The sequence below is a fragment of the Pseudomonas putida genome (assembly GCF_025905425.1).
Classification (GTDB): domain Bacteria; phylum Pseudomonadota; class Gammaproteobacteria; order Pseudomonadales; family Pseudomonadaceae; genus Aquipseudomonas; species Aquipseudomonas putida_AF.
The window spans coordinates 1729306-1959991 of the sequence record NZ_CP109603.1 but is presented as its reverse complement, the minus strand read 5'-3'; the positions used below and the strand labels follow the sequence as shown (position 1 = coordinate 1959991).

Annotated in this window: 189 protein-coding genes and 5 pseudogenes (2 of these 194 running past the window's edge); 72 read left to right on the top strand and 122 right to left on the bottom strand. The window is 61.0% G+C overall.

All coding sequences use genetic code 11. The features are described 5' to 3' along the window. From OGV19_RS08745 to OGV19_RS08705, 9 genes and pseudogenes are all read left to right on the top strand, one after another. A protein-coding gene (locus OGV19_RS08745; protein WP_264313020.1) for a Rieske 2Fe-2S domain-containing protein crosses the window boundary here: on the top strand, positions 1–1044 show its 3' portion. It extends 60 nt beyond the left edge of the window; only the last 1044 of its 1104 coding nucleotides appear in the window; its start codon lies beyond the left edge, outside the window; the stop codon is at positions 1042–1044. A 2-nt stretch (positions 1045–1046) separates the two neighbouring features. Beyond that, on the top strand, positions 1047–1442 hold the full coding sequence (locus OGV19_RS08740; protein ID WP_264313019.1) for a hypothetical protein: 396 nt from the start codon (positions 1047–1049) through the stop codon (positions 1440–1442). Between the two features lie 208 nt (positions 1443–1650). Beyond that, on the top strand, positions 1651–2601 hold the full coding sequence (locus OGV19_RS08735; protein ID WP_264313018.1) for a PDR/VanB family oxidoreductase: 951 nt from the start codon (positions 1651–1653) through the stop codon (positions 2599–2601). A gap of 80 nt (positions 2602–2681) precedes the next feature. Beyond that, entirely contained in the window at positions 2682–3155 is a 474-nt protein-coding gene (locus tag OGV19_RS08730; RefSeq protein ID WP_413470132.1) for a (2Fe-2S)-binding protein, read from the top strand. Next, entirely contained in the window at positions 3152–5329 is a 2178-nt protein-coding gene (locus OGV19_RS08725) for a xanthine dehydrogenase family protein molybdopterin-binding subunit (RefSeq protein ID WP_264313016.1), read from the top strand. The genes OGV19_RS08730 and OGV19_RS08725 overlap by 4 nt, the downstream gene beginning before the upstream one ends. A 30-nt stretch (positions 5330–5359) precedes the next feature. Continuing rightward, positions 5360–6331 carry an XdhC family protein gene (locus tag OGV19_RS08720; RefSeq protein ID WP_264313015.1) on the top strand — a complete coding sequence of 324 codons (972 nt, stop codon included), beginning with the start codon at positions 5360–5362 and terminating at the stop codon, positions 6329–6331. 84 nt (positions 6332–6415) lie between these two features. Beyond that, a pseudogene (locus tag OGV19_RS08715) lies at positions 6416–7375 on the top strand (IS5 family transposase). 280 nt (positions 7376–7655) lie between these two features. Beyond that, positions 7656–8132, top strand: a complete 477-nt coding sequence (locus OGV19_RS08710) for a c-type cytochrome (protein WP_264313014.1) — start codon at positions 7656–7658, stop codon at positions 8130–8132. A 146-nt stretch (positions 8133–8278) separates the two neighbouring features. Then, positions 8279–9592 carry an alginate export family protein gene (locus tag OGV19_RS08705; protein WP_264313013.1) on the top strand — a complete coding sequence of 438 codons (1314 nt, stop codon included), beginning with the start codon at positions 8279–8281 and terminating at the stop codon, positions 9590–9592. Between the two features lie 476 nt (positions 9593–10068). Here OGV19_RS08705 and OGV19_RS08695 read toward each other — a convergent pair whose 3' ends face one another. The 19 genes and pseudogenes from OGV19_RS08695 to mhpB form a co-directional block, all read right to left on the bottom strand. After that, positions 10069–10329, bottom strand: a complete 261-nt coding sequence (locus tag OGV19_RS08695; protein ID WP_264313915.1) for a hypothetical protein — start codon at positions 10327–10329, stop codon at positions 10069–10071. A gap of 287 nt (positions 10330–10616) precedes the next feature. Then, positions 10617–10763 (bottom strand): annotated as a pseudogene (locus tag OGV19_RS08690) (amidase family protein); the annotation flags it as partial. A 194-nt stretch (positions 10764–10957) separates the two neighbouring features. Next, positions 10958–11821 carry an alpha/beta fold hydrolase gene (locus OGV19_RS08685; RefSeq protein WP_264313012.1) on the bottom strand — a complete coding sequence of 288 codons (864 nt, stop codon included), beginning with the start codon at positions 11819–11821 and terminating at the stop codon, positions 10958–10960. Between the two features lie 58 nt (positions 11822–11879). Then, positions 11880–13214: an aromatic ring-hydroxylating dioxygenase subunit alpha gene (locus tag OGV19_RS08680; RefSeq protein ID WP_264313011.1), complete on the bottom strand. Its 1335-nt coding sequence runs from the start codon at positions 13212–13214 to the stop codon at positions 11880–11882. A gap of 148 nt (positions 13215–13362) precedes the next feature. Further along, positions 13363–14364, bottom strand: a complete 1002-nt coding sequence (locus tag OGV19_RS08675; RefSeq protein ID WP_264313010.1) for an AraC family transcriptional regulator — start codon at positions 14362–14364, stop codon at positions 13363–13365. Between the two features lie 381 nt (positions 14365–14745). After that, positions 14746–15309, bottom strand: a complete 564-nt coding sequence (locus OGV19_RS08670; RefSeq protein WP_264313009.1) for a cupin domain-containing protein — start codon at positions 15307–15309, stop codon at positions 14746–14748. 71 nt (positions 15310–15380) lie between these two features. Beyond that, a complete protein-coding gene (locus OGV19_RS08665; protein ID WP_264313008.1) occupies positions 15381–16487 on the bottom strand; it encodes an alcohol dehydrogenase catalytic domain-containing protein in 1107 nt (368 codons plus the stop codon). A 104-nt stretch (positions 16488–16591) separates the two neighbouring features. Continuing rightward, the gene (locus tag OGV19_RS08660) at positions 16592–17860 is read right to left on the bottom strand and encodes a DUF1329 domain-containing protein (protein ID WP_264313007.1); all 1269 of its coding nucleotides are present in this window, start codon (positions 17858–17860) and stop codon (positions 16592–16594) included. A gap of 19 nt (positions 17861–17879) precedes the next feature. Next, positions 17880–19487, bottom strand: coding sequence for a DUF1302 family protein (locus OGV19_RS08655; protein ID WP_264313006.1), 1608 nt, complete (start codon positions 19485–19487; stop codon positions 17880–17882). 58 nt (positions 19488–19545) lie between these two features. Continuing rightward, positions 19546–21921, bottom strand: a complete 2376-nt coding sequence (locus OGV19_RS08650; protein ID WP_264313005.1) for an efflux RND transporter permease subunit — start codon at positions 21919–21921, stop codon at positions 19546–19548. Positions 21922–21956: 35 nt separating this feature from the next. After that, positions 21957–23000: a WD40/YVTN/BNR-like repeat-containing protein gene (locus tag OGV19_RS08645; RefSeq protein ID WP_264313004.1), complete on the bottom strand. Its 1044-nt coding sequence runs from the start codon at positions 22998–23000 to the stop codon at positions 21957–21959. Positions 23001–23177: 177 nt separating this feature from the next. Continuing rightward, the gene (locus OGV19_RS27760) at positions 23178–24029 is read right to left on the bottom strand and encodes a methyl-accepting chemotaxis protein (protein ID WP_413470131.1); all 852 of its coding nucleotides are present in this window, start codon (positions 24027–24029) and stop codon (positions 23178–23180) included. A 12-nt stretch (positions 24030–24041) separates the two neighbouring features. Then, positions 24042–24194, bottom strand: a pseudogene (locus tag OGV19_RS27755) (HAMP domain-containing protein); the annotation flags it as partial. 1071 nt (positions 24195–25265) lie between these two features. Next, positions 25266–25874: an FMN-dependent NADH-azoreductase gene (locus tag OGV19_RS08635; protein ID WP_264313002.1), complete on the bottom strand. Its 609-nt coding sequence runs from the start codon at positions 25872–25874 to the stop codon at positions 25266–25268. A 96-nt stretch (positions 25875–25970) separates the two neighbouring features. Continuing rightward, positions 25971–27008 carry a 4-hydroxy-2-oxovalerate aldolase gene (dmpG, locus tag OGV19_RS08630; RefSeq protein ID WP_264313001.1) on the bottom strand — a complete coding sequence of 346 codons (1038 nt, stop codon included), beginning with the start codon at positions 27006–27008 and terminating at the stop codon, positions 25971–25973. A gap of 10 nt (positions 27009–27018) precedes the next feature. Beyond that, entirely contained in the window at positions 27019–27954 is a 936-nt protein-coding gene (locus OGV19_RS08625; RefSeq protein WP_264313000.1) for an acetaldehyde dehydrogenase (acetylating), read from the bottom strand. Positions 27955–27986: 32 nt separating this feature from the next. After that, complete coding sequence (mhpD, locus tag OGV19_RS08620) at positions 27987–28781, bottom strand: 2-keto-4-pentenoate hydratase (protein WP_264312999.1); 795 nt, start codon at positions 28779–28781, stop codon at positions 27987–27989. Between the two features lie 15 nt (positions 28782–28796). Further along, entirely contained in the window at positions 28797–29666 is an 870-nt protein-coding gene (locus tag OGV19_RS08615) for an alpha/beta fold hydrolase (protein ID WP_264312998.1), read from the bottom strand. 34 nt (positions 29667–29700) lie between these two features. Continuing rightward, a complete protein-coding gene (mhpB, locus tag OGV19_RS08610) occupies positions 29701–30657 on the bottom strand; it encodes a 3-carboxyethylcatechol 2,3-dioxygenase (protein ID WP_264312997.1) in 957 nt (318 codons plus the stop codon). 279 nt (positions 30658–30936) lie between these two features. Here mhpB and OGV19_RS08605 point away from each other — a divergent pair, with 279 nt between their 5' ends. Beyond that, positions 30937–31407: a hypothetical protein gene (locus tag OGV19_RS08605; RefSeq protein WP_264312996.1), complete on the top strand. Its 471-nt coding sequence runs from the start codon at positions 30937–30939 to the stop codon at positions 31405–31407. A gap of 296 nt (positions 31408–31703) precedes the next feature. Here the strand turns inward: OGV19_RS08605 and OGV19_RS08600 are convergent, their stop codons facing one another. Beyond that, a complete protein-coding gene (locus OGV19_RS08600) occupies positions 31704–31916 on the bottom strand; it encodes a hypothetical protein (RefSeq protein WP_264312995.1) in 213 nt (70 codons plus the stop codon). Positions 31917–32357: 441 nt separating this feature from the next. Here OGV19_RS08600 and OGV19_RS08595 point away from each other — a divergent pair, with 441 nt between their 5' ends. From OGV19_RS08595 to OGV19_RS08555, 9 genes are all read left to right on the top strand, one after another. After that, entirely contained in the window at positions 32358–33095 is a 738-nt protein-coding gene (locus tag OGV19_RS08595; RefSeq protein WP_264312994.1) for a hypothetical protein, read from the top strand. 113 nt (positions 33096–33208) lie between these two features. After that, the gene (locus tag OGV19_RS08590; RefSeq protein ID WP_264312993.1) at positions 33209–33424 is read left to right on the top strand and encodes an AlpA family transcriptional regulator; all 216 of its coding nucleotides are present in this window, start codon (positions 33209–33211) and stop codon (positions 33422–33424) included. Positions 33425–33428: 4 nt separating this feature from the next. After that, a complete protein-coding gene (locus tag OGV19_RS08585; RefSeq protein ID WP_264312992.1) occupies positions 33429–34307 on the top strand; it encodes a ParA family protein in 879 nt (292 codons plus the stop codon). A gap of 14 nt (positions 34308–34321) precedes the next feature. Continuing rightward, entirely contained in the window at positions 34322–35863 is a 1542-nt protein-coding gene (locus OGV19_RS08580; RefSeq protein ID WP_264312991.1) for a ParB family protein, read from the top strand. Positions 35864–35878: 15 nt separating this feature from the next. Then, entirely contained in the window at positions 35879–36430 is a 552-nt protein-coding gene (locus tag OGV19_RS08575; RefSeq protein ID WP_264312990.1) for a DUF2857 domain-containing protein, read from the top strand. After that, positions 36424–37632 (top strand): STY4528 family pathogenicity island replication protein, encoded by a 1209-nt coding sequence (locus OGV19_RS08570; protein WP_264312989.1) that lies wholly within the window; start codon positions 36424–36426, stop codon positions 37630–37632. Before OGV19_RS08575 ends, OGV19_RS08570 begins: the two co-directional genes overlap by 7 nt. Positions 37633–37782: 150 nt before the next feature. Continuing rightward, positions 37783–38547: a PFL_4669 family integrating conjugative element protein gene (locus OGV19_RS08565; protein ID WP_264312988.1), complete on the top strand. Its 765-nt coding sequence runs from the start codon at positions 37783–37785 to the stop codon at positions 38545–38547. Continuing rightward, positions 38544–39038: a DUF3158 family protein gene (locus OGV19_RS08560; RefSeq protein WP_264312987.1), complete on the top strand. Its 495-nt coding sequence runs from the start codon at positions 38544–38546 to the stop codon at positions 39036–39038. Before OGV19_RS08565 ends, OGV19_RS08560 begins: the two co-directional genes overlap by 4 nt. A gap of 5 nt (positions 39039–39043) precedes the next feature. Next, positions 39044–39472 (top strand): single-stranded DNA-binding protein, encoded by a 429-nt coding sequence (locus OGV19_RS08555; protein ID WP_264312986.1) that lies wholly within the window; start codon positions 39044–39046, stop codon positions 39470–39472. An 88-nt stretch (positions 39473–39560) separates the two neighbouring features. Here OGV19_RS08555 and OGV19_RS08550 read toward each other — a convergent pair whose 3' ends face one another. Further along, on the bottom strand, positions 39561–39731 hold the full coding sequence (locus OGV19_RS08550; RefSeq protein ID WP_258008193.1) for a hypothetical protein: 171 nt from the start codon (positions 39729–39731) through the stop codon (positions 39561–39563). Positions 39732–39930: 199 nt separating this feature from the next. Here OGV19_RS08550 and OGV19_RS08545 point away from each other — a divergent pair, with 199 nt between their 5' ends. The 3 genes and pseudogenes from OGV19_RS08545 to OGV19_RS08535 all read left to right on the top strand — a co-directional run bounded on the left by OGV19_RS08545 (position 39931) and on the right by OGV19_RS08535 (position 41236). Then, on the top strand, positions 39931–40275 hold the full coding sequence (locus OGV19_RS08545) for a helix-turn-helix domain-containing protein (protein ID WP_264312489.1): 345 nt from the start codon (positions 39931–39933) through the stop codon (positions 40273–40275). A gap of 110 nt (positions 40276–40385) precedes the next feature. Continuing rightward, a pseudogene (locus OGV19_RS08540) lies at positions 40386–41042 on the top strand (DNA topoisomerase); the annotation flags it as partial. 41 nt (positions 41043–41083) lie between these two features. Next, the gene (locus OGV19_RS08535; protein WP_319026042.1) at positions 41084–41236 is read left to right on the top strand and encodes a MipA/OmpV family protein; all 153 of its coding nucleotides are present in this window, start codon (positions 41084–41086) and stop codon (positions 41234–41236) included. An 81-nt stretch (positions 41237–41317) separates the two neighbouring features. On the opposite strand, the gene OGV19_RS08530 is transcribed toward OGV19_RS08535, so the two are convergent. The 13 genes from OGV19_RS08530 to pedF form a co-directional block, all read right to left on the bottom strand. Further along, the gene (locus OGV19_RS08530; protein ID WP_264312985.1) at positions 41318–43045 is read right to left on the bottom strand and encodes a PAS domain-containing hybrid sensor histidine kinase/response regulator; all 1728 of its coding nucleotides are present in this window, start codon (positions 43043–43045) and stop codon (positions 41318–41320) included. Continuing rightward, positions 43029–44192, bottom strand: a complete 1164-nt coding sequence (ercA, locus tag OGV19_RS08525; RefSeq protein ID WP_099429598.1) for an alcohol dehydrogenase-like regulatory protein ErcA — start codon at positions 44190–44192, stop codon at positions 43029–43031. The genes OGV19_RS08530 and ercA overlap by 17 nt, the downstream gene beginning before the upstream one ends. Before the next feature lie 89 nt (positions 44193–44281). Next, positions 44282–45451, bottom strand: a complete 1170-nt coding sequence (pqqE, locus tag OGV19_RS08520) for a pyrroloquinoline quinone biosynthesis protein PqqE (RefSeq protein WP_264312984.1) — start codon at positions 45449–45451, stop codon at positions 44282–44284. Further along, positions 45402–45674 carry a pyrroloquinoline quinone biosynthesis peptide chaperone PqqD gene (pqqD, locus tag OGV19_RS08515; RefSeq protein WP_264312983.1) on the bottom strand — a complete coding sequence of 91 codons (273 nt, stop codon included), beginning with the start codon at positions 45672–45674 and terminating at the stop codon, positions 45402–45404. Before pqqD ends, pqqE begins: the two co-directional genes overlap by 50 nt. Continuing rightward, on the bottom strand, positions 45671–46423 hold the full coding sequence (gene pqqC, locus OGV19_RS08510) for a pyrroloquinoline-quinone synthase PqqC (RefSeq protein ID WP_264312982.1): 753 nt from the start codon (positions 46421–46423) through the stop codon (positions 45671–45673). Before pqqC ends, pqqD begins: the two co-directional genes overlap by 4 nt. Before the next feature lie 31 nt (positions 46424–46454). Continuing rightward, positions 46455–47369 carry a pyrroloquinoline quinone biosynthesis protein PqqB gene (pqqB, locus tag OGV19_RS08505; protein WP_264312981.1) on the bottom strand — a complete coding sequence of 305 codons (915 nt, stop codon included), beginning with the start codon at positions 47367–47369 and terminating at the stop codon, positions 46455–46457. A 53-nt stretch (positions 47370–47422) separates the two neighbouring features. Continuing rightward, positions 47423–47494, bottom strand: coding sequence for a pyrroloquinoline quinone precursor peptide PqqA (gene pqqA / locus OGV19_RS08500; protein ID WP_003253598.1), 72 nt, complete (start codon positions 47492–47494; stop codon positions 47423–47425). A 229-nt stretch (positions 47495–47723) separates the two neighbouring features. After that, the gene (locus tag OGV19_RS08495) at positions 47724–49244 is read right to left on the bottom strand and encodes an acetaldehyde dehydrogenase ExaC (protein WP_264312980.1); all 1521 of its coding nucleotides are present in this window, start codon (positions 49242–49244) and stop codon (positions 47724–47726) included. A 135-nt stretch (positions 49245–49379) separates the two neighbouring features. Next, the gene (pedH, locus tag OGV19_RS08490) at positions 49380–51194 is read right to left on the bottom strand and encodes a PQQ-dependent alcohol dehydrogenase PedH (RefSeq protein ID WP_264312979.1); all 1815 of its coding nucleotides are present in this window, start codon (positions 51192–51194) and stop codon (positions 49380–49382) included. Positions 51195–51472: 278 nt separating this feature from the next. Beyond that, positions 51473–52411 (bottom strand): quinoprotein relay system zinc metallohydrolase 1, encoded by a 939-nt coding sequence (locus OGV19_RS08485; protein ID WP_264312978.1) that lies wholly within the window; start codon positions 52409–52411, stop codon positions 51473–51475. Positions 52412–52452: 41 nt separating this feature from the next. Continuing rightward, on the bottom strand, positions 52453–53214 hold the full coding sequence (locus OGV19_RS08480; protein ID WP_264312977.1) for a quinoprotein dehydrogenase-associated SoxYZ-like carrier: 762 nt from the start codon (positions 53212–53214) through the stop codon (positions 52453–52455). Continuing rightward, a complete protein-coding gene (locus OGV19_RS08475) occupies positions 53211–54086 on the bottom strand; it encodes a substrate-binding periplasmic protein (RefSeq protein WP_264312976.1) in 876 nt (291 codons plus the stop codon). The genes OGV19_RS08480 and OGV19_RS08475 overlap by 4 nt, the downstream gene beginning before the upstream one ends. A gap of 5 nt (positions 54087–54091) precedes the next feature. Further along, positions 54092–54553: a cytochrome c-550 PedF gene (pedF, locus tag OGV19_RS08470; protein WP_264312975.1), complete on the bottom strand. Its 462-nt coding sequence runs from the start codon at positions 54551–54553 to the stop codon at positions 54092–54094. Positions 54554–54806: 253 nt separating this feature from the next. Here pedF and exaA point away from each other — a divergent pair, with 253 nt between their 5' ends. Together exaA and OGV19_RS08460 are read left to right on the top strand one after the other, a co-directional pair. After that, positions 54807–56702 (top strand): quinoprotein ethanol dehydrogenase, encoded by a 1896-nt coding sequence (exaA, locus tag OGV19_RS08465; RefSeq protein ID WP_264312974.1) that lies wholly within the window; start codon positions 54807–54809, stop codon positions 56700–56702. A gap of 65 nt (positions 56703–56767) precedes the next feature. Further along, positions 56768–57427 carry a pentapeptide repeat-containing protein gene (locus OGV19_RS08460; protein WP_264312973.1) on the top strand — a complete coding sequence of 220 codons (660 nt, stop codon included), beginning with the start codon at positions 56768–56770 and terminating at the stop codon, positions 57425–57427. Positions 57428–57567: 140 nt separating this feature from the next. On the opposite strand, the gene OGV19_RS08455 is transcribed toward OGV19_RS08460, so the two are convergent. Together OGV19_RS08455 and OGV19_RS08450 are read right to left on the bottom strand one after the other, a co-directional pair. After that, positions 57568–58206, bottom strand: a complete 639-nt coding sequence (locus OGV19_RS08455; RefSeq protein ID WP_264312972.1) for a response regulator — start codon at positions 58204–58206, stop codon at positions 57568–57570. Beyond that, positions 58206–59480, bottom strand: coding sequence for a HAMP domain-containing sensor histidine kinase (locus tag OGV19_RS08450; RefSeq protein ID WP_264312971.1), 1275 nt, complete (start codon positions 59478–59480; stop codon positions 58206–58208). Before OGV19_RS08450 ends, OGV19_RS08455 begins: the two co-directional genes overlap by 1 nt. A gap of 164 nt (positions 59481–59644) precedes the next feature. Here OGV19_RS08450 and OGV19_RS08445 point away from each other — a divergent pair, with 164 nt between their 5' ends. From OGV19_RS08445 to OGV19_RS08420, 6 genes are all read left to right on the top strand, one after another. Continuing rightward, on the top strand, positions 59645–60841 hold the full coding sequence (locus OGV19_RS08445; RefSeq protein ID WP_264312970.1) for a lanthanide ABC transporter ABC transporter substrate-binding protein PedA1: 1197 nt from the start codon (positions 59645–59647) through the stop codon (positions 60839–60841). A 30-nt stretch (positions 60842–60871) separates the two neighbouring features. Then, on the top strand, positions 60872–61861 hold the full coding sequence (locus tag OGV19_RS08440) for a YVTN family beta-propeller repeat protein (RefSeq protein ID WP_264312969.1): 990 nt from the start codon (positions 60872–60874) through the stop codon (positions 61859–61861). Next, positions 61858–62604 (top strand): lanthanide ABC transporter ATP-binding protein PedB/LutE, encoded by a 747-nt coding sequence (locus OGV19_RS08435; protein ID WP_264312968.1) that lies wholly within the window; start codon positions 61858–61860, stop codon positions 62602–62604. The genes OGV19_RS08440 and OGV19_RS08435 overlap by 4 nt, the downstream gene beginning before the upstream one ends. Next, the gene (locus OGV19_RS08430) at positions 62604–63395 is read left to right on the top strand and encodes a lanthanide ABC transporter permease protein PedC (protein WP_264312967.1); all 792 of its coding nucleotides are present in this window, start codon (positions 62604–62606) and stop codon (positions 63393–63395) included. The genes OGV19_RS08435 and OGV19_RS08430 overlap by 1 nt, the downstream gene beginning before the upstream one ends. A 1293-nt stretch (positions 63396–64688) precedes the next feature. Beyond that, a complete protein-coding gene (locus tag OGV19_RS08425; RefSeq protein ID WP_264312966.1) occupies positions 64689–65249 on the top strand; it encodes a PQQ-dependent catabolism-associated CXXCW motif protein in 561 nt (186 codons plus the stop codon). Positions 65250–65306: 57 nt separating this feature from the next. Beyond that, on the top strand, positions 65307–65972 hold the full coding sequence (locus OGV19_RS08420) for a response regulator (RefSeq protein WP_264312965.1): 666 nt from the start codon (positions 65307–65309) through the stop codon (positions 65970–65972). Here OGV19_RS08420 and OGV19_RS08415 read toward each other — a convergent pair. The 3 genes from OGV19_RS08415 to OGV19_RS08405 form a co-directional block, all read right to left on the bottom strand. Next, positions 65969–68272: a hybrid sensor histidine kinase/response regulator gene (locus OGV19_RS08415; RefSeq protein ID WP_413470116.1), complete on the bottom strand. Its 2304-nt coding sequence runs from the start codon at positions 68270–68272 to the stop codon at positions 65969–65971. The genes OGV19_RS08420 and OGV19_RS08415 overlap by 4 nt on opposite strands. Next, positions 68202–69365, bottom strand: a complete 1164-nt coding sequence (gene nosP, locus OGV19_RS08410) for a nitric oxide-sensing protein NosP (RefSeq protein WP_264312963.1) — start codon at positions 69363–69365, stop codon at positions 68202–68204. The genes OGV19_RS08415 and nosP overlap by 71 nt, the downstream gene beginning before the upstream one ends. A 325-nt stretch (positions 69366–69690) precedes the next feature. Beyond that, positions 69691–70875 (bottom strand): porin, encoded by a 1185-nt coding sequence (locus OGV19_RS08405; RefSeq protein ID WP_264312962.1) that lies wholly within the window; start codon positions 70873–70875, stop codon positions 69691–69693. A 238-nt stretch (positions 70876–71113) separates the two neighbouring features. Here OGV19_RS08405 and OGV19_RS08400 point away from each other — a divergent pair, with 238 nt between their 5' ends. Then, entirely contained in the window at positions 71114–71605 is a 492-nt protein-coding gene (locus OGV19_RS08400; protein ID WP_264312961.1) for a DUF1543 domain-containing protein, read from the top strand. A 70-nt stretch (positions 71606–71675) separates the two neighbouring features. On the opposite strand, the gene OGV19_RS08395 is transcribed toward OGV19_RS08400, so the two are convergent. Both OGV19_RS08395 and OGV19_RS08390 read right to left on the bottom strand, forming a co-directional pair. Continuing rightward, the gene (locus OGV19_RS08395; protein WP_264312960.1) at positions 71676–73313 is read right to left on the bottom strand and encodes a mechanosensitive ion channel family protein; all 1638 of its coding nucleotides are present in this window, start codon (positions 73311–73313) and stop codon (positions 71676–71678) included. Between the two features lie 126 nt (positions 73314–73439). Then, positions 73440–73673, bottom strand: a complete 234-nt coding sequence (locus tag OGV19_RS08390; protein ID WP_264313914.1) for a hypothetical protein — start codon at positions 73671–73673, stop codon at positions 73440–73442. Between the two features lie 225 nt (positions 73674–73898). Between OGV19_RS08390 and OGV19_RS08385 the strand changes: the two genes are divergently transcribed. Beyond that, a complete protein-coding gene (locus OGV19_RS08385; protein ID WP_264312959.1) occupies positions 73899–74204 on the top strand; it encodes a hypothetical protein in 306 nt (101 codons plus the stop codon). Positions 74205–74244: 40 nt separating this feature from the next. On the opposite strand, the gene OGV19_RS08380 is transcribed toward OGV19_RS08385, so the two are convergent. Beyond that, complete coding sequence (locus OGV19_RS08380; RefSeq protein ID WP_264312958.1) at positions 74245–75795, bottom strand: sensor histidine kinase; 1551 nt, start codon at positions 75793–75795, stop codon at positions 74245–74247. 182 nt (positions 75796–75977) lie between these two features. Then, the gene (locus tag OGV19_RS08375; RefSeq protein WP_264312957.1) at positions 75978–76442 is read right to left on the bottom strand and encodes an Lrp/AsnC family transcriptional regulator; all 465 of its coding nucleotides are present in this window, start codon (positions 76440–76442) and stop codon (positions 75978–75980) included. Between the two features lie 118 nt (positions 76443–76560). Between OGV19_RS08375 and OGV19_RS27750 the strand changes: the two genes are divergently transcribed. Beyond that, positions 76561–77157, top strand: a complete 597-nt coding sequence (locus OGV19_RS27750; protein ID WP_264312956.1) for an ABC transporter permease family protein — start codon at positions 76561–76563, stop codon at positions 77155–77157. On the opposite strand, the gene OGV19_RS08365 is transcribed toward OGV19_RS27750, so the two are convergent. The 7 genes from OGV19_RS08365 to OGV19_RS08335 form a co-directional block, all read right to left on the bottom strand. Beyond that, positions 77143–77685 carry a P-loop NTPase family protein gene (locus OGV19_RS08365; protein WP_264312955.1) on the bottom strand — a complete coding sequence of 181 codons (543 nt, stop codon included), beginning with the start codon at positions 77683–77685 and terminating at the stop codon, positions 77143–77145. The two genes, OGV19_RS27750 and OGV19_RS08365, sit on opposite strands and share 15 nt — an antisense overlap. Positions 77686–77789: 104 nt before the next feature. After that, the gene (locus OGV19_RS08360) at positions 77790–79436 is read right to left on the bottom strand and encodes a fatty acid--CoA ligase (RefSeq protein WP_264312954.1); all 1647 of its coding nucleotides are present in this window, start codon (positions 79434–79436) and stop codon (positions 77790–77792) included. A gap of 44 nt (positions 79437–79480) precedes the next feature. Continuing rightward, positions 79481–82006 (bottom strand): efflux RND transporter permease subunit, encoded by a 2526-nt coding sequence (locus tag OGV19_RS08355; RefSeq protein ID WP_264312953.1) that lies wholly within the window; start codon positions 82004–82006, stop codon positions 79481–79483. Between the two features lie 29 nt (positions 82007–82035). After that, entirely contained in the window at positions 82036–83115 is a 1080-nt protein-coding gene (locus OGV19_RS08350) for a WD40/YVTN/BNR-like repeat-containing protein (RefSeq protein WP_264312952.1), read from the bottom strand. Between the two features lie 65 nt (positions 83116–83180). Continuing rightward, entirely contained in the window at positions 83181–84539 is a 1359-nt protein-coding gene (locus tag OGV19_RS08345; protein ID WP_264312951.1) for a DUF1329 domain-containing protein, read from the bottom strand. 32 nt (positions 84540–84571) lie between these two features. Next, a complete protein-coding gene (locus OGV19_RS08340; RefSeq protein WP_264312950.1) occupies positions 84572–86437 on the bottom strand; it encodes a DUF1302 domain-containing protein in 1866 nt (621 codons plus the stop codon). A 31-nt stretch (positions 86438–86468) separates the two neighbouring features. After that, the gene (locus OGV19_RS08335) at positions 86469–87035 is read right to left on the bottom strand and encodes an RBBP9/YdeN family alpha/beta hydrolase (protein WP_264312949.1); all 567 of its coding nucleotides are present in this window, start codon (positions 87033–87035) and stop codon (positions 86469–86471) included. A 258-nt stretch (positions 87036–87293) separates the two neighbouring features. Here OGV19_RS08335 and OGV19_RS08330 point away from each other — a divergent pair, with 258 nt between their 5' ends. Then, positions 87294–88349 carry an AraC family transcriptional regulator gene (locus OGV19_RS08330; RefSeq protein ID WP_264312948.1) on the top strand — a complete coding sequence of 352 codons (1056 nt, stop codon included), beginning with the start codon at positions 87294–87296 and terminating at the stop codon, positions 88347–88349. A 10-nt stretch (positions 88350–88359) separates the two neighbouring features. Here the strand turns inward: OGV19_RS08330 and OGV19_RS08325 are convergent, their stop codons facing one another. From OGV19_RS08325 to OGV19_RS08275, 11 genes are all read right to left on the bottom strand, one after another. After that, complete coding sequence (locus OGV19_RS08325) at positions 88360–89370, bottom strand: YeiH family protein (protein WP_264312947.1); 1011 nt, start codon at positions 89368–89370, stop codon at positions 88360–88362. Continuing rightward, positions 89367–89693, bottom strand: coding sequence for a Rieske (2Fe-2S) protein (locus tag OGV19_RS08320; protein ID WP_264312946.1), 327 nt, complete (start codon positions 89691–89693; stop codon positions 89367–89369). The genes OGV19_RS08325 and OGV19_RS08320 overlap by 4 nt, the downstream gene beginning before the upstream one ends. Further along, positions 89690–90352: a DsbA family oxidoreductase gene (locus tag OGV19_RS08315; RefSeq protein WP_264312945.1), complete on the bottom strand. Its 663-nt coding sequence runs from the start codon at positions 90350–90352 to the stop codon at positions 89690–89692. The genes OGV19_RS08320 and OGV19_RS08315 overlap by 4 nt, the downstream gene beginning before the upstream one ends. Next, the gene (locus OGV19_RS08310; RefSeq protein ID WP_264312944.1) at positions 90349–91683 is read right to left on the bottom strand and encodes an MFS transporter; all 1335 of its coding nucleotides are present in this window, start codon (positions 91681–91683) and stop codon (positions 90349–90351) included. Before OGV19_RS08310 ends, OGV19_RS08315 begins: the two co-directional genes overlap by 4 nt. A gap of 125 nt (positions 91684–91808) precedes the next feature. Beyond that, on the bottom strand, positions 91809–92861 hold the full coding sequence (locus tag OGV19_RS08305) for a beta-keto acid cleavage family enzyme (protein ID WP_264312943.1): 1053 nt from the start codon (positions 92859–92861) through the stop codon (positions 91809–91811). A gap of 29 nt (positions 92862–92890) precedes the next feature. Then, entirely contained in the window at positions 92891–93739 is an 849-nt protein-coding gene (locus tag OGV19_RS08300) for a TauD/TfdA dioxygenase family protein (RefSeq protein ID WP_264312942.1), read from the bottom strand. Positions 93740–93752: 13 nt separating this feature from the next. Beyond that, the gene (locus OGV19_RS08295; protein ID WP_264312941.1) at positions 93753–94733 is read right to left on the bottom strand and encodes a quinone oxidoreductase family protein; all 981 of its coding nucleotides are present in this window, start codon (positions 94731–94733) and stop codon (positions 93753–93755) included. A 138-nt stretch (positions 94734–94871) separates the two neighbouring features. Beyond that, the gene (locus tag OGV19_RS08290; protein ID WP_264312940.1) at positions 94872–96062 is read right to left on the bottom strand and encodes an acyl-CoA dehydrogenase family protein; all 1191 of its coding nucleotides are present in this window, start codon (positions 96060–96062) and stop codon (positions 94872–94874) included. A 22-nt stretch (positions 96063–96084) separates the two neighbouring features. After that, a complete protein-coding gene (locus OGV19_RS08285; protein WP_264312939.1) occupies positions 96085–96222 on the bottom strand; it encodes a hypothetical protein in 138 nt (45 codons plus the stop codon). Between the two features lie 17 nt (positions 96223–96239). After that, positions 96240–96602, bottom strand: a complete 363-nt coding sequence (locus OGV19_RS08280) for a DUF6285 domain-containing protein (RefSeq protein ID WP_264312938.1) — start codon at positions 96600–96602, stop codon at positions 96240–96242. Further along, complete coding sequence (locus tag OGV19_RS08275) at positions 96599–97648, bottom strand: phosphotransferase family protein (RefSeq protein ID WP_264312937.1); 1050 nt, start codon at positions 97646–97648, stop codon at positions 96599–96601. Before OGV19_RS08275 ends, OGV19_RS08280 begins: the two co-directional genes overlap by 4 nt. A 301-nt stretch (positions 97649–97949) precedes the next feature. Here OGV19_RS08275 and OGV19_RS08270 point away from each other — a divergent pair, with 301 nt between their 5' ends. From OGV19_RS08270 to OGV19_RS08230, 8 genes are all read left to right on the top strand, one after another. Further along, on the top strand, positions 97950–100607 hold the full coding sequence (locus tag OGV19_RS08270; RefSeq protein ID WP_319026041.1) for a LuxR C-terminal-related transcriptional regulator: 2658 nt from the start codon (positions 97950–97952) through the stop codon (positions 100605–100607). 112 nt (positions 100608–100719) lie between these two features. Continuing rightward, a complete protein-coding gene (locus OGV19_RS08260; protein ID WP_264312936.1) occupies positions 100720–102507 on the top strand; it encodes an acyl-CoA dehydrogenase C-terminal domain-containing protein in 1788 nt (595 codons plus the stop codon). A gap of 112 nt (positions 102508–102619) precedes the next feature. Beyond that, positions 102620–104713, top strand: coding sequence for a 3-hydroxyacyl-CoA dehydrogenase NAD-binding domain-containing protein (locus tag OGV19_RS08255; RefSeq protein WP_264312935.1), 2094 nt, complete (start codon positions 102620–102622; stop codon positions 104711–104713). A 34-nt stretch (positions 104714–104747) separates the two neighbouring features. Next, positions 104748–105932: an acetyl-CoA C-acyltransferase gene (locus OGV19_RS08250; protein WP_264312934.1), complete on the top strand. Its 1185-nt coding sequence runs from the start codon at positions 104748–104750 to the stop codon at positions 105930–105932. Between the two features lie 52 nt (positions 105933–105984). Then, the gene (locus OGV19_RS08245) at positions 105985–106758 is read left to right on the top strand and encodes an SDR family NAD(P)-dependent oxidoreductase (protein WP_264312933.1); all 774 of its coding nucleotides are present in this window, start codon (positions 105985–105987) and stop codon (positions 106756–106758) included. Between the two features lie 12 nt (positions 106759–106770). Continuing rightward, positions 106771–108357 (top strand): sigma 54-interacting transcriptional regulator, encoded by a 1587-nt coding sequence (locus tag OGV19_RS08240; protein WP_264312932.1) that lies wholly within the window; start codon positions 106771–106773, stop codon positions 108355–108357. A 199-nt stretch (positions 108358–108556) separates the two neighbouring features. Then, positions 108557–109279 (top strand): NAD(P)H-dependent oxidoreductase, encoded by a 723-nt coding sequence (locus tag OGV19_RS08235; protein ID WP_264312931.1) that lies wholly within the window; start codon positions 108557–108559, stop codon positions 109277–109279. A 68-nt stretch (positions 109280–109347) separates the two neighbouring features. Beyond that, positions 109348–110031 carry a hypothetical protein gene (locus OGV19_RS08230; RefSeq protein ID WP_264312930.1) on the top strand — a complete coding sequence of 228 codons (684 nt, stop codon included), beginning with the start codon at positions 109348–109350 and terminating at the stop codon, positions 110029–110031. 14 nt (positions 110032–110045) lie between these two features. On the opposite strand, the gene dapB is transcribed toward OGV19_RS08230, so the two are convergent. The 13 genes from dapB to OGV19_RS08165 form a co-directional block, all read right to left on the bottom strand. Next, positions 110046–110852, bottom strand: coding sequence for a 4-hydroxy-tetrahydrodipicolinate reductase (dapB, locus tag OGV19_RS08225; RefSeq protein ID WP_413470130.1), 807 nt, complete (start codon positions 110850–110852; stop codon positions 110046–110048). A gap of 102 nt (positions 110853–110954) precedes the next feature. Further along, positions 110955–111233 carry a YciI family protein gene (locus tag OGV19_RS08220; RefSeq protein WP_264312929.1) on the bottom strand — a complete coding sequence of 93 codons (279 nt, stop codon included), beginning with the start codon at positions 111231–111233 and terminating at the stop codon, positions 110955–110957. A gap of 46 nt (positions 111234–111279) precedes the next feature. Continuing rightward, on the bottom strand, positions 111280–112308 hold the full coding sequence (locus OGV19_RS08215; protein WP_264312928.1) for an AfsA-related hotdog domain-containing protein: 1029 nt from the start codon (positions 112306–112308) through the stop codon (positions 111280–111282). Between the two features lie 113 nt (positions 112309–112421). Beyond that, positions 112422–113093: an autoinducer binding domain-containing protein gene (locus OGV19_RS08210; protein WP_264312927.1), complete on the bottom strand. Its 672-nt coding sequence runs from the start codon at positions 113091–113093 to the stop codon at positions 112422–112424. Positions 113094–113185: 92 nt separating this feature from the next. Next, a complete protein-coding gene (locus tag OGV19_RS08205; protein WP_264312926.1) occupies positions 113186–113731 on the bottom strand; it encodes an acyl-homoserine-lactone synthase in 546 nt (181 codons plus the stop codon). A gap of 132 nt (positions 113732–113863) precedes the next feature. Continuing rightward, positions 113864–114580, bottom strand: a complete 717-nt coding sequence (locus tag OGV19_RS08200; protein ID WP_264312925.1) for an autoinducer binding domain-containing protein — start codon at positions 114578–114580, stop codon at positions 113864–113866. 36 nt (positions 114581–114616) lie between these two features. Beyond that, positions 114617–116170: an FAD-dependent oxidoreductase gene (locus OGV19_RS08195; RefSeq protein ID WP_264312924.1), complete on the bottom strand. Its 1554-nt coding sequence runs from the start codon at positions 116168–116170 to the stop codon at positions 114617–114619. Positions 116171–116208: 38 nt separating this feature from the next. Beyond that, positions 116209–118224 carry an acyltransferase family protein gene (locus tag OGV19_RS08190; RefSeq protein WP_264312923.1) on the bottom strand — a complete coding sequence of 672 codons (2016 nt, stop codon included), beginning with the start codon at positions 118222–118224 and terminating at the stop codon, positions 116209–116211. Between the two features lie 65 nt (positions 118225–118289). Further along, complete coding sequence (locus OGV19_RS08185) at positions 118290–119309, bottom strand: 3-oxoacyl-ACP synthase III family protein (RefSeq protein WP_264312922.1); 1020 nt, start codon at positions 119307–119309, stop codon at positions 118290–118292. A gap of 6 nt (positions 119310–119315) precedes the next feature. Beyond that, positions 119316–119552 (bottom strand): acyl carrier protein, encoded by a 237-nt coding sequence (locus OGV19_RS08180; protein WP_264312921.1) that lies wholly within the window; start codon positions 119550–119552, stop codon positions 119316–119318. Further along, on the bottom strand, positions 119549–120907 hold the full coding sequence (locus OGV19_RS08175; protein WP_264312920.1) for a class I adenylate-forming enzyme family protein: 1359 nt from the start codon (positions 120905–120907) through the stop codon (positions 119549–119551). Before OGV19_RS08175 ends, OGV19_RS08180 begins: the two co-directional genes overlap by 4 nt. Further along, complete coding sequence (locus OGV19_RS08170) at positions 120904–121605, bottom strand: SDR family NAD(P)-dependent oxidoreductase (RefSeq protein ID WP_264312919.1); 702 nt, start codon at positions 121603–121605, stop codon at positions 120904–120906. Before OGV19_RS08170 ends, OGV19_RS08175 begins: the two co-directional genes overlap by 4 nt. Next, entirely contained in the window at positions 121598–121900 is a 303-nt protein-coding gene (locus tag OGV19_RS08165; RefSeq protein WP_264312918.1) for a hypothetical protein, read from the bottom strand. The genes OGV19_RS08170 and OGV19_RS08165 overlap by 8 nt, the downstream gene beginning before the upstream one ends. Before the next feature lie 149 nt (positions 121901–122049). Here OGV19_RS08165 and OGV19_RS08160 point away from each other — a divergent pair, with 149 nt between their 5' ends. Continuing rightward, positions 122050–123903: an ABC transporter ATP-binding protein gene (locus OGV19_RS08160; RefSeq protein WP_264312917.1), complete on the top strand. Its 1854-nt coding sequence runs from the start codon at positions 122050–122052 to the stop codon at positions 123901–123903. 94 nt (positions 123904–123997) lie between these two features. Here the strand turns inward: OGV19_RS08160 and OGV19_RS08155 are convergent, their stop codons facing one another. The 3 genes from OGV19_RS08155 to OGV19_RS08145 all read right to left on the bottom strand — a co-directional run bounded on the left by OGV19_RS08155 (position 123998) and on the right by OGV19_RS08145 (position 126461). Continuing rightward, a complete protein-coding gene (locus OGV19_RS08155; protein ID WP_264312916.1) occupies positions 123998–124267 on the bottom strand; it encodes a DUF3077 domain-containing protein in 270 nt (89 codons plus the stop codon). Positions 124268–124423: 156 nt separating this feature from the next. After that, positions 124424–124669 carry a hypothetical protein gene (locus OGV19_RS08150; RefSeq protein WP_264312915.1) on the bottom strand — a complete coding sequence of 82 codons (246 nt, stop codon included), beginning with the start codon at positions 124667–124669 and terminating at the stop codon, positions 124424–124426. A gap of 286 nt (positions 124670–124955) precedes the next feature. After that, positions 124956–126461 carry a MocR-like pyridoxine biosynthesis transcription factor PdxR gene (locus tag OGV19_RS08145; protein WP_264312914.1) on the bottom strand — a complete coding sequence of 502 codons (1506 nt, stop codon included), beginning with the start codon at positions 126459–126461 and terminating at the stop codon, positions 124956–124958. 88 nt (positions 126462–126549) lie between these two features. Here OGV19_RS08145 and OGV19_RS08140 point away from each other — a divergent pair, with 88 nt between their 5' ends. Further along, positions 126550–128256: an NAD(P)H dependent flavin oxidoreductase family protein gene (locus tag OGV19_RS08140; protein WP_264312913.1), complete on the top strand. Its 1707-nt coding sequence runs from the start codon at positions 126550–126552 to the stop codon at positions 128254–128256. On the opposite strand, the gene OGV19_RS08135 is transcribed toward OGV19_RS08140, so the two are convergent. Beyond that, a complete protein-coding gene (locus tag OGV19_RS08135) occupies positions 128229–128993 on the bottom strand; it encodes a helix-turn-helix transcriptional regulator (protein WP_264312912.1) in 765 nt (254 codons plus the stop codon). The two genes, OGV19_RS08140 and OGV19_RS08135, sit on opposite strands and share 28 nt — an antisense overlap. Before the next feature lie 174 nt (positions 128994–129167). Between OGV19_RS08135 and OGV19_RS08130 the strand changes: the two genes are divergently transcribed. The 4 genes from OGV19_RS08130 to OGV19_RS08115 are packed head-to-tail and all read left to right on the top strand — an operon-like array spanning position 129168 to position 133892. Next, positions 129168–130118 carry a PDR/VanB family oxidoreductase gene (locus tag OGV19_RS08130; RefSeq protein WP_264312911.1) on the top strand — a complete coding sequence of 317 codons (951 nt, stop codon included), beginning with the start codon at positions 129168–129170 and terminating at the stop codon, positions 130116–130118. A 33-nt stretch (positions 130119–130151) separates the two neighbouring features. Continuing rightward, entirely contained in the window at positions 130152–131261 is a 1110-nt protein-coding gene (locus OGV19_RS08125; protein ID WP_264312910.1) for a Rieske 2Fe-2S domain-containing protein, read from the top strand. 46 nt (positions 131262–131307) lie between these two features. Beyond that, positions 131308–132558, top strand: coding sequence for an OprD family porin (locus tag OGV19_RS08120; protein WP_264312909.1), 1251 nt, complete (start codon positions 131308–131310; stop codon positions 132556–132558). 32 nt (positions 132559–132590) lie between these two features. Then, complete coding sequence (locus OGV19_RS08115) at positions 132591–133892, top strand: MFS transporter (protein WP_264312908.1); 1302 nt, start codon at positions 132591–132593, stop codon at positions 133890–133892. Between the two features lie 57 nt (positions 133893–133949). Here the strand turns inward: OGV19_RS08115 and OGV19_RS08110 are convergent, their stop codons facing one another. Next, on the bottom strand, positions 133950–134447 hold the full coding sequence (locus tag OGV19_RS08110; protein WP_264312907.1) for a RidA family protein: 498 nt from the start codon (positions 134445–134447) through the stop codon (positions 133950–133952). Positions 134448–134528: 81 nt separating this feature from the next. Beyond that, complete coding sequence (locus OGV19_RS08105) at positions 134529–135944, bottom strand: NAD(P)/FAD-dependent oxidoreductase (protein ID WP_319026040.1); 1416 nt, start codon at positions 135942–135944, stop codon at positions 134529–134531. A gap of 379 nt (positions 135945–136323) precedes the next feature. Between OGV19_RS08105 and OGV19_RS08100 the strand changes: the two genes are divergently transcribed. Beyond that, complete coding sequence (locus OGV19_RS08100) at positions 136324–136740, top strand: c-type cytochrome (protein ID WP_264313912.1); 417 nt, start codon at positions 136324–136326, stop codon at positions 136738–136740. 36 nt (positions 136741–136776) lie between these two features. Here OGV19_RS08100 and OGV19_RS08095 read toward each other — a convergent pair. Next, positions 136777–137878, bottom strand: a pseudogene (locus OGV19_RS08095) (tRNA-dihydrouridine synthase). Positions 137879–138000: 122 nt separating this feature from the next. Here OGV19_RS08095 and OGV19_RS08090 point away from each other — a divergent pair. Further along, positions 138001–138882, top strand: a complete 882-nt coding sequence (locus OGV19_RS08090) for a LysR family transcriptional regulator (protein ID WP_264312905.1) — start codon at positions 138001–138003, stop codon at positions 138880–138882. 24 nt (positions 138883–138906) lie between these two features. Here OGV19_RS08090 and OGV19_RS08085 read toward each other — a convergent pair whose 3' ends face one another. Then, on the bottom strand, positions 138907–139650 hold the full coding sequence (locus OGV19_RS08085) for a hypothetical protein (protein ID WP_264312904.1): 744 nt from the start codon (positions 139648–139650) through the stop codon (positions 138907–138909). A 377-nt stretch (positions 139651–140027) separates the two neighbouring features. Here OGV19_RS08085 and OGV19_RS08080 point away from each other — a divergent pair, with 377 nt between their 5' ends. Then, positions 140028–140537 carry a ProQ/FinO family protein gene (locus tag OGV19_RS08080; protein WP_264312903.1) on the top strand — a complete coding sequence of 170 codons (510 nt, stop codon included), beginning with the start codon at positions 140028–140030 and terminating at the stop codon, positions 140535–140537. A 639-nt stretch (positions 140538–141176) separates the two neighbouring features. Here the strand turns inward: OGV19_RS08080 and mnxG are convergent. Further along, positions 141177–146894: a manganese-oxidizing multicopper oxidase MnxG gene (gene mnxG / locus OGV19_RS08075; RefSeq protein ID WP_264313911.1), complete on the bottom strand. Its 5718-nt coding sequence runs from the start codon at positions 146892–146894 to the stop codon at positions 141177–141179. A 781-nt stretch (positions 146895–147675) separates the two neighbouring features. Between mnxG and OGV19_RS08070 the strand changes: the two genes are divergently transcribed. Both OGV19_RS08070 and OGV19_RS08065 read left to right on the top strand, forming a co-directional pair. Continuing rightward, the gene (locus OGV19_RS08070) at positions 147676–149067 is read left to right on the top strand and encodes a hypothetical protein (RefSeq protein WP_264312902.1); all 1392 of its coding nucleotides are present in this window, start codon (positions 147676–147678) and stop codon (positions 149065–149067) included. Positions 149068–149102: 35 nt separating this feature from the next. Next, the gene (locus tag OGV19_RS08065; protein ID WP_264312901.1) at positions 149103–151394 is read left to right on the top strand and encodes an Ig-like domain-containing protein; all 2292 of its coding nucleotides are present in this window, start codon (positions 149103–149105) and stop codon (positions 151392–151394) included. A 42-nt stretch (positions 151395–151436) separates the two neighbouring features. Here the strand turns inward: OGV19_RS08065 and OGV19_RS08060 are convergent, their stop codons facing one another. From OGV19_RS08060 to OGV19_RS08030, 7 genes are all read right to left on the bottom strand, one after another. Next, a complete protein-coding gene (locus OGV19_RS08060; protein ID WP_264312900.1) occupies positions 151437–151991 on the bottom strand; it encodes a helix-turn-helix domain-containing protein in 555 nt (184 codons plus the stop codon). Positions 151992–152167: 176 nt separating this feature from the next. Next, positions 152168–153526, bottom strand: coding sequence for an aspartate aminotransferase family protein (locus tag OGV19_RS08055; protein WP_264312899.1), 1359 nt, complete (start codon positions 153524–153526; stop codon positions 152168–152170). A gap of 71 nt (positions 153527–153597) precedes the next feature. Next, on the bottom strand, positions 153598–154371 hold the full coding sequence (locus OGV19_RS08050; RefSeq protein ID WP_264312898.1) for a gamma-glutamyl-gamma-aminobutyrate hydrolase family protein: 774 nt from the start codon (positions 154369–154371) through the stop codon (positions 153598–153600). 78 nt (positions 154372–154449) lie between these two features. After that, positions 154450–155796 carry a glutamine synthetase family protein gene (locus OGV19_RS08045; RefSeq protein WP_264312897.1) on the bottom strand — a complete coding sequence of 449 codons (1347 nt, stop codon included), beginning with the start codon at positions 155794–155796 and terminating at the stop codon, positions 154450–154452. A gap of 27 nt (positions 155797–155823) precedes the next feature. Further along, positions 155824–156378: a helix-turn-helix domain-containing protein gene (locus tag OGV19_RS08040; RefSeq protein ID WP_264312896.1), complete on the bottom strand. Its 555-nt coding sequence runs from the start codon at positions 156376–156378 to the stop codon at positions 155824–155826. Positions 156379–156571: 193 nt separating this feature from the next. Continuing rightward, positions 156572–157024, bottom strand: coding sequence for a hypothetical protein (locus OGV19_RS08035; RefSeq protein WP_264312895.1), 453 nt, complete (start codon positions 157022–157024; stop codon positions 156572–156574). Positions 157025–157236: 212 nt separating this feature from the next. Continuing rightward, on the bottom strand, positions 157237–157863 hold the full coding sequence (locus tag OGV19_RS08030) for a LysE family translocator (RefSeq protein WP_264312894.1): 627 nt from the start codon (positions 157861–157863) through the stop codon (positions 157237–157239). A gap of 816 nt (positions 157864–158679) precedes the next feature. Here OGV19_RS08030 and OGV19_RS08025 point away from each other — a divergent pair. From OGV19_RS08025 to OGV19_RS08005, 5 genes are all read left to right on the top strand, one after another. Then, positions 158680–159198, top strand: a complete 519-nt coding sequence (locus tag OGV19_RS08025; RefSeq protein WP_264313910.1) for a sigma-70 family RNA polymerase sigma factor — start codon at positions 158680–158682, stop codon at positions 159196–159198. A 4-nt stretch (positions 159199–159202) separates the two neighbouring features. Next, positions 159203–160177, top strand: coding sequence for a FecR domain-containing protein (locus OGV19_RS08020; protein WP_264312893.1), 975 nt, complete (start codon positions 159203–159205; stop codon positions 160175–160177). A gap of 94 nt (positions 160178–160271) precedes the next feature. Then, entirely contained in the window at positions 160272–162713 is a 2442-nt protein-coding gene (locus OGV19_RS08015) for a TonB-dependent siderophore receptor (protein WP_264312892.1), read from the top strand. A gap of 501 nt (positions 162714–163214) precedes the next feature. Continuing rightward, positions 163215–163808 (top strand): GNAT family N-acetyltransferase, encoded by a 594-nt coding sequence (locus tag OGV19_RS08010; RefSeq protein ID WP_264312891.1) that lies wholly within the window; start codon positions 163215–163217, stop codon positions 163806–163808. Beyond that, the gene (locus OGV19_RS08005) at positions 163805–164164 is read left to right on the top strand and encodes a cupin domain-containing protein (protein ID WP_019472176.1); all 360 of its coding nucleotides are present in this window, start codon (positions 163805–163807) and stop codon (positions 164162–164164) included. Before OGV19_RS08010 ends, OGV19_RS08005 begins: the two co-directional genes overlap by 4 nt. A 268-nt stretch (positions 164165–164432) precedes the next feature. On the opposite strand, the gene OGV19_RS08000 is transcribed toward OGV19_RS08005, so the two are convergent. The 20 genes from OGV19_RS08000 to speB all read right to left on the bottom strand — a co-directional run bounded on the left by OGV19_RS08000 (position 164433) and on the right by speB (position 191217). Beyond that, positions 164433–165962: a hypothetical protein gene (locus tag OGV19_RS08000; protein ID WP_264312890.1), complete on the bottom strand. Its 1530-nt coding sequence runs from the start codon at positions 165960–165962 to the stop codon at positions 164433–164435. Positions 165963–166442: 480 nt separating this feature from the next. After that, complete coding sequence (locus OGV19_RS07995) at positions 166443–167867, bottom strand: aldehyde dehydrogenase family protein (RefSeq protein WP_264312889.1); 1425 nt, start codon at positions 167865–167867, stop codon at positions 166443–166445. Between the two features lie 12 nt (positions 167868–167879). After that, positions 167880–168920 (bottom strand): homoserine dehydrogenase, encoded by a 1041-nt coding sequence (locus OGV19_RS07990; RefSeq protein WP_264312888.1) that lies wholly within the window; start codon positions 168918–168920, stop codon positions 167880–167882. A gap of 143 nt (positions 168921–169063) precedes the next feature. Beyond that, positions 169064–169501, bottom strand: coding sequence for an Lrp/AsnC family transcriptional regulator (locus OGV19_RS07985; RefSeq protein WP_264312887.1), 438 nt, complete (start codon positions 169499–169501; stop codon positions 169064–169066). Next, positions 169498–170886, bottom strand: coding sequence for a threonine synthase (gene thrC / locus OGV19_RS07980; RefSeq protein ID WP_264312886.1), 1389 nt, complete (start codon positions 170884–170886; stop codon positions 169498–169500). Before thrC ends, OGV19_RS07985 begins: the two co-directional genes overlap by 4 nt. Positions 170887–170901: 15 nt before the next feature. Then, positions 170902–171792, bottom strand: coding sequence for a LysR substrate-binding domain-containing protein (locus tag OGV19_RS07975; protein ID WP_264312885.1), 891 nt, complete (start codon positions 171790–171792; stop codon positions 170902–170904). A gap of 49 nt (positions 171793–171841) precedes the next feature. After that, a complete protein-coding gene (locus OGV19_RS07970; protein WP_264312884.1) occupies positions 171842–173278 on the bottom strand; it encodes an amino acid permease in 1437 nt (478 codons plus the stop codon). A gap of 123 nt (positions 173279–173401) precedes the next feature. After that, positions 173402–174667, bottom strand: a complete 1266-nt coding sequence (locus tag OGV19_RS07965) for a cystathionine gamma-synthase family protein (protein ID WP_264312883.1) — start codon at positions 174665–174667, stop codon at positions 173402–173404. 148 nt (positions 174668–174815) lie between these two features. Continuing rightward, complete coding sequence (gene lipA, locus OGV19_RS07960) at positions 174816–175790, bottom strand: lipoyl synthase (RefSeq protein ID WP_264312882.1); 975 nt, start codon at positions 175788–175790, stop codon at positions 174816–174818. 24 nt (positions 175791–175814) lie between these two features. After that, positions 175815–176939 (bottom strand): glycine cleavage system aminomethyltransferase GcvT, encoded by a 1125-nt coding sequence (gene gcvT / locus OGV19_RS07955; protein ID WP_264312881.1) that lies wholly within the window; start codon positions 176937–176939, stop codon positions 175815–175817. Between the two features lie 21 nt (positions 176940–176960). Beyond that, complete coding sequence (gene glyA / locus OGV19_RS07950) at positions 176961–178217, bottom strand: serine hydroxymethyltransferase (RefSeq protein WP_264312880.1); 1257 nt, start codon at positions 178215–178217, stop codon at positions 176961–176963. A gap of 64 nt (positions 178218–178281) precedes the next feature. Continuing rightward, entirely contained in the window at positions 178282–181152 is a 2871-nt protein-coding gene (gene gcvP, locus OGV19_RS07945) for an aminomethyl-transferring glycine dehydrogenase (RefSeq protein WP_264312879.1), read from the bottom strand. A gap of 14 nt (positions 181153–181166) precedes the next feature. Next, positions 181167–181544, bottom strand: a complete 378-nt coding sequence (gene gcvH / locus OGV19_RS07940; RefSeq protein WP_264312878.1) for a glycine cleavage system protein GcvH — start codon at positions 181542–181544, stop codon at positions 181167–181169. A gap of 261 nt (positions 181545–181805) precedes the next feature. Continuing rightward, positions 181806–183338, bottom strand: a complete 1533-nt coding sequence (locus tag OGV19_RS07935; protein WP_264312877.1) for a transcriptional regulator GcsR — start codon at positions 183336–183338, stop codon at positions 181806–181808. An 82-nt stretch (positions 183339–183420) separates the two neighbouring features. Then, positions 183421–184845, bottom strand: coding sequence for a D-serine/D-alanine/glycine transporter (cycA, locus tag OGV19_RS07930; RefSeq protein ID WP_264312876.1), 1425 nt, complete (start codon positions 184843–184845; stop codon positions 183421–183423). 444 nt (positions 184846–185289) lie between these two features. Beyond that, positions 185290–186975 (bottom strand): choline dehydrogenase, encoded by a 1686-nt coding sequence (betA, locus tag OGV19_RS07925; protein WP_264312875.1) that lies wholly within the window; start codon positions 186973–186975, stop codon positions 185290–185292. 4 nt (positions 186976–186979) lie between these two features. Further along, positions 186980–188449, bottom strand: coding sequence for a cytosine permease (locus OGV19_RS07920; RefSeq protein ID WP_264312874.1), 1470 nt, complete (start codon positions 188447–188449; stop codon positions 186980–186982). Further along, entirely contained in the window at positions 188446–188625 is a 180-nt protein-coding gene (locus OGV19_RS07915; RefSeq protein WP_027596335.1) for a hypothetical protein, read from the bottom strand. Before OGV19_RS07915 ends, OGV19_RS07920 begins: the two co-directional genes overlap by 4 nt. A gap of 96 nt (positions 188626–188721) precedes the next feature. After that, on the bottom strand, positions 188722–190230 hold the full coding sequence (locus tag OGV19_RS07910) for an aldehyde dehydrogenase family protein (RefSeq protein WP_264312873.1): 1509 nt from the start codon (positions 190228–190230) through the stop codon (positions 188722–188724). Between the two features lie 15 nt (positions 190231–190245). Further along, positions 190246–191217, bottom strand: a complete 972-nt coding sequence (speB, locus tag OGV19_RS07905; protein ID WP_264312872.1) for an agmatinase — start codon at positions 191215–191217, stop codon at positions 190246–190248. 300 nt (positions 191218–191517) lie between these two features. Between speB and OGV19_RS07900 the strand changes: the two genes are divergently transcribed. Next, positions 191518–192429, top strand: coding sequence for a LysR family transcriptional regulator (locus OGV19_RS07900; RefSeq protein WP_264312871.1), 912 nt, complete (start codon positions 191518–191520; stop codon positions 192427–192429). Positions 192430–192438: 9 nt separating this feature from the next. On the opposite strand, the gene OGV19_RS07895 is transcribed toward OGV19_RS07900, so the two are convergent. Beyond that, a complete protein-coding gene (locus tag OGV19_RS07895; RefSeq protein ID WP_264312870.1) occupies positions 192439–193332 on the bottom strand; it encodes a LysR substrate-binding domain-containing protein in 894 nt (297 codons plus the stop codon). 125 nt (positions 193333–193457) lie between these two features. Between OGV19_RS07895 and OGV19_RS07890 the strand changes: the two genes are divergently transcribed. From OGV19_RS07890 to hhe, 6 genes are all read left to right on the top strand, one after another. Next, positions 193458–194093: a glutathione S-transferase family protein gene (locus OGV19_RS07890; RefSeq protein ID WP_264312869.1), complete on the top strand. Its 636-nt coding sequence runs from the start codon at positions 193458–193460 to the stop codon at positions 194091–194093. 23 nt (positions 194094–194116) lie between these two features. Next, on the top strand, positions 194117–195145 hold the full coding sequence (locus OGV19_RS07885; RefSeq protein WP_264312868.1) for an LLM class oxidoreductase: 1029 nt from the start codon (positions 194117–194119) through the stop codon (positions 195143–195145). A 94-nt stretch (positions 195146–195239) separates the two neighbouring features. After that, positions 195240–195587: a hypothetical protein gene (locus OGV19_RS07880; protein ID WP_264312867.1), complete on the top strand. Its 348-nt coding sequence runs from the start codon at positions 195240–195242 to the stop codon at positions 195585–195587. 91 nt (positions 195588–195678) lie between these two features. Further along, entirely contained in the window at positions 195679–196548 is an 870-nt protein-coding gene (locus tag OGV19_RS07875; RefSeq protein ID WP_264312866.1) for an AraC family transcriptional regulator, read from the top strand. A 268-nt stretch (positions 196549–196816) separates the two neighbouring features. Further along, entirely contained in the window at positions 196817–198043 is a 1227-nt protein-coding gene (locus OGV19_RS07870; protein WP_264312865.1) for an MFS transporter, read from the top strand. Positions 198044–198571: 528 nt separating this feature from the next. Next, on the top strand, positions 198572–204301 hold the full coding sequence (gene hhe / locus OGV19_RS07865; RefSeq protein WP_264312864.1) for a DUF4011 domain-containing anti-phage protein Hhe: 5730 nt from the start codon (positions 198572–198574) through the stop codon (positions 204299–204301). Positions 204302–204546: 245 nt separating this feature from the next. Here hhe and OGV19_RS07860 read toward each other — a convergent pair whose 3' ends face one another. Both OGV19_RS07860 and OGV19_RS07855 read right to left on the bottom strand, forming a co-directional pair. Further along, positions 204547–205482 (bottom strand): IS110 family transposase, encoded by a 936-nt coding sequence (locus OGV19_RS07860; protein WP_264309399.1) that lies wholly within the window; start codon positions 205480–205482, stop codon positions 204547–204549. 446 nt (positions 205483–205928) lie between these two features. After that, the gene (locus OGV19_RS07855; RefSeq protein WP_264312863.1) at positions 205929–206579 is read right to left on the bottom strand and encodes an SMI1/KNR4 family protein; all 651 of its coding nucleotides are present in this window, start codon (positions 206577–206579) and stop codon (positions 205929–205931) included. 248 nt (positions 206580–206827) lie between these two features. Here OGV19_RS07855 and gfa point away from each other — a divergent pair, with 248 nt between their 5' ends. After that, positions 206828–207406, top strand: a complete 579-nt coding sequence (gfa, locus tag OGV19_RS07850) for an S-(hydroxymethyl)glutathione synthase (protein ID WP_264312862.1) — start codon at positions 206828–206830, stop codon at positions 207404–207406. A gap of 61 nt (positions 207407–207467) precedes the next feature. On the opposite strand, the gene OGV19_RS07845 is transcribed toward gfa, so the two are convergent. Both OGV19_RS07845 and OGV19_RS07840 read right to left on the bottom strand, forming a co-directional pair. After that, the gene (locus OGV19_RS07845) at positions 207468–208271 is read right to left on the bottom strand and encodes a hypothetical protein (protein WP_264312861.1); all 804 of its coding nucleotides are present in this window, start codon (positions 208269–208271) and stop codon (positions 207468–207470) included. Between the two features lie 55 nt (positions 208272–208326). Continuing rightward, positions 208327–213879, bottom strand: coding sequence for a DUF7379 domain-containing protein (locus tag OGV19_RS07840; RefSeq protein WP_264312860.1), 5553 nt, complete (start codon positions 213877–213879; stop codon positions 208327–208329). Positions 213880–214220: 341 nt separating this feature from the next. On the opposite strand from OGV19_RS07840, the gene OGV19_RS07835 reads away from it, so the two are divergent. Next, positions 214221–215960, top strand: a complete 1740-nt coding sequence (locus OGV19_RS07835; protein WP_264312859.1) for a peptidoglycan-binding domain-containing protein — start codon at positions 214221–214223, stop codon at positions 215958–215960. Positions 215961–216035: 75 nt separating this feature from the next. Here OGV19_RS07835 and OGV19_RS07830 read toward each other — a convergent pair whose 3' ends face one another. The 6 genes from OGV19_RS07830 to OGV19_RS07805 all read right to left on the bottom strand — a co-directional run bounded on the left by OGV19_RS07830 (position 216036) and on the right by OGV19_RS07805 (position 223605). Further along, positions 216036–216644: a hypothetical protein gene (locus OGV19_RS07830; RefSeq protein ID WP_264312858.1), complete on the bottom strand. Its 609-nt coding sequence runs from the start codon at positions 216642–216644 to the stop codon at positions 216036–216038. 67 nt (positions 216645–216711) lie between these two features. After that, a complete protein-coding gene (locus OGV19_RS07825; protein ID WP_264312857.1) occupies positions 216712–218895 on the bottom strand; it encodes an nSTAND1 domain-containing NTPase in 2184 nt (727 codons plus the stop codon). Then, the gene (locus OGV19_RS07820; protein WP_264312856.1) at positions 218892–219998 is read right to left on the bottom strand and encodes a toll/interleukin-1 receptor domain-containing protein; all 1107 of its coding nucleotides are present in this window, start codon (positions 219996–219998) and stop codon (positions 218892–218894) included. The genes OGV19_RS07825 and OGV19_RS07820 overlap by 4 nt, the downstream gene beginning before the upstream one ends. A gap of 79 nt (positions 219999–220077) precedes the next feature. Then, positions 220078–220848 carry a hypothetical protein gene (locus OGV19_RS07815; RefSeq protein WP_264312855.1) on the bottom strand — a complete coding sequence of 257 codons (771 nt, stop codon included), beginning with the start codon at positions 220846–220848 and terminating at the stop codon, positions 220078–220080. A 106-nt stretch (positions 220849–220954) separates the two neighbouring features. Beyond that, complete coding sequence (locus OGV19_RS07810; RefSeq protein WP_264312854.1) at positions 220955–222604, bottom strand: serine protease; 1650 nt, start codon at positions 222602–222604, stop codon at positions 220955–220957. A gap of 2 nt (positions 222605–222606) precedes the next feature. Beyond that, complete coding sequence (locus OGV19_RS07805; protein ID WP_264312853.1) at positions 222607–223605, bottom strand: alpha/beta hydrolase family protein; 999 nt, start codon at positions 223603–223605, stop codon at positions 222607–222609. Positions 223606–224344: 739 nt separating this feature from the next. Here OGV19_RS07805 and OGV19_RS07800 point away from each other — a divergent pair. Together OGV19_RS07800 and OGV19_RS07795 are read left to right on the top strand one after the other, a co-directional pair. Next, the gene (locus tag OGV19_RS07800; protein ID WP_264313909.1) at positions 224345–225328 is read left to right on the top strand and encodes a toll/interleukin-1 receptor domain-containing protein; all 984 of its coding nucleotides are present in this window, start codon (positions 224345–224347) and stop codon (positions 225326–225328) included. 17 nt (positions 225329–225345) lie between these two features. Next, positions 225346–227697: a hypothetical protein gene (locus OGV19_RS07795; RefSeq protein WP_264312852.1), complete on the top strand. Its 2352-nt coding sequence runs from the start codon at positions 225346–225348 to the stop codon at positions 227695–227697. A gap of 157 nt (positions 227698–227854) precedes the next feature. Here OGV19_RS07795 and OGV19_RS07790 read toward each other — a convergent pair whose 3' ends face one another. Next, positions 227855–228259 carry a MerR family transcriptional regulator gene (locus OGV19_RS07790; RefSeq protein ID WP_264312851.1) on the bottom strand — a complete coding sequence of 135 codons (405 nt, stop codon included), beginning with the start codon at positions 228257–228259 and terminating at the stop codon, positions 227855–227857. Between the two features lie 72 nt (positions 228260–228331). Here OGV19_RS07790 and OGV19_RS07785 point away from each other — a divergent pair, with 72 nt between their 5' ends. The 3 genes from OGV19_RS07785 to OGV19_RS07775 form a co-directional block, all read left to right on the top strand. Next, on the top strand, positions 228332–229432 hold the full coding sequence (locus tag OGV19_RS07785; RefSeq protein ID WP_264312850.1) for an SDR family oxidoreductase: 1101 nt from the start codon (positions 228332–228334) through the stop codon (positions 229430–229432). A gap of 48 nt (positions 229433–229480) precedes the next feature. Further along, entirely contained in the window at positions 229481–230380 is a 900-nt protein-coding gene (locus OGV19_RS07780) for a DMT family transporter (RefSeq protein WP_264312849.1), read from the top strand. 194 nt (positions 230381–230574) lie between these two features. Continuing rightward, positions 230575–230686: the 5' end (the start) of a tellurite resistance TerB family protein gene (locus tag OGV19_RS07775; protein ID WP_264312848.1), read on the top strand. Its footprint extends 602 nt past the window's final position; only the first 112 of its 714 coding nucleotides appear in the window; it begins with the start codon at positions 230575–230577; its stop codon lies off the right edge, out of view.

Below are 230686 nucleotides of genomic sequence, written 5' to 3'. Positions count from 1 at the left end.
GTAGTGGCTCGCACGATTCTGAGTCATAAGATTGCGTTATTCCAAACCGAGAGCGGTCAGTACGCAGCAGTCCATGATGCCTGTATTCACCGCCAGGCCCCTCTGTCACTGGGAAAAGTTGTTGGGGAAACTATCCAGTGCCGTTATCACGGCGCCCGCTTCGGAACCCATGGTCGATGCACGCATGTACCGGGCCAAGCGGTCATCTCACCCAAAGCGATCGTACGCAGTTACCCTGTGTGCGAACGCCATGGATTTATCTGGATCTGGATGGGCGAGCCGGAACTAGCTGTGGACGAAAGTACCATCCCAAGTAGTCTCGCTTTGCTTGATACGAATTCCGAAATACGCAGCTGCACCGGGCTCTTCGAATCGATGCGCGCAAATTACCGCCTACTGAACGACAACCTGTTTGATATCACTCATGCTGAATTCGTCCATCCTGAGTCATTTGGTGGGGAGGAAGTGCATTTCTATAGAAATGCCCAACCTGGGAGCGAACCAATGGATCGTGGTTTAACTTACGAGATCAAGGAGCGCTCGATTCATTTCCGCACTCACGCAGACAGCTTGGGCGACGAGGGCGCGCCGCTGTGGCCCATGATGATGGCGCAGGCTCTCAATAAGGAATCCTGGACGGGACCACTAGATTTCACAATGGAAGTGAGCTGGCATGCCCCCTGCTACACCACCTTCCATATTTCTTTAAGACCTGCGGGGCAACCGCAAGCAAAAGCCGTGGAGTTTCACGACTTCCATGCCGCCATTCCGGAAACAGAAAAGTCATCCCACTACTTCTACACCGTGGGCATTAACTATGGCAACGAAAACACCCTATCCCACTTGGCAGAAGAAACAAGAAACGTTTTCAAACAAGACGTTATTTTATTAGAAGCGCAACAAATTTCCGTTGGCGACCTTGATGTATTCACCGTTCCTCATGCTTCTTTCAACGGCGACCGCCTTCAGCTTGAAGGCCGTAAAATATTGGACCGCCTCGTAAGTGAAGAGCGGGACTCAAAGATAATCGCACGGGAGTCTTGATTATGTTTTCCCTTTCTTTTTTGTACCCGCGCCCAAAAAATAGAACATTCGACTATGATTACCATCGGAATATTCATCTGCCATTAGGTATTGGCTTGTCAGCAAGAGACTTGAACTTGCAACCCAAAATGGTATGGATTGAAAGAATTGGCGAGGATGGAAGCGCGCCACACGAAAAATATGCCGCCATTGCCCATGTTTTGTTCGACACCAAAGAAGAACGCGACACTTTTTCAACACTATTTGAACATGCCGATGCCGCTCGTAGATTAAGCGCAGACTGGGATGACTACACCGAAGCCCCACCAGAAGTACGACTTAGCGAATGGACTCTTGACGATGACATGCCCGCGCTAGTTGAGCGTTTTGAACGGGAACTCATAGATTTACACGCATAAATAGCGGAGATGTATTCGAGCCGAATGAATGGCGTGAGCAACAATAACAATTATCTGTCGCCAAACGAAATCGACGGTATCGATTTAACGTAAGGCGACGCCACTAGTTGAAGCTTAATATCGACGCCGATTGCCGCGAGCGCAAGGTATTCTCGCAATCCTGTTCGTTACGGGCAGCCAGCGGCTCGAGTTTGTTGTGAGGTGCTGTATGCAAGTCAAGATTGTCCGTAAATTTGAGGTCGCGACCGATATTTGTGCATTTGAACTTGCACGCCTTGATGGTGCCGACCTGCCGGCGTTTTCCGCTGGCGCGCATATTGATGTCCACCTCGAGGACGGGATCGTCCGCCAGTACTCATTGTGTAACAGCTCCTGCGACACACACCGTTATCTGATCGCGGTACTACGTGATCCGAATTCACGCGGGGGCTCACTGGCCATGCATCGCCTGGAAGAAGGGCAACTGCTGGAGATTGGCGAACCCAAAAATCACTTCCCGCTATCCACTGACGCAAAACATTCCATCCTGCTGGCCGGGGGCATCGGGGTGACGCCGATTTTGTCGATGGCAGAAACACTGGCCGCTGGCGGTGCATCCTTTGAGGTGCATTATTGTGCGAGGGATAAAGCCCGCATGGCATTCCGGGAGCGCCTGGGCGATGGACAATTTACCAAAAGTACCCATCTATACTTTGATGATGCAGGCCCTGAGGCCCGTATCGACCTCGCTACCCTTCTTGCCAACCCGATGCCCGGACAACATCTATACGTCTGTGGTCCTGGCGGTTTCATCATTGCCGTTTTAGCAGCGGCGAAAGCAGCTGGTTGGGACGACCACTGTATCCACCGAGAGTTCTTCGCTGCCGCGAGTCCGGTACAGCCAGTTGACCCACGCACCTTTCAGGTTAAATTGTCCAGTGACGGCCGCGTTATCGATATCCCCCACGACAAAACGGTGCTGCAGGTACTTCTGGCAGAGGGCCTGGAGATCCCCACATCTTGCAGAGAAGGCGTTTGCGGAATGTGCCTAACGCGGGTCCTCTACGGAGAACCGGATCACCAAGACTTTTATTTGAGCGACGACGAAAAGGCTGCCAACAATCAATTTCTACCTTGTTGTTCGCGCTCGAAGTCACCGCTTCTGGTGCTAGATCTTTAAACAAACGCTATAGATGAACCAGGCAGCAAATTAAGATTCGAGAACTGATTTATCACAATAAGAAGCCAGGTGAGGATCGAATCATGAAAGCTACGTTGAACGGTCAGCTGGTCCAATTAACCCCTGCTGATGACCAGACACCTCTACTTTGGATTCTTCGGGACTCCTTGAATATGCGGGGGACGAAGTTCGGCTGCGGTGCAGGTTTGTGCGGTGCCTGCACCGTCCACGTAGACGGGACTGCAATACGGTCTTGTATCACTCCCATCGCGGCTGTCGAAGGCGCCAACATTACTACGATTGAGGGCCTGGCGGACAGGCCACGAGAAGTGCTCAACAAGGTATGGGTTGAGCATCAAGTTGCTCAGTGCGGCTACTGCCAACCTGGCCAGATCATGTCAGCAGCGAGCCTGATCATAGAGACTCCCGACCCATCCGACGAAGAAATCGATGCAGCAATGTCGGGGAACATTTGCCGCTGCGGCACATACCCACGTATCAGAAAGGCCATCAAAGCCGCTGCCGCTGAATTGCGCAAGGGAGAAAAAGCATGAAAACGTCGCCCCTCCTCTCTCGCCGCACTTTCCTCTTGACCACAGGGACCGTTGCCGCCGGATTGGCGATCGCGTTGAAGTTCCCTGATGCCATGGCAGGTGTACCCGGCAGCAGCGCCGACACCGGCTTCAAACCAAACGCCTTTGTCGAAATTTCCACCGATGGCAAGATCGTCGTCACCGTCGGCCAGTCCGAAATTGGCCAAGGTATCCATACCTGCCTTGCCCAGGCGCTGGCTGAAGAACTGGATGCCGACTGGACCACCGTCACGACCAAACACTCCCTCCCCGGCGATGATTACCAATTGGCGCCTGACGTATTCGGTCCCGGGATTCAGATGATCGCGCAAAGCTCCAGCACGCGATATCTCTTCGAACCTATGCGTATGGCGGGCGCCGTTGCCCGCCTCATGATTGTTCGTGCCGCCGCCAAGGCATGGCAACTGAGTGAGGACAAGTGCAACACCTCGAACGGGTACGTGTTTGCCGCTGACGGACGCAAAGCCCCCTTTGGAGACTTTGTTCTTGAGGCCGCAAAGTTGCCGACACCGCAGGCCGCGGAAATCCACTTGAAATCTCCCGATGCCTTCAAACTGATCGGCAAGTCGATACCCCGCGTCGAAGGCATCGAAAAAATCACCGGACAGCCGATCTTCGGCATCGACGTACGTTTGCCGGGTCTGTTGACTGCAGTGGTTGCACGTTGCCCGGTTATGGGTGGCAAAGCAGTTCACGTCGACGATGCAGAAGCCCGAAAGGTTCCAGGCGTCAAGGATTGCGTTCAGATCCCACAGGGGGTGGCCGTTATCGCCGAGGGTTTCTGGGCGGCCAAAAAGGCCCGGGAACTGCTGAAGATCGAGTGGGATTTTGGGCCTCGCGCCGAGATGTCTTCAAAAACCCTGGAGGCCGAGTATCACGCTGCGCTGGGCAAACCGGGTATTGTAGCTCTTGAGCGCGGCAACACAAAACCGCTGCTGGAGGGGACCGGCCTCAGCCACAGTGCGGACTACACAATGGCCTATCTGACTCATACGCCTATGGAGCCGCTCAATTGCACGATGCAGTGGCAGGGGGATGGCTGCGAAATCTGGGTGGGGACCCAGTATCAAAGCATGGATCACAAAGTTGCATCCGAAGTTCTGGGTGTTGCGAAGGATAAAATCACTCTGAATACGATGCACAGCGGCGGCGGCTTTGGCAGACGTGCCAGTCCTAAGAGCGACTTTGTTGGCGAAACTGCGCAGATCATGAAGGCGGCACGGCACCTCAATGCACCTATCCAGAATATTTGGACTCGTGAGGATGATATCCAGGGTGGCGAATACCGGCCGATGACGTTTAATCGGCTGTCCGCGATTACCAAACCTTCCGGAACAATTACTGCTTGGGGACACCGAATTGTCAGTCAGGCAATCCTTGACGATACCGAATTCGTGTCTTGGAACGCCGGCGGTTTCGATGCACTTTCGGTCGGCGGAGCGATCAACACCCCCTACGAGATCCCTAATTTCAGACTGGATATCCACGAGCCGAAGACCGGTCCTACCGTTTCCTGGATGCGAGCACCGGGGGAAGTGAGCAACTGTTTCGCCATCGAGTGCTTCGTTGATGAGTTGGCGCGGCGCGCAAAAGTCGATCCGTTGAGCTTTCGCCTGAAGATGATTGGCAAAGACCCAAGGCTCGCCCATGTACTGCAGCAAGCCGCCAAGGCCGGAGGACTGCAGGAACGAGTGCCGGCCGGAACGGGTCGGGGCATTGCCGCGCACGCCTACGTTGAAAGCAAGGTGGCCGCCGTTGCCGAGGTCACCATGAAAGACGGACATCTGTCAGTCAAAAAATTCACGGTGGTGATTGATTGCGGTCGGGTGGTCAATCCCGATGGCGTCAAATCGCAGGTGGAAGGTGCCGTACTTTATGCCCTGAGTAGTGCATTATACGGGCGAATCAGCTTCGACCAGGGACGAGTCCAGCAAAGCAACTTTCACAATTACCCGGCATTGCGAATGGATGCGGCTCCCGAGGTGTCAGTGCATATCGTCAGCAATGAGGAAGGTCCTTACGGTGTAGGTGAAGTCGCCTGTCCACCTGTGGCTCCAGCCTTGTGCAATGCAATTTTTGCGGCAACGGGAAAACGCATCCGGGATCTTCCGGTCAGTGCCACTCTCAATGTGTAGCGAGTGCGTCAAATTGGAGGAGGAATGCTGATGCAACACCTCGATTTGTTGGTCATCCGCAAAGCATTGGAATGGTCCAACAGTGGCCGCCGTGTATGGCTGTGCACGGTGCTGGCCACTTACGGCTCGGCTCCGCGCGCGCCAGGTTCACTGTTGGCTGCCAATGTCGATGGCGAATGGATCGGTTCGCTGTCCGGCGGCTGCGTCGAGGATGAATTCCTTGAGTGCCTGGTCGCCAGCGCCTTTTCCGAGCCCATAAGCCTGTTGCGTTATGGCGATGGTAGCGACCCGCATTCACAGATCCGGTTGCCGTGTGGTGGTGTACTAGAAGTGTTGGTGGAAAACCTGGCGGCCGATTGCGAGGTGCAGGCACATCTGCGTGAACTGGAAAGCGCCTTGGCCGGACAACGCCGTTTAATCCGTGAAGTCGCCCTCCCCGGCGGCGAACGCCGTATTTTAGCGGACTCCTCTCAGGGGCAGCGAGTGGAACGCCAAGGCGATGTTTTGCGCTTACGAATAGGCGCGGCTCAGCGTCTATTGTTGGCGGGTTACTCTTCAGTAGCAAAGGTATGCGCCGAGTTTGGCCAGAGCCTTGGTTTCGAAGTGCTGCTCTGCGATCCCCGTGATGAAGTGCTGCAAGGCGTCGAGTTACCGGGGGTGGAGATTCGTCGTCAGTTACCATCGGAAGTGATCCGTCTGGGCGGTTGTCATGCCGACACTGCGGTGGTGGCATTGACACATGATCCGCGGATCGATGATCTGGCCATGATCGAAGCGGTGCGTACCCAGGCGTTTTATATTGGCGTGATGGGATCCAAGGCCACCACCGCCAAACGATTTGAACGTCTGCGCCGGATTGCCGGCCTGGACGACAGTGACCTCGCACGAATTGTCGCGCCCATTGGCCTCAACCTGGGCAGTAAAACCCCGGCGGAAATCGCCCTCGCCGTACTGGCTGATATCTTGCGAGTGCGCAACGGTCTGGCCCGCGAAGAGATCTAAGGAAACCCTGAAGAAGACTTCCCGAATCTGGTGAAATACGCCAATCCCGTTGCCGAGTTTCCCGATAAAGCGTGGGCCTGTCCCGTGACAACGGACGCCGACAAGCGCAAGCAGACCCGCAAGGAGTTGTTCCTGATCAAGATGGATCAGGTGGTGCCATGGACGGGTTTGATTGCCCTGATCGAGCCACATTACCCGAAGGTTGAAGGCGGCCGTCCTGCGTATCCGTTGATAGCGATGCTGCGCGTGCATCTGATGCAGAACTGGTTCGGCTACAGCGATCCGGCGATGGAGGAAGCGCTCTACGAGACCACCATCCTGCGCCAGTTCGACGGCCTGAGCCTGGAGCGCCTCCCCGACGAAAGCACCATCCTCACTTCCGACGCCTGCTGGAGAAACACGAATTGGCAGCATGATTCTGGCGGTGATCAATGGCTACTTGGGTGACCGTGGCCTGTCGCTGCGCCAAGGCAGCATCGTCGATGTCACGCTGATTCATGCGCCCAGGTCGACCTAGAATAGAGACGGTAAAAGCGTGACCCGTAGATGCATCAAACAGAGAAGGGGAACCAGTACTACTTCGGCGCGAAAGCCCACATTGGCGCCGACGATGAATCGGACTTTGCACATAGCCTGGTGGTCACAGCGGCGAATGTCGCGGATATCACCCAAGTCGATAAACTGCTGCATGGCGAGGAAAACGTAGTCTGTGCCGATACGGGCTACACCGGGGTCGAGAAGCGTGAAGAGCGTGCTGGACGTCAGGTCATCTGGCAGATCGCGGCCCGGCGCAGCATCTATAAGAAACAGGACAAGCGCAGTACCTTGTACAAGGCGATCCGCAAGATCGAGCGCGCCAAAGTGCAGGTACGGGCGAAAGTCGAACATCCTTTTCGGGGGATCAATCGGCAGTTTGGCTACACCAAGGTGCGCTTCCGTGGCTTGACCAAGAATACGGCGCAGATGATCACCTTGTTCGCCCTATCGAACCTGTGGATGGCCCGCCAGCAATTGCTGGCGACCGTAGGAGAGATGCGTCTGTAATGCCAGAATGGCTGCCGCGAAGTACTTGCGCCGGCGAAAAAGATAGGGAAGCGCGGATGATTTAAGTGTTTTGGATCGATTGACCGCGTTCAAAAATCAGCGGTCGCTGAAGCCAGTCAGAAACACGTGGCTATTTCAAACCATCCTAAGGAAAGTATTTACTGCATTACCGGGATAATGAGTTCGGCACAGGGAGCGTCAGACAAAGCTACGCCTTCTAGGATAACTGTACCTGTAGCAGAGCAACACGTTTGCCCTGTCAGCCTTTTGGGAGCCCCTCATGTTCGACCAGAGTTTAGTTGATTGTCGAAATCCCGTGATTAATACTGTTGGCCTTTCATCAGTTGCATTACGTGATATCCAGCGAATTGATAGCAAACAGCTAAAAAAATCCAGGTTATGGATGTACCTGCCTGTCATCATGGCTTTTTTGCTGGGGGAGCCAACTTTTGCTCAGGATGTTCCGCCCGGTAGTGCTGTGTTCAACCAACGCTGCGGGGCATGCCACGTTTCCGGTAAACCTTCGGCAATGGGGCCGGATCTTGCAGGTGTTTTTGGCCGTAAAGCAGGCACTCTGGCGAACTTCACTTACTCCAGTGCGATGCGTGATAGCCAGCGAGTCTGGAACGAAGCCGAGCTCGATGCATTTATCCAGAACCCGCAAAAAGCCGTGAAAGGGACCAAGATGTTCGCGCCAGGTATTAGCGACGCCAAGATACGCAGCGATCTGATTACTTATTTACAAACACTTGAATAGCCTGGAGCGAGAACACCGCCATTACGTTTCGAAAATAAAAATCCAAAGAGCTAGCTTTCTTAAACTTGAGACTGCCCCACAACGCGCATGTTGTCGAAGGTGCGCCATAAACTCTTCGTAATAAATAAAATAATAGCGAGGCAACAATGCATCTTGTTTCTAGAAATGCAATCGGCACCTTTCTGCTCTCAATCATGCCACTGAGTAATATTTTTGCATTGGAAGGCGTTGAACTCGGAGGCATTCAATTCACCCCTAAGCTAGAGGCCGGAGCTGCCTATATCAATAACAAGGACCAGGCATTTGGTTCTAATCTCAGCCTCCTCGGCCTGCCAGTCGAACGTGATGGCAGTCGTTTCGAATACTTCGTCAAACCTGGCCTAGAATTCAATGCTCCCGTGCTTGGCGCGGGCTCCTTTTACGGCGGCGTGAGCGGCGTGACCAGTTTTACCCGCGGAGATAGTGACGGCGCTGGCTTGACCCCTGATGATCCTGAGTCGAGCGATCTCGATGAGGCTTACCTTGGTTGGAAAAGCGGATCCGTATTTTCCGGCTTGGGTGAGGATGCCATCAAGCTCAGTTTCGGACGCCAAGCCTTCATGATCGGTAACGGCTTCCTGATCGGCGAAGGTCATCTGGATCAGGGTAACGACGGAGGTTACTGGTTGGCCCCCTATAAGGCGTTTGACAACACCATCCTGGCTCAACTCGATAGCGACAATCTCCACGTCGACCTCTTCGACCTTTCTGCACGGATGGATCTGGACGTCATCGACTACAAGGAAAAGGTTCGCGTACGCGGCGGTAACATTGAATGGCGCGACAAGACTTACGGCACTCTCGGGGCTACCGCCTTCCACACCCTGGATGCCGACAACCCGCTGCGTGACGGAATGAATGTCTACGACGTGCGCGCTTCTGGCAGTCCGATCCAGTCATTACCGCAGGTGACGCTTGCCGCAGAGTATGTTTGGCAACGTGGTGGCGAAGCGGACAAAAGTGGAGAAGCCTGGTATGTACAGGGCAGCTACACCTTTAGCGATGCGCCCTGGACACCAGTACTGACATATCGCCATGCCGTGTTCTCTGACGATTACGACTCTCTGCTCTATGGCTACGGTGGCGATTGGGGAACCTGGTTCCAAGGCGAGATCGTGGGTGAGTCCATGCTGTTCAACGTCAACCAAAAAGTCGACATGCTTAAACTGGCGGCGTACCCGACCGAAGCCCTGATGGTTGGAATAACTGCCTACGACTTCAGCTACGCCAAAGCACCTGAAGGCGTCACTAGCAAAGACTTCGCCAAAGAGTTAAACCTGAACGTTGATTGGCTGGTAACACCCAAGATAACGGTCGGTGCTCTCTATGGTATCGCCCAGCCTGACGACGGTGCGAAGCAAGCTTTTGGTGACGATGAAACTTCGCAACTGTTTGAGACTTACATCAACGTTAAATTCTGAGTAGCTGATAGCACCGCAACACTTGGTTCCTGGCGTTGAGACTCATTGCTCCTCAACGCTATTTTGGCCGCTAACCCGCGGCCTTTTTTTTTGAGCTTTTATGAGTAGGGAGCGCCAATCAGGCAAGCGCGGAGTGGACTTCGTTGGAAATGATGGAATTGGCGGGTGTTAAGGGAGCAGCGGGTGCCGCTTGTGCCAATCAGTGAAAACTTCTGCAAGACCATACCGACGCAGTGGAGGATCGTTTAAGCGCCCTTTCCAGCGATAAACTGACAGCCTATTGGTAGGCCGGCTCCCGTAAAACCGCATGGTAGACTGAGACACAGGTGACCACTGACATTGAATGGAACAGAGCTCGCCGTTGAAGCGTTGGCCGTAGAGTAAAATACGCTGTTAATCCATACCGCTAAGGGCTCTACCAATCTCAATCAAGCGACTCAACGCCTGCCCATATTCTTTCGCACGTTCAGGATCGCTCACCGAGTGCGCCTCCCAATTGCTGCTGATCGCCATCGATGCAGTCGATGCAGCGTCCCGCCACCATCACAAATGACCGGGTCCAAGCCATCGCTGAGCCAGGTCTCATCATCCCCGAGACGCAGGCCGCGAAAGCTATCGTCGATCCCCGGGGTCTCCAAGCAGACACTGGGCAACAATGTCGGATCCTTGGGAGAATGGCCTGCAATCGTCGATAAAAAAGATAGTACATCTCGTACACTGCACGCCATGAGGCCCACATGGTCGAGGCTTGCGGCGAGCTCGAAGCCTCTATGCCTACTGACTCGCCCCAGGTCGAATTCAGACAAGTCAACTCGTTGGCCGCAAAGGGAAAAACATCGCCCCTTATGTCAGTACCGAGAACCGGAACAAAGATCCGTAGCAACAACGCCGCTGCCACTGGACGAAGCTCCAGCTCAGTGCGCTGCATTCCGTGGATTGATGGGCGTGGACAGACCAGGGTGATGGATAGCAAAGCACCCTCTGTCATCTGCAATTTACCCAGCATCACACAACCAGCTTCATGCAGGCGTGCAACGGCAGTTGCATCTTCCTTCGGGATGAAATCAAGATGGGTCGGCATCCCAGCCGAAGTTGAAATACCGGTGGTGTGAAGCAGATTCTTCAGAGCAATCAGGATACCGTGAAGCGGACCACTACACTTTCCGCGCATCAGCTCATGCTCTGTTTTTCGAGCCTGTTCCAAAGCTCGCTCTGGTGTTACTCGAGGTTAGCCGGGCAATTCACCGTCGAGCTTTTCGATACGCGCCGATTGAGCTTCGGCGACTTGTATCGGAGATACCTTTACAGTGCGGGTGAGTAAGGACAACTCATGCATCTCCAGGTAGTGCAACTCGCTACTGCCAGTCATTGATAGCCGCCGAGGAAGGTTAGGGCCAGTGAACTAAACTCGGCCGGGTGTTCGCTTTGCAGGTGATGAGCAGCATTACCCATAACGTGCAGACGCGCATCGGCAAACTGGTTCACCATCAACATCGGCACGTCAATGCCGCCGAACCAGTCGTGTAATCCCCAGAGGATCAAGGTCGGCGCCTTGACCTGCGCGAATACCGGCATCAGGTTCTCCCATACACCAAATGAACCGGGTCTCTGCAACAGTTCGCGGTAGGCCGGATTGCAACTCGCCTCATAACGCAGAAGTAGCGTTTTTGCATCGAGACGCTCATCGTCGTGCAATTCGTAGCGACGGATCAGCGTACGCATCTTCTCTAGGCTTGGCCCGCTATCGGCAAAATAGTAATCGGACATCAGGTTGGCAGCGTGCTTGCTAAATAACGGTAACGGTTGCATAACGCCCCGCTCCACTGGCTGGGAGCCGATCAGCAGCAAACGGCCAACCCTCTCTGGATGGTCGGCGGCGAAGCGGATCGCGACACAGCCGCCGAACGACTGGTTGACCAGGTGGGCCTGGCGAATACCCAAGGCATCCATGAACCCGAGCAATTTGTCGGCGTGCCAGCTGAACATCGGACCTTCGATCGGCACCATATCGGAACCACCGAACTGCGCAAGATCGAGGTAGTAGCAATGATAACGCTCAGAGAAAGCCTTGGCACTGAGGTGGAAGTTACTCCAGGCACTGCTGCCAGGACCGCCGCCATGAGTAAAAATTATCGGCAGGTTGTCCTCCGGCCCCTCAATCATGCTGTAGTGCAAGCGAACGCCTTCGATCGAAACGAACCTGCTATGAGGTTCGAATGAATTCTCCATAAAGGATTTCCTCTCTGAAAAGCGTTCGGTACACGCACGCGTACCGAACGAGCTGCGGTCAGTCTTCGATTTTTCGGGTCTTGTAGCCTGGGCGGTGGCCGTCGGCTGTTTGTTTGAAAATCAGGCTTGTATCTTTTATCGCGCCCGCCACTCCACGTCCTGGCTTGGCAATTCCGCGATTCCAGCGCGAAGCCAACTTACGCCAGGTGATCGGCGAAATGTCTGTGGACACCAATTGCTCGTCGTCCCAGCCTGTACCGTCACTGTAGAAGTTCTGCATGGCTTCGCGGGCATAGACGTCGCAATCATTGAAGCCGTGTAGGCACAGTGGCTTGTATACGTTGTCATAGCGATACTGATGCTTCTCACGCTCTTGGGGGGTATCACAGACGCGCACTATGATTTCCCAGTACTCGTGAGTGTCATCAGTGATTGGTACATACCACTCGTACTGAGTCATATGCTCACCCGGCCAGTTCTCCACCATCAACACACCCGGCAACACCACCGAGGTACGGTAAGCTCGGCCATTGAGGCCCTCCACCTTAAGGCCCAATTGTTGGTTTTCCAGCACCGGTGCCCACTTATCGGTAAACAGCCACTGCATCATGCCCTTCGGACCATTTTCGTCCTCGACCACTTCGATGCAGTCATCACTGGTTGGCAGCAGGCCCAGCGGCAATACCCAATCCATGGCATGGACGATGGTGTTGTCCTTGTGCACCAGAATGTGTGCATTGTCGAAGCCGTTTTCACAGGCAATTCGCCAGTCCCCGAATCCCGTGCGGTGCATGCCCAGTACTACCGCATTGTCATCCAGTACGCCTGGAGAAGTTGGCCACAATGGATGAGGAAAACGTTCGGAGCTTTCAGGAAAACGGAACGGCAGATCGTGCGCCAATGGAGGTACATCCTCGTCAGGAAAGTTATCCTCCCGGACGAAAACAAAAATCATTCCGTTGATCTCATGCACCGGATAAGAAGTAATCCCGGTGGTACCGATCAGTTTATCTTCCGGGTTGGCAACGATAGTCACCAGCTTGCCGCTGGCCAGATCGAAGGTAAATCCGTGGTACCAACAGGAGATTGTGCTCTTGCTAAAACAAGTAGGTTTCTCTGAAAGACGCACCCCCCGATGCAAGCATTGGTCTTTCAGGGCGAAGACTTTTCCATCGACACGGCGCAGGACGATCGGGATACCGCAGATCTGAATTCCCTGTACCTGGTCCTCGAGCAGTTCATTGGTGAACAGTGCTGGATACCAATGATTGATGAACCCCCAAGCGGCATCCTTGTACGGCTGATATTGGCTCTGGGTCTTGGCGTTGTTGGTGCGGGCATCGCTGATGCCACTCTTGACCACACGACGGCGGATAATGGGTTGCTCGGACATGGGGAACTCCCGATAAGCTGACTGAGAACAGCGCCGCATGAAGCGGCGCGCTTAAAGGTCATCCTAGGAAGCTGGCAGACAATTGACGCTCCTTTGGCTGAGTGCATTATCCCGGTAGCGCAGAAAGTGCGTGTAGGGGCAAAGACTCTTAGCGCGCCAGGGTTTCTGAGGGGCTTTCGCCGAAGCGGCGCTTGTAGTCAGTGGTGAAGTGACCGAGGTGACTGAACCCCCATTTGTAAGCGACAGAGGTCACTGTGGCGGTACCAGTACTCAGCTTTTTCAACTCTTCATGCACATAGCGAAGACGCACTTCCTTCAGATAAAGCATCGGCGAGGTGTTGCGGAAACGCCGGAAACCAGTGAACAGCGAACGGCTACTCACACCGGCATGCTCGGCCATTTCGACGATGGAGATTGGCTCGTGTGCGTGCTCCTCGATGTAGCGCTCGACACGCTTTACAAATGCTGGTGCGATCGAAGGCTCATCCACGCAGAGTTCCGCGCTGTAGTTATGAGGCTGGCAGGACAGCAACATGGATACAACGGTATGTTCGAACTGTGCATAGAGCATTGGAGGCAGTGGCCCATCATTGGAAGACAGGCTGTCGTAGACCCAGCCAACCATACGCATCCAAAGACGGCCAGGCACAGTGTCCAGCGGCATGGCCGTTTGGAACTCGATTGCCTTACGCAAAGTGCGCCCCAAGTGCTGCTGGCAATAGCGCTCGAGCAGGCTGCGGTCCACTCGCATCATCAGTTTTTCCGTGCCATTGGAATGGATTATTCGAAATGGCGCATGAGCATTGAGTATCGAACCGGTGCTTGAGTCAGAAAGCACCTTCTCGTTGCCATAGTCGATCCGCTCTTCTCCGCGTATCGGCATTTGAACCAGGTAAAAGGTATCGAGCACGCTCGGCTCGATGACTACGTCACCGCCGAAGCTTAGACGACTGAAGCCTATCCCTTCCAATCCTCGGTAATAGATATGGGCATCGACGGGGCTTTTGGTGTCCAGGCTATTGAGGCGATTTTCACAAAAAATCTGCTCGCAGCATTTACGCGCTTCCTCCAAGTCCCGTGTATGGCAAACCTCGAAATGTGACAGCACAATCTCTGGCGGTGTCACTTTAGAAAAAACCAAGCTTTCCATCTCTGCTTACCTCTCCCTCCTCCCGGATACGACTGGAGAAGGACTGTTAATCACGCACGATACGACACCCGAATCAAACGTCCGAGCTTATTTTTGTAATGAATACAGTTCTTACCGCACCACCGTTCTGGCCCTTTGCCACATATGCGGAGTCAAAATCATGGACAGCAGTGGCACATCAATGCGTACGCTGGTAACAACCTGCGATTCATTGCTGATTCAAACGCTGTAAATACAGTGCTTCGGTAACACCTGATCGGTGAAACTAGCCTGTTCAGAGAGCGAAGCAAAGAACATGCCCATGTAGTTGCTGATAGGTGATTACTAGATAGATGGCAGGCCGTCTCACTGATGCGCAATGAGCGACCTGCCTGCCTGGCTTCACCAAACCTCAAACCCGCGCAGCTGCTTACGCTTCGCGCCAACCAACACAAACAGTAACCGAGCTGGTTTGTTACTGGTATTACGCCAGGCATGGCGTGTACCCATCTGCACCACAAGGTCTCCCTGCTTCAACTGACGGGTACATCCTTCGTCGAGCTCAAGGGTAATTTCGCCTTCGAGCACCACACCATAATCGATGGTGTCAGTGCGATGGAAACCAGGATGATCTGCTTCAAAACATTCACCCAGACCCGGAAGGCGTGAGCACAGTTCTTCAGCGGCGGCGACCGGATCGTAATTGACTCCACCAGCGAGACTGTCCGGAGGAAAAGTGACCAGCAATACGCTGGTACCGCCCGGTGCAGGTACCACCGAGACCATCCCTGGCGCGGGATCCAAAGGCTGGTTGATCAGCTCCGGGACGGGGGCGGTGCGCCAGACAACGGCGGCGCTGAACCCGCGAGAATGGGTGAACTCTTCACTTCCAGCTAACGGGCCACAGCTGATTATCTGCGAGCGGCCGGATTCATCATGGCCAGTTACGATACGGGTTGTTGTCATGGAGAATGCTTCCGAATCAATGAACGGGCGCACTGCGACCAACCAGGTCAGACGCAGCGCGAATCAGGGCGTCAGTCGTGGACGATGTGGAAGTTAGTGAAACCACTCGCCTGCGTCTGGATATCCTCAAGTGCTTCATTGAGCCTCTCAAGCGGATACGCCCGCTCCTCCAGCCATGACAAATCAAGCATGCCAGAGTCGATCATTCTCGCCATTTCATCGCCCTCGGAGGTGGTGAACCACAACGAGCCGATGTATTGCAATTGAGCGCACATGAAGGGATGCGGGTCGATGGGAATCGGCCCAGCGACACCACCAATCTGGATAATGCGACCGCCTCGCCCCACTGATTGCATGGCGTCTACCGACAACTGCGCCGGCGCTTTCGCACCCAGGGTATCGAGCATGACATCGACACCCCCTGGGACCTTGCGAAGTACCTCCTCATGAATTGAATCGCCACCGATCCGTATCGTCTCGATACGTCCAGGCGCCAGTTGTTTGAGTCGCTCCAGTGCCACGCTGTCACGGGCAGCGACCACCACCTGAGCTGCACCGAAGGCCAATGCGAGCAACGTTGCGCCCACTCCAAGGGTGCCGCTGGCACCTAGAATGAGAATGCTCTGCCCGGGGCGCAGCATTGATTTTCGGATCGCCGAATAAGCCGTACCGAGATAGCCGAAGCGGGACGCCTGGGCAAAACTCAGGCACTGCGGCAACCGTACGAGATTGGTGACTGGCGCGGTCATGTACTGGCCATAACCGGCATAGGGGTATTTCTCAAAGATTGCACGCGAGTCGGCACCGAAGCCGAAGTACCCCATGAAGGTGTAAGCCTCACAACGTGGTGCTTCACCTTGTTTGCAGTGACGGCATTCGCCGCAGCCCACACCAGGGTTTACATATACCCGTTCGCCAGGTTTGAAAGATGTAACCTCAGAACCAACCGCGGCCACGGTACCAACGGAATCCAACCCGAAGATAGCGGGCAAAGCCGGCAACGGCAGAAATGGATACCACTCGGGAAAATGCGTGGTGACGTTCTTCAGGTTCGGGATCAAGCCACTGGCCTCGACCTTCACCAGAACATCGTGAGCACCGGGCTCCGGCCGAGGCATCTCGTCGATGGTGAATTTTCCACCGATCTCGTGCAACCGGGCCGCTTTCATTGTAGTCATCTCATTGTCCTCTGATTAACACTGGGTTCATTCATGTCCGCCTCGATAGCGATGCGGGTGTGGTCCCCAGCGCAGCACTGGGGACCCTTTTGACCGGCGCGCTGCTAACGCCCCGCCGCTTGCAAGGTTTGCAGGGAAAAATCACTGGGCTTGGCCGGGAAGTTGGTTTTCCAGGTCGCACTGTCGATCAAGGAAAGAGTGGCGTGATTGCGCTGGAAATCGATGACCGCGACACTTGCACTGCGCAGATCACCATCGGCGGGATTGGAATAGGACTGGATCTCCATGAATTTCCAGAACTCACCTTTGCGGTCATAAGCTTCTGCGTAATAAAAACGTGGAAACTTGACGTCCATGTACATCACTTTTTTGCTGTAGGGATGGGCAGACGGAGTCGTCGCCTCGATCACATAGACTTCGCGTGGCTCAAAGTTATTGTTGTTCATGTTCCAGTAAGGTGGTGTTTCTTCCAGGACCGGGTACTTCTCCGCAAATGTCTTGCCATCAGGTTTCCACAATCCGGTTTTGCTGTTGGCCACTGCGAGAATCCAACGCTTGCCGAGCAGCTTGTACTCCGGGTACCAGCATGGCCGAGCGTTGAAGATATCCAGATCGTCTTGCAACTGGTCGGACGAACCGACCGGGTCCATCCAGGCGCCCCCGGAAAGTCGGCGTACCCGACGTACAGCGGGGATGTATGCCCAGACGTCATTGACCTTTTCCGAATCGTACATAGCGGTAAAGGTGCCTACCCCTTTCATGTCCGAAGGCGATTTGAAATACAGCAATTGACGACCACGCTCACTGCCGTCGCCTTCAACCGTACTGTCGCTAGTCAGACGCCCCTTCATACGATAGCGAGTAAACTCTGCAACCGGGCTGGCATGGATGCCTTTTTTGCCGTCGATCAGCAGTTGAGTAAATAATGGCACCTGCGAAACATCACCAAGCAGTTGCCCCAGGTGCCAGTTCCATATGAGCTTCTCGGCGACTTGCGGATCTTTCACGTCGATATTCGGAAAGGGTTCACCCGCGCCCCAGCCATCCACCCGACATTCCTGCTTGTTGATCGTTGCCTTGCCCGAGTTGGCCTGTGAAGCTTTAACCCAACGAGGGTCGAGCGCTATTTCCTTCGATTTGGCCAGCGGCAATTTCCAGCCACTATTGCGAATCCGCCATTCCATTTTTTCGGTCAGCAGACTGGCAATGCCATGACCTTCAAACGTGTCGCTCTTCACCTGGTCAATGTTGGCTGCAGAAATCACCGTACCTACCGGCAGCTCCGCCGCAATAGCGAAGGATGAAAGACCGGCGGCGACCGTAACAACACCCGCTGCCAGAGTATGGCGCAGGGCGAAATATGATGCACTCATGGTGAGTTTCTCCTGAAGGTCAGAACAAGTAAGTCAGGCTGGTGTAGAGCTGATCGCGGTTATGGAAGTAACCGAACAGCGTGGTGTTATCGCAGTCGTTCATTTGTCCTTGGCTGCACTTTGAACTGTCGCGATGTGCGTCGTCCCAGAACGCGTCGTACTCGACTTTCCAGCGCACCTTGCTGGATAGCTCCACAGTGATTGAGGGCACTGCGAAACCGCCGCCGTTGCTCAGGTCAGCCCCCAGCACCAGCTGTGGACGCACACGGCCGTTGTTGTAGCTGAGGTCGAAAATGGTGGTCGCCAGTACCGAGTGTTCTTTAACCTTCCCTCCCCAGCCAACGCTGTAAAGCAGCCCGTCGTCCTTGTCGAAGTTCTGCACCCACTTGTCGAACAGCTGGACGGAGAAAAACATCGGCTTTTCTGTACCCAACCAGGACTGGGTAGCGGCAATGTTTTTGTCCATGCGCAACATCATTGCCACCACGTTTTTGTTGGTGTAGCCGTCATATCCGGGGGCAATAAACTGGCTGAGCAAGGTCGGAGTCGGTGAATCGACCTGGTAGGGAGCGTCCTTGATATAACCGACTTCGGTGCTGAGCACTGCGTCTGCCCAGTCGGAGTAACGGCTGGCGGTGAAGCCGAAGATATCGACCATCGGGTAGATGATCTCGCCAGCCACTCCACGAGTCTGATCGGCACCTTTGGTGGTCGCGCCAGACGGCACATTCGGCTGGCCGATAAGTGCGAGATTGTTGGAAGCGTTGAGGATCGGCGAAGGGTAAAAAGTTCTCAAGTAGGACAACGAATAGTTGGTGTCGCCCTTCAGGCCGCTCCAGCGAATACCGCCAGTGACATCGCGATAGTCGCCCTCCTTGTTCTCAAAGTTATAGGGATCGATATTGCGGAAATCGACTCCGGCATAAGGCTGGCTCGACCAGCGTCCGCCGTAGATATCCAGCTCAGTGCCGATATCTTTTTTGCGGTCCCAGCCCGGTCGTACGAACAGCTCGATACCGCCGTCCAGTTCTGGAACGTCGATATTCATCTTGGCCATGATGTTGGTTTTGCGCAGTTCCTCGTTGGCGGGTTCGAGGAAGCTACGCCAGGTGTTGTCAAACCCGTGCACCAGGTCGTTGGCTGCAAAAAAGTCGGTCTCGCCCCAAGCGATCTGTTGCTTGCCAAGACGCAATCTGGTGCGCTCACCCACCGGAAAATCGACATACAGCTCGCGGATCTCGTTCTGGTTGTAGAGATCCATGATGTCACCCTTACCATCCGACTCGTGGTAGTTGTTGGCCCCCATGTCCTCCAGATGGTCAAGAAAATTGGTCTTGACCTCGCGCGACGCGCGCAGCTTGGCCACTAGCGCAACATCTTCGGTGGCCTGCCATTCCAAATTAAGGCGCGCTGTGCTGCGCGCCATTGACAGTTTTCCCTTGTCGTCGTAGCCGGGGGTGTCTTGCCAATTCCTCATGTTCCAGGACATTTCCTGGCGTAGGTAGCCGTCGAACTTGAGACTTTCGTCGGCTAACAATGGCGTGGCCAGCGTCGTCAGGCCTATCGTCAGGACGAGTTTTCTGAGCGGGGTGTGCGGGAGCGCACCCGGGATGCTGTTGTTATTCATGTTATCTCCCAGGGGATGGCAGCGAGGAGCCTATGAGCTCTGTTATTGTTATTTGGTCTCAAACGGGTCGAAGCGAAGGGGGTGCCGTATTCACCGCAGGTAAATGTCCCGGCTCACTGAAGATAAATCGCGGTCGGAAGACGTAGACCAGAGCCGGCATGACAAACAGCGCGCAGAACGCTGAGACGCTCAGCCAGATCGACATAAGCAGCCCCATCTCGGCCTGGAAGCGCAGCGACGATGCCCACCACAGCAAAGTGCTGAGGATCAACACGCTGGCGGTAACGACCACGCCCATCCCGGCGGAATGCAGAGCCCTCTGAATAGCTTGCTCGGGGGTGCAACCGACCGACACCTCTTCCTTGATCCGGTCGACGATGTAGAAGGCATAGTCCACCCCAAGACCAATGCCAAGGGCCGCAACCGGGACGGTGTTGATGTTCATGCCGATACCTTTCCAGGTCATGAAAGAGAAGGTCAGCATGTTGGAAATGAGCACCGGAACCATGAACAGCATGCCGGCCGCAGTGGAGCGATAGACCAGTGTGCACAGCACCGCAAGCACCATCAGCGCCAAGGCAATCGCTTCGATTTGACTGGACAGGATAATTTCGTTGACTGCCGCCATTACTCCGATGACGCCCCCGGCCAGGTGCCACCTCCCTTCACTTAGCGGGTTGTCCGCAATGAACTGTTTGATTCGCGCCACCGCCGTGCGAATGGTCTCGCCCTGGCGGTCTCGGAACATCAGGGTGACTGAGCCGTTGGCGTATTGGTCATCGGAAAAACGCGAGATGTCGCCTGGCTCCGAAACCGAGTCGAGCATGGACATCAGACTGCCGTTGGTTGCCGAACTGTCTCCCAGCTCCAGGTAGCGTGGATTGCCCTCACGCAGGCTGCTGTTTACATGAGGCAAAATATCGGCAATGGAGATCGAGCCACCCACCTCTGGCTGCGCCTCGATGAAGCGCTGGAAACTATTCATTGCATGCAAGGCTTCGCTGCCTTTCACCAGCCCCGGCCGATCATCATCGCCTAACACCACAAACATCCGGTCAACACCTTCAAAGCGTTGGTTAATTGCGGCGGAATCCTGGTTATAGCGCGACTCCGGCCAGAGGACAGGAGAGCCAGGATTGGCGTCACCTATCTTGAGGTTCAGCGAGTACAGCGAGGCGGTGACCACCACCACCAGACTGATACCGAGAACCAGATAACGCGCCCGCGACAAGCAGAGCCAGACACTCAGATCTAGCACTTTGCGCAGCAGCGGCTGACAGTTGATAGGGTGCGCGGCACCGTGCGGCTTGCGGATAAAAGAGAGCAGTACCGGGGTCGTGATCACCGCGCTGACGGTCAGCGTCGCCACCCAAACCACCGCCAACACGGTCAGTTTCTGCAACATTGGAATCGGGCTCAGCGCAACGACGGCCATGCAGGCTGCATCGGCGATCACGCCCAGCATGCCCGGTCGAAACAAATCAGCCAGCGCGACCCGAGCGGCAATTTTCGAGGTGTCGCTATCGACCGGCAACAGTTCGAGTTCATCATCAAAACGGTTAACGATTTGCACCGAATGCGATACCGCTCGCGAGGTTATCAACATGGCGACGACGATAACCAGTGGCTCGAAACTGATGTTCAGCAAGCGGCAAATACCCAAAGCCCACAGTGCGCTGACCACACCGGCCAGCAATGGCAGACTCACCCCGCGCCAGGTTCGCAGCAATATGAATAGCATTATCAGCGTCACCGCCAAGGCGGCCAGAACCAGCTGAATAGTCTCCGGCAGATAGTGATTGACCCACCCGTAGAGGATCGGATCGCCGACTACGCGAATCTTCACGCTACCGTCGTCGACGCGCTGTATCAGACCGCGGATTTGCTCGAACACCTTGGCGTAGTCGACCTGCTGGTCTATGAAATCGACGGTGATCAGCGTCGCCTGCAAGTCTTTTGAAACATAGGCTCCATAGACCAGCGGATTACGCAGTACCGACAGCTTAAGCTCGTTCATCGCCTCGGCATTCGCCGGCAAGTCTGGCCACATCAATGGACGACTTTCAATCCCGGCGGTGGAGGCACGCACTTCCTTGAGCTTCTTGGAGGCCAGCGAAGTAATCTGGTACTGATTGACTGCCGATACTTCGCGCAACCCCAAAGTGACCTTACGTACTTTGTCCAGCAAGGCGAGCTGGAAGATGTCGCCCTCCTCTACTTCAAACATGATGGTGACCATGTTCGACCCGCCAAAGGTGTCTTTGAACTTTTCGTGGGTCTGCACGTATTCGTGGCGCGAGGGCAGCATATCCTCGAACACCGTACGAACTTCAATGTGCAGGGCAAACCAACCCAGAATAGCCGTCAGCAAGAGCAGGCCGCCGGCCACCCAGGCGCGCCGATGGATACAAAATTCGGCTATGCGTTCGATCATGATGTGTTCTCGAATGTAATGGACCAAGGCAGGCTTTAAGGTTTCAAGGGTGACCAGTGCTTACCGTCCCAGCGGCCGATATCAGCCCCGACCAACCAGAGACTCGAGCCGACCGCCAGCGCACGGGTATGCCAGGACAGGTTGTGCTCATCCAGCGTGCCGCTCTTCCAGCTACCGCCGTCACCACTAACCCAACGACCTAATGCACCGCTGGCAAACCATTGGTTTCGATCCGCCGCCCAAAGAATGTCGAACAGGTGATCGCGTACACCCAGATCGACCGTCTCCCATTGCCGGCCTCCGTCTCGTGTAACCAGCAGCGCCCCCTCCAGCCCAACTGCAACGCCATTGCGGGTGTCACGGAACTGCACAGACATCAACGAGTTGGGTACCGGTGCGGCGATCTCCGTCCAGTTTCGACCAAGATCGTCGCCGAGCAGGATGCGACCAAACTCACCGACCACGACTAAATGGCCGCCTTCGAGGATTGCCACATCATTCCAGGCAACATCTTCTTCTTCCCGCAAGCGCTTCCAGCTCTGACCATAATCGCGGCTGAGCAGTAGCGCACCCATCTCACCCGTGGCGATCGCCAAACCGCCTTGAGCGATGCGCACCCGATTAAGTTTGTTGGCGACTTCGGAGCGAGGCACGTCGGTTGCGGAGCTCCAGTGCCGGCCCGTATCCTGGCTGTAGATGATGACGCCGTCATTACCTACCGCTACTGCATGGCCATCGTCCCACACCGCAATGTCTTGCAGAGTACGAGCGGTCGGCGTGGGCAAACGCTCTATGCGGCCATCCGCGGCAAAGGACAGCACCTTACCGTCGGATCCACAGGCCAGAATCTCGCGATTGGGCGACTGGGCCAGACCATAGAAATGATCCCGACGCTCCAGCAGCGGAGGCATTACCGTATTTCCGACCGGTTGCGGTTTGATGAACAGTCCAGCCCATAAAAGGCTAGCGATTATTGTCCATGGCAGCAGTGCTATTAACACTTTGAGGACACGTCCACCTACCCCAGACAGAGACACTGGTAGGGATGAGTCTTGATCGATGTTGATGAGCTTTGACATGGGTTGAGTCCACACGGTTAACGTCTTGTTGTTTTGTTTTGGCTGACAGCACCCGCTACTCAACATTAGGTACATGGCCGAGAGTGGACTATCCCGGCTCTGCTTGGTTTGTCCCCCAAACGCAAGTTAGTGATACTCAGGTTGTGTATTACCGGAATAACCTGGACAACAGGCCTCTTACAGCTTGAAGCGACTAACCAAAATATTCAGGCTATCCGCTGACAACTGCAGGTCCTGGCTACGTTGGTGGACCTGACGGGCACTGCACGAAGCGCTTTCGGCGGAATCGGCGATGGTGACCAGGCTGCGGGAAAGTTGCTCACTGGTTGTGGCCTGCTGCCCGGTTGCCGAGGCGATCTGCTGACTCATGTCACGCACCTGTCCGATCATCTGGGTGATGCGATGCAACGCCTCGCTGGCCTCCTTTGCACTGGCGACATTGACCTGGGAAGTGCCAAGGCTTTTCGCGACCATTTCCACCACAGTGCGCGTGCATTCCTGAATCATCGAGATGTTCCTGCAGACATCCTCAGTCGAGCTGTGCGTGCGCCGCGCCAACGCCCGCACTTCGTCAGCCACTACCGCAAAGCCACGCCCCTGCTCACCAGCCCGCGCCGACTCGATAGCGGCATTAAGCGCCAGGAGGTTGGTCTGCTCAGCGATGTCACGAATCACCGCCACTACGGTGCCGATAGTCTGGCTGGCATCACTCAGCTCCCCGGTCAACGCAGTGACTTGCTCAAGAAGCTGTGCGTCCTTCGCAATTGCCTCACTCAGACTCGCCACTGTCGCCTGTCCTTGTGCCACGGCCAGATCGCCCTCTCGCGTGACCTGAGCGGCCTGCCCCGCATTGTAAGCAACCTCTTCAACCGTAGCCGCCATCTGCTGCATCGCGGCAGCCAACTGACCGACCTCGTCACGCTGGGCATTCACTACCGCCCCGGAGGCACGGCTGTCTTGTTGCAGTTCCTCGGAGGTGCTCTGCAGTTTCTGGCTGGTGCTCTTGATCTCCGACACTAGGTTGGCCATGGAGTCTAGGAAACCATTAAACTCATTGGCGAGGCTCGCCACCTCATCACTGCCCTTGACCGGCAGGCGTAAACGCAAGTCTGCCTCCCCCGCCGACAGTTGTCCGATGGTCTGTACGATGGCACTCAGGGGACGAGACAGCGCCCCGCCAAGCAACAAAATCATGCCGGCAAGCAGTAGCACCGAAAAACTGCCTATCAGCAATAGTTTCAGTGCCAGCGTCTTCACCCCAACCAGCAGGGCAGCGCTAGGCAGCGCAATACCAAACGACCAGGGTGTAGCGGTGTCGCCGATGACGATGGGTACCCCTAGCATAAAAACTTCTTCGCCCATTGCCGGAGAGACAAAACGCAGTGTCAACGGCTCACCCTTGCGCACAGCGTTGATCATGTCCGGCAGGTGTTCGCCGAGGAAGTCCCCCTCCGTCTCAGCCTCAAGACGCCCCACCCGCGTGGGATCGGGATGGGCTACCAGTCTGGTATCGTGGGCGGTCAAGGCAGCCAGGCCCACACCAAGAGGACGCAACTGCGCCACACGTTGTTGCAACTGGTCGGCGTCGAAACCTAGCCCCAAACTGCCCACTACTTGACCGTTCTGGCGTACGGGTATTTGTAGCGCAATCACCGACCACGATGATCCGGCCCCGGGCAAAGGGCGCGGAGAGGAGATAGTCTCGCGCTCAAGTGGCCCCTGCTCCATCGCCCCCAACAACGCATCACGCTGTTGCATCGGTGCCAACTGTATATCCGACCCGCTACGCAACCAGAACACGCCCTCGCTTTTGGCGGAACGTAGCGGCAGCCACCAGGCCGCCTTCACTTGTGCACTGTTATGCAAGAGGAACTCAAGCATTGGGTCTGCGATGCGACTGTCCGGAAGTTGTCCGTCAACCAGTTCGCGGGAGAGCATGTCCGAGGTCATTCGAGCGGCATGCAAGGCTCCGTCAAAGTACCCCATAATTTCGGCGGACTGTTGACGCGCAATCGCCTCGACAGCTACTTGCGCCAGCGCCTCAGTAGAGGCCTTGCTCGAGCTGTAAACCATCGCAACGGTGCTCAGATAGACCAATAAAGTCAGGGGTACAATGGTAAGCAATAGCTTGTTTTTCATTGATAGATTGGCCAGCATGGGGGCTCCCCGGATAATGCGTGGCTGGCCGCTCACCTGCGCGGTTGAATGACAGGTCTTGTCGATGCCTGCTACGAATTGCGCTTGTCGATGCCAAGCGATGATGTATTACAACGCGCTGATGAAGGCATCTATTGCCTTGTGAGCCTTCTTTCTGGATTCGGCGAGGTTGATCTCGCTGTGCGCCATACCTTCTAGCCTGACGTGCTCTACATCCGTTATCCCCATGAAGCCCAAGACTACGTCAATGTAAGGATGCAGATGATCCATGTGGCTCCCGAAATACAGACCGCCACTGCTGCTCAGTACAATGACCTTCTTACCACCGCACATACCCTCATGCTTACCATCAGCCACTTTGTAGTAGGTCTTATCGCTACGGACCACCAAGTCGATCCAGGCTTTTAGCAGCGATGAGACCGAGAAGTTGTACATCGGACTGGCGAGACAGATGACATCCGCCTGCATCACTTCGTCGATCAGTTCATCGGACTTGCTGAGCTTGGGCGCTCTTCCCTTCCCCGGCTCGTCCAGACCATAAAATGCCTTGATGGTGTCTCCATCAAGGTGCGGTAACTGGCTCTCGGCCAGATCACGTGAAATCACCCGCGAATCTGGAAATGCCTCGATCCAGCGATCTTTGAAATAGCGACTCAGCGACCGGCTGTGCGAGCCAAGCTGGCGGGCGCTGGAGTTGATCAGCAACAGGGTTGTCATGGTTGCTCCAATAGCAGCGATTACACCTGTAAATACGCAGAGAAGGTCTGCCCAACCGACCGTAGTCCGATGGGGCAGACCGGTCGATTGCACACTTCAGGTCGGGAGCACTTTCGGCCCGTTCAGCAGATCGAGCGCAACATCGACGATCATGTCTTCCTGGCCACCGACCATCCGCCGCTTGCCCAGTTCTACGAGGATGTCCAGGGTCTTCAGACCATACTTCGCGGCGGCGATTTCAGCGTGGCGCAGGAAGCTTGAATAGACCCCGGCGTAACCCAAAGCGAGAGTCTCTCGGTCGACCCGCACAGGCCGGTCCTGCAGCGGGCGCACGATTTCGTCGGCGGCATCCATAAGCGTGTATAGGTCGGTGCCGTGGTTCCAGCCCAGGCGCTCGGCGGTGGCGATGAACACTTCCAACGGCGCGTTACCGGCCCCAGCCCCCATGCCGGCGAGGCTGGCGTCGATGCGATCGCAACCTTCCTCGACGGCAGTGATCGAGTTCGCCACGCCGAGCGACAAGTTGTGGTGTGCGTGCATGCCGGTTTCGGTTTCCGGCTTCAGCACCGCCTTGAACGCACGGAAACGGTCGCGGATGTCCTGCATGTTCATCGCGCCACCCGAGTCGGCCATGTATACGCATGTCGCGCCGTAGCTTTCCATCATCTTGGCTTGTGCCGCCAACTGCTCGGCCGGGATCATATGGCTCATCATCAGAAAACCGACGGTCTCCATGCCCAGCTCGCGGGCGTACTCGATGTGCTGTTTCGAAACATCGGCTTCGGTGCAATGGGTGGCGATGCGCACCACCCGGGCGCCGGCGTCGTAGGCGGCTTTCAAGTCATGGACAGTGCCAATGCCCGGCAACAGCAAGGTAGTGATCTTGGCGTGAGTGATAACATCGGCGGCAGCCTCGATCCATTCCAGGTCAGTGTGCGCGGCGAAGCCGTAGTTGAAGCTCGACCCTTGCAGACCATCACCGTGGGCGACTTCGATCGAGTCGACCTTGGCCTTGTCCAGGGCGCGGGCAATGTCCTGCACGTTCTGCAACGAATACTGATGGCGCACCGCGTGACTGCCGTCGCGCAGGGTCACGTCAGAGATGTAGAGTTTTTTGCCGGGATTAAAGGTCATATCGGTCTCCTCAGGTGTTCATCATCGACTGCGCCATGCGCTCAGCGGTGGCCAAGGCAGCGGAGGTCATGATGTCGAGGTTGCCGGCATACGCTGGCAGGTAATGGGCGGCGCCTTCAACTTCAAGGAATACCGAAGTCTTCAGCCCGGAGAACTTGCCCAAGCCAGGGATGTTCAGCGGCGCGTCTTCACGGATGACATCGAACTGCACTTTTTGCTTCAAGCGATAGCCTGGCACATAGGCCTGTACGGCTACGGCCATCTCAAGAATGGACGCCTCGACCTCAACCTGATCGACCGCCTCGGACAACACGAATACCGTGTCGCGCATAATCAGCGGCGGCTCGGCCGGGTTCATCACGATGATCGCCTTGCCCTTGGCCGCGCCGCCGATAACTTCGATGGCCTTGGACGTGGTTTCGGTGAATTCGTCGATGTTGGCCCGAGTGCCCGGCCCGGCAGATTTACTGGCGATAGAGGCGACGATTTCTGCGTAGTGCACCTTAGCCACGCGTGAAACGGCGGCAACCATCGGAATGGTCGCCTGACCACCACAGGTGACCATGTTGACATTGAGCTGGCTGAGGTTCTGCTCCAGATTGACCACCGGCACGCAGTACGGGCCGATGGCCGCCGGGGTCAGGTCGATCAAACGAATGCTCGGTTTGATCGAACGCAGAAACGCATCGTTTTTCACGTGGGCACCAGCCGAAGTGGCATCGAATACGAAGTCGATATCCTTGAACACGTCCATGCGTGTTAGGCCTTCGACGCCTTCGTGGGTCACCGCCACGCCCATACGCTGGGCGCGGGCCAGACCATCGGAGGCCGGGTCGATGCCAACCATGACCGCCATTTCCAGGTGTTTGGCGTTACGCAGGATCTTGATCATCAGGTCGGTGCCGATATTGCCGGAACCGACGATGGCGACTTTGAGTTTGTTCATTGTTGTTGCCCCATTTGCACGCAAGTCGCCGATCACTCGGCGCTGAACTGAACACCGACACGACCGATGCCTTCGATCTCGGTCTCAAATCGATCGCCCGCCGCCACCGCCACCATCGGCCCAAGTGCACCGGTCAGAATGATGTCGCCGGCCCGCAGCGGATCGCCCAAGCGCGCCATGGTTTGCGCCAACCACACGGCGGCATTGAGTGGATGGCCAAGGCATTCGGCGCCGCTGCCGCTAGACACTTCTTCGCCATTGCGGGTCATGCGCATGCTGGCTTGGCGCAGGTCCAGGCCATCGAGGCGACGGGCCGGACCGCCGAGCACGAAGCAGCCGCTGGAGGCGTTATCGGCGACGGTATCGACGAAGCGGATGTTCCAGCCCTGCACGCGGCTACCGACGATTTCCAATGCCGGGACGACCCAGCCGGTAGCCGCCATCACATCGGTAAACGTAGTGTCGGCACGCGGTAGATCACGCTCCAGAATCAGCGCAATTTCGGCTTCGATCTTCGGTTGCAGCACGCGGCCCACTGGTATGGTTTCGTTATCGCCATAGCACATGTCAGCGAAGAGTGTGCCAAAGTCCGGCTGATCGACGCCCAGTTGCGCCTGGACCTTGGGATTGGTCAGGCCGATCTTGCGCCCGACCACGCGCCGGCCGCTGGCCACGCCGTGGGCGACATTCAGTCGTTGAATGGTGTACGCAGCCTCGGCACTGTCTTCGCCGATCTGGTCGCGCAGGGGCGCGATGGCTACATTACGGACTTCGGCCTGACGCAGATCGGCGGCGAGCTGTTCCAGGGTGTCTTGAATAAGGTTCATGTCGGCCTCGCTAATTCAGTGAGTCAGGAAGTCCAGGACCATGCGGTTGAAGGTCTCGGCGTGTTCCCACTGAGCCCAGTGGCCGCAACGGTTGAACACGTGCAGTTGTGCATCGGGCAGGCCGGCGAGCAGGCGCAGGCCAGTGTCCATAGGCACGAAACGGTCTTCGCGCCCCCAGACGATCAGAGTTTGAGCTTTGATTTCGTGCAGACGATGGCTGAAATCCGGGAATTGCTTGGGGTTGAGAGTGCTGCTCTTGACGAAGTTCTCCAAATGGTCACGGCGCGAGAGGATGTTGTCCAGGCGGGTCTGGAACAGTTCGTCGGTCATGCTGCTGGCGTCGAAAACGAAGACGCTCATCATCTTCTTCAGGTTCTCGATCGTTGGGTCGCGATACAGCGCGCCGATCAGCTTGATGCCTTCGGTGGGTTGCGGCACGAAGGCGCTTGGGCCGCCAGTACCGCCCCCCATCAGCACCAGCTTGCCAACCCGCTCAGGGTAGGCGAGCGCGAAGGCTACAGTGCTGTGACCGCCCATGGAGTTACCGATGATGTGTACGCGGTCCAGCCCCAGCGCATCAACCAACCCTTTGAGTACCCGGGCGTTGAGGTCCGAGCGCGAGCCGTCGCAGACAACCGGGTCGCTTTTGCTCCAGCCCGGGCAGTCCATCAGGATTACTCGGTAACCAGCGGTCACTAACGATTCAATGTTGCGATGGAAGTTCGCCCAGCCGCTAGCACCCGGGCCAGAGCCGTGCAGCATTACTATGGATTCAGTGCCATGGCCGCAGTCGTTGTAATGGATATTCAGCTCAAGATCACCTGCTTTGATGCGGGCGAAATTGCTGGTGGATGCCTCAGTCATTGCCTGGGTGGTTACCGTCATCTTTTGCTTCCTTCAATCCGGATTTTATGGAGACCTACTCATCGATATGCATCGATGACCGGGCGCTGAGCGCACCAAAGCCAGCGATCCACTCGGGGACTGGCCGGTAGTAACGGGCGTCGGTTTGATAGGGGCCGAATGCAGACAGTGCGGCAAAGGCGGCAACCCACGTTTTAACTTCGTGGGTGGATTTTCCGGCGAGAATGGACAGTTCGTCATTACCAAGCCCATCCAGCTCGGCGAAGCGGCCCCCGCTGAGAATGTCGAGAAACCACTGATCCCACTCAGGGTTAAGTGGATGCAACGAATATTGATTCTCAACAAAACATCGGGCCGCGAGGATCACTCGTTGCTGCCGCGCCTCGCGCTCATCGGCTGGCAGGTTGCGGCCGCTACCCATCAGCCGATCGGCCATACGGGCATCCACGCTGGCCAACTCCGGCACCGGCGGCTGGTGTGACAGGCCGCCAGAGGCAAGGAACAGGACTCTTTTATTCAGCGTCCGGGCAAAAGCCCCGATAGCCTCACCCAGCAGGCGGGCACGCTGGAACCCCGGCAGCGGGATAGCCACCGAGTTGATAAAGACCGGGATCATCGGGCAACGATCCAGACCGCCGAGCAACAGCTCAAGCGGTTGGGCAAAGCCATGATCAACCTGCATGCGATAAGACACCGCTGCATCCACCCCTGCCTCCAACACCGCAGTAGCACAAGCTTCGGCAAGGTCTTTGGGGACGCTGAGCGGCCCTGCAGCAGTGCCGAAATCGCCGATCGCATGCGCTGCCATGCCAATGCAAAATGAAGGCATCACGTCATAGAAAAAACCGTTGTAATGATCCGGCGCAAACAGGATCACCAACTCAGGTGCAAAGCGACTAATGCGTTCGCGGGCTCCCGCCACTACGGCATCGACCTCAGCAAGCACCGCTGGTGACGGATCAACGTGACCGATCAATGGGGTATGCGACATGCATTGCAAGTAGGCGCTCATCTACGACCACCTTGCTCATACGCTAAGGGGTGAGCGTCGAAAATGGCCCGGCAAGGGACTGCCTTGAGCTTGAAAGTAACTTGGTACGTCGCTTCATTCATGAGCGGTCAGCTCCCTAACAGACACTAGTTGCCAACCTTCATTGACAGGCTGACCTAATGGATTTGCATCTCAGGCCAACAAAGCACTTGGTCGACGAACGTTGCTGCGACGACCGATACAAGGTCCCGCCACAGAGATGCAACCATCATAGGAAGTTAATCCAGGGCCGACGCTCCAATGGATAACGCCGTTATCCCGACAGCGCAAAAACTGCATGCCTCGAAGCGATCCGCAACACGAAAAAGTCTCGACCGGCTCAAGTATTTAACGCCAGATGCCATTGCAGTCAGGAACGAAGCAGCACACCGAGCGAGATCTTGGGCTCTCCAGCAACTGTGTGTGCGTGTGCTGAATGATCGAGATATCAGCCGGCGGCTACTCATCCCGAACAACAGCCAAAGGGGGCGGGATAGTCTCTTATGCGTCCAGCAATGGTCGGTTCTCATCACGGGTAGCTGGCAATATGCTGCTGGCGATCAATGCCAGTCGCTGCCCGGGACGCACCAGGCCAGGTGTTTGCCGGATGACCAGAACACCATCGGTATGACAGCGCACGGTGGTGCGCTCACCAATGATGACACTGTCCAGGTGGACCACTTCGGCAATGACCTCGTCTTCATTGACGCTATCGCCGGGACTTTTTTGTAGACCACGATGCCTGCGGCCGGGCAAGGAACATAAGAGGCGGCTACCAATGGATAAGTTTGGATGAGTATTGCCTGATCCTCCAAGCCAACTGCTGCACTGTCATCGACGATATCCTCCCCTCGCCTCAATATGCACGTGTTCGACTTGGAGTCGGCACAGCTCGCCTCGGCAATGCAAAAAGCCGCCAGAAGCCAAGCAAAATCAGCGCCTGATCGCGCGGCGCGCGCAATCACTACCCCATGTGCACGCTGTGCAAATCGGTCTTCAAGCCCTCAGTCTTCAAGGATCTGCAGTTTCTAGGCTTGCGCCTGTTTGACCGGTTGCGGGTGCAACGCCTGGATCCCTCGCAAGGTGTTGCGCACCTGAGCGGACTCAGTCGGATTGGCAAAGCAACGCTGCTGGTGCCATTGGGCCAGCGCCGCCGGGTACGTGCGCATGGTCTTGGCGGTCAAGTGTGCACCATAGGCAGCCGAATAGTGCACCACGCTTGCGCTGGAGGCCGGCAGCAAGCCGCCCCACTCCCCTTCGAAGGGCGGAGGTGATAGCGCTCTACGTCGCTCACCGAACCTCCCGAGTACAGCCTACAATGAAATTACCTGTAGAAACGAAGTTGACGTTCGAGAGCTCAGCATTTTCGAACGTCCGCTTCGCATGAAACTTTCATAGTTCGTCGCATTCTTCGACAGCACTTTCATCTTTCCCGGTACACAATCAATTCGCCTGAGCTCTATGCATACCAGGTATTGTGCTATGTAGAGATTAGTGATCAGAACGCTCTGCGTCGAAACCTGTCGCAATCAGCCCTACCTAATCAGAACTAACCTGTCAGTGTATGGTCACCATCATTGGATCCAAAGTTGACTATATGGAATTTGGCTCGCTAGAAAGAGGCGCACAACATTAGCCCCCGCCAGCGATTCTGGGACGATTTCAGCAGGAGGCTGTATGCCATGATCTCGATCAGAAGCTCTTACCACCCTATTGATGCCGCGATTCTCTGGTGTGACCTTGCTGACCACGAAGACGAGATTTTGCGTGTCGATCTCTCTCAACCTGGTAGCCTGCTCAAGCATTTTCCGCAATGGCCCTTTCTTCACATCTACGCCGAGTGCATCTACGACGCCATCATCAGCGGTGATTTACCCGCGACCTGCTTAGGTCGCCCAATCACCTCGATTAACCAGGTTCATCGTGAGTATTGGTCAATTCGGCGTGCCGATTTGCTGGTTTGGTTTGCCCGGAACTACCCTGATGAAAAGCCCACGTTCTTGTTTTCGCAGAACCTCGATCATTCGGAATGCATCAGCCTCAATGCACATCTAGTGCAGCAAGCAGAACTGGATGCTGCCCAGCGCACTATTGCGAACATGCGCCAAGAGCTGGCCGCAACAGTTGAAGAAATGAGGGCACTCAATTCAGTCAACAATGAGCTATTGGCGCGGCTCGAGGCAAGCGGAATTCCCTCCGACACTTCCGAGGGTATGCACAATACACTTGTCGGCGCAGTGCTGGAGGTCACCATGGGTAAATCGAAGGATGGCCAGGTGCAGTCGATCTACAAGTCGCAGAGCGCTTTGGTCGAAGAAATCACTCGCCGATTTCCTGGTGTTCCCGGCTTGAGCAAAAGTACCCTTGATCGGAGATTTGCCGACGCTCGGCGTCATCTAGGCCAGGTAACACGGGGCTAACTCCATATTGTCAGGCAATGCTCGCCATTGCCTGACAATGTTTTTTCTCCCGCGTCGACCTTCACTGACTGTCACATCCCACTGCGCACCAGAAGGTGCTATGGAGTGACATCATGCAACCCACTAGCCCTGCCCCGCTGCCTGCCGACCGCCACATCATGCGCCGCGATGAAGTGGAACAGAAAACCGGCTTCAAGCGTTCGCACATCTACAACTTGATGAAGGCCGGGTTGTTCCCACAATGCCGGCGGATTGGTACCCGCGCCGTCGGTTGGGACTCGCTGGAAATCGAGCAGTGGGTCCAGGATCGACTGTCGGTCAGGGAGTAGCGTCATGGACGTCCTCTCGCTGATCTCGACCAAGGGCGGCGCCGGTAAAACAACCGTCGCCGCTAACCTGGGCGGTCTACTCGCCGATGCGGGCTTTCGCGTCCTGCTGCTGGATCTGGACAGCCAACCCACGCTGTCCAGCTACTATGCCTTGCGCGAATCTCGTGAGGCCGGCAGCTACGAACTCATCGCACAACGACTCACGGCACCTGAGCAGGTGATTTCCGCCACCGTCATCCCGCAGCTGCATCTGATCGTGTCCAACGATCGCGCCGGGCACATCAGCACGCTGCTGTTGCACGCCGCCGACGGTCGTCTGCGCCTGCGCAACCTGCTGTCGGCTTTCGAGGATCACTACGATGTGCTGATCATCGACACCCAAGGCGCACGCAGTGTCGTCGTGGAGATGGTGATTCTCGCGTCCGACTGCGCCCTGTGCCCAGTCCCGCCGGAAATGCTCGCCGCACGTGAGCTGCGGCGTGGCACGCTGGGGCTGTTCGAAGAATTGGAGCCCTACCGTTACCTGGGTGTCGCGTTGCCGTCGGTGAAGCTGCTGCTCAACCAGGTAAACGCCAATCGCCGTGACACGCGCTTGATCGTGCACAACCTGCAGGCTTCATTCCAAGGCGACCCGCATGTCAGCGTTTGCACCACGGTGATTCCCGACCGTGTTGCCTACCCCAATGCCGCTTCACTGGGCCTGCCGGTGCACCGCGTTGACCCTACTCCACCATCCGGCAGCCGCGGCCCTTGCGGTGCGGCGGTGATGCGCGCGCTGGCCATCGAGTTGTTCCCGCAGTGGGCTGAGCGACTTGTCGACTCGAGCGTGTCTGTGCCCGGCCAACCGTCAGTGGCCAACAGTCGACTCAGTCGTCGCGGCTAATGAGAGGTTTTGTAATGAAGCCACCCACTTCCGAAGACATCACGCGTCAGTTGCAGCAGGCGCATTTTCCGCAGAACCATGGCCGCGACACGACGCCTATGCTGGTCGAGGACATGCCGTTGGTGGTCAGCCTCGAACAATTGCGCCCTTACGAGCTCAATCCGCGGATAGTCCGCAACCCGCTATATGACGAAATCAAAGCCTCAATCCGCGAACGCGGCCTGGACCAGCCGCCGGCGATTACCCGCCGCCCGGATGAGCTGCACTTCATCATCCGCAACGGCGGCAACACACGTTTGAGCATCCTCGGTGAGCTCTGGCAGGAAACCAGAGAGGAGCGATTTTTTCACATCCACTGCCTGTTCCACCCTTGGCAGTCCGAGTCGCACGCCTTGATCGGGCACTTGGCCGAAAGCGATCTACATGGCCAACTCACGTTCATCGAGCGATCCCTCGCGGTGGCAAAACTCAAGGACATGTTGCAGGAGCCGGACGTCCTGCTCACTCAGCGTGAACTGTCAACACGCTTGAGTAAGGGCGGCTACCCAATTTCACAATCGCACATCAGCCGCATGTTCGACACCCTCGAGCACCTGCTGCCGGTCATCCCGCAGGTGTTGTATGCCGGGCTTGGCAAACCCACCATCGTTCGGGTCATCAACCTGCGGCGCCGGGCGGAGTCAATCTGGAACCAGTATTTGGGGGACGTTCCGCAATTCGCGCTGCTGTGGTTTGAAGTGCTGTCGGCCTTTGACAGTGATAAGCCCGAGCTGAGCTGGAGTGAGCTGCAGGATGAACTGATTGCCAGGATGGCAGTGCAGTTAAAGCAGACACCCCGCCTGCTCGCCTTGGAAATGCATCAGGAACCGCATCGTTTACCGCCGCCTGCGGATACGTCTCAGCCTCTCCAGCAGGGCGTAGCAGGCGAGTCCTCCCCCCAGCCAACTGCTATCGAAGATGTAGCAGGAACGGCACATCAATTATCCCCACCTGAGCCGGTGAGCTGCGCGGACAACACCTCTGCACCCGTGGCTCCCCGTCTCCCCAGCATTCGCGAGGCGCTGGGTGATGACGAATCGCTTGCTACGCGGCTGCCAGGCACCGTTGAGGTCGCTCAGCCCTCCCTGGGTTCCGCCTTACCTCTCCCCCCGCTACAGGACGACATTAATGTACTGCGTGAGCGTTGTGCCGCCCTGGCGATTGACCTGGCGACGTATGCCGATGCCAGTGCCATGGTCAAACCGCACACAGACGGCTTGGGGTTCACCTTGGCAATTGAACATGACCAGCAACTGAGCCCGTGCCAAACCGGCATTCAGCTATTGCTATCGGCCCTGCTGCGCCTGCAGGACGACGTGACCTGGCAGCAACGCCAGCAGCTGCCGGCCGCACTGTTTGGCCAACTGCTGATTGGCGCCTACGACCTGCCCTTCCCCGAACGCCCTGCCCTGACCGTGGGCCTTGAACGACTACCCGATGCCCAGCTGGCGCAGTTGTACGCCCTGATCCGCCACGCCCGGCAGTTGATCGACCTGACGCTGTCCTCCACGCGTTGAATGAGGAGTCACCTCATGAGTACGACTTTCAATCTGTTGAACCACGCCATGTTGAACCAGGTGCTGCATGAGCTGCGCCATGGCCGCCTGCAGCGCTGCAAAGCGCTGGGCCTGGCCGACGAAGACATCGAAGTCCTGCAGTCCCTGCCACCGACCACCCTGTCCCACCTGGCGCACTCATCGATCGCCTGGGTTGAAGTCAAGGTCGATATCACCGTGCTACGGCGCCTGATCGTCCAGGCCGAGCGCGACGAGCAGAACGAACGCTTGATCAACCGAGCACTCAAGCTCGGCGCGAGCTCGACCATCATGTACCGCTGTTTCGGCCTGGACCACTCGGAAACGGCGTTGCGTCGCCGTGTGCTGAAGATCGAAACCCACAGGGGCCGCCCGGTCCAGCTCAGTGAAGCCCAGGAGCATGCCGTGTGGAACCGCTGGAGCCAACTGCGGGCGGAAGATCCGGACAACGATCCACTGGACACCATGATGATGCTGGCCGAGGAACAAAACATCAGCCTGACGCTGGTCTGGCAACAGGTCGAACTGTACGGAGGGGCACCATGCTGAGCTTCTACGAAGTGGACTGGCAAGACGTGGTGCGCCAGTGCTACGACGCCCTTCGACGCCGCAATGAATGTGAGGCCACCCAAGCTGCCGCTGTTGCGGAGCCTGCGCTACGAACGATCTACTACGGCGACAACAATCCCTTGCCACAAGCATTGCTCCTCGATCGTCGGCTGACCCCGTTGGAGCGCAACACCTGGCTGGTCCTGCACTGGCTGATCACCGAGCGCCAGATCAAAACGCCCCGCTATCACGACCTGCAGCCCTACTTGGCCACTAGCCCCTGTGGGACCCAGGCGTCGCGCGAGACCATCGCCCGCGCATTGAACGTCCTGCGTACGACCCGCTGGCTCAGCCTGGTCGACCGTTCGCGCGACGCCCAAGGCTGCCTGCGCGGTTGCGTCTACGTGCTGCACGGCGATCCGTTGACGGCGGCCGAACAGCTTGAGCTGGACAGTGGCTACGTGGGGCTACTGCTGCAGAACCTCTTCCATGCCACCAAGGGGGTGCGTGATGTGACGCAGCATGTGCTGGCCGAAATTCAAGCCGACCCGCACGTCGCCCAGAGCGACAAGGACAAGCTGGGCTCACTGCCGCCGGCACAGCAACAAACGCTGCCGCTGATGAACGAAAGCGCGCAAGCGCAACATTCCGAACCTGGTCTGCGCCACCCCGTTCGGAATGCTCACACCTCGGCCACCGATCCCGAACCCTGCGGCAAGGCACCGGTTTCGGCTGTGGTTCGGAATCCCGACGCCGGCCGTACAGTACAGAAAGACCAAAGCAAAAAAAGTACAGTACTGGCGCAGGTCGAGTTTGGCCGAGCACGGTGGCCTGAGGATTTACCCTTGAATCCGACCGAGCGGCGCATGGCCTCGCAGGCAATGCGCCAGCTCGAGCCGGAACAGCAACAAGCGGTGATCAATGAAGCGGCGGTGCGCTGCGCCCGCGGTGAGATCCGAAAACCCGTCGCCTACCTGATGGGCTTGATCAAACGTGCCTGCCAAGGCGAGTTCACCCTGTGGGCGGCCCGCGCAGAGGCAACGACCGCCACGACCGCACCGTCGCTCGCACCGAAGGCCATGCCAGCGCAGCCACCCGGTGAGCGACCCAAGCGCGGTGGTCAGCGCACTGCCTCGCCACTCGCCCTCTCCTGCCTGGAGGAACTGAAGCAACGCTGCCGAGGTTCGCTTGCGCCTACCTAGGAGTGGATCTCGGTGGATTTGATGCCCATGCCATTGAATCCAAGGAGGTCCACCGCCTGAAATTACGAGCGGACCACCTTCGCGTTGATCCGCGTCCAATTGCACGGATAGGCCCATCGTCGGCGTCATTCCGACGGCGAGGTACTGGCGATGACCGATCACTACCAGCTCAACCTGGGCTCCCTGCGCAGCAGCATCACCCTCACCCTACACACCCACCATGCGGCGCGGCTGTGGCAAGGCCGCATGGGCCGCGAAGGGGTACACTCGATCATGGGCATGCCTGGTTACATCGGCGTCACCAACCTGCTCAAGCACGCCAGCAGCCAGGATGACCCCTTCGCCGACTGGTTCATGCTGCAACTGGAGGACAAGCTGCTGCAGGCCAAGGCCGAACTGCGCGCGCTGACCAAGCAGGTCAGTCGAGTGGAGCGCGCCCTGCCGACCCAAGTCGATATCGGCGACAACCTCAATATCCATCCCGTCACCCTCCCCCTGTTCATCGGCAGCCAGCTGGGCTTTCTCGCGGTCTACCTGCTGACCGACTACGACGCCCTGGTGCGCCGCGTTCTGCTCGCCCACCACACAGCCTTAATCGGCCGCCCCGACATGGAAAACTGGATCGATCGCGGCGCCCACGAGCTGCGCAGCCTGTTCGGTCTGGCCCAGCGCTATCGCCTGGCGGGGGTCAATCGGGATGACATGGCCGCCAACAACGCCCGCGCCCGTGAAGCGATCGACAAGTTCGGCACGCCCCCACGCAAGATCCTCGAAGGCAGCCACCGCTCCCAATTCGCCCCACCCATCACACGGAGCCAGACCACGTCGGATCCCGATGAGCCGAATCAACCTGCCCTGCCGGAGGCCGAGGCACAACCTACACCGGAAGTCCCGGATGAAGGGGGTGAGGCATGACACTGGCCGATGCAATTGCCCGGCGGTTGTCAGCGGATGCCTATCGCGAGTTCGCACAAGGTGCCTCCCTAAAAGGCCTTTTAAAGCCTTTTAAGGGTAAGGGGGAGCTGCAGCAGTTCGCCAACACGATCCTGCGCATGCGTACTCAGGTCGCCGAATTGATGGCGGTGATGCTGGCGATCATGGCGCAGCCCCCCTTCTCGCTGCTGGAGCTGCGACTGGTCGTCCAGCACAGCGCGACGGGCACCGACTTCCTGCGCTGGCGCAGTCCGGACTTTCAGCGCATGGGCGTGCAGGTGTGGCAGGAAGCGGTGGTTCATCCGCATTTGCACCCTGAGCTACGGCAGGCGTTGTATCAGCTGGAGACCAACCGCGTGGTGCTGAACCTGCAGATGAGCAGCCTGCAGTCGCTGTATCGCCAGGCCGTCGCCGGTGCCAGCAAGCTCGAGGCCGCCGAGCTCGCCATTACCCGCTTCCCCACCGAGGAGTGACCCGCATGAGTACGTTATTTGTAGGTGAAGGCAACATCGGCAGCGTGCCGGAATTCCAGGAGTTCAACTCCAACCCGGATGAACCGCGGCGCCTGTTGCGGCTGAACGTCTATTTCGACAACCCGGTACCGCGTGAAGGCGGCTACGAGGATCGCGGCGGCTACTGGGCGCCCGTCGAGCTCTGGCACCGCGATGCCGAGCACTGGAGCACGCTGTACCAGAAAGGCATGCGCGTCTTGGTCGAGGGCCGCACGGTCAAGGATGAGTGGGAGGACAGCGAAGACAACGCGCGGGTGACGTTCAAGGTCGAAGCGCGGCGCATCGGTATCCTGCCGCATCGCCTGGCCTCGGTCACCATGCGCGAGAAGGCGCAGGACACTCCCAACGCCACGCGTAAAGGCGGTGGCAAGAAAGCTCCGCGCAAGGCCGGGTGAAGGTGGAAGTCAGTGGAATCGCTGCGCCCTGCGCGGTACCGCAGGGGTTGCGCAGCTCAGCCGGCGGGCAGCATTGACGCTCGGCACGCTATCCATCTCGCCGGGCTTTCCCGCGCTGTCCACTCTCCAGCAACTGCTTCACCTCCGTCAGGCACTGATCCAGGGCAAGGAATGCCCGCCAGTGCGCCGGACTCTCCTGAACCCAAGCAATCAACAGCGCGCGCGCCTGCGCATTGTCCGGTTCCAGATGGGTAGCCATGAACAGCTCGTAGGCCTTGATCGCTAACTTATCTGCCTCACTCTGGTGGGATCCGTGCAAGTTGAAGCCTCCGTGTGAACGGGCGGGTCATGCAGTTATTTTTCGTGATACACCTCATAGGGTTGTCAGTCAACTCTTTGAGCCGTTCATATCCCTAGGTGGCTAGTCAACCATATGGGTCGAATTGGAGAGCGCCCCGTTGCCCGTCAAAGAGCCTAGCCCACATCACATTGGCCGCCAGTTGGCGAAGTATCGTCGCGACCGCCGCTTGACCCAGGACCAGGTCGGCGAGCACCTGCGCATTTCCGGCGAGGCCGTCTCGCGCCTGGAGCGTGGCCTGGTTGAGCTGTCCGTGACGAAGCTGCTGCAGTTGGCCGACCTGTACGGTTGCCCCGTCGATGAACTGCTGCTGGCCATCAGTCCTCGCCCCCAGGATCAGGGCCAGCAGATCACCGCGATCATCAAGGAGCTGGGCGACGCCGATAAGCAGTTCGCCCTAGAGTTTCTGCAAACGCTGGCCACTCATCTCGCGCAACGCAAGTAAGGGTTTCGCCCGGCGCTGACACATCGAATCGACCCCACCGGTTTCGGCTTTACCCTAGCGTTCCACGACCACTGCCCCACCCTGTCGGTACCCACCGAGAGGGCCCACGTATGCGCCTGTTTATTTGCGAGAAACCGTCCCAAGCCCGCGACATCGCCCGGGTCCTGCAGGCCAGCCGGCGCGGTGATGGCTGCCTGCAGGGCCAGAACGTCACCGTCACCTGGTGCGTCGGCCATCTGCTGGAAACCGCGCCCCCTGAAACCTATGGTGATTACAAACGCTGGTCGCTGGACGACTTGCCGATCATTCCCAGCCGCTGGCAGTTGGTGGTCAAGCCCAAGGTCGCCAGCCAGCTGAAGGTAATCGACCAACTGTTGCGTACGTGCGGCGAGGTGGTTATCGCCACCGATGCTGATCGCGAGGGTGAGATGATCGCCCGCGAGATCCTTGAGCGCTGTCAGTACCAGGGACCGATCCTGCGCCTCTGGCTGTCCGCCCTGGATGAGGCCTCGATCCGCCGCGCCTTGGCCGCCTTGCGTCCAGGCGAACAGACCCTGCCGCTGTACCACTGTGCACTGGCCCGCTCCCGCGCCGACTGGCTGGTGGGCATCAATTTGAGTCGACTGTTCACCCTGCTCGGCCGCCGCGCCGGCTTCGACGGTCTGCTACCGGTAGGCCGCGTCCAAACGCCAACCCTGCGCCTGGTGGTCGAACGCGACCGCGCCATCGCCAGCTTCGTGCCGCAACCCTTCTGGAACGTCGCCGCTTCCAGGCCTATGACGCCAAAGGGGGGTTGGTCAGTACGGGCATGAATCTGACGTGGGCCGTGCCATTGGGCGAACACACCACATTCACAACCCTGCTGGACGTACAGTATTTGTCCAAGGAGGCAGCAGACAGCCCGATTGTCGAGCGGCGCCTGCAAAGCGCAGTCGTAGGCATGCTGGACTACACCTTCTGAGCATGGCCCATGGGCTCAGGCCTCGGGCGTCAGTGGCGGCAACGGCAGCTGCCCGATGCCGCTCACAAGCCTGTCACGGGCCTATCCAAGCAACTGGCTCAACACGGCCCGCAACTTCCCCGGTTTGACCGGCTTGTTCAGCAGCGGCGCGCCGAGCTTGTGCAACGCGCGTCGGCACTGATCGCTGCGGTCTGCGGTGATGATCACCGCAGGAATGGCGGTGGCAAAATGTTCGCGCAAGTGCCTGACCACCTCGCACCCCACAACGCCGTGATCCAGGTGAAAATCCGCCAGGATCAGTTCCGGCGCGTGCCCCTGCAAGGCCACCAAGGCACCCGCCTCGTCGGTGGCGGTCACCACCTCGCAGCCCCACTGCCCAAGCAGCGCCCCCATGCTCTGGAGGATGCTCACTTCGTTGTCGACCACCAGCAGCCGCCGGCCCGGCAACGGGTTACCGGCACTGGGCTGCGGCGCGGCTGGGTGGATAGGCAGGGGGATTTTTTCGCCGATCGGCACCTCGATGCTGAACATCGAGCCACGGCCCGGCCATGACCGCACCTGGACCCGGTAACCAAGAATCTTGGCGATCCGCTCGACGATGGCCAAGCCCAGGCCTACGCCTTTGCGATCGGCAGCGCGGCCGACGTCCAGCTGATTGAACTCAAGGAAAATGGCCTCCAGCCGATCCTCGGCGATGCCCCGCCCGGTATCCCACACCTCCAGACGCAAGCAACCGCCGCAACGCCTGGCCCCCAGCAAGATCTTGCCCTCATCGGTGTAACGGCATGCGTTGCTGAGAAAGTTGCGCAAAATCCGTGTCAGCAGCCGCAGGTCGGTGCTGATGGCATAGTCGCCGACGCGCGCCCGCAGTTTCAGGCCTTCGGCATCCGCCACCGAGCGGAACTCCGAAACCAGTGGGCCGAACAGTTCGTCGAGGCGGTACAACGCGACATCAGGCTTGACCGCCGCCTGATCGAGCCGGGAGATGTCCAACAGGTCGGTCAGCAGGTCTTCGGCGCCCTCCAGTGCCTGGTGGGTACGCTCCACCAGCAGCTGTTCTGCCTCCGGCAACTGCCGTTCGCGCAGGGTCGAAATTAGCAGGCGGGCGGCATTGAGCGGTTGCAGCAGGTCATGGCTGGCGGCAGCGAGGTATTTGTCCTTGCTGCGGTTAGCGGTTTCAGCGGCGTCGCGGGCAACGCGCAGGGCCCGGGCAATCGCTTTACGCTCGGTGATCTGCTGTTGCAGGTTGCGGTTGGCCTCCAGCAGTTCATCGGTACGGGCAGCGACCCGTTGTTCGAGCTCGTCATTAAGTTGTTGCAGGTGCTGCTGAGCCTGTTTGCGCTCGGTGATGTCGGCGACGAAGCCTTCGACCAAGCCTTCCTGGCCGGGCTTGAGCAGCAAGTTCATCAGCACATCGAGGTGGCTGCCGTCCTTGCGCCGCAAGCGGGTTTCGTAGCCGTGCAGGCTGTGTTCACGCGTGAGGGCCCTGGTGATGGTGTGCAGCTCTTCGGCACCGCCGACAAACAGGTTGGTGGCCAGGTCAGTCAGGGAAAACAGCACCGCTTGGGGGCTCTCGTAGCCCAGCATGCGCGCCAGCGCCGGGTTGGCGGCACGCATGCCCTCTTGCAGGCTGGCTTGGAAAATCCCGTGGACGGCGTTTTCGAACAGCCATTTGTAGCGGTTGCGTTCGGCCTCCAGCTCGTCCAGGCGGGCCGCAAGCTCCGGGTAATGGCTTTTGCGGGCCGAGTGGTCACCCAGCCCCAACAGCCCGGCCAGCGCCCGCTGCTGCTCGTCAGAGGGCCTCGCCATAGACGACCTCGACATCACGCTGGCTCGACTCGCGGGGGTTGGTGAGGATGCACGGGTCATCCATCGCATGCTGCGACAAAAACGGGATGTCGGACGTACGCACCCCGTGCAAACCCAGGGTTTCGTGGAAGCCGATCGCGTGCTTCAGGGCGATCAGGTGATCCACCAGGCGCCCGCAGATCTGCCGGTGATTGAGGCCGCGACAATCAATGCCAAATACCTCGGCAATCACCTTGAAACGCTCCGGCGCCGAGCTGTAGTTGAACGCCACCACGTGTTCCACCAGCACGGCGTTGCACAGGCCGTGGGGCAAGTCGAGAAAACCGCCCAGGCTGTGGGACATGGCGTGCACCGCGCCCAGAATCGCGTTGGAAAACGCCAGCCCGGCCTGCATGCTGCCCAGCATGATCTTCTCGCGCAGGGCGATGTCGGTCGGGTTGGCGATCATCTGCACCAGGTTGCCATTGATCAAGCGCATGGCTTCCAGCGCATGGGGGTCGGTCAACGGGCCGTGGCCGGTGGAGACGAACGCTTCGATGGCATGCACCAGCGCATCGATGCCGGTGCACGCTGACAGGAACGGGTCCATGCTCAGGGTGGTTTGCGGGTCGATCAGCGAGACGTCGGGCACCACGGCCTTGCTGACGATGGAAAACTTCATGCGCTCCTGCTGGTTGGAAATGATCACGAACTGCGACACGTCCGCCGAGGTGCCGGCCGTGGTGGGGATCAGGATCAGCGGCGGGCTGGGCACGCGGATCATGTCCACGCCTTCGAACTCAAGGATGCTGCGCCCGTGGGCGACCACGATGCCGATCGCCTTGCCACAATCCATCGGGCTGCCGCCGCCCACGGCGACAATCACGTCACAGTGGTTCTCCCGGTAGATCTCGGCGCCCAGCATGACCTCTTCGACCCGAGGGTTGGGCGACACGGCCGTGTACAGGCAGTAATCGATGCCCTGCGCCTGCAGGCTGGCCTCGACATCCGCCACCCAACCGGCGGCAATCACACCGGGGTCGCTGACCACCAGTACCTTGCGGGCGCCGAAGGTCTTGGCGTAATTGGCGACGTTATGCCGGCAGCCGGCACCGAAGATGATTTCAGGCGAAACAAACTTACGCAGCGGGCTGAAACTCTGGCTCATTGGAAAGCCTGTTCTTATTGTTCTGGAAGGTGACCGCCAGCGTAATGCATCCCGCCGAGAAAGTAATCAGACCAAAGCGTTGCCACGGCTCAGCCACGATAAATCAGGCGCGACGCCTGCTCGTTGCGCAAGGTCAGTTGCGCCAGCCCCTGCCCCGCCGTCTCTGCTTCCTGCCGGGCCTTGAGAATCACGCCGTGGTGCGGCGACTTGCTGCACACCGGGTCTGCATTGGCCGCATCGCCGGTGAGCATGTATGCCTGGCAGCGGCAGCCACCGAAATCCTGGTGCTTTTCATCGCACGAGCGACAGGGCTCCTTCATCCAGTCATTGCCACGGAAGCGGTTGAAGCCGAATGAATCGTTCCAGATGTGCTCGATGCTGTGCTCGCGCACGTTGGGGAAGGCCACCGGCAACTGGCGGGCGCTGTGGCACGGCAACGCAGTGCCGTCTGGGGTGATATCGAGGAACAGGTTGGCCCAGCCGTTCATGCAGGCCTTTGGGCGTTCTTCGTAGTAATCCGGCGTGACGAAAATCAGCTTGCACGGATGCCCTTCGGCCTCCAGCCGTTGTCGATAGCCCTGGGTAATGCGCTCCGCACGCTGCAATTGTTCGCGTGTCGGCAACAGGCCGACACGGTTGAGCTCAGCCCAACCGTAGAACTGGCAGGTCGCCAGCTCCACGAAGTCCGCCTGCAACGTCAGGCACAGCTCGATAATGTCGGCAATCTGGTCGATGTTGTGCCGATGGGTCACGAAGTTGAGCACCATCGGATACCCCTGTGCCTTGACCGCCTTGGCCATCGCCAGCTTCTGGGCGAACGCCTTGCGCGAGCCGGCCAGCATGTTGTTGACCGCCTCATCTGCTGCCTGGAAGCTGATCTGGATATGGTCGAGCCCGGCGAGCTTGAAGTCGCGGACTTTCTGTTCGGTCAGGCCGATGCCAGAGGTGATCAGGTTGGTGTAGTACCCCATGTCCCGCGCAGCCTTGATCAGTTGCCCCAGGTCCTGGCGCACCAGCGGTTCGCCGCCGGAAAAACCCAGTTGCGCGGCGCCCATCGCCCGTGCCTCGCGGAATACCCGGATCCACTCCTCAGTGGTCAGCTCCTGGCCATGCTGGGCAAAGTCCAACGGGTTGGAACAATACGGGCATTGCAGCGGGCAGCGGTAGGTCAGCTCCGCCAGCAGCCACAGCGGCGGCCCAGGGCGCGGGTCATTCAATCCAGTGCTTGGCACGGGCCACCTCCAGAAACGCCAGCACATCCTCGTCCAGCCCCTGAACATCGGGGAACCGTTGCGCCAGGCCGTCGATAATCGCCGCCACGCAACGCTGGCCGTCCAGTAATTCAAGTACCCAGCCGGCACTGGGATTGAGCTTGATCATGCCCTCGGGGTACAGCAGCACATGGCAGTCCTGACGCGGTTCCCATTGCAGGCGGAACCCGCGGCGCAAACCCAGCACCTGTTCGCCATCGATCAGTTTCACAGGGCGATCCCCCGATGCCAGACGCTTTCCTGCGTCACGCTGTGGTACGGGGGCCGCTCCAGCTCATACGCCATGCTCATGGCATCGAGCATGCTCCACAGCACGTCCAGCTTGAACTGCAGAATTTCCAGCATCCGTTGCTGGCCCGCACGCGTGACGTAGTGCGCCAAGGTGATGCGCAGGCCATGTTCGACGTCGCGTCGTGCCTGGCCCAGGCGTGTGCGGAAATAGTCATAGCCGGCGGCATCGATCCACGGGTAGTGCTGGGGCCAGCTGTCCAGGCGCGACTGATGGATCTGTGGCGCGAACAGTTCGGTCAGCGAACTGCTGGCAGCCTCCTGCCAGCCTGCGCGGCGGGCGAAATTGACGTAGGCGTCCACGGCAAACCGCACCCCCGGCAGGACCATCTCCTGGGACAGGATGCGTTCACGGTCCAGCCCGACCGCTTCGCCAAGGCGCAACCAGGCCTCGATGCCGCCTTCGCTGCCCGGCGCGCCATCGTGGTCGAGCACCCGTTGCAGCCATTGCCGGCGTACCTCACGGTCCGGGCAGTTGGCAAGGATCGCGGCATCCTTGAGCGGGATGTTGACCTGGTAATAGAAGCGGTTGGCAACCCAGCCCTGAATCTGCGCCCGGGTCGCACGCCCGGCGTACATCGCCTGATGGAAGGGATGATGAATATGGTAGTAAGCGCCCTTCGCCCGCAGGGCCGCTTCGAATTCGCCGGGTGTCATGGGGGTGTCGGTCATTGCGGTTCTCCAGGTTGCGCGGTGCCAGCCACTACAGCGCGATAGACAAGCCGTCATACGCCACTTCAATCCCCCGCCGATCCAGCAAGGCCCGCTCGGCCGAGTCTTCGTCGAGGATCGGGTTGGTGTTGTTGATATGGATGAGGATCTTGCGCTGACGGCTGAAGCCCTCCAGCACGTCGAGCATGCCACCGGGGCCGCTCTGCGCCAGGTGGCCCATCTCACTGCCCAGGCTCTGCCCGACTTCGCACACACGCATCTCATCGTCGCGCCACAGCGTGCCGTCCAGCAGCAGGCAGTCGGCATGGCGCATCCAGCTCGACACCTCGGCATCGACCTGCCCCAGGCCCGGCGCATAGAACACCGAGGCACCGCTGCGCCGGTCCTCGATGAGCAGGCCGATGGTGTCGCCCGGCTGCGGATTACCGCGATTGGGCGAGTATGGCGGTGCGTTGCTCACCAGCGGGATCGCGCGAAATTGCAGGTTGGGGCAGGCGGCGATGCGAAACGGTTCGCGGTCCAGGCCGATGCATTGCCACTGCAAGCCACCGTTCCAGTGCTTGAGCATGGTGAACAGCGGGAAACCGCTGCTCAGGTCTTGATGAACCCGCTCGGTGCACCACACCGTATGCGGGCAACCTTCGCGCAGGCTGAGCAGGCCCGTGCAATGGTCGATCTGGCTGTCCAGCAGCACCACCGCGCCAATCGCCGTGTCGCGCAGGCGGCGCGCCGGTTGCAAGGCGGGGAAGCTTTCGAGCTGGACGCGGATGTCGGGCGAGGCGTTGCACAGGATCCACTGCTCGCCGTCGTCGCTCACCGCGATCGAAGACTGCGTGCGCCGCTGCGCCCTCAGGCTACCGTTGCGCACACCGGTGCATTGACGACAGTTGCAGTTCCACTGCGGAAAACCACCGCCAGCGGCGGAGCCGAGAACACGAATGTGCATGGGCAACTATCCCCAGAGAAGGAACGGCCATCGCAGCGATGGCCGCAAAGCCATTAACGATTGGCGAAGTACATCGTCACTTCGAAGCCAATGCGTAGGTCGGTAAAGGCGGGTTTAGTCCACATGGAGCATTCCTCTTCTTGTGCCGGGCGATTCCGGTAGAGGCATTAATGCACGGGGGGCGGCGGGGCCGAATGCTACTTTGGAACGAGCTTGCGGGGTGCGTTGGTAGGGGGTAACGCGGGCCTTCACGCACGCGGGTGACGCACGCGGGGAGGCGCCCACCCAGAGCCCTCCCCGCGTGCGTCGTTGCATCCAGGCACGGCGGCACCCTACCGCCGCGCCTGTGTGCCCTTAGAAGAAGCCCAGCGGATTGATGTCATAGCTCACCAGCAGGTTCTTGGTCTGCTGGTAGTGGTCGAGCATCATCTTGTGGGTCTCGCGGCCCACGCCGGATTTCTTGTAACCACCAAACGCCGCATGCGCCGGGTACAGGTGGTAGCAGTTGGTCCACACGCGCCCGGCCTTGATCGCCCGGCCCATGCGGTAGGCACGGTTGATGTCGCGGGTCCACAGGCCAGCGCCCAGGCCGAACTCGCTGTCGTTGGCGATGGCCAGGGCTTCGGCTTCATCTTTGAAGGTGGTCACGCCCACCACCGGGCCAAAGATTTCTTCCTGGAACACGCGCATCTTGTTGTGGCCCTTGAGCAGGGTCGGCTGGATGTAGTAACCGGTCGCCAGGTCACCGTCGAGCCGTTCGGCGCCGCCGCCGGTGAGCAACTGCGCGCCCTCCTCCTTGGCAATCTCCAGGTAGGAGAGGATCTTGTCGTATTGCTGCTCGGAGGCCTGGGCACCCACCATGGTCTCGGTGTCCAGCGGGTTACCACGGGTGATCTTGGCGATCTTCTTCATCACCTCGGCCATGAACGGCTCGTAGATTGATTCCTGGATCAACGCCCGCGAGGGGCAGGTGCAAACCTCGCCCTGGTTGAAAAACGCCAGCACCAGGCCTTCGGCAGCCTTTTCGATGAACGCAGGCTCGGCCTGCATGATGTCTTCGAAGAAGATGTTCGGCGACTTGCCGCCCAGCTCGACGGTGGACGGGATGATGTTCTCGGCCGCGCACTTCATGATGTGCGAGCCCACCGGGGTGGAGCCTGTGAAGGCGATCTTGGCGATGCGCTTGCTGGTGGCCAGGGCCTCGCCAGCTTCACGGCCGAAGCCCTGGACGATGTTCAACACGCCCGCTGGCAGCAGGTCGGCGATCAGCTCGGCGAAAATCGTGATCGACAAAGGCGTCTGCTCAGCGGGTTTGAGCACCACGCAGTTGCCGGCGGCCAGCGCCGGGGCGAGTTTCCAGGCGGCCATCAGCAGCGGGAAGTTCCACGGAATGATCTGCCCGACCACCCCCAGGGGTTCGTGGAAATGGTAGGCCGTGGTCAGTTCGTTAATCTCTGCCGCGCCACCTTCCTGGGCCCGGATGCAGCCAGCGAAGTAGCGGAAGTGATCCGCCGCCAGCGGTACGTCGGCATTGAGGGTTTCGCGCACGGCCTTGCCGTTGTCCCAGCTTTCGCTGACGGCGAGGACCTCCAGGTTCTGCTCGATGCGGTCAGCGATCTTCAGCAGTACCAAGGCACGGTCCTGGACCGAGGTCTTGCCCCAGGCCTCGGCAGCGGCATGCGCAGCGTCCAGGGCCAGGTCGATGTCCTGGGCGGTGGAGCGCGGGAATTCGGCAATCGGCTGGCCATTGACCGGCGAGCTGTTGGTGAAGTACTGGCCACCGGACGGCGGCACGAACTCGCCGCCGATAAAGTTGCCGTAGCGTGGCTTGAAGGACACGACGGCGCCTGGGGTTCCGGGTTGTGCGTAGATCATGCTGAGCCTCTGCTGGTCGATGCCTGTCCAACGACAGGCGATGAACCCATGGTAAAAAGCCCCGCCTGCCGGACGAATGCATCGTTGGCAGCGGAGCTCTCGTCATTTGGTAGTAGGGCCGCAAGCGGCCCGCTGTCAGCTTTGCGGCTTGGCGCTAGGCGTTTGTGCCTCGACACTGGCCGCCTGCTGCAATTGCTTGGGCAGCTTGAAGGTCCATAGCATGCCGCCCTGGTTGAAGTCCTTGACCCGCTTGGCCACTTCTCCGCCCCACAGCGGCACCGCGCCGCCCCAGCCGGAAAGCACCGAGACGTATTGCTCGCCGTCCATTTCCCAGGTCACGGGCGAACCGAGCACACCGGAGCCGGTCTGGAATTCCCAGACCTTCTCGCCGGTCTTGGCGTTGAACGCCTGCAGGAAGCCTTCTGGCGTGCCGGTGAACACCAGGTTGCCCTTGGTGGTCAGCACCCCGCCCCACAGCGGCGCGTAGTTCTTGTGCCGCCAGACTTCCTTGCCGCTGATCGGGTCAATCGCGCGCAGCACGCCGATGTAGTCTTCATTGAGCGGCTTGATGGTGAACCCGGCCCCGAGGAACGCCGCGCCCTTCTTGTACGCGATGCCTTCGTTCCAGATGTCCATGCCCCATTCGTTGGACGGCACGTAGAACAGCCCGGTGTCCTTGTTGTAGGCCATCGGCATCCAGTTCTTGGCACCGAGGAAGGCCGGGGCGACGAACACCGAACTGCCCTTGGCCTCGCTGCCGGGTGCCCCTGGCCGGCTGGCCTCGTTGTAGATAGGTCGGCCATGCTTGTCCAGGCCCGTTGCCCAGGTGATCTTGTCGACGAAGGGGAAGCCGCGGATGAATGCGCCGTTGGTGCGGTCCAGCACGTAGAAGAAGCCGTTACGGTCAGCGGTAGCGGCGGCCTTGATCTCTTTGCCGCCCTCCTTGTAGTTGAAGGAGATCAGTTCGTTGACGCCGTCGAAATCCCAGCCGTCATGGGGCGTGCTCTGGAAGTGCCACTTGATGGTGCCGTCGTCCGGGTTCAGGGCCAGGCGCGACGAGGAATACAGGTTGTCGCCGGGGCGCAGGTGGGAGTTCCACGGCGCTGGGTTGCCGGTGCCGAACAGCAGCAGGTTGGTTTCTGGGTCGTAGTAACCGCCCAGCCACGGCGCTGCACCGCCGGTCTTCCACAGGTCGCCGGGCCAGGTCTTGCCCGCCTCGCCGCCAGAAATCCCATTCTCGATCGCCTTGCCGTCCTTGTAGACGTAGCCCATGTGCCCTTCCACAGTCGGGCGCATCCACAGCAGCTCACCGTTTTCCGGGTTGTAGGCCTGGATCTTGCCCACCACGCCGAACTCGCCACCGGCCACACCGGTGATCAGCTTGCCATTGACGATCATCGGCGCGGCGCTGATGGAATAGCCTTCTTTGTGGTCGGCGACCTTTTTGCTCCACACCACCTTGCCGGTGTCTTTGTTCAGGGCCACTAGCTTGGCATCCAGGGTGCCGAAGAACACCAGGTCGCCGTACAGCGCGACGCCACGGTTGATCACGTCACAGCAGGGGCGGATGTCGTCCGGCAGGCGCGCATCGTATTGCCAGAGTTTTTTGCCGGTACGGGCATCGACAGCGAACACCCGCGAATAGGAACCGGTCATGTACATCACGCCGTCCTTGATCAGCGGCTGGGCCTGCTGGCCGCGCTGCTTCTCACCGCCAAACGAAAAGGCCCAGACCGGCCGCAGCTCCTTGACGTTGCCGACATTGAGCAGGTCCAGCGGGCTGTAGCGCTGGCCCTGGACACCCAGGCCGTTGGTCACGATCTGCTGGGGGTTCTTGGGGTCCTGGAGGATTTCTTCATCGCTGACAGCGGCCTGTGCCGCGCCGGACAGCAGCATGGCGCTGAGCACCAGGCTCACGGCGAACAAGGGACGACGTGGGGATCGGGTCATGACGGCTACCTTTGGTTTTTTTGTTGTCCCCGGGAAATTTTCCCGGTGTGCCGAGAATTCTTGGGCCCGACCTGTTTGCCAACAATTGCCCGCAATGTGGAGTTTTCTAGTTCCTTGGTACAACGCCTCTCATAGAACAACGCATAGCTTGTTGAGGTAGCAGGGACCCTGTGGGAGCGGGCTTGTCCCGCGAACACCGGCAAAGCCGGTGCCAAGCACCGCGTAGCCCCATTCGCGGGACAAGCCCGCTCCCACAGCCTGTAGGCTGCTTCTGCTGGTCAAATAGGCGGCTTGCCGTCGATACGCTGCAACCGCAAACGCTCATACCGCGGATACAGATGACTCACGCTGCGAATCAACTCGTACCGGGTCAGGCTGATACCGGCAAACCGCTCAGGGATCGGGCTGCGGATCATCTCGACCATGTCATCCCCGCGCGCCGCGCCGTCGCGCATCAGGCCATCCAGCCAACCCAGGTAATCACGCATCTGCGCAAACGGCTTGGCATCGCTGGCCACCGGGCCGTGCCCAGGCACCAGCAGCTTCCAGGGCAAGGCCTGCAGGGTGTCCAGGTCTTTGAGCCAGACGTCCAACCCTGGGCTGTTGGGGGTGGTCAGGGCGCGCTCGTAAAACACCAGGTCGCCGGCAAACAGCACGCCGGTCTTCTCATCGAGAATCGCCAGGTCCGCACCGGTATGCCCGCCCAACGCCAACAGCCGCAGCCGATGCCCACCCACCTCATGCACGCCGGGCTCCAGCACCCGGGTCGGCAGCACCACCTCGGTGCCGCGCATCCAGTCGCCGACCAGGCGGTACATATTCTCGGCCATCGCCTCGCCTTGCTGGCGCAACAGGTCGCCAGTCCCGGCCAGAGCACCGATGGGCACATCGGTAAAGGCCTGGTTGCCCAGCACATGGTCGGGGTGATGATGGGTCAGCAGCACTTCGACCACCGGCTTGTCGGTGGTGGCGGCAATGGCTTGGCGCAAGGCCTCGCCGTAGCGCTTGGACGGCCCGCTGTCGATCACCACCACGCCGCTGTCGGTGACGATGAACGCGGTATTGACGATATTGCCGCCGTTGCCTTTGGCGAAATTGTCGGTGCTGCCCTCCAGCAGCCAGGTGCCTTCCGCTATCTGCCGGGGCGTAAGTCGATAGTCCAGGTCAGCCCAGGCCGGCAGGCCCAGGCACAGCAATAACAACAGCATCCAACGCATGAGGGGCGCCTCTGGTCAGGGAGTGAAATCGAGCAACACGCTCACGGAACCGCCGCCTCGAACCGGTTACCGCTGTTGTCCCGCAACAGCAGCCGGGTAAGCCCGGGGCCCTGGATATCGAAGCCCAGGTTGGGGTTCTCGCTGACCGCCGGATACAGCGCGAGGCTGGCCAGGCGCTGGCCATCCGCGCCTTGCAACTCGGCATGCTCAAGGAAGAATTCGGGAATGCCGCTGACCAGGCCGTTGTCCATCGGGTGGGACACCTGCAAACGCAAGCGGCTGCCATCGCTGCGCGGGTAGCGCCCGCCCAGTACCTCACCGACGTGTTCCTCCCAGCCAGGCTGGGTGCGCACCACGCTGGGCGCGGTACAGCCGCCGCCGGCCGCGTCGATCAGGGTCGAGCCGACATGCCACAGGCCGTCACGTGTCAGCACGGCGGCGCGCAGCGGCGTGGCCTGCTCGATGCGGATGCGGATCGACAGCCACGGCAGCACACGCTCGCCAGGCTCGAAGTCGACAATGCGCGGCAGGGGGTTGAGCTCGGCCCAGGCGATGATCCGTACCACCTCGCCGGCAAATGCCCGGGCGTCGATCTCCAGCGGCACCTGGCGGGCGTCCTCGGCAAAGGGCGGCGCCAGCAGCTTGACCCGGTCATCGAAAACGAAAGGTGCCTGCCCCAGTAATTGCTTGTGGTAGAAATCCCACATCACCGAGGGCACCGGGTCGGTCTTGCTGATCGGTTCACTGGCCTGGGCTGCCCAAGGCATCCAGCAGGCCAGCAGTAACGTCGCTCGCCAGTTCATTGGTACATCTCCGGGACCTCGTAACGCAGGCCGTACGTGGCATACATCGCCTTCAGCCGACCATCGCGGATCATCGCCTCAAGGGCTTCTTCCACCGCATAAGCCAACTGGCGGTTGCTCTCATGCACCGCCATGCCGATGTCCCAGGCCTGCTTGCCAAGGTTGGGGTAGGCGTTTTCTGCCAGGGCCAGTTGCGGGTCGGCGGCCCGGTGCAACTGCCAGTCCACCTCGCCGCGCATCGCCATCACCGCGTCCACCTGGCCGGCCTGCAACGCGCCGAACGCCTGCTGCACACTGGGGTAATGGTGGGTCTTGGCGCTGAGCATGCCGTTGAACACCGAGGTCAGGTAGAACGACGGCACGCTGTCCACTTCAACCCCGATGGGGTGCTCCTGGAACACCGCGACACTGGCCACCGACGCCAGACGGCGGCGATCATAGGCCACCTGCCAGCGCTCCTGCTGATAGGGGCCAAACATCACCACCTGGGCGTTTTCCAGCTCGCCCAGTTCGTTGCGCTTCTGCGCGTAGGCGTGGTCGTAGGGCACGCGCATCATCAGGTCGGCCAACTGCTGGTGGCGCAACGGGCTGCCGCGCCAGATGTAGTCGCGCAGATCATCGTCGAGCTTTTCCCCCGGCGGCGCCCAGATCAGTTGCAGGCGTACACCCAGGGCCGTGGCCAGCGCTTGCGCAAGCTCCACATCAACACCGCGAGGCTGGCCGTGATCCTCGAAGCTGTAAGGCGCAAAATCCTTGTACACCGCCACCTGCAGTTCACCGGCGGCGATGATCGCGTCGTAGTTGCGCACCTGTGCCTGCACGGCCGCACAGCACAGTAGCAGGCCAGTCAACAGCACGGCCGACAGACGCATGGCAATCACTCCTCGACGTGCACGCTGTCCAGATAGGTGCGCACCGCCCACAAGGCTTCCTGGCTCAGGTAGTCGGCCATCTTCGGCATGTACACCCGTCCGTCACGCACCGCGCCGTGGCGTACCCGTTCGACGAACCACTCATCGCCGGCCTCGCCGACATCGAGCATGCGCAGATCCGGGGCAATACCGCCGGACTTGGCTTCCAGGCCATGGCAGGCCGCGCAGTTCTGGTTGTAGGCCGAGGCGCCGATTTCCACGGCCTTGTCGTGCTCGGGGGAGGTACGGTACGGGTTGACCGCCGCCCAGCCGTCGCCGTCCAGGCTTACCCCGGCGTCCTTGATCGGGGTCAGGCCTTGGGTTTCCACCGCCTGGGGCACCACATTGCCATGGGCCCACACCGTGCCGGTCAGCAAAGCACTGGCCAGCAGGCCTGTGGCGAGCAAGACGTTGCGTTTTTTTGTCATTGTTATGCCCTCAAGATTGCACGCAAGGCCTCAACCACAGAGGCCGTGCCGCCATCTTAGAAACTGCCCGCGCGCGGCCGTATGCTGCTTTGGTGGCCGGGCCGTACTCCCTTGGTAGTAGGGCGTGTGGCGAAGGGCCAAATGAGGTGCCGTCTAGGAACTATTCCCGGCAAGGGCGGGAATTTTTCCGTATCCCCGGCAACCGTCCCGCCGCACCCTGTGCAGGCCAAAACCTCCACAGGGAACTGCAACCATGACAATAAGATCGCTACCCGCCCCTTCCCCTCTGGCCCTGAGCGTGCGGGCCCTGCTGCTGGCCGGTAGCCTGGCCTTCTGCACTGCGGCCACTGCGGCCACCGCCCCAGCGGCACCTGCCAGCAAGAACGTGACCTGGGAAGACATCGCCAACGATCACCTGACCACAAAGGACGTGCTGCAGTACGGCATGGGCACCAACGCCCAACGCTGGAGCCCGCTGGCCCAGGTCAACGACCAGAACGTGTTCAAGCTGACCCCGGCCTGGTCCTATTCCTTCGGCGACGAAAAACAGCGCGGCCAGGAATCCCAGGCCATCGTCAGCGACGGCGTGGTCTACGTCACCGGCTCCTACTCGCGGGTCTTCGCCCTCGACGCCAAGACCGGCAAACGCCTGTGGACCTACAACCACCGCCTGCCGGACAACATTCGCCCGTGCTGTGACGTGGTCAACCGCGGGGCGGCGATCTTCGGTGACAAGATCTACTTCGGCACCCTCGACGCCCGCCTCATCGCCCTCGACAAGCGCACCGGCAAAGTGGTGTGGAACAAGAAGTTCGGCGACCACAGCGCCGGCTACACCATGACCGGCGCCCCGGTGCTGATCAAGGACAAGACTAGCGGCAAGGTATTGCTCATCCACGGCAGCTCCGGCGATGAGTTTGGCGTGGTCGGCCAGTTGTTCGCCCGCGACCCGGACACCGGCGAAGAGGTGTGGATGCGGCCCTTCGTCGAAGGCCACATGGGCCGCCTGAACGGCAAGGACAGCACCCCGACCGGCGACGTCAAGGCGCCGTCCTGGCCAGACGACCCCACCACCGAGACCGGCAAGGTCGAGGCCTGGAGCCACGGCGGCGGCGCCCCTTGGCAGAGCGCCAGCTTCGACCCCGAGAGCAACACCATCATCGTCGGCGCCGGCAACCCCGGCCCCTGGAACACCTGGGCGCGCACGTCCAAGGATGGCAACCCTCACGACTACGACAGCCTCTACACCTCAGGCCAGGTCGGCGTCGATCCGAGCACCGGCGAGGTGAAGTGGTTCTACCAGCACACGCCGAACGATGCCTGGGACTTCTCCGGCAACAACGAGCTGGTGCTGTTCGACTACAAGGACAAGGACGGCAAACAGGTCAAGGCCACCGGCCACGCCGACCGCAACGGTTTCTTCTACGTGGTGGACCGTAACAACGGCAAGTTGCAGAACGCCTTCCCCTTCGTCGACAACATCACCTGGGCCAGCCATATCGACCTCAAGACCGGGCGCCCGGTCGAAAACCCCGGCCAGCGTCCGGCCAAGCCGCTGCCGGGTGAAACCAAGGGCAAGCCGGTGGAAGTCTCACCACCGTTCCTGGGCGGCAAAAACTGGAACCCCATGGCCTACAGCCAGGACACTGGCCTGTTCTACATCCCCGGCAACCAGTGGAAGGAGGAGTACTGGACCGAGGAAGTGAACTACAAGAAGGGCTCGGCCTACCTGGGGATGGGCTTCCGTATCAAGCGCATGTACGACGACCACGTCGGCACCTTGCGCGCCATGGACCCGACCACCGGCAAGCTGGTCTGGGAGCACAAGGAGCAACTGCCGCTGTGGGCCGGCGTACTGGCGACCAAGGGCAACCTGGTGTTCACCGGCACAGGCGACGGCTTCTTCAAGGCCTTCGACGCCAAAACGGGCAAGGAGCTGTGGAAGTTCCAGACCGGCAGCGGCATTGTCTCGCCGCCGATCACCTGGGAGCAGGACGGCGAGCAGTACATCGGCGTGACCGTGGGCTATGGCGGCGCGGTGCCGCTGTGGGGCGGCGACATGGCCGAGCTGACCAAGCCAGTGGCTCAGGGCGGCTCGTTCTGGGTGTTCAAGATCCCGAGCTGGGACAACAAGACCGCTCAGCGGTGACCGCCTGCGGGGAGCGGCCAGCGCCCTCCCCGCAACAGCCCTTCTTTCACCGGGAGTCTTTCGCCATGAACTACCTGCCATTTGCCCTGCTGCTGGCCTTTACCCCTGCCATGGCCGTGACCGCCGACGACGCGGGCAACGATGCGCCCTTGACCATCAACGGCTGCGTGATCGCCGAAGCCAGCCAGTGCCCGGGGGCCAACCTGCGTGGCGCCAACCTGGCCAACCAGGACCTGCGCAAGATGAACCTGGCCGGCGCCGACCTGCGCGATGCCGACCTGCGCCATGCCCGCCTGGACCTGGCCAACCTGGAAAAAGCCCGCTTGCAGGGCGCCAACCTGACCCGCGCCAGCCTGCAGCAGAGCAACCTGCGCCTGGCGGACCTGAGCCATAGCACGCTGATTGCCATTCAAGGCTGGGGGCTGTTTGCCCAGGGTGCGCAGTTTGAGAAGGCCGACCTCAGCGCGGCGTACCTGCAGTTCGCCAGGCTTTCAGGGGCGAAAATGCACCAGGCCAACCTGCGGGCGGCGGACCTGGAGATGGCCTGGCTGAGCAAGACCGACCTGCAAGGGGCCAACCTCGGCGATGCCAACCTGCAGGAAGCCAAGTTTGGCCAGAGCAACCTGGCGCAAGCGGACCTGCGCGGGGCGCGGCAGCATTATGGGAATTTTCAGGAGGCCAATATGGAGGGGTGCAAAGGATGCCCTGAAACGTGGGACAAGTGATCGCAGCCAGCCTGCAGCCACTCAGTTATCTGTGGGAGCGGGCTTGCCTGCGAAGAAGGCGACGCGGTGCCTGGCACCGGCTTCGCCGGTGTTCGCGGGCAAGCCCGCTCCCACCGTTCCATGCTCAGACTACAAAGGCCTCACCCCGCCACCCTCACCACCCCCAGATCAATCCCCAAATGCACCAACTCGGCATGGGAACTCACCTGCAACTTGCTCTTGAGCAAGGTCAGGTGGTTGGACACCGTCTTGGCACTGATGCACAGCTGCTCGGCAATCACCCGCATCGGGGTGCCCTTGGCCAGCATCACGAAGATCTCCAGCTCGCGCTGGGTCATGCGCTGCAAGCGCGGGTCGCGGGCGTCCTGTTGCGAGGCACAGGCCAGCTGAGTGGCCAGGGACTGTTCGATATAGGCATGCCCAGCCAACACCCGATGCACCGCCTCGATCAGCACCTCAGGCGCCGAGTTCTTGGTCAGGTAACCCGCAGCCCCCGCGTCCAGGGCCTGGCGCACCAAGGGCAGTTCGTCGTGCATGCTGAAAAACAGCACCCGCAGCTGTGGCAGGCGCTGGCGCAGGCGGCGGGTGGTCTCCAGGCCGCTGATGCCGGGCAGGCCGAAGTCCATGATCACCAAGTTCGGCACTTGCTCCTGAACCCGGATCAGGGCCTCTTCGCCACTGGCGGCCTCGCGCACCTGCATCAATGGCAGCACTGCCCGCAGCAGGCTGGCATAACCCTGGCGAACCACGGCGTGGTCATCCACCAATACGATATTCATCAGACCTCCATGGGAATGTTCAGGGCTAGCGCCCAACCGGCGCCGGGACGGCTGAGAATGCGCAATTCGCCCCCCAGGCTGCGGGCGCGTTCGGCCATCGAATGCAGGCCTACCCCAGGTCGCTGGGGTTGGAGCGCGCCGCAGCCGTTGTCGCGAACCAGCAGACGCAAGCCCTTGGCGCTGCGTTGCAGGCGTACCCGCACCTGGCTGGCGCCGGCGTGCCGAGCGACGTTGGTCAACGCTTCCTGCAGCAAGCGATACAAGTGCGTTCTACTTTGCCCAGGCAACGCCGGCAGGCGCTCGCCGACCCGCAAGCGGCAATCGATGCCTTGGCTGGCCTGCCAGCGGCTTACCAGCACGCCGAACGCTTCGGCCAGCGGCACGTGTTGCAACGCCACCGGGTACAGGTCGTGTACCAGGGCGCGAAAGCCTTGCTGCAGGCGTTCGCAATTGAGTTCCAGGGCCCGCGCGGTCTGCTCCACCACCGTGGGCTGGTCCGCCACCATGCGCAGCAGGCAGACCTGGGCGCGGATACCCGCCAGGTATTGCCCCAGGTCGTCGTGCAGGGCCTGCGCCAGGTGGGTGCGTTCCTGTTCCTGCACCGCCAGCAGCGCCTGGGTCAGTTGGGCATTGTCGGCGCGGGTCTGCTCCAGCGTCGCGGCCATGTGGTTGAAGTGCTCCGCCAGCTGGCGTGCCTCCGGCAGGCCGGCCTCGCGCAGGCGCGCAGTCAGTTGCCCACCGGAGACCTGACGCAAGGCCCGCAACAGTTCATCCAGCAAGCCCAGGCCCCGCCGCACCGCCCAGCGGATGGTCAACAGGCTCAAGAGCAAGGCCAGGCCGCACACGCCCAGCAACTGCTGCAGGGAATCCCGGACTTCGTCGATTTCATCCCGCGCATCCACGGCGATCGATACTCGGCGCCCGTCACTCAAGTCCAATAGCCGGGTGCTGTGGCGCCGATCGCCAAACAGCTGGCGACCCAGCCAGGCATCAAGGCCTGCGTCCAGCGGCATCTGCGCGGTTTCCGCCGCCGCCAGCCAATGCACCCGCACATGGCGCAGGCTCTGGGTTAGCCGCGGTTGCAGGCTCGCCGGGTCGCGCTCGGCCGTGTCTGCGAGGTACTCCACCACGGCCTCGGCGGACTGCAACTCACGCTCGACGTCGGCCACCGCCTGGTGCAATAGCAATCCACCACAGGCCAACGTCACCAGGGCGAAAAAAAACGTGACCCAAAGGTTGATCCGCCACTGGGCCGACAGGTTGATGAGGCGCATTGGGCAGTTTCCTCCGGGTGAACGCGGCCAGGGCTGCGGTCCATCGTAAAACCGAGGCCTTAGTGGTGATTTACTACCTTGGTACTGGCCGAGCGCTACTTTCTGCATATTTCCCGCTCCCGGCAGGCTTCCTATGCTGGCGCCATCTGCCGTGGAGTGCGTTTATGCGCCAGCCTGCCTCTGTTGCCCTGACTTGCCTGCTGGCCCTGGCCACGGCGCTGTGCCCGGCCTTTGCGTCCGCCGACCAGCCCCCGGCCGCAGAGCAGCTGTTGCAGGTGCGTATCGGTTACCTGAGCTATCGCCCCGACCCCGGCCCGGTGCTGTCCAACATCATCCCCGAGCCAGCCGACGCAGGGCTGCAGGGCGCCGAACTGGCAATTGTCGACAGCAACAGCACCGGGCGTTTCCTCAAGCAGGCGTTCAGCCTGGCCAGCGCTAACGTCGACAGCCCCGAGGCCCTGCTGCAAGCCGCCAAGGCCCAGCATGACCAGGGCCTGCGGCTGTTCGTGGTGAACGCGCCCGCGGCCAGCCTGCGCGTACTGTCTGCCGCCCTGCCCGACAGCCTGCTGTTCAACGCCGGCAGCCCAGACGACAGCCTTCGCAGCAGCCAGTGCCTGGGCAATGTGCTGCACAGCCTGCCAAGCCGCGCCATGCTGGCCGATGCCCTGGTGCAGTTTCTGGTGTTGCGCAAATGGCAGCGGGCCCTGCTCATTGTCGGCCAGGCCGAGGACGACCAGGCCTATGCCGCAGCCCTGCGCAGGTCCGTGAAGCGCTTCGGCATGCAACTGGTTGCCGAAAAAACCTGGCGCTTCGACAACGACCAGCGCCGCAGCGCCCAGGCCGACATGCCGCTGTTTACCCAGACCGCCGAGTACGACGTGGTGCTGGTGGCCGACGAGCGCGGTGATTTCGGCGAGTACCTGCCCTACCAAACCTGGTACCCCCGCCCCGTAGCCGGCACTCAGGGCCTGACGCCCACCGGCTGGCACAAGACCGTGGAAACCTTCGGCGCCGCGCAGTTGCAAAAACGCTTTGAGGCCCAGGCCGGTCGCTGGATGAACGACCGCGATTTTGCCGCCTGGATGGCTGTGCGCAGCATCGCCAGCGCAGTGAGCAAACTGCGCCAAGTCGAGGCACGCGCCCTGCAGCACCTGCTGCTCAGCGACCAACTGCCGCTGGACGGTTTCAAGGGCCGCAAGCTTAGCTACCGGCCGTGGAACGGTGAACTTCGCCAACCCATCCCGCTGGTCCAGCCCCGCGCGCTGGTCAGCACTTCGCCCCAGGAGGGCTTCCTGCACCCCTTCAACGAAATGGACAGCCTGGGCTACGACAAGCCCGAAGTGACCTGCGGCTACCCCTGAAACCGATAATCACAAAAAAAGGATTCCGCCATGCGTCGCCCCCTTTGCTACCGGCCTGTGCTTTTCCCTACCCTGCTGGCCGCTGCGCTGGCGCTAGCCACCGGGCACGCCAGTGCCGCCACCGCCTGGGTTTCGAACGAGAAAGACAACAGCCTCAGCCTGATCGACATGCAAACCCTGGAAGTCACCGAGACCCTGCCGGTGGGCCAGCGCCCACGCGGCCTGCTGCTGTCCCACGACAACACGCTGCTGTACATCTGCGCCAGTGATTCGGACCGGGTCCAGGTGATGGACGTGGCCACCCGCAAGATCATCAAGGAGCTGCCCTCCGGCAAAGACCCCGAGCAATTCGCCCTGCACCCCAACGACCGCTGGCTGTACGTGTCCAACGAGGACGACGCGCTGGTGACCGTGATCGACACCCAGACTGACAAGGTGCTCGGGCAGATCAACGTCGGCATCGAACCCGAGGGCATGGCGGTGAGCCCCGATGGCAAGTGGGCGGTCAATACCAGCGAAACCACCAACATGCTGCACTGGATCGACACCAGCACCCAGACCCTGGCCGACAGCACCCTGGTGGATCAACGGCCGCGCTTCGTCGAGTTTAACCAGGAGGGTTCGCGGCTCTGGGCCTCGGCGGAAATCGGCGGTACGGTGACTGTTCTCGACGTGGCCACGCGCCAGGTACTGAAAACCCTCAACTTCCAGATCAAGGGGGTGCACCCGGACAAGGTCCAGCCGGTGGGCATCAAGCTCAGCGCCGATGGCCAGTACGCGTTCGTCGCCCTGGGCCCGGCCAACCATGTGGCGGTGATCGATGCCAAGACCTACGAGGTGCTGGACTACCTGCTGGTCGGGCGGCGGGTCTGGCAGCTGGCGTTCACCCCGGACCAAAGCCAGTTGCTGGCCACCAACGGGGTCAGCGGCGATGTCTCGGTAATCGATACGAAAAGCCTCAAGGTGCTCAAGTCGGTGAAGGTTGGCCGCTACCCCTGGGGCGTGGTAGTCACGCCATGAACACCCTCGAGGTCAGTGACGTGAGCTTCGCCTACGGCCAGCGCGAGGCACTCAAGCAAGTGGGCTTCAGCCTGGCACCCGGGCGCTTCGCCGCGTTGCTGGGCCCCAATGGCGCGGGCAAATCGACATTGATTGCCCTGCTCACCCGGCTTTACGACCTGCAGCACGGCGACATCCGCGTGTGCGGCTGCTCGCTGCGCAATGCCGCCCGCCCGGCCTTGCGCCAGCTGGGCGTGGTGTTTCAGCAAAGCACCCTGGACCTGGACCTGAGCGTTGAGCAGAACCTGCGCTACCACGCCTCGCTGCATGGGCTGTCGCGGCGCCAGAGCAGCGTGCGGGTCGAGGCCGAACTTGCCCGCCAAGGCCTCAGCGAGCGTCGCCGCGAGCCCGTCCGCGCGCTGAACATCGGGCATCGGCGCCGGGTGGAAATTGCCCGCGCCCTGCTCCACGAACCGCGCTTGCTGCTGCTCGACGAAGCCAGCGCAGGCCTCGACCCGGCCAGCCGCCTGGCGCTCAATCAACACCTTCGGCACCTGTGCCGCGAGCAGGGGCTCAGTGTGCTGTGGACCACCCACCTGCTGGACGAGGTGCAGCCAAGCGATGATTTGCTGATCCTGCACCAGGGCCGCCTGGTGGCCAGCGGCACCGCCGATGCCCTGAGCCTGGAACACGGTGGCGACCTCGACAACGCCTTTGCCCGCCTGACCCGCGCGCCCGGCCCCACCCCAGGAGTCAATGCCTGATGAACGCCTACTGGCAATGTTTCAACGGCATCCTGCTGCGCGAATGCCTGCGTTTCGTGTTACAGCGCACGCGTTTTCTCAGCGCCCTGGTGCGCCCGCTGCTGTGGTTGCTGGTGTTTGCCGCCGGGTTTCGCGCGGCCCTGGGCATTGCCATCATCGAGCCTTACGACACCTACATCCCCTATGAGGTGTACATCATCCCCGGCCTTGCCTGCATGATCCTGCTGTTCAATGGCATGCAAGGCTCGCTGTCGATGGTCTATGACCGGGAGATGGGCAGCATGCGCGTGCTGCTGACCAGCCCATTGCCGCGGGCTTTCCTGCTCGGCAGCAAGCTGCTGGCGACCTCGTTGATTTCCCTGCTGCAGGTCTATGCCTTTCTCGCCATCGCCTGGCTGTATGGGGTGCAGCCCCCGGCTGCGGGGTTGTTGCTGGCGCTGCCGGCCCTGTTGCTGGTGGCCTTGATGCTCAGCGCCCTGGGGCTGTTGCTGTCGAATGCGATTCGCCAGCTGGAGAACTTTGCCGGGGTGATGAATTTCGTGATCTTCCCACTGTTTTTCCTGTCCTCGGCGCTGTATCCGCTGTGGAAGATGCGCGAGGCCAGCCAGTGGCTGTATTGGCTGTGCGCCCTGAACCCGTTCAGCCACGCCGTGGAACTGGTGCGCTTTGCGCTGTACGAGCGCTTAAACCCGCTGGCGTTGGCGGTCTGCCTGGGCCTGACGGTGCTGTTCACCCTGCTCGCGATACTCACCTTCAACCCCCAGCACGCGGCGCTGCGCAAACCGCGCTGACAGCAATGGTCATTGTGGGAGCGGGCTTGCCCCGCGAATGAGGCCACGCGGAGCATGGCACCGGCTTCGCCGGTGTTCGCGGGGCAAGCCCGCTCCCACAGAGTTGCTGCTAACTCAATGGGTTAAGTTGTGTTCTATGGGAGATTGCCCAGCCTCTTGGGGTTGCGCTGTCACGCAGAGAACAGTGGTCATTGTGGGAGCGGGCTTGCCCCGCGAATGAGGCCACGCGGAGCATGGCACCGGCTGCGCCGGTGTTCGCGGGGCAAGCCCGCTCCCACAGAGTTGCTGCTAACTCAATGGGTTAAGTTGTGTTCTATGGGAGATTGCCTAGCCTCTTGGGGTTGCGCTGTCACGCAGAGAACAGTGGTCATTGTGGGAGCGGGCTTGCCCCGCGAATGAGACCACGCGGTGGATGGCACCGGCTTCGCCGGTGTTCGCGGGGCAAGCCCGCTCCCACAGCGTTGCTGCTAACTCAATGGGTTAAGTTGTGTTCTATGGGAGATTGCCCAGCCTCTTGGGGTTGCGCTGTCACGCAGAGAACAGTGGTCATTGTGGGAGCGGGCTTGCCCCGCGAATGAGACCACGCGGAGCATGGCACCGGCTGCGCCGGTGTTCGCGGGGCAAGCCCGCTCCCACAGCGTTGCTGCTAACTCAATGGGTTAAGTTGTGTTCTATGGGAGATTGCCCAGCCTCTTGGGGATGCGCTGTCACGCAGAGAACAGTGGTCATTGTGGGAGCGGGCTTGCCCCGCGAATGAGACCACGCGGTGCATGGCACCGGCTGCGCCGGTGTTCGCGAGGCAAGCCCGCTCCCACAGAGTTGCTGCTAACTCAATGGGTTAAGTTGTGTTCTATGGGAGATTGCCTAGCCTCTTGGGGATGCGCTGTCACGCAGAGAACAGTGGTCATTGTGGGAGCGGGCTTGCCCCGCGAATGAGACCACGCGGTGCATGGCACCGGCTGCGCCGGTGTTCGCGGGGCAAGCCCGCTCCCACAGAGTTGCTGCTAACTCAATGGGTTAAGTTGTGTTCTATGGGAGATTGCCTAGCCTCTTGGGGATGCGCTGTCACGCAGAGAACAGTGGTCATTGTGGGAGCGGGCTTGCCCCGCGAATGAGGCCACGCGGAGCATGGCACCGGCTTCGCCGGTGTTCGCGGGGCAAGCCCGCTCCCACAGGGTGCTCTTCAAGCGCTTGGCCACCTACTACTTTAGTACTGGCTTTAGTGTCTATCGTCGCATTCACAAAGCACCACCGCTGGCATGTAATGGGCCTATAACAAAAAGGATAAACCCCATGCCTCGTGCCCTGCCCAGGCTGCCACGTCCTTTGCTGGCAGCCCTTTCGCTGAGTCTGTTGGTGGGCGTCGCCCAGGCCGACACCACGGCGCTGTTTACCGCCGAGGGCTATCGCGCCACCCTCTATCGCAGCCCGACACCGCACCAGGTCGATGGCGCCCAGGTTATCGACACCACCACGTTGCAGCGCCTGTTGGGCCAACAGCCGAGGCCGGTGCTCATCGACGTCTATCGCCGGCAATGGCTGCAAGGCCGCTTCATCGAAGACCAACTCCATGCCAACCTCCCCGGCAGCCACTGGCTGGCCAACACTGGCGACGGCGAACTGAGCCCGGCCTGGCAAGACTACTTCGTGCGCAACCTGCAAAAAGCCACCGCCGGCCGCTTGGAGCAACCGCTGGTCTTTTACTGCCGCTCCGATTGCTGGTTAAGCTGGAACGCGGTAAAACGCGCAGCAACCCTGGGCTATAAGCATCTCTATTGGTACCGCGACGGCCTGGACGCCTGGGAAGCCGCCAACCTGCCGCTGCAGCCCGCACAACCCGAACCCTTCCCTTGAACTCACCGCCTGCAAACGCATGCCCGCCCCATCCAATAACAACGAGGTGAAAAGGCCATGTACAAAATTCTGATTGCCGACGATCACCCTCTGTTTCGCGAAGCCATCCATAACGTCATCAGTGATGGCTTCCAAGGCAGCGAAGTCATGGAGACTGCCGACCTGGACAGTGCCCTGGCGCTCACCTTGGAGCATGACGACCTCGACCTGATCCTGCTCGACCTGAACATGCCTGGCATGCATGGCCTCAACGGCCTGATCACCCTGCGCAACGAGGCACCGACCACCCCGGTGGTGATCGTCTCGGCCGAGCAGGAAAAGCAGATCGTGCTGCAGGCCATCACCTATGGCGCCGTGGGGTTCATTACCAAGTCTTCGCCGCGCTCGCAGATGATCGAAGCGATCGAGCAGATCCTCACCGGCAATGTCTACCTGCCACCCGACATCATTCGCGCCAACAAGAGCAGCACCAGCCGGCGTCAGAGCGATACCCCAAGCTTCCCACCCGAGATGCTCCAAGCCCTGACCCGCAAACAACTGCTGGTGCTCGAACGCATGACCAAGGGCGAGTCAAACAAGCAGATCGCCTACACCCTGGATATCGCCGAAACCACGGTCAAGGCCCACGTCTCAGCGATCCTACGCAAACTCAACGTGCATAACCGGGTGCAGGCGATCCTCAGTGCCGGCGATATCGATTTCGGCGATTACCTGCGCCGCTAGAGAGGCTGTGGGGTGCAGTTGGCCAGCAGATGGCTCATCGCAGTCTTGAGCTTCATCGGCCGCACCGGTTTGTGCATCAGGGTGTGGCCGCGCTCGCGGATCTGTTGCTTGAGTTCGTTGCTGTAGTTGGCGGTGATCATCATCGCCGGTATCGGCAACGCGCGGCGGGCATTGATCCGCGCCACGGCATCGACGCCGTTGCAGTCGTTGTCCAGGTGGTAGTCGGCGATCAGCAGGTCGGCTTCGGCATGGAAGTTGTCCACCTGGCGCGCCAGGTCCTGCTCCGACAGCGCGGTGACCACCCGGCACCCCCACCCCTCCAGCAGGGTGCGCATGCCGGCACAGATCGCCGCATCGTTATCCAGCACCCAGACCCGCGCCCCACGCAGGCGTTCGAGCATCGGCTCGCTGATTGCCAGGCTGGGTTGAGCCTTGGGCGCGGTGGCACTCAGCGGCACTTCGACAGCAAACACCGAGCCTTTGCCAAGCCATGAGCGCACTCGAATCCGGTGGCCGAGTATGCCCGCGATCTTTTCCACGATGGCCAGGCCCAGGCCCAGGCCACGGTCCTGGTCCGGGCGCTGTACATCGCCCCGCTTGAACTCCTGGAACATTTCTTCGAGGCGATCTTCGGCGATGCCGATCCCGCTGTCCCAGACTTCGATCCACAGGCCCCGGCGCTGGCGCCGACAGCCCAGTACGACGCGGCCGCTGCGGGTGTAGCGAATGGCATTGCTAAGCAGGTTGCGCAGGATACGCGCCAACAGCTGGATGTCACTGTGCACCAAGGCCGAACAGCCCACGAAGTGCAGTTCAAGCCCTTCGCTGCGGGCCACCTGGGCGTATTCGGCGGCGAGGTTGTCGATCAGTTCGCTGAGGGCGAAGGGGGCGATATCGGCCTTGATCACCCCGGCATCGAGCTTGGAAATATCCACCAGGGTGCCTAACAGGTTTTCCACGTCTTCCAGGGAGTTGCTGACATTGCGCACCAGCTGAGCACTGTGTTGCGGCTCACGCCGTTCAAGCAGTGCGCTGGTGAACAGCCGCGCGGCGTTCAAGGGTTGCAGCAGGTCATGGCTGACTGCGGCAAGGAACTTGGTTTTCGACAGGTTGGCCTGCTCGGCCTCGCGCTTGGCCTCGCGCAAGCGCGATTCGGCGCGGCTGCGCTCATCGATCTCGCGCAGCAACTGGTCGTTGAGGCTGGTCAGCTCGGCGGTGCGCTCGCGCACCCGTTGCTCCAGGTTCTGATAAGCCTGGTGCAGCGCCTCGGCGCTTTTGCGGCGCTCGGTAATGTCGCGGATCAACACGAAGATCCCCACCACTTCGCCATTGGCCAGCCGGTTAGGCACGTAGGAGCGCAGCATGTAGCGCTCCTGGCCGTTGATGTTGTTTTCGGCAAATTCGAACGTCACGCTCTCCCCCGCCAGCGCCCGCGCCACGTAGGCCTCCAGGCGCTGGTAATGCGGCTCGCTGTGGGCCTCGCGCAGGCTCTGGCCAAGCATCACGCCGGGGGGCCAGCAGTACCATTCTTCATAGACCTTGTTGGTGAATTCGTAGACCAGGTCGGCATTGAGGTAGGCGATCAACGCCGGAACATGGTCGGTGATCAGCCGAATCAGTTGCGACTTCTGCGCCACCGCCTGTTCGCGGCGCAAGGTCTCGCTGAGCTTGACCTCGGTGATGTCGGTGAACAGGATCACCCGCCCGCCTTCGCAGGTAGGCCGTTCGCTGACTTGCAGCCAGCGCCCGTTCTGCAGGCGGTACAGCAGGTGCTCATCGGCGTGCCCGCGCGGCTCTTCGGTGAATAGCCCACTGGCGGTCATCAACTGCCTTACTTCGGCCAGGCGCATGCCGGCGATGATCCGCACCCGGCTGTTGGCCCAGAACGCCTTGAAGCGGCTGTTGCACAGCACGATCCGCTGGTTTTGATCGAACAAAACGAAGGCATCGGAGATGCTTTCGATGGCGTCGATCAAGTGCTGGTGGGCCGTCTCGGCCCGCAGCCGGGCTTCGCTGAGCAAATGGTTACCGGCCTTGAGCTCGGCCATGGCCTGGTTCAGGGCATCGGTACGCTCGCGGACTTGTTCGGCCAGTACCACCGAATGCTGAAACGCCGCGTACGGGTCGTTGCCCCGCGTCACGCCCGACTCGACGCGTTCGATCAGCGCGCCGTTGATGCGCTGCAGCTTGTAGTTTTCGTGCTGCAGCCGGGCGACCTCGGCCTGCAGTTCAGCGGCTGACCGGTGGTCGATTGCGGGCAATGGCGACGCCGGTGAAGGTCTGGTTGATGTGCATGCCATTGAACTGTTCTCCATAGGTGTTGAAGCCCATGACCCGCTGCTCGCGCAAGAACGCGCCGACCTGCTCCAGGCCGTCGTGGTCTTCCAGTTCCAGGCGCCGCAGGAAACAGTCGCAGCCAATGGTCAGCAGCAGTGGGCCCAGGCGCTGGTGCAGCCCGTCGAACAGGGTGTGCAGGTTCGGCAACAGCGGGCCCGGTGTCATGGCTGTGAGCACGATGCCGTTTTCCACCGCGCAGTAGAAACTCAGGCTCAGGTCCGGATGCACTTGCTGGATTGCCCGGACGTAATACTGATCGTGGATCCGCACCGCCAGCGGATGGGCCGCGAAAACCCGGTGATCGAGCTTGGCAACCGGCACGCCGATGTGTCGGGCGTACTCCTCGGCAGCCGGTTCTGCATTGAGCTCGAAGACGCGGCGCTGGGCGCTATCGGCGCCGGTCACCACCAGCTTTTCCTCCCGCGGCAGAATGTGGTGCGTGGTGAACACTTCGAAATCGAGCCAGGTATTGACCAATACCACCACCGCCGCGCCACTGTGGAACGCACCGCCGAAGTACACATGGGTGCGGGTCAGGTAATTGTCGTCGCCGGCCGAGCCGCCAAAATGCGGAATGTCCCCCAGCGCCGCACTCAGGGCGGTGAGGACCATCTCCTCGCGGCTGGACAAGCCATCGAGCAGGGTCAGGGCAAAGCTGTGGCCCTTGATGGGCGCCAGGGTATTGCTGCGACAGGTACCGACCAGCCGTTCAACCATCTGCTGGGCGTCGATCAGGCTGAAGTGCTCCATTTCATCAATCAGTTCGGTGGCGATGGAAAAGTGCCGGTGATCGAACCCCACCGCCGTTACGCAATTGCGGCCGTAGCCCAGCGGGGTGATTTCGCCGGCACTGGTGCAGCCCACCAGGCGAATGCCACCGAAACCCTGTTCCAGGGCCTCGGCCAGCGCACGCAGGTCATATTCGGCAGAGCAGAAAAACAACACAAAACCCAGGTGCGGGTGCAGCAACTGCCGCGCCAAATCCTGGGCCGCCAGGCGCGCATCGGTTGCCTGGGACATGGCGCTGACCACCCCGTCGTTCTGGGCCTGCTGCATCGTGGTCTCCGGCGCGGGTTGTCTGAGTGCTGAGTGTACGAAGGCTGCCCTGGAGGGCGAATGCTACTTGGGTAGCGGGTAGGCGGTTCCATGGGAGTAAGGGTGTGCACGTGAAATTGCTGGGGTGCGGGCTTGCTCCGCCAATGGGGCTGCGCGATGCATGGCACCGGCTTCGCCGGTGTTCGCGGGGCAAGCCCGCTCCCACAGGTAATGCATCATTTTTTAGAAATTGAGCAAGACAGTTGCTTGCGCATGGACCGACATACCAGGCTTGCGCGGGCATTGTGGGACCGGCCGGAAAGGGCCGCGCAGCGGCCCCAGCGGTTTACCAGGTCAGCACCGCCCCCAATGCAAGGGTATCGGTGTCCTCGTTCTGATCACCGGTGTCATGCCCGTCAATCGAAAACTGGTTGTACTCAGCCACCAGCGTAAGGTTGGCATTAACGTCATGGAACAGCGCCACACCGCGAGTCTCGTAATCCGCGCCACTGCCTACCACGCCGTTGCCATCGTCCTTGGTCTTGCCATACGACAACGCCAGGCGGTTCTTGCCGACCTTGTACGAGCCCTGCAGCAAGTAACCGTCGCTGTCGACATTACGCAGGGTCGGCTCGCCGGCGTTGTTGGTGAAGAACGGGTTGATGCCCTTGGCCTGGAAACCGGAGCCGGTGAGCGAAAGCCCGCCCATCTTCGCCTGCACGCCGTAGCCGACCCCTTTGGAGGTGATCGACTTGACCGTCGAGTCGGTGTTGTCAGAGGTCTGGTAGCTGCCATTGAGCCAGCTGTAGATCTTGGCCCCGGCCAGGTCGAACTGGTAGGTGATCTCGCTCTCGGTGCGGGGGTTTTCCTGATAGGCCTTGCCGGTCGGGCTACTGTCGTTGGTGTCCACCGGGTCCATGATGCCGACCGCTACCCGCAAGCCGTCCATCACCGGCGTGCGGTAGGTGATCTGCGACGTGGGGAACGGGTACGGATAACCGCTGCCGATGTTGCCGAACGACACCCCGCCGCCGTCCACCAAGCCCAGGCTGTCACTGACCTGGCCGTAACCTGCCAGCAGCTCGTCGAGCAGGATGTTGGAACGCGCGAACAACCCGAAGTCCTTGCCGATCAGCACCTCGCCCCACTCGGGGTTGGCCACGGTGCCGTAGAACTGACGCACATCGATGGCGGTGTCGGTGCCGTTGGTTTCACTGTCGTTGATGGTGACCCAGAACGAGGCACGCGCCCCCAGCTTCAGGTCATCCACCTGTTTGCCCATGTTGAAGCCCAGGTAGTTGGGCAAAAACCCCATCTTGACCCGCGACTGGCGGCGGTCGAACTGGTCGCCCGCCCGGTCGACATCACTGTTGACGTAAAAGGCGTTGATGTAACCGTCGGTGGAAAACGTCGTCTGGTCCTTGTCGTACAGCATGATCTCGGCCTCGGCGACGCCGCTCAGGCCCAGGGTCGAAAGGCTGGCGATGACAGCCGTCAGGATACGAGGCGAAAGTTTCTTATTGTTGTGCATGACGCGCTCCAAAACGTGGGCTCGGTGTTGGAGGCGATTATCAGAAGCGGGCATAGCGCCAGGTACGCTGCCTTGGAGGGGGTTGCAAGCTGCTTTGGGCGTGCGCATGGGGCGCGATGATTAAGGCCCGAGACCGGCTTAGGCCAGGAGGCAACACCAAGGGTGTACGCCTCATGAACAGCGAAGGACTCAATGTGTCATCATCGCCATGACACTTTTCGAGAATGCAGGATCAACCATGCTCTACGTCGTCATGCTCGGCGGACGCCACCCCCGCGCCAGCATCGAAGTCCACGATGTGCTATTTGCCCAGGCCGACTCGCTGGAGCAAACCTTCCCCCTGCTGCGTAATGCCTGGTTCGGCAGCCCGAAAGGGCTGCACATCGATTCCTGGCTGGAAGTGCATGGGGTGGATGGCTATCGCATCGAATTCAGCCAGGCTGCGCCACAGCCAAGGGCCCTGCGCCTGTTCTTCCTGAACCTGGGGGGTTATGAGCAACAGGTCTTTGGCGAAGCGCATCGTTACCTGCTGGTGGCCGCCACCGACAAAGCCGCAGCCAAGAGCCTGGGTAAGGAGCGTATGGCAGCGGGTTGGTTGAAACCCCATACCGACGCGGTGCTCGATGTTGACGATTGTTTACCGATTGATCTGCTGGAGGGGCGCTATGTGCACTTGGTTGAAGGTGAGCATCGAGGTATTGTGCAACGCAGTGATTACATCTTGATTTGAGTGAGGCGCTTGCAGTCCCCATCCTTCAGGCCGTTATTTTCGCGTGCTACCCCTCTTTGGTTAGCATTTTTCAACTCTGGTTAGGGGATTCGCCATCCCCGTCCGGCCTGCGCGCCGGTGCCGTGAACCACTTCTCGCGCGGCACCCACTTCTCCTGCTCCGGGTCGCCCAGGTAGTGCGGCGACATGATCTGTACGCCGTGCTCATTGAACACATCCTGGATGTTGGCATGCAGCAGACTCAGCAACTCCGCCCGCGGCCGAGGTGCGCTTGGCACGGCCTGGGCCACCAGGCGGTATTCAGGGTAGAAGTCCGACAGCCCGGTCTGAAACACCTGCGGCCTGGGCGTGTCGAGGATGCCCTCGGTGCGCTCGGCAGCCGCCACCAGCATCGCCTCCACCTGTCGCCAGGGCGTGTCATAACCGATGGTCACCACGGTATCGACGATGTAACCCTGGCCCTGCACTGCGCGGGAATAGTTGCGCGTCACGGAGCCGGTGATCATCGAGTTGGGCAAGGTCAACACCTCGCCCAACCCGGTGCGGATCGTGGTGTTGAACATGCCGACTTCGGTCACCGTGCCCTCGTTGTCGCCGACCCGCACGTACTCGCCGGCCTTCAACGTGCGCGAGTAGGTCAGAATAAGCCCTGCCGCCGCCTGCCCCACAACGCTGGTTGCGCCCAGGGAAATCATCAGCCCGAGCAGCACCGACAGGCCTTTGAAGGCATCGGTGCCCGACCCCGGCAGGTACGGGTAGGCCATGACCAGGGCAAACAGCCAGATCGCCAGCGAGGTCAGGCGCATGGTCGGCCGCAGCGTCTCTTCGGTCAGCCACTTGAGCGTGCCGGGGCGCGCCATGCGCTCCAGCACGCGGCGGCTAAAGCCACTGATGCCGCGGGCGATGAAGAAGATCATGATGGCCACGGCAATCCCGGGGATGGCGTGCAAAATGCCATCAAGCAGGTACCGCAGCAGGTTGAGCAGGTGCACGTTGAGGCTTTCGCCCCACGGCCGGGTGTAGGGGAACTGTGACAGCACAAAGCTCAGCCACTGGTAGCTCAGCAGCACAACCACCGCCAAGTACAGCAAGCGCAGCAGGCTGTCGATCAGCCGGTACACGTACTGCATGTCGAACAGCGGCATCTGCCCGACGCGAATCTGCCGGGCACGTTCGCGCATCAACTGGGGCAGCCGCCCACGCAGTCTGTGCCGGGCCCGGTTGGCGCCCTTGAGCAGTGCCAGGTATATCAGCGTGGCCAAGGCCGACAAGCCCAAGGCCTTGAGCAGAAAATGCAGGTTGCGCGCCTCGCCAGACTCCTCGACCACCTGGCGCAGCACCGCCGCAGCCTGCTCGGCCGCTTCGCGGGTGTCGGCGCCGCTGATCTCAAGGTCCTGGGGCGCGACGATAAACGCTCGCCGCCCACCCAGCAGCACCAGGTGGCTGCTGAGGATCGGGTCGACGCTGACGTGCAACTCATCAGTGCCGCGCAGTGCCTCTTCGATCACGGCCGCTGCCCGCTGCGCCCGTGCAGCCGGCGTCTCCCCAAGCAACGTGGCGTGGAAGGTGAAAATGCTGCGGTTGGCGATCGTCAGCTCGGCCGGTTCGGCCGGTATGCCTTCGGTGGCGATGGTGGCGGCGTCATTGCCCTGCCCCGCCAAAGGCACCAGGGCCAACAACACCAGCAACACACGAAACAGGTGATTCATCGCTCACTCCCTGGCCTTCGGACGGACGGCATCCCTGTAGTGATAGCACAGCTGTCACTGACCGCCTCTTGCCCCTACGAAAGCAGGCTCGTCACCTAAACCACCGCTATTGCTGCAGGGCCTGGCTCATGCATTACCGACGAAGTTCGCTTCGTTATTGTCCTGAAAATCATTACGGCACGCACATTCAAACTCGGCTTCGGCGCGTGTCGAATAACTCAGGCAGAGGCGCATTTTCTCTTGCGTATCGTAAAGGTCGTAGCCCTCCCCCAAGGCGCTGGGAAATCCAATGCGCCGAGGAAAGACCTCTTTATGGCGCGGTACCGCAGGAACCACAACAAAGCGCCTGTACATGATCAGCCCTCTTCCGCCAGTGCTTTAGTATTAGTCTGTATATAGGAAAGACTCAAGGCGGCTCATGCAAAGAGTGTGGTCTACGATCGGGGTTATTGGAGTCGCAAATACCGGGGCGCCGTTTGTTCAGGCGTTTTGTCAGAATCCCCGACAATAGATGCACCCCGTGAGAGTGCTCCACAGTCACAACTGAACACAGACCTTCCTGTGTGTGACCAGAGGTATGCAGTCATGGCGAACAATCAAGACTGGGGCGCAAACCAAGGCGGCAACGCCAATACCGGTGCCGGCGATGCAGGCCAAAAAGGCGGCCAGGGCGCAGGAGGTGACATGCCCGACAAACAAAAAGGCACCCAGCAACCCGGTCAAAAACCTGAAGACAAGATGAACAAGGATTGGGAACGCTCAACGGACACAGGGCGCCAGGGTGGCCAGCCTGGTGCTGATCAAGCCGACCGGCAAGGCCCTGCCGACACGGGCCGCATGGGTGGCCAAGCCGACCAAGGTGACGCTCTGCACAAGGATGACGATCGCTGATGCCAGTGGCCCCGGGGTGGCATTACCGCCCTGGGGCTCACTACAGTTTGAAGCGTACGTGAATCGTGCTTTTTTCTTGCGTGCGATCAACCGTAATCGCCAGGCTGCCGTAGCCCGAATAGCTTTTAACCAAGCGCATGCCGAGGCCGGTGCCAGTGGGTTTTGGGTACGACTCCGGGAACCCGTCGCCCTCATCCGTTACCGTGATCAGTGCATGATCCCCCTGCCCCCTCACGCTAACCTCCACCGTACCTTTGCCATATTTGAGCGAGTTGGTGATCAGTTCGGAAATCACCAGCCCCAGCGGCGCCATTCTTTCCGGTGGCATCGTGAATGCGTCAGCATCGAGGAGGATTTTGCGCTCAGCCAATGCTTTGCCCAGATCACCCAGCAACGCTTCAAGATAATCCGCTGCACTCACCGCTTGAGTTTCAGCATTCTGATAAAGACGCTCATGCACGCTCGCAATGGTCAACACTCGAGTTGCAGCCGTCTGCAGTTGAAGCTTTACCGCTTCATCCAGGGCCATATTGGCCTGCAGCAACAACAAGGTATTTACCAGGTGCAGGCTGTTCTTGACCCGATGATGAATTTCTTCCAGATAAAGATCACTTTTACTCAACTTTATGTTTTGCGCGTCGATCAATGACAACAATTGTGCTTCGTGATGGCGTCGTTCGGTGATGTCACGCGACACGGCAATGATCTTTTCAAACTCGCCTTGCTCGCCAAATATTGGCGCCACCGTCACATCCCACCACTTAGGCTCTTGGTGCAATGTCGGGCAGAATGCCTCGAACCTTGCTGATTCACCTTCAGTCACTTTTCTGATCGCATCCAGCACCACGTCTCTGGATTCGTCAGGCCAGAGCTGCGACCACGCCACCCCACGCACCTGCGTGAGGTCGCCAATGTGCATCAGGCACATGCCGGCATCGTTCATGAATTCGATGTCGCCACGCGCGGAGAGGATTTTCACGCAATCGGGGCTGGCGTTGAGCACGCTCTCGGAGTATGGGTCGGATGACTGCATATCCTCGCCAGCAGAGATGCGCTCCACCGCCATGGAGATGACGTTGGAGATGCCCTCCAGAAACACCAGGTCGCTTTCGATGAAGTCTTCCCCGTTGCTGCTGTCAGCTTCGAGTACACCAAAGGGGGCCGATGTCCCTCGGATAGGTACGTTGATCGCTCGCTCGATCCCGTATTTTTTTAGCAACGACGGTGTTCTGAAGCGCTGCTCTTGCCCTAGATGGTTCGACAGCACGGGCCTGTAGGTCGAAATTGCATAGCCTGCAGGGCTGGCCACATCGCCGCCCACGGTGGCGTGCCCGATGTCCGCCTCATCCCAACCCACGCCGTGAGACAGCACAAACTCATCGCTGTCAGCTATCGGCATGAGCACCTTGGCAAATGGGGTGTCCATACCTTTGGCCACTACCGAGCAGGCCTGGGTGAGCAACGCATCCAGGTCAGACGACTTGAGCGACATGACGCCGTACTCGACGACCAGTTCATGCTGGCGATGGAGCCTGGCGTGAGACTTTTGCAACGCGGCGCGAATCGTTTCGTCGGGGGATTGATGCTGCATGGGGACGATTTCCAATGCCAGGTGGGGATGCACGCTGAAACGGTTTTTCTTTTGCGTCTTACGCCAGCTGAACGAGCACTAGATTATAGAGCTCAAAACGCAGCGGACAGTTTTTGGACGCGGTAATCCGGTTTATCACCGCTCATTGCCCGAACGCAACGACGAAATCGCACAGGTGCCTTTTACACCGGCAACTCGGTCGTCAGCTTGATCTTTTCCATGGGCACTTCGGTCTTTACGTTCTGCACCACGCTCAGGCTGGTCAAGTGCGCGATCTGGAACCGCCGGTAGGCCTCCAGGTCCGCCGCCACCACCCGCAACAGCAAATCGCAGTCACCCGCCATCACATGGCACTCCACCACTTCTGGCAGCAGGCGCACCGCCTCGACGAATTCATCGGTGGTCTCCTGGTCCTGGCGCTTGAGCCACACCCGCACGAACAGGGTCAGGCCCAGCGCCACCTTGGCCGGGTCCACCAGCGCCACGTAGCGCGCGATCACCCCCGCTTCTTCCAACAGGCGCACCCGCCGCAGGCAAGGCGACGGGGACAACCCCACCTGCTTGGCCAGTTCCTGGTTCTGCAAACGGCCGTCGCGTTGCAGTGCCCGCAAGATACGTCGATCGATGGCGTCGAGTTTGATTGGCATTGATAACCTTAAAATTGAGAAGTACGGCAGTAGATGCCAAATACTCCCCACACTTAGGCAACTACGCAACCCGATTTCAGCGATCCATTGGAATAATTTGCCTCCACTGGAGGTGACCATGAATGCAGATGAATCAGTAATTGAAGAGCCCCCCGCAACGCCTGAATCCGAACACCCCGATGCCTCTGCCGCCGCGAGCGACGCGCCGCCACCGCTGTTGAGCCCGGCCACCTGCGCCACTTCGACGTGGTACCTGTGGGTGACCAGGGCCAGCATCATCATGCTCGGCGCGCTGATCGGGCCGCTGCTGGCTGACCTACACAGCTACAGCTTGGACATGGCAGTTGTCGCTGCCTGCCTGGTACTGCTCAAGGGCATGTGGAGAGGTGTGCACGCCGCCCTGCCCTGGCTATTCAGCCTGGTCACCGCCGCGCTGTTCTACCTGCTGATTCCCGGCAACTGGTATGTGCTCGCGGGCACGCTGGCGGGCCTGGTCAGCGCTTACCTGTGGGCCAAGCCATCCACCCAGGTGCTCGACGCCGCCCTTGGCTGCCTGCTGATTGCCGTGATCGCGCCCACCTTGGTTTCTGGCTACCCGGCAGACCTCATCGCCGTGGCACTGACCGTGTATGCCGCTTCACGGTTTTCCATCCTGCCGGTGGTGCTGTTCGCCATCGTCGTGAACGCTGCCTTGCGTGCGTTACTGCCCGCCTGAAGCCAGTACGCCTGCCCCGGGCAAACTGCCCAGAAATGCGCCGATCTGCCGGCTGCCGCGCAAATGCACGACGGGAATCTGCGGCCCAACCGCCTGGCGCTGCGCCTCGATACCTGGGCGATAGCCGCGATCGAAGTTCCACACGAAGTTCAGGAAGGTCAGAAAAGCCCGGTCGAGTTTCTCTGTACACCCAGCCGCAAGGTCTGCACGAGGCCGGTTCATGACGCTGCGTAGAATCACCCGGGTGAAGCAGGTGAGCCGGGGCGTATCGAGCCAGATCACCAGGTCGGCACGGGGCAGGCGCAGGTCGAATGTGCGCCGGGCATAGTTGCCTTCACACACCCAGCTATCCCCTGCAATGGCCTCACCAACCCGTGCGCGGAACTGCTCGGCGTCCGCCTCGACCCAGCCGGGCTCCCAGAACAGGGTATCCAGGTGAACCACCGGCAGGCCAAGGTGCTTGCCCAAGGCACGGGCAAGGGTAGATTTGCCGCTGCCGGCATTCCCCAGAATCACAATCCGTTGCATGGCGGCTTCCTGTCGCGAAAAAAGCCGGCAATTGTGCAGGATCTGCTTGGCCAGTCAAAGACTAAATCGCCGGCACCAAGGCTTCTGACGGGCCATAACGCCCATCAGGCGCCCAGGTGCGTTTCGCGAATCAGCTTCTTGTTGATCTTGCCGATGCTGGTCCTGGGGATGTCGGTGACGAAATGCACCTGCCGTGGGATCGCCCACTTGTTGATCTGGCCCTTGTCGACAAACTGCTTGAGGTGCGCCTCGAGCATTGGCTGGTCAAGGCGGTCACCGGGCGTGCGCACCACCAGTGCAATCGGCCGCTCGCCCCACTGCTCATCGGGGATACCGACCACCGCCACGGCGCTGACCGCCTGATGCTGGCTGATGAGGTTTTCCAGGGTCAACGAGCTGATCCACTCACCCCCGGTCTTGATTACGTCCTTGATCCGGTCCTTGATCTCCAGCACACCGTGGTGGTCGATCGAGCCCATGTCACCGGTGTGCAGCCAGCCGTCCTGCCACAGCTCGGCGCCCTTGTGCGGCTCGTGCAGGTAGCCTTGAGTCAGCCAGGGCGAACGCACCACGATTTCACCCAGCGACGCACCGTCGTGAGGCATGTCGTTACCCTGGGCATCGACAATGCGCAGGTCGACCATCGCTACCGGGGCCCCGGTGCGGATCCGCTGTGCAACCTGCTCGCCCATCGGCAAGGCCCGGTCCTCTTCACGCAAGTGGGTCAGGGTCAGCAGCGGGCAGGTCTCCGACATCCCGTAGCCACTGTAGATCAGCATGCCACGCTCACTGGCCTGGCGGGCCAGGCCGTGGGTCAGCGCGCTGCCACCGAGCAGGATCTTCCAGCGGCTGAAATCGGTGTGCCGGCCTTGTTCGCTGTCCAGCATCATCTGCAGCAAGGTCGGCACGCAGTGGGAGAACGTCACCCCCTCGTCGCGGTACAGCCTTACCAGCGTGTTCGGCTCGTAGCGCCCCGGGTACACCTGCTTGACCCCCAGCACCGTGGCCACGTACGGCACGCCCCACGCATGCACATGGAACATCGGCGTAATGGGCATGTACACGTCGCTCGAACGCAGCAGCGGCTGGCCGTCGTAAGCGGCAAACGTACCCAGCTCGTTGAGGGTGTGCAGCACCAACTGGCGGTGGCTGAAGTACACCCCTTTGGGGTTGCCCGTGGTGCCGGTGGTGTAGAACAGCGTGGCCACCGAGTTTTCGTCGAAGTCGTCGAACTCGGCCTGGCAACTGGCGCTGGCCAGAAGCGCTTCATACTCGCCCAGCACCGGCAGCGTGGTGGCCGTGGCCTGTTCGTCGGTGAGCTGCAGGTAACCGCGCACCGTGCCCAACTGGCCCTGAAGCTGTTCCAGCAGCGGCACGAAATCGTCGTGCACCAGCACCAGGTCGTCTTGCGCGTGGTTCATGGTGTACGCCACCTGCTCCGGCGATAACCGCACGTTCACCGTGTGCAGCACCGCACCCAGCATCGGCACGGCAAAAAAGCACTCCAGCGAGCGGTGGCTGTCCCAGTCCAGCAGCGCCACAGTGTCACCGGCCTGCACCCCGGCGGCACGCAGCACATTGGCCAGGCGCCGGACCCGCTGGTCCAGGCCGCGGTAGGTGTAGCGCAGCTTGTCGGCGTAGACGATCTCCTGCTCGGGCTGGTGCCGTACACCTGACATCAGCAGGCGTTTGATCAGCAGTGGGTAGGCATAGGCACCAGCTGCCGGCGGCATTATTTTTGTCTTGGCCATGAGGGTAGATTCCAGTTTCGGTATTCGATTCGATTAGGGCGCGCTCATGCGCTCATCCGTGTTTGCGCCTGGGGTTCGCAAGCGTGCTCGCCAGGCGGCGCGGCGGGCGCGCATGGCTGGGGCACAGCCTTGACAAAGCGCTTGTCCGGCAGCAGGAAGTACGACAGCGCCGGGATCAGCACCAGCGCGCCGAGCATGTTCCACAGGAACATGAAGGTCAGCAGGATGCCCATGTCGGCCTGGAACTTGATCGGCGACCACGCCCAGCCGACCACGCCCGCCGCCAGGGTAATGCCCACCAGCCCCACCACCCGGCCAGTGAAGGCCACGGCGTTCTGGTAGGCCTCGCCCAGCGAGCGGCCCTGGCGCTGGTAGTGCAGCTGCACGCTGAGCAGGTACAAGGCGTAGTCCACGCCAATCCCTACGCCCAGGGCGATGACCGGCAACGTGGCCACTTTCACGCCGATGCCCATCACCACCATCAAGGCCTCGCACAGCACCGAGGTCAGCACCAGCGGCAACAGCGCCACCAGGGTCGCGCGCCAGCTGCGGAAGGTGATCAGGCAGAACAGCGTCACCGCCAGGTAGACGAACAGCAGCATGGTGCGGTTGGCTTCACGGACCACGATATTGGTTGCCGCTTCGATGCCGGCGCTGCCGGCCGCGAGCATGAACTGGCGGTCGGGGCTGCTGTTGTCGCGGGCAAAGCGGTCGGCGATGGCCACCACATCGTCCAGGGTCTGGGCCTTGTGGTCCTTGAGGTAGGCGATCACCGGCATCAGCGAGCAGTCGGTGTTGAACAGCTCCGGGGCGTTGACCGACGCTTGCTGGGCGGCATAGTTGAGCATGTCCTGGTTGCGTTGCAGGCTGCTCATCTTCGGGTTCCCCTCGAACGAGCCTGCGGTGATCTGGCGCACGGCGTTTGCCAACGAGACGGTGGTCTGTACGCCCGGGTACTGCTGCAGCTCCCAGGCCAGGCGGTCGGCAAGCATCAGCGTCCGGTAGCTCAGGCAGCCTTCCGGCGGGGTCTTGATCATCACCGCGAACAGGTCGCTGGACAGTGCGTAATGGCGGGTGATGTAGGCATTGTCGCGGTTGTAGCGTGAGTCCGCGCGCAACTCCGGCGCGCCACTGTCGAGGTCGCCGATCTTCAGCTGCAGGCTTACCCAAAAGCCGCCCATGCCCATCAGCGTGGCCACCAGCACGGCGCCCGTGGCCCACTTGCGCGTGGTGAAGCGGTCAAGCATGTCCCACAGCTTGCCGAAGCCGCGGTGCTCGGCGGCTCGCTGGTCGATGCGCAAGGCGCGCGCGGCGGCCTTGCGACCCACACCGACGTACGACAGCGCCACCGGTATCAACAGCAACGAGGTGAAGATCAACACCGCAACACCGATGCTTGCGGTGATCGCCAGGTCCTTGATCACCGGGATGTCGATCAGCATCAGCACGGCAAAGCCCACGGCGTCGGCCAGCAACGCCGTGACGCCGGCCACGAACAGGCGGCGGAAGGTGTAACGCGCGGCGACCTGCCTGTGTGTACCGCGGCCAATGTCCTGCATGATGCCGTTCATCTTCTGCGCGGCATGCGAGACACCGATGGCGAAGATCAGAAACGGTACCAGGATCGAGTAAGGGTCGATGGCATAGCCCAGCCAACCGACGATACCCAGTTGCCACACCACCGCCGCCAGCGAACAGAGCACCACCAGCAAGGTGCTGCGCACACAGCGCGTATAAAGGAAGATGATCATCAGCGAGGTGCCCACCGCCAGGGCGAAGAACATCATCACCTGGACCAGCCCATCGCTCAGGTCGCCCATCAGCTTGGCAAAACCGATGACCCGCACCTTGTACTTACCATGGCCTTCCTCGCCGGCCTTGCGCGCATTGCTGTCCCCGGCGTACTCGTACTTGTCGCGCAACTGCTGTTCGAGCATCTGCGAGAACTGCCGGTAATCGATGCCGCGACCGGTGGCCAGGTCGTGATCAAGCAGCGGTACCACCAGCATGCTTGACTTGAAATCAGTCGCCACCAGGCTGCCGACGATACCGGCACGGTTGATGTTTTGCCGCAGCTGTTCAATGTCGGCCGGTTTGCCCTGGTAATCGTCGGGCATCACTGTGCCCCCCTGAAAACCCTCTTCGGTGACTTCGGTCCAGCGCACACCGGGGCTCCACAACGACTTCATCCAGGCGCGGTCCACACCTTGGGCAAGAAACAGCTCGTCGTTGATCTGCTTGAGCACGTTCAGGTACTCGGGGTCGAAGATATCGCCCTGGGTGTTCTCCACCACCACCCGCACCGAGTTGCCCAGGCCACGCAGCGACTTGCGGTTGTCCAGGTAGTTCTGGATGTAAGGTTGGCTCTGCGGGATCATTTTCTCGAAGCTGGGCCGCAACTCCAGGCGGGTCAGCGCCAGGTAACCCAGAACCCCCGTGACCAGCACCATGAACAGCATGAACAGCGGGCGGTAGTTGAAGACCATGCGCTCCAGCAGGTTGCCGGAACGTGGATCGAAATCCTTCAGGTCGCGGATCACCGGCAGGGTGTCTTGCTTGATGTTGGCCATCACGAGTTCTCTTTGGATGCTTGGGGTTGTTATCGAGCCGGCAGCACGCGTAGACCGCGATCACCCACCAGTACGGTGCCGTTGCTTCGGGTCTGCAGCGCGGCGGTCACCGGCGCAGGCGGCACATGCGGCTGCAAGGCGAAACTCAGGCCGCCATCGCGGCTGTGCAGCACCTGGCCCGCCTGGCTGAACAACCAGTAGTCCCCATTGCTGTCGAGGCTGGCAGCCGTGATGCTTTGCGTCACACCCGTGCTCACCCGGGTCCAGCTCTGCCCGCCGTCACTGCTGCGCGCCACATGGCCACGCAGGCCATACGCAAGCACTTCGCCGGGTTTGCCGAGCACCCCGAACCAGGTGCCCTGGTAGGGGCTGGGCAGGCTGACAAAACGTTGTTGCCCGGTATGCCACTTGAGCAGCAAGCCCTGCTCACCGGCCACGTACAGCTCATCGCCGATCGCGCGGATGGCATTGAGGTGCAAGCCTTGTGGATTGTCGGTGCGGTCCTGCATCGGTACCCAGCTGTTGCCGCCGTCGTCGGTGCGCAGGATCAAATTGAACACGCCGACTGCGTACCCGCGTTTTGCGTCGCTGAACCACACGCCAAGCAACGGTTTGTCGGCGCCCTCCTGCACCAGCCGCCGGCCTTCGTCGGCAAACGCCTGCCACTGCGCCTCATCCGGGTGAGCCTTGGCCAAGGCCTGGTAATGGGTTTCTACCAGCGCGCCGATCTGCCGGCCATCAAGCTGCCTGGCCCAGCTCGTACCACCGTCGCGGCTGTGCAGGACCACGCCATCGTTGCCCACCGCCCAGCCTTCGAGTGCGTTCGGGAAGACCAGCGCATTGAGGTCGGCACTGACCGGTACACTGGCTTGGCGCCAGTCCTGGCCCTGGTTGTCGGAATACACGATGTGCCCGCGCGGCCCAACCGCCACCAGCCGATCCCCTGCCTGCGTCACATCGCGCAACGGGCTGTGCACCGCCAGCGCGCTCGGCCTGGCCGGCAAGTCCAGCACATCGACATACGTAGCTGCCCATGCCGGGCCTTGAACACCGGCCACGACCAGGGCCAATGCCAGCGCCCACGGCGCCGATTTTCTTGAAAGAGCCATGCCACATCCTCTGCAGACTCCACCGGCTGCCCCGTCTGGCGCAGCCGGCAGGTTGATCGTCGGGGTCAGCGAATACCGGCACCCGCCAGGGCTTCGGGCGACCACTGCGCCTTGGACAGAGGGGTGATGTACTCGATACCACCGTGCGGGCCGATCAGGCCGTTGATGTTGTAGCTGCCACCGACCAGGTCGTAGACCACATGCGGGTTGTTGTTGGGGATCTGCACGTCGTAGCTCTGCGTGAAGAAGCTGTAGGAGCCGCGATACAGTTGGCCGCGAGCGTCGTACTGGTCGGATGCGAGGGCGAACCAGCTATCCTCGTCCAGGTAGAAGCGGCGTTTGGCGTAGATGTGCCGAGCATTGCCCTTGAGGGTGCCCTCGACCACCCACACGCGGTGTTTCTCCCAGCGCACCTGGTCCGGTGCCAGGTGATTGGGCGTGGTCAGGCTTTTAGGGTCGTGAATGTAGGTCAACCGGTAGGTGTTGTACGGGACGTACATTTCGCGCTTGCCCACCAGGTGCCAGTCATAGCGGTCCAGCGCACCGTTGAACACATAGACATCATCAAAGGTGCCAGAGCCGGCCGTACCCGGGTTTGGCGTGTCGTACGCCAGGTTCGGCGCCAGCTTCACCCGGCGCTGCCCCGGCAGGTACTGCCAGGCGCGACGCTCCTGCACCAACGGGTTGGCGGCATCCTTGAGCATCATCGACTCGCCAGCCCTGCGCGCCGGGCCTTCGAAGTACAGCTTGGTCTGGAAATAGATGTCCTTGGCTTCGATGACCTTGTTCAGGTCCTCGTAGATCGGGTAAGCGTTATAGGCCAGGCCCGTGGTGGCCAGGGCTGCCACGCCCGCCGCGTCGACGTTCCACGAATCGTACTTGGCCTTCTGCGCCACGCCCTGGTAGCGCAGCAAGTGGTTCCACATGGCCTCGGCACCCGATTGCGGGATAGGGAACGGCACCCCGGGCAACACATTCTCGATGGCCAGGCCATCCTCCAGGGACTTGGCGTTGGCGGCGTTCTTCAGGGTGTTGTCCAGCAGCGCCTTGGGCAATGCCGCAGTCCGGTGGCTCGGGTAAACCTCAATGCGAAACGTAGGGAAGCGCTTGGCCAGCTCTACCGTGGTGGCGGTCAGCGCGCCCTTGTACTGCTCGACGTTCTTGCCATCGATCACCAGCAGTGGCTTTTCTGCCGTGTAGGGGTCAGGCCGCAGGGTATCGCCTTGTTTGAAACCGGCAGGCGGGGTGTTAAGGCCGCCTTCGTAGGCCGGGATGGAGCCGTCGGCGTTGGCCGCCTTGTCGGCGCCCACCAGGGTCAGGTCCTTGCCCAGCCGGGCGACGTCCTGGGCCGGCGCCCCTGCATGGGCATGCCCGGCGAAGACGACCGCCAGCGAGGCGCACAGCAGGCTGTTGAGATGCTTCATCGCGTTTCTCCGCTTGTTGTTGTAGTGGCGTTTCAGAAGGTGGTCTTGAACGATGCGGTGACCATGCCGCGGTCCTTCAACAACGGCGCCAGGCCGGCCTGCGAGGTGATCTGGCCAGGGATGCACTGGTAGCGCCCGTTGGTACCGGGGGTGTTGTTGTCGGTGCCGGTTTCGCAGGTGTCAAACTTGCCGAAGGAGTCGACATACTTCAGGTCGAACTTGTACTTCTGGTAGACATCGGCGGCGATGCCCACCGAATAGCTGCCCGAATCCTCGTTGCCGCCGAGCTGCACCGCAGAGTTACCCTTCAGGCCGACGTTGTAGGACAGCGGCATGGAGATATCGACCCCCGGCAGCGCCTGGAACCAGGTGGGCGTGAAGTTGACCGCCAGGGTGTAGGCATTGGTCGTGACCTTGTCGACACCCTGGTAGCTGGCATCGCCCTTGAAGGTCTGCTCACCCTTGTCGACACTGACCAGGTGGGTCATGGCGCCTTCCACGGCCAGCGACGAGGCATTCCACAGCGGCGTCGCACCGAAGGTGACCAGGCCGTTGAGCACCACATGCAAGGTCTTGCCCCGGGCCAGGCCGGTTTCACCGTTGCCCGGCACCTCGCCGATCAGGTTGGTGCCGCCCGCCGTGCCCGCCAGGGCCTGGTACAGCGGCCCGTTGATGGTGGTGAAGTTGCTGATCAGCGGCATGTTCTCGCGGTAGTTGACGTCCAGCCCGACGCTCACCGGCCCGACGCTCTTCGCCAGGCTGATGCCGTAAATATCGATGTCGTCGGCGTAGGCGGCCATGTAGCTGGTACCGGCCAGGCTGCCGTTGTGCAGGTTGGGCGCGTTGATCAGCACTGCCGGGGTTGGGTCGGACGTGTTGCGGTAGTAGAAGCCCAGGGTGCCGTCGAGCCATTCCGGGCTCCACTTGGCCATCAGGCCGAAGTCACCCGAGTTGCGTGGCCGGATGTCATGCCCACGGGGTGCGCCGTAGAAAGCGCCGGCGCCGCCGACGGCATTGGGCACCGGCAGCCAGAAGATATCGCCGCCGTCGCCCAGCATGTCATAGGCGCCCATGTAGGTACCGCCTTCGGGCAGGCGCGAGTTGTCGAATTCGAGGAAGTATTGCGCGGCCAGGGTCAGTTCAGGGTTGACCGTGTAACTCAGCGACAACTGCTTGCGCGGCAGGAACAGCTCCTTGGTTTCGGTTCCCGGCACGTTGTACAGCTTGGCCAGGTCCAGTGCCGACTGGCCATAGTTGATGCCGTTGGCGGCGTTGAACAGGGTCTCGCCCCAGTACACCGAGTGCCAGCCAAGCTTGCCGCTCAGCATCGACTCGTCGCCGATCTCGGTGTTGTAGAACACGAAGGCGTCGAGAAACTCGCCAGACGGCCCATTGTAGTAACGGTCGCTGTAACGGCTCAGGCCATGGTGGTGGGCCGGGCCACCGGCCAGCACGGTACCTGCGGGCAAGCCACCGGCCGGGCGCGCCAGCACCAGGTTGCCGGCATTGCCCTGCTGGCCGGGAAACGGGTTGGCATTCGACCCCACGTCGTCATAGGCATGGTCGTACCAGCTGGCGGCGCTGACCCGCATGCCCATGCTGCCCTGGTAGACGATATCCAGTTCGGTGAGCAGGTCCAGACGCTGCGTGACCGCGCTGCCGACGCTGAAGTTCTTGTCGCCGTCGTTGAGGTTGGAGGTGCGGGCGATCTTGGCGTTTTCGCCTTCGACCCGCTGGCCGTAGCTCAGCTTGGCGGTGTTGTCGAAGCGCACGTTCCAGTCGGGGTCGGCGAGGTCCAGCTGGAATGCCTGGGCAGCCGGCGCACCGGCGACCAGCAACAGCGTTGCCAGCAGGTTACGGCGGGGAAGGCAGAAGAGAACGTTTTTATTGTTGTTCATGCGATGTCTCTGCTTGGGTGATAAGCGCGGCTCAGCGATCGAGTTGCTGTATCAGGGCCTCGGCGTGGGGCCATGGGCCGTAGCCCGAGGCAGGGTTGAGGTGGCCGACGGCGCCGAGCTCGACCAGCTCGCTGCCCCACTGCGCGGCCAGGCCGGCTACCGCGCTCAGGCTGGCCAGGTGATCGTTGCTGCTGGCCGCCACCAGGCTGGGGAATGGCAGCGGGCCGCCCGGCAGCGGCGCCCAGCCGTTGGCGCGCAGCGTGTCCGCAGTGGGGTAGCCTTGCGGCCACTCGCTTTGCAGGTCTGGGGGGGCGGCCAGCACGGCGCCTTTGATCGGCCGCTGATAGCGCGCAGCCCAGTGCGCCACCATCAGCACCCCGGCGCTGTGCGCGACCAGGATCACCGCGCCCTCGATCTGCGCCAGCTCACGCTCGATCGCCTCGACCCGCGCCGTGCAACTGAGCGTGTCGGTTGTCAGTGGCGGCACCGCACGCACCTTGGCCAGGCGCGCCTGCAACAGGGTCTGCCAATGCTCAGGTACATGGTCGCGCAGACCCGGAACAATCAGCACGGTGGCGGCGGTTTGCAGTTTTTCCATGTCAGGGCCCTTGCTCTGTTCACTCGGTCGATTGCCGACTGCTTGAGGGCCAGAGTAAAGAGTCGGTCCGGTACACGCTTTACATTGCGCGTCATAGATTTTTCAGTTGATGACATGGCTGACGCGGCGGCCAGCAGGCCCCTGTTCAGGGGCGACCAACGGCAGGAAAATGGCTTTTCATCTGATGACACAGGCGCTATAAGTGACTACCCGCCAGCGCAGCGGGACGCCCATCAAGAACACGTGGAAAACAACAATATGACCGTGCTCGCCCGTGCAGCCTCGCTTACCAATTATCTTGAAGTCTCGCGTCATCTGGGCCTGAACGGCCATGGCCTGCTGGCCCAGGCGGGCCTCAGTGCGTCCTTGCTCGAAGCGCCCGATCAGCGCATTCCGGTGGCTGCCGCCATCAACGTGCTCGAAGAATCGGCACGCCTGAGCGGCTGCGAAGCCTTTGGCCTGCGCATGGCCGAACTGCGCCAGTTGTCGGATTTTGGTGAGGTCAGCCTGCTGATCAGCCACCAGCATTCGCTGCGCGATGCGCTGCAGGTGATCGTGCAGTATCGCCATGTACTGAACAACGCCCTGGCGATTCACATCGAAGAAACCGGCAAGACGGTGATCATCCGCCAGGAGGTCATCACCGAGCAGCCCATGCACAGCCGCCAGGCCATCGAGCTGGCCATCGGTGTGATGCACCGCTTCTGTTCGGCGCTGCTGGGCGCGCATTGGCACCCGATCAGCGCCAATTTCACCCACGCTGCCCCCACCGACCTGGCCATCCACCGGCGCATCTTCGGCTGCAAGCTGGAGTTCAACAGCGACTTCAACGGCATCGTCTGTTCGGCGGCCGACCTGGACACAGCCAACCCGCAGGCCAACGAAGCCATGGCGCGGCTCGCCCAGCGTTACGTGTGTGCCCTGCAGGATGATGGCGCCCCTTCGCTGGTGCACGAGGTGCGCAAGTCGATCTTTCTGCTCATGCCCATGGGCCGTGCCACCATCGAACACATCGCCCAGACCCAGGGCATGAACGTGCGCACTTTGCAGCGCCGCCTGGAAGAAGAAGGCGCCACCTTCAGCGAGCTGGTCAACGGCGTGCGCCGCGACCTGGTGCTGCGCTACCTGGAAAGCCCCGGTTATTCGCTGGGGCGTATCGCCGACATGCTCGGCTATTCCATGCACAGTTCGTTCACCCGCTGGTTCATCAGCCAGTTCGGCCAGCCACCGGCCACCTGGCGTGCGCAGCACGACCTGCCCACGCCGCTCAAACGGGCCCGTAGCGCAGCCCAGGGGCCAGTCACCACGCGCTGAGCGCGCGGTGTTACAACCCTACGCGCAACAGCACCAACACCAGCGCCACCAGGAATACCGTCTCGCCAACCATCAGCAAGATCGGCTTGATGCCCACGGCGGCCAGTTCCTTGAGCTGGGTCTTCATGCCCAGGGCACTGATCGACACCACCAGGCACCCGCGCGACAGCTCGTTGACCCCACCTTGCACGGCCAGTGGCACCCAGCCGGTGCTGTTGATGCAGGCCAGCGCCAGGAAACCCACCGCAAACCAAGGCAGCAATGGCGGGCGCTTACCCGCGGTGTCGGTGCCCTGGCGGCGCGCGATCATGGCCGCGACGACGATCACCGGCACCAGCATGGCGACGCGCATCAACTTGACCACCGTAGCGGTATCGCCGGTTTCGGGCGACATGCTGTAGCCCGCCCCCACCACCTGGGCGACATCGTGGATCGTCGCACCCAGAAAAACCCCGGCGGCTTGCGGCGACAGGCCGAGTGCGTTGGCAATCATCGGGTAGAGGATCATCGCCAAGGTCGACAATGCCGACACACCGATCACGGTAAACAGCGTCGCCCGCTCTTTCTGCGGATGGCTGGGCAGCGCAGCGGCCAGCGCCAGCGCCGCCGAGGCGCCGCAGATCGCCGTGGCGCCACCGGTGAGCATGCCGAACAGGCGCTGGAAGCCAAGGGCCTTGGCCGCCACCATCGACACCCCGATGGTGACCACCACCAGGATCACCACCAGCGCGACCGCCTTCCAGCCCAGGCCCGCCATCTGCTCCAGGGTGATGCGCATGCCCAGCAGTGCCACGCCCAGGCGCAGTACCGTGCGCGCGGTAAACTCGATGCCGGCTTTGCACTTGCCGTCGCTGGCCAGAAAATTCAGCGCCAGGCCCAGCAGCAGGGCAAACAGCATGACCGGCGCGCCATAGTGTTCGGCCAGAAAACTCGCTGCACCTGCGGCAATCAGGCTGACGATGAGCCCTGGCGCTAACTCGCGCGCACGGTGGTTGACCTGGGCCAGCGCAAGGGTGCTCATGACACGACCTCCTGGCTGGCGATGACGATAAATACCCGTTCGCCCTCCACCTCTACGGGGTAGCTGGCCACCTTGAGTGCCTTGGAATTGAGCAGGTAGCCGCTGGCAAGATCAAAGCGCAGGCCATGGGCGCGGCACTGGATCACGCCACCGTCCAGTTGCCCGGCGCACAACGACGACCCCTGGTGCGGGCAGCTATCGTCGATGGCCAGCAAACGCCCGTCGATATTGAACAACGCCAGGCTTTTGCCCTCATGTTCGAACAGCGCGCGTTCACCGACGCCAGGCACGCGCGGGGCCGGCACTTCAATACGCCGGCTCATGAGCCGGCCCCCGCCGCTGCCGACAGCGCCCGTTGCATGGCCTCGAACAGTTGCTCTGCCGGCTGGGCACCGAACACGCGCACGTGGTCGTCGAAGATGAAACACGGCACGCCGCGGCTGGCGATGTCCCTATTGGCACTGATGAACGGCCGGCCATCACCGCTCAGGCTCCCGGCCAGCGCGGCAGGCGCAAAGCCGCACTGTTCGGCGATGCGCAACAGGGTGTCGCGATCGCCCAGGTCTTCGCCCTGATGGAAGTACGCCGCAAACAGCCGCTCCAGCAACGCTTCGACCTGTTGTTCGCTGCCCAGCTCCACGGCATGCAGCAGCAGGCGATGGGCGTCTGCGGTGTTGGGCATGCGCGCGATCCGGCTGAAATCGAGGTGCTCACCTACCGCACTGGCGGCTTCACGCACCTGCCCCTGGCGTTGTTGCACAGCCTCCTCGCTGCCCAGGCGACGCCGGTAGAACGCGGCGAAAGGCTGGCCGGCCACCGGCATGTCAGGTAACAGCTGCACGCCCTGCCAGGCCAGGTTGATCACCACCCCAGGCCGCGCCTCGCGCAATTGCGCCAACGCCCGCTGCAATTGCCGCTTGCCGATCAGGCACCACGGGCAGATGAAATCGAAGTACACATCAATCGACAACGAAGGGTTCACGTTCGGGGCTCCAGTACAGGCTCGACAGGCGCTTGCGCGCTATTGCCGTGCATCAGGCGCGCCATGTCATGGTGGTAGTGGCGCTTGGCGTAGAAGAACACCGCAGCAGCAGCGATGCTGATCAACGGCACCAGTTCAAAAGCGGCCTGCAAGCCGATAAGGTCGGACACCTTGCCGGTGATCAACGGCCCCGTGGCCAGGCCGAGCAAGTTGTTGCTCAAGGTCAGTGTGGCGAAGGCGGTGCCATGCACCGTGTAGTGGGTCAGGTTGGCGACCATGGCGCTGGACGGGCCATTGGTGCCGGCGGCGATCATCATGCCCAGGCAGATCAGCACCAGCTGCGGCATGCCCGCCGGCATGGCGAATGCCACCGACAGCAGCACGCAACTGCCCAGGCAATAGGCGATGGCCAGGCTGATCTTGCGATCGGGGCGATTACGCCCCATGCGGTCGCAGAGCATGCCGCACAGCACGATGCCTACACCGCTGCACAGCACGATGATTGCCGCCACGGCGCCCGCCTGGTCAGTGCCCATGGCGTAGTAGCGGTTCAGGTAACTGGGGATCCACACGATCACCGTGCCCCCGACGAACAGTTGCAAGCCGCTGCCGATGTAGGCACTGATCACCGAGCGGCTGGAATACAGCGTGCGCAACGGGCGCAGGGCCTTCAGCGCAGCCTTGTCGGTGGCGTCGGCCAGGCCTTTCGGGGCAATGCGTGCCTCGCGCACGATCAAGGGGTAGAGCACCGCCAGGGCCAGGCCAAAGAACGCCATGCCAGCGAACGCCCAGCGCCAGCCCAGGTGCTGGGCCATCACGCCGCCCAACGCCATGCCCAGCACCGAGCCGAACATGCCGCCGGCCATGAACGAGCCGGCCAGGGTGGCGCGCATCTCCCGCGGGAACACCGCCACCACCACGGCGATGCCGACGCTGCCGTAGGCGGCCTCGCCAACCCCGACCAGAAAGCGCGCAATGAACATCTGCTGGTAGTTTTCGGCGACGGCGCAGCCCAGCGTGGCCAGGCTCCACATCACTGCCATGAAGGTCAGGCTCTTGACCCGGCCGAAGCGGTCGGCGAGCAATGACAGCGGAAAGGTCAGCAGGCCGACCATCAAGGCGACGATGCCACTGAGCAGGCCGAGCTGGCTGTCGCTGAGCTGCCATTCCTGCTTCAACAGTGGGAACACGGCATTGAGTACCTGCCGTGACATGTAGTCAGAGATCAACAGGCCGAAGGTCAGGGCAAAGACGATCCAGGCATAGCGCCGGGGGATGCCCAGTGATGTATCCGTGCCGGGGTCTGACGCACCGGTGTGGTAGGTGGCCATGTTGCCTCCTTGGGTATCTGGCTTGGGTTCTTTTTGTTGTTATGAGTAACAGCCAATCGTGGCGCTGATCACACGCCTGATGTGGGAGCGGCCCTTGCGCGACACAAGGCCGCTCCCACAGTAGATCACGCGCGCTGCGGCACGCCCTTTTGCCCCGGCCGACGGTTCGGCGCCATGCCGTTGGCCAGCAGGGTTTCTTCGACAGAGGCGTACTGCTCACCGATCCGGTAGATCGCTCGGGCTTCCTTGCCAGTGGCCACTTCACGCCCCAGTTCGTGCGCCACGCGCACGGTCTGCTGGATCTGCTGCACCGAGGTGAACGGCTTGCCGTGCTGGTCGATGATGGTGTCTTCGATGCCGCAGCGCGGGTGCAGGCCCATGGCCAGGGCCATGGTGTTGAACGGCAGCACGTTCTTGAGCAGCGACTCCGCGGTCAGGGTGCAGCCATCCGGCGCACGGTGCACAAAGTTGAAGAAGTTGAACGGGTTCGGGCCATCGAAGCCGCCACCAATGCCGATCCAGGTCAGGTTCAGCGGGCCTTTGTAAACGCCCTTGCGCACCAGGCGCTCGAGGGTTTCCAGGGCATGCATGCCGGTCAACTGGAAGTGCGGCTGGATATTGCTGGCCTGCAGCCGGCGCAGGTGCTCCTCGACCCAGGCTGGCCCCGCGGGCACGGTCATTTCACTGTAGGCGGCCTGAATGCCCGGGCTGGCCAGCGAAGTGCCTTCCAGGTACTCCGGGTACAGCAGCTCCATGATGTTCATCTGGGTGGTGTTGATCGCCACCGTCACCTGGTCCGGCTTTGGGGTCAGCTCGGCCAGCATGTGCCGAGTGTCGTCGCTCAGCCACTTGGCCGCTTCACCCTCGCCTTCCGGCGCGAACGAAATAGAGCCGCCGACCTGGATGATCATGTCCGGTACCGCTTCACGCACCCCGGCGATCAACTCGTTGAACTTGGACAGGCGCTTGGAGCCGGTGCCGTCGAGTTCGCGCACGTGCAGGTGGAGGACGGTGGCGCCGGCTTCGTAGCAATCGACTGCCTTTTGCACCTGCTCGTCCATGGTCACCGGAATGTCCTCGGGGAAATCGTCGGGCATCCACTCGGGGCCATAGGGCGCCACGGTGATGACCACCTTTTCCATGTTTTCCGGGTGCAGCGAGTCGTCGAAGAATTGCATGCCTGATCCTCAGTCTTGTTCTTGTCTGTTCAGAAAGTGCTGTCGCCCATGATCCCGGCTCGCTCCATCTTGCGATGGCAGGCCGGGTAATCCATGACGGCGTAGTGCTGGGTGCTGCGGTTGTCCCAGATGGCGATGCTGTTGGGTGTCCAGCGCCAGCGCACCTGGTACTCGGGGATGTACACCTGGCTCACCAGGTAGCGCAGCAGGTCGGCGGCGCCGGGGTTGGCGTCTTGGCCGAAACGCACGCGCTCGGGGGTGTGGTAGTTGGTGAAGTGGGTGGCGAAGGCATTGACGAACAGCACCTTCTCGCCGGTTTCCGGGTGGGTGCGCACCACCGGGTGCTCGGCATCGGGGTAGCGGGCCTTGAGCGCCAGGCGCTTGTCGGTCGCCATGGCGGCGCCGAAGCTGGCCTCGATGCTGTGGCGGGCGCGCAAGCCCTCGATGCGGGCCTTGATCTCGGCCGGCAGGTTGTCGTAGGCCAGTATCATGTTCGCCCACATGGTGTCGCCGCCCACCGGCGGGCATTCCACGCAACGCAGCACGCACCCCATCGGTGGGGCTTCGCGCCAGGTGGCGTCGGTGTGCCAGGCGTTTTCATAGCGGTCGGCCGGCTGGTCGGGGCGTTTGTAGATTTGCACCAGCCCCGGGTGTTCCGGGTCGCTGCCAGCGACGGGGTGATCCTCCAGCTCACCGAAGCGACGGGCAAACGCCACGTGCTCGGCGCGGCTGATGGCCTGGTCACGCAAGAACAGCACCCGGTGCTTGAGCAGTTGGGCGCGGATCTCGGCGAACAAGCCGTCATCATGAATGGCATCGGCCAGCTTGACGCCGACCAGTTCGGCACCAATGGCGCAGGTCAGTTGTTCGACTTGCATGGCAGTGCCCTCCTCAGATGACGAAGATCGACGAGCCGGTGGTCTTGCGCGACTCCAGGTCACGGTGGGCCTGCACCGCATCCTGCAAGGCGTAGTGCTGGTTGATCTCGATGCGGATGCGGCCGCTGCTGACATGGTCGAACAGCTCACTGGCCAGGCGGGCCTTCTCCGCGGGTTCAGCGATGTAATCGGCCAGCGCCGGCCGGGTCATGAACAGCGACCCCTTGATCGCCAGAATTTGCGGGTCGAATGGCTCGATCTTGCCGGACGCAGTGCCCACGCACACCATCAGGCCACGGCGTTTGAGCGAGTCCAGCGAACCCATGAAGGTCGTGCGGCCAACGCTGTCGAAGACCACGTTGACGCCCACGCCGTCGGTCAGCTCACGCACACGCTTGGCGACATCTTCATGGCTGTAGTTGATGGTGTGGTCGCAGCCATGGGCGCGCGCCACTGCGGCCTTGGCGTCGGTAGACACCGTGCCGATCACGGTCAGGCCAAGCAGCTTGGCCCACTGCGAAACGATCAGGCCCACGCCCCCCGCCGCCGCGTGCAGCAAAATGCTGTCACCCGGTTTGAAGTCGTACAGGCGGCGCATCAGGTATGACGCGGTCAGGCCGCGCATGGTCATGGCCGCTGCAGTCTCGAAGGCGATGGTTTCCGGCAGCTTGATCAGCGCTGAGGCGGGGATCAGGCGCTCGGTGCTATAAGCGCCCAGGGTGTTGAGAAAACCGGTGTAGGTCACCCGGTCGCCGACGGCCACGTGGCTGACGCCCTCGCCCACCGACTGGACCACGCCCGACGCTTCCACGCCCATGCCATTGGCCAGCGGTATCGGGTAGGTGCCGTTGCGAAAATAAGTGTCGGCGTAGTTCAGGCCTACCGCCACGTGGCGCAGGCGTACCTGCCCCGGGCCCGGTTCGCCGACTTCGACGTCTTCGTAGCGCAGGACCTCAGGCCCCCCGGTTTCGTAGAAACGTACCGCTTTGGCCATGCCAATCTCCCTTCTTGTAGTTCTTGTTGAACAGATAAACCGCGTCTTGAAGGGCAATTTAGGCCGTTGCGCCAAGCGGCGCTTATCATCGGACGACAACGGTTTTTCAGTTGATGACAGCGCGCACGGCACAGGGGCTCAGAACGCCGAAAGGCCACCCTCGACGGTGGCGCTGCGGGCGAGGATCTTCTTCGCCAGGCTCATCCGGTGCACTTCGTTAGGGCCGTCATAGATGCGGAAACTACGGGCATCGCGGAAGATCCGCTCGACGATCGACTCGCCCGTAACACCCTGCCCGCCCAGCACCTGCACGCAGCGGTCGATCACCCGCCAGATGGCCTCGGAGCTGAGCACCTTGGCCATGCTCGACTCGAAATTGCCGCGCTCGCCTTGGTCCAGCACCCAGGCGCAATGCCAGATCGCCAGGCGTGTGGCATGCAGGTCCATTTCGTTGTCGGCGAGCATGAAGCCCACCCCCTGGTGCTCGCCCAGCGGCTTGCCGAACGAAACCCGGCGGTTGGCATAGGCGCAGGCCTCGTCATGGGCGCGGCGGGCCTGGCCCAGCCAGCGCATGCAGTGGGTGAGGCGGGCCGGCGCCAGGCGCACCTGGGCGTAACGCAAGCCTTTGCCCACCTCGCCGAGCACATCGCGAGCCGGCACCCGCAGGTTATCGAAACGCAACACCGCATGGCCGCCGGCAAAGCAACTGTCCAGCGAGCCCATCATGCGCTCCAGGATGAAGCCAGGGCGGTCGGTGTCGGTGAGGAACATCGTGGCGCTGCCATCTTCCATGCGCGCCATGATGATCGCCAGCTGCGCGCCTTCGGCCCCGGTGATGAACCATTTCTGGCCATTGATGATGTAGTCGTCACCGTCACGCACCGCCTGGGTGGTCAGCATCGAGGGATCGGAGCCGGCGCCCGGGCTCGGCTCGGTCATGGCGAAGCATGAGCGGATATGGCCCTGTACCAGTGGCCGCAGCCAGCGGTCCTTCTGCGCAGGCGTGGCCACTTGCTCCAGCAGGTGGATATTGCCTTCGTCCGGTGCGTGGATGTTCAGGGCAACGGGGCCAAGCGGTGAATAGCCCGCTTCTTCGAAAATGACCGCCTTCTCGATATGGCTCAAACCCAGGCCACCCATTTCACGCGAGGCATGCGGGGTCAGCAACCCATGTTCACGGGCCCTGTCGAGCAGCGCCTGGCGCAGTTCAGGCGATGGGCCATGGGCGGTCTGGCGGGGGTCATGCTCCATCGGCAGTACTGATTCGGTGATGAAATGCCGGACCTTTGCTTGCAGGGCGAGCAGTTCGGCTGAAAGGGCAAAATGCATGGTGGGGGTTCCTTGTAGAGGCTCAGGCGTGCAGGCGACGCGGGTCGATGGCGGCATGCAGATGCTCCATGACGGTTTTGTCGATCGCGGCCTTGCCGGGGTCGTAGGGGGTGTAGTTGAGGGTGCGAAGGCACGCGTGCCGTACCTGCGTGCCAGCCATGTTGATATCGACGATGTTCAGGCAGGCAGCACCTTAGGGTTGCTGATGCTCACCTGCGCCCGATTGATTGCCCGCAGTGCCTCCAGCAAGTGCGTAGCGTCCTGATCGTAGGCCCCTTGGCGAATGTGCTGCGCTAGCCAAAGGCGGGCCTGTTCAAGCCCGGTCGCTGCCTGGCCGTGCTGCGCCAGCAAGGCGCCCAGGGCTTGGCGTTCGGCCTCGGCACAGCCCGCTGCCTGTTGCAGTTCGCGGCTGGCGATCAGCATGGCGCTGGCGACCATCCGCCCTTCGTACTGCAACCCTTTTGGCAACGCCGGCAGCAAGTGCGTGAGCAAGGCTTCGCGGGCCGTCACAAGCAGGTCGCGGGCATCGGGCTGGTTCATGCGTGGCCTCCACGGGTTAGCAAGAGGATTTCCTGTTCAAGTTCGCTGACCATCCGCCCGGTCAGCGCCAGCTCCAACGAGCGTTGCTGGCCCGACACATGGCGTTCAGCCTGCTGCAGGGCAATTACCGCCCAGCGCAGGTGGGCCATGACCTGCCAGAAGCGCAGCGCCTGGGTGTCCAGTGCCAGCGCCGACACGCTGCGGTACCCGGCGAGCAAGTCATCCAGGTGGCCGATGCCGCCAGCCACCAGGTCCGGCCGGCCAAACCGCCAGCAACGTGCGGTGAACCAGCCCAGGTCTTCACGCGGGTCGCCCCAGCCAGCGAACTCCCAATCCAGCACGCCGGTCAGCGCGCCGGCGTCGACCATGTAGTTGCCGGTGCGGTAGTCGCGGTGGATCAAGCACGCCGGCAGGGCGGCAGGTTTGTTCAGCTCACACCAGCGCAAGCCCCACTCCAGCACCGGGTGGCTGCCTGGCAAGGCATCGAGAAAGCGCCGGTACTGCGCGACACTGGCGTGCACCGTGTCTGGCTGCGCGGCGGGCAGAAACGCCAGCGCCTGCTGCGGCGGGTGTACCTGATGCAGCCGCGCAAGGTTGGCGCCCAACTGCCTGCACAGTGCCGCGTTGCCCTGGGGCGCGCCTTGTGCGGTGGTCAGCTGGTGGCCGCTGGCGGTGCCTGCCAACGCCTGCATGATGAAGAAGTCGCGGCCGATTACCTGCGGGTCCTGGCACAGCCAGAGGGGCGTGGGTACGTTGACGCCGGCCTGGTGGGCCACGTCGAGCACCGCGAACTCCTGCTCGCGGGTCATGCTGACGGCCACTGCGGAGGCGGCGTCGGTGCGCAGTACCCAACGCTGCGGCTGGCCTGCGACCTGGGCTTCGAGCAGCCAGTTTTCCTGGATGGCGCCGCCTGATAATCGCTCGCTGCGGGTGATGGTCACGGGATGGGCGTCTAGCTGTTTTTGTAGGTAGGTAGAAAGACGTGAATGGGCGTCTGGGATGTCGATGCGAGCGCTGGGAGGGAGCGCGTGATGGGTGGTTGGCATGGTGGGTCCAATTGACTGGTCGTACGTGGGCTAGCCAATTGCAAGATGATTGCCAGGTTTTTTAAGGTTCTTATTAATTGTTATTAATCAACTAGTTATTGCGAATTTTGGAATTGATTTCATGGCAAATTTGAACGGTGGCGTTTCAATTTTGAAAGGGTTGTGCAGGGATGACAGCGGCATGCGTGGTTGTGTTCGCCACGACGTTTGCAGCGCCTGGGAGATCGAGCGCCGAAAATGTTGTGACAAACCCCTACCAGCCCCTACGATACCTGGCTGACCCGACGGAGCACTGCTCGCCATGCACCTTCCCGCGCTCAAACCCAACCAGCTGCGCCCGCCCACCGAACCCGCCAAGGGCCTACTGCGCACGCGCTTGCTCGCCCCCCTGGCCAGCGCGCTGGACGAAGGCGCCGTCATCCTCCTGCAAGCACCCTTGGGCTACGGCAAGAGCACCTTGCTTGGCCAGTTCGCCCGCCGCCTGGCCGGACCCTTCGCGTGGCTGCGCCTGACCCGCGCCGAAAACCAGCCACTGGCCCTGCTGTTGCACCTGCACGCAGCGCTCCAATTGCCGGCGTCACACCGCGAGTCTCCCCAGGCCGAACACCTCTGGGGCCAGATCCTCGCCGACCTCGAAGCCCGCCAGGCGCCCGTGACGCTACTGATCGATGACCTGCACCTGCTGAACGCCGCCCAGGCCTGGCAGTACCTCGACACCCTGCTGCACGACCCACCCCCAGCGCTGCGCCTGGTCGCCGCCAGCGAAGGCCCACCCACCCTACCCCTGGCGCACCTGCGCCGCGACGGCCGGCTGGTGGTGCTGAGCGCCCGCGAACTGGCCCTGGACAGCGAAGAAACCCACCAGCTGGCGCTGGCCCGCGACATCCGCCTGGGCAGCGATGCGCTATACCAACTGCGCGCCGGCAGCGAGGGCTGGCCCAGTGGCGTGCTGTTCTGGTTCGAGGCCTACCGCGAAGCGCTGCAGAGCACCGGCCAACCACCCAGCGACCTGCGCCCTATCACCCGCCAGGCCTATGCCCATGCCCGGCAGTTTCTCGAAGAGGAACGCCTGCAGCACTTGCCTGCGCCATTGCGCGGCTTTCTCGAACACACCGCCGTGGCCCAGGTATTTGATGCAGGGCTGGCCCGCGAACTGGCCGCCGCTACCGATGTAACGGCGGCGTTGCGCCAGTTGCAGCGCCTGGGCCTGATCATCGACGTGCCGCAAGGCAGCCACGCCGAGTACCGTTACCACCCTGCCCTGCGCAACAGCCTCTACCAGCGCCTCGAACAACGCGACCCGCAGCGCCTGCGAAAGCTCCATCGCCAGGCCGCCAACTGGCTGCTGGCGCAGCGCCGCTTCACCGAGGCGATCTACCAGTTCGGCCGGGCCAGGGACCTGGATGCCGTGCTTGGCATCGTCGATCGGCATGGCTTCGAGCTGCTGCGCGAAGGCAAGGTCAATACCTTGGTCGATGTGCTCGACGAAGTGGCCGGCCATGCCGGCAACGACAGCTTCACCCTGGCGGTGACCGAAGCCTCCACGGTGATGGTCACCAACGATATCGCCCAGGCCTGCCAATGCCTTCGTCAGCTGTACGGCCTGCAGCGCCGTCAGGCCGTGCCGCGCCACCCCGAGCGGGTGCAGCAGACGGTAATGTTCCTGCGCAGCCGCCTGGCCTACCTGGGTGGCAACCTGGCGCACGGCCTGGCCCTTGCGGCGCGGGCGTTGCAGCAGTTCCCGCAGCACAACGCGGCGCGCTCGGTGCTGTATTTTGACCGGGCCAACTGCCTGGCTGCCCTGGGTGAACTGCAACCGGCCCACGCCGAAGCCAGCCGCGCCCTGGTCGAGCTGCAGGGCTTCGGCCTTAGCGGCTACACCAACTTGCTGCAACTGCTGCTGGGCCAGATCGAACTGGCCCAAGGTAACAGCGAAGCCGCCTGGGAGCGCCTGCAAGGTATGGCCGAGCTGCCCGCTGCAGGCAGCTCGGGGCGCTTCTATGAACTGTTTCGCCACGTGGGCAAAGGGCTGGCGCTGCTGCAGGCCAACCAGCTGACCCAGGCGCGCCACGCACTGGCCCAGGCTGAAGTGCTGGCACTGGGCTTCCCGCACAGCGCCGCGCTGCCCTGGGTGTTTCACCACCAGGCCTGCCTGCACTGGGCGCTGGGCGAGACCACCCAGGCCAAGGCGCGCTGGCAAGAGGTGCGGCGGCTGGCCCTGCAGTACCGCCTGTTCACCCTTTATCGCCAGGCCGGGGCGTGGCTCGCGCGCCTGGCGCTGCGCGACAACGACACCGACTACCTGCCCGGCTGGCTCGACCAGTGGCACTGGTGCAGCCGCCAGTATGACCAGCAGCTGCTGCCCGAGGAGTGGCTGGCCTATGCCTGGGTGCAGCGCCACCTGGGGCAGCGGGACAAGGCGCGGCAGATCCAGGCGACACTGCAGACCCAGGCTCAGGCGAACGCCAACCGCCGCCTGTTGCTCGACACCCTGTTGCTCGACGCGGCCTTGAAACAGGATCGCGGCGCCCGCGACGAAGCCCTGCACAGCCTCGAACAGGCACTGCAACTGGCGTGTAAACACGGCTTTGGGCAACTGTTGCAATACGAAGGTGATGCCTGCCTGGAACACGTGCGCGCGTTGCTGCTGCCACAGGTTCGCGAGCGCCTGGCCCTGGCTGCCCCGTCGCCGTCACGCGAGTGCCTCAATGCCCTGTTCCGCCCATTGCTGGCGGGTCGAGACAGCGCCGACAGCGCATTGATCGTGCCCCTGTCGCGCCGTGAGCAGGAGGTGCTGCAGCGCATGGCACGCGGGCAGAGCAACGGGCAGATCGCCGAGGCGATGTTCATCAGCTTGAGCACGGTCAAGACCCACATCAACAACCTGTTCCGCAAACTCGACGTGGCCGACCGCGACAGCGCCTTGTGCGCAGCGCGCGAACTGCAACTGCTGAACTGACCTCCACCCGCACGCCACGCCGATTCCACCCGCCACTCCACCGGGGGGGTGGACGCGGTGCGCGGTGCCTGCCTGCTACAACATGCCGAGTCCCCCCAGCCAGGAGTCCGGCATGCCCAGCTACACCGCCCCGTTGCGCGATATCACCTTCGTTGCCCAGGAGCTGCTCGACCTGAGCAGCCACTATCAACAGCTGTCTGGCTGCGAAGCCCCGGACGCGGCGACGTTCGCCGCCATCGTCGAGGAAGGCGCCAAGTTCGCCGAGCAGGAACTGGCGCCGCTCAACGCCGTCGGCGACCAGCACGGTTGCCAGTGGCAGGATGGCAAGGTCAGCACCCCACCGGGCTTCGCCGAGGCCTTCAAGCGTTTCGCCGCCAACGGCTGGCTGGGCCTGGACAAGGACCCGGCCTACGGCGGCCAGGGCCTGCCGCCCTCGCTGGGTTTCGTCAACCACGAAATGATCTGCAGTGCCAACCATGCTTGGGGCATGTACGGCAACCTTACCGGCGGCGCCATCAGCACCCTCACCGAGCATGCCGACGAGGCCTTGCGCCAGCGTTTCCTGCCGCCGATGATTGCCGGCCGCTGGAGCGGCACCATGTGCCTGACCGAGGCCCACTGTGGCTCGGACCTCGGCCTGCTGCGCACCAGCGCAAGGCCCCAGGCCGACGGCAGCTACCGCATCAATGGCAGCAAGATCTTCATTTCGGCCGGTGAGCACGACCTGACAGACAACATCGTGCACCTGGTGCTGGCGCGCATCGACGGCGCACCGGCTGGGGTCAAGGGCATTTCGCTGTTTGCCGTGCCGAAGGTCCAGGTCGATGCCGACGGCGGCCTGGGCGCACCCAATGGGGTGAGCTGCGGGTCCATCGAACACAAGATGGGCATCCACGGCAACGCCACCTGCGTGCTCAACTTCGACGGCGCCACCGGTTACCTGCTGGGCGAAGCCAACCGTGGCTTGAACGCCATGTTCACCTACATCAACGAATCGCGCCTGGCGGTTTCGCAACAGGCCCAGGCCCACGCCGAAGCCTCGTTCCAGGGCGCCCTGGCCTATGCCCGCGACCGCGTGCAGATGCGCGCCACGCCGCGCCTGCGCGCCGACCAGCCGGCCGACCCGATCATCGGCCATGCCGATGTCCGGCGCATGCTGCTGACCCAAAAAGCCTACGCCGAAGGCGGTCGCATGCTCGCCTACACCTGTGCCAAGGGCGTCGACCTGCTGCACCACGGCGCCACGCCGGGTGTGCGCCAGGCCGCGGCACGCCGGCTGGCCTTGCTCACGCCGATTGCCAAAGGCTTTTTGACCGAGACCGGCAACGAAGCCGCGCAGCTGGGCATCCAGGTGTTCGGCGGCCACGGTTTCATCCGCGAATGGGGCATGGAACAGATTGCCCGCGATGTGCGCATCACTGCGATCTACGAAGGCACCAACACCATCCAGGGCATCGACCTGCTGACCCGCAAGGTGCTGGCCGATGGCGGTGAAGCGCTGGCAGAACTGCTCGGCGAAATCGAAGCCTTCATCCAGAGCACCTCGGCCTCGGCCGACCTCGCCCAGGCCTTGCAGCAGCGCGTGAGCGCCTGGCGCGACGTCAGCCAATGGCTGCGCGACGCCAGCACCACCGACGCCAACCTGATCGGCGCCAGCGCCTACGACTACCTGATGCTCTGCGGCTACACCCTGATCGGCTACCTGTGGCTGCGCGCCGCCTGCGTCGCCGAACGGGCACTGGCAGCAGGCAGCGACGAACTTGCGTTCTACCAGGGCAAGCGCGAGACCGCGCGCTTCTACCTGCAGCGCCTACTGCCGCGGGCAGGCTTGCACGAAACGTTGATCCGCACCGGCAGTGACAACCTGATGAGCATCAGCGACGGCGCCTTCGCCCGCTGAGCCTGCCTGGCAGGCTCAGCTGCCCGAATTCGCTCGTCAGGATTTTTCGGCGGTGGCCAACGCTCCGGGCCGCCGCCTCGTTTTTTTTCAGGCCAATAACAAGAAGGTTCCCATGCCGCTGATCGACTACCGCCGCGACAATCAACTGGCCCTGATCGGCCTGTGCCACGCCCCGGTCAATGCCCTGGGCCACGACCTGCGCCAGGCGCTGCTGCAGGCCTGCACACAGGCCGCCAGCGACCCAGAGGTGAAGGCCATCATCCTGCATGGGCACCACCTGCCGTTCAGCGCCGGCGCCGACATCAGCGAGTTCGGTAGCCCCCGCACCTGGCAGGCCCCCGCCCTGCCCGACTTGCTCGAAGCACTGACCCGCATCGCCAAGCCGCTGATCGCCGCCCTCGACGGCGTAGCCCTGGGCGGCGGGCTGGAACTGGCCCTGGCCTGCAGCCATCGAGTCGCCAGCGCCACTGCCCGCCTGGGCTTGCCGGAAGTGCGCATGGGCCTGTTGCCCGGTGCCGGCGGTACCCAGCGCCTGCCACGGCTGATCGGCGTGGCGGCTGCGCTGGATCTGATGCTTGGCGGCGAACCCATCGATGCCCGCCAAGGCCTGGCCTTGGGCCTGGTGGACCGCCTGATCGAGCCCGGCCAGAACCTGCTCGAACAGGCCTGCGCCTTTGCCCACGAGCAGCTCGCCCACCCCGCCCCGCCAAGGGCTGCACCCGCGCCCCTGGCCAGCGATGTGTTCGCCGCGCACGAGGCCCAGCGGGTAGCCCGCAAACCGGGCCAACGGGCACCGCTGCGGGTACTGGCCGCCGTGCGCGCGGCCTGCGAGCTGCCGTTGGCCGATGGCCTGGCGCGTGAACAGGCGCTGTTCCGCGAAGCACTGCAAGACCCACAGGCCACCGCGCTGCGTCATCTGTTTTTTGCTGAGCGCGAGGCGCTGCGCATTCCCGGTATCGACGCAACCACCACGCTGCGCACCATCGCTCAGGTTGCCGTGATCGGCGCTGGCACCATGGGCGCCGGCATCGCCATGAATTTCATCAACGCCGGCATCCCGGTGCGCCTGCTGGAGCTCAAGCCCGAGGCCCTGGACCGTGGCCTGGCACAGGTGCGCAAACACTACGAAAGCGCCATCAAGCGCGGCAAGCTCAGCGCCGAGCAGCTCGAACAGCGCATGAGCCTGCTGCAAGGTACCCTCGACTATGCCGACCTGGCCGACGCCGACCTGGTGGTCGAAGCGGTGTTCGAGGACCTTGCGATCAAGCAGTCGGTGTTCCGCACCCTCGACCGGGTGTGCAAGCCCGGCGCGATCCTGGCCAGCAACACCTCGACCCTGGATGTCGACCGCATCGCCGCCTGCACCCGCCGCCCGCAAGACGTGGTCGGCCTGCATTTCTTCAGCCCAGCCCATGTGATGCGCCTGCTCGAAGTGGTGCGTGGCCGGGCCACGACGCCGGACGTACTGGCCACCACGCTGAAAATCGCCAAGCGCATCGGCAAGCTGCCGGTGGTGTCTGGCGTGTGCTTCGGCTTCATCGGCAACCGCATGCTCGAACCCTACGCCCGTGAGGCCCACCGCCTGGTGCTCGAAGGCGCCTCGCCAGCGCAGGTGGACAAGGTGCTGACCGACCTGGGCCTGGCCATGGGCGTGTTCGCCATGTACGACCTGGCCGGCATTGACGTCGGTTACCTGGTGCGCCAGGCGCGGCGCAGCGAGATCGCCCACGACCCGAGCTACTTCCGCCTGGCCGACGAGCTCTACCACTTGGGCCGCCACGGGCAGAAGAGCGGGCGCGGGTTCTATCGCTACGCAGGCCGCGAACGCATCGAAGACCCCGAGGTGGTGCAGATCGCGGCGCAACTGGCCGCCAAGCTGGGCATCACCCGGCGCACCATCAGCGACGCGGAAATCCACGACCGCTGCCTGTTCATGCTGATCAACGAAGGCCTGCAACTGCTTGACGAAGGCATCGCCCTGCGCAGTGGCGACATCGACCTGGTGTGGGTCAACGGCTATGGCTTCCCAGGGTGGCGTGGGGGGCCGCTGCATTACGCCCGCGACCTCGGCCTGGACAACGTGCTGGCCAGCATCGAGCAACTGCGCGAACGCCTGGGTAGCTACGGCCACCTGTGGTTGCAACCAGCGCCCTTGCTGCGGCGCCTGGCGGGCAACAGCAGCAAACTGCGCGCGCAACACCGTTGAGCTGCCCCTTTTTGGCCATCAAGGAACCCCGTTCATGAAAGAAGCCGTCATTTTGTCCACCGCCCGCACCCCGATCGGCAAGGCCTTTCGCGGTGCCCTCAACAACCAGCGCTCGCCGAGCCTGGCCGCGCATGCCATCCAGGCGGCCGTTGAACGCGCCGGCATCGCAGCCGATGAAATCGAAGACCTGGTGATGGGCACCGCGATGCCTGCTGGCACCGCCGGCTGGAACCTGGGCCGCATGAGCGCGCTGGCGGCCGGCCTGCCGGTGTCGGTCAGCGGCCAAACGCTGGACCGCCAGTGCGCCTCCGGGCTGATGGCAATCGCCACCGCCGCCAAGCAGATTATCGTCGATGGCATGCACGTCACGGTCGGCGCTGGCCACGAGAACATCAGCGCCGTGCAAGTACGCAACCTCGAATGGGCGCTGGGCGAGCAGGACAGCGCAGTGATCCAGCAGGTGCCGCACGCCTACATGCCAATGCTGCACACCGCCGAGCACGTTGCCCGGCGCTACGGCATCAGCCGTGACGCCCAAGATGCCTATGCGCTGCAATCGCAGCTGCGCACTGCCGCCGCCCAGCAGGTTGGGCTGTTCGAGGCCGAGATCGTGCCCGTGACTGCCCAGCAGATGATCAAGGACAAATACACCGGCGAGGTCAGCTACCGCCAGGTGACCCTGGCGCAGGACGAAGGCAACCGCCCGCAGACCTGCCTGGACGACCTGGCGCGCCTGCAGCCGGTGCTCGAAGGTGGCTGCATCACCGCAGGCAACGCCAGCCAGCTGTCCGACGGCGCCAGCGCTTGCGTGCTGATGGACGCGCGCCTGGCCGAGCAGCGCAACCTCAGGCCGCTGGGACTGTACCGGGGCATCGCCGTGGCCGGCCTGGCGCCAGAAGAGATGGGCATAGGGCCGGTGTACGCCGTGCCGCGCCTGCTCAGGCAGCATGGGCTGAAGGTCGCCGATATCGGCCTGTGGGAGCTGAACGAAGCCTTCGCCTGCCAGGTGCTGTATTGCCGCGACACCCTGGGCATCGACCCGGAGCGCCTGAACGTCAACGGCGGCGCCATTGCCATCGGCCACCCTTATGGCATGAGCGGCGCGCGGATGGTCGGGCACGCGCTGCTCGAAGGCAAACGGCGCGGCGTGCGCTATGTGGTGGTGACCCTGTGCGTGGGCGGTGGCATGGGTGCCGCAGGCCTGTTTGAAGTGCTGTGAAGAAACCCAGCCCTGCAAAGGTCTCAGCTTAATCATTGAATGAGGAATATTCATGCTAGCTCCCCCCTTTTCCCTGGCCGGCAAGACCGTTTTGGTGACCGGCGCCTCGAGCGGCCTGGGCGCCCATTTCGCGCGCCTGGCCCAAGCCGCAGGCGCCCGCGTGGTGCTGGCGGCGCGGCGGGTCGAACGCTTGCAGGCGCTGGTCGAGCAACTGCACGCCCAAGGCGGCGAAGCGCTTGCCGTGGCGCTCGATGTGACCCGGCGCGACAGTGTCGAACAGGCATTTGACCAGGCCGAGGCCCGCTTCGGCGTGGTCGATGTGATCATCAACAACGCCGGCATCGGCGACCCTGGGCGCTTCCTCGAACTGAGCGGGCAAGACTGGCAGCGCATGCTCTCGACCAACCTCGATGGCGTGTTTCATGTGGCTCAGTGTGCCGGCCAGCGCTTGGTCAAGGCCGGCCGCGCCGGGAGCATCGTCAACATCGCCTCGATCCTGGGCTTGCGCGTAGGTGCCGGCCTGAGCCACTACTGCACGGCCAAGGCCGGCGTGGTGCAACTGACCAAGGCCATGGCGCTGGAGCTGGCCCGCTACCGGATTCGCGTCAATGCCATCGCCCCCGGTTACTTCAAGACCGAGATGAACCAGGCCTACTTCGACAGCGAGGCCGGCCAGGGTTACATCAAGGATCACGTGCCGATGCGCCGCCTGGGCCAATTGAGCGAGCTGGACGGCCCCTTGCTGTTGCTGGCCAGTGACGCCGGTACCTTCATGACCGGCAGCGTCCTGGCCGTGGATGGCGGGCACCTGGTCAACCCGTTGTAGCAAGGAGCCTGCATGCCCACCGCCGCTTACCTGCCACGCGTGGTCGCGCTGGTCACCCACTTGCGCAGCCCCGCTGCGCCCAGCCCCATGGCCCGACTGATCGAGCAGGTCAGCGCCGATTACCGCCAGCAGGCCCACGTCGAGGTGATCGAAACCACCCTCGCCGAGCTGCTGCCGCTGGCGCGCGAATTGGAAAGCCGCCAGCAGGCCGACATCATCCTGTGTTCCGGCGCCGCCGCCGACTACTTGCGCCAGCACCTAAAGACCTCGGTGCAGGCCCTGCACCTGGGCGAACACGACCTGATCCGCGCCCTCGCCCTGGCCCACACCCGCACCGGGCGCGTCGGCGTGCTCAGCTTTGGCCAGCCACACCCTGGGTTGGCCGCGATGCAGACGTTGCTCACCCTCAAGGTTCACGAGTACACCTACACCCGCCTGGAACAGGCCCGTGCACAGGTCAAGCAACTGGTGGCTGACGGTGTTCACGTCATCATCGGTTCACCGACGGTGTGTCAGTTGGCCGATGCGGCCGGTGCCCAGGGCGTGCTGGCGCTGGACAGCGACAGCCTGCGCCATGCCTTCGACAACCTGCGCGTACAGCCCCAGCGCACCCGCAAACCGTCTGCCGCGCACCCGTTCGTGACCCGCTACCGTTTCGATCAGCTGCTGGGCGATGCCCCGGCGTTTCGCGCGACCCTGCAGCTGGCGCAGCGCTACGCCGCGACCGACGCCACAGTGCTGATCACCGGCGAAAGCGGCACGGGCAAGGAACTGCTCGCCCAGAGCCTGCACCACGCCAGCGCCCGCCAACAGGCGCCGTTCGTGGCGATCAACTGCGCGGCCCTGCCGGAGTCGTTGCTCGAGAGCGAGCTGTTTGGCTTTGAAGACGGCGCGTTCACCGGCTCACGCAAAGGCGGCAAGCCTGGCCTGATCGAGCTGGCGAACGGTGGCACGTTGTTCCTCGACGAAGTCGGCGACATGCCCGCGCCCCTGCAAACCCGGTTGCTGCGCGTGCTGCAAGAGCGCGAGGTGCTACGCCTGGGGGCCTGCGCGCCGACGCCGGTGAATATTCGCGTGCTTGCCGCCACCCATTGCGACCTGCCTGCACGTATCGCCAACGGGCAATTTCGCGCCGACCTGTTCTATCGCCTGAACATCCTGCGCCTTGCCGTACCGCCCCTGCGCGAGCGCGTGCAGGACATCCTGCCCTTGTTCGAGGCGCTGCTCGCGCGGCACGGCGGAGCACGCCCTGCCGCACAGCAGTTGCAAGCGCTTATGCCCCTGCTGCTGCGCCACACCTGGCCGGGGAATATTCGTGAGCTCGATAACATTGCCGAGCGCGCCGCCCTGTGCGCCCAGGCCCTGGAGGGCGCCGATGGCATTGGCCTCGCCACGCTGTTCCCGGAGTTTTTCGAAAACGAGCAGGCCCTTGCCCAGCCGCTCCCCGTCGGCGAGAACCTGCGCAGCCTGGGCAAGGCCGCCGAGGCGGCCCATGCCCGCCGCATGCTGGACAGCTGCGATGGCAACCTGGACAAAGCCGCGCGTTGCCTGGGCATAAGCCGCAGTACACTGTGGCGGCGCTTGCGTACGCGATCCTGAACGGGGTTTGCGCACGCCTTTTCAGGTAGCGCAGACCCCGGCCTGACGCACAACCTGAGAGAGTTCGCAGCTAGTTAATTTGCCCTGGGTTCGCCAGAGTTTACGGACGAACGGCACACGCCATCACACACCGCATCGAGATGAATCAACGATGCGCCGTTCGCTACCCGCCCAAAGCGAAGGCCCCTAGGGAGATCACATGAAAGTACTTATCGTCCACGCCCACCCCGAAGCGAAAAGTTTCAATGCAGCGCTCACTGCTCACGCGCAGAGCCACCTCACCCGACAAGGCCATGAGGTTACTGTTTCCGACCTTTACGCAATGAATTGGCATGCGCCCTCGGGGCGCAGCAACTTTGCGACATGCGCCGACCCGGAATACTTCAAGCAACAGGTCGAAGAGGCGCACGCTACCGAGAACAAGGGATTCGCCCCAGAGATACAGGCCGAGATCGACAAACTGTTCGCCTGCGATGTGCTCATTCTGCAATTTCCACTCTGGTGGTTCTCGATGCCCGCCATTCTCAAGGGCTGGGTAGACCGCGTTCTGGCCTATGGTGCGGTCTACGGTGCAGGGGCGTGGTACGACCAAGGCAAGTTCGCCGGCAAGCGCGCGATGGTATCGCTCACAACCGGTGGCGGCCCCTCGATGTATGGCCATGATGGCATCAATGGCAATATCGACACACTGCTTTTCCCAATCCAGCACGGCGTGCTGCGCCTGACCGGTTTCGACGTCCTCGAACCCTTCATCTGCTGGCAACCGGCGAGCGTGAGTGCCGAAACCCGCACAGACTACCTGCACGCCTACAGCGAGCGGTTGGATCACTTGCTCAAAGCCGAACCCCTGCCGTTCGCAAGCCTCGATGACTACGACCCCGCCACGTTCCGCCTGCGACAGCCGGCCACGCAGAGCGCCTGACCCCTGCTCAGCGAGAAGCGGTCTGGCCTGCTTCTCGCCGCCCGTTCGCCCCCTCCTCGGACCCTACTATGTACGCGCTCAAGAAAATCCGACACTTCGCCATAGACACTAACGGCGTGTTGCTCAGCGATGCTTACAGCACGCCCATCCGCACCTTCGTGGAACGCCATGGCGGTCATTACACAGCGGAACTCGAACGTTTGGTGCTGGGCTCCCCGCACATGGCCGGTGGGCACATCATGTCACTCGCCTGCAATCTGCCCTGGACAGCCATGCAGACCATCGAAGCGTTCCTCGCCGAACAGGCCGAGTACGCCGCGCGCCATCCCATCCAGCTGGCGCGGGGCGCCCAAGCGCTGCTTGCCCGGCTCAAGCAAACAGGGGCGCGCATAACCGCCTACGGAGGGAGCCCGAAGGCCGCAATATTCGATAGATACCTGGCACAGGTCAGTGAATACTTCGACCCGGACCTTCCCTACATCGACATGGGTCACGCACGTCCTGGTACCGCTGAAATCTGCCGTCAGGTAGCAACTCCCAGCGATCAGGTAGTGTTCATCGATGACCTGAATCGGGTCGCGCAAATGAGCAAGATGCTCGGCTGCGGCTTCATCGGCAAGCCGGCGACTGCGTTCCAGGCCCAACAGATGGAGGAAACCGGCGTACGCTTCATCTCCAACGATCTGGAGGGTATCGACCAGGCAATGTTGCACGACCTTGATCAGGCATTGTCACTGGGACGTTGCTGGTAAGCGGCCGTTTGCGGCTATGACGCAGCCAACCCCAATACCGCCTGCATGGAGTACACCCCTGCCGGCTGCTGCCAGGCCCAGCTCGCTGCTCGCAGGGCCCCCCTGGTAAATACCAGGCGATCCAGTGCCTGATGGCTGAGCGTGAGCATCTCGCCGTCAGCCGCCAGGATCAGGGAATGGTCACCCACCACGGAACCGCCGCGCAACGTGGCAAACCCAATGCTCCCCTCCTCCCGCGGCCCGGTCAGCCCGTCACGCACTCGCACCGCGCGGCTGGCTAGGTCCACCTGACGCCCCTGGGCTACCGCCTCACCGATCATCAGCGCGGTACCCGAGGGCGCATCCACCTTGGAACGATGATGCATTTCGAGGATTTCAGCATCCCAGTCCTCGGCCGGCAGCACACGGCCCGCCAGCTCGGCGAGGACGCTCAGCAAGCGCACGCCCACACTCATGTTTCCTGACTTGACGATCCGCGCCCCTTGGCTGCTGGAAATGATTGCCTCTTGCTCAGGACTGAACCCGGTCGTGCCGATGACATGCACCAAACCTCGCGACGAGGTATGTGCCAGCCATTGCAGGGTGACGTGCGGCTGGGTGAAATCGAGCACTCCATCTGCACCCTCGAGGGCGCGCAGCGGGTCATCGTCAAACAGCACCCCATTGCTGCCGATGCCCACCAACTCGCCACTGTCCCTGCCTACCAGGCCCGATCCCGGACGCACAACTGCGGCATGCAAACACGCTGCGCGTGCAGTGGCCAAGCTTTGGATCAGTCTCTGCCCCATGCGCCCCGACGCGCCCAAAACCACCAGTTTCATAGGTTTTTGCATATGCCCCGCCCTTCTTCCCTGAAAACAAAAATGCGGTCGCCGTGGATAACACAGCGACCGCCCTACCACGCAAGCATGCTCCAGCCAGCGTCACGCCTCGAAAGGAGCCCCCTTGAACAATGGATTGAAGGCACACACCGAATAGTCGACGATCCCTTCCTTGACGTACGAGTCCTCATCCAGGATGGCCTGCAAGCGGTTCGCATCCACGGCGTTCGCGACAATTACACCGCCACCGCCTTCTCGCTTGGGCCCCGCCAACAGGAATACCCCCTCCGCCATGTACTTGAGCACCCAGTCAACATGGGACTGCTTGTGAGGTTCGGCTAGCGCCGGATCTACGATGTAACGCGTTTCGATTACGAGCATCTTTATTCCCTTTTGGATGTGCTTCCAGCAAAACGCCGCAACCCGTTCAGGCCGCGACATAACCCCGTTTGATCAACTTACCCATGGCGATTTCCTGATCGCCCGACAATCTTTCGAAGTACCAACTGACGTGTCCTTCACGCGGCTCTGACGATCTCACCTGGGCCTCGAAACGCATGCCCTCGCCGTTGGCAATGCCAATGCTCAGGACCTGGCTCGGGTCGACAGTGTCCTGGTGCGTCACACAGTGGCTTCGCTCCAGACTGTGCAATTGCACCGCCTGGCGGCTGCCATCATTGAGGTTCAGCCAACAGCTATGGCTCACGGTGGCAAGCGGTCTGAAGCGCTCGTCACTGAGCGCAAAGACGTTGCGCAAGCGTTCGAAACGTTCCAGCTCAATCACACTGGCCACGGTGTCGATGGTTCCAAACAGGTAACCTCGCTGATAGAACGCAACACGATAGTGGATGTTGCGTGGCCGTGCCGACTGAACCGGCCCGATGTCATCAACCACCAGTTCGATGGGGTACATCAGCTCTGCGTGGGCGAAGAAATTCGCGCTGACCTGCTTCCAGCTGACCGTCACCTCTCCCCGCACATGCGCCGTGCTGTGATACAGATGGTGGTACACAGCCTGACGTTGCGCTTCTATGAGCATGACCCCTGGGACATGCTCGTGGGACTTGCGATAAAAATAATAGTGATCGGCGTCATTGATGAATTCGTAGCTGCCAGAGCGCCGCACTGTACCCACAGGCGCAGGCTCCAAGGCAGTGTCATGCAAGCTCGCCAGGGACGCCGATGCCAATTGGTAAGGTACCCCCCGCCGTAACTGCCATGCCTGATCCTGGGCGATGGGCTGAGGCAACATGCCGTTGGCAAGGTACTGCCCCAATGCATCGGTCGGCAGCTTGAAACGCCATCGCCCATCGGCTTCGTGCTGATACGGCAGGCCCTGGGCGCTTTGCACCTCGGCCTCCAGATAGAGTGGCCACGCCGGCCTGTAGCGACGGATCAATACATCCTCGTCCGAGTCCTTGTGCAGCCACCTTGGCTCTATTGACGCCTGTTCCATTGCATCTGTCCTTGTGATGAAAACGCTGAGTCTTGCTTGCCCGACCTCGGGCCTGTCGAACCTCGGTCAAAAACAGGTTATCAAGCACAGCGCGGCAGACAACCTGCGAACTTTCACAGAATGCCCACCCTGGCCGCCTTGACCACAGCATGCAGTTTGTTGGAAGCAGACAATTTCAATACGCAGTTGTCCACGTGAAAATTTACGGTGCGGACTTTGATATCCATGATTTGCGCAATCTCCGCCGACGTCTTTCCTTCGGCCGTCCACTTGAGCACTTCCAACTCTCGATTGGTCAGCGACGCCGGGTCCGGGCACCGGCTCTGGCGGACCAGTTGCGCGTGAGTCAGTTGCCCGAACATGGCCAGCATGCCCTGCAACTCCAACACCTCCATGGCCTGACAAGGCTCTTCTTGCCGAGCAAAGGTGACCAGGCTCTGGTAACCGCGCCCGTCCCTGATGCACAGCGAAACGCCATGGCCTATACCCTGTGCCAACGCATGCTCGGCAAACTGGTGTTCGGCGAACGAGCGGCAGCTCCAGGCCTGTGGTGAGATCGCTTCCCGGCAGCGGCGTATGACAGGATCAACAGACAGATAATCATTGTCCTGGTAGGCCAACTGCCACTCCATCGGGTAGTTACTGAACATGACGATCGACGGATTGGAGATAGGCAAGGGGTTGCGGGTTCCGCACGCAAAGTAGTCAAAGCCCAGCAGTTTGACCCAGCGCTGACAAACCAAGGGCACATTGGTGTCGTCCGCCATTGTGATGATGTCTTCCATAAACATACGACTGGATAGCATGCAGTCCTTACTCCGAAATGGGTGCAAGGCCACGTAGCCCGGTCTGCAGGCCGCGAGCCTTGCATGTCGACCTAACGCGCAGCGACTGCCTGGCGGGTGGTGTCGTTAAGTTCGATTCGTAATGCTACGGCTCGCTCGACGCCAATCTGCTGCGCCCCACCCAAGCGCGACAGATCCACACCCAGCCGCCTGAGCATGCGTTCAATCCCCATCGTGGTCACCGTCACATAGTGACTGACATTACGTGCAAGGCCGAATGCGACGACTTCGCGAATTGCCAGCGCCGTGCCTTGCGAAAAAGAAAACGTGGAGCGCTCTGGGCATTCAATGGCGAACCGGCTTAGCTCCCAGACACTCTCTGCACAAGGCGCCGGTACGCCATCGAGCAATTGCGCAAAGCTATGCGCAAGCATGTTCGGGCCGGTTGTCGGCATTAATCGCCAACACCCTATCGGTACGTCGGGCCGACGCCGATCGTTGAGGGTCATGTAGTACGGATTCAACGCGTCGTAACCGTCGATTTCCATGTCATCGATAATACTCACATCCCATTGCTTCCTGCCCTTGAAAACCCTGGCACGCAAGGCATGCATTGCCTTGAGGCGCAGGCTGTCCATGTCGTTTCGTTGTTCTATCGAGATAAGCATTGCCACATTCCATTGCATCAACAGTTCGCGTTGAAATTTATAGTTACAACCTCAAAGAGGCACCCCCCTGATCAGAGGGGTGACACACACGGACTTTTTTGCTTAGGGATTGATCAACCTGCTCTGCAACGCCTTTACAACAGCCAGTTGGCGGGAGCTCACGTTGAACTTGCGACGAATATTCTTGAAGTGAAAATCGATGGTGGAGGCAGAGCAGGACAGGATCATGGAGATTTCCCATGTGGTTTTTCCTGCCGCACTCCATACCAGTACCTCAAGCTCCCTTTGGGTCAAAGGCGTGTTTGGCCAGTGGCTGGGGGTCAACAAGACGATGATGCTCTCCATGGCAAAGTCGCGCAGCAGCGTGGCACTCCCGAGCGTTGCCTCAAGGTGGCGTTCATAATCTTTGCCACCGCCGCCCTGCCAGACCAGGCTGAGCATGCCGCTCTGCCCCTGCCCCCCATGCAGGGGAAGGGCAACACCATGCTGCAAACCCTGCGACGCAGCTTCTTCGAAAAATTGCCGTGTCCCTTTGACGTGGCTGCTATAGCCACTCCAGGAGAACGGCAACGGTGAGCGCATGCAATGTGCGACCACGGGGTCCACCAGCGCAAAGTCCTCACGGTCATAGCGCTGCCGCCAGAGTTGAGGATAGTTGCTTCTGATAAACGCCTCACGATGATCAGCCTGGGCCTTCCACTTCATGCCCAGCAGTATCTGGCCATACCCGAGGTCACCGGCGAGTCTCTTCAAGGTGTCGAACCATTCATCCAGCGTTGTTGTTGCAGTCAATGCTCTAAATTGTTCGATTACATTCAAGATCGCCCCTCACTCCATGCACAAGACCATGCTGTTTCAGGCCTGCAGCGGTTCCTCTGCAGAGCTGTTAAGCGCCAATGCAGGCAAGAGCCTGCTCAAGTACCGCACAAACACGTGCGGCTCGTTGAGCATTGCCTGGACGGCGACCACGCCGTCCGGTCTGACCAGGAGTGCCTCACCCTCAAGCAGGGCCATTGCCTTGGAGCTGCCAACCTGATTGTCGATGGCCCGGACGATGCTCACCCGCCCGCTTGCCTCCAGGTATTGGCGCAGGTCGCCAGGGCATTCTCCTTCAGCAAGCAGGACAAACCGCCCACCTTGGACCAAGGCATAAGTGCTTTGGACACCTTGATCGGTCAGCAGACGCGCGTAAGGCAGCAAGTGCCCCACCCAGCGACCGCCTCCGGCAGCTTGAACCTCTCCCTGGTAGCGCTGGCCAAGGCCGGAGAATGTCATTGGCAAGGTGGTGGCGATGTGGCGACGATTAGCCATTCTCGGCAACCAGTGCTTTAGAGAACCGGCCTCATCGCGGTCCTGCCGCAGAATCAGGCGAGTGTTGGCATCGGTACCTGCAATCATTTGCTGCGCAACCGGGCGACGTTCCTGCTCGTAGGTCTTGAGCACCGATGTGCTCATGCTGCCGTCGAGGACACCGGCCAGCTTCCAAGCAAGGTTGAAGGCGTCCTGGAACCCTGTATTCATGCCCAGACCGCCCACGGGGCTGAACAAATGACACGCGTCTCCGCACAGAAATACCCGGCCCTGCGCATAATGCCGGGCCAGCCTGTTGTAAAAGCGTGAATTCGACTCCCAGATAATCCGCTCCAAGCGCACGCCACATTGGCCGTAACGATCGGTCAGCGCTTGGTAGTACGCCAGCGGGTCGCCCTGCACCTGTGCAACCTTGCCATCACTGGCCTTGATGATGACGCGGTGCGTACCTCCCGCTTGGGGAATGATCAAAAAGAAACTGTCTTCACGGACGAAGTAATGAACGTTGTCCCGTGCGCCGTCCCAACTGACGTGTGCATCGAACATGAAGAAGTCGACGTTGAAGTCGCTGCCTTCGAAGTCGATATCCAGCAAGGACCTGACAGTGCTGCGGCTACCGTCGCACCCCACGACAAAATCGCATGACAGCGTACGGCCATCGTCCAGCGCCACTTCGACCCCTTGCTCGGTCTGGCTTAGCGCCGTAACCGAACAGCCTCGCTGTAAATCCCCTCCCACCGCTCGGTAGGCATTTTCAAGTACGGCCTCTGTCTCAGGCTGCGAGATACCCAGGATGTAGTCGTACTCAGTCGGTAGATGGCGGTAGTTCACGTGCATGGTGCGACGATTGTTCCAGTACACCAGCAAGTCGCGGATTGGCATACCCTGCTCAACGAATGCATCAGCCAGCCCGACCATGTCCATGATCGCCAGGGAGTAGGCGTTCATGGACGACGCTTTTGACTGGGTCGAACGCATGCTGTGCCGCTCGATCACTGTCACCTGCACCTGCATGCGCCGTAGCAGGTAGGCCGTCAATAACCCGACCGGTCCGGCACCGACCACCACCACTTGATGCTTGCCTTGCGTATGTTGCATGTCACTCTCCTTTGTCAGATGGCCCCAGCCTGGCCTGTTCAACGCTCGACGCGCGCCCCAGACAACACAACGTCGTGGCTACCGGGCGAGGTCGGCGCACAGAAAAGACAGCCTCCCTGGGCCTTGAAGATGCCGGCCAAAGCCAGTGCACCATGCCCACTCAAGTGGTTGGTATCGGCGTAGGCTGGCAGGCCGTCGTGCAAGAAGTTGCCTTCCCTCAACACCTGGTAGGCCGCTGCTAGGTCTACCCAATGAGCATTGGGGATGCGCTGCACCACAGCCTTGATCAAGGGGTTGCCTTCGCCACCATGGGCAACCGGGGACGCCCCTAGGCGCAGGCCGAGGCGGCTTAACAAAACCGAATGCTGCATCGAACGATCGATGACCGGGGCATCGTGGAAGAAGTACAATGGCGTGCTTGCCGCAAGTGCGCGCAAGCGCCCCTCCTGCACAGGCACCGGCACGCCATCGGTTTTTGCCAGCACATCGTAGGCCCCGGCGAAGAGGTTGAACGCGTTGACCACGAAGATGGCCTTGTAGCGCTTGTGGTTCGCTTCGATGAATTCGAGCAGTGCTGCGCATTTCGCACGACGCTCATCGGTCTGCACGATGGCGGGCACGCGCTTGGCCATCCCCCATTCGGCGACCTGGCAGCCGCCGACTTCGTAGGAGGTGACGGAAAACCCTTCCGCCTTGGCCAACTGATCGACGAACCCGCCCAATGCTGCCCCGTGGGAATCCCCCACCATCAGCACTTGATTGGGGGAGTCGGCGCCAATGTGGCAACGCTTGTCCACCGCGGCCTTGCTCGCATCCTTGTGTTCGACCTCCCAGCAAGGCGCCAACCACCCCTCGGTCATGTGGATGTTCTGACCGTTGACCGTCAGGTTGGCATAACGCTCGCCGAGCATCGGCGGCACGTTCCAGGCTTCGATGCCGGTCATGGCGACGATCAGCGCGAACGTCGCGCTGGAGAGACCGGCGAAGCCAGCGAAGGCGGCTTTGAAAGCGATTTTTGAGCGAATCAGCGGGCGCTCGACGCCCAGGTAGGTCAGCACTGACAAAGCCACGATCAACGCCAGCAAGCCGGCCATCCAACCCATCGGCAACCGGTTGTCCCCCAGGATGAAGCGTGCAATGGCCAGGACCGGCCAATGCCAGAGGTACAGCGAATAGGAAATCAGGCCGATACCAACCAAGGGCCGCCAAGACAAGCAGCGCGCCATCAGCGACGGCTCTGCAGCGGTGGTTTGCCCGTAACGGATCAACAGTATCGCGCCTGCACAGGGCGCCAGTGCATGCAACCCCGGATAAGGCCGTTCCGCCAGTAGTACGAAACTGCCAAGCAGCAATGTCACGCCCAGCAGCGACAGGGCATCCAGAACCCGTGGCGCATTAACCCTCGGCGCCGGCGCAAGGGCAATGAACGCCCCCAGTGCCATTTCGCCGAAGCGCGGTATGGAGAAGAAGTACACCCCTGCCTGCTGACGCGAATCCTGTACCCAATACTCACCCAGGCCGAAACACAGCGCAGCAATCACAAGGCACAGCATCATCAGTACGCGCGGTCGGTGAGCCGGGGACAGCCAACGGCCGCAGAGCCAGCTGACGCCCAGCAGCAGTGCCGGCCAGATGAAGTAGAACTGCTCTTCAATCGACAACGACCAGTAATGCAGGAAGAAATTCTGCTGCGTGTCCTGGGTGAAGTAGTCACTGGTGAAATGATTGAACAGCGACAACAGCACGAACTTCGCCGATGGCAACAACATGCTGTTCAGCTGGCTGGCCGCCAGCAGGCTGACCAGAAATACCAACAGTGCAGCCGGAAAGATGCGTTTGATCCGCCGGGCATAAAAAGCCGTAAAGGAAAAGTTACCCGCCTCGATCGCCGTGGCGATGATGCGCGTGATCAAGTAGGCCGAAATGACGAAAAACACGTCAACACCTGCAAACCCACCGGGTAGCCAGGCCGCGTTGAAGTGAAACGCCATGACCGAGAGCACCGCTACAGCGCGCAGACCATCGATGTCCGCGCGACGCTGAAATCCATTCATTACCTTGATTCCTTGCACCTCTTTGCGAGATGCCAAAGGTCGGGGAAAACCGGCGCCAAAGCGCCTCAGGCGGCTGCCTGAGGCACCTCGACCGGCTCGAAGATACGCGTGCCGCGCAGGTCGACCCGCGCCACGCCCAGCGAGAGGCCGACACCGAAACCACAAAGGAGGATGTGTTCGCGCTCCGGCCAACTGCCCGCCGGCAACGATGCCAGCAGCAGCGCAATTGAAGACGGGCCGGTGTTGCCCACCTCACGTACGTTGATCGGCACTTTGTCTCGTTCCACGCCCAGTAGCTTGCGCAGGTAATTGAGCATGAAACCATTGGCCTGATGCAGCGCCAGCATCGACATATCCTCAAGTGCCAGGCCGCAATGATGGACAAGTTCATTGATCGCAGGCGGTACGCTGTTCAGGGCAAAGTTCATGATTGCCGTCCCGTTCATGTGCAAGAAGCCCGCCTGCCGGCTGACCCCTTGGTGCCGTCGGCTCATCCAGGGTGTATACAGATGGTCCCTGCCACTGCCCTCGGAGCGGATCAACAGGTCGATATGATCCTCGCCCGCCTCCAGCAAGGTCGCGCTGGCCGCATCACCGAACACCATCCGCACCTGCCGGTCAGCAGGGTCGAGCAAGGAGGTGGTGACATCTCCCGTACAGAGCAATACCCGTCTGCAGCCACCCGAGCGAATCAGCATGGCTGCCTGGTAAAGCCCGTACACATAGCCCGAGCAGCCATAGTTGATATCGAACGCTACACATTCCGAGCTCAGTCCAAGGCGCTGCTGCAACTGCACTGCCACACCTGGCATGAGGTCGTCCGGTGTCTGCGTTACCACGACGATGCCATCAATGTCGGCAGCACGGGTATCACTGCACGACAGCAAGTGCCGTGCGGCTGCCGCGCACAGGTCGCCAGTGCGCAAACTGCCTGCCACCCGGACAGTCTCGATGCCTGTGCTCTGGATGATGCGCTTGACTTCCAGCGCACCAAAATCAGCCGCCAAATCAACCAGAGGCAATCGTTGTTCAGGCAGCGCCGCGGTCAACGCCGCGATGCGTACCCCCGTCAATCCAACCTTCATGATCGCTTACTCCGAGCTGCGGCTATTGCGGATGGATTCGAGCAATTCACCGAAGGTGATGACCTGATTGAACAATTCATTGCCCAGTGTTCGCCGGTAGCGTTCACGCACCAGCGCCAACACGGAAATTTGTGTCAACGAGTCCCAGTTATCGAACTGGTCCAGGGGGGTATCCACCTGCAACTGCTCCACGTCGACTTCCAGCAGTTGTGCCAGTTCGCTGGCAAAGGCCTGATCGTTCATCTCATCTCCTTGAGCAAGTTGCGGTTCTTCTTGAATCGCGCGTTATGCAGCGTGTCTTGTGTGAGGATCACTTTGCGGGGCAGTTGGAAGGCAGGCAGTCGGTCGCGGCAGAACGCGTAGAGGCGAGCCTTGAACTGCGCAAGGGGTTCGGGAGACGGAAGCGAAAATGTGGCAGTGATGAGACTGCCGGCGATCGCATGCCGTTCATGGCTGACCATGACGTCCAGGACCTTGGGCAGGCCCTTGAGGATGTTCTCGATTTCGCTGGGGAACACCTTTTCGCCACCCACGTTGATCATTTCAGTGGCACGCCCCAGGACCTTCATCCACTCACCCCGTTGAACCACCGCATCGCCGGTACGGTAGAAGCCATCCTCGGTAAAGGGGCTCGGCGCGTTCAGGTAACCGAGCATGGTGCTTCGATTGCGAATCTCCAGCAGGCCATCTACCACGCGCACTGCGCAGTTCTCATCACCCAGCTTCATCCATCCTGAATTGGATGATTCGGAACGAGCCGGCACGACACCGGTTTCGGTCAGCCCATAGCTTTGCGACAGCCGGGTATGCGGCAGCAGCCTGTGCAAGCGCTGCAATACCCACTCGGGCATCGGCTCGGCGCTGTAGTTGATCACCTCGAGCGAACTGAGGTCATGGCTTTCGAACCCACCGCTGAGCAACAGAAGGTTGAGAAAGGTGGGTGAAGTGGTCAGCGCCTGCACCTTGTGCTTCTCGATAGCCCTGGCCACCGGCAGCGGTTGACGCGACTCGGGGATGACCAGACAACCCGCGTTGTACAAGGTGTAGAAGAGCGCGTTCAGCCCACCGATGTGGTCAAACAGCAGAAAGGCGATGCTGGTGAGCTGGCGCTTGCGTTGCTGATGCTGCTCCAACAAGGCCAAGGCCCTATGCACACTGGCCTTGGGCGTTCCGGACGAGCCAGAGGTGAAGATGATCACGCCCGGTGCCTGCTGCTCGCGCAATTGCTTCACCAGCGCCGGCTCGACAGCGTCGTTGCGCGCTGCCAGAAACAGCTGACCATGCTCGTCGAACCCGGCCACCCACTGCGGCTGGCAGATTTCGTGAAGCACCTGTAACTGCGGCTCCGGTCGGGGTGTCATCAGCGCAACCGTGCACCCCTTGAGCCAGAGCGCAATGAGCAGCGCGACAGCATCAGGGGTGAAGTCCGCCACCAAGGACACCCTGCTGTGCTGATCGATCCGCTCGGCCAGCACCGACTGAAAATGTCGGACGTTCTCCAGCAACTGGCCGTAACTTACCTGCTGATCGCGGTGCACGATCGCCAAACGATGGGGCTGTTCGGCAAATCGCGTCAACAGTGTCTGGAGTGGGTTCATACGCCCCCCAGATAGATGTTCTGCCCAGTGACAAAGCCGCTTTGAGCGCTGATGAAAAAATCGACCACATTCGCCACATCCGCCATTTCACCGAACCGGGCAATGGCTTGGCGTGCCAGCAGACGCTGCATCTTGTCCTGAGGCACCGAGCGGATCAGATCGGTCTCGATCGGCGTCGGGCCCACGGCATTGACCGTAATACCGAACGGTGCAAGCTCGCGCGCCATTACCTGCGTCAAAGACTTGATGGCGGCCTTGGAAGCGGCATAGATCGCCTCGCCTTCAAGCTTCAGCGGCGTGGCAACCGTGGTGAAGTTGACGATTCGACCGTGCTTGCGCGCAGACATCAACTTGGCAGCCTCGCGGGCAAACAGGAAACTGCCGATCACGTTGGTGTCGAGAATCTGCTCAACCGTTGCCAAGGGCGTCAGCACGGTATGGTTCATACTCGCGATGCCGGCATTGTTGATCAGGTTATCCAGCCGGCCATAGTCCCGACGAATCTGCTGGAAGATCAACTTTGCAGCGGCTTCATCGGCAACGTCACCGACAAAGTGTCGATAACCGGGAAGTTCCCAATCGATGTCCGTTCGGCTGCAACCTACGACACGATGGCCCTGTGCGACATAGTGCTCGACCAGGAATTTGCCAATGCCCTTGCGAGTGCCTGTGATCAAGGTAACCGGAGCGTCATGCATGAGCGTGCTCCTCGACCAGACTGGCAATGTAGTCAGTGAGCGAAGCCACGCTGGCAAAAGGACTGCGCCGGGCTGACATGGCCTTTTCGCTGGCCAGTACGATGGCGACAGCAAAGGTGTCCTCGACCGCCTCTTCCACCGAAACAATCAGCGATACCAGGGACATGGAATCCAACTGCCCCTGCGCGCCGAAAAGGGCAGTTTCGCGCCCCGCGGAACAATCCACAGGTTGAGCCAATGCAGGGCTCAATCCATCCAGTGCCGCAAAAATGATGTCCTCGATCTTATCTTTCACACGCAAGTTCCTCTTGGTCATATCCAGGTCCGTTGAACCGCAACTGACGAATGCGGATTCAGTCAGCGCGGCCTGGATATACTCGGCAACAGGTACTTACTTTCCTAGCTGGGAAGATTCACACTGCGAGTTTTGACAGGTGCTGGAATATGCTTCGTGTGTTTGAACGACGGCTAGACCCCTTCCCACCCGACGAGGCCCCGCCACCACCGGTGGGCCTGCTGCGCTTTCTGTGGGCCTGCACGCGCGGCGCGCGTGGCTATGTACTGGCGCTGGCACTGCTGAGCGCCGGTGTATCTATCTACGAAGCCTGGCTGTTTTCCTTCCTGGGCCAGGTGGTCGACCTGCTCTCGACCTGGCAAACGGGCGACGCTGAAGCGGCCGAGGAAAGCCGCGTGCTGTGGGGTATCGGCATCGTGCTGCTGACCAGCATCGGGCTGGTGGCGCTGCGCACGATGGTGCAGCACCAGGTCTTGGCGATCAATTTGCCGCTGCGGCTACGCTGGGACTTCCATCGCCTGATGCTGCGGCAAAGCCTTTCTTTCTTTTCTGACGAGTTTTCCGGCCGTGTGACCACCAAGGTGATGCAGACCGCGCTTGCCGTACGCGAAGTGCTGTTCACCCTGATCGAAATCGCCCCCGGCATCGGCGTGTACTTCATCGCCATCATCGCCCTGGCGGGCGGTTTTGCCTTGAAGCTGATGCTGCCGTTCATTGCCTGGGTGGCGCTGTTTGGGCTTGCCTTGCTGTACTTCGTGCCACGCCTGGGCAAGGTCGGACAGGAACAGGCCCACGCGCGCTCATCGATGACCGGCCGCATCTCGGACGCCTACACCAACATCACCACCGTGAAATTGTTCTCGCACTCCAAACGCGAAGCGCACTTCGCGCGGGCGGCGATGGAGGATTTCAAGCAGACCGGCTTTCGCCAGATGCGCCTGGTCAGCCAGTTCGAGATCGTCAATCAGGCATTGGTGGTCGGGTTGATTATCGGTGCAGGCGGCTATGCCCTGTGGTTGTGGCACCAAGGCGAGGTCGGCACGGGGGCCGTGGCGGCGATTACCGCCATGGCCCTGCGTATCAACGGTATGTCGCACTGGATCATGTGGCAGATGACCTCTCTGTTTGAAAACATCGGCACCGTGCAGGACGGCATGGCCACCTTGACCCGTGGCCCCAAGGTGCAGGACGCGCCGAACGCGGGTGTATTGGTGACGACGGGCGGCGCGGTGAGTTTCGACAATGTCAGCTTCAACTACAACGGTGAACGGCAGGTGCTCGATGGCCTGAGCCTGAACATCCGCGCAGGCGAAAAAGTTGGCCTGGTGGGGCGTTCCGGTGCGGGCAAATCGACGCTGATCAACCTGCTGCTGCGCTTTTACGACGTAGACAACGGCGCCATTCGCATCGATGGGCAAAACATCGCCCACGTGACTCAAGACAGCCTGCGCAGCGCCATCGGCATGGTCACGCAGGACACCTCACTGCTGCACCGCTCGATTCGCGACAACATCGCCTACGGCCGCCCGGACGCGACCGACGCGCAAATCCGCCAGGCCGCCGCCAACGCCCAGGCCGACGGTTTCATCAACCAATTGAGCGACCGGCAAGGCCATAGCGGCTATGACACGCTGGTGGGTGAGCGCGGCATCAAGCTATCTGGTGGCCAGCGCCAACGCATCGCCATCGCCCGGGTAATGCTCAAGAACGCCCCGATCCTGTTGCTCGACGAAGCGACCAGCGCGCTGGATTCGGAAGTCGAAGTTGCCATTCAGGAAAGCCTGAACGAAATGATGCACGGCAAGACCGTCATCGCCATCGCCCATCGGTTATCGACGATCGCCGCCATGGACCGGCTGATTGTGATGGATGAAGGGCGCATCATCGAGCAAGGCACCCATGCCGAATTGCTGGCCCGCAACGGCACCTATGCGCGGCTTTGGCAGCATCAGAGTGGTGGGTTTCTGGGTGAAGACCAGGGTGTGGCGGAGGCCATGGAGTAAGCCTGAGGGGAGGCAGCCGGTTGCGGCTGCCTCACTTCACCCGCACGTTGCGCAAAGCGTCGATCAACTGCGCCTTGGTCAGGGTGGTGCACCCTTAGTGCATCATGCCCAGCTCGGCATCATCCATCAGCGCCTTGGCCAAGGCGCTCAGGTAATGCGAGGCCCAGATCAACTGCGGGTTGTCGTCCATCAGGCCGGCGATGGTCAGGTCGCGTACGCAGCCCATCAGCTCTGAGGCCTGGTCACGGGCGTCTTGGCAAGGGATGCCGGGTTCGATGCAGAACAGCGGTTGGGTCGTCTTTTCGCCTTGGTAGAACTTGGTCTTGCCGACAGTGGTTTGGGGTTTTGGGGTGTCTTTGGTCATTGTTCCATCTCCCTGAAATTGCACTGCCTGGGCGGGCCTCTTCGCGGGGCAAGCCCGCTCCCACAGGATCACTACAGGTTTCAAGGCCGGTGCTGTACCTGTGGGAGCGGGCTTGCCCCGCGAAGAGGCCCGCCCAGGCAACACATCACATGTGCCTTAGTGCTGAGTCCGCGGCTGCTGCGCCGGCATCTGCACTTGGATCAAAGCCCATTCAAGCAGCACACGCAGCGCCTCCAGCTCATGCATCGTCGCCATCATCAGGATCGCCACGGGTGACTTGGGCTGCAGCAGAATCGCCTGATGAGCCACGGTCTGCGCACACAGGGCATAGTCAGCAGCTTGAATGAGGGTGTCTTCGAGGGAATGGTGGTTGTGGGGTGGATCGGGGACTATCTTCAGCATCTTATGATTCCTTCTAGATGGCGACCACCCGCCTGCTGTCAAACAGAAGGGTGGCAGCTGTACGTGGGTTGACAGACCGGCGGAATCACGAAGCTCCGGCGCACGCAAGCGTGCCCACACGTACAGCCGCCATAGCGAACGAACCGTATGCGTGATTACCGTTGCGGCCTGTCAAAGCCGTGTCGTTGATGTGCAACAACACGGCGAGACTAGAGCGCTGCCTGAGCGGCCGCAACGGAAAAAAGGCGGCAGGAGTATGTTTGGGAAATGCCCTACAAGGAAGGGGTTAAATCTGATTTTCTCTACAAAGGCCGCCCACGACCCCCTGCGCCAGACGCTGGGTGGCGCAACGAATTTCATCCACATCCAGCGAAGCAAACCCAAGGCGCAAGGCATTCTCGCGCTGGCCAAACGGTGAAAACTGGCGACCGCCGCGCACCACCAAGTCCAGTTCCAGCGCCTTGGCCGCCAACTGGTCGACATCGATCGAATCGGCAAACTTCACCCAAAGCGCCAACCCGCCTTCTGGTTCCTGCACCGTTATCTGCTCGCCAAAGGCATCGCGCAGGCAACTCAACAGGGTCTCCCGACGCCGACGGTACTCCGTGGAAACCCGGCGCAGGTGCTTTTTCAACTCGCCGTCATTGATCAGGTCGGCCAGCATCCGCTGCATCACCGCATCGCCCTGCCCCAGGGTCAGCACCGCCGTGCGCTCAAGCACCTCGATCACATTTGGCGGCGCCACGATAAAGCTGCAACGGAAGGTGCTGCCCAATGACTTGGACAGCGAGCCGATGTAGATCACATGGCGTTGCGAGCGGTCGCTGGCCAGGGGCAAATAGGGGCGCCCGGCAAAGTGGTACTCATGGTCGTAGTCTTCCTCGATCACGCAAAAATCATGCAGCCTCGCCAACTCCAGCAACTGCTGCCGGCGGGCGGCATGCAGGCTGACCGTGGTGGGGAACTGGTGATGGGGGGTGACATACATCATGCGAACGTCGTGCAGCCGGCACAGCGCGTCGATCTGATCGACCCGACAGCCTTCCTCGTCGAGGTCGACGGTGACCAGTCGCGCACCCAGCTGGCGGAAAATCTCCCACGCCGGCGGGTAGCTCAGGCGCTCAACCAGCACCACATCACCCGGTTTGAGCAAGGCGCTGGCCGTCAGGTACAGCGACATCTGCACGCCTTGAGTCAGGCAGATATGCTCGGGCCCCACGTTCAGGCTGCGGTTGTGGCGCAGCATGTCGGCCAGTGCACTGCGCAGGTACTGGCTGCTGCTTTCGCAGCCATGGCGCACGGTGTTGGTGGTGAAACTGGTGCGCAAGGCCTTGCGGTAATAGCGGTGCAGCACAGCCTGGGGCAGCAGGCGGTGGTCACAGGCGCCGTTATCGAAAAACAGCGCGCCCGGCCGATGTTGCAGCGCGGTCACCTGCTCGCTGTTGGTGAAGTAGGGAACTGCAGGCGCCTCGTTCAGCGCCAGGGCAAACGGCGGCAGCGCGCTGTGGGCGGGCAGCGTGCCCGCCGCGAGCCGGGTACTGACGAAGGTGCCCCGGCGCTGCACGCTCTCCAGCCAGCCTTTGGTGACCGCCTCTTCGTAAGCGAGGATCACCGTCTTGCGATTGACATCGAGCAGTTGCGCCATTTCCCGGGTGCCGGGCAGCAACGTGCCGGGGCGCAGGCGGCCCTCGACGATTGCAGTCACCAGGCCCTCGACGATTTTTCGGTAAGACGCCTGCGGCTGAGCCCCGTCGAGCTTTAGCAGCGGCCGCCATTTGCGAAGCTGGACCATGTGAATTATCCAGAACTGGAGGTTTTTATGGTCCTAGTCTAACGCAACAATCAGGCCTCTCTAGCCCCCATTCAGCCCTGAGGTGTATATGCAAAACCGCCATGTCATTGAACTGTCGCCCTCGGGCAAGCGCGTTGAAGCCGCAGAAGGCTTGCTGCTCGATGCCATGCTCGCCAGCGGCCTGTCGGTGCCCTTCTCGTGTCGCCGTGGCGCCTGCGGGTCTTGCAAGGTCAAGGTGGTGTCGGGCCAGTACCGGGACAAGCAGCGCAGCGAAGACATGCCCGCCCCTTGCTACCCACTGGCCGCCAACGAGATGCTGCTGTGCCAAAGCCATGCCTGCAGCGATATGCGCCTGGAAATCCCCGGCTGGTCACTGGACACGCCAACGCTGGAAATCACCGCCCATGTCCTGAGCCAACGCGCCCTGAGCGTCGATATCACAGAGCTGGTGCTGCAGCCCACCCAACCTGTCGAGGTACGCGCCGGTCAGTACCTCAGGTTCTGCCTCGACAATGGCGACAGCCGCTGTTTCTCCATCGCCAACCTGCCAGCGCAAGACCAGGGGCGCTTGGTGTTTCATATGCGCAAGGTCAGCGGCGGGCTGTTTACCGACTGCGTCCTGCCCGCCCTGCAGGTAGGTGACGCGCTGCAACTCGAAGGGCCAGTGGGCGCCTGCACCTGGCAGCACGAAGGTGAACGCCCGGTCGTGCTGTTCGCCACCGGCACCGGCTATGCCGGCATCAAGCCGTTATTGCTGACGGCCCTGTCTGGCACTGCCCCGGTCACGCTGTATTGGGGCGGCTCATCGCCGGCCGATTTTTATGACGGCGCGTTCCTGGACCAGGCCAGCCTTGCCCATCCACACTTTCGCTGGCACCGAGTACTGTCTGCCCAAGCCCGCGTGCAGCAGGTTGCGCTGACACATGCCCACCGCTGGGCCGATACCCAGGTCTATGCCTGCGGCAACAGCGCGATGATCAGCCAGGCCCGCGAGCTGTGCCTGGCTGCGGGCGCGCAGGCTCATCGTTTTGTCGCCGAGGCGTTCGTTGCCAGCGGCGCATCGCTGCCGGCTGCCTCAATGCTCGAAGGGCTGGACCCGGTGCTGGAAAGAGTCGGCCCGCGCTACTCGCTGGACGGCATGCTCGCCGCCCGCGAGCAGTCAGTACGGGCCCTGGCGGCCATCGCCAGCCAACTAAGGGTCGGCATGACCACCGCCGAAGCGTTGCAGATGGCAAGCCAAACGCTGCAGGCGATGGGCGCATCGCACACCTGGCACCCAACCTATATCCGCTTTGGCGACGACACCGTACGTACCCCTCGCCAAGGCATCGACCCGCAACGCCAACTGCGCGCCAGCGATATTGCAGTGGTCGACCTTGGCCCGGTGTGGGATGGCTATGAAGGCGACTATGGCGACACCTTCGTGTTTGGCGAGCACCCGCTGTACCACGCCTGCGTCAAGGCCCTGCACGAGGTGTTCGAAGAAACGCGCCAAGCCTGGTGCGCGGGGCTGACCGGCCGTGAGCTGTACGACGTCGCCGAACGCAGCGCCCTCGCCAAAGGCTGGCAGTTGGAGCGCAACCTGGCCGGGCATCGCATCGCCGACTTCCCCCATGCCCTGTTCGGGCAGGACAAACTGGCCGACCTGGACATCGTGCCGAGCGAGATGGTCTGGGTGCTGGAGATTCAGCTGTGCCACCCCACGGAGCCGGTCGGGGCGTTTTTTGAGGACATTCTGGTTGGTCAGGCCAGCCCGGCGCCCTACCCCTACCCCGAGAACAAGGCAAACAGCTGACTGCGAAAGTGAATGCCAAGCCGGTCGAACGCCCGGTTACGGTAGGTTTTCACGGTGCTCTCTTTAATGCCCAAGTCTGCGGCGATACCCGCGTGGGTCATGCCCTGCAGCAGGCGGGCACAGATGTTCAACTCTTGCGTGGTGAGCTCGGGGCAGCGCTGAAGCAACTGCTGCTGAGGATCCTTCACAGGGTTCAAACCTTTCAACGCCAGGTGCCCACGCAAGAGTTGCAACAACGCCGGGCTGAGCGCTTCGCACATCTGCAGTTCATGGTCGTTGAAAAAACCCTGGTCGTGATGCCGATACAGGTTGAACTGCACCGGGCGTGCCTGCTCGTCCAGGTACACGCTGGACAAGCGCTCGATCATGCCGTTGCGCTGGTAGATCGCCTCGCGGTAAGGGCCATGACGGATGTCCTGGGCTAGCAAGTGGCCGACTTGCCCAGGCGCTTCCTTCAAGGGTTCGAACAGGGGGTCATAGCGATGGTAGTGCTCGATATACGCCTGGCCGCAGCGCAGCACCAAGTTAGCATCCGCATGGCGCGTGCCGGCCGCCAGTAGCTGCGGCCGGGCGCCATCCATGCGCAACACAGAGAAATGCTCACACGCCGCCCATTGGCCCAGGCAATCCAGCAACGCGCCGGGAAAACCGGGCGTGCCCAACGTGCAGGTCAAGTCGCTGAACGGGCGGATTTGCGCGGGCAAGGTCGATGCCTGTGGGGTGCTGAGACGAATCATGGCGGCACTCGGCTATTTATTGTTTTTGGATCGGGTAAGCAACGCCCGATAAATAGTTAACCTATTAACTATCAGTCTGCCGCCAATCATTGCCCTTGTCCACCTCACGGGTGACAGCCCTGCCAGGCACGCGCCCGTAAGCTGGCCCGACAACGACAATGACCGGAAACACCCATGGACCTCCACCCCCTCGCCCTGCGCGTCACGCGCTACGCCGCCGAAGCCAAGGGCGTCGTACTGATCGAACTGCGTGCCGCCGATGGCCGGGCACTCCCCCCCTTCAGCGCGGGTGCGCACCTGGAAATCCTCGTCGCCGGCGACCTGCCACGCCATTACTCACTGCTCAACGCCCCGCATGAACGCGACCGCTACCTGATCGGCGTGGGCCTGGCGCCAGACAGCCGTGGCGGGTCGCGCTTTTTGCACCAGCAACTGCGCCTGGGCGACACCCTCGCCTGCAGCCTTCCGCGCAACCACTTCGCGCTGGATGAAAGCCTGCAGCGTTACTGCCTGGTGGCGGGCGGCATCGGCATTACGCCGATACTGGCGATGCTGCGCTGGTGCCAGGCGCACGACAAAGACTGGCGGTTGGTGTACAGCGCGCGCAATCGCCAGCGCGCCGCGTTCTACGAAACCCTGCGCGAACTCGACCCTGCCCGGGTGCACCTGCACTTCAACGACGAAGCGGGCGGCCATCTGGACAACGCTGGGCTGCTCGACACCCTGCACGACGACGAGCACCTGTACGCCTGCGGGCCGGCGCCGATGCTCGACGCCCTGCAAGCCGCTGCCGGGCCACGCGCTGAACGCCTGCACATCGAGCGCTTCAGCGCCGCGCCGACCAGCACCGAGGGCGACAGCGGCTTCACCGTGCACCTGAACCGTAGCGACCGCAGCCTCTGGGTCGCGCCCGAGCAAAGCATCCTCGAAGCCCTTGAGGCCCACGGCATCGAGCTGCCGTTTTCGTGCCGGGCGGGCATTTGCGGCAGTTGCGAAACCCGCATTTGCGCAGGCGTACCGGACCACCGCGACCTGATCCTCTCGGACGCCGACAAGGCCGAAGGCCGCAGCCTGATGATCTGTGTCTCGCGCGCCCTCGGCGACACCCTGGTGCTGGACCTCTGAACCGCCTCACCCTGCTTTAAGGAGCCTCCAAACATGTCACTGCCAACCAGCAACCTCATCGCCCATGCCCGCAAGGCCAGCGAACCGATGGCCAACCGCGAAACCCCGTTCATCTACAACGAGTGGTACGTCGCCGCCTTTGACGATGAAGTCGGCCGGCACCTGTTGGCCCGGCGCCTGCTCGACCGGCGCGTGGTGATGTACCGCACTCAAGCCGGCGAACCGGTCGCCCTGGAAGACCGCTGCGCGCACCGCTCCTTCCCCCTTTCGCGCAGCCATCTGCAAGGCGACACCATCGTCTGTGGCTACCACGGCTTCCGCTACGACGCCTCCGGCGACCTGACCGAGGTGCCCTCCCAGAAAAACTGCCCGCGTGGCATTGGCGTACGCCGCTATCCCCTGGTGCGCCAGGGGCCGTTGCTGTGGATCTGGCTGGGCGAGGAAGCCCTTGCCGATGCGGCGCAGATCCCCCATCAGGCGTGGATCGACGACCCGGCCTGGGCCTGTACCTCCGGGTACTTCCATCACCCGGGCAACTACGTCAGCCTGCATGAAAACCTCATGGACCTGACCCACCTGAGCTTCCTCCACGCCAACACCATCGGCACTCCGGACTACGCCAGCGCACCGTACAAACTGGACCTCAAGGAAGGCCACTACACCCTGATCCGCGAAGTGGTACCCACCACCCTGTCGCCGGTCTGGGGCAAGACCACAGGCCTGGAAGGCTGCGCCAGTGCAGCACGCATTGCCACCTCGGAGTTTCTCTCCCCGGCCCTGCACCGGGTCAGCGTGGCCTTCTACGACAGTGCGCAACCGGTGGAACAACGCCAGCAGTTTCACATTCGTACCGCGCACATCCTGACCCCGGAAACCGCCAACAGCCTGCACTACTTCATCGTCCATGGCCGCGACTTCGCCCAGCACGATGAAGCCCTGGGCGAGTACATGCACGAGCAGCTGTTCGCCGCCTTCAACGAAGACGTCGAGGGCCTCGGGGCACTGGAAGCCGCGCTCGACGACCGCGACGACCACCACTACGAAATCTCCGTAGCCAGTGACGCGCCTGCCGTCGCCACCCGCATCTACCTGAAGAAACGTGCCGATGCCGAACGCCTGCACGCCAGCCGCAAGGTCGGCTGAAGCCAGCGCCGGCAGCCGTCCATAACAACAATAAAAGGGACATCACATGTTCAAGCCTGAACGGGGTATCACCTGCCTGCGCCTGGCGCTGCTGGCAGCATTGGCCTTGCCACTGCCAGCCCGCGCCGACTTCGTTGGCGACAGCCAGGGCAGCCTGGAGCTGCGCAATTTCTACCAGAACCGCGATTTTCGCCAGAGTGGTGCCAAGGCCTCGCAAGTCGGCAACTGGTCGCAAGCCTTCATGCTGCGCATGCAATCGGGCTTCACCGAAGGGCCTGTCGGGTTCGGCGTGGACTATCTCGGCCTGCTGGGGGTCAAGCTCGACTCGGGACGTGGCCGCAGCGGCGACGGCACGCTGCCTTTCGGCTCGCAATCAGGCAGGCCGGTGGACAACTTCAGCCACATGGGGGTCACCGGCAAGCTGCGGGTGTCAAAGACCCGCCTCGATGTCGGCATCCTGACCCCAACCCTGCCCGTGGTCTTTCGTGATGACATGCGCCTGATGCCACAGACGTTCGACGGCGCGCTGCTGCAGTCGCAGGACATCGAACGGCTGACCTTGACCGCCGGGCAACTCTGGCGCTCACGTACCCGTGAGTCGTCGGGCAGCGACCGCATGTACCTGGCCGGGCGCAGCGCCGATTTCGACAGCGGCGCCTTCGACGTACTGGGGGCCAGCTACGACGTGGGCCACGGCTTGATCGCCAGCGTCTTTCGCGGCGAACTGCACGACGTCTACCGGCAAGACTTCTACGGCCTGGTGCACACGCTGCCATTGGCGTCGGGGATGTCGCTGCTCAGCGACCTGCGTTACTTCGACAGCAACAGCGCCGGCACCGCCAAGGCCGGCAGCGTCGACAACCGCAATTTCAACATGATGAGCACCCTCAGCGTGGGCGCGCACAAGTTCGGCGTGGGCTACCAGCGCATGTACGGCAACGACGCCTTCCCCACCCTGAACGGCTACACCCCGCCCTACACCGCCAACCTGGTCACGATCGGCACCTTCACCAACGCCGGCGAGGTGTCCTGGCAGGCTCGCTATGACTACAACTTCGCCGCCCTCGGGCTACCCGGGCTGACCTTCATGACCCGCTATGTGCGCGGCGACGAGATCCGCACCAGCGCTGCCGACGGCCGTGAGTGGGAGCGCGACACCGACCTCGCCTACGTCATCCAGGCCGGCTACTTCCAGGGCTTGGGCGTGCGTTGGCGCAACGCGGCCTACCGCTCCAGCTACGCCAGCGACATGGACGAGAACCGGCTGATCGTCAGCTACACCCTGAAACTCTGGTGAACCCCCTTACACCTGCCCTTCGAGGTCATTTCATGAGCCAGACCCTCGCGTCTCTGCACCACGCGCAGAGCATTGCCAGTACCCACCGCCAGGTCAGCTGGCGAATCATGCCGCTGCTGCTGGTCAGCTACGTATTCGCCCACCTGGACCGCATCAACATCGGCTTCGCCAAGCTGCAGATGAGCAACGACCTGCAATTCTCCGACACCGTGTATGGCCTGGGTGCCGGGCTGTTCTTCGTGGCCTACGCGATGTTCGGCGTACCGGCCAACCTGGTGCTCGACAAACTCGGCCCACGGCGCTGGATCGCCCTGATGATGGTGACCTGGGGGTTGCTCTCCAGCGCCATGCTGCTGATTGACAGCGCGCATGGGTTCTACGCCCTGCGGTTCGGCCTGGGCGTGGCCGAAGCTGGTTTCTTCCCAGGGATTCTGGTCTACCTCTACCGCTGGTTCCCAGCCGGGCGCAGGGCGTCGATCACCGCCCTGTTCACCCTGGCCGTACCCATGGCTGGCGTGGTCGGCGGCCCGGTGTCGGGCTGGATCCTCGAACACATGCAAGGCACCGCCGGGCTGCGCGGCTGGCAGTGGATGTTCCTGATCGAAGGCCTGCCGGTCGTGGCCCTGGGGCTGGTGATACTGGCACGGCTGGACGACCGGATCGAAGACGCGCGCTGGCTCAGCGACGAGCAGAAGCACGCCCTGCGGCAAACGCTGGCCGGCGAAGAAGCGCGCAAACAGATCAGTTCCTGGCGCGGCATCTTCACCAATGGCCAGGTCTGGCTGCTGGTGGCGATCTATTTCGCGGTCATGCTGGCGGTCAACACCCTGGCGTTCTGGATGCCGGCGCTGATCCACGGCTCGGGCATTGCCCACGATAGCCAGGTCGGCCTGCTCAGTGCCGTGCCTTATCTGGCGGGGTGCGTGTTCATGATTGCCGTGGGGCGCTCGTCCGACCACCGCAAGGAGCGGCGCTGGCACCTGTGCGTGCCGATTCTGATGTGCGCGCTGGGCTTGACCCTGACCGGCCTGCAGCCGCAGTCACCGCTACTGGTCATGGCCGGGCTGGCCATTGCCGGCATGGGCGCCAGCAGCGCGCTGCCGATGTTCTGGCAATTGCCACCGGCCTACCTGGCCGGGCCGATACTGGCGCCGGGGCTGGCGCTGATCAGCTCGCTGGGCAGCGTTGCGGCGTTCGTCGCGCCCTACCTCATCGGCTGGATGCGTGATAACACGCAAAGCGCCAGCCTGGCGCTGTACCTGTTGTCGCTGGTCATCGCCTTGGGCGCCCTGCTGGTGCTACGTACCTCGGCCGCGGTGGTCAACCCCCGCTGAGGCAAGGTACGCAGGCAGGCGTGGCTAGGCCGCGCCTGCTTTCAGCAGGCATCCCTTTCAGGGACGAACTGCGGTGACTTCGATCTCTACGCGCCAGGCTGGGTGAGCCAAGCCTGCGATCTGGAACGCGGAACGTGCAGGCAGAACTGGCTGCTTGGCGTCTGGGCCGAAGAACTGGGTGTAGCCGGCCATGAAGCCGTCGAAGTCCATCTTGCCGCCGTTCTCCGGGCCGCCTACCAGGAACACCTGCATCTTCACCACATCCTTCAGGCCCAGACCGAGGTCTTTGAGCTGCTTCTGGATGTTCTCGAGCACATTGATGGTTTGTGCTTTGGTATCACCGTAGGATTCCAGCGAATCCTTGGCTGCCTCAGGGTGGATAGCCGACGGAACAGAGCCGCTCAGATAAACGACGGTCTTGCCTGCAGGAACTTCCACAGCTGCCGAAATGGGGAAACTGCCTGCGCTATGGCGCACAACATCCTGTGCATGAACGCTCCCGGCACCAGCAATTGTCAGGGCCAATGCAGCAACGGTCTTGAAAGCGACCTTCATGTGTTTCTCCTAATTGATTACCACGGGTGATGTGCACGCCTCGACGAGGCGTGCACGGTCATTCCATTGTCGTAACGGGGTTTAGAATCGATACAGGCTAAACGGTGTTGGGTCCAGCACCGGGGCTTTGCCCAGCAGCAGGTCGGCCGTCAACTCGGAAGACACCGGGCTTTCTGTCATGCCCCAACCGGTCGCGGTATTGATGACCAGGCCAGAATACTCTTTGACCGTCGAAATGATCGGGTTCTCGTCCGGGGCGATCGCCATGGCGCCGCTCCACTGATCGATCAGTTTCGACTCGCTGAAGGCTGGGAACTCGACCTTGAGTTTTGCCAGCGATGCATTGAGCTCTGGAAGATCAGGGGCCGCCGTCATCAGCCTGTTTTTCTCGAACGGCGACACTTCATCCAGTTTCCAGCTGGTTGGCTGAAGGAACGAATCGATCAACTGCTTGTTGAGCGCGACGTGAACCGGGAAGTCAGGGATGGCCAGCAGTGGCAGGTATTTGTAGCCATACATGAACGACTCTTTGACCACCGGCGCAACCACAACGCGCGGCGAGGTGGCGTAGGTGCCGTCAGCCTGCTCGCGGAAGTAGATGTTCCCAGGCAACGCCACGTTACCGCCAGGTGCACGAGGTGCAGCGCTGATGATCTGCTGGGACTGGTAGGCCGGCAAGGTCGGCACATCGACCCCCAGGTTCTGCATGAACAGCCTGGACCAGGCACCACCGGCCACGACGACGCGAGAAGTCTTGATGGCGCCCTTCTCTGTCACCACGTCGGAGATGACACCTGCTTGGGTTTCCAGCCCCCTCGCGGCGCAGTGGGTGTAGATGCGCACGCCCATTTTCTTGGCGTAGTCGGCCATGACGTACGAGGCACGCTCGGCGTCCAGGCTGCCCGAGTCTTCCTCGAAGCCTGCGATCTTCCAGCTGGACGAAGCGCCGCGCAGGCGCTGCTCAAGTTCAGTGCCTTGAATCATGCGGGTCTTGAAGGGGATGTCCGAGCCAACCTCACGGGTTTTGAGGTCGATCCACTTTCTGACGCCTTCCAGGTCTTCTTCGTCGAAAGGCACTTCGACACGGCCTTGAGTGCGGTAGCTGGTGTCAGCACCGACCTTGGCATTCATCTCGCGCCAGCGTTGCTTGCCAAGGTGGTGCAACTGGAAGGTCGCATCCGGCATCTTGTAGGTCATGACCTGGCCATAGAACCGGCAGGACTGCTCGCCGGCAATCTCACCTTTTTCAACGACGACGACCGACAGGCCACGCTCGACAAGGTTGATCGCGGTCATGAGACCGAGAATGCCAGCGCCGACGACGACCACGTCTGCTTGCTTGGGCAACGTTCCCTCGGTGCCTTCTACAAAGCCAAACCGTGGTTTGCCGGGGATCAAGCGACCCTCGCGCGTCAGCATAGGGGTCAGGATCCCCGCACCCGCTGCAGCCGCCACGACGCCACCGCCGATCAAAAATTTACGCCTGGTCATTCCCATGACACTTTCCTTTCCTAGCATTCGGTATGGGTTACATCAGCCCTAAGCAACGGGCGCATGCAAGGCCGACAGCCGCCGTGGCCAACTTTGTGGTCATCGCGTCAGGCTGACGGTTCAAATTGAGGGCGGCTATTCTGGTGATGCCGTGCAGCGGGAAGAATCGCTGAGGACAAATACTTAGTTCATGTATTTCGTAACTTTCGCGAAAGGGACATAAAGAGTTGATTTAGCGACGCGGTGTATTCGAAGCCGCTACGCGGCGCGCGCAGGGAAAACGAGTCTGGCAGGAGCTGATAACATCCCCGGGGCCACAGCGGCAAGTAGGCTGCCCTGCCCTGCGCTGACACCCAAGGAAGAAAGAATGTCGGAACCCACCGGGATGTTGGATAACCTGTTTCAGCAACAATGCCAACTTAAATTTAGAAGATCGCTCTTCGTTTTACTAGGGGTTTTCTCACTCGCACAAACACCCCACGCGCTCGCAGAGACTGCCAATGGCAAAAATCTCTACATACAGCGGTGTGCCGTGTGCCACGGCGCCGATATCAAGGGGACCGGGGCGCTGGCCAATAAAAGCGACCCACCAACACCTGACCTTACAACGGCTGCTTTCAAGAAACGGCTGAGCGATTATCCAGGCGTTATTGTAGCGTCGGTGATACTGCGCCCAAATGGAAACTTGATCCCAAAGACCTTGCAGGAGAACGGCGTGAAGATTCCGCCGCACGCCTGGAGCGTTAAGGATTTTCGCGACCTCAATCAATACATGACGGGGGTGATTGCAAAAACGCGATGATCGGAGATCTGCGCCGAAGCACACCAGGCTAGTTGCTCAAAGCGCCAGCTCCTGCTCTTTGATATTGGCGATGGGTGCAAGGATTGAGGCGTCGAATGGAGCGACAGGTTTGCCGGCACACAGCAGGCTCGGGAAGTCGGGATTTGCCAGTGCTGCTTTCCCCACGGCGATGATGTCGGCGCCCGCAGCGAGCATCGACTCAGCATGCGCCATCTCGTGCAGACCGCCATTTGCGATAAGCGCCGTTCTAGGCGCGTATCGACGCGCCAATGCGACCAAGCTGGCACTGCTGGTAGCAAATGCCGGTTTCCAGGCCTCGAACTCGGTCACGTGGATAAAGTCGACGCCAGCGTCTTCCAGCAGACCAAAGATAATCTCGGCATCCTGCTCGCCGCCTTCCCATTTGTGCACGAAGTCGTTGACCTTGCCTTGAGAGATTCGTATCCCAACCGGGAAATTCTGCACCGCTTGCCTGACCGCTTTGACGACTTCAAGGATCATCCTCATCCGCTGCTGCGTACTACCCCCCCCAACGATCATGACGATTATTGGCGTAATCCGTAAGAAACTGGTCAAGCAGGTAGCCGTTTGCGCCATGGATTTCAATGCCATCGAAACCCGCCTCGGCAACTGATCGTATTGCCGCCTGGGCGAACCCTGCGATGGCGTCAGCGATGTCTTCATCAGTCATCGCCTTAGGAACAGGGTACAGGCCTTCTCCATAGTAAAAACCCATTTGCTCCCCTTTGGGCCGAACCGCAGAGGGGGCAGCGGTTTGGCCGCTAAAGCGGTTACCTTGACTCAGGGCACCTGCATGCATGACCTGAGCAAAGACGGCGCCTTGATGAGCATGAATTCGATCCGTCACCGCACGCCAGGCGAGAGCCTGTTCATAGTCGGTAATGCCCGGCTGGAAGGGGTAGCCTTGGGAAAATTGCTGGTCGGTGTAAATACCCTCAGTGATGATCAAACCGAACCCGCCTTGGGCGAAGCGCTCGTAGTATCGAGCCATTGCATCGGTAGCCAGGCCTGACGGGGTGGCACTCACACGCGTCATCGGAGCGACTGCCAAGCGATTGGGTAGTTCAAGCCGATTAATATCGTAAGGCGTTAAAATAGCGGGATTCGAATCGGGCATGCTAGACCTCGTCACTCTCAAGATGGGTACTTACTTACCTATAATTGCGAATGCTACGGTGCGTCTGTACCCTGACCAAGCCGTTCAACTGTGAAACCGGTATAACAAAATAGGATGTAATGATGTTGGTAGCGGACGTTCGAGTGTTTCTTTCGGTGGTCGCAGCAGGCAGTCTGTCAGCGGCTTCCCGGCAGCTGGACGTGGCACCGATGCAGGTTTCCCGGCGAGTAGCTGCGCTGGAGGAAGAGCTAGGGGTTCGGTTGTTTCACCGCACTACGCGGTCGGTCTCGCTCACCGCAGAAGGCGAAGCTTTTCTTCCATACGCCCACACGATGATAGAGGCCGAGGAAAGTGCGCTTGCACACCTAAAGCCTGCTTCGAGCCAGGTCACCGGAGTATTGCGGCTGACGGCGCCAAGCGTCTTCGGCCAGTCCATTGTTCTAGCGATACTTGAGCGATTGCTCCAGCAGTATCCTGGGCTGCGCGTTGAGCTGGATGTTTCAGACTCGGTGGTTGATATCGTCGGACGCGGTTTTGACTTGGCGCTGCGGATCGCGCCGCTGCCCGATTCCGATTTGGTTGCCAGGCGGGTCGCCCCCAATCCTCGCGTGTTGTGCGCCGCTCCGAAGTACCTGGATAAGCACGGCAAACCTTCCACACTGCTGGAACTACAGCAGCACCAGTGCATCGTCCTGCAAGCTGTTCCGAAATGGCCGTTCGTGGTAAACGCAGACATCGTTCGACGGCGCATGGAAGGCCGAGTGAGTACCAGTAGTGTCGGTGCGGTGCGAGACGCAGCCCTCCAAGGCCTTGGCATAGCGATGTTGGCTTACTGGGATGTCCTGCCTCAGCTCAGAGACGGTTCGTTGATCGAAATTGCGTTGTCGGATGCGGGTATGGAACAGCTCTCGGTATGGGCCGTCACCCCATCGCGCCGATATGTGCCCGCGCGGGTTAAGGTGTTTCTTCAGATGCTCGAAACAGAATTGGCCAAGCGCGGCTAGAAGGCCGCGTCGACCTACCATCAGTCAGCCTCTTTCCAGCTCATCTACATGCTCCAGCTGCAGACCCTCCCACATACTCCAGACTTCGGAGGTGACACAGCGTGAGCGATTACCCTGGCCCCGCGGTTGAGAGAAGAATGAGATGCCTTGCTTGAGGCTGATTAACTCCCGCTCATTACCAGGCTTACCATTGCTGCCCACGGCAAAGTGAGGGCTGAAACATTCAATGCCCATCGCCAGTTGCTCGCTGATGTCACTGCGATCCTGGAAATCCGACTCTTTGGCGCGAATCATCTGGCGGATGATGGACAGGTCGATGATGGTGCTTTCATGCCAGTACGCGGCGCAGTTGTAGGCGGCCACCCAGGCAATGTTCGATTCCTGGACCATGAAATTGATCGTGTCAGCCTGCGAGCGTTTGGCGGTGCCAGCGGAGAAGCACGAGCCCAAAACCACCCCGGTGATATTGGCTGCCACTGACTTTAGGCTGCACTCGACCATGATGTCGATGATCTTGGCGCCTCCCACGCGCTGGCCGTCGCCATGGCCAGCGACATAGACGATGGCATTTTTGTACTTATGCTTGCTCAGCGCAGCGAATGCCAACCTGAAGCTGCTCACATCGTAGAAGCGTGAGTGCAGAATTTCGACATCATTGGATTGTTTGGCCAGACCTTGAAAAAAGGGCTCGACCGAGCTGCGGTTGATATCCCCTTCATAGATGTTCCAAGGGGCTTCAAGAATCAGTACGGCGTTTTTTTCGTGCATGAAATCAACTTTTCGACAAGAGGGCTTTTGACTCGGCGCCGTCCATAGCAACTGCCATCAGCACCCCTCGCAGCCCGAGCGGGGTGTCAGCACACATCGGTGGCGCCAATACGCCTGCCGATCATGGAAGGCGTGATTCGATAGTAATAGTGGTTTACACCTGAAGGGTAGCGTTTACCTCATTCATCTTCCTTCTTCATTCAGGCGCAGACGCCAGCGCGTACGCCGTCAACGCCACTCTCCCCTACCCATTGATGAGATCAACTCATTCTCGCGCTCACGAAAACAGTGGCGATTCATCCTGTTTCAGCTGCTCTCAAGCGCTGAATGGCATATCCTTACGCCACGCAATCAACTTCGAAGCAGTGAATTAAACGATGGGTTTTGAACAACTAGCTGAGCTACGTGACCGCCTCAGGGCAGAAAAAGAGCAGGTAAAGGCCGATAGCGCGAAACACCCCAAGCGCAAATCTCCCCCGCAGGCGAAGCCTCGCGACCTGGACCCGGCGGTGGCAGCGATCTGGCCGTTGCAGAAGCATTTTCCATTGGCCTTCCCTGTCAATCCGGCCCCCAAGGTGCCGCTCAAGGAGGGTATCTTCAAGGATGCCGAGCAACACCTGGAGCTGCTCGGCTTGACCCCCGAACAGCTTAAGCTGGGCATCTCTACCTGGTGTCGGGGAACCCGCTACTGGGCAAGCATGGTGGAGGGTGCGCCGCGCTTGGACTTGAGTGGTCAAGCATCTGGCACTGTAACCGCCGCTCAGGCGCTGCACGCCAAGCAACAAGCTTCGCGGCAACGCAGCCAGGGCCGACGCAATCGTGCGAAGTCAAAAGCAGATGCCCCGGCCGCTGCCGCTGATACCACAGCGGAGCAGACGACGGACTGAGTCCAGTCGCGCTCTGCTCTGTTTTCAGCAAACTAGCCCAAGGGATGAAGCACGACAGGCATTGCCGTTACTTGGCAGTCTTCAGAAATGCACACCCTTGGGCTGCTGGGCTGAGACTTGAAATCGATGTCGATTCTGTCCGGCTCAGCAATGCAGGAGCCTATTAGCCGTTTGCAGCAGCCCGCCAACAGACCAAGGCTTGGGAACGAAAGCCGCGTGGGTTGGCAACATGTTCGACGCGAGCAAGCAATTCCCAGATGTAATGAGCACTGCAATGGATGGCCATCGCGACCAGATGATTTTCGCCAACGCCACGCCGTCCATGCTACCTGGCATCCAAACGTCCGTTACGACAAGCACGATTCCAGAGGCCCGCTCCAGCACCGCCAACGCTTGGTCTGCGTCGGCGCACTCGATGATCGGCAGCCCGAGAGGTGCTAGGTTTTGTACGAAAAGTATGGTCATCCCTCGCTGTGGGAGCGGGCTTGCCCCGCGATCTGCCGCAACGCGGCAGCAAAGCCTGAATTCGCGGCGTCTTTGACACTATTTGATATCAGGTACAGGAGCGCTTCGCACTCCATCGCGGGGCAAGCCCGCTCCCACAAAACTTTTCGTACAGAGCGTAATAAACAGCATCTGTCATTGCGCGGTGGTTGACGCAGGCTCGTCACTGACCCGCAACAGCCCCCACATGCCGCCCAGATTGCCGAAGGCCGCATAGTCCCGGTACAGGTAATCGCCAGGTACCGCGTTGGCACCACCGGCACTGGGGAACATGAAGCTGAAATGCGCTGCTGGCAGTACGCTTTCCTGGGCGCCGATGTACATGGCCATGGGGTTGTAGCCGAATCGAACCGAACCGATACCCGCGTCTTTCATCGGGTAGCCCCAGAGGTCCACCCTTTCAGCCTGAAACGGGTTGAACGCCCAGACATGCCCGTCGAGCTGGAAGGTCGCTCCACGGCTCCCTCCCGAAGGCATCAGCACGTGGGTGCGGAACGGCTGCCCCGGCTTGACGCGCAGTATCGGCGTTACCGGGTCACCACCGACCAGGGCATTGCTGTAGGCCATGTGGGCGTTCGTGACTGCGCCCAGGCCATTGCCACCCGCCTGGCCGAACGGCGCGTTAGGCGCTCGGGCGAATCGGTACCACAGGGGCTCGCTCTTGTAGTTGATGGCCATGTCCGAGTTGTCTTTCGGGTCGTTGGGAATGCCCGGCCCTTCGGACGACATGTTCTCCACCGGCAAGCCGTTGGCCCAACGCATGTTCAGGGACTTCTGCCAGACCATGATGAAGTCGCGATACAGGCTCGCGCCCGGCGCCTGCACCGTAGCCGACGCCCTGGAAGCGGCATCCTCCTGCCAGGTGGCACCCGCCGGCATCACCGACATGGCCGCCACCAGGCCTTTTTGCGGTTGCTTGATCGGGTCGGCCGGCATCAGGTTGAGGCCACCGAACTCGATGGGGGTCGCCTCGATCACGTCGACGTTGCGCCCCAATTGAGACGCCACCGGCTGACCGGCGCGCTCCAGGTGCCCGGCGTAGTACTGATAGGTCCGGCTTGGCCAAGCCCCCGTATTGCCTACCCGTGGTGCCACCGTCTGGACCGGGTTGCTGCCGACGTTGAAACCATCCGACTTGCTCACGTCGTAGGTCAGCAACTGGGCGTGCAGGCCAATGTGGCTGGAGGGGCGCATCAGGTTGTTGTTGAAGGTGGTCGAGCCTTGCGCAGCGGCACGGTCACGCTTGACCGTGCCTTGCATCACCGCGTAGTTCGGCAGGTCCGGCATCATCAAGGGCAGGCGATTCTCCAGGGTGATGTTGATGCAATCGCCGGCGGCGGCGCGCAGTACCAGCGGCTCGACGGGCACCCCGGGTTTGAGCTTGCCGGTGACCGGGTCCAGATCAGCCTTGCGCACATACAAGATGGCAGTCGGGTCGTGCAATGGGCCGGACTGCCCGCCAATGGTGAATGTCTCGCCATCTTCAGGGTCGAAGATCGTCACCTGCGGCACAGTTACCGGCCTCGGGTTGTACACCAGGGTGCCGCCCTGCGAGTTCAGCGGGCCGCCGACATGCTGGCCGGCACCTGCCGGATCGCCAAGGGTCAGACCCAACGGGTTGGCGAGGATATCGTTGGCCAGCGCTGCAACGACCTCATAGTTACGCTGCACCGTCGTCCGGTTGCCGACCCCACTTGGATTAGGGCTGACGCGCGGGCATACGCCATTGAAATTGACCGTGTTGCGCGCGGCCACCGGCCTGGGGTTGTTGGGTAGCGGGAACAGGTCACTGCGACTCAACGAGTAGTTGCGCATGACGCCCCACAGGCCACTCCAGTAGCCCTCCAGGGAGGCATCCATGGAATACAGGTAATCGCCGGTATCGCTGGCGGCACTGGACATCATCGCGACAGGGGCCATGAAGCCCAGTTGCTCGGAAATCGCCACCATTTGCGATGCCTTCCAGCCGGTGTTGGAGCTGTTGCCGAAGCCGCTGCCCGAGTGCAGCCATTTCACCCCATGCAACGTCAGGTTGTGCTCCTCTTCATGGCCGCCGGCATTGACCCGCAGGCGCACGTTGTCGCCGGTATAGGTGCGTAACGTCGGCGTGAACGGATCGCCCGGTAAGTCCCCCCGGTTGATGTGCTTGGGCAATAGCGTGACCCCGCCGGTGGGGCCGGTAGCGGCGGTGATCGCGCTGGGGGCCAGGTTGAGTGCAGGGATCGCCCGGTCGGTGCGGTTTTGCAGGGCATAGGCCAGGTCACCGGCCAAACCATCGGCCTGCATGCCACGCTTGCCGTCTGGCGCGACCTTGTTGGGGTCGTAGATGCGCAAGCCCAGGGGTTCATGGCGGTAGTTGACGACGAATATGCCCGGGTCCGACGCCGAGATCGCTTGCGGGCACGGCCGCGACGGACACGTCAGCAACTGGCCGCTGGCAACTTCCACGACAGACTCCAGCAGGTTGCCGGCGGTCTTGCGCGCTGGCGGGTTGATGGCGTAGCGGAAGCTGTCTGCGGTGGCCGGGTAGGCTTGCGCATCGGGAATACCATCGGGGCCCGCGCCGACGTAGACACCGGCCTCATAGGCGTGCTGGAAGTCGCTGAACTCGAGGAAGAACTCGCGGTAACTGTCGTTCTTGTTGTCACCGTTAAGATCACCGGTCTCGATCACGGCTTGCCAGGAAGTTGGCCCGCCGTCCTGGCGCCCGCTGCCGTTATACAAGGCTTCGCCGGTTTCGGCGTGGTACCACTTGGAACCGGCAGGCTCGGCAAGCACGGTGGCGTACATGCCCACTTGCTGATGGGTCGAAGGGCCAAGGTGGTCATGGGTAAAGATATTGCCCAGGCCGCGATCGATGTTGTGCACGTTCAGCACAGGGTCGGCGAACCAGCGTTGCATCGTGGTGCGCGCACCCAGCCAGTCGGCGCGATTGAATCGCCCGAAGTAAGGGTGCTGTTTGGCCACGGGACAGTCCCCGGTACCTTCGCGTGGGTCGTCGTCCCGGCAAGCGTTGAACCGGCGAATGGCGTGGATGCGCTCGACCACGGTAGACGGCGAGAGCACGCCATCCTCGTAGTTCCATCCATTGGCCGAGCCATCGGCGGCAGTCAGGTCCCACTTGGGCAAGTGGATGTGCTGGCCTATGACGTCGGTGGGCGTACGCACCTGGTAATCGTCGAGTTCGTAGACGGAAGGCACCAGGTTGGTGTGCTGGTACATGGTGCAGTCGAAGGTGTTCATGCGCATCACCAACGGCTCAGGTGGGCGCTGCTTGTTGATCACCGGCCATGCATCCTCCCACAGGGTGAGGATGCGGGTTTGCGGGAAGTGATAGCCGACCTTGTTGAACACCGCGTCGAACTGGATATTGGCGCCTTTGTAAATGCGCGGATGATCGGCGCTGAACGGCGAGGCACCGCTGAACGTCTGGGCGTCGAGACGCTCACCACTGTTGAAATTGCCGGCTCCGGCACTGCGGGTCAGGCGTTTTTGCCGGTCGTCCATGCACGGCTCGAAAAACGGCGCACCCGCCACGGGAGGCCCGCCGTTGGTGAGGAAGTCGCGCGGCAGCAGTTGGCCACTGGGCAGCACGGCGAAGCTGGCATGTGATGGCGTGGCGTGGAAGGCCATGGCCGACTGTTCGACCTCGGTGCCCTCCTCGGGGAAATACACCGGCTTGGCGCGCTCCAGGCCCTTGCTCATGTCCAGCAGGCTGGTGGTCACCTGCGCCTCGCCGCCCGCCGCCCAGCCGTCCAGGCCATGCCGTGGCAGGCCGCCATCCCAACCACCGGCCTGGGCCGGATCCAACGCCGCCCACAGCGCCTTGCCGCTGCCCTTCAAGGCCGTGGCCGTTTGCGCATCGAGCATGTCCAGCGGCGGCGTCGGTGGCCGCTGGCCGACGGTGCTTTCAACGCCGCCGATCCAGAACGGGTAGCCGGGATTTTTCAGGCTGCCATCGGCGTTGCGGTTGGCTTCACTGCGATCGACCAGGGCCAGCGAACCGACGACTCGCTGCGCAGCCGGCGTTTGGCTATCGTCACCCGGCTCTTGGCCTTCGGCCAGCGTTCCACCACTCATTTTGGGAATTACCACCACCTTGCCCGGCATCGGCGGCAAGGCCTTGCCCGGCAGGGGTACGACCGCCGGAATGGGCGTGCCGGCGACGATCTCGCCATCGGGCAAGGCCCGCGCACCCGAGGCCGGCAAGCCACTGCGCAAGGCAAACGGCTGAGTGTGGAAATTGTTGTTGCCCGCCTGGCTTACCGCCAGCCGCGTGCCCTCTTCAAACACATCATGGATGCGCCACATGGCCCACATGCCCTGGGCGAAATGCGGGTAGAAATGGCAGTGATAGATCGCATCGCCGACCACCCGATTGCGGTTGCCGGACCCACCATTGGCGATCTCGTAGGTGTAACCGGAGCCTGGGCCCACGCCCTGTGCATCCATGTAGTCGGAGTTGTCATCGTTGGGGTTGAACAACCACTGGTGACCATGCAGATGAAAAACGTGTTGCTCGTAACCCACGCTGATATTGCGAACCTTCACCGCATCGCCCAGGTAGCTGTGGGCAACGTTGGAAGGCTCGGCCGGATACAGCGCCATGCTGGCCTTGATACCGACACTGTCGGCGGGAGGTACCTGGCCAGGCGCCAGCAACTCGAGCCCTATGTTGGCCGGCACGTCCACCTGCATCGCGATATCGCCGGTGGTGTGTGCGCTGAGGAAGAATTCTTCATAGGCGCACGACAAGCAATCATGCATGGGGCCGACACCCACCCGGTTGGCGATGACCTCCGCGCCCATGCCACCGGAACCGTAGTTGACCATGAAGGCGTCGCGGGTCGGATCAAGCATCTGGCCGAACACAGGGTCGCCCCAGAACCCCGGAAACGCCTGGACAACTGCAGACTGGTCATGGAACACCGCAGCGAAATCGCGGAATGGCTCCAGGCGATTGGGCAGGCTGGGGTTACGCTTGCCCTGGCTTTCAAGGGGATAGGTTGTCGGTGGGAAGCTGCCATCGGCATTGGGCCCCATGATCACGGCGTCTGCGTTGCTGGCAATGATCTCGCTGCCGTCGACCATGCTCAGGATCGGCTTGCCGGCCTTGCCTTCCGAGATCCAGGGTTCAAGCACCGGGTAGCGAGCCTGGTAGTCGATGATGGGCTGGCCGGCCGGTGTACGACCGCGCGTGGCCAAGCGCATCTCTTCTTCGGTGACGGTGTTTTGATAAGCCTGCCCGCCTTTGGGCAGCACCACGACCTGGGCGAACAGGCCATTGCCGACGTTGCCCGAAGAGCCCTCGCTACCGAAGGTGGCGCCGTAACTGGTCGCCGCGAACGTGCCTTCGCGTTCGGCGTAGAGGGTGTAGCTACGGCTTTGCCCGGGCGCCAGCAAGGTGTTGTCGTTGCGGCCGCTGTTGGCGGAAATATCGTTGATCGATCCAAATGCCTGTAAGCCGTTGACTTGGAAACCCACATGACGGTCGGCAACTTGAGCGTCGACATGCAACTCGCCATTGGCGGCATTCTCGTGGTCAGTGCCCTGGCCATTGGGGTTGGCCTGGAAAGCCAGCAGGTTCTGCAGGTTGACCGTCAAACAATCCCCGGCAGCAACCCGCAGTACCAATGGGCGCGGACGTTTGTCCGGACGCAAGGTGACTTGACCGGGTGTGGCGCTGCCGCCTTGGGTAATCAACACCCCATTGGTGTCTACTACATCCCCGCGCAGGGCATACATCATGCCGTTGGGGTTATGCGCACCGAGCCGGTTGAACATCAACGGCTGGTCCATGGCCACGACATTGGCCACCAAGATGCGCTGGCACTGCACCGCCGCCTCGGCCATTTCGCCACCCGCGAGCCATACGCCGGCAAGCAAAGCCAACCCTTGCGGTCGCCTCAACCAGCAACGTATGCGATTGAGATCGATAGGAGTGTGTAAGTGTGCGCAGGTCATTTGGGCGGGCCTCCAAGTCAGCACAAACAGGGCTGAACTTAGCGCGCGCAAATATCGCGCCAAAATAAAAAAAGCACCAATTCAATCAGTTGCGAAGTTGCCACCCAATAGAGGGGAAAAGATACGCGCCCCTATTTACCCCAAATCCTGGAACTTGTTTCAAATTATGTATGAAAACCCGGCATGCACGCGCGCGCGACTAGTTGTCACAAAACGGTCATCAATTACAAAAAATCGTAAACGTATCGCCTACCGTATCACCGGTGAAACGGTCGCAAGCCTTGAAGAGCCGCACTCGGCGCTTGAGTACACATCCCCCACCACTGGGCGAAATCCCCCATTTGTATCCGTTTCGACAAGAATGAGCGTCTCTCTGCCCGCCTACCGGACCCGCTTTCAATCAATTAAGGCGGCGGTTCGATCTGCACAATTGCAGCATGAACCACTGGCAATCTTCAGTAGCCACTGAATCACCTGCCCCGCACTAACACGGCGTGAATCACTGCCAAAACAGGGATCTCCTCAACTATTTTCGACTCAAGTATTTTGCTGTCGATATAACTTCCAAACTGTATTGAGCATTAAACAGGCACGATCGTTGCTGATGCCGTTCAGCCCCCTTCGACCGAGCTGCGTCACCCAGCCTGGGTCATTTCCAGAGGACTGAATCATGCACAACAGATTGACCCTACTGGCAAGTTCGCTCCTGCTTGCGTCATTGAGTGGCGGGACGGCGCAGGCAGGCCTCTACGCCGTAGACCCGGGTATCCCTGGAGAGCGCCCCTACCCGCTCGACAGCGGAAACAAGACGGGTTACGCCGCCTGGTACCAGGACACCCACGGCCGCGCCCTCGACCTGTGTCTGAGCAAGGCCGTCAGCTCGCGCACAGCCGCCACGCCCGGGGCGCCTGCCTACATGTGCGTCCTCAACCCGGCCCCTGGGGAGTTCGATGACACCCAACCCATCGTCTTCCCAACCAACTATCCAGATGAAACCTTCTGGTACGCCGCGGACGGCGCCATTACCGACGCCGCCAGTGGCATCGACCTGACCTACGTCGCGGCCATCGAAGCAGCGTTCAACGGCGAGATCGCCGACGGCCACCAACTGAGCTTCGCCCGTATTCGGATTCGGGTGGATGTTCCCGCAGCCGGCGTCTACACCGTCACCCACCCGTATGGCGTCGACGTGTTCAATGTCACACCGGAAGCGTTCGCCGACACCGGCGGCACCCGGGCAATCAACATGACCCGGGACATCGGCATCGGCCCAGCCGGCGATTACTACGGCGCGCTGAAGGGAGACATCGGACCGTTCCTGCGCAGTGTCAATGGCCCTTATACCGAGACCAACCCGGAAACCGGCCAGCAGGAGACCTACATCGGCGACCCGAACTTGCAGGAGCAAGTGACTGGCAGCCCCTTCAATACCAACTACCTGCGTATCCAGGGTCCTGACGGCATCGATACGCGCAGCACTACATTCTCCGTTTCCGGCAAGCTCAGCGCGGTGGATCTGCCTGCGCCTGCCTTGGTCCAACGTGCGACTTACTCGAGGGGAACCACGGCCACTGGTGTGGTCGCGCATCAGGATGTCTTCACCATGGCGCCTCCGCCTCCCGGTTCGGCCAGCTTCCTGGACAGCGCGGGCACTTCCGTGACCATGACCGAAGCCAATTCGACCGGAAGCTGGTATGGCCAGTCGATAGTCAACCCGACGCTGCCGGCGATCCTGCAAGTGACTGTCGACAACCATCTGGCGATCCCTACCCTCCATGTGCCCACCACCGTGCCTGTGCAACTGACCGATCTGGTCACCATCCGCCGCGCCGAATACAGCCGCAGCACCGGTCGACTGACCATCGAGGCCTCGACCAGCGACCGTATCACCCCGCCAAAACTGACGGCCTACGCCGGGAGGAGCGGTGGGCTGATCGGTGAACTTGTCGGCGGCGCCGACAAGTCCCTGTCACCCAACGCCGGCACCGTCCCGCCGGCGACCATTCGGGTCACTTCGGCGAACGGCGGCAGCGATACAGAAGAAGTGGTCATCGTCCAGTGACCCATCCGAATTCGGATCAAGCGCCAGGAGCTAACATGAACAAATGGCCACGCTTCATATTCAACACACTGAGCCTGTCCATCGCCATGGTGGGCGGTGCCAACGCCGCGCTGCAGGGTTTCGACCCGGGGCCCTACACCCTCGCCACCGGCCGGTTCCCCATGTGGTATCAGGACTTCAACAATGTGAAGCTGGAGCTCTGCCTGTCCAAGACAGTCAGCTCCCGTGCGCCGGGCAACGCAGCTGCCCCCGGCTACATGTGCACCATTCCTGCAGAAGGCGGCTTCAATCCCGCCGAGCCCATCATCTTCCCGAATAACTGGCCAGGTGAAAGCTTCTGGTTCACCGCTGACGGCAGCGTCGGTGACAGAACCTTCGGCATCGAGCAGTACGTTGCTGCACTGGAAGCGGTGGCCGGCGAAGGCGAGATCATCGATGGGGAACAGCACAACTTCGCGCGCATCCGTATCCGCGCCGCCGTTCCCACCGCGGGGATGTACACCGTGCGCCATCCGTACGGTACCAAAGTGTACGTCGTTGCCACGCCAGGGCGGCGGGCAATCAACGATACCAGTGATATCGGCATCGCCACGCTCAACTATTCGGGGGCCTTGCAGGGAGCCCTCGGGCCGTTCCTGTACAGCGCGTCTGCCCCCAATAGCCTGACCAATGAAGCCGGCACGGAAATCACCCGCTACTTCACCGAGACCAACCCGGAAACCGGCCTGCAGGAGAAGTTCGTCGGCGACCCGAACCTCGCTGACCAGGTGCGCGGCAGCCCGGTCCTTGATGCCGAGGGCAACCCACAGAACTACCTGGAGATCTCCGGCCCTGCGGGCACACTGCGCAGCAACCTGTTCGCTATCTCCGGCAAGATCTACGATGACCGCACCCAGACGCCGGTGGAAGTGGAGCGCATCACCTACCAGCGTGACAGCAACGGCTCGCAGATCGAAGTATTTGCCGACTCGTTCCGTACCAACAGCAGTACCCAGGCAGTGACGCCGGCTGCTTCGACAGTGTGCTACCGCACCACCCTGATCCTGACCGGCACACCACCAGGACCGTGCCTGCCCAACGCGAACCTGCTGACGGACAACAACGGCTACTTCTACACCACCTTCGCCACCTCTGCGGCGCCGCCATCAGTGGTGGTACTGACAGCAAGCGAATTGGGTGGCGTGAGCAAACCCACGTCGGTTTCACGCACGCCTGTCGATGTGGTGAAAGTCAGTACGGCTCAATACGACCCAGCCAATCGCCGCCTGACCATCACCGCGAGCTCCAGTGACAAGGTCCTTAATCCTGGCCTCGTCGCCCAGGGATACGGTCCTCTGCCAGCAGACGGCACGCTGGTGGTCAATGATCTGAGCCAGCCACCGGAAAGCGTTACGGTCAAGTCGGCTGCCGGCGGAGCGGACAGCGAACCGGTGACCGTTACCGGCATCGTCGAGGTTCCTTCCGGCAACGAGAAACCCCTTGCCGTGGCGGATACCGTCAGCACCAACGCAGGCGTACCGATCACCATCAACGTGTTGGCCAATGACAGCGATCCCGACAACGACACGCCGCTGACCATCGGCAGCTTCGTACCACCGGCGGCCGGCCAGGGTACGGTGGTGCTCAATGGCACCACCAGCCTGACCTACACACCACCGGCCACCAATGCCCCGCTGCAGGCGACCTTCAGCTACATCGCCAGGGACAGCAAGGGCCTCGATTCGGAGCCTGGAACGGTCACGGTCAACGTGACCCCGAACCCGGTACCGGTCGCCACTAACGACACTGCAGCCAGCCAAGGCGGAACGCTGACGTTGAATGTGTTGCTCAACGACTCTGGCAGTACGCCCTTGACCGTCATCATCCTGTCCCAGCCGGCAGCGGGCCAGGGCAGTGTCAGCACCGACGGCACAGTGGTGACCTACACCGCACCGCAGAATGTCACCAGCGCCTTTGCCACCACCTTCACCTACCAGGTCCGAGATTCGCTCGGAACGCTCTCGGCACCCGCCACCGTCACCGTGCAGGTTACACCGCAGGTGACGCAAGAAACCTTGGTAGTCACCACCGCCGTGGCACGGGCGCGCGCCAACGACCGCTTGACCTGGGACCTGTCTGGGACCTCCTCGGCGGTAGTCGGCAATACGTTGACCATTCAAGTTACAACCTCCAATGGGCTGGTCACGTTGGGCACCGCTACAGTCCCGATCAGCGGCCGCTGGCGGCTGTCGACCACCACCACGGGCGTGGTACCGAGCGCTGCCCCAACGGTCACGATCCGCTCCTCGCTTGGAACGGTGCGCACAGTGCCGGTGGTCATTCAGTAGCAAGGCGCCCCGCTACCTTGATCAGGCAGCGGGGCGCAACCCTCAGCTGAATACCCAGAGTACGCGGGTGGGCTTGTCGGTGAGGTTGGCGTATCGAAAACTGGCGTGGGGTTGCAGCTGAAAACTGTCACTGGCGCGCAGCGTTACCGGCTCGCCGCCATCCAGCCAGACGGTCAGCTCGCCTTCGAGCACGAAGCAGCCTTGTTCCGAGCTGTCATCCAGGTACTCCTCGCCGCTGCTGGCCCCCGGTTCCAGGTGGCTATCGAGCATGGAGAACGCGCCCGTTATCGTCGGGGAGGCCAGCACATCGGTGATGCCGCCGGCCAGGTGAAGCGTGCGACGCTCGTGAGGGCGAGTGACCCAGTCGAGCTCGCGAGGCTTGTCCAGCTTGTAGAAATAAGCGGTCGAGACGCCGAGTTCTTCACTGATAGCCGTGAGGTCGGCCACGGTTGGGCGCGACACGCCGCGCTCGACCTGTGAGAGAAAGCCCACAGAACGGCCGATGCGCTGGGCCAGCTCGCCCAAGGTCAGGCCTTTGAACTTGCGCAGGTCGCGAATCAGGACGGCCAGGGCTTCGATTTCTTCGTGCACTTTCATAGTTGAATCGCGGCTATCGGACGGGGAAATTGATGCCGTGAAAAGTACAGGATTCAACTCGCAAAGCAAAATTGTTCACGCTATAGCTGCGTGGGAGTCGAGCATCTGGGGCCGCGTTGCGGCCCATCGCAGGCTTCGGGCGATGGGCAGCACAGCAGCCCCAGCGACGCCCTCACTCAGCCAATAGCCGCGTACGTCAGGTCCAGGCACTTGCGGGCTTTTTCCACCAGTTCGTCGATCTCTTCAATGCTGATCACCAGCGGCGGCGCGATGATCATGGTGTCGCCCACGGCGCGCATGATCAGGCCATTATCGAAGCAGTGCTGGCGACAGATCATGCCGACCCCTTGGCCTTCGTAACGGGCGCGGGTGGCCTTGTCCTTCACCAGCTCGATCGCGCCGAGCATGCCCAGGCCGCGCACTTCGCCAACCAGCGGGTGGTCGGCCAATTCGCGCAAGCGTTGTTGCAGATAAGGGGCGGTCTTTTTCTGCACCTGTTCGATGATCTGCTCGTCCCGCAGGATCCGCAGGTTCTCCAGGCCCACCGCGGCCGCCACCGGGTGGCCGGAATAGGTGAAGCCGTGGTTGAAGTCGCCGCCTTCGCTGAGGACGTTGGCCACTTCGTCACGCACGATCACGCCGCCCATGGGGATATAGCCGGAGGTGAGGCCCTTGGCGATGGTCATCAGGTCAGGCTTGAGGTCGTAGTAGTCGGTACCGAACCACTCACCGGTACGGCCGAAGCCGCAGATCACTTCGTCGGCGACGAAGAGAATGTCGTACTTGGCCAGGATCTCCTTGACCTTCGGCCAGTAGCTCTGCGGCGGGATGATCACGCCACCGGCGCCCTGGATCGGTTCGGCGATGAAGGCGGCGACGTTGTCCACGCCAACTTCCAGGATCTTCTTCTCCAGCTGCTCGGCCGCCCACACGCCGAAATCGGCCTCGGTCATGTCGCCGCCTTCGCCATACCAGTACGGCTGCGGGATGTGCACGATGTCCGGGATCATGCCGCCCTGCTGGTGCATGCCGCTCATGCCGCCCAGCGCAGCGCCCGCCACGGTGGAGCCGTGGTAGCCGTTGATGCGGCCAATGATGACCCTCTTGTTGTTCTGGCCCTTGATCGCCCAGTAGTGGCGGACCATGCGCAGCACGGTGTCGTTGCCTTCCGAGCCGGAGCCAGTGAAGAACACATGGTTCATGCCGTGCGGGGCCACATCGGCGATCGCCTTGGCCAGCTCCAGCGCGGGCGGGTGCGCGGTCTGGAAGAACAGGTTGTAGTACGGCAGCTGCCTCATCTGCTGGCTGGCGACGTCGGCCAGTTCATCACGGCCATAACCGACCGCCACGCACCACAGGCCCGCCATGCCATCGAGAATCTTATTGCCTTCGCTGTCCCAGAGATACACGCCCTTGGCCGAGGTGATGATGCGCGGGCCTTTCTCGGCCAGTTGCTTGACATCGCTGAACGGGGCCAGGTGATGGTCGCGGCTCATCGCTTGCCAGGCAAGGGTCTGCGAATTCTGTTCACTCATTGACTTCACTCCATCAAGTTGCGCAGCCGTGCTGCGCGGGTACTTTTTTGTAGGTGGGAAACACTGGGTATTCAGGCGGACTTCAACAACCTCTGGCGCAGCACCGAGCGGTGCCGGCAAGCCTTGCCGAAGGACTGGAAAATCGTCAGGTAATGCGGGTTGTCCATGACCTGGAACTCGGGGTGCCATTGCACGGCCAGGGCAAAGCCCTTGCTGTGCTCGACCGAAATCGCTTCCACCAAGCCATCCGGTGCCAGCGCTTCCACCCTCAGCCCAGGGGCCAACACATCGAGGCCCTGGCCGTGGATGGAATTGACCTGGATGATTGCCGGCAAGCCCATGCGCTCGAGCATGCCGCCGGGTTCTATATGCAAGGCGTGACGCGGGCCATACTGCTTTTCGATGGGCTCGCCCTTGCCTTCGCGGTGGTCCATGAACATACCGGTCTCGTGGACCTTCTGGTGCAGGGTGCCACCCAGCGCCACGTTCATTTCCTGGAAACCACGGCATATACCGAGCACCGGTACACCGGCGGCGATGGCCGCACGCATCAGCGGCAACGTGGTGGCATCACGCAGAGGGTCGTGATGGGTGCCCGCTGCACTGGCCGGACCGTTGTAGTGGAACGGTTCGATGTTGGACGGTGAACCGGTGAAGATCAGCCCATCCACCACGTCGAGAATATCGGCGCTGTCCATCAGGTCGGCGAGGCTGGGAATCACGATGGGCAACCCACACGCCGCCTTGGCCGCCGCGCGTGCGTACTTCTCGCTGATGGTCTGGGTTGCATGCAGCTCAATCATGCTGGTGCATGCGGTGATGCCGATAACGGGCACACGGGGCATATCGTCCTCCGGCAAATCCATATTGCGCGTTGTATTGAAACGGTGGAAAGACAGGCGTCGCTGTTCGAACCTTGGCACCTACAAGAACCAGCGGTACTCGCGGGCATCGATGTGGCGCATGAAGTCCAGTTGCTCCTGGTATTTGTTTTCGCAATAGACCATCACGAACTCGCTGCCCAGCCCCTCGTTGATCACCGGGTGGTGACGCATGGCGGCCAGGGCGCTGAGGGCATCCTTGGGGAAGTCGATGCCGCTCTGGCGGTTGTCGTTCAGTGGCGCGATGGGTTCGACGCCGCGATCCAGGCCATGCTCCATCCCGGTCAGGATGGCCGCCAGCACCAGGTACGGGTTGGCATCGGCACCCGCGAGGCGGTGTTCGATGCGCAGGTTGCGCGGGTCGGACTCAGGGATGCGAATGCACGCATCGCGATCTTCGAAGCCCCAGCTGGCCTTGCTCGCCGCGTTTACCATCGCACCGTAACGGCGGTAGGCATTGTGGTTGGGGGCGAAAATCGGCATGCAGTGGGGCAGCAGCTCCAGGCACCCGGCCACGGCGTGACGCAGCTTGCGCTGGTCGGTGCCCGCCAGGATGTTGTTGCCGGCAGCGTCGTACAGGCTGACGTGCACATGCATGCCGCTGCCCGGTGCGTCCAGGTATGGCTTGCTCATGAAGCTGGCACGGTAGCCGTGTTTCAGCGCAATACCGCGGGTGCTGCGGCAGAACAGCGCCGACCAGTCTGCCGCGCTCAGGGCATCGTCGCTGTGCGAGAAGTTGATCTCGAACTGGCCGGGGCCCAGCTCCGCCGTGATGACGTTTGCCGGCACACCCTGCTCGTTGGCGCCATCGACCATCTCGTGGAGCACCGACGAGAAGCGCGACAGCCGCTCGATGTGCATGTTCGGCTGGTCGTCCTGGTCCTCGGTCGCGGTGTCGCGTGGGTACTGTGGCAGGCCGTTATCGAGCTTGCGGTCGAACAGGTAGAACTCCAGCTCGAAGGCCACCACCGGGCGGATGCCGCGCTTGGCCAGGCGCTGGATCACGCGGGCCAGCACTTCGCGGGGCTCGAACTCGATCGGCTTGGCGGTGCCGTCGGAGGTGATGAGCATCTGGGCGATCAGTTCTTTTTCCCAGCGCACCGGTTTCAGGGTACCCGGCACCAAGCGCCGCGCGGCATCCGGATCGCCGTCGGCGAAGCAGTAGTCGCCAATGGGGTAGAGGCCGCCCTGGGTGCCCAGCAGTACGCAGTTCTGCGGCAGCTTCAGCGGCGTGCCGGAGGCGACTTTTTCCAGCATGTCGATGGGGTAGCGCTTGCCGTAGAAGTGCCCGGGGATATCCAGCGCAATCAGGTCGACATAACGTACTTCTGGGTGTTCCGCTCGGAACGAGCGCACTTCAGTCAGCAGATCCGGAAAGATGACACTCATCTTCTTGTCCTTGTGAGGTGAACGAATTCAATTGAAGACCCAGAGCACTCGGGTGGGTTTTTCCGTCAGGTTGGCGTAACGGAACTGCGCGTGGGGCTGCAGCTGGAAGCAGTCGTTGGCCTGCAGGGTCACGGCGTCGCCGTTGTCCAGCCATACCGTGAGTTCGCCCTCGAGCACGAAACAGCCCTGCTCGGAGCGGTCACTCAGGTACGGCTCGCCACTGCTGGCACCTGGTTCGAGGTGGCTGTCGAGCATGGAGAAGGCGCCGGCGATGGTGGGCGAAGCGAGCACATCGGTGATGCCCGACTCGAGGTACAGCGTGCGCCGCTCGTGGGGCCGCGTGACCCAGCCGACGCTGCGGGGCTTGCTCAGGTTGTAGAAGTACGCGGTGGAGACGCCGAGCGCTTCACTGATGGCGGTGAGGTCGGCCACGGTAGGGCGCGACACGCCTCGTTCGACCTGGGACAGGAAGCCGACCGAGCGGTTGATGCGCTCGGCCAGTTCGCCCAGGGTCAGGTTCTTGAATTTGCGCAGGTCGTGAATAAGGATAGCGAGGGCTTCAACCTCTTCGTTCATCTTCATCGCTTAGGGCTGCCGTGAAATTTTTAGAGTTATTTTTCATGAAAAAATACACTAAAAAATTCACGAGTCAAGCGATTGGGTAACCGGGGGGATGGCTCCCCTGCCCGCTTTGGCGGATCAGTCCCGCGTTGATTTCAACCAGGATGACGGTTCCGACTCACGTCCACACGTAGCGTGGGGCGATCAAGCTCAATCAAAACTGCTTTGATGCGCTGGCGATGCGCTGGTACTTGCGCTGCTGCCGGTTAATGCTGCGGATATCCAGAAAAAATATCTCTGCGCTACGCCAGAGCAGCATCCACGCGGTGACGGTAACGACGCCCACGGGGATGGTGCCTTCAATGCCCAGAGCCGTGCCTGCCAGCACCAAGGCTAGTGCCAAGCCCAGGAGTATCAACGCTACCAGCCGTAGGCTGCGAATATCCCCCCTGAGTTGTTCGCTCTTTTCCGCAAAGGTATTGCTGATGGCTTGCTGCAGGCGCTCTCGCTCATCTTCCGGGCAGCGAATGTGCAGGGTCAGCTCGGGGTGGTACCAGGCGCTATCTGACAGGTAGTCCACCAGCTCGGGGCTTAACTTGGGGTCGTCCGGCGAGGCAAACGGATTGAGGTAATCGTGGGTGATCGTCAGATCGATTCTTTTAGTCATAACGAACCTTTACCTGGTTGAACTGTGGGCGCAGACGTTAGCGTTCGAGGTAAAGCTAGTCGCAAGACAGCTGCTCTGCCTGATCGGCAGTTGCACGCGGTTGCAGGGGCTGCGTGCGCCTGCTCGGGTTGAACAAGTGATAAGAAAGGTGCGTGAAATGGCTGACGAAACCGGCGGGTTTCACCCAAAGCCCCGCCGCTTTCTCCCTCCCACTATCTTTGACTCAAAGCCGCAATCGAAACGCCAGAGGCGACGAAGGTGAGGCCTGCGCCCACGTTTAGCCCATTTACCAGCCGTGGCCGTTGGTACAGGTAGCGAGACAACACCGTGGCGAAAATGCCCATCAAGGCAAAACCCAAGGCTGTGAGTACAGCAAACCACACCCCGTAAACCATCATCTGCACGCTGACCGATCCACGTGCCGGATCGACGAACTGGGGAATGAATGCCAACACGAACAAGCCTGGCTTCGGGTTGAGCGCAGCCGAAAGCAGACCCGTTAGAAAAATGCTGGGCAACGATTGCCGGGACGCCGGCTGAAAGCTGATCAAACTGCGAGCGCGCAAGACCTTGATGCCGAGCCAGAGTAGATAGCCGGCACCAATGAATTTAATCACCCAGAATGCGACCACCGAGGTTTGCATCAGAAGGGTCAACCCTAAGGAGGCGGCTGCGACGTGAAACAGAATGCCCGCGCCTGACGCCATGCCAGATACGGCCGCTGCGACTTTGCCTTGGCTGAGACCACGGCCAATGGCCAACAGGTTGTCAGGGCCTGGCGCCAATACCAACAGCACGCAGGCAGCGGTGTAGGCAAACCACACATTCATTGGAAACATGGCTCTCTCCTTAAGCCTGATGAAGCATTTATCCTGACGGTGGGATGTACCAATGGCAAGGCGATAACTCAAGGATTGCTGGCTCTGATGGGCTTAGACCTGCTGAGTTGCCTAGGCTAGCAACGAACGCTATATCCGCTATGGGGCCAGGCTGTGTGAAAACCCAAGCTGCTCTTTGATGAACCCGAACGTACGTGAAAAAAAAGTATGGTTATCCATCGTTGTGGGTGCGGGCTTGCCCCGCGATCTGCCGCAACGCGGCAGCAAAGCCTGAATTCGCGGCGTCTTTGACACTATTTGATATCGGGTACAGGAGTGCTTCGCACTCCATCGCGGGGCAAGCCCGCTCCCACAAAACTTTTCGTACAGAGCCTAAGTCGAAAGCAGCCGTTCGCGAGTGACTGCTTTCGACCCAAAGCGCTCAGTCACGTCAAGCCCGCCTTCCTGCCCTGTTCCAAGCTAGGAATGCTTGCCACCGATGGCGGTCGCCTTGCGGCTGAATCTTGCATACGCGTCAATGCTGCTGACTGACCTGGATTATCTGTCTGGCTCTGTATTTCCAGATCGGCCTGAACCGGACCCGCAGTGAGTATCAGCAGTGCAACACGCTTATCCAGGTGCATCTTCATCCCTCCTGGGTATGCACCGCGTACACGTCTTCCGGAGTTCGGTCTTAGATCGACTGACGACAATGTGGCCGTAGCAACCGGTCGCACCGGTAGAAAAAACGCTGAAGCCTGTCCTCCACCGGGGCATTGCTCTTTACTAAGCAATGAATGAGAATCAAGAGCATTAACCTCTTAGTCCTCCATGTTGATGACCGATTCAAGCCTACACCACAGCCAACATTTCCATCGCCTTTACAGTGAAAACCATCGCTGGCTGCAAGGCTGGCTGTGGCGCCGATTGGGATGCCATGCCAATGCAGCAGACTTGGCGCAAGATACTTTCGTTCGTACGCTAAAGTCCCCTCAGCTGACGAGTGTTGAAGAACCTCGGGCATTTCTGTGCCTGATCGCCAAGCGAGTATTGTGTTCGTTCTGGCGCCGTACCGAACTTCACCGTGCCTACCTCGACGCCTTGGCCAACTTGCCCAAAGCGGTAGTGCCGAGCGAAGAAGACCTTGCTCTACTGCGCGAAGCACTCGAAGCGGTAGATGCCTTATTGGACGGGCTTCCCGAGAAAGTGCGCCACGCGTTTTTGCTCAATCGCCTCGAAGGGCTCACCCACCAGCAGATTGCCGAGCAATTGGGCGTATCCCTTGCCACCATCGAGCGATGGATCAAGCGTGCGGTCACCCAGTGTTACTTGGCCAGTCTAGGCATAGGGAGCTAAGGCCGTGCGCCACTCTGCTCTATCACCAGCCGTGCAGGAGGCCATTGATTGGCTAGTGCGGCTCGATTCCGGGGAGGCCGGGGCCACTGAGCGGCAAGCGTTTGACCGCTGGCTGGCCAGCAATACAGAACATCGGCAGGCCTGGGAAAGTCTCAACCGTGCAATGTCACCTGCCTTCGAACCGTTACTGAGCGCCGTTCAGTCACCCAGCACGGCGCGTGCGGCAACCCAGGTACTACGCACTGGCGCGATATCGCCCGAACGTCGTCGGCTTTTACGCGGAGGTAGTGCGCTGTTGCTCCTGGCCGGACTCAGCGGGTTACTCACTTTGCAGCGACGTATGCCGCTCGAAGGCTTGTTCACCGATTCATTCAGCGGCACTGGCGAACGCAAACGCATGGCGCTCGCTGATGGCAGTGTACTCACACTCAATGCACGCACCACAGTGGATGTTGAATACAGCGTAGACCTGCGTCGGGTCCACTTGCACCAAGGTGAGCTGTGCATCGAGGTGAAATACGATGCCCAGCGCCCATTCGAGGTGCGTACCGCTCAAGGCCTTATCAGTTGCTTGGGCGGCCGCTTTATCGTGGCCCAGCAGGCACATCGTACACTGGTCAGCGTTGAACAACAGAGCGTACAGGTACTCACCCTGCATGGCGCCAGCGTAAGGCTCGACTCAGGCCACGCACTGCGCTTTGACAGCGAGACGCTTTACCCGCTCGACGGCCAGCATCGGAGGCTGAATGCGTGGCTGGAAGGATTGCTGGACGTAAACAATGTGGCTCTGGGCGAGGTCATCGATGCGCTGCGGCCATACCGCGACGGGGTACTGCGCATCAGTGAGGCAGCAGCCAAGCTACGGGTGTTCGGCGTGTTCCCATTGGACGACAGCGAACGCAGCCTGCAATCGCTCGCTCAGGTTCTGCCAATCACGCTCAGCCGCTATGGCCCGATTACCTTGATTGACATCGTGTAGGTCCAGCCAAAAAATTTTTCGCCGTCGTGAGGGGTTTCGCCTGCTCGTGCGACAGAGCAGCTGACACCACTCACATAGCGAGGAAAATTCTCCCATGCGCGCCCTTAGATCGCCCACCGCGAACCTGGCTCTAGCCGTCTCCCTGGCCATCACCGGCAGTATCACGGCCTTATCCAGCGCATCGGCTTCAGCTGCGCAGAATGAGATGCGGTATGAGCTATCCGCCCAACCGCTAGACCAGACGCTAAGCCAAATCGCCCGGCAAAGTGGCCAAGTGATCATCGCTGACCCGGACCTTCTACGCGGCCTGCAAAGCCATCCTGTCAATGGCTTGTTTAGCCCCCATGCTGCCGTTGAACAAGCGCTCATCGGCAGTGGCCTACAACTGCGCACCACAGATAACGGCACACTGACCCTCGAAAAAGCCGAGGTGCAAGCCGGCACCGTGCAATTGGGCGCTACCAGTATCCAGGCCAACGGTTTGGGCGAAACCACCGAGAATACAGGTTCCTACACCACTGGCAGCACCAGCACTGCAACCAAGATGAAGCTGTCACTGCGACACACGCCGCAGTCAGTCAGTGTTATCACCCGTCAGCAGATAGAGGACCAAGGCCTACTGAGTGTTGCCGACGTGCTCAACCAGACGCCGGGGGTGACGGTCAGCCAAAGCAATACCGAGGTGAACGCCTTCTATGCCCGCGGCTTCGAGATTAGCAATTTTCAGTTCGATGGCCTGCCAAGCCTGAGCACCAACGCGCCATTGCGTGACAACTATGGCCTGATCGGTACTGCCATCTACGATCGGATCGAGGTACTGCGTGGCTCGGCCGGTCTACTCAATGGCACCGGTTTCCCCTCTGGCGTTGTCAACTTCGTGCGCAAGCGGCCCACGGCTGAGTTCCAGGGGCATGTCAGCGCAGGTGCCGGGACCTGGGACCAGTATCGAACCGAAGTAGATCTTTCTGGCTCACTCAGCGACAGCAACCACCTACGGGGCCGCATGGTGGCTGCCACCCAGGAAGAAGGCAGCTATATTGACTATCTCAAGCGTGAGGATCACGTTTTTTATGGCATCCTTGAAGCAGACCTCAGCGACAGCACTACCATCGCTATCGGCTTGGACTACCAGAAAGGTCATGCCAACGGTTCAACCAACTCAAACCTGCCAGCATTCTTTACCAACGGCGCTACTGTCAAACCTTCGCGTTCGACCAACTCCGGTGCCAAGTGGTCCTACAGCGACACAGAAACCCAGCGTTTCTTCACAAGCGTTGAGCACCGCCTGGCAAACGACTGGCTAATTAAGATGGAGGCCAACTTCCGGCGTTACGACGTTGATAACCTGACCTCCACTGCCAATGGCCAGATCAACGCGCTAGATCATTCGGCCACTGCGTACACCAGCAAGTACTATTCCACTTCCAAAGAGCTAGATTTTGCAGCTTACGCCAACGGACCGTTCGAACTGTTCGGCCGTACGCATGAGATGGTCATGGGCGTCAACTGGGCACGCAACGAGAATGAATCGGCAACCATTTCGTTCGGTAGCTATCGAATTAACGATTTCTTCAATTGGGACAATGATCCAGCCAAGCCTACCAATGCACTGTATGCCGTGCCGTACGATACCGTGGCCAGGGAGCGCGCGGCGTATGTCGCTGCGATTTTCAAACCCACCGATGAGCTGAACGTAATTCTAGGTACGCGAGTAACTGACTACTACTGGGATCAGGGGGGGGTAATCCCACCATTGGCTAACCCGAATGTTCATTACAATACTCGCGACAGCGGAGTAGTGACGCCGTATGCCGGCATTACATACGACCTGGACGAACACCACACGGTCTATGCCAGCTACGCCGATATCTTCAAGCCGCAACCTTTCAACCCGGATCGCAACGGCACACCGATCGACCCACTGACCGGTGCTAGCTACGAACTGGGAGTTAAAGGCGAGTACTTCGACGGTCGCCTCAATGCCAGCCTGGCTGTGTTCACCTCTGAGCAAGACAACGTAGCCGAGGCTGATGGCCTGCGCGTTGATGTGCCCAATTCCACCGCCTACCGCGCCGCGTCTGGGGTCTATACTCGGGGTTTTGAGGTCGAAATCTCCGGTGAGCTGATGCCTGACTGGAATGTCCATGGTGGCTATACCTACCGGCATTCGGAAGACAAAGACGACAATAAAGTCAGCACCACTCAGCCCGAACAAATTGCCCGTATGGTTACCACATATCGGTTGCCTGGCCTGCTCAACCGCCTGACTGTCGGTGGCAATGTCTCCTGGCAGAGCAGGACTTACTACGACACTACTCTAGGCTTCGGCGCCAGCGCCGTCAGTGCCCATTTCGAGCAAAAGGGCTACACACTCGCAGGACTGATGGCTGCGTACGATTTCACTGACAACTTGCGCGGTACGTTGAACCTCAACAACGTTACGGATCGGAAATACTTCAGCGGCATGGGCAGCTATACCTCTACCTTCTATGGCGAACCACGCAACTTGCTAGCCACCGTGAAATATAGCTTCTGAAACCACGGAGTTGTTTTCTGGGGCTTTTGTGATGCATTCCCTTGAGGGGCTGCAACGCGGCCCCAGCTTCACCGAGGGTGCGGGTAGCCGCTGTCGACCCAGAGTGGCCGCTCGCCAGGGGCTGGCCCACAGCTGCCTCTCGCGGAGGGGAGCAATCGGCCATGAGCTGCCCTCCACGAGGGGCCGCTATGGGTCGGTAGCTGCCTTTCGTGACATACGACCCCATATCGGAGGCCCCCCTGCTCTGACTCCGGCCATCCCGCCATGAAAGTACACGTCGCCCCGCTTCTCGCCTCACCACCTCCGGCAACTGCACGATCGATTCCCCAGGCCTGAGCCATTAGACGGCCACGTGCCTTTGAGCATGGGGCAGCGTCGCACGCCGTGCTGACAGTGTTCGCCCAGAGCATGATGGGAACCGTTCAACCCGCCTACCCTGCCTCCCTGTCAAAGGCGAAATCCTTGAAAAACTAACCCCCCGATCCCATGGGAGCACTGTACATGCCTATCGACTTCAGGCCCGCTCAAGCCTCGGACGCGCACGATATTGCGCGCTTCTTTCAACTGACATCGGAGGGCATGGCCGATTACATATGGAGCAAGCTTGCCGCACCTGGAGAAGCATTGCTGAGTGTCGGTGCGTCTCGCTATGCCAGGGAACAGGGCGACTTTTCCTACAAGAACTGCCTGATGGCCACTTTCGAAGGGCGCGTTATCGGCATGATGCATAGCTATGCCTTGCGCGAGACCCCTGACAGTCCTGTCGAGACAGACCCGGTCCTCGCACCTTATTCCGATATGGAAATACCCGACACCTTGTACATATCCAGCCTGGCCCTGGATGAGGCCTGGCGCAGCCAGGGGCTGGGCGTGCAGTTTCTTCGCCACGCCCAGCAGCGCGCGGAGGACGCTGGCCTGAATGGGCTATGCCTGATCGATTATGCAGAGAACCACGGTGCACGCCGCTTCTACGAACGTCACGGTTTTCAAATTGTTAAAACTTGCCAGATCGTTCCGCACCCGATGCTGGGCGTAACCGGTGAAGCCTATTTGATGTATCGCCCTATCCACAACGTGCTCGAGAAAAAACCATGAACAAGAAACTGACCGTGTTCCGCGAACTGGATATCCAACCGGTGCGCGACCTTCCCTTTTTTGAAGAGGTCGTGGAAGGCACCCCTCATACGCTGACGTCCAAGTACTATCACGATGAACAGCAAGGTCGCATTTCCGGAGAATGGGAAGCCAGCACCGGAGCGTGGCGCATCGACTACAAAGTTTGGGAGTTCTGCCATGTCCTGAGTGGATGCTGCGTCATCGAGCTTGAGGGTTGCGCCCCCATCACACTGGCCGCTGGCGACACGTTCATTATCGAACCGGGCGCCAAGGGCAAATGGACGGTGCTGGAAGACATGAAAAAGAACTTCGTGATCCTCTTGCCCGCGAACTAGGCACGGGGTCGCGTTTCATCGAGCGCAGCGCAAGGACAGTTTGCATGCTTGTCTGCTGGCGGCGCTCGACTGCTCTTCGGCAGGCCACAACAGCCCTCTACCTCATGGCTGCGCGGTCGAGCATAGAACTGAGCCTTTGTGGGAGCGGGCTTGTCCCGCGAAGAGAACAGCCCTGAAAATGAACCCGCCTGGCACGAGCTACGCCCGTGTACGCTGGGCAAGCCCGCTCCTATGTATGGACTCGCCCACACTGTCTAGCCGCTTTTATTCAGTTCCCCGCTTCCCCTCTCAATCGCACAAGGCCAACAATAGCCTCGCTGAGGCTGGTCGCGCCTTTGTTGCTTTGCGTCAGCACCACATCCACCCGAGTTCCGTCACGTTTGGCGATCGTCAGCTTTTTATTCATCAGACCGCTGATGATAACGTCGGCGATATCGGCAAGCGCCACGCGGTGCGACTCCTTGAATTGCAAGTGCACATACACGTACTCAAGATCAACCAATACGCCTTTGTCGCCCGAACCGAACAGCGTTTCGTCGAAGAAGAACACCACCTCGTCCTTGGCAATGTTCAGCGCGTTTTTGGATTCGAAGGCCAGGATTTTCTTCACCGGCAAGTCTGGCGCCACGTAAAACTTATGGTCGGCATTGGATCTGAAGCCTCGGGCGGCAGTCGCCACGGTCAACCCGCTGCCACCGTGTTTTGGTGCGCCCGGTAATTCAGGTGCGACGGCAGACTGCGCGCTTGCTTGAGTTTCGCGCGCCACAATTTTCGCGATCACTCGCTCACAGTGTTCCTCGAAACCGTCATAACAGATGAATTGCGCGTAGCGCTTGATGTCCGGCCGACTGGCGTTGAAAGTATCCACCGTGCTCAGGTCGCACTGGCGCAATTGCTCCTGGATCAGCGTTTGCTTTTCCTTGAGCAAGTCGCCCGCACCGAAGTACTCCACAACGCCATCGAGTCGCCCTTGATCACCGCCGAACTTGCGCAGCAGGATTGGGTAGATCCGCTCGTTGTAAGGATAAGCACTGATCGCCTTGATCGCTGATGGCAGAACGGCCTCTTCCGGGATCAGGCCTTTTTCGATATTTTCGGTAATCGCTTGGGATTTTCTGATCTCGTCTTTCGAGTAGCCATGTAACTTCCCAGGTGAATCGGCATTGATGGCGTCGAGCGTCGCCTGGTAGGCCGCATTGACGATACTGCTGGCACCGTCTGCGAAAGCCTTGACCGTTGCCGGGTTCTTGAAAATCTCTTCTTTCTTGAACGAGTCGCCGAGTGCGCTGATCCCTTTGGCCATCAGGTTGAATACACCATGGCCAATATTGGACATCAGGTTCTTCGCGTCGGCATCGTGTACCGCCTTCTCTGAGTAGCCTACCCATTGGCGTCGGCCACGTCGGCGATTGGTGCGATGCGCATCCAGTTCGGCTGAGCGCTCGGCAATGGCTTCATATTGCTCGGCCAATACGCCGAAGTCTTCATCCCATGAGTCGTAGCGCTGCATGAACGCGTCGTAGAAGCGTTCCTCGTCGATATCGTAAATCCCGTGGGCCACGGTGAGTTTGATAGCTTGGCCTATTGCCTCGGCGCGAATCTTGTCTGCTAGATCGTCGCCACCGTCATAGAGGCTATCCAGATTGGAAAACAGATCATAAAAGCTGGCGTTGATTTTCCGCGACCACGTCGAGGCGATCGTCGAGAACGCTCGCCTGACCTGGTTGGTATCAAGCTTGCTCTGCGGTGTTTCGAGGGTGTGGCCGTAGAGTTCAATCTTCTGAATGCTGGCATCCATTGCGTGTCACCGTTCCAAGGTCGCGGGTAAAAGTAGGGGAGTAAGTCAGTTTTATCAAAGGTGAGGCGCGGCCCTCGACAAAGGTGGCTCAAGGCCATCACATCATACCCACATTACTTTCCGTTTTCGACAGCAACCAAGGTGGCTGAAAGACGCGACGGCGATCCCTCTCAACTCAGGGCCAGAAAATGGCTATGCGCTTCACGAGGTTTTTCCTTCGAATTGTTTGAATTCGAGGTTGCACGGTCACGCAGACAGCAAAGGTCATAAGCGAATGGCTGCCCCTGTGGGAACGGGTTCTGCCAAGCAGACGCCGCAGGTATGGCACCGGCTTTGCCGGTGTTCGCGGGTAAATCCGCTCCCACAGGGTCCGTGACTGGCTGACAGCCTTTGCGCTTGCGCGACAGCGCAGTGGGTTTCTTGTTGGCGACCTCTGGGTAAAGCCTGCCTGTAACGGGAGAGTCAAGGCAGGTCAGGCCGTTACTGCGGGTCCAGGTCGTTGATGCACACCACCTTGGGCTGGGTCATGTCTTCATAGGCAAACCGCACCCCTTCGCGGCCCAGGCTGCCGTACTTGAAGCCGCCAAACGGCATGGCGTCGAAGCGGTAATCGGACGAGTCGTTAATCATCACGCCCCCGGCCTCGATCCGCCGGGCCAGCTTCAGCGCCGTCGACAGGTCGCGGGTGAATACCCCCGCATGCAGGCTGTATTCCGGGGCATTGGCCAGGGCAACGGCCTCGTCCAGGGTGTCGAACGGCTCCAGAATCACCACCGGGGCGAACACTTCCTGCAGCCAGATTCGGCTGTTGTGGCTGACCGCTTCCAGTACGGTGGGGGCATACAGCGCGCCTTGCCGACGATGGCCGCAGAGCAGTGTCGCGCCCTCCCCCAGCGCCTCGTCCACCAGTTGCTCGGTGCGCCGGGCCGCCTGTTCGGTGACCATCGGGCCGACATCCGTGTCCGTGCTCGCCGGGTCCCCCACGGACAATGCCTTGGATTGCGCCACGAACTGCTCGCGAAATGCCGCGTAGAGGCTACGTTGCACGAGGATCCGTTGCGTGCCGATGCAGTTCTGCCCCGCTGCCCAGAAGGCACCCGACACACAAGACTCCACCGTCGGCCCCAGCTCGCAGTCCTCCAGCACCAGCACAGGCGCATTGCCGCCCAGGTCCATGGCGAGCTTTTTCAACCCAGCGCTGCGGGCGATCGCTTCACCGGTGGCAAAGCCGCCGGTGAACGAAATCATCCGCACCTCGCGCAGCTCGACCAATGCCTTGCCCAGCTCGACACCCCCGGTTGCCGTGGTCACCACGTTTTCGCCAAGCCCGGCCTGCACCAAGCAATCGACCAGTTTCAACGCCGACAGCGGCGCCAGTTCGGACGGTTTGAGGATCACGGCATTACCACCGGCAATCGCCGGGCCTAACTTGTGCGCCACCAGGTTCAGCGGGTCGTTGTAGGGCGTGATCGCGACAATCAGGCCCAGCGGTTCACGGCTGAACCAGCCTTGGCGGGCCTCGGAGCCCTCATACGCTTCGAAGGGCACCACTTCGCCGGCATTGCGCCGCGCTTCCTCGGCGGACAGCTTCAGCGTGTTCACACAGCGCTTCACTTCTTTCTGGGCCTGACGCAGGGTTTTACCGGCTTCGGCCACAATCAAGTTGGCGAACGCGGCGGCATCGGCCTCGACCAACCGCGCGGCCTCTTCCAGAATGCGCGCGCGACGGTGCCGGGGCATCGCTGCACTTTCAACGCACCCCGCCCGTGCCCGCGCCAGCAAGGCGGGCACAGCGGTGGCGTCCAGACAGGGCACGCGCCCCACCAGGCGGCCGTCAAACGGGCTGAACACGTCGATGTGGCTCGGCGCTACAGCGTGAACACTGGCCATGCGAGATACGCTCATAAAGGCTCCGTTTTACTGGCGGGGGGTGGTGTGCAGGGCGATGATGTCGGAGAGCAAGGCATAGGCGGTTTCGATGCGCCCCGCACCCGGCCCGGACACCGTGACAGCCCCCAGCAGCCCGGTGTTGAACGACACCGCATTGATGGCGCCGCTGATGCCTGCAAGCGGATGGTCGAGCGGCAACAAACGGGCTTCGACACTCGCCGACACCGCGCCGTCAGCGCCCTTGCTGGCAGCGCCGATCAGTTTCCAGCATTGGCCCGTGGCCTGAGCTTTGACGATGTCCGACGCGGTGATGCCGCTGATGCCCGAGCACGTCACATCGCTGACGCTCAACCGCGCATCCAGCAACTCGTTGGCCAGGATCACCACTTTCAGGCGCACGTCATAGCCCTCGACGTCCGCCGTCGGGTCGGCTTCGGCATACCCCAGCTGCTGCGCCTGGGCCACGGCATCAGCGAACGACATGCCGTCTTTCATCCGGGTCAGCACATAGTTGGAGGTGCCGTTCAGGATGCCCTCGAAGCCTTGAATCTGCGACCCCGCCAGGGCCTGCTTGGCCAGGCGGATCACCGGTGTGCCGCTCATCACCGAGCCCTCGTATTCGAACGCGACGTTGTGGCGGCGGGCCAGCGCCTTGAGCTCGGCACCGTGCAATGCAATCGGCCCCTTGTTGGTGGTCACCACATGGATGCCGCTCTCCAGTGCCCAGCGGCAGAAGGTGGCGGCCGGCTCACCATCGACGGGGTTGGTGAAGGTGGCCTCGGCGATGATGTCAGCGCCGGACTGCTTGATCACGGTTTCGTTGAACGCCTCGGCAGTGCCCCCTGCAATCTGTGCAAGCGCGCCCTTCTCGCTTGGCAAGGCAGCCAGCGCGGCGGCGTCCAGGCCATTGCGGTCAACCACCGAACCGAGGAACAAGTCGGTGACGCCGACGATCTTCAGGCTGAAACCGAGGGTTGCCTGCCAGTTGTCGTTGTTCGTTGCGATCAACTGGGCCAGGCCCCTGTTCACACCACCAAAACCGACCAGGGCAATTTTGTATTCAGTCACGAAGGCATTCCTCTTTGCTGTTGTTTGATGGGCCCAGCGTACGAGCCGGCTACGGGCAGTTGAATAGGCCAAAGCGCCGTATTTATTGGGCGTTCTGCCCACGTGCGAAATGGCCGCCACAGGCAGCTCCTACAGAGAGGGGGTTAAAAGACAGCGGAGAGGACGAACGAGGTAACGGTGTTTTCAACACCCGGCATGCCGGCGATTTCCTTCCAGACCGCGTGGACCCGTTCTGGGGTGGCCGCTTCAACCCTCAACATCAGGTCAAACTCGCCACTGAGCACTTCGCACTGGATCACCTCGGGAATGGTGCGCAGTCTGGCCAGCACGTCGTCGCCGCGCATGCGATCGTAGCGATAGACGAAAATCGCCGCGCTGATTAACGAAGACGGCCGACGCGAGTCGCCCAGCCGAACGGTGTAACCCTGTATCGCGCCATCGCGCTCAAGCCGTTCGATGCGCTGGCGCACCGCATTGCGCGACAGGTTTACCTTGGCCCCGAGCTCGGCATGGGCGATCCGCGCGTTGGCACTCAGCTCGGCGAGTATGCGCTCGTCCAGCGGATCGAGGATGCGTTTCATGCGGGCCTCGACTGCGCCGCCAGCAAGGCCTTGCACAAGCCCTCCAGATCCCCCTGGCCTAGGGCTGGCGGCCCGTCTTGCAGCGCTGGCTGAGGCGCAAGCTCACCGTCCCAGACGCCCAACTGCGCCAGCAGCGCGGCAGACTTGACCGGCGCGATCTGGCCCAGGGTCACCATCGGCGCACCCAGGCTGCGCCGATGCATCCGGCCGGCCAACGCGCCGACTGCCGTGTGCGGGTCAACCAGCGCTGCGGCTTGCGCGTGCAGCTTGATGACTTCGCCACGCACCTCCCCCTCATCCACCGCATAGGAATCAAACAACACCCGCGCCTGAAGCCATTGCGTATTGCCGATACTCAGTTCACCGCACGCCTCGAACTGCGCCATCAGCGCCGCGACGCTGCTGCCACTGCGCCCGTACAGCTCCCAGATGAAGCGTTCGAGGTTTGAATAGAGTGAGAAGTCCATGGCCGGTGACAACGTGCGCTGGCTGGCGTGCGGGGCGTAGCGATTGCGGTGCAGAAAACGGTGAAGGGCATCGTTGCTGTTGGTCGAAACGATCACCTGATTGATCGGCAACCCCATTTTCTGCGCAATGAAGCCGGCGTAGATTTCAGCGAAGCTCGCCGCTGGTACGCTGAACCCGACCGGGCGGGTGCCGCCCCCCAGCTGCAAGGCCGCGTGAAAGTAGAACACGATCTGCGCAAGCACCCCTACCCAGTTGGTCGAGTTGAAACACACCGGTATCAACCCCTCCAGTGGCCAGGCACGAAACAGCCGCGCCACCAGCGTCTGGCAATCATCGAAACTGCCATCGACGGGGATCAGCTGAACACTGGCGGGGTCTGCCGCCAGCAAGGCGGCCAGGCGGTCTGCAGGGATCTCGTTGCGGGGGTAGAGGATTGCCAGGCGCACATTCGCCCTGGTCGCGAAGGCCTCGATGGCTGCAATGCCGGTATCCCCGTTGGTGGCGCCCACCACCAGTGCCTCATCGCCCGACTGGTCGAGAAAGTGGCCGACCAGCCGCGCCTGAAGCTGCGCGGCGAAGTCCTTGGAGGTACGTGTGGGGCCATGAAACAGCTGCAGAATCCATTCGTTATGGCCAATTTGCTGCAACGGCGTGATGGCGCGATGGCTGAAGACCTTGAAGCTGTCGCTGAGCAGCGCGCGCAAGCACTGATCATCGATGGCATCGCCGACGAAGGGCGCGATCACCCGCCAGACCAGCTCATCGAATGGCAGCCAAGACCAGCTGGCGATCGCCTCCGGGCTGATCACCGGCAAGTGTGCCGGCACATACAGCCCGCCATCGGCGGCAGGCCCTGACAGCACGACCTCACGGAAGTCCGCCCGTACATCACCGTTGCGGGTACTGACGTAGTGCATGAAAACTCCACAGGGTTACGAAGGCCGGTGCGCGTGTGCCACCAGCCAGGAAGAAAACAGCGCAGCATCGGGCGGCAATGCACGGCCCTGCTCGCGTACCAGGTAAAACGACTCACTTGCTTCGATGCGCTGGCTGAACGGCGCGACCAACTGGCCTTCCCTGAGCTGGTCCTCGACCACGGAAGACCGCGCCAGCGCCACCCCCTGGCCCAGTTCGGCCATGCGGATGGTGGACACCAACGTGTCGAACTGCAGCCCTCGCGAGTAATCGACATCGTCCGCGCCAACCCGCTTGAGCCAATACCCCCAGCCCTCCTCATAGCCCAGCACATGCAGCAGCGGGTGGTGCCTCAGGTCGCGTGGCTCGCGAATGGCCGAGCGCGCCATCAGTGCCGGTGAACACACCGGCACCAGCACGTCCCAGGTCAACCGTTGGGCATGCAGGCCGGGCCATTCGCCATTGCCCCAGCGCACCTCCAGGTCGTCCTCGCCATCCGGCGCCTTGACCCACAGGTTGCTGATGTAGCGGATATCGATGTGCGGGTGCTGGCGGCTGAAGTCCGGCAGCCGTGGGGCAAGCCAGTACTGCAGGAACGACAAGCTGCCACGCACCTTCACCGGCCCGCGTTTGTGCTGGCCAAAAATCTCGTTGGTGCCCACCGCCAGGCGGCTGATCGCATCCTGCACCACCGGCAGGTAGGACTGCCCTTCTTCGGTCAGGCCCAGGCCCCTGGGCAAGCGTTTGAACAAAGCCACGCCCAGGTGGCTCTCCAGTTGCCGGATCTGTTGGCTCACCGCGCCCTGGGTAAGGTGCAGTTCCTCTGCCGCGTGGGTAAAGTTCAAGGCGCGTGCCGACACTTCGAAAGACCGCAGCCAGTTGAGCGGCGGCAGGGATTTTTGCTTCATCGACACGACCTCGTTCACCGTTGGATCCGTGCATCATGAACCGAGTCGTTCAGGTCGCGCCAACACCTGATCCTGCCGGCGCTGCGGCCAACCGTTGGGCACGTTTGTTGCGGGTCACCCAGTAGACGAAGTAGCACCAGGCAATGAACGGTATGCCGAAATACAGGGCAACACGCTGTTCGGGGTCGAAGGCGATGCCGACGCACGCCAGCACGCAACAGGCAATCGCGCCCAGCGGCACCCACGGGTAGCCGCGCACCCTGAAGTGCAGGTCCTCGACCCGACCGCCATTGGCCACATAGTGCCGACGGAAGGCCATCTGGCTGGCGGCGATGCTCATCCACACCACCACCACCGCCAGGCCGGAAATCGACACCAGCGCCAGGTACACCGTGTCCGGCGCCAGCACGCTGCTGAGCAGCGATGCCAAGGCCCCGGCCATGCTCAGCATGATGGCGTTGACCGGCGTGCCGCGTGGCGACAGGCGGGCGAAGCACTTGGGCATATGGCCTTGGTCACTGAGCGTCCACAGCATCCGCGAGGCCGCGTAAAGCCCGGAGTTGGCGGCAGACAACAGCGCGGTGAGGATCACGAAGTTCATGATGTCGGCCGAGTACGGGATGCCGATCAGGTCAAAGACCATAACGAAGGGGCTTTCGACCAAGCCTGCCTGTTCACGCGGTAACAAGGTGGCCAGGACGATGATGGTGCCAACGAAGAACAGCGCCAAGCGTACTACAGTGGTACGTATCGCTTTGGGCACGCTGACCTGTGGGTCTTTCGCCTCACCGGCGGCAATGCCGATAAGCTCGGTGCCGGAGAAGGCGAAGGACACCGCTAGCAACGTCATTGCAATCGGCAGCAAGCCGGTTGGGAACAAACCTTCACGGGTGAAGTTGGACAACCCGATGCCCTGCACATGCTGCACCTCGAACAGCCCGAAGATCGCGGCCCCACCGATGGCGATGAAGGTGATCACCGTCAGCACCTTGACCAGCGACAGCCAGAACTCGGTCTCTGCGAACAGGCGCACCGACACCACATTGCTGACCAGTACCGTGATGGCGAACAGCGCGCTCCAGATCCACACCGGCGTGTCGGGGAACCAACGCACCATCAGGATACCCGCGGCGGTGAACTCCGAGCCGATGGCCACCGTCCAGGTCAGCCAGTACAACCAGGCCACCGTGTACCCGGTGCCCGGCCCCAGATAGCGGGTTGCGTAGCTGCTGAACGAGCCGGTTTCGGGCATCTGCACCGCCAGCTCGCCCAGGCAGACCATTACCAGGTAGACCATGACCGCGCCGACGATATAGGCGATCACCGCGCCCAGGGGCCCGGCCTGGTTGACCGTGTAACCCGAGGTGAGAAACAGGCCAGTGCCGATCACACCGCCCAGCGCCAGCATGACGATATGGCGCGTGTGCATCTCTTTCTTGTAACCGGCCGGTTGGCCCGACGCCGCGTTTGAGTGTTCGGTGGACATAATTGGGTTCTCATGAAGTGTCTGGCAATCAACCGGCAACAGGCCCTGAGGCCTGCCCCGTCGATGTGCCAGCGGCTGTTATTGTTATGGCTTTCATGAATCTTGAAGGGCGTGCGCAGTGCCTCAGGTGGACACTTCGACGTGCCGGCCACAGGTACCGCTGGCCTGCCCCTGCACCCGTTGGGCGTGCACTGTGGCGAACGCCTGGCGCAGGTCTGCCAGCAGGTCGGCGGTATCTTCGATGCCGACCGAAACCCGCACCAGGCCTTCGGAAATGCCCAGTGCCTGGCGTTCTTCCAGGGTGTTTTCCACGTGGCTGGTTGTCCGTGCCGGCCCGTAGATGGTTTCCACCGCACCGAGGTTGCCGGCGCGGTGGGCATAGCGCAGCTTGGGCAGCAGTTTGACGACAGTGTCCATGCCGCCCACCAGCACGAAGCTGACGATCGCGCCAAAGCCGCGCATCTGTGCACTGGCAATCGCGTGGCCGGGGTGTTGCGGCAAACCGGGGTAGTTGACCGACTCGACCAGCGGCTCGCTGCACAGGTATTCAGCCAGGGCCTGGGCGCTGGCCTGCTGCTGGCGCAGGCGCAGCGCCAGGGTCTTGATGCCGCGAATGATCAGGTACGCGGAAAACGGGTCCAGCGAGGCACCGTTGATTTCACGGTAATGACGCACCTGCGCCATCAAGGTTTCGCTACCGCAGACAACCCCGCCGAGCACATCTCCATGGCCAGAAAGGAACTTGGTCGCACTGTGCACCACCACATCGACACCGAGCAGCAGCGGGTTCTGGTTGAGGGGTGTGGCAAACGTATTATCGGCAACGACCAATGCCCCCACGCGCTTGGCCGCGGCCACCAGGCGGCGGATGTCGAGAATTTTCAGTGTCGGGTTGCTCGGCGTCTCCAGGTAGACCACATCGCAACCCCGAGCGATTTCACGCTCGATGGCCTCGGTATCGAGGGTGTCGCACAGCGTCACCTCGACGCCCTGACGGGGCAAAAACTCTTCGAATATCTTGTTGGTGCCGCCGTAGCTGTCGCGGGTCGAGACCACGCGCTTGCCATTGCACAAGAAGGTATGCAACACACCGCTAATGGCCGCCATTCCGGTACTGAAGGCCACGGCCGATTCGGCGTGTTCAAGTGCGCAGAGCTTGTCCTCAAGCACGGCAACCGTCGGGTTGCTCATGCGGCTGTAGATGAAGCCCGGTTGCTTGCCCAGCGCAATGTCGTACCAGGCGTCGATATCCTGGTAGCCATAGGCGGCACTGGCGATGATCGGGGTTTGGGTGGCGTTGAAGGGGTGCTCGACCTGTTCCCCCTCCCACACCACCCGCGTTCCGATACCCGGCTGCGCGCCGTTAGCGACCTTTGCTTGGTTATTCATGTAATGGTCTCGCATCGATGAAACACGACGGTGTTTCGACTGGTCTGCGAGGACTATAGAGCGCGCATGCGCCCATGAAAAACGATGCAATTGGGGCCTAAGGGGCGCTTATTTTAATGGCTGTGGGGCCGCTCTGCGGCCCCTGCTCTTAACGGGCCGCCTGCAGTGCCTGCTGGTCGGCATGGTAGGACGAGCGCACCAGCGGCCCGGACGCCACGTTCTTGAAGCCCATCGCCAAAGCCCGTTCGGCAAACCAGGCGAAGGTGTCCGGGTGCACGAAACGCTGCACCGGCAGGTGGCTGCGCGACGGTTGCAGGTACTGCCCCAGGGTCAGCATGTCGACCTGATGCTCGCGCATGCGCTGCATCACCTCGATCACTTCCTCGTCGGTCTCGCCCAGGCCCAGCATCAGCCCGGACTTGGTCGGCACCCCGGGCACGCGGCGTTTGAAATGCTCCAGCAGGTCCAGCGACCACTCAAAATCCGAACCCGGCCGTGCCGCCTTGTACAGGCGCGGCACGGTTTCAAGGTTATGGTTGAACACATCCGGCGGTTCCTGCTCGGTGATGGCCAGGGCCACGTCCATGCGCCCCCGGTAATCCGGCACCAGGGTTTCCAGCTTCACGCCCGGCGACAGCTTGCGGATTTCGCGCAGGCAGTCGACGAAGTGCTGGGCACCCCCGTCGCGTAGGTCGTCACGGTCCACTGACGTGATCACCACGTACTTAAGGCGCAGGTCGGCGATGGCAATTGCCAGGTTTTTCGGCTCATCGGCATCCAGCGGTTTCGGCCGGCCATGGCCGACGTCGCAGAACGGGCAACGCCGAGTGCAGATGTCGCCCATGATCATGAACGTCGCCGTGCCGCCAGAAAAGCACTCGCCCAGGTTCGGGCACGAAGCCTCTTCGCAGACGCTGTGCAGCTTGTGTTTGCGCAGTAGCGCCTTGACCCGCGCGACCTCGGGTGAAGAGGCAATTTGCACACGGATCCAGTCAGGTTTGCGCGGCACCTCCTCGGTGGGCAGGATCTTCACCGGGATGCGCGCCACCTTGTCGGCGCCGCGCAGTTTCACGCCGGCTTGCAGGGGCTGCGGGCGCGTGGCGGCAGGCAGGGTCTGGTTCATGTTCATGCTCCGGCAGTCAGGGCTTCAGCCACGGTAGTAACGTTGCGCCACGAACGGTGTGCGCACCACCCGCATCGGCACCCGCTTGCCACGCACCAGGGCGAAGACTTCGGTGTCCAGCGCCGCATGCGCGCTGTGCACGTACCCCATCGCCAACGGCCCGCCCAGGCTGGGGCCGAAACCGCCGCTGGTGACACGGCCAATTTCCTGTTCGTCAGCATCGACGATCAGTGCCCCTTCACGCACCGGCACACGCTCGCTGGGCATCAAACCCACGCGCTTGCTGGCCGCGCCCTCGCGCAGCTGGGCAAAGATGCGCTCGGCACCGGGGAAAGCGCCGGCACGTACACCTTCGGCACGCCGGGCCTTGGAAATAGCCCAGGTCAGGCTGGCCTCGATCGGCGTGCTGCCCACGTCCATGTCATGCCCGTACAGGCACAACCCGGCCTCCAGGCGCAGTGAGTCGCGGGCACCCAGGCCGATGGCCTCGACCTCGGGCTCGGCCAGCAGCACACGGGCGAGCATTGCCGCAGCCTCGGCCGGTACCGAGATCTCGAAACCGTCCTCGCCGGTATAGCCCGAACGGCTGACGTAACAGTCGACGCCCAGCAGCTTCACACTGGCGAACTGCATGAAGGTCATGGCGCCGACCTGCGACGCCAGGCGCCCCAGCACCTTGGCCGCCGCCGGCCCCTGCAGGGCCAGCAAGGCGCGGCTGTCGAACAGCGATTCGACCTCACACTGCCCCTCCAGATGCTGCTTGAGGTGCGTCAGGTCCTGGTCCTTGCAGCCAGCGTTGACTACCAGAAACAGCTCGTCATCGCCCAGGTTGGCGACCATCAGGTCGTCGAGGATGCCGCCGTCGGCATCGGTGAACAGCGCATAACGCTGCATGCCCACCGGCAGGTCGAGGATGTCGACCGGCACCAGCGCTTCCAGTGCCTTGGCAGCACCAGCGCCGCGCAGGCGAATTTGCCCCATGTGCGAAACGTCGAACAGCCCGGCCTGCTCACGGGTGTGCAGGTGTTCCTTGAGCACCCCCAGCGGGTACTGAACCGGCATGGCGTACCCGGCAAAGGGCACCATCCGCGCGCCGAGCTTCAGGTGCAGGTCGTGCAAAGGCGTGTGTTTCAGTTGTTCTGTAGACATGAACGATTCCCCGTAGCCGATTCAGGCGCGATAGACCGGATATTCCGCACACAGCCTGGCCACCGACGCGGCCACCTGGGCCTCGACATCGGCATCGCCAAGGTGGTCGAGGATGTCGCAGACCCACCCCGCCAGGGCCACGCATTCGGCCACCTTGAAGCCACGGGTGGTGACGGCCGGGGTGCCGATGCGCAGGCCCGACGTCACAAATGGCGACTGCGGGTCGTTGGGCACGGCGTTCTTGTTGACGGTGATGTGCGCACGGCCCAGGGCGGCGTCGGCGTCTTTACCGGTGAGGCCCTGACGAATCAGGCTGACCAGGAACAGGTGGTTGTCGGTGCCACCGGAAACCACGTCGTAACCACGGTCAATGAACACCTGGGCCATGGCCTGGGCGTTTTCGATCACTTGCTGCTGGTAGGTCCTGAACTCAGGTTGCAGTGCTTCTTTGAAGCACACGGCCTTGGCGGCGATGACGTGCATCAGCGGGCCGCCCTGGGCGCCGGGGAATACGGCAGCATTGAGCTTTTTCTCGATCTCTGGGTTGGACTTGGCCAGGATCAGGCCGCCACGCGGACCACGCAGGGTCTTGTGGGTGGTGGTGGTGACCACATCGGCGAACGGGATCGGGTTCGGGTACAGGCCAGCGGCAACCAGGCCGGCAACGTGGGCCATGTCGACGAACAGCAGCGCACCGACCTTGTCGGCGATGGCGCGGAAGCGTGGAAAGTCGAGGGTCTTGGAGTAGGCCGAGAAGCCGGCAACGATCATTTTCGGTTTGTGCTCGACCGCCAGGCGCTCGACTTCGTCGTAGTCGATCAGGCCGGTTTTGGTGTCGATGCCGTATTGAACCGCGTTGTACAGCTTGCCCGAGGACGACACTTTGGCACCGTGGGTCAGGTGGCCGCCGTGGGCCAGGCTCATGCCCAGAATGGTGTCACCGGCCTGCAGCAGGGCCAGGTAGACCGCGCTGTTGGCCGAGGAGCCCGAGTGCGGCTGGACGTTGGCGTAGTCGGCACCAAACAGCTGTTTGGCGCGCTCGATGGCCAGCTGTTCGACCACATCGACGTGTTCGCAACCCCCGTAGTAGCGCTTGCCTGGGTAGCCTTCGGCGTACTTGTTGGTCAGCTCGGTGCCCTGGGCCTGCATCACTTGCGGGCTGGTGTAGTTTTCCGAGGCTATCAACTCGATATGGTCTTCCTGGCGTTGCACTTCGCGGCTGATGGCCTCATGCAGCGCAGGGTCGAAATCGGACAGGGTCAGGCTTTTATGGAACATGTGGGTGCTTCCTTCTTGTTGTTTGCGGGCAGGCAAGGCCCGGAGCAGGTCCGGGCCTGTGCGATCAGGCGTCCTGGTAGATCGACATGGGCGGGCAGGCACAGGCCAGGTTGCGGTCACCGTAGACGTTGTCCACGCGCCCCACCGGCGGCCAGTACTTGTTCTCGCGCAGCGCTTGCAGCGGGTACACCGCCAGCTCCCGGCCATAGCGATGGGGCCATTCGCCCACCAGTTCGCTGGCGGTATGCGGTGCGTTTTTCAGCGGGTTGTCGAGCTTGTCGAGGGTGCCGTTTTCCACGGCCCGGATTTCCTCACGGATGCAGATCATGGCATCGCAGAAGCGGTCGAGCTCTTCTCTGGACTCGCTCTCGGTCGGCTCGACCATCAGCGTGCCCGCCACCGGGAAGGACATGGTCGGGGCATGGAAGCCAAAATCGATCAGGCGCTTGGCCACGTCCTCGACGCTGATGCCGCTGCTGTCCTTGAGCGGGCGCAGGTCGAGGATGCACTCGTGGGCGACCAGGCCATTCTCGCCGGTGTACAGCACCGGGTAGTGGTCCTCCAGGCGGCGGGCGATGTAGTTGGCACTTAGAATCGCCAGCTGCGATGCCCGCTTGAGCCCTTCCCCGCCCATCATGCGGATGTACATCCAGGTGATCGGCAGAATGCTCGCACTGCCATAAGGCGCCGCGCAGACGGCGCCCTCTTTGTGCGCCATATGCGCATGGCCCGGCAAGAACGGCGCCAGGTGCGCCTTGACCCCAATGGGGCCGACACCTGGGCCACCCCCGCCGTGGGGAATGCAGAAGGTCTTGTGCAGGTTCAGGTGCGACACGTCGCCGCCGAACTTGCCTGGGGCGCAAAGGCCGACCATGGCGTTCATGTTGGCGCCGTCCAGGTACACCTGGCCACCGTGCTCATGGATGATGTCGCAGATGCGGGTGATGCCCTCTTCGAACACCCCATGGGTCGAGGGGTAGGTGATCATCAGCGCGGCCAGCTGGTCCCGGTGCTGCTCGGCCTTGGCCTGCAGGTCGGCCACATCGACGTTGCCGCGCTCGTCGCAGTTGACCACCACCACACGCATACCGGCCATCTGCGCCGTGGCCGGGTTGGTGCCGTGGGCCGACGACGGAATCAGGCAGACATCGCGGCCCGCTTCGCCGCGGCTGGCGTGGTAGGCGCGGATGGCCAAGAGGCCTGCGTATTCACCCTGTGAACCGGCATTGGGCTGCAGCGACATCGCGTCGTAGCCGGTGGCCTCGCAGAGCATGGCCTGCAACTCATCCGTCAATTGCCGGTAACCGAGCGACTGTTCGGCCGGGGCAAACGGGTGCAGGGCGCCGAACTCCGGCCAGGTGATGGGGATCATCTCACTGGCGGCGTTGAGTTTCATGGTGCACGAACCCAGCGCGATCATGGTGCGGTCCAGGGCCAGGTCCTTGTCGGCCAGGCACCGCAGGTAGCGCATCAGCTCGGTTTCTGAATGGTAGCGGTTGAACACCGGGTGCTGAAGGAACGCTGTTTCACGCAGCAGTTGCGCAGGCAGGCAATCAGCAGCCTCAGCAGCCAGGGCACCGAAGTCAGGAAGCGCCTGGCCGGGGGCAGCGAAGACCTGCCACAAGGCCTCGACGCTGGCCTGTTCGCAGGTTTCATCCAGCGACAGGCCGGCCCGCGCGTGGTCAAGCAGGCGCAGGTTCAGCTGTGCGGCGCGGGCGGCGGCCAGCACATCGGCTACAGACCGTGCGGTGAGCACGCTGACGGTGTCGAAGAAGTGCGTCTGCTCCACTGTGTGCCCGAGCTGCAACAGCCCTTGCACCAGAATCGCGGTCAGGCGGTGTACGCGCCGGGCGATCTGCGCCAGGCCCTCGGGGCCATGGTAGACCGCATACATGCTGGCGATATTGGCCAGCAGCACCTGCGCGGTGCAGATGTTGCTGGTCGCCTTCTCGCGGCGAATGTGTTGCTCGCGGGTCTGCATGGCCAGGCGCAGCGCCGGCTTGCCGAAGCGGTCGATGGAGACACCGACCAGGCGGCCGGGCATGTCGCGCTTGAACGCATCGCGCGTTGCAAAGTACGCCGCGTGTGGGCCACCAAAGCCCAGCGGCACGCCGAAGCGCTGGGCACTGCCCAGTACCACGTCGGCATCGAATTCGCCCGGCGGGGTCAGCAAGGTCAGCGCCAGCAGGTCGGCGGACACCGCCACCAACGCGCCGACGGCATGGGCGCGCTGCACCAGGGCGCGATGATCGACGATGGCGCCAGTACTGGCGGGGTACTGCAGCAGCAGGCCGAAGTACTGCTCAAGGCTCTGCGCTTGCAGCTCGGCTTCATCACCGATGACCACCTCGATGCCCAGCGGCTGGGCCCGGGTGCGCAGCACGTCGAGGGTTTGCGGGTGGCAATGGCGGGAGGCGAAAAAAGCCGGTGCCTTGCTCTTTGCCAGGCGCTTGCAGAAGGTCATGGCTTCGGCGGCGGCGGTGGCCTCATCGAGCAAGGAGGCATTGGCGATCTGCATGCCGGTGAGGTCGCTGATCAGGGTCTGGAAATTGAGCAGCGCTTCCAGGCGGCCTTGGGAAATCTCTGGCTGGTACGGCGTATAGGCGGTGTACCAGGCCGGGTTTTCAAGCAGATTGCGCAGGATCGGCGTAGGCGTGTGGCACGGGTAGTAGCCTTGGCCGATGTGGTTGCGAAACAGCTGGTTCTTCGCGGCAATGGCCTTGAGCGCAGCCAGGGCCTCGGCTTCGCCCTGCCCTTTGCTCAGCGCCAGCACGCTGGTGCCTTTGATGCTGCCTGGGATGACGCTGTCGATCAGGGCGTCCAGGGTGTCATGGCCGGTCAGCGCCAGCATCGCCTCGATGTCATGCTCGCGCGGGCCGATGTGACGGGCGATGAACTCGTTATCCGTGGTCAATGGGACAGGTGCGTTGTTCATGTCGATACCCTGGCTCAGGCGTTGTCGGCCAGGAAGCGGTCGTAGCCGTCCTGGTCCATCAAGGTGTCGAGGTCGGCGAGGTTGGCCACCTGGATGCGGAAGAACCAGCCGTCCTGCATGGGCGAGGCGTTGACCAGTTCCGGGTCGTCGGCCAGGGCCTGATTGACCGCTACCACAGTACCGTTCAGGGGCATGCTGATGTTGCTGGCGGCCTTCACCGATTCCAGCACTGCGACTTCATTGCCCTCGCCGTACTCGCCCGGATCCGGCAACTGCACGAACACCACATCACCCAGTGCCTCCTGGGCATAAGTGGTAATGCCGACGGTCACCTCGCCAGTCGCTTCCAGACGCAGCCATTCGTGCTCAGGGGTAAAACGCAGCGTGCTCATGGGTCTTCCTCTCTTGTTATCAGGTGGGTCCCGGTACAGGACTGAGAACTACCAGAGCAAGGGTAATGCCAACTTAAACAAACCCTTATATTTCAATGACTTGAACCATTTAAAGCGCCATGTTCACTCTGTGTTGGCGGAACGAAACAGCTCCACCGCATCACGCGGGTAGATACGCCTGAAGCGGCGCACCAATGAATGCGGGGATCACCTTCCACTGGAGTGCATTCACTCCAGTGGAACGTATTGGCACCAGGCTGACTACGAGGGCCGGGTGGCGATGCCGTATTTGCGCAAGCGCTGGCCGATAGCCGTGTGCGAGGTCTGCAGGCGCGCGGCCAATTGCCGGGTCGAGGGGTAAGTCGCATACAGCTTCTCCAGCAGGGTCTTTTCGAACCCCTGCATGGCGGCTTCCAGGCTGGTGACCTCCTGGGCGTCAGGCTGCTGGCTGCTCAAGGCGGTGCCGGCCAGCTCCAGGTCATCGCAGTCGATCACCTCCCCTTCGCTGATGGCGGCGGCGCGGAAAATCACGTTCTGCAACTGGCGAACGTTGCCCGCCCAGCGGTTGCCCAGCAGCAGCGGATGGGTAGCCAGCGCCAGCCGGCAGGGCGAGCGCTGTATCTGCGCGCAGGCCTGGCGCAGGAAGTACTCGGCCAGCAGCAGGATGTCCTTGCCGCGCTCGCGCAAGGGCGGCACCTTCAGATTGAGCACGTTGAGGCGGTAGTAGAGGTCTTCGCGAAAGCTGCCTTCGACCACCATGCTTTCAAGGTTGCGGTGGGTCGCACAGACCACCCGTACATTCACCCGCACCTCACCGCCACCACCGACCCGCCGGAAGCTGCCGTCATTGAGAAAACGCAACAGCTTGGCCTGCAGGTAAGGCGACATCTCCCCCACTTCATCGAGGAACACCGTACCGCCATCGCCCAGCTCCAACAGGCCTGGTTTGCCGCCGCGCTGGGCGCCGGTGAAGGCGCCGGCGGCGTAGCCGAACAGTTCGCTTTCGGCCAGGCTCTCGGGCAGCGCGGCGCAGTTAAGGGCCAGGAACGACGCATCGCGCCGGGCACTGAGGGCGTGGCAGGCACGAGCCACCAGCTCCTTGCCCGTGCCCGTCTCGCCCTGGATCAGCAGTGGCGCCTCAAGGCCTGCCACCTTGTGCAGGCGCACCTTGAGTTCCTTGAGCGCTATAGAGTCACCGAGCAGCCCCTCCAGCCCTTCGGTATGGTCGTGCAGCAACGACGCCAGGCGCTCGCCGATGCGGCTTGGCGGGTAGAGGGTGAGCAGGCCGCCCACCAGGCCATCGGCACCGCCGCTGATGGGCGTGGCTTCCAGCAACAGCGCCTGGCCCTGGAAGCCCACCTCGCACATGGGCAGGCGAAAGCCCTTGTCGATCAAGGTCTGGGCCAGGTCCGCCTCGGCAAACAACCGCGACAGCGGCTCACCGGCCGGCTCGCGGCCGATGAGGCTGACCAGGGTGGGGTTGGCCAGCAGCACATGGCCGCCTGGGTCCACCGCCAGCACCGGGTCACTCATCGCCGCCAGCAGCGCCTCCAATTGCAGGCGCCGGCGATGGCCAGGCAGAAAGTCGACCAGCTCGACTGCCCGCACACCGACCACCCGCAACAGCGCATCGTGGAGTTCGTCCAGCACCGCCTGTGACAGCGCCGGGGCGTCGATGTAGACGTTGGGCGGGATCATTTCCACCGCGTCCAGGTTGAGGTTGCGCGCCCCCAGCAGTGCCAGGATTTCCTGGGTGATGCCGACGCGGTCGATGAAGGTGACGTGGATTCTCATCGTGATTCCCTGGTTGGCGAAACGACAACAGGGGGACAGCGCACCCGGCGCTGCCCCCCTGGTTGAAACGTGAAGGTGGTGGTCACTCCGCTTCGAGTGACAACGCGCTGTGCTCCTGTTTTTTCTGGCGGATGGACCGGTAGAACAGGAACAGCACGGCAAACCACACCGGCACGGCGAACAACGCCATGCGGGTGTCCGCTTCCAGGGCCAGCAAGCCAAGGATGAAGGCGAAGAACGCCAGGCAGACCCAGCACATGACCGTGCCGCCGGGCATCTTGTATTTCGACGCACGGTGCAGGTGGTCGCGCTGCTTGCGGTACGCCAGGTACGACAGCAGGATGATCGACCAGACGAACATGAACAGCAGGGCCGACACCGTGGTGATCAGGGTGAAGGCGTCGAGCATGTTCGGCACCAGGTAGATCACCAGGGCACCGGCAGTGAGGCACACGCAGGAAAAGATCAGGCCGTTGGAAGGCACTGCGCGGCGCGACAGCGCGCTGAACCTGCCCGGTGCATCACCTTCCACCGCCAAGCCATAGAGCATGCGGCTGGTCGAGAACACGCCGCTGTTGGCGGACGACGCCGCTGAAGTCAGCACCACGAAGTTGATAATCCCTGCGGCGGCTGGCAGCCCGGCCAACACGAACAGTTCGACGAAGGGGCTCTTGTTGGCCACGACATCGCGCCACGGGGTCACGGCCATGATGGCAATCAGCGCAAGCACGTAAAAGACGATGATGCGCAGCGGGATGGAGTTGATCGCCCGTGGCAGGTTGCGTTCCGGGTTCTTGGTCTCGGCCGCCGTGGTGCCGACCAGCTCGATGCCGACAAAGGCGAATACCGCAATCTGGAAGCCGGCGAAGAAGCCCATGGCGCCATGGGGGAACATCCCCTCGTCGTTCCACAGGTTGGCCAGCGAGGCGACGTTGCCGGCTGGCGACTGATAGGCCGCCGCCACCATGTACACGCCGGTGCAGACCAAGGCACAGATGGCGACGATCTTGATCATGGCGAACCAGAATTCCAGCTCACCGAACATCTTCACCGTCATCAGGTTGAGCGACAGCAACAGGCCGACGCAGGCCAGTGCTGGTAACCACAAGGGGATATCCGGGAACCAGAACTGTGAATAGGCGGAGATGGCGATAACGTCGGCAATGCCGGTGACAATCCAGCAGAACCAGTAGGTCCAGCCGGTGAAAAACCCTGCCCACGGCCCCAACAGATCGGCCGAAAAATCGATGAAAGACTTGTACTGCAAGTTGGACAGCAGCAATTCGCCCATCGCCCGCATGACGAAGAACAGCATGAAGCCGATGATCATGTAGACGAAGATGATGGAAGGGCCGGCCAGGCTGATGGTCTTGCCAGAGCCCATGAACAGGCCGGTGCCAATCGCACCGCCGATGGCGATCAACTGGATGTGGCGGTTGGACAGATTGCGTTTGAGTTCGTGCGTGTCACCCTCAGGCGGACAGTGACCCTGCGGCAAGTTTTTCATTGTTATTTACCTTGCTAGTTTAATTGTTTTTATAACGTCACAAGTTCAACTTTCTGACCGGGCATGCCTTGGAACAGCCGGCCGGACACAAGGGAAAGAGCAAGGTCTATGCCAAAGGCTAGAGGCCGCTGAATACGGGAGTTTGCGCGGGTATTAACTGTTATTGCTGTAATGAAGCCACTCCAGTCGGTGGGGGTAATGGCGCGGTGTACGACACCAAAGCGTCGTATACCGTGCCCTGCCCTGTGCTGTATCGAAATCACTACAATGGAGCGCTATCAGTCCAAACGAGGCGGCTTCAGCAAGCCCTCCGGGGGGCCAGCGCTATTTCTGTGGGAGCGGGCTTGCCCGCGAATGAGGCCACGCGGTGTATGGCACCGGCTTCGCCGGTGTTCGCGGGCAAGCCCGCTCCCACAGGCACCGCGTAGCCTCACCCTCGCTTGATCACGCACGAACCTCGCGCCTCGGTGCACGGCTGCGCTGTGCTTCTTCCCACCCCTCCACCAGCCCGACCGGCACATCGACCGGCGCCAGCGGCTCGCGCCCGCGCACCAGGTCGGCGGCACGCTCGGCCAGCATGATGGTCGGTGCGTTGAGGTTGCCGTTGGGCTCGCTCGGGAACACCGATGAGTCGATTACCCGCAGCCCCTGCAGGCCATGCACACGCAGCGCGGAATCGACCACTGCCATGTCGTCCTCACCCATGCGGCACGAGCCGCAAGGGTGCATGGTGCTTTCCATGTTGGCACGCACGAAGGCGTCGATCTGCTCATCGGTCTGCACCTGCGGCCCAGGCGCCAGCTCCTCGCCCCGGAAGCGGTCCATGGCCGGCTGGGCGATGATTTCGCGGGTAAGGCGCACGCAGCGGCGGAAGCCCTCGCGGTCCTCCTCGCTTTGCAGGTAGTTGAAGCGGATTTCCGGATGCTGGTAAGGGTCGGCCGACAGCGCCCGCACATACCCGCGGCTCTTGGGTTTGTTCGGCCCGGTCAACACCATGAAACCGTGTCCCTTGAACGGTTTGTCACCGTCGTAGCGCATGGCTGCCGGCAGGAAGTGGAACTGGATATCGGGCCAGCGCAGCCCCTTGGACGAACGGATGAAACCACCCGCCTCAAAGTGGTTACTGGCACCCAGGCCATCCTTGAACAGCAACCAGCGCAGGCCGATCATCGCCTTGCCCAGCAGGCTCATCTTGCCGTTGAGCGTTACCGGCTCCTTGCAGGCGTACTGGATGTAGATTTCCGAGTGGTCCTGCAGGTTCTCGCCCACACCTGGCAGGTCGTGAAGCACCTTGATCCCGGCCTTTTTCAGCACCGCCTCGGGGCCAATACCCGAGCGCTGCAACAGGTGCGGCGAGCCGATCGGGCCGGACGATACCAACACCTCGCGGTTGCAATGCACCGTGTGGGTCTGGCCGCCCTCGTCGTACTCCACGCCCACCACACGTTTGCCATCGAGCAGAAGGCGCCGGGTCATGGCATGGGTGACGACAGTCAGGTTCGGCCGGCTCATGGCCGGGCGCAGGTAGGCATTGGCGGTGGACCAGCGCACCCCGTCCTTCACGGTCATGTGCATGGCGCCGAAGCCTTCCTGCATGTAGCCATTGCAGTCGGCGGTCTTGATGTAGCCGGCTTCGGCACCGGCCTCCACCCAGGCGCCGTACAGCGGGTTCTGCATGTTATTGCCATTGTTGGTGGCCAGCGGCCCTGCGCCACCCCGATAGTCGTCGCCACCAAACTTGAAGTTTTCGGCGCGCTTGAAGTACGGCAGGCAGTTGCGATAGCTCCAGTTCTTCGCGCCCAGGCTTTCCCACTCATCGAAGTCGCAAGCATGGCCACGGATGTACACCAGCCCGTTGATCGAGGACGACCCCCCCAACACTTTGCCCCTTGGGCAGTGCAGGCGGCGGCCGTCCAGGTGTGTTTCGGCGGCGGTCTCGTAGCGCCAGTTGTATTTCTTGGTGTTCATCGGCAAGGAGAACGCACTGGGCATCTGGATCAGCACACTGCGGTCGCTGCCACCGAACTCCAGCACCAGCACCGAGGTGCCGGCATCTTCCGTCAGGCGGTTGGCCAGGACGCAGCCGGCAGAGCCCGCGCCGATGATGATGTAGTCGTATCGTTTTTTCATTGTTCTAGTCCTGTACGCGAAGGCCGGCGGCCTCGATGTTGCGTTCATTGCCCTTTGGGTAGCCGCCCCAGCCCAGGCGTGTGGCCAGCAGGCGGGTGAGGCCGTAATGCACCAGCCCGGCCAGCAGGCAGGACGGCAGCGAGGCGGTGGCGAAGGTGAAGAAGTCGGTATGGGCCAGGGTCTGCGGGTTGAACACCACCACGTAGATGGCAAAACCTGCCACCAGCGCCAGCAGCGCGATGGGGTTGAAGCCTTTGCAATAACGCAATGGTGAGCCGTTTTGCTCGGCATACAGGTGGCGCAGGTTCAGGCGCTGTTTGCGCAGGAAGAAGTAATCGGCGATGCCGATGCCGGCCAGGGCGCTGTTCAATGCCGACGTCCACACCAGGAAGATGAAGAAGCCGTCGTAGATGCCTGGGAGGAACACCACGATGACCACCGGAATGATGCAGAACAGCCCGATCAGTACCCCCCAGCCCATGCTGCGCAAACGCTCCCCCGCCAGCTGACGCAGGCCGATGACCGCCGTGTAGAGGATGTTGACCATGCCGGTCAGGTTGGCCAGCGCCAGGAAACTCAGGGCGATCACGCCGAACGTCATGCCACCGGCCAGCCGCATCCAGGCCGTGGGGTCGCTGCTGCCCAGGGTGGTGGCGGCGAACAGGCTGACCGACTCACCCAGGGAAGCTGCGCCGAAGATGCCCACCAGGTTGGGCCAGAAGGCCGTACGCTGGTTGCTGCACAGGCGCGACAGGTTGCCGATGTAGGGCCACCACGAAAAACCTGCGGCGATGTTGATTTCGACCGCGATCATGAAGTTGACGTGCGGGTTCTCGAACGGCGGCTGCAAGGGCGGCATGGCCAGCAGTTCGCCGAAACTGTAGCGGCGGGAGATGAAGTACATCAGCGCCAGCATGATCAGGATCAGGCTGGGCGCGATCACCGCGCTCAGACGGCGGATCATGTCCGGCCCACGCATGGCCACCAGCGCCGCCAGCACGATGGCCAGCAAGGCCCCGGCGGTCACCAGCCAGTCGTTGCTGTCGGGCTGGCTGTGCTGCACCAGGGTTTCCAGGTTGTCCAGCGCCCGCCCGCACATCAGCCCCAGCACCGCCAGCCAGCCCATGGTCAGTATCACCACCGAGAGGGTGTAGACCAAGCGGCTGCCATTGAGGCCGAACATGCTACGCAGAAAGGTGAACTGCTCGACACCGTACTTGCCGCACGGCAGGCAGGTGGACGAGGCCGCGAGCACCACGCCGATGATGTTGCCGATGATGATCGCGGCGATCCCTTGCAAGGGCCCGACGAACAACGCAGTGGCACCGCCGATCAGGAACACCCAGGTGGCCACTGCCAGCGCCGAGTTGGCGTAGGCATAGCCCCAGAAGCCCCAGACCCGCTCGCCCGGCAGCAAGGGCGTATCGCCGCGTTCGGCGGCCAGGCGAAACTCCTGCTCTCTGGACCGGCTCATGGCTGGCCCCCCAGGCAATACGCGCCCACCACCATGACCAGGGTCAGCACGGCAAGGGCAACAACATCCGCCGCGCTCAACGCGCCGGGCCAGTGCGCCCTGCCCTCCAGTTCTTCATAGGCGCGCAGGCGCCGTTCCAGGTCTTGTGCACGCTCGGTATCCACTTGGCTGTTCATGGGCATCACCTCGACGGGTTCTTGTTCTTGAAATTCGATGCGTTCGTGTTGCCTGCGTCGCTCGCCAAATCAGGCGACGCAGGCCGGCCCTGTACCTCAGGGCAAGGTGATCCAGACCGCCTTGGTCTCCAGTAGAAACTCCAGTTGTTCAGCGCCCATGTCCTTGCCATAGCCCGACTGCTTGTAGCCACCGAACGGCATGGACGGGTCCAGCGTGCTATGGGCATTGACGTAGACGGTGCCAGCGCGCAAGCGCGGGATCAGCCCGTGGACCTTGCCCAGGTCGTTGGAGTAGATCGCTGCCGCCAGGCCGTATTCGGAATCGTTGGCCAGCGCCAGCGCCTGCTCCTGGGTGTCGAAGGGCATGGTCACCAGCACCGGGCCGAAGATTTCCTCGCGGACGATGCGCATGTCGTTGTTGCAGTTGGCGAAGATGGTCGGCTGCACGAAGAAGCCAGCGCCCTCGACCGGCGCGCCGCCGTAGTACACCTGCGCCCCTTCGGCCTTGCCCAGGGCGATGTATTCCAGCACGCGCTGCTGCTGCTGGCGCGACACCATCGGGCTGATGAAGCAGTCCGGGTCCAGGCCTGGGGCGATCTTCAGCGTGGCCGTGTAGCGGGCCAGCGCTTCAAGGAATGCCGGGTAGACGCTGCGCTCGACATAAGCGCGGGTACCGGCATCGCACACCTGCCCCGAGTTGAAGAACACACCGTTGGCGACCGCCTCGGCCGCAGCAAAGATATCGGCATCGGCGAACACGATTACCGGCGACTTGCCGCCAAGCTCCAGGGTCAGGCGCTTCATCTGGTCCATCGCCGCCTTGCCCACCGAGCACCCCACCGGCGTCGAGCCGGTAAAGCTCAGCTTGTCGATACCTGGGTGGCTGGACATCGCCGTGCCCACCACGCTGCCACGCCCGGTGACGATGTTCAGCACGCCGTCCGGGATGCCCGCCGCCTGCACCAGCTCGGCAAAGCGCAGGGCCGACAGCGAGGTCAGCTCCGCCGGCTTGACCACCACGGTGCAGCCGGTCGCCAACGCCGCGCCGAGCTTCCAGGCCATGGTCTGCAGCGGGAAGTTCCACGGCACGATGGCCCCTACCACCCCGACCGCTTCCTTACGGGTATAAGCCAGGTAGTTGCCCGGCAGTGAGGGCTCGACGGTGCGCCCGTGGATCTTGCTGGCCCAGCCGGCGAAGTAGCGCAGCGTATCGACGGTACCCTGGATATCCACGGCCCGGGCCTGGGCGACCGACTTGCCCATATCGATCGACTCGATCTGCGCCAGTTCGTCGGCATTGGCTTCGATCAGGTCGGCCAGGCGATGAATCAGGCGCTCACGCTCCAGGGGCTTGAGCTGGCTCCAGGGGCCGCCGTCGAATTGCGCACGGGCGGCGCGCACCGCACGGTCCAGGTCGTCCTGGGTGCCCATCGGGATGCGCGTCAGCACGCCCTCGGTGGACGGCTCGATGACCTCGGCGCTGGCACCGTCACTGGCCTCAAGCCAGGCACCGCCAATGAACATGCGCTGGGGCTTGGAGAGAAAACGCTGGGTGGCTTCGCAAACGCCGAAGGCCTGCAGGTAGGCTTTTACCTTGTTGTCCACGGTACAGTCTCCGGATCAGCGGGCGTTGGCACGCGCGTGGAAGATGAAGCCGATGCTGTTCATCAGCAATTGCGCGGCGAGGATCGAGGTCACGCCTGCCGGGTCGTAGGCCGGGGCCACTTCCACCAGGTCCATGCCGACAATCCGCCCCTGGCTGCGCCGGGCCAGCGCCTGGATGATTTCCAGCACTTCGTAGTAGAAGAATCCGCCATGGCTTGGGGTGCCGGTGCCTGGGGCGATGGACGGGTCGAAACCGTCGATGTCGATGGTGATGTAGTAGTCGCGGCCCTCGGGGATCTTCGCCAGCACGCCCTCGCAACCCAGGCGGCGCACGTCGCGTACCGAGAGGATCTGCGAGCCGGCTTCGCGCGCGGCGTCGTAGTCGTCACGGTTGGAGGACGACACGTTGCGGATACCCATCTGGGTCATGCCGACGATGTGGTCCAGCTCCGAAGCACGGCGCAATGGGCTGCCGTGGCCGTAGCGCACGCCATGGCGTTCGTCGACAAAATCCAGGTGGGCATCGAAATGCACGATGTGGATCGGCCCACGCCCTTCGAACGCCTTGATCACCGGTGCGTGGATCGAATGGTCACCGCCCAGCACGATCGGCATGGCACCCGCCGCGAGAATCTGGCGCACCGCCGACTCGATGTTGGCATTGCTGCTTTCCATGTCGGTGTGGACGATATCGGCGTCGCCGACATCGACCATGCGCAGTTGGTCATCGGTCAGGTAGGTGGCGTCATCTTCGAAGTCGTAGGCGCCGGCATGGCCGAAGGAGAACAGGGTCGATGCCTCGCGAATGCCGCGCGGTCCGAAGCGTGCGCCAGAGCGCCATTGAGTACCCATGTCGTTGGGCGCGCCGAGGATCGCCACGTCGGCGTCAATGGCATTCCAATCGGTGCAGATGGGCGATTTGGCGAAGGTGCAATGCCCGACGAAGGGCAGGTTCAGGCGGCCGGATTCATAACCGTGCTTTGCCATGTTCAGGTTTCTCCACTTATTGTTCTGGTCAGGAGACGGGGCGACTGCTCGACCGCCGTTGCAGCCACTATGGCGGCAGGCCAACGCGGGAAAAATGCGCAAGTGCAGATACATACATCGGGCAACCCGAAGTATTTGCCCCCCCTACCAGCGGCCCGCCGAAGCGCCGCGAGTGCGCCTTCAGGTATTTACAGGCACCAGGCATTGCAGTGATCACAGGCGCATGGTTAGCTTGAAAAAAAACAATGGTCGGACGCTCATATCAGCCAGCACGATGTGACGCACCGCCAGGAGGCCACCGTGATCCAGCTCCACGATGTCGATCTGAAGCTTCTCAGGGTTTTCACCACCATCGTCAGGTGCGGTGGCTTTTCTGCCGCGCAAGCCGCCCTCAACGCCGGCCAGTCAACTATCAGCGAACAGATGACGCACCTGGAGACCCGCCTGGGGGTCAAGCTTTGCCAGCGCGGGCGCAGCGGCTTTCGCCTGACCGAACAGGGGGTGGCCATCCATGAGGCCACCTTGCGCCTGCTCAGCGCGGTGGAGAGCTTCTGCATGGACGCTGACGTGCTCAAGCAGCACATCAGCGGCAAGCTCAACCTGGGCATCATCGATTCCACCCTGACCGACAGCGCCTCGCCACTGCCGCGCACCACCCAGCGCTTTGTCTCACGCGGGCACGATGCCCACCTGCACATCTACATCGGCGCCCCGGCGGAGCTGGAAGAGCGCGTACTGGACAGCCGGCTGCACCTGGCCATCGGGCACTTTCCGTTGCGCGTACCGGGGCTTTCGTACCTGCCGCTGTACGACGAAGCGCTGGGGCTCTACTGTGGCCGCCGCCATCCGCTGCACGCCAGCAAAGCGGCCAACGGCCGGCTGCTGGAAGAGGTTCGCCAGTGCCATATCGTCGTGCGGGGCTACATGCAGCAGTACGACCTGGAGCAACTGGGCATCACCAAGGCCGCCGCCACCGTGGAGAACATCGAGGCGGCCGCGATCCTGATCATCTCTGGCGCCTACATCGGGTTCCTGCCCGTGCACTTCGCCGAGCAGTGGGTCAAGACCGGCGAAATGCGCCGCCTGGGCGCGAACACCCTGGACCTCACCTCCCCCTTCGATGTGATCACCCGGCGCGGCGTTTCGCCGCCGCCGATCCTGCGGGCGTTCCTTGAAGATTTGAACACCTGCATGCACCAGAGCAGCGTCTGACCGCTGAACTCACGCTGGCTCAGCAGCCAGCTGCCCTTCGATCCAGTCGATAAACGCGCGCACCTGGGGTCGTTTCAACTGTTCTTTACGGGCGACCAGGTAGTAGGCGAAGCGTGACGGCCACGGCCGGTCCACAGCCACCACCAGGCTGCCGTCACCCAGCCCTTCTTCGGCGTGCTGTGCCTGTACCAGAGCGATGCCTTGACCGCTGGCGGCAGCGCGCAACAACAGCAGCTCTTCGTCAAAACTCGGCCCGCGCCGGCTGCGGCTGTCAGGCTCGAAGCCGTGGGCCTGCAACCACAGTGTCCAGTCGGCACGGTCGGCATCCTGCAGCAAGGGGTATTGCAAGCAATCTTCAGGTTCATGTAGTGCCGGGCCAGTGGCGAGCAGCGCAGGGCTGCAGACCGGCAGCAGCACGGGCGCCAGCAAGGGTATCGACTGCAGCCCCGGGTAGTCGCCCAGGCCATGGCGCAGGGCAATATCGACACGCTCGCGATGCAGGTCGACCAGTGCTGCTGTGGCCTCGACATGGACCTCGATGCCTGGGTGCTGCGCGTTGAAACTGGCCAGGCGCGGCACCAGCCAGCTGGAGGCGAAGGAAGGTTGAGTGCTGATGGTCAGGGTACTGGCACGTGCCAGGGCTTCAAGGTCGAGTAGCGCACTCTCGATTTCACCGAGGCCGCGTGAAACGCCGGGGTACAGGCTCGCTCCGGCCTCGGTGAGCTGCACGCCATGGCGGCTGCGTGTCAGCAGGGTGACGCCGAGGCGTTCCTCCAGCAAGCGAATCTGCTGGCTGATGGCCCCAGGCGTCACCCCCATGCGCTCGGCAGCGGCTTTGAGGCTGCCCAGGCGGGTGGTTTCGCTGAAAGCGCGCAGGGCAAGCAGTGGCAAAACGGCACCCATTGAATTCCTCAATTTAGAAAAACTAACGTTTACGGAAGAAGCAATCGTTTTTGTATCGCACTACATCTGCATAGCATAGCGCTCAGGCCTAACAACTTGCGTTAGTTTTCCTGAGGTTATTGAACATGCCTGATCCTTCGCTGGTCCTCTACACCGACAGCTCGCCCAACGGCTTCAAAATCACCATCGCACTCGAAGAGATGGGCCTGCCCTATCGCCTGGAGCATGTGCGCATCGAACAGGGCGAGCACATGCAAGCCGCGTTTCTGGCGCTCAACCCGGCGGGCCGCATCCCGGTCTTGGTCGACGCTGCTGCCAATATCGTGCTGTTCGAGTCTGCTGCCATCCTGCTGTACCTGGCACAGCTCAGTGGCCGCTTGCTCGATGCCGCACCCCAGCCACGCTGGGCGGCGATCACCTGGTTGATGTACCACAGCGCCAGCATGGGGCCGCTGCTCGGCCAGCGCGTGCACTTCGAATGCTTCGAGCCCACACCCAACCCGGCTGCGCTCAAGCGCTACCGCAGCCTGACCGAAGGCACCTTCACGGTCCTCGACCAGCAACTGGCTGCCTGGCCATGGCTGGCCGGCGAGCACTATTCCATTGCAGACATCGCGACCTTCGCCTGGCTGCACATCGCTGCCCTGGTGGGCTTCGACTTCAGCGCCCACCGCCACTTGACACGCTGGTACCAGCAGGTCGAGCAGCGCCCCGCCGTGCAACGCGGTATTCGCCTACCAGCCCCGGCCACAGGCCCATGAAGTCACCCAACCAAGGAACGGCCATGAACACAAAAACCTCCCCCCGCGGTGCCAACGCCAGCGCCTTCGCCGACCACCCCGGCTACCGGCGCATGTTTGCCCCTGATCAACTGACCCTGGGCATCTTCATGCCCCAGCGCTTCTATGATGGCGACCTGCAGGCACTGGCCGGGCAGGCGCGGTTGGTCGGCGAGATCGACCGCCTGGGCTTTGCCGCCGCCTGGGTGCGCGACGTGCCGTTGTTCGACCCGGCCTTCGGTGACGCCGGGCAGGTCTTTGACCCGTTCACCTACCTGGCCTACCTGGCCGCGCATACCCAGCAGATCGCCCTGGTAACCGGCAGCGCGATCTTCGCCCTGCGCCACCCGATCGACCTGGCCAAGGCGGCCGCGACCGTCGATACGTTGTCGGGCGGGCGCCTGGTGTTGGGCATCGCCTCGGGCGACCGGCCCGTGGAGTTTCCGGCGTATGGCCTGGACCACGACAGCCGCGGCGAGCGCTTTGCGCAAAGCGTGGACTACTTCCGGCAACTGCTGGCCGAGCAGCCAGGGCCGATCCAGTCGCCGCTGGGCCACCTCAGCAGCGCCCGCCTGCTGCCCAGGCCTGTATCGGGGCGAATCCCCTTGGTGGTGACGGGCTCGTCACGCCAGAGCCTGCAGTGGCTGGGCGAGCACGCCGATGGCTGGCTTACCTACCCCGACGCCACCCACAACATCCTTGGCCCACGCCGGCTGGCTGAAAAAATCCGTGCGTGGCGCGAAGCAATCCCAGGCGGTGGTTTCCGCCCGCACATGACCAACGAGTGGATCGACCTGGACGACGACCCCAACTTCCCACGCACGCCGCTGCAAGGCGGCTATGTACTGCGCACAGGGCGCAACGGGTTGATCGATCTGCTTGGCGAGTGGCGCGAGGCTGGGGTCAATCATGCGGCATTGGGGGTGCAGATGGCGCGGCGCCCGGCGCGGGAAATCATTCAGGAACTGGCCGAAGAGGTACTGCCGCTGTTTCCGGCGCTAGCGGGGCCTGCTCCGCAGTCGCAAGACTGGTAGCGCAGCCCTTGACGTATTACCTGTGGGCTGGCTTAGAATTTTGAGCACGACAGTTGCGCCCACAGGTCCCTGTTCATTCAACGAGTTATGCCCCATGCCCCCCTCTCACGGGTTAACGACGCTTAGTTTTGCCTTCATTTTTTTGCTGCCTTGGGCAACGAGCGCAGCCAACGATCCTGTTACCGAGCAATGGCAACGACTGATCAAAGCAGACTTCCCTGGAGGATGCGTCAGCCGGCTCGACCTGTACCTGTCCACCGTTGGCGCCAACGGTGCCCGTAGCGGCGCATGGCTCGTGCAAACCTGCGAAGGCAACTTTGAATATGGCGCGCGTTACAGCCCCGCTGCTCTGCCCGCGGACAAAAAGCAGATCAGCGTGAGCCGTAAGCAGAAGCTCGATGGGCTGACGCCGGAGCAGTTGGAGCGCATGTATTCTCTCTAATAGCTGACCTGAAAGAGCAATCACGGCTAGGCACCTCGATGCCTGAACAACGGATGCTAGCGCTCACCGCACCTTCCAGAGGCTCCGTTCGTTGACTGACTCACAGCACAGCCATACCTACGCAAAACGGTTCGAAGCCGTGCTTGCCTACATCGACAATCACCTTGAAGGTGACCTGTCGGTGAATGCCCTGAGCCGCATCGCCAACTTCTCGGCGTTTCACTTCCATCGGCAGTTCACGGCATACATGGGCGTTCCGGTTTCACGGTATGTGCAACTGATGCGGCTTCGACGCGCGGCGCATCAACTGGTCGCCTCGCCTGCAACGCCCGTGCTGGAAGCCGCATTCGGCGCCGGCTTCGAAAGCCCCGAAGCCTTTTCCAGAGCGTTCAAGCGTGCCTTCGGCATGGCGCCGAGCCTGTTCGCCAAGGCGCCGAACTGGCAGGCCTGGAGTGCGGTATTCGTTGTTCCTCACTTTTCTAGGAGTATCACCATGCAGATCCGTATTGTGGATTTCGCCGAAACCCGCGTGGCCGCGCTCGAACACCAAGGGGCGCCCAGCCTGGTCGGCGAAAGCGTCGCGCGTTTTCGCCAATGGCGCGTGCACAGCGGCCAATCGCCAGTGGCCAGTAGCCGCACCTTCGGCATCCCCTACGACAACCCCGACACCACCCCAGCGCATGCCTTCCGCTTCGCCATTTGCGGCGAGCTAGACGAGGCGGTGCAGCCCAACGATTTCGGTGTGCACGAACGGCTTATCCCAGCGGGGCGTTGTGCGGTGATTCGTCATTGCGGCTCGCCTGACTACATCGGCGAAAGCATCTACCCGCTTTATCGCGACTGGTTGCCAACGAGCAACGAAGAACTGCGCGACCATCCGTTGTTCTTCCATTACCTGAGCGCGTATCCGGAAACGCCGCTGGAGCAATGGCAAACGGATATCTACGTTCCGCTGAAGTAGGTCGGGCCATGGGCAGTGGGCAAAGCCAACCACTACCGGCCCAGGCACATGACAGGCCAAGTCGATAGACAATGCCCATTCCCCAAATGCACCCGGCGCCGGGCAACCGCGCCGGGCCGCTCTTCTCAGCACCTTTCATCGATCTCGCTGATGTTTACTATCGAGCGGCGCGCCTGTGCGCTTGCCCAAACCCACTCGTATAATCGCCTTCAATTTTCGCCCCTCCCCTCGTCTGTTTCAGGCGACTTCCCCCTTGGAACCCAGCATCATGCCAAGCGACAGCCAGGCCCCTAGCGGCCTTCCCGAACATAATCAACAAAGCGTCAAACAGCAGTGGCTGGCCATTCTCTCGGTTGCCGTGGGTGCCTTTGCCCTGGTGACCAGCGAGTTTCTCCCGGTCGGCGTACTCAACGACGTCGCCAGCGACCTCGGCATCAGTGCCGGCCAGGCCGGGCTGATGGTTACCCTGCCCGGTATCATGGCCGCCCTCGCCGCCCCCTTGCTGTCCGTGGGCATTGGCGCCATGGACCGTCGCTACCTGCTGATCGGCCTTACGCTGATCATGATCATTGCCAACGCGGTGGTGGCCTACGCCAGCGACTTCGGCCTGCTGCTGTTCGGCCGCGTACTGCTGGGCATCAGTATCGGCGGGTTCTGGGCGACTGCCATTGCCCTCAGCGGCCGCCTGGCGCCCAAAGGCGTGGGCGTCGCGCAGGCCACCTCGATCATCATGGTCGGTGTCACCCTGGCCACCGTGCTGGGCGTGCCTGTAGGCACCTGGCTGAGTGGCCTGATGGGTTGGCGCATGACCTTCCTGGTGACCGCGCTGGTGGGCGTGCCGGTACTGCTCGCGCAGGTTTTCCTGCTGCCACGGCTCAACCCGGACAAAGCCATTCGCATCAGTGACCTGCCGGCCCTGTTCATCAACCCACAAGCGCGGGTTGGCTTGATCGCCGTATTGCTGATTGGCCTGGCGCACTTTGCTGCGTACACCTATGTCGCACCCTTCTTCAAACAGAGCGCTGGCTTCGATGGGCCGACCATTGGTTCGCTGCTGCTGCTCTATGGCGTGGCGGGCGTCATCGGCAATATTTTCGCCGGCTTCGCCGCCAACCGCAGCGTGCGTCACACCCTGATGCTGGTCGCACTGATGATTGGCGTCAGCACGGCCCTGTTCCCGCACTTCGCCACCGGCATGACCGGCGCGGCGATGCTGATTGCGCTCTGGGGCTTCGCCTTCGGCGCCTTCCCGGCCTGCGCCAGTATCTGGATGTTTGTCGTGGCGCCCAAGGATGTCGAACGCGGCATGCCACTGTTCGTCGCCATGTTCCAGGTGATCATTGCCTTGGGCTCGTTCTTTGGCGGGCAGATCGTCGACCAGATGGGCAGCTCGGTGTTGTTGAGCTTGGCCACGGCGCTGGTGGGTTGCGGCTTTGTGACGGTGCTGGTGTTGGGGCGTAGCGTGAGTAACCGATTGGCGGCTCAACCCTGCTGAGAGCCTCGATATAAACCCCGCCACCTAAGGCGGGGTTTCTACCAGCTACTCCCCCTTTTTGTGCTTATGCACTTGCAAATCGGGATGCTTACGTTGGTTCTCAGGAGTAACCCGACGACGCTGGTCGGTTTTACCCGTCGACTCTGCTTTCGGTTTCGGTCCAGGTTTGATTGCCATACATTCACCTCCTTTCCATTGTTATGTACATGAAGTTGCACACTGTGGCTGTGTAGTTATGCCCAATACGGGTCCCAAAACGCAAACAGGACCGAACCCGTTGCGTCGTTCCGGCTAAAAGACTCTTCAGTAAGGCCTTTGAACCCCGCCTGCCGCCCTCAAGCTTTACCACATCCAGCCCACCCGCTACTGTGACGCGAAAGCAGTCACCGTTTTGCCACACGTCACCTGGGATGGCTTCAGCGCATGCAGCAGCGCCTTTGGCGCCTCCTAAGCGTCAACCACCCCAGTTGTTATGACTCAGCAAGCTCGGCCTGCATCTGCCTCTACACTTTCCGATGGATGAATTACATGACGGCGCAATCTCCAGCCAACAAGCCTTTGACAGTCAATGAAAGGGAGCTCGTACAGGACTGGATACTGGATCTGGTACCTGGGGACGGCGCCACAGTAGGCAACAAAACCCTCAAGCAGCGGCTTGAACAAAAAGCAGAGCTTCATGACTTCGCCGTTACCGACGAGGACTATTGGTCAATTCGGGAAGAACTGATCGCACGAGGCGAATTGCAAAAAGGCAGCGGTCGGGGCGGATCAGTGTTCCGTTTCGACAGCAGCTGGCAACCTGGCACCCAACAAACATCCAACGATGAAGAATCCAATTGGGAAGACCTGGATGAGCCGACCTGCGACAGCCCGGAAAGCCTGGAAAAACTACGCAGCCGCCTACTGGATCTCAGTGCAAGAAACCGGCTTCTGAATTTCTCGCACGCTCGCTCCAAGCGTTTCGCGAGAATTATTGACGAGCTCCCGGACCATCTCTTCGAAACACTGACGACTGACCAGTCGATGCGTTTCGCGCCGGTTCCCGAGCCCACAGAACGCCAGTTGATCGAGCAAGGCTATCTTAAGTACGACGAGCAAACGGGCAGTGTCAGTGAGCTCAAAAAACCGCCCACTGCAGAGACCTGGGCGCAAATGCTTGGCATGAAAACCAGCTACGAGTTGCCAACAGGGTCAGAGGTGCCCAGCGACAAACACGCTGACGATGCCATTCAAACCCTGTACTACCCAACTGAGCTGGAGTCACGGCTGCAGATCCTGCATGCACAGTCGCGTCTGTCGCTTGATGAAACCGGCGCCAACATCCTTTACCTGGCACTAGGATTTCTCGAGTGGGACGAATCAATCGTCGGAAAGAACAGTGCACGCCTTGCCCCTCTGATGCTCCTACCCGTCCGCCTGGAGAAAGGCAAGCTCAACCCCAAAACAGCGACCTTTGACTACGAGCTTCTATACAGCGGCGAAGATATCCTCACCAATCTCTCGCTCAGAGAGAAGCTGCGCCGAGACTTCGGCATTGCACTGCCGCGTATAACTGAAGACCTGCTGCCAGAGGAGTACTTCACGCGTGTACGGGACACTGTTCTCGAAGTAAAGCCTGACTGGAAACTGCACCGCTTTGCCTCACTCGGCCTTTTCGAGTTCGGCAAGCTCATGATGTATCTGGATCTCGAACCTGGAAAAAACCAGGTGTTACTCCAAAGTAGCCTGGTGCAACGGCTGATTGGATTGGCAGAGAGTGAACGAATCGAATCTTCTGCCAATGGGTTCAGCAGCGAGCATGCCATCGACGAACTCCAAGATGTGCACCAGAACTACCCTCTGATCGATGACGCGGACAGCTCACAACACAGCGCATTGATCGATGTCATGCGCGGCGAAGATCTGGTGATTGAAGGGCCACCGGGTACAGGTAAATCGCAGACCATTACCAACATCATTTCCGCCGCCATGGCGCAGGGCAAGAAAGTGCTCTTCGTAGCGGAAAAACGTGCTGCGTTGGAGGTTGTTAAAAACAGACTCACACGCGCAGGGCTGGGCGAGTTTTGCCTGGAACTGCACAGTCACAAAAGCCAGAAGAGTGCAGTGGCCGCGAGCATTGGACAGCGAATCAGCAACCGGGGCAGTTACCGCCAACCCAGCCAGCTGAACGATTTGATCAACAACTACGAGCGCCTGAAACAGCAGCTCAATGATCACGTCCGTCAGCTGCATAGGCTGCATGCCAATACTGGGCTGACTGCTCACCAGATCCTGATGCAAGCGACGCGATTACGTGAGAGCTTGTCCATCCGCCCTGCTGACTTCCACCCCTCTAACGCTATCAGCCTGGACCAGAATCAGGTACATGAGCAAGCGGGTTACTTTGCCCACATCTACACCAAAACTGCTGAGGAGGCCGGCCAGAGCGGCCAGCTTGAAACGCATCCATGGTTTGGCTGCACCAAAACGCACCTTAGCGGGGTAGAACGCTCCGATATCCTGCTCCAGCTGAAACACGCCATAGACGCACTCGATGAGCTCGCCGCAGTACGAGCCAAGGTCTCGACCGACCTTAAAGCAGCTGAAGCAGCCACGTTTTCACCCAAAGCGATTCAGCAGTTGGCAAGCGCATTGACGGCAATGCCAATGCCCAAAGGTGATGAAGACTGGGACTTGATCAATCGACTCGATGCCTCCAGTTGTGAGGCGCTTCATGCCTGGCTGGAAAGCATGGATGCGTTGATGGAGCAACACATTTCCCTGAGCCAAGCGTTGCACCCCAGCGTCATCGGCTCAGCTCAAGCCCTCGAAGCGATCAAGAACTCCAGCGCACAGATTCGGCAGCACAATGATAGTGGTAGCCTGAAACTGGACGACCTCTTGGAACTGATCCAGAAAGCCCAAGCGCTCATTGACGAAGCCCCCAAAGCCCAACTGCTGATTCAAACCATCGCGAACGCGCCAGCCACCCCGCCCCTCAAGACTGACAAGCAGGGCATCGAGCAACTGAGCCTGTTGCTTGAGCTCATGCAGCACATGCCCATTGCCCTGGCAGAGTGGCGCCACAAACGCTTCGAAGAAGCTTCGCTGGACCGGGTTCTGCCTGAACTCAGCGAGCTTTTGGCCAACATCAAGCAGCTTGAAGAAAAGTCCGCCAGCGTTTTCTCGCTTGAGCGGCTCCCGGATCACACTCGCCTGGAAGACCTTCAGCAAGTGCTCTCGGATGACTCGCTATTGCGCTGGTTCAAGAGCGGCTGGCGCGCCGCCAAGAGAGAAATTCTTACAATGGTGCGGCCAGGCATCAAACTGAAGTCAGCCCTTCAAGTGCTGCCGGATGGAATCGCTTACAGACGCAACCATGATCGCCTCGCTACCGACTCAGGCTATCGAGAGGCGCTTGGCGAGCATTTCAAAGAGGTCAATACCCGAACAGCTGATCTGCTTGCCCTGCGCAACTGGTACCGCGAACTGCGGGACAAATGCGGGCGCGGTTTCGGAGGCAACGTCTGGATTGCTGAGTACCTGCTAAAAGAAAGCGCTGAGGTCCTTGAGCGTCTGCGTGGTGATGCTGACGCGTTAAGAGAATACTGTTCGGACGTCCTGTCCCATCGCAGTCAGCTGGAAAGTACGCTGCCCCTGGATGGTCACCCGCTGAAGTCAGAGGACCTGCTGGCGTCCAACGGCTTATACAGGCGGCTGATCAAGGAACTAGGTACCGCACTCAATGCGCTACTACCGCTCATTAACGAACAGGCACCGACCACCGGTCGAGTACTGGCGCTCGCGCAAGAGGTAGAGAATTGGCAGGAACGTGCCGCAGCCCTGCAGAACAATGCCGAGCTGCTCGCGTGTCTGGATGGCGAAGAACTACCCCGCTTCGACAATCTGACCGAAGCACGTGGCCGTCTGATCACCTGGCGCCACACCCTATCGTTCGTCCGCCCGCTCATGACGGTGTCGATACGGCACCTGCTGGTGTCCCAGCTCTCGGTCTGCACCACCAAACAGGCCGAGCATCTGGTTGGCAGCTGGAACGCCCTGAGCCAGCAGTTGGCTAGCGCGCTGGAAGTCTGGGAGCATGCCTTGACTGGCTTTATCAGCAGCGCTGAAGTAGAGGCGGCGCATTGGTGGAAGCGTGTTGACCAGGACGACCTCACAGCCCTCAAGCAACGCATGCAATGGGCCGCGCAGAACGATGAGATGCTAGAGCACTGGCTCGAATACCGCCGCCTACGCAAGCGACTTGCAGACTTGGGCTTTGAAGCAGTCATAGCTGCTGCCGAGAATCAAACTTTAGCGGCAGATAGAACCACAGAAGCCTGCCTACTGGGGCTGATGGATCGTTGGGCCAAACAGATACTCGAAATCAATCCAGCGTTGGGGCAGTTCTCTGGAAAGGATCAGGAGGCCATCCGAGCTCGGTTTGCAGAGATAGACAACCAGCTCACCAAGCTTCAACGCGAGCAGTTGGCCGCAATGATCGACGTGCACCGGGTTCCGGAAGGCAACAACTCAGGCAAAGTCAAAGATCGCACCCAGCTCGCCTTACTAAAACACGAGGCAGGTAAGAAAACTCGCCATGAATCTATTCGCTCACTAATGCTGCGCGCCCCCGAGGCCCTACAAGGGCTGAAACCCTGCTTCATGATGTCGCCCATGGCTGTTGCACAGTACCTGCCCGCTGGCAAGGTGCACTTCGACATCATCGTCATGGACGAAGCCTCGCAGATGCGGCCGGAAGAAGCTTTAGGCGCCATCTCCCGGGGCAGCCAGCTGGTGGTCGTCGGCGACCCCAAACAGCTTCCACCTACAAGCTTCTTCTCCCGCCAAGGTGGCGATGACGACGAGGACAGCGACGAAACCTCTCTGGCTCAGGACTCGGAAAGCATCCTCGAAGCGGCAATGCCACTGTTCAAGTTGCGCCGCCTGCGCTGGCACTACCGTTCGCGTCACGAAAGCCTGATCGCCTTCTCCAATAAAGCGTTCTACGACAGCAACCTGGTGGTCTATCCGTCACCTCACCGCGAATCGAACGAATTTGGCGTGAAGTTTGTGCGGGTAGCGCGCGGGCGCTTCGTGGAACAACGCAACATTGAAGAAGCCGAGATCGTCGCCAAAGCAATCGAATACCATATGCTGCACCGGCCCGAAGAATCGCTCGGCGTCGTCGCCATGAACGTCAAACAAGCCGAACAGATCGACCGCGCCCTGGAGCAACTCGCCAAACAAAATCCGGCGCTCCAGGAGGCCCTGGGCCGTAGCAAAGAGAACGATGAACCGCTGTTCATCAAAAACCTCGAGAACGTCCAGGGCGACGAACGCGACGTCATCTACATCTCCACCACCTACGGCCCAATGGAGATCGGCGGCAGCGTACCGCAGCGTTTTGGCCCCATTAATGGCACAGATGGCTGGCGCCGCCTGAACGTACTGTTCACCCGCTCCAAGAAGCGTATGCAGGTGTTCGCGTCCTTCAGCGCCAGCGACGTGGTTGCTACCGGTACATCCAGTCGTGGCGTGCTTGCCCTGCGCGACTTTCTGCAGTTTGCAGAGTCTGGCCAAATGCCGCATGTCCGTGAAACGGGCAAAGCGTCAGACAGCGACTTCGAAGTCGCTGTTATCAAGGAGCTAGAGCGCCACGGTTATCAGTGCGAACCTCAAGTCGGTGTCGCCGGCTTCTTCATTGATTTGGCTGTTCGCGATCCAGGCCAGCCCGGACGCTACTTGATGGGCATTGAGTGCGATGGTGCGGCCTACCACTCGGCCAAGTCAGCCCGCGACCGCGACCGCCTGCGCCAGAGCGTGCTGGAGCAGCTCGGCTGGCGCATCCGCCGCATCTGGTCGGTGGATTGGTTCCGCAATACCCGACTGCAGCTCGAACCTATCCTTCAGGAGCTCGCCACACTGCGCACAGAACCGGCGATGGAAGCAGGACTGGAACAGGCCGAAGAACAGATCATCCAGCAAGTCGCCGAGGAGCAGAGTCAGCACGCTGAGAGTATCACTCAGGAAGGAGGCACGAGCCTGCGCGAGAAACTGCTCTACCTGGATGAGCAGATCATCCGCCCAGCGCTCCCCGACACCCCGGACAACCGCCGCCTGCTGCGCCCCGCCATGCTTGAGGCTCTTTTGGAGTTCAGACCGGCCGACCGCAGCGAGTTCCAGCAGCGGCTGCCAGGTTACCTTCGCGAGGGCACCGACCCAACAGAGGGGCGTTTCATAGACGACGTACTCACCCTGATCGGTGAATACGCGTAAGGCATTACTCAACTTTTTGCAGGCGTGGTTTATCCACGCCTACCACCCCTGAATCCGTAGCTACGCTTTGATAGCGGTCAGTTGACCGCACCTCTAAAAGGACGTAGTGACCAACACCAGGCTTAGGCTCTGTACGAAAAGTTTTGTGGGAGCAACTGTCTTCTTGTGGAAGCTGGCCTTGCCGGCGATGGGGCGCGTAGCGCCCCAGGCCCGGCTGTGCCGGGCATCGCCAGCAAGGCTTGCTCCTACGAATGAGCTATTTGCTCCTTCCAGGGCGTTCCGGTCTTGAGCATCGCATTTAGCCTCACTATCAATACTCGCATACACGCCACCACCGATACTTTCGCGCACTTCCCCTGGGCTCGCAGTGCTTTGTAGCGCTCGCAGAAGTCCTTGTTGTGCCGTATCACCACCCAGCAGGCCATATAGAGCGCCCGCCTGACTTGTGAGCGTCCCCCCCAGATTGAACGCTTGCCCGACTGCTTGCCGCTGTCCTGATTGAACGGCGCAACACCGACCAAGGCGGCAATTTCCTTCTTATCCACCTGGCCCAGCTCTGGCAGCAAGGCCATCAGCTTTCCGGCAGTAATCAGACCAATTCCTTTGACTTGAGTGAGCTGTTTAACCCGGTCATCAGGCAAAGCTGCTGCCTGCTGTGCGATCTCTTGTTCCAGCGCTCGAATTTCACCCTTCAGATAGGCGATGTGTTGTTCCAACCGCAAACAAACACTGGGAGCCCGCGCCTGCTTCAGGCGCCGCTTGTCATCGTCGCGCTGTTGGACGAAGCGATCCCGCTGCATAAGCAGTTCGCGCAGCAAGGCCCGCTCGGGTGTCATCACCTGGCAAGGCCGTGGGGGCATAACTTCAGCCAGGTGAGCCAAAACAGCTGCGTCAATGGGATCGGTCTTGGCGCGTTTACCCATCGACTTGGCAAAGTCCCGGGCACGACTGGGATTGATCCGGCAAACCGGAAAATCGGCATCCTGCAGCGCTTTGAGGACATTGCACTCGTAGCCACCGGTAGCTTCGAGCAAGACCATTGAAACTGCATACCCGCCAAGCTTTTCGACGAGCAGTTGGAATCCCTTCAAGTCATTGGAAACACTGAAGTTCACCCCCTCAGGGCGGATGTGAACAGCAAGTGTGGCACTGGAAACATCGATGCCGACAGAGGAAGACATGGCCAAACCCTCTTAAACTCAAGGAGTGAGAGCGCTTTGGCTTGGCCCACGCTTGTGATTCGAGATTACGCCCCTCATCCAACTGTTCGGGCTCTCGCCAAAGTGGAACGGTGGATGGCAGCTTTTGCTCCCACACGTGCTCTGGGCACCTCGGGCTATCAGCTTGCCATTCACCGCTCTCACTTCAGATTCTATTCCCTCTCCAAGACACAAGCGGGCTTTGCTGCCGCGTTGCGGCAGATCGCGGGGCAAGCCCGCTCCCACAACGATGGATGACCATACTTTTCGTACAAAACCTAAGAGCCTGCTGTACATCGCTGCCCGGCGTTTAGACGTCCCAAACGCCGGGTCGGCCGCTTCGCGAGTAACCCCGTACCCACAGGTACAACACTAACCCCAAGATAAGTGTTTTAGCTGTGGGCGCGGCGCTATGCACTTGGCCCAGCTCACCCCTCACGCTGTGAAGCGAACAGCGTGGGAACGGCGTCAAGAAAATGAAACTTTTCTGGCTCTTTCGTATTCAGGCTTCGCCCACCATCATCTTCTTCTCTGATCGCGAAATTACCGCTTTCGAGTTGATCGACCAGCCACTCCATAAACGCCGCTACCGAGCTGGCCACAACGAATTTTTCCTCTTCGTCGCCGCCAAAGTTGATGACTTGCCCCACGGTCCCGCGCGCGCCAGGGTCTAGATCCACGCCTAAGTGGTTGCCACCGTAGTCGTACGCAAACGGGATCCAGTACGGGTTGGCATACAGCGCCTGAACAGCGCCTGGCGTTGCCGAGCTGGAAAACGCGCTCGCTTCAGTCATTTCTGCGGGCGACCATTCATCGACAATGCTTTTCCACGATTCCCAATGTGACCTGGCGCCTGCCAGAGGCAAGAAGTTGAGCCCGTAAAAAGGCCCTGCGTTCACAGCACCTTTTTGCCCATCATGCAGCCTGTAAAGGTCTTTGAGGCTTTCGGGAAGCGCCCTGCCGACCTCACGTTCAAACTCGGTGATTGCGGCTTCCGAGCAGCCAGGCGCCAAATCTTCACGCACCTCGGGAAGGTGGGCTTGCAACCACTTTTCCAGTCGTTCCATCGATGTCTTCATTACGGGTTTCCTTGTGGGCAAGACGTGCACGCCAGCGTTGCTTGAGGGCGTTTGACATCAATGGCGGGTAAAATTCCCTGCTGGAAATTCAGACAATTCCATATACAGGGTTTCGCCCACGCTCCAGACTGGCAACACACCAGATGCAAAAGGGAAAGTCGATCCGCACGGTCATTCATTTTTGGTGAGAGCGCCGGGCGTGGCCCCAGCCCACGTCCAACACAGCAAAACCAGGAGGGACCAGCACCATGAACAACGTAAAGTTGCATCCATCGATCGACCAGGGTATTCAGCCGGAGCAGCCTGGTTTCACCGGCGGCACCCTGCAGTGCCTGTGCCCGACCGACAAGGTCCAGGTCGCCATCAACGCACAAACGCTACACAACCATGCCTGTGGCTGCACCAAATGCTGGAAGCCCGCAGGCGCGACCTTCTCGGTGGTGGCAGTGGTGCCACGCGACAAGGTCAGCGTGCTGGCCCATGGCGAGAAACTGCAGGTGGTTGACCCCAACGCAGTGATCCAGCGCCACGCCTGCCGTGACTGTGGTGCACACCTGTTCGGCCGCATCGAGAACAGCGGCCACGCCTTCTACGGCCTTGACTTCGTACATACCGAGCTGTCCCCGCAAACGGGCTGGTCTGCACCGGCATTCGCCGCTTTCGTGTCCTCGGTGATCGAAAGCGGCACGCCTGCGGCACAGATGGTAGCGATTCGCGAACGTCTGCGTGAGCTTGGCCTGGAACCCTACGACTGCCTGGCGCCCGCGCTGATGGATGCACTGGCGGTTCACGCCGCCAAACAAAAAGGCACCTACCGCGAAGCCTGACACTGCCCTTGGCGTCGACGCGGCCAGCCCGCCTCGACGCCAGTTTGCGCCTCATGCCGGCTCAGCGGTTCGATGCCAAACGCACCGGTTGGTAGATACCCAGTTGCATCGCTTGTTGCTTTTCTTTTTCCGAGTAACTTCCTGGCGCCGAATAGGCCGGGGATTCGATACCCCACACAACACCCGCTGATGCAATTTGCTTTATCAGGTGTCGATCAAGCGCCTCATCACTGACTAATTCACGCCGTTCAGCCAGCCTGCGAGGCAGGCACCATCGATCCCAGAAAACGGGCTGCCCTGCAGCCATGAGCGCATTGGTTTTTTCGAAGGCCGCCCGGGTGCCATCGCAAATCCGGTAGCTGATGAAATTCACTGGCTGGTAGCGCAATTGCTCCACATGCAGCTGCAACGGCTCTGCCGACTCCAACTGACGGATGCTCTGCAAGCATTGGCCAACGGTGGTCACATCATTCTGGCACACAGGATTGGAGCCGCCCGCTGCGGTGACGCTTCGAAGCAAGGGAAGTACCCGCGATACATCACTTAGCGCATACCATTGCGAGTGTTCAGAGGCAACGAAGCGCAGCTTGCCGTCATCCGCTTGTTCGACGCGCTCAACCTCGATGGAGGCATCGATGCCCGGCGCAAGTACGCCCCAGGGCGAAAACACCTGTCCGATAATCCAGAGGGTATCGCCCTCTCTGATTTGCCGTGTAGGGCCGGTCTTGCGGCGACTGGTGTGGAACAGTGGCTGCTCGAAGCCTGCGCTGGACGCTTGTGCTTCAGCGAACCAGGGATGACTCGGGTCATCGGGAAAGCGCGAAACGATTCGCCGCGGTACGTAGTGTATGAAGTGTCTGGTCATCGCACATGGCCTCCTTCTCGAATCAGCTGCTGCAACATGGGCGTTTCAAGGTGCCTCATTCCTGTGCCTTGACCCACTCACTCATCTTTTCTTTGAGCACTGTCACTGCGTCTTTTTCGGCGTTGCTGGCCTTCACCCAGTAGCGATCCAAGACAAAATCGACCTGCATCTGCACTTCACGCCATTTGAGCACGGCCGGGACGCGTCGCTTGAGATTGGCAAATTCGTTGAGCAGCCGAGCGCTTCTGGCCTTCAGCTTGCCGTTGAGCAGTGCCAGGTACAGACCCGCGATGATCAGCGCAACGACGTTGCGAAAGTCCGGGTTGTTTTTGACTTGGGGCTTGAGTTGCTCCTGCACACTCAAAATATCGGCCTTGACCCCTTCGGCAGCGTCAATGAACAGCTGCGCAGCAAGCCGTTGCAGTGCTGCTTCGCAAGCAAGGAGCGGGTCATTGAGGCTGGCTTGCTGCTCGGCATCGGTGAAACAGGCCACCATCTTCTCCAGGGCTTTACCTTCGGCCAGCGGATCCTTGGCCTGCACTTCGATCCAAGCGAGGCGCTTGTAGGCCTCGCCACAAAGGCTGGTGCGCCGCAAAGTCGGGTGCATTCTGCATACGCGGGTCAGCAGGTTGATCGCCGAACGTGCCTGCTTGCGCGACGTACTGAGTGTTTTCGCCAGCTCTTGAGGCGTCTTCTTGGCGGCAGCTTTCACCTCCATCCAAGCCAGACGTGCCTGCAAATCCCCCAACTGCTCGCTGGAGCTGAGACTGGCACTGCCATCGTTGGCGCCAATGGCATGCTCGAACCACTCAATTGCACGCCGGGTTTCTCCGGCTTCAGCCCAGGCCTGGCCGAACGCTTCGCACACACTACCGATCTCGACCCACTGCCGGCCGAAACGGCGCTCCAGCGTCTCGATCATGTCGATGACCTGCGTCTTGGCAATCTTTTTGTAACGGCTGTCGTCAATGGCGATCTCCAGGGCCAGCACCAGTGCCTGCGGCGAGGCGATGCTACCCAGGCTCAAGTCCCTGGCAGAACAGGGTTGGTTGGCATCTTCAGTAGAGCGTTGCAGTACCCAGTCCGGATCGCCGTAACACTGGAAAGCTGCCCAGGTGTTGCTTTGAGGGTCTGAGCGCATGGCATCGCGCCGGGCCGAAGCTACCGCGTCCATGAACCGGTTGCCATTGAGCAGATGACTATAGAGTTGGGTTGCGAACACACAGGCCGGACCGTCATCGACGGCCCAGCCAGCCACCACCACACAGCGCACGCCAATCGCAATCAGCTCTTCGGCCACACTGGAGGCGAAACGGGTTCGGTCATAACTCAAGTGTGCGCTGTTGAGTATCCGGGCCGGGTCGATCATCCCCAGGTAGCAGCAGTTGATGAATACCAGCTCGGGCACGATGCGCATGCTTTGCATCTCCCGCGGGCCAAGGAAAATACCGTTGGACAAGACGATGCCGCGTGGATTGCGCATCCGTCTGCGTGAGGCGTCTGAATGACTCAAAGCATCAATGCCCTGTGCAGGCACCATTTCATACTCCGGTGGTTCGCCGTGGCCAGCGATATGCACAATGCGCCAATCATGGGCGAGCAAGGCGCCGGTCACCGCCAGGGCATCGACGTTGGAGGCATCGCTATCCTCGGCAATCAAGGCATGCACCCGGCTTTGCGGCAGCAATGCCCCTTCCATCAGCTGAGCAATGGCGCGCGCTTCGGCGCGGGCACCGGGCAGGCGTGGATAGCGGCTGGTGTCGGTGGCCGGCTCACCAATGATCAGCACATAGGCGTCGGCAGTAGCATCCACCACCTGCTCACGATAGTTTTCGGTGCGAAGCTTGCGCAGCAGTTTGCTGCGAATTGCCCAAGGGACCTGCGCTTCGGGCGTCGACCGATCCGGATCCCGCTCTGTGTTGAGCAGTTCCCACGGAATGGCCGCCGTGGAGGCATCCAGTTCGATTTGCATTTCGGTGGTGCCGCTAAGGTAGGCATCCATTTCCAGCGGTACCAGCAATTTGAAAAGCGTGCGCCCAATCGTACTGGCGGCTGAAGGCTGATTGGACGAGGCACTGACCAGTTCATGCAACAGCGCCACTTGGGTCGATTGGCCCCGCACCGGCGCGCGCGCCCGCTGGCTGTCAAGGGTGTAGGCAATCATCGGAAGCTGGTTTTCGTCCAGCTGGGCGACGACCGAGATAAAGTCATAGCGCGTGCTTCGATAGCCGCCGGCCAGCGGCCTGCGCAACCAACCCGTACCACGTTGGATCAATGGCGTTACCTGAAAGTCCATTGGCCGAGAAACGCCCAAGGCCTGAACCGCGCCCCAAGCATCCGTAGCACGATCCAGATAAAGCTCGATCAGGTGCAGGTGGCTGACGGTTGGCCAGGCTTTCTGCCTGAGCCTGATATTCGCGTCGCGCACCCCTTGGGCGATCAACGCGGCTGACTGCCCCGGTGACATCCCTGCCCCACCGCTACCGATCAGCGCGGTCGCGATCTCAAACTGTACGGGCGCACCGCGAAACTGTTCAGCCAGCCGCTGAGCCCATGCCAACACCCCTTGACGCACCGTCTCCATCAACTCGGTAGAGCTGAGCTTCCCTTCTGGGCCAAGTCCCACCACCACAACCGCTTCAGGACGCGGCAACTGCAGAGGGTTTACGCCATTGGCAGCGATGTTCATGAACACCTGATGACTGCAGGGGAGCGCGGGATACAGACTCATCGCCAAGGCATCTGCGAGCAGCCCACCGACCATTTCATCCACAACCCGCTCGCTGCCCGTTAGCCCGGCACTGGCGTAGTGGCCCACGATCAACGGGTCGCGCGTGAACTTGAGGTTGCCATTGACCACAGTCACCGGCAGCGCGGGCAGTGCTTCCCTGGCGGCAGGCGCAGTGACCTGGCTGTAGAGACCGAACACATCGTTGACGGTGACTGGCAGTGTGATTCGAGGGTTGCGCACTGGGCGGCTCGACACGTAAGCCTGCGATCGCTGCGTGGGGGCCCCGCGGCTCGCCCCGTCGAGCAGCGGCTGCAAGCCTGTGGTTCGCCCCGTCTGCAACAACGACAGAAGTGCAGGAAAAGCCGCTGTCTGTTTGGGAAGATCACCGTGTTGACAGCTCAATCGGTAGGTCAGCACGCCGGGCAACAGGGCGCTGTGCAGCGGCACCCGACCATCCCCACCGCGCACCGCATCCAGGTAAGTGAAGCCCTTTTCGTCGTTTATGGTGTAACCGTCCGGCGTGAATTCAGCTTCGCCGACTACCATCACAAGCTTGCTCCGCCAGGCACTCAGGTCCTGGGCATCAAGTGCTTTTCGCAGCGCCACGGCCTCATCCAGCACTTGCTTGTCTGGCAAGCCCCATCGGTAATAATCCTGCTGTATCGGTAGCCGGTGCCAGATACTGTGCGCCTCAAGCCACTGCGCGTCCTTGTCGGCCAGATACTTCCAGGCCATCGGGTCGGCCAGTTTCAGGACCGGATCGAGCAGGTTGGCCTGCAACTGGATGAAGCCTGGGAAAGTGGCCATCAGCCTTCGGGAGTCCTGCGGCGCGAACGGCGCACCGGCGAATGCGAGGCTGTTGCCAAACGTATCGTCCCCGGACAATACCTGCATCGGTGCCCATGAACCGCCGTGCGGCGTGCCCAGCATCACCAGCCTGGCCTGTGGATTGGCCATCATGCGCGCCCACACTTGCGGGCATTCAAGCAGCATCGTACGTGCCAGCAGGCCGCCCATGGAGTGCGCCAGCATTCTCACCGGTTGCCGCGTCTCGGTGCGCGCATTCAAGGCGCTCTGGACGGCATTGCCCAAACGCTCCGCCTCTTTTTGCAGCGGCACGCGCCAATCGTAGGCGAACTCGATCACTTCATGCGTCGCATCGAGGTAGTCGATCAGCTCGTCGTAAACCAGCCCCACCGCGCCATCTGGTTCCACCTGATCGCCACTCGCCGAGTAGCTCAACTTGTCCAGGCCATTGATCAACCAAGGCCCAAGCCAGATGCGCCGGCCATCCTTCTTCAGGTTACTGCCCAGGATCCCAGGCAGTACAAACACGGCTGGTTTTTGCGCAGCGGGCATGTCGCTGGCTGCGCCACGCTGACCACTGGAGTCCTTGCCTTGCCATGAGAGTGGTCCGATGCTGCGAAACTCCTTGGGCTGATCAATCAGCAGCCCCTCGACTATCGCTGCGGCGGTGCGATCGTTACTGAAGTAGGAAAAGTGCGAAACTGCGCTGCCCTGATTGAGCAAGAAAAGCGCCGACCCGGCCCGGGGTGCCCCGCCATACATGGAGCTGGTTTGTACGACCAAGTCGTTGTCAGTCCAGAAATAGGTATCAGCAAGCAGCGTCTTCAGCCAGCTGGTCAGCGAATCACCTTCCATATCTGCGGCAATCACCCGCAATTCACTGTCGAGCGGCGTACGCGTCTCGTGCAACCATTTGATCAGTGGGCTATCGGGCATCTGTGCAGCTAAACCCGGCATCAATAAAGGATCGCTACGACGTCGCGCCACTTCGGCCAGCAAATCGACCAGCGCTGGCACCACCGGCACACCGCTCAGCTCCATGCTCCATTTCAGAACCGAGAGGTACGCATCCAGCCTGCTTGAGGCCAGCAACGTACCGCGCGCCGGGCACGCTACGCGGACGAAGCGGGTGACCTTGATGCGTTTTTGCTCGACCTGCTCGATCAGCCGTTGCAGGTGTTCACGCTGGTGCTTGTAGTCATCGCCTCTTGCCTGTTGTTCGAACCCTTGCAACAGGTCGGCATCACCGCTGCAGACCTTGGCCAGCACTTCGCCGACCAGCCCACCCCGTGAATGCGAGAGCAAATGCAGTACGGCATCCACCGGCAGTGCCTGCGCCAACTCCATGGCATTCTGGATCGGGCTGGCCGTCAGCGTGTAGTGGTCCAGGGCATAGACGCCGCTGTAGGCGCTGAACAGGTTCGCGACCTTGCCTGGATGCTCGGTCCAGAACTTGCCGAACGTGCCTTGCGTACTGGAAAAGGTGCCATGCAACAGCACCAGCATCGGTTTGCCAGCGATAACGCTGGGCGTGGTTATCGTGGCGCTCTTGAGTGGGTCAAGCGCCCTTGGGTTGAGCGCGTAGAGCCCAGGGGCAACCTGCTCGTCGATCCTTTTCGATGCCTGCCCGGCGACCGCGTCTGCAACAGCATCCTTGCCAATCCCGGTAACGACCTGGATCAGCTTCACCAGCACCACACCTACCGCTCCACGTGAAGCCCCCCGGGTTTGCCCTTGGGCTTCAGCCTGCCCGTCCCATGCCAGTTGTGCGGGTATACGAACACTTTCGGCCCCCTGCGCACTGCGAGACGCTTGGCTCTGCTGCGCCTCGAACAGGTCTCGAGCGGTCTCGGGGTGCAGCACCAGTACAGGGCCGTTGGCGATGTGCACCGCAATCACATCTTTACTTGCATCGACGTTGAGGGTCACCTCGCTGCCAGTGCCACGGCGCACCGCGACCTGAACAGAATACTTGACGGTGCCTTCCGCCAGCCCGTCAGGCAGCGGTAATAACGCACCTGAGTTCAAAGGGGCCTGATCGTACCCGGAAACAACAAACGATAGGTTCATTAGTTGGCCCTCGGGCAAAACGAGAAGTACTTCGTCAACTTGATAGTAGGTGTGAGCGCCTTATTCTTTATATTTTTTTGAACAGCCCACTAGAGCAAACGGTTTTGAAGTACAGCCGTGTGTTACGCAGCTGAAACAGCGCGCGCACCCCAGCCATACTGTTTGTCGCCTCGTCAGTCCCGGTGTTGGCAGGCGCGGGTGACGCGTGCTTTCCTTGATACTTACAACCCCTAGTACTTTAACGCGGTAGATGCTCAGAACGACCAGAACAAGTGCCTCGTGTGGCGCGGCTAGCCCGATGTACAGGCGATTTCCAGTATGTGAATCGGAGCTAACCCATCATGTCAAACACTGGTCAAGATGTAGTGGATGTCGGCCTCACCCGTGTCGGTCAGAAGTACATACTGGGTGCGCGAGTCCCCTTGGACAACCCGAACTGGAAAGGCCCATGGGATTGTGCCGAGTTCACCTCCTGGTGTGTGTATCAGGCGTATGGGCAAATCTTTGGTGCTGGCAATCCTGCGCGTATAGACAAGGCCGAACCTTATTCTGGGTATTGGTACTCCGAGGCAAAGGCCAAAGGCAGAATCATTGCCTGGCAGGACGCGCTGAAGATTCCCGGTGCAACCCTTGTAAGGGCACCTGCGGCCGGCCGGATCGGGCACACCGCGTTTTCGCTGGGTGACAATGACCACACCCTGGAAGCCAGAGGGGCTGCCTTCGGGGTAGACGTATTCAGTGGCGCCACCGGGCGACCTTGGAGCATCGGGTGCCTGCTCCCAGGCGTGGAATACGCCCTGAATGACGTGCAGCCGGTTGTGCTGAGCACCACAGCCCCTCCTCCTCTACCAGAAGGCTACCTGTGGTTTAAAGTCCCTGCGCTGAAAGGAGCAGCCGTCATCGCGGTGCAGGAGAAGCTCAAAGCAAAGGGCATTGATCCAGGCCCCATTGACGGTGTGTTCGGGTCAATGACTGTCGCTGCCGTCAGTGCCTTGCAGGCGATGAAAGGGCTTGAAGTCGATGGCGTCGTCGGCCCCAGGACGGCTGCTGCGCTGGGCCTTTCCTTTCCAATTTCGCCCGGCGCCAGTGATCAACAAGCATTCACGAGGGCGCAACAGCCACAAGGCCCAGGGCCTATCGCTCTGCCGGCAGCAGCCACAGGTTTAGACCTGGTGGTCGATATCGTGCAAAGGGAACAGTCCTTCTACGCCACCACAACCGCAGGTTTCACCTTCATGGTCGGCACCGCGACACGGTTTACCGATGACATGAATCGCACGGGTTTGTTCCAGGGCAGCCGCGCGATCCAAGACAGCCTGAATGCATTTGGCGACTATCAGGCGGAGCACTTCGCCGCGTCGTTCGGCAAATGGGCATACTTCATCGAACCGACCCTGAAAGCTGAAGGCGGGGGCCGTTTTGCCACGCTGAACACCTACGACAGGGCAGCGTTCACCTTTGGCGCCCCGCAGTTTGCCGCACACACACCCGGCGCCAACCTGATTCTGTACTTGCGGGCTTTACTTGCACTGCCGGGGGCCGACCAGCATTTCCCCGAATTGAGCCTGCACGCCAATACAGCCGGGAAGCACACCCTGCACGTGAACAAAAACGGCACCTTGGTGGATCTGGAACAGGCCAGCGTGGTCACCCGGCCCAATGGCAAAAAAGAAACACAGTTGGCTGCACTAATGAAGTACCTGAACAACTCTGCGACTGACATTGATGCAGCAGAACTCTCTGCGGCCGCTCGGCTGATGAACTGGTTACGTACCGACCCCCAAGCCAAGGCACTGCAGATCGACTTGTTCATCGACAATGCCAAACAGAAGCTGGCCACGGCAAAAGTTAAAGTACATGGCTTTAGCGGCAATGATTGGCAGACGGCGTTATGGATCATGGACATCTTGCACCAGGGGCGCGGGCGTTATGACGAAATCGCCACAGCGCTACTTGCCAGCGACGTTCAAGCTGCCCTTAAGAAAATTGGCTGGCCCACCTACAAAACACGGATCAAAACGGTAGAAAAGGCTGTACAGGCATTGGACAGCAGCGGCAAGTTGCGCGGCTTCACAATCTGACAAGGCATCACGCATGAGCTCGCCGCTGGCGACCAGGAACCGCACCGCTGCAATGACCATCACCCACAATGAGGGTCACTGGGCCGGCGCGAGCCTGCGGATGTCTATCCAATGACACGTGCCACCGCTCGCCCGCACAGCGTCCATCATGTGTTGCGTACCCCCAGGGCCATCACCGCGCTGGCCATCCCACAGGCAGAGGAACAGGATTTCGCTGCCTGCTGCATGCCTCGCCGCATCGAGCATCCAGAGGTTGCAACGCTCAAAAGGATCTTCGCCCGGGCCCAGCGGCCCCAGCACGTCCGGCGCCGCAACAAGGGCGGATTGAGCAGTCACCTGGTGATAGCGCTCGACCCAGCGTGCGCCTGCGTAAGCGACTGACTCGGCGATAAAGGCCGGCTCATCCAATGGCAGATAGATCTGCAGGCGCGATTGACGCTCGAGCATGAGCGCTGCAAACAAAAGGTCACCACCGCAGGCAGCCCCACACAATGCCAGGTCTCCTGGCCCTGCCTGAAACCGATCGATTGCCTTGGCAAGCGCATCGTTGACGGCGGGCTCCAGCTCAGCCGGAAAGCGCGGCAATGCTCGGCCAGGCGCATCGATCATGTGCCCGCTAAAAAGAAAAATGCGTTTCAGTGGAGCTGAATTCATGGGGCATCCTGCATTGATCGAAAATGGCATTTACCCAGTGATTTCCACGACGGCATCTCCTGGGCATCGTGTAGATCAGCTGCAGGCAACCTGGCCTCTACTTCGCCGCCTGCTGACCTTCAAGTTTGATAGGGCCGTCGGAAAACCAGAGTTCGTAGTGCCGCGGACGCAGGTTCTTCAGCGTCTCATCGGACACGCTGAAGCTCTGCAGCTTGACCTGCGGAGTGACAAGCACTTGGTTAATCATTTCAACTAACCTTTGGCCGTCTTCTTGACACTCTTCAACGCGGAAGCAACGCAACAGCGCATAGGGCGCAGACGGGCTCTTGATGGCGGGGACTATAATCGCAGCGCCGCCCAGTTGCGGCCCACCGAGGCGCTTAGCGAGCATCCCGGCGGCATCGCGTTGCGACTCCTGCGCGATGTGCACATAGATACGCAATGCGATACTGGCTGCCTCAAGCTTGTCGACCTGCTGCACGATGCTGTTACTTGCCAGATCAATGCTGTCTTTCAACTTCACGTCAGCGGTTTCGGCCGCGCGCCGCCGCAATTCGTCCAGCTCCGGCTTGATTTTAGCCGCGAAACTCCTCTCCCGCTCCTTGGCATATTGCAGATCAAGACGATTGATTTCAGCGACATTGGTCGCCTCGACGGCTCTCTTGGTTTCCACGCGGGCTCTGTACAACTGAGACAGTGCGAACGCCATCATCACGACGACAACCGCGAGCGCCCAGCGGTAGATTCGCTCACGACTGGCCTTGGCTTGTAGCTTATGCTCGCGAAGACGCGCGGCTTCAGCCCGTTCCCGATCCTGCACCTCTTCGCGCGCGAGCCGCTCAAGCTCCTTCACGCTGGCCTCAATCAACCGCGTGATGAGCTCCCAGCCTCCACCGTAGCGTTCGCTCCAAGCAGGGTTGCGCCGCATCAACCAGGCTTGGCGTTCTTCGGCCGTGGCCGCCGAGAGAATGTTGGAAGCGTCCCGCTCGAAGCTCTCGGCCTGAACCAGCAGTGAACGCCACACCAATCCACTCTTGAACTCCCGGATCAGCCAGCCGTCGCGTGGGTCGGCTAACGCGTTCCAGTAGCGAATCAGCGCCTCATGACTGATATCGACATGGTCATCGGCTGCGATCGGTGCGGTGCCATAGGGCCGCAGGAACGACACGCCTTCGGCACGAAATGCATCGATCACCGCCCGAACCTCGCCCTCATCGCCCCCTGACACTGCAATCAGCTCCGAGAGCCTTCGTGGCCGACGAATCGCCTGTCCGTCGGCGTTGATCTCGGTCAGGGCACGGAAGACTTCTTCGACGATGCGCGAGTGCTCCGGCCTCACGTTCGACTGTGCCACCTGATCGGCATGGTCGGACAGCAACCGAGCGAGTCCGCACGCGACGGAATAGTCCTCCAGCGTCAGCGTCCAACCGCAGGACGCCGCAGAAACGCAGCGACGATGCAGCACCATCAATCCATGCTGGATCAGCGGGAGCTGGTCCTGCCCACCCATCGAGTCGGCAATCAGCTTTTCAGCCAGATCAAGCGTAACGTTGCCATCATAGAGCGTCGCAGGTTCGCGAATCGCTCGCACCAGGTCGCCGTGCACCATCCGCGGCAGTAGATACTGCGTGGCATTGACGACTTCGGCAAAGCCCTCGAATTGCGCGCAGGCGCCAAGGAATTCCGAACGCATCGTCAGCACGACGCACAGGTGCGGCGCGGCCAGCTTCTGCAAGCCCACGAGCAGATCGATAAGCAGTGTCGCTTCCTGCGGCCCCTCACGGCGCGCATGCGCGAAGACTTCCTCGAACTGATCGAGCAGCACACAAACCTGCGCCCCTGAATGGGCACGGTGTAGATGGTCTGCGAGGGCCGAGGCACCGTCACGGCCACAATTCAGGCAGCGTCGCAGTTCCAGAAAACTCGCGTCGATCTCTGCGACAGCTTCCAGCCCCGCGAGGGCCATTGCGAGATTGTTCAGCGGTTCGTCCCCAGGCGTTGCCCAGCACGTGAGCCAGCGCATTCCACCGCGCGCAGCTTCCTGCTCCAGCCGAGGCAGCACGCCAGCGCGAACCAATGAACTCTTGCCGCAGCCGGAATCGCCGTGCACCACCAGAAAGCGCTGATCGACCAGACGGCGGACGACTTCGTCCGTCATGCGTTCGCGACCAAAAAAGATCGGCCATTCGTCCTTCCCGAAGGGTCGCAACCCTGGATAGGGTCCAGGGGGAAGCGTGACATCGAATACCGACTCGATCTCGCTGTACGACGATACGTTCATAATGCCTGCCCCGCAGTGCCGCTCCTGAGCGTCAACCAACGCTGGACTTCATCGGTCCATGGCTCGCTCGTCGCATCGATCCAATCTACCTGCAGTGCCTTTGCCGCGTTTTTTCGCCGTTGCGTCGCAATTGAAGCACCGACGGTGTCGAGAAGGCCGCAAGGCAGCAGGCGATTGGAGAGTGCACGCACTGAATGGCGATCCTGGCGCCCCACCACCACCATGTCCGCATCCAGCGCGCGGCCATCTTCGGTGCCAAGGAGCAGAAGCGCATCGCATCCACTGAGTACTTCGATCCGACGATTCCTGACCTCAGTCGCCTTTCGCGGATCCTTCTCGACGCGGTCCGGTTCGCTGGGCATCACCGTGAGGCCGCCGTCCGCAAGCACGCTGTAAACCTTTTCCCATGCCTTGGACTGCTCCGCACGCCCCTGCAGGTAAACGACTTGCCCTGAGTCGCAGGCCAGGCGCGCAACCTCCTGCTGGATTCGTTCACGTTCTTCCAGGCGCTCCTTCAGTGCATCGAGCTTACGCAGCACCGCACCGGTGACTTTCAGCACCGCGTCGCGGAACTGCTTGTCCTCGCTCACTGCTGCACCCCAGCCGAATGGGCGCGCGACGTACTCGTCGACAGCGCGGTCGTAAAACGGGAACCCGACCAACTGTGCGCCGGTGACATCGGTCAGCACACTGGGCCACTGCGTCGTCGTCGGCGAAATACGCAAAACCGCCACGCGCTCATCATGAGACAGCCCGTGCTCCGCCTGTTTCTCGAACCACCAATCCCGCTCGTAGCCGCACCAGCGTGACTTGAGGTATTGCTCGGACATCAGTATCGCAAGCAGTGCCGAGCCGGAGATATCGTCACGCAGCTGGTCCGTCAGTAGAGCCATCGGATCCACACGCTGGTCCGGGCGATAATGATCGTCGAAAAAGACCTTAAGGTCAGCGCTGAATTTCGGGTTGAAACGCAGTTCCGCCTCCAGTTCACGCGCCAAACCCGCAGACCAGCTTTTAAGCAACGACGACCCGGTGCCCTCTACGTCACCGTGGCTGTAGCTCACGAACAAGTCGAATTTAAACGGGGATCCAATGTACGACATAGTCACTTACCTAATGTCGGAGCGCCCAAGACGCCCGTTGAAATACCGCCCGGCTCGACAAGTGAAGGTCGCCTACCCTTCAGATTTCGACGTTCTTCACAAAGTCCGCAATGAAGGACTGAACGCGGCCTGCGATCACATCCTTGTCGGCGTTTAGCCGCTCGGCCGTGGTACCGAACAGCGAGGTTCTGCGGCTCAGCTCTGCCTGCTGCGACGAGAATTTGAAGAACAGCACTTGCGTGATCGTAGCCTGCGCCTTCACGCCCACGGCCAGCAGCTTGATTGCCGGCTCGCCGTGCTGGTCGGTGTCGATATAGCCGATCTGAAACTTCGCACCACTCGCATGCTGACTGGAGCGATCGAACAGCGTGATCCAGGGCGTGCCAGTCTCCATGTTGTCCAGCCCCTCCAGCACGGAGACGACCATCGACGTGGCCGCAACCGCCGGCCCCAGCAGGGCAGTCAGCACCGGAATGATCGACTTGTGTACACTCAGATTCTCATTGCTGACGCGCTGAACCTGTTCCTCACTGTCGTGAGCCCGCCAGCCGATGTTGCCTAGCACTGCACTGTAATTGCGATGCCAGTCGAAGATATCGCTGGACGCAGAGGTCGCCTTGTTAGCGGCCAATTGCGCAAGCAGCATCGAGTTGGAAATCAGTTGGCGCAGGTTGACGGGAACGCTATCGCTGAACTCCGCCAACTGAGCACCCACTGTGACGACTTGCCGCGCGGCGGTAAATTCGGGCGCATCCGCCGCACGTGCAGATTCCAAGTCTCGACCCCGTTGCACTTCGGGAAGGTCCAGCTCCAGCACGAACGTGCGAATCGCATCGGTTGTCCGGCTCATGAAGATTCTCCTCTGGTTGCATTCACCTATGCAGGTCGTGCGCCGCCCAGCGTTGACCCTGCGCACACGGGACAGCGAACAATCGGTCGCGTTGCAACGTTATTGCCTACTTGCCCAGCCACGCCTGCTCGATTGCCTGCAGCGCGATACCCTCGTTCGCTTCGTACGCACCACCGCCATGCAGTCGCGGTGTAGTGAACGATCCGCCATGGTGCAAGGCCACGACCTCCCATTTGCTGTTGAACACTGGGCTGCCAGAGCTTCCGGGATCGGTGGGCGTGCGGTAGTGGACCAGCCGTTCATCATCGTCGATATCGAGCAACCGGCTGTCCTGCAAAGAAATCTGCAGCCCGCTACCGCGCGGATGGCCGACCACGAAGACTCTGCCCTTGCCGTCGATCAGAGGCAGGTTGTTGGCCTTGTTCAGAACCCTCGCCGTGGCGGGAAGCTCGTTCAGCCGCACGATGGTCACGTCAAGATCCTGTCTGGCACTGTTCGAGACCCCAAGGTCTCCAGGCGGCGAAGTGAACAGCACCTCTCCGACCTTGTAGCTGACCAATTTTCCCTTGGCGGTCGACTCGACCTCGAACGTTACGTACGCGTCTGCCGGGGCGATGGCATTACGTACATCGTTGCTAATCACATGTGCGTTGGTGACGAACACCGGTGCGCAGTCACCTGCACGACTGAAGGCGCTGCCAGATAGCAAAAACCCCGTCCCGACACGTTCACCGCTCGCAGTCATGACACACCCTATCGACTCACAGGCGGTCAGCAGCATCCTGATTGACTGCAAAGACAACGTGGACTCGCCGGAGAAATTTTTCTCCAGCTTCTGCAGTTCAGCATTTGAAAGCCCGTCGATGGACCGTTTCGTTTCCCGCACGTCGCCGGGGGAAATGAAGAAGCGTCGCTCCGTCTTGGCGATGTGTCTTGCCATGATGGCTGACAAGCGATCGGCACAGGAACCCACGCCAACCAGCGGATTGCCATTCCAGATCTCCCGAATCTGGCGATCGTACGATTCGATGTCGAACGATTTGACAGCCGGATGCATGAGAAATCGGTAGAGCCAGAATTCCGCCGCATCGCACGCGCCCAGGGCCAGATGGGCCTCCGATACGGTCGCAGCGGCAAAAGCATCGTTCGGATCGGCGAGGTGCGCCGCCATGGCGATTGCAAGAACCTCGGTCGCCAGCTCGCCCGAAGACGCAATACCCGGCGCGAGCAGCCCTTCGCGCTCTTCATGCACTCGCAGCGCTGCCGCGTTGATACCCTGCCAGTACCGAGACCGGCCGCGCCGAAACGTCTGCAGATACTGTTTGCGAGCGCGGACCAGCAAGTTTGGGTCGCGCGTCGCCACATAGCGCTGCTTGAACACTCGACCCAACAACCCCTCGAACTCGGGAACCTGCTGGATCGCGCTCGCATCGTTCTTGAGTGCGCGTAGCTGCGGCAACCCTTCTGTCAGCACTTTTTCGGCTTCTTCGAGCGCTGTGAGGTTGATCAGCGCCTGTGCCAGAAGTTTACCCAGGATGGGATCGAAGCCCCGGTGCTGCACCCAGCGCTGGGCGATCGTCCGTGCATGGTCATAGTGGCGGCTTTTGATCAGCACCAGCGCGGCTTTTCTGGCACTGTCCAGCGACAAAGCCCCACTGTCGATCTGCTGGGTAATCGCTTCAACCGCCTCAGCCAGATCCCATGGCTGGGCGTCCCTCATGTGGCCGCTTTTGAGGTCATCGACCAATGTGTCCATGATCACAACCCCAAAGCCTGAGCCAGCTGTTTACGCAACTGCGTCCCTGCCAGGTAATGGGTGATCGTGTGGCGCCACTTTCCCCAATTGGACTCTTGGATATCCTCTACCTGCTTGCCGCCGACCGAACGGTAGTCGTTCGCGAACTTTGGATCTGCGCCACAGATGGGGTCGAGCGGGTCGTAGATATTGATCCACCGCTCTAGGGTTGCAGCCGGAAAGTCAACCTTGTCATTACCTGTGGCGAGCAGCTCCTGTTGCACTTCACGAATGCCCAATGGCGACCCCAGTGTGATCAGGGTATCGATGGGGGGGCACTCCGGGCAGTTGCGAATCACGTCGTAGGCAACCATCGTGCCCATGCTGTGAGAGATGATTGCGATCTTCCCGGCCTTTTCCTGCACATGGTGGAGATCACGCAACAGCCGCGAGCGAAGTTCATCGCGCACGTCGAACCGCACGCCATCCGCAAGCCTCACGTATTGCTTGTTGAACAGAAAGTAATAGGCCTCCATTGCGGCCTTCTTGATGATGGCCTCGCGTACCGGCGACGGGATGAACCGCGCAAGTTCATGATCGCTGGCACCCTGCGACAGGCTTTCGGTGGTTACTGCGCTATCAACGATCAGATTGGCCCAGAGCTTGGCTTGGAAACCTTCAAGGAAAGCTACCTCGCGCGGTGTTTTCGGCGTCGGCAGAGGTAGCTCCTCCCCCGCAGGGTCAAGGCTTTCGGCTTGCAGTTCCAGATCAATGTTGCCTTCCTCGTAAGAGGCCAGATCAACCTCATAGTCTGTGCCATAAAAGACGTCTGCGTAATAGTTCAGCGCATGCGGCACACCGGCCCCGGCGAGGTCGAGGCCTTCATTCGGAGGTGCAAAGACACTCGGCATCGGGTTGCCGCGGCTCAGGCCCCACTGCCACAGTTCAAGCAACTTCTCAGGCGCCGGCTTGCGAGCCAGACCATGGATGAAGACCACCGCAAACGGACGCTTGGCAGACATGAACCCTCTCCTTCGAGTGCGTGAAACAAAATACAACGTTGTTCGCTAACGCGTTTTGGGCAGCTGTTGCCCGAAGTTAGTCAGCAACAGCAAGACCGAAAAGGACTCGATCAAAAAGGTACGCCATCGGCGTGACAACCTTGGGCCAAGATAACAACTAGGTTTTGTACGAAAAGTAGGGTCATCCCTCGCTGTGGGAGTGGGCTTGCCCCGCGATCTGCCGCAACGCGGCAGCAAAGCCTGAATTCGCGGCGTCTTTGCACTATTTGATACCAGGTACAGGAACGCTTCGCACTCCATCGCGGGGCAAGCCCGCGCCCACAAAACTTTCCGTACAGAGCCTAGTTCATTCAGGCTGATGGCCCTTTTCATCCAACGTGAACCGTTACAAAGGCAGTAAAGCCCAAGCAGGGAAGCATTTCAACACGCGTAAAAACACATGAACGTACCCCCAAGCAGCGCAACCTTCTAACGACTTGAAAATGACGTCAAAAAGCAAACCACCGGTTCAACCCACTCAACGTTCACACCCCACCAAATTATAAGAAATAGAGATTACCTCTATAACAAACCTCACCAAGCTCGACGCACGAAAACAGGCTTTGCTCTAACCCAACGGAACTCGAATTTATTTCGATGCCATTCAGATAACAACCTAGACTGGTCATAACTCAGGGCTTTACACACGGTCGCCTTCGCCGCAGGGAGGGATTGCACCTTGATAACCCCATCTACTCGTGTGTTTGTCAGTCATGCTTCCGAGGATAAGCCCCGTGTGCGCCCACTCGCTCAAGCGCTGGCGATGGAGGGTTTGAGTTTGTGGCTCGACCGCCCCGGAAGTGGAGCGGACAACTTTCAACTCGAAGAGGAGTTCATTCGCAAGCATGACATTCAAGGTTTGGTCGCCGGCAGTGACTGGGATGACCAGATTCTTCAAGCGCATCGAACGTCCGGCGCAGTCCTGGCCTGCATCTCTAGCTCCCTGTGCAAAGACAGGCAAGTGCTAGTACTGGAAATGGCATTTGCGCGCTATTCAAACAAGCTGGTTGCCTGCATTGTGGACGACCTGGAATACAGTAAATTACCGATAGATCTCGGCCTACTAGATGGTACAAAACTACAAGCACCGCGTGTCGATACGGCGATCATTCAAGAAGCGATAAATCAATTGCAATCCAGCCCATCGCTCACCCCAGACACCTTACCTGAGCACTTGCGCAGCGAATGGCAAATCGTTCGTCATCTTGTAAAAGACATAAACAGAGTCATTCGCGCTCAAGGCGGTGTCAAAGCCTCTCCCTTTGAGCTTGAGGACGCCAGAAAGATGCTGCGCACGATACCCGTCGGCCCCATGGTACGTGCGTTTGAAATCCCAGCTTTCCTTTATGAGCTTCTCAGCGATCGCATACCCAATGCCGTCGCAGCGAAGCAACATTTCACCCTGGCGATGAGCCTCGCTCTTGAATGTGCTGACAGCGTACATACGACCTTGCAAGTGGTCGTTTCCCTCGGTGAGGTGGTTAATCCAGAGACTAACGCCTTGAACCAGTTCTGGGCTGATGCACTTATGAAAGCCGGAAAAAAATCGAGAAGGACGCTGGCCGCACTGCTCATAGCACCCGGGCCGTTAATACCCAGTGACTTACCTGAAAGCACGGCAAAAAAAGTTGCAGCATTCCTCAACTGGCTGCAAAACCCAGTCGCTTCCACGCATTTAAATTAATGTGAGGGTTGGCCACCATGCAAACGCCAAGCACCCCCAATGCAATACAGAAAACCGCCATTGCATTCAGAAGGGCTGTAACAGCATGCCTCTGGTGTTTGCTCTGCCTCAACATCCATGTCGCCCATGCCGATGACTACCTTGGGCCATCGGAGGTCATACAACTAGTCAGTCATCAATTGGCTGAAGGCGGCGGCCTTATGCACGCCGAGCTCGAAAAACTGGGGTTTGTAACTGAGATCGAAAATCTGCAGCGTTTTACAGGGAATTCGCTGCAATCCTTTTCGCCGCAGTCCGTTATCGAAAACTTCTATCAAAGAGCCGAAGCCTCAAAAAATGGGGATGGCCTTCGCCTCCTCGCCATTCTTCTAAATGAACAGGTTAAGTCTTCAGCAGCCCTTGCAAGCGACCCTGCGATCAAACCGATTCTCGCTAAATTTTCTAAAGAACAGCTTGACGTCCAAAAACACGGTTTCAAACTTGCTGCCTACAAGCCGTTCGAACCTGGAGTTCCCCGTCCACCCCTACCCAAAATCGTGCAGCGCGGGATTTCTAGCCTGACGACGATTTACGCTGACCAGGGGCTTTCAGAGCTGCGGTTATTCACGCTGCACACCTTTAAAAAAGAAGGGTATGACAAAGCGGCATTCGACAAAGTGGTGCTTGAGAACCCCAGCGAGCCAGACAAAGCCTTGCTAAAGCTTCTTGAGATAGGCACCCCCCAACCCACCGTGGAAAAAGCGATACATTCGCTGCTTGGTCAAACCCTTGAACGAAGCGCTGCACTGAGCGCGGATGCTTCCCTTCATCAAATAATGGTGGAGCTATCAAGCGAGCTTTCCCCGGAACAACGGCAATACTTGAAAGCCGAGGAGCAACTGGAAAGTCGCAAGCGTCAGTTGGCAGAGGCGTCCGCAGCGAAAGGGTTGGGTAAAGTACCACCTTCCGATCATAACGAATTGATTTCATCCATTAAGCCGCTCGCCCCGAAAGCCATCGTAGCCACAACCCAGGACACGCGCGCGCCCCTTAAACCCGGAGAACTTTTCGCAGCCAACGATGCTCACGACTTAAAAAACTCAGCCTCTTATGAGAACTATATAAAAGACACATTTGCGCCCTTGAGCGATGTGGCCCCCGTCGAGCCATCGAACCCGGGCTCGCCTCCCCCTGCCAAACCCTCTAAACCGACACCCAGGCTATATACAAAAGCACGGGTGTCCGCGCGGGCTGGCAGGGGCGTTTCAGTGGGTGGCAACGTAGATATCAAGATAGAGCAGGATCCGATACATGCAGTGTGGCTCACAAACGCTGAGGACAGTCGGTTCGGACGCCTTTTCGTTACGCTCAAAGAATCCCCCACAACAACATTGGTTGCCGCTTCACGCATTTTGTTTGCTGACAGTTTCTATTCTGCGTACTCGGTCATGTCTACGCCGCAGACCTCAGCCTCAGCATTCCGTCAGGGAGACATATTGGTACTCATGAGCATGAGTGTAAACGGCGAGCTCGCAAGTAATAGAACCGCCTTTAGCAACGAAGTCATGATGCGTCCAGATTTTTTTGAAAGCGCACTGAATGAGCTTAATGATTCAGATCAAAAAAAGCTTGATGAGGCCGCAAAACGCATCATGAGCACCACCTATCCCAAGCCCTCCTTCGACACACTACTTAAAGCCCTGATGGAAAACGACGAAACGAAAAAAATACTTTACAAAGGCATGCAACTGGCAGTCCACCGAGCGATCAAGGAGGACCCAGCCCAACGAAAACTTTCCACACAACGAGACATTGTGATTCATCCAGCACTGTTCGGGCGTGAGCTCGCGTGGTCCGCAACCCGCGTAGACTTTTGGAGCAATCAACTTCAGCAGCTTGAACAGGAGTCAATGATTGAAAATGGAGGAACCCCTTTTCCGGCTAACTTAAAAAGTATCGACACTAAAAAAAGCTCCACATGGCAATATTACGAAAAAGACTCAACCCTCCTCCTGCGCCCATCAACCGGCACGTCTTTCCAGCTTGTCGTCACCTCTGCCCCTGAAGATACATCCGGCACGGGTGAACGCAGCCATTTCAAAGTTGCCATGTTCAATCATGAGCCCGGGCCGCGCGGCCTCCGCGCAGAAGACAACCTCTACCAACGCCCCGACATTGAAGAAGCCTTTCAACCCCTGCTGGACTGGTTGTCAACAAACCACCACGACTACATAAGACTTAATGATTTTTCCGAGGCCTTTTCACTTCTACGCTGGCTTGATACCAAAGGAACGGACTTAGAGATCGTCGACATCGGGCCAAAAGCCAAGCCGTTAATAACGCCCAATCGAACTGACATTGCCAAGGGCCCGCTTGTTGGAGACAAGTAATATCTCGCGGGTGCCCTCGAGCGCTAGGCTTTGTACAAAAAGTTTTGTGGGAGCGGGCTTGCCCCGCGATGGAGTGCGAAGCGCTCCTGTACCCGATATCAAATAGTGCAAAGACGCCGCGACTTCAGGCAGCGCCACGCACTGCCTTGCCGAGAGACTATGGCGTCGAGGTATGCCCATTCAAAGGCAGGTAAGGTATAGTCAGCCCGTTAGAAATGGCACTGGCCTCAAGCTTCGCACGCTCCGCGTTCAGAAAAACATAGGCGGCTTGCAGCGTGGTGATCTTCGCTTGTATTTCGGCCATCTTGCTGGCAACCAGCACCGCGCCTTGCGCGCAATCGATCGTATTACCCCGCTTGGCCGCAAGAATTTCGCCAATCTCAGCGAGTGAAAAACCAGCGCTCTGGGCACTCTGAATGAACGTTAGATCAACAACGGTCTGGTCGCTGTAGCTGCGGTAGTTGTTGGCTTGTCGATGGGCCACAATAAGCCCGAGTTGCTCGTAATAGCGCAAGGCATGGCGACCGACTCCACTCCGGCGCTCCAACTCCCCAATATTCACAGTAAAAATCCTTGACTGTAGAGTACGCTCTACACCTTAGCCTGCACCGACCATCCAAACAAGGGTTCAGGCATGAGCGTGGAATGTTTCGTCACAGGCGGCAGCGGGTTTGTCGGTCAACATTTACTGGCCCGTCTTACTGCGACAGGGCACAAGACCTGGGTGCTGATGCGCACCCCTGCAAACATTGAGCGCCTCAGAGAGCAGGTCGGCCGGCTGGGAGGTAACCCTGCGTTTATCCATGCCGTTGAGGGCGATATCAGCAGGGAGGGGCTTGGACTCAGCGAGTCAGACAAGGAACGCATCTCTGCAGCCGCTGTGGTCTTTCACCTCGCGGCGCAGTTTACCTGGGGGCTGACAATGGAGCGCGCCCGCACCGTCAATGTGCAAGGAGCGCTGAGAGTCGCCAGGCTTGCGGCGAGCTTGCGTATCCGATTGCTGATGGTGGGCGGCTATATGCTGCAAAACCTTACCCACCTTGCGAGCATAGGGATTGATAATGAGTGCCCTGAAAATACAAACTGGCCCGCCGTCTACAGCCGTGTAGGGGGCTACGAAGGCAGCAAGTTGGAGTCCCATTTTGCAGTCATCCGTTACATGCAGGAAGCAGACGCTGATTACACAATCGTTCATCCTGCTACGGTGTGTGGCCACAGCGAGAGTGGGCACATCCTTGAAGGGCAACCTCTGGTCGAACTCATTCGAAATCTGGCCCTGGGCCGGTTCAAAGCTATCCCCGGTTCCAGCAGGCACTGGTTGCCAATGGTCAGCGTCGATTACCTGGTGACGATGATAATCTGCGTGGCGTTCGACCCCTCGATGGCCAACCAACAGGTCCTGGCACTCTATGAACACACGCCGAACCTACAGGGTATGCTCAAACAGCTGGCAGAAACGCTGGAGGTCAAGGCACCCCGCCGCCATGTAGCGATAGGGTTGCTCAAGTGGTTATTGGCGGTGCCAGGGCTCGCCGCCCGATTTTCGATCAGCGCCGAGTCACTGAACTTTATTCAGACGCAGCGCTTCGACATGACCCACAGCAAGCAGTTGGAACATAAGTATCAGCTGACACATCCCGACATGACGAAAACGTTGGAAAAGACCGTGCACTACGTCAAGGGCTACTTGCCCAATCGCCATGCTCACGCGTCTGAAAACCCTGTTGGACGATAACGGCGTCGCGCCCCTGACGGCCAAAGACCCATGACAAGGAATGTATTAATGCACTCTCATTTCAGCAAGGGCGTCCTCTTTGCGCTCTGCGCTGCTGCACTGAATGCAACGATCGGCGTACTCAGCAAGGTATTGATGAACAGTGGCTTCAGCGCCAGCAGCATCGCCCTGATAAAAACCGTACTCGGCTGCCTACTGCTGTCAGTCTTGCTACTGTTCCTCAAGCGGCCCCTGCATACGGCCAAGTGGCTCCAGGCTGCCGTTTGCGCCTTTCTCGGCATTTTTGTGTTGTTCCACTTTGAAACCTCGGCCTATAGCCATTACGCCGCAGCGGGCGTGGTGGTGATCCTGATGGCAAGCGCTTCCATCTCTTCGATAGTACTGGGACGGATAGTCCTCAAGGACCCCATCACCGCTAACGCAACGGTAGGCGCCGGGTTGACGATAGCCGGTATCGCCGTGATTTTTGGCGCTGACCTGGAACAAGGCTTCACGTTGCAAGGCGCAGCACTCGCTTCGATTGGAGGCTGCGGTTATGGCGCATTTTCGGTTGCCATGAAGCGCATGGGCGTTTCTGGGGGCCTGCACTTCACGCGGCAACTGTTGTTCTTCGGCAGTCTTTACCTGCTCATGCCGGCTGCGACCGATGGCTTCGTCATGGGAGAGCTGTCGCTCGTGGCGGTCATGGCAGTGCTGGCTTTGGCTGCGTTGCCGACCATCCTCGGATTCTTCTGTACCACCAAGGCCATCGAGTATTTAAAGCCATCACAAGTCCAAGCACTGGAACTGACCGAACCGCTGTTTGCCGCGCTTCTGGCGTTCGTGATCCTCAATGAGTTACCGCGTGACACGTTGTACCTGGGAGCCGCGTTGATCCTCTGCGGACTGTGTTTCTCCAACGAGCTGATCCGCTTAGGCAAGAAAGCGCCGCAGCCGTCCGGAGTGTGATGCGTTTTTTCGCTCAGCATCCGGTGATGCACACCTCATTCCCCTCCCAGGCCCAGTTGGCTGGGCCTGCGCTTCTCGATTGCAAACGTGAGCACAGCCCCTCGGTTTCCCGTCAGCCAGACGGTCATGGCAGTTCGCCTTGAGGGGGCTATCGTTGCTTGTCTGGGCAACGACTACCGACCGAGGGCGGTGCGATGAACACTAGTGATCTACTCGAACAGTTACTTCGGGCCGGCCAGGGCTCGCAAGCGCAACAAGGCGGCGGCATGTCAGCACAAGACGGCCTGGGCGGTTTGCTGGGTGGCC

Coding starts and splice junctions, on each gene's coding strand:
- OGV19_RS27760 (WP_413470131.1), bottom strand. CDS start 24,029: ATGGCCAACCTAGTGTCGGAGATCAAGAGCACCAGCCAGAAACTGCAG.
- OGV19_RS08250 (WP_264312934.1), top strand. CDS start 104,748: ATGAAAGAAGCCGTCATTTTGTCCACCGCCCGCACCCCGATCGGCAAG.
- OGV19_RS08175 (WP_264312920.1), bottom strand. CDS start 120,907: ATGAACCCACTCCAGACACTGTTGACGCGATTTGCCGAACAGCCCCAT.
- gfa (WP_264312862.1), top strand. CDS start 206,828: ATGAACAACGTAAAGTTGCATCCATCGATCGACCAGGGTATTCAGCCG.
- OGV19_RS08375 (WP_264312957.1), bottom strand. CDS start 76,442: ATGCCAATCAAACTCGACGCCATCGATCGACGTATCTTGCGGGCACTG.
- OGV19_RS08570 (WP_264312989.1), top strand. CDS start 36,424: ATGCTGAGCTTCTACGAAGTGGACTGGCAAGACGTGGTGCGCCAGTGC.
- OGV19_RS07855 (WP_264312863.1), bottom strand. CDS start 206,579: ATGAAGACATCGATGGAACGACTGGAAAAGTGGTTGCAAGCCCACCTT.
- OGV19_RS08125 (WP_264312910.1), top strand. CDS start 130,152: ATGTCACTGCCAACCAGCAACCTCATCGCCCATGCCCGCAAGGCCAGC.
- OGV19_RS07810 (WP_264312854.1), bottom strand. CDS start 222,604: ATGGACACATTGGTCGATGACCTCAAAAGCGGCCACATGAGGGACGCC.
- OGV19_RS08535 (WP_319026042.1), top strand. CDS start 41,084: ATGAATCTGACGTGGGCCGTGCCATTGGGCGAACACACCACATTCACA.
- OGV19_RS08720 (WP_264313015.1), top strand. CDS start 5,360: ATGCAACACCTCGATTTGTTGGTCATCCGCAAAGCATTGGAATGGTCC.
- OGV19_RS08670 (WP_264313009.1), bottom strand. CDS start 15,309: ATGACAACAACCCGTATCGTAACTGGCCATGATGAATCCGGCCGCTCG.
- OGV19_RS08725 (WP_264313016.1), top strand. CDS start 3,152: ATGAAAACGTCGCCCCTCCTCTCTCGCCGCACTTTCCTCTTGACCACA.
- cycA (WP_264312876.1), bottom strand. CDS start 184,845: ATGAAAAACTTGCCGCAGGGTCACTGTCCGCCTGAGGGTGACACGCAC.
- exaA (WP_264312974.1), top strand. CDS start 54,807: ATGACAATAAGATCGCTACCCGCCCCTTCCCCTCTGGCCCTGAGCGTG.
- OGV19_RS08355 (WP_264312953.1), bottom strand. CDS start 82,006: ATGGCCAACATCAAGCAAGACACCCTGCCGGTGATCCGCGACCTGAAG.
- lipA (WP_264312882.1), bottom strand. CDS start 175,790: ATGAACCAGACCCTGCCTGCCGCCACGCGCCCGCAGCCCCTGCAAGCC.
- OGV19_RS08290 (WP_264312940.1), bottom strand. CDS start 96,062: ATGCATTTTGCCCTTTCAGCCGAACTGCTCGCCCTGCAAGCAAAGGTC.
- OGV19_RS08475 (WP_264312976.1), bottom strand. CDS start 54,086: ATGCGTCTGTCGGCCGTGCTGTTGACTGGCCTGCTACTGTGCTGTGCG.
- OGV19_RS08495 (WP_264312980.1), bottom strand. CDS start 49,244: ATGATCTACGCACAACCCGGAACCCCAGGCGCCGTCGTGTCCTTCAAG.
- OGV19_RS08615 (WP_264312998.1), bottom strand. CDS start 29,666: ATGACGGTAACCACCCAGGCAATGACTGAGGCATCCACCAGCAATTTC.
- OGV19_RS08005 (WP_019472176.1), top strand. CDS start 163,805: ATGAACAAGAAACTGACCGTGTTCCGCGAACTGGATATCCAACCGGTG.
- OGV19_RS08000 (WP_264312890.1), bottom strand. CDS start 165,962: ATGGATGCCAGCATTCAGAAGATTGAACTCTACGGCCACACCCTCGAA.
- OGV19_RS08130 (WP_264312911.1), top strand. CDS start 129,168: ATGGACCTCCACCCCCTCGCCCTGCGCGTCACGCGCTACGCCGCCGAA.
- dmpG (WP_264313001.1), bottom strand. CDS start 27,008: ATGACCTTTAATCCCGGCAAAAAACTCTACATCTCTGACGTGACCCTG.
- gcvH (WP_264312878.1), bottom strand. CDS start 181,544: ATGAGCACGCTGCGTTTTACCCCTGAGCACGAATGGCTGCGTCTGGAA.
- OGV19_RS08180 (WP_264312921.1), bottom strand. CDS start 119,552: ATGAACGATCAGGCCTTTGCCAGCGAACTGGCACAACTGCTGGAAGTC.
- OGV19_RS08560 (WP_264312987.1), top strand. CDS start 38,544: ATGACACTGGCCGATGCAATTGCCCGGCGGTTGTCAGCGGATGCCTAT.
- OGV19_RS08455 (WP_264312972.1), bottom strand. CDS start 58,206: ATGAATATCGTATTGGTGGATGACCACGCCGTGGTTCGCCAGGGTTAT.
- OGV19_RS08405 (WP_264312962.1), bottom strand. CDS start 70,875: ATGCACAACAATAAGAAACTTTCGCCTCGTATCCTGACGGCTGTCATC.
- OGV19_RS08170 (WP_264312919.1), bottom strand. CDS start 121,605: ATGCATGACGCTCCGGTTACCTTGATCACAGGCACTCGCAAGGGCATT.
- OGV19_RS08420 (WP_264312965.1), top strand. CDS start 65,307: ATGTACAAAATTCTGATTGCCGACGATCACCCTCTGTTTCGCGAAGCC.
- OGV19_RS08295 (WP_264312941.1), bottom strand. CDS start 94,733: ATGGCCAAAGCGGTACGTTTCTACGAAACCGGGGGGCCTGAGGTCCTG.
- OGV19_RS08325 (WP_264312947.1), bottom strand. CDS start 89,370: ATGAGCACCCTTGCGCTGGCCCAGGTCAACCACCGTGCGCGCGAGTTA.
- OGV19_RS08100 (WP_264313912.1), top strand. CDS start 136,324: ATGTTGGATAACCTGTTTCAGCAACAATGCCAACTTAAATTTAGAAGA.
- OGV19_RS07920 (WP_264312874.1), bottom strand. CDS start 188,449: ATGAGCCGGTCCAGAGAGCAGGAGTTTCGCCTGGCCGCCGAACGCGGC.
- mhpB (WP_264312997.1), bottom strand. CDS start 30,657: ATGAGCGCCTACTTGCAATGCATGTCGCATACCCCATTGATCGGTCAC.
- OGV19_RS08120 (WP_264312909.1), top strand. CDS start 131,308: ATGTTCAAGCCTGAACGGGGTATCACCTGCCTGCGCCTGGCGCTGCTG.
- OGV19_RS08430 (WP_264312967.1), top strand. CDS start 62,604: ATGAACGCCTACTGGCAATGTTTCAACGGCATCCTGCTGCGCGAATGC.
- OGV19_RS08110 (WP_264312907.1), bottom strand. CDS start 134,447: ATGAAGGTCGCTTTCAAGACCGTTGCTGCATTGGCCCTGACAATTGCT.
- OGV19_RS08260 (WP_264312936.1), top strand. CDS start 100,720: ATGCCCAGCTACACCGCCCCGTTGCGCGATATCACCTTCGTTGCCCAG.
- OGV19_RS08270 (WP_319026041.1), top strand. CDS start 97,950: ATGCACCTTCCCGCGCTCAAACCCAACCAGCTGCGCCCGCCCACCGAA.
- OGV19_RS08705 (WP_264313013.1), top strand. CDS start 8,279: ATGCATCTTGTTTCTAGAAATGCAATCGGCACCTTTCTGCTCTCAATC.
- mnxG (WP_264313911.1), bottom strand. CDS start 146,894: ATGGCCGAGGCGGCGGTGCAGTGCCAGCGCATCTTGGTGGCCAATGTC.
- OGV19_RS08050 (WP_264312898.1), bottom strand. CDS start 154,371: ATGCCCCGTGTGCCCGTTATCGGCATCACCGCATGCACCAGCATGATT.
- OGV19_RS08445 (WP_264312970.1), top strand. CDS start 59,645: ATGCGCCAGCCTGCCTCTGTTGCCCTGACTTGCCTGCTGGCCCTGGCC.
- OGV19_RS08015 (WP_264312892.1), top strand. CDS start 160,272: ATGCGCGCCCTTAGATCGCCCACCGCGAACCTGGCTCTAGCCGTCTCC.
- OGV19_RS08395 (WP_264312960.1), bottom strand. CDS start 73,313: ATGAATCACCTGTTTCGTGTGTTGCTGGTGTTGTTGGCCCTGGTGCCT.
- OGV19_RS08415 (WP_413470116.1), bottom strand. CDS start 68,272: ATGGCATGCACATCAACCAGACCTTCACCGGCGTCGCCATTGCCCGCA.
- OGV19_RS08145 (WP_264312914.1), bottom strand. CDS start 126,461: ATGGTCCAGCTTCGCAAATGGCGGCCGCTGCTAAAGCTCGACGGGGCT.
- OGV19_RS07915 (WP_027596335.1), bottom strand. CDS start 188,625: ATGAACAGCCAAGTGGATACCGAGCGTGCACAAGACCTGGAACGGCGC.
- OGV19_RS08385 (WP_264312959.1), top strand. CDS start 73,899: ATGGCGAACAATCAAGACTGGGGCGCAAACCAAGGCGGCAACGCCAAT.
- pqqE (WP_264312984.1), bottom strand. CDS start 45,451: ATGTGCTGGCGTTTCTGGAGGTGGCCCGTGCCAAGCACTGGATTGAAT.
- OGV19_RS08340 (WP_264312950.1), bottom strand. CDS start 86,437: ATGAACAACAATAAAAACGTTCTCTTCTGCCTTCCCCGCCGTAACCTG.
- OGV19_RS08310 (WP_264312944.1), bottom strand. CDS start 91,683: ATGGCCACCTACCACACCGGTGCGTCAGACCCCGGCACGGATACATCA.
- OGV19_RS08275 (WP_264312937.1), bottom strand. CDS start 97,648: ATGCCAACCACCCATCACGCGCTCCCTCCCAGCGCTCGCATCGACATC.
- OGV19_RS08625 (WP_264313000.1), bottom strand. CDS start 27,954: ATGAACAAACTCAAAGTCGCCATCGTCGGTTCCGGCAATATCGGCACC.
- OGV19_RS07870 (WP_264312865.1), top strand. CDS start 196,817: ATGCCAAGCGACAGCCAGGCCCCTAGCGGCCTTCCCGAACATAATCAA.
- OGV19_RS08245 (WP_264312933.1), top strand. CDS start 105,985: ATGCTAGCTCCCCCCTTTTCCCTGGCCGGCAAGACCGTTTTGGTGACC.
- OGV19_RS08550 (WP_258008193.1), bottom strand. CDS start 39,731: ATGGCTACCCATCTGGAACCGGACAATGCGCAGGCGCGCGCGCTGTTG.
- OGV19_RS08090 (WP_264312905.1), top strand. CDS start 138,001: ATGTTGGTAGCGGACGTTCGAGTGTTTCTTTCGGTGGTCGCAGCAGGC.
- OGV19_RS08115 (WP_264312908.1), top strand. CDS start 132,591: ATGAGCCAGACCCTCGCGTCTCTGCACCACGCGCAGAGCATTGCCAGT.
- OGV19_RS08285 (WP_264312939.1), bottom strand. CDS start 96,222: ATGGCTGGCACGCAGGTACGGCACGCGTGCCTTCGCACCCTCAACTAC.
- OGV19_RS08335 (WP_264312949.1), bottom strand. CDS start 87,035: ATGGAAAAACTGCAAACCGCCGCCACCGTGCTGATTGTTCCGGGTCTG.
- OGV19_RS07895 (WP_264312870.1), bottom strand. CDS start 193,332: ATGGGTGCCGTTTTGCCACTGCTTGCCCTGCGCGCTTTCAGCGAAACC.
- OGV19_RS07825 (WP_264312857.1), bottom strand. CDS start 218,895: ATGAACGTATCGTCGTACAGCGAGATCGAGTCGGTATTCGATGTCACG.
- OGV19_RS08585 (WP_264312992.1), top strand. CDS start 33,429: ATGGACGTCCTCTCGCTGATCTCGACCAAGGGCGGCGCCGGTAAAACA.
- speB (WP_264312872.1), bottom strand. CDS start 191,217: ATGGCAAAGCACGGTTATGAATCCGGCCGCCTGAACCTGCCCTTCGTC.
- OGV19_RS08305 (WP_264312943.1), bottom strand. CDS start 92,861: ATGCAATTCTTCGACGACTCGCTGCACCCGGAAAACATGGAAAAGGTG.
- OGV19_RS08565 (WP_264312988.1), top strand. CDS start 37,783: ATGACCGATCACTACCAGCTCAACCTGGGCTCCCTGCGCAGCAGCATC.
- OGV19_RS08185 (WP_264312922.1), bottom strand. CDS start 119,309: ATGAAGGTTGGATTGACGGGGGTACGCATCGCGGCGTTGACCGCGGCG.
- OGV19_RS08010 (WP_264312891.1), top strand. CDS start 163,215: ATGCCTATCGACTTCAGGCCCGCTCAAGCCTCGGACGCGCACGATATT.
- OGV19_RS08680 (WP_264313011.1), bottom strand. CDS start 13,214: ATGTCCGAGCAACCCATTATCCGCCGTCGTGTGGTCAAGAGTGGCATC.
- OGV19_RS08210 (WP_264312927.1), bottom strand. CDS start 113,093: ATGGAAGACATCATCACAATGGCGGACGACACCAATGTGCCCTTGGTT.
- pedH (WP_264312979.1), bottom strand. CDS start 51,194: ATGACCCGATCCCCACGTCGTCCCTTGTTCGCCGTGAGCCTGGTGCTC.
- OGV19_RS08150 (WP_264312915.1), bottom strand. CDS start 124,669: ATGCTGAAGATAGTCCCCGATCCACCCCACAACCACCATTCCCTCGAA.
- OGV19_RS08215 (WP_264312928.1), bottom strand. CDS start 112,308: ATGGAACAGGCGTCAATAGAGCCAAGGTGGCTGCACAAGGACTCGGAC.
- OGV19_RS08685 (WP_264313012.1), bottom strand. CDS start 11,821: ATGGAGAATTCATTCGAACCTCATAGCAGGTTCGTTTCGATCGAAGGC.
- OGV19_RS08345 (WP_264312951.1), bottom strand. CDS start 84,539: ATGAAGCATCTCAACAGCCTGCTGTGCGCCTCGCTGGCGGTCGTCTTC.
- OGV19_RS08240 (WP_264312932.1), top strand. CDS start 106,771: ATGCCCACCGCCGCTTACCTGCCACGCGTGGTCGCGCTGGTCACCCAC.
- pqqB (WP_264312981.1), bottom strand. CDS start 47,369: ATGCACATTCGTGTTCTCGGCTCCGCCGCTGGCGGTGGTTTTCCGCAG.
- OGV19_RS07815 (WP_264312855.1), bottom strand. CDS start 220,848: ATGAGCCGGACAACCGATGCGATTCGCACGTTCGTGCTGGAGCTGGAC.
- OGV19_RS08740 (WP_264313019.1), top strand. CDS start 1,047: ATGTTTTCCCTTTCTTTTTTGTACCCGCGCCCAAAAAATAGAACATTC.
- OGV19_RS08365 (WP_264312955.1), bottom strand. CDS start 77,685: ATGCAACGGATTGTGATTCTGGGGAATGCCGGCAGCGGCAAATCTACC.
- OGV19_RS08040 (WP_264312896.1), bottom strand. CDS start 156,378: ATGAAGATGAACGAAGAGGTTGAAGCCCTCGCTATCCTTATTCACGAC.
- OGV19_RS07830 (WP_264312858.1), bottom strand. CDS start 216,644: ATGCCATTTTCGATCAATGCAGGATGCCCCATGAATTCAGCTCCACTG.
- OGV19_RS07860 (WP_264309399.1), bottom strand. CDS start 205,482: ATGTCTTCCTCTGTCGGCATCGATGTTTCCAGTGCCACACTTGCTGTT.
- OGV19_RS08655 (WP_264313006.1), bottom strand. CDS start 19,487: ATGAATAACAACAGCATCCCGGGTGCGCTCCCGCACACCCCGCTCAGA.
- nosP (WP_264312963.1), bottom strand. CDS start 69,365: ATGCAGCAGGCCCAGAACGACGGGGTGGTCAGCGCCATGTCCCAGGCA.
- OGV19_RS08035 (WP_264312895.1), bottom strand. CDS start 157,024: ATGACTAAAAGAATCGATCTGACGATCACCCACGATTACCTCAATCCG.
- dapB (WP_413470130.1), bottom strand. CDS start 110,852: ATGAAACTGGTGGTTTTGGGCGCGTCGGGGCGCATGGGGCAGAGACTG.
- OGV19_RS08030 (WP_264312894.1), bottom strand. CDS start 157,863: ATGTTTCCAATGAATGTGTGGTTTGCCTACACCGCTGCCTGCGTGCTG.
- OGV19_RS08350 (WP_264312952.1), bottom strand. CDS start 83,115: ATGGCTCTTTCAAGAAAATCGGCGCCGTGGGCGCTGGCATTGGCCCTG.
- OGV19_RS08205 (WP_264312926.1), bottom strand. CDS start 113,731: ATGGACAGCCTGCGCCTCAAGGCAATGCATGCCTTGCGTGCCAGGGTT.
- OGV19_RS08480 (WP_264312977.1), bottom strand. CDS start 53,214: ATGAACTGGCGAGCGACGTTACTGCTGGCCTGCTGGATGCCTTGGGCA.
- OGV19_RS08135 (WP_264312912.1), bottom strand. CDS start 128,993: ATGATTCGTCTCAGCACCCCACAGGCATCGACCTTGCCCGCGCAAATC.
- OGV19_RS08425 (WP_264312966.1), top strand. CDS start 64,689: ATGCCTCGTGCCCTGCCCAGGCTGCCACGTCCTTTGCTGGCAGCCCTT.
- OGV19_RS08650 (WP_264313005.1), bottom strand. CDS start 21,921: ATGATCGAACGCATAGCCGAATTTTGTATCCATCGGCGCGCCTGGGTG.
- OGV19_RS07835 (WP_264312859.1), top strand. CDS start 214,221: ATGTCAAACACTGGTCAAGATGTAGTGGATGTCGGCCTCACCCGTGTC.
- OGV19_RS07840 (WP_264312860.1), bottom strand. CDS start 213,879: ATGAACCTATCGTTTGTTGTTTCCGGGTACGATCAGGCCCCTTTGAAC.
- OGV19_RS07985 (WP_264312887.1), bottom strand. CDS start 169,501: ATGAAACGCATCCTCGATCCGCTGGACGAGCGCATACTCGCCGAGCTG.
- OGV19_RS08235 (WP_264312931.1), top strand. CDS start 108,557: ATGAAAGTACTTATCGTCCACGCCCACCCCGAAGCGAAAAGTTTCAAT.
- OGV19_RS08660 (WP_264313007.1), bottom strand. CDS start 17,860: ATGAGTGCATCATATTTCGCCCTGCGCCATACTCTGGCAGCGGGTGTT.
- OGV19_RS08675 (WP_264313010.1), bottom strand. CDS start 14,364: ATGGAAAGCTTGGTTTTTTCTAAAGTGACACCGCCAGAGATTGTGCTG.
- OGV19_RS08255 (WP_264312935.1), top strand. CDS start 102,620: ATGCCGCTGATCGACTACCGCCGCGACAATCAACTGGCCCTGATCGGC.
- OGV19_RS08160 (WP_264312917.1), top strand. CDS start 122,050: ATGCTTCGTGTGTTTGAACGACGGCTAGACCCCTTCCCACCCGACGAG.
- OGV19_RS07970 (WP_264312884.1), bottom strand. CDS start 173,278: ATGTCCACCGAACACTCAAACGCGGCGTCGGGCCAACCGGCCGGTTAC.
- OGV19_RS08485 (WP_264312978.1), bottom strand. CDS start 52,411: ATGCGTTGGATGCTGTTGTTATTGCTGTGCCTGGGCCTGCCGGCCTGG.
- mhpD (WP_264312999.1), bottom strand. CDS start 28,781: ATGAACCTTATTCAAGACACCCTGGAACAGCTCGCCGCCGATCTGCGT.
- OGV19_RS08060 (WP_264312900.1), bottom strand. CDS start 151,991: ATGAAAGTGCACGAAGAAATCGAAGCCCTGGCCGTCCTGATTCGCGAC.
- OGV19_RS08380 (WP_264312958.1), bottom strand. CDS start 75,795: ATGCAGCATCAATCCCCCGACGAAACGATTCGCGCCGCGTTGCAAAAG.
- OGV19_RS08280 (WP_264312938.1), bottom strand. CDS start 96,602: ATGAACCAGCCCGATGCCCGCGACCTGCTTGTGACGGCCCGCGAAGCC.
- OGV19_RS08230 (WP_264312930.1), top strand. CDS start 109,348: ATGTACGCGCTCAAGAAAATCCGACACTTCGCCATAGACACTAACGGC.
- OGV19_RS08555 (WP_264312986.1), top strand. CDS start 39,044: ATGAGTACGTTATTTGTAGGTGAAGGCAACATCGGCAGCGTGCCGGAA.
- OGV19_RS07935 (WP_264312877.1), bottom strand. CDS start 183,338: ATGAGAATCCACGTCACCTTCATCGACCGCGTCGGCATCACCCAGGAA.
- OGV19_RS08645 (WP_264313004.1), bottom strand. CDS start 23,000: ATGTCAAAGCTCATCAACATCGATCAAGACTCATCCCTACCAGTGTCT.
- OGV19_RS07880 (WP_264312867.1), top strand. CDS start 195,240: ATGCCCCCCTCTCACGGGTTAACGACGCTTAGTTTTGCCTTCATTTTT.
- OGV19_RS07845 (WP_264312861.1), bottom strand. CDS start 208,271: ATGACCAGACACTTCATACACTACGTACCGCGGCGAATCGTTTCGCGC.
- OGV19_RS07780 (WP_264312849.1), top strand. CDS start 229,481: ATGCACTCTCATTTCAGCAAGGGCGTCCTCTTTGCGCTCTGCGCTGCT.
- OGV19_RS08635 (WP_264313002.1), bottom strand. CDS start 25,874: ATGACAACCCTGTTGCTGATCAACTCCAGCGCCCGCCAGCTTGGCTCG.
- OGV19_RS08400 (WP_264312961.1), top strand. CDS start 71,114: ATGCTCTACGTCGTCATGCTCGGCGGACGCCACCCCCGCGCCAGCATC.
- OGV19_RS08105 (WP_319026040.1), bottom strand. CDS start 135,944: ATGGGAATGACCAGGCGTAAATTTTTGATCGGCGGTGGCGTCGTGGCG.
- hhe (WP_264312864.1), top strand. CDS start 198,572: ATGACGGCGCAATCTCCAGCCAACAAGCCTTTGACAGTCAATGAAAGG.
- OGV19_RS08440 (WP_264312969.1), top strand. CDS start 60,872: ATGCGTCGCCCCCTTTGCTACCGGCCTGTGCTTTTCCCTACCCTGCTG.
- OGV19_RS07965 (WP_264312883.1), bottom strand. CDS start 174,667: ATGAATAACCAAGCAAAGGTCGCTAACGGCGCGCAGCCGGGTATCGGA.
- OGV19_RS08360 (WP_264312954.1), bottom strand. CDS start 79,436: ATGGCCAAGACAAAAATAATGCCGCCGGCAGCTGGTGCCTATGCCTAC.
- OGV19_RS08595 (WP_264312994.1), top strand. CDS start 32,358: ATGATCTCGATCAGAAGCTCTTACCACCCTATTGATGCCGCGATTCTC.
- OGV19_RS27750 (WP_264312956.1), top strand. CDS start 76,561: ATGAATGCAGATGAATCAGTAATTGAAGAGCCCCCCGCAACGCCTGAA.
- OGV19_RS08065 (WP_264312901.1), top strand. CDS start 149,103: ATGAACAAATGGCCACGCTTCATATTCAACACACTGAGCCTGTCCATC.
- OGV19_RS07820 (WP_264312856.1), bottom strand. CDS start 219,998: ATGTCGTACATTGGATCCCCGTTTAAATTCGACTTGTTCGTGAGCTAC.
- ercA (WP_099429598.1), bottom strand. CDS start 44,192: ATGAGCCAGAGTTTCAGCCCGCTGCGTAAGTTTGTTTCGCCTGAAATC.
- OGV19_RS08330 (WP_264312948.1), top strand. CDS start 87,294: ATGACCGTGCTCGCCCGTGCAGCCTCGCTTACCAATTATCTTGAAGTC.
- OGV19_RS08055 (WP_264312899.1), bottom strand. CDS start 153,526: ATGAGTGAACAGAATTCGCAGACCCTTGCCTGGCAAGCGATGAGCCGC.
- OGV19_RS08735 (WP_264313018.1), top strand. CDS start 1,651: ATGCAAGTCAAGATTGTCCGTAAATTTGAGGTCGCGACCGATATTTGT.
- glyA (WP_264312880.1), bottom strand. CDS start 178,217: ATGTTCCATAAAAGCCTGACCCTGTCCGATTTCGACCCTGCGCTGCAT.
- betA (WP_264312875.1), bottom strand. CDS start 186,975: ATGAAAAAACGATACGACTACATCATCATCGGCGCGGGCTCTGCCGGC.
- OGV19_RS08190 (WP_264312923.1), bottom strand. CDS start 118,224: ATGAATGGATTTCAGCGTCGCGCGGACATCGATGGTCTGCGCGCTGTA.
- OGV19_RS08155 (WP_264312916.1), bottom strand. CDS start 124,267: ATGACCAAAGACACCCCAAAACCCCAAACCACTGTCGGCAAGACCAAG.
- OGV19_RS07975 (WP_264312885.1), bottom strand. CDS start 171,792: ATGAAGCAAAAATCCCTGCCGCCGCTCAACTGGCTGCGGTCTTTCGAA.
- OGV19_RS08710 (WP_264313014.1), top strand. CDS start 7,656: ATGTTCGACCAGAGTTTAGTTGATTGTCGAAATCCCGTGATTAATACT.
- OGV19_RS08460 (WP_264312973.1), top strand. CDS start 56,768: ATGAACTACCTGCCATTTGCCCTGCTGCTGGCCTTTACCCCTGCCATG.
- OGV19_RS08070 (WP_264312902.1), top strand. CDS start 147,676: ATGCACAACAGATTGACCCTACTGGCAAGTTCGCTCCTGCTTGCGTCA.
- OGV19_RS08085 (WP_264312904.1), bottom strand. CDS start 139,650: ATGCACGAAAAAAACGCCGTACTGATTCTTGAAGCCCCTTGGAACATC.
- OGV19_RS08320 (WP_264312946.1), bottom strand. CDS start 89,693: ATGAGCCGGCGTATTGAAGTGCCGGCCCCGCGCGTGCCTGGCGTCGGT.
- OGV19_RS07785 (WP_264312850.1), top strand. CDS start 228,332: ATGAGCGTGGAATGTTTCGTCACAGGCGGCAGCGGGTTTGTCGGTCAA.
- OGV19_RS08140 (WP_264312913.1), top strand. CDS start 126,550: ATGCAAAACCGCCATGTCATTGAACTGTCGCCCTCGGGCAAGCGCGTT.
- pqqC (WP_264312982.1), bottom strand. CDS start 46,423: ATGACCGACACCCCCATGACACCCGGCGAATTCGAAGCGGCCCTGCGG.
- thrC (WP_264312886.1), bottom strand. CDS start 170,886: ATGCACTACGTCAGTACCCGCAACGGTGATGTACGGGCGGACTTCCGT.
- OGV19_RS08530 (WP_264312985.1), bottom strand. CDS start 43,045: ATGGCGAGGCCCTCTGACGAGCAGCAGCGGGCGCTGGCCGGGCTGTTG.
- gcvT (WP_264312881.1), bottom strand. CDS start 176,939: ATGTCTACAGAACAACTGAAACACACGCCTTTGCACGACCTGCACCTG.
- OGV19_RS07890 (WP_264312869.1), top strand. CDS start 193,458: ATGCCTGATCCTTCGCTGGTCCTCTACACCGACAGCTCGCCCAACGGC.
- OGV19_RS08300 (WP_264312942.1), bottom strand. CDS start 93,739: ATGCAAGTCGAACAACTGACCTGCGCCATTGGTGCCGAACTGGTCGGC.
- OGV19_RS08575 (WP_264312990.1), top strand. CDS start 35,879: ATGAGTACGACTTTCAATCTGTTGAACCACGCCATGTTGAACCAGGTG.
- OGV19_RS08220 (WP_264312929.1), bottom strand. CDS start 111,233: ATGCTCGTAATCGAAACGCGTTACATCGTAGATCCGGCGCTAGCCGAA.
- OGV19_RS08605 (WP_264312996.1), top strand. CDS start 30,937: ATGGATAACGCCGTTATCCCGACAGCGCAAAAACTGCATGCCTCGAAG.
- OGV19_RS08045 (WP_264312897.1), bottom strand. CDS start 155,796: ATGAGTGTCATCTTTCCGGATCTGCTGACTGAAGTGCGCTCGTTCCGA.
- OGV19_RS07995 (WP_264312889.1), bottom strand. CDS start 167,867: ATGAGCGTATCTCGCATGGCCAGTGTTCACGCTGTAGCGCCGAGCCAC.
- OGV19_RS08025 (WP_264313910.1), top strand. CDS start 158,680: ATGACCGATTCAAGCCTACACCACAGCCAACATTTCCATCGCCTTTAC.
- OGV19_RS08195 (WP_264312924.1), bottom strand. CDS start 116,170: ATGCAACATACGCAAGGCAAGCATCAAGTGGTGGTGGTCGGTGCCGGA.
- OGV19_RS07795 (WP_264312852.1), top strand. CDS start 225,346: ATGCAAACGCCAAGCACCCCCAATGCAATACAGAAAACCGCCATTGCA.
- pedF (WP_264312975.1), bottom strand. CDS start 54,553: ATGACAAAAAAACGCAACGTCTTGCTCGCCACAGGCCTGCTGGCCAGT.
- OGV19_RS08590 (WP_264312993.1), top strand. CDS start 33,209: ATGCAACCCACTAGCCCTGCCCCGCTGCCTGCCGACCGCCACATCATG.
- gcvP (WP_264312879.1), bottom strand. CDS start 181,152: ATGAACAACGCACCTGTCCCATTGACCACGGATAACGAGTTCATCGCC.
- OGV19_RS07805 (WP_264312853.1), bottom strand. CDS start 223,605: ATGTCTGCCAAGCGTCCGTTTGCGGTGGTCTTCATCCATGGTCTGGCT.
- OGV19_RS07885 (WP_264312868.1), top strand. CDS start 194,117: ATGAACACAAAAACCTCCCCCCGCGGTGCCAACGCCAGCGCCTTCGCC.
- OGV19_RS08450 (WP_264312971.1), bottom strand. CDS start 59,480: ATGCGCCTCATCAACCTGTCGGCCCAGTGGCGGATCAACCTTTGGGTC.
- OGV19_RS08580 (WP_264312991.1), top strand. CDS start 34,322: ATGAAGCCACCCACTTCCGAAGACATCACGCGTCAGTTGCAGCAGGCG.
- OGV19_RS08435 (WP_264312968.1), top strand. CDS start 61,858: ATGAACACCCTCGAGGTCAGTGACGTGAGCTTCGCCTACGGCCAGCGC.
- OGV19_RS08665 (WP_264313008.1), bottom strand. CDS start 16,487: ATGACTACAATGAAAGCGGCCCGGTTGCACGAGATCGGTGGAAAATTC.
- OGV19_RS08080 (WP_264312903.1), top strand. CDS start 140,028: ATGGGTTTTGAACAACTAGCTGAGCTACGTGACCGCCTCAGGGCAGAA.